The following is a 225,075-nucleotide window of genomic DNA, read 5'->3' as shown; positions in this document are numbered from 1 at the left end:
TCTTGCCGCGGTACTGGCGCAGGCCCGAACGCGAGAAGCGCTTCAGGGTCGCGATGACCGGCTTGCCTTCGAAATACTTCAGCACGATTTCCAGCTCGGCCTTGTTGTTTTCCAGCTGGGTCACGCGCAGGTCGGTGATGTAACCCTCGTCCTTCAGGACCTGGGCGATCGCAACCTTGATCTTGGACGACGGGGCTTTCACCGTCTGCTTGCCAACCGCAGCCGCATTCTTGATGCGGACCAGCAGGTCGGCGATGGGATCAGTCATGCTCATATGAGTACCTTTGAGTGCACCGATATCCGCTTTCGCGAAAATCTGTTGTCTCCTGGAAACGGGCCAGGTCCCTTGATGCAGCGGGCCGGGGCCCACTCCTACAACCCCGTTTGCGCAGGGCAAGACGCGGGAGTATACGCCAAAAGAGCCCGACTTGCGCCGGGCTCTTCGGGTTTTTTCGCAGAAAGGAAGCTGAACGCCTCCCTCCCCGGTTCAGAAGCCCCCCGAGGGGGCTCCTGATCGCAGGGCCGGCTGGAATTACCAGCTGGCCTTGCGCAGGCCCGGGACGTCGCCACGCATGGTGGCTTCGCGCAGCTTGTTGCGGCCGAGGCCGAACTTGCTGTACACGCCACGCGGACGACCCGACAGCTCGCAACGGTTGCGCTGGCGGCTCGGCGACGAATCGCGCGGCAGCTTGGCCAGCTTGGTTGCGGCGTCGATCTTCTCTTCGTAGGTCGCGTCCACGGAGGACACGATCTTCTTCAGAGCTGCACGCTTCTCAGCGTACTTCTTGGCCAGCTTTTCCCGCTTGATGTCGCGGTTGACCATGGAGGTCTTTGCCATTTCGGTTTCCTCGACAGATCAGTTACGGAACGGGAACTTGAACGCTGCCAGCAGCGCCTTCGCTTCCGCGTCGGTCTTCGCAGTGGTGGTGATGGCGATATCCATACCGCGGATCGCGTCGACGGCGTCGAAGTCGATTTCCGGGAAGATGATCTGTTCCTTCACACCCATGTTGAAGTTGCCGCGGCCGTCAAAGGAACGACCGGAAACACCACGGAAGTCGCGCACGCGCGGCAGCGAGATGTTGATCAGGCGGTCCAGGAACTCGTACATCTTGTGGCGACGCAGCGTGGTCTTGCAGCCGATCGGCCAACCATCACGGATCTTGAACGACGCAACCGAGATACGCGACTTGGTGACAACCGGCTTCTGGCCGGAAATCTTGGTCATGTCCGCGACGGCGTTTTCCAGGATCTTCTTGTTGGTGGCAGCCTCGCCGACACCCATGTTCAGGGTGACCTTGACGAGCTTCGGTACTTCCATCGGATTGGTGTAGCCGAACTGCTTCATCAGCGCCGGCACCACTTCTTCCTTGTAGATCTTTTCGAGACGGGAAGTCATCTTCACATTCCTCAGGCGTCGAGCGCCTCACCGCTGGAGCGGAACACACGCAGTTTGCGTCCATCCTCCAGCACCTTGAAGCCAACGCGTTCGCCCTTGCCCGAAGCCGGGTTCAGCACGTTCACGTTGGAGATATGGATCGAAGCTTCGCGCTCGACCACGCCGCCGGCAACACCTGCCTGCGGGTTCGGCTTGGTGTGGCGCTTGACGATGTTCACGTTGGCGACGACCACGCGGTCGCCGTCGACGCGGACGACTTCGCCCTGCTTGCCCTTGTCCTTGCCAGCGTTGACGACAACCTGGTCGCCCTTCTTGATACGGTTAGCCATGATTATCTCCTGTCGCTCACAGCACTTCGGGAGCGAGCGAGACGATCTTCATGAACTTCTCCGAACGAAGTTCACGGGTCACCGGCCCGAAGATACGGGTACCGATCGGCTCCTGCTTGTTGTTCAGCAGGACGGCAGCGTTGCCGTCGAAGCGGATCAGCGAACCGTCGGCGCGACGCACACCCTTGCGGGTACGCACCACGACGGCGTCATACACTTCACCCTTCTTGACCTTGCCGCGCGGAATCGCATCCTTCACGGTGACCTTGATGATGTCGCCGATACCGGCGTAACGGCGCTTGGAACCACCCAGCACCTTGAAGCACATCACCTGCTTGGCACCCGAATTGTCCGCGACGTCAAGGTAGCTCTGCATCTGGATCATGATTCAGACTCCTTATTCAGCCGCACGCGTGATGACTTCCACCACGCGCCAGTTCTTGGTCTTGGACATCGGAGCAATCTCGGTCACGCGGACGACGTCGCCTTCCTTGCAGGCGTTGTCGGCATCGTGGGCGTGCAGCTTGGTCGAGCGCTTGATGTACTTGCCGTACAGCGCGTGCTTGACCTGACGCTCAACCAGGACGGTAACCGTCTTGTCCATCTTGTTGCTGACGACACGGCCTTCGACCGTGCGCAGCGTCTTCTTTTCAGTATTGTCGCTCATAGCGGCCATCCTTACTTCGTGCTGCCGAGCAGGGTCTTGACGCGAGCAATCTCGCGACGGACCCGGCGAATGTCGTGGGTCTTCGGCAGCTGGCCGGTGACCTGCTGCATACGGACAGAGAACTGTTCCTTACGCAGGTCGATCAGGTGGGCCTTGAGTTCGTCAGCCGACTTTTCACGGAGAGTTTTGATATCCATCAGCGCACCGTACGGGTCACGAAAGTGGTGGTGACCGAGAGCTTGGCGGCGGCCAGGCGGAACGCCTCGCGAGCCACTTCCTCGGAAACACCCTCGATTTCATAGATCATGCGGCCGGGCTGGATCTGGGCCACCCAGTATTCCACGTTACCCTTACCCGAACCCATTCGGACTTCGATGGGCTTCTTGGTGATGGGCTTGTCGGGGAACACGCGGATCCACATCTTGCCGCCGCGCTTGACGTAGCGGCTGATCGAGCGGCGGGCCGCTTCGATCTGGCGCGCGGTCAGCTGACCGTGTGCGGTTGCCTTCAGGCCGTATTCGCCGAAGCTGACAGCGTTGGCGCTCCAGCTCAGGCCATCGTTACGGCCCTTGTGTACCTTGCGGTACTTGGTTCGCTTGGGTTGCAACATTGTCGTTACCTCGCTTCACGGGCCGGGCGCTGACGGTCACCGCGGTCGCCGCGATCGTGACGATCGTTGCGCGACGGGGTGTCGTCCTGCTTTTCCTGGCCAACCTGGGAGAAATCGAAGACCTCGCCCTTGTAGATCCAGACCTTGATGCCGATGATGCCGTAGGTCGTCTTGGCTTCAGCGAAGCCATAGTCGATGTCGGCACGCAGGGTGTGCAGCGGCACGCGGCCTTCGCGGTACCACTCCGAACGGGCGATTTCTGCACCGTTGAGGCGGCCACCGACGTTGACCTTGATGCCCAGGGCACCCAGGCGCATCGCGTTGCCGACCGAGCGCTTCATTGCACGGCGGAACATGATGCGACGCTCCAGCTGCTGGGCGATCGACTCGGCAACGAGCTGCGCGTCCAGTTCCGGCTTGCGCACTTCGGTGACGTTGATGTGCGCCGGGACGCCCATCATCTCGCTCACTTCCTTGCGCAGCTTCTCGATGTCCTCACCGCGCTTGCCGATCACCACGCCCGGACGGGCGGTGTGGATCGTCACGCGAGCGGTCTTGGCCGGACGCTCGATCAGGATCTTGCTGATGCCGGCCTGAGCCAGCTTCTTGCGCAGCATGTCGCGCACTTTCAGGTCGGCTGCCAGGTAACCGGCGAACTCGGCCTTGTTGGCGTACCACTTGGAGTTCCAGTCCTTGGAAATGCCGAGGCGGATACCAATCGGATGAACTTTATGACCCATGGTCTTTTCCTTATCCGCTTACTTGGCGGCGCCCACAACCACAGTGATGTGGCTGGTGCGCTTGAGGATGCGGGTACCGCGGCCTTTCGCCCGCGCCATGAAACGCTTCAGGGTCGGACCTTCATCAACCATGATGGTCTGAACCTTCAGCTCGTCGACGTCGGCGCCCTGGTTGTTCTCGGCGTTGGCAATTGCCGACTCCACCACCTTCTTGATCAGGTGGGCAGCCTTCTTGTCCGAGAACTTCAGCAGGTTGACCGCACGTTCGGCCGGCAGACCGCGCACCTGGTCAGCGACCAGACGAGCCTTCTGCGGGGAGATGCGCGCAGTGCGCAGGATGGCTTTCGCTTCCATTGTCATCTCTCCTTACTTGCCCGACTTCTTGTCACCACCGTGACCCTTGAAGGTCCGGGTGATGGCAAATTCGCCGAGCTTGTGGCCGACCATGTTCTCGTTGACGAGAACCGGGATGTGGTTCTTGCCGTTATGCACGGCAATGGTGATGCCTACCATGTCAGGCAGGATCATCGAACGGCGCGACCAGGTCTTGATCGGCTTCTTGCTGCCCGCAGCGGCCTCCACCTTCTTGACGAGGTGGTGATCGACGAACGGGCCCTTCTTGAGTGAACGTGCCATGGTCGATTAGCCCCTACGATCGCGGACGATGAACTGCTGAGTGCGCTTGTTATGGCGCGTCTTGTAACCCTTGGTCGGGACACCCCACGGGGTGACCGGATGCGGGTTACCCTGGCCGGCCTTGGCCTCACCACCACCGTGCGGGTGGTCAACCGGGTTCATGGCAGCACCACGAACGGTCGGGCGGACGCCGCGCCAACGCTTGGCACCGGCCTTGCCCAGCTTTTCCAGGCTGTGCTCGTCGTTGCCGACTTCGCCGATGGTGGCGCAGCACTCGACCGGAACCTTGCGCATTTCACCCGAGCGCAGGCGCAGGGTGGCGTAGATGCCTTCACGAGCCACCAGCTGCACGGCCGCACCAGCGGCGCGAGCGATCTGAGCGCCCTTGCCCGGCTTCAGTTCGATGCAGTGGATGGTGGTACCGACCGGGATGTTGCGCAGCGGCAGGGTGTTGCCGGCCTTGATCGGGGCGTCCGAACCAGCGATCACCTGATCACCAGCCTTCAGGCCCTTCGGGGCGATGATGTAGCGACGCTCACCGTCGACGTAGCACAGCAGAGCGATGTGGGCGGTGCGGTTCGGATCGTATTCGATGCGTTCCACGCGCGCCGGGATGCCCAGCTTGTTGCGCTTGAAGTCGATGATGCGGTAGTGCTGCTTGGCACCACCACCGACGTGACGCACGGTGATGCGACCGTGGTGGTTACGACCACCCGAGCGGCTCTGCGACTCGACCAGCGCGGCGTGCGGAGCACCCTTGTGCAGGTCGGGGGTGACCACGCGCACGGCCGAACGGCGGCCGGGGGAGGTGGGCTTGAATTTCATCAATGGCATGGGATGTACCTCAGGCCTTGGCCGTTACATCGATCGACTGGCCGTCGGCCAGGCGAACGTACGCCTTGCGCCAATCGCCGCGGCGGCCAGCACGGTTACGGAAGGACTTGTTCTTGCCCTTGACGTTGACCACGTTGACGGCTTCGACCTTGACGTCGAACAGCTGCTCAACCGCGGCCTTTACATCGGCCTTGGTGGCTTCGTTCGAAACTTCGAAGACATACTGATTGGAGAGTTCCTGCAGGCGCGCGGTCTTTTCCGAGACACGCGGGGCACGCAGCACGCTGAAGATTTTTTCGTTGCTGTTCATGCCAGCCACTCCTCGACCTTCTTGACCGCGTCAGCGGTGATGACGACCGTGTCGGCACCCACCAGCGAGACCGGGTCCAGACCCTGCACGTCACGCACCTGCACGTACGGCAGATTGCGGGCGGACAGGTACAGGTGCTCGGACGCTTCCTCGGTGACGATCAGCGGGCGCTTGCCCACTTCCAGGCCGGCCAGCTTGGCGATCAGACCCTTCGTGCTGGTGGCTTCGACGTCGAAGGCCTCCACGATGGTCAGACGGCCCTGACGGTTCAGCTCGGACAGGATCGCGCACATGGCGGCACGGTACTGCTTGCGATTGACCTTCTGCTCGAAGCTGCGCGGCTTGGCCGCGAAGGTGACACCGCCGCCGACGAAGATCGGAGCCGTCAGTGCGCCATGACGCGCGCCGCCGCCCTTCTGCTTCTTCGACTTCTTGGTGGTACCAGCCACTTCGGAGCGAGTCTTCTGTGCCTTGGTGCCGGCGCGACCGGCGTTGCGGTAAGCAACGACGACCTGGTGGACCAGATCTTCGCTGAAATCGCGACCGAACACGGCTTCGGAGACCGAGACCTTGTTGTTGCTACCCGTGATAACGAGTTCCATCGTCATCTCTCCTTATGCCTTGCTCGCCGGACGGACGATCACATCGCCACCCGCCGCGCCCGGAACGGCGCCGCGAACCGCGATCAGACCGCGCTCGACGTCGACCTTGACCACTTCCAGGTTCTGGGTGCTCTGCTGCACCGCGCCCATGTGGCCCGACATCTTCTTGCCCGGGAAAACGCGACCCGGGGTCTGGCGCTGACCCAGCGAACCCGGCGCGCGATGCGACAGCGAGTTACCGTGGGTTGCATCGCCCATACGGAAGTTGTGGCGCTTGATGGTGCCCTGGAAGCCCTTACCCTTGGTGACACCCTGGACGTCGACGATCTGGCCGACTTCGAAGATGTCCGCCTTGACTTCGCCGCCAACGGCGAAATCGCCGAGCTGCGCGTCTTCAACGCGGAATTCCCACAGGCCACGACCCGCTTCCACCTTCGCCTTGGCGAAGTGGCCGGCTTCCGGCTTGTTGACCAGGGCAGCGCGACGCGCGCCGACGGTCACCTGCACGGCGCTGTAGCCGTCGGTTTCGACGGTCTTGATCTGCGCGATGCGGTTCGGGGTTGCTTCGATCAGGGTCACCGGGATGGAGCGGCCATCTTCAGTGAACACGCGGCTCATGCCGGCCTTGCGGCCCACGAAGCCCAACGAATACTTCTTCGTCATGGTCGTAGTCCTCAGGTCAGCTTGATCTGAACGTCGACGCCGGCAGCCAGTTCGAGCTTCATCAGCGCGTCCACGGTCTTGTCATTCGGGTCAACGATATCGAGCACGCGCTTGTGCGTGCGGGTCTCGTACTGGTCACGCGCGTCCTTGTCGACGTGCGGGGAAACGAGAACGGTGTAACGCTCGATCTTGGTCGGCAGCGGGATCGGGCCACGCACTTGCGCGCCGGTCCGCTTTGCCGTTTCAACGATCTCGCTGGCCGAACGGTCGATCAGACGATGATCGAACGCTTTCAGCCGGATCCGGATCTTTTGGTCCGCCATGGCGGTAGGTTCCTTCGTTAAAAGAGCGACAGACAAAGCCTCTGGGTTGCTTTGTCCCATGAAATTCCTGAATACGGACGGCCCGCAGTCCTGCAGGCCGCCAAGGTCAATCCATGGACCTCAAAAACGTAGGCAGACCAGTTACCCGGCCTGCCCAGACGTAGAAGCATAATGGCACGCAAGGCAGCTGTCAACAGTCGCCTGTTGACGCCGCCTGAATGGCATTGACCCTTCCTGGTCCGGGGAACACAAGGCACATCCTGTGCCTGCTTTCCCATTTGATACGCCCCGATGCCCTACCCAGGCAACATCGGGGCGCTGATACTACCAGATTACTCGATGATCTTCGAGACCACGCCGGCGCCGACGGTACGGCCGCCTTCGCGGATGGCGAAGCGCAGACCTTCGTCCATGGCCACCGGGTTGATCAGGGTGACTTCCATCTTGACGTTGTCACCCGGCATCACCATTTCGACGCCTTCCGGCAGCTTGGCGGCGCCGGTGATGTCGGTGGTGCGGAAGTAGAACTGCGGACGGTAGCCGTTGAAGAACGGGGTGTGGCGGCCACCCTCATCCTTCGACAGGACGTACACTTCGCCTTCGAACTTGGTGTGCGGCTTGATCGTGCCCGGCTTGGCCAGCACCTGGCCACGCTCGACGTCGTCACGCTTGGTGCCGCGCAGCAGCAGGCCAGCGTTGTCGCCTGCCTGACCCTGGTCCAGCAGCTTGCGGAACATTTCAACGCCGGTCACGGTGGTCTTCTGCACCGGACGGATGCCGACGATTTCGATTTCGTCGCCAACCTTGATCACGCCGCGCTCGATACGACCGGTCACCACGGTGCCGCGGCCCGAGATCGAGAACACGTCTTCCACCGGCATCAGGAACGGCTTGTCGATCGCACGCTCCGGCTCCGGAATCCAGCTGTCCAGCGCGTCGACCAGCTTCAGGATGGCCGGCACGCCGATGTCGCTCTGGTCGCCTTCCAGCGCCAGACGGGCCGAACCGGCGATGATCGGGGTGTCGTCGCCCGGGAACTCGTACTTGCTCAGCAGCTCGCGCACTTCCATCTCGACCAGCTCGAGCAGCTCGGCGTCGTCCACCATGTCGGCCTTGTTCAGGAACACGACGATGTACGGCACGCCGACCTGGCGCGACAGCAGGATGTGCTCACGGGTCTGCGGCATCGGGCCGTCAGCGGCCGAGCACACCAGGATCGCGCCGTCCATCTGGGCGGCACCGGTGATCATGTTCTTGACGTAGTCAGCGTGGCCCGGGCAGTCAACGTGGGCGTAGTGACGGGTCGGGGATTCGTATTCGACGTGCGCGGTCGAGATCGTGATGCCACGCGCCTTTTCTTCCGGCGCGGCGTCGATCGAGGAGTAGTCCTTGAACTCGCCACCGAAGCGCTCGGCACCGATCTTGGTCAGTGCGGCGGTCAGCGTGGTCTTGCCGTGGTCGACGTGACCGATGGTGCCGACATTGACGTGCGGCTTGGTGCGTTCGAACTTACCCTTTGCCATTGTTCTATACCTTGATTGTTCGTAAGTGGTTTCAAGAGAGGCTGAGCGAGGCTCAGCCCTTCTTCATGACGGCTTCGGCGATGTTGGTCGGAGCCGGCTCGTAGTGATCGAATTCCATGGTGAAGGTGGCGCGGCCCTGGGTCTGCGAACGCAGTGCAGTGGCGTAGCCGAACATTTCACCCAGCGGGATCATCGCGTTGATGATGCTGGCCGAACCGTCACCGGTGGTGTCGGAACCCTGCAGCACGCCGCGACGACGGCTGACGTCGCCCATCACGTCACCCTGGTAATCCTCCGGGGTCACGATCTCGACCTTCATGATCGGCTCCAGCAGCACCGGCTTGGCCTTGGCGAAGCCCTGCTTGAAGGCCATCGACGAAGCCAGCTTGAACGCCATTTCCGAGGAGTCGACGTCGTGGTACGAACCGAACACCAGCTTCACCTTGACGTCCACGACCGGGAAGCCAGCCAGCGGACCGCTGGTGATGGTTTCGCGCAGGCCCTTCTCGACCGACGGGATGAATTCCTTCGGGATCACGCCGCCGGTGATGTCGTTGATGAACAGGAAGTCGTCCTTGATCATCGGAGCGATCTTCGGATCGGCACGGTCGGCAGCAGTGATCGGCGACAGTTCGATCACGACGTGACCGTACTGACCCTTACCACCGGACTGCTTGGCGTGCTTGTAGTCCGACTTGACGTCGGCCAGGGTGATGGTTTCGCGGTAGGCCACCTGCGGCGCGCCGACGTTGGCTTCAACGTTGAACTCGCGCTTCAGGCGGTCAACGATGATGTCCAGGTGCAGCTCGCCCATGCCCGAGATGATGGTCTGGCCGGATTCTTCGTCGGTCTTGACGCGGAACGACGGATCTTCCTGTGCCAGACGGCCCAGGGCCAGGCCCATCTTTTCCTGGTCCGACTTGGTCTTCGGCTCGACGGCCATCGAGATCACCGGCTCCGGGAACGTCATGCGCTCCAGGATGATCGGGGCGTCCACGGCGCACAGGGTGTCACCGGTGGTTGTGTCCTTCAGGCCCACGGCAGCGGCGATGTCACCGGCCAGAACTTCCTTGATTTCCTCGCGGTTGTTCGAGTGCATCTGCAGGATGCGGCCGATGCGCTCCTTCTTGCCCTTCACCGAGTTCAGCACGGTGTCGCCACCGTTCAGGGTGCCCGAGTAGACACGGAAGAAGGTCAGCGCGCCGACGAACGGGTCGGTGATGATCTTGAAGGCCAGCGACGAGAACGGAGCCTTGTCGTCCGACTTGCGGGTCATTTCGACGGTGTCGTCGTCAACGTCCACGCCCTTCACGTCCGGCACGTCGACCGGCGACGGCAGCAGCTGGATCACGCCATCCAGCATGGCCTGCACGCCCTTGTTCTTGAAGGCCGAGCCGCAGTACATCGGCACGATCTCGGTGGCCAGGGTGCGGGTACGCAGGGCATTGATGATTTCAGCCTCGGCCAGCTCTTCGCCGCCCAGGTACTTTTCCATCAGCTCTTCGCTGGCTTCGGCAGCGGTCTCGACCATGAACTGGCGAGCCTCTTCAGCCGGGCCCTGCAGTTCGGCCGGGATGTCGCCGTATTCGAACTTCATGCCCTGCGAAGCTTCATCCCAGTGGATGGCCTTCATCTTCAGCAGGTCGACGACGCCCTTGAAGTTGTCTTCAGCGCCGATCGGCAGCTGCATCGGCACGGCAACCGCACCCAGCTTGGCCTTCAGCTGGCCGACGACCTTCTGGAAGTTGGCACCGGTGCGGTCCATCTTGTTGACGAACGCGATGCGCGGCACGTGGTACTTGTTGGCCTGGCGCCACACGGTTTCCGACTGCGGCTGCACGCCACCGACGGCACACAGGACGAAGACGGCACCGTCGAGCACGCGCAGCGAACGCTCCACTTCGATGGTGAAGTCGACGTGCCCGGGGGTGTCGATGATGTTGAAGCGGTGCTCCGGCAGGGACTTGTCCATGCCCTTCCAGAACGCGGTGGTGGCAGCGGACTGGATCGTGATGCCACGCTCCTGCTCCTGCTCCATCCAGTCCATGGTGGCGGCGCCGTCGTGCACTTCACCGATCTTGTGGCTCTTGCCGGTGTAGAACAGGATGCGCTCGGACGTGGTGGTCTTGCCGGCATCGATGTGAGCCATGATGCCGAAGTTACGGTAACGCTCGATGGGAGTGGAACGGGCCACGGGAGCCTCTCAGATTTCTTGGATTTCGGATGGCCGAACGCCGCCTTTCGGCGGCCTTCGGATTGGCGCAGTCCTTCTGGGACCGCGAGGCAGCACGCACCGAAGTGGTGCTGCCCTGCCTGTTTTACAAGGCCGTCAAACTCACCAGCGGTAGTGGGCGAATGCCTTGTTGGCTTCGGCCATGCGGTGGGTTTCTTCGCGCTTCTTGATGGCGCCGCCGCGGTTTTCCGAGGCGTCGATCAGTTCAGCAGCCAGCTTCTTCGGCATGGTGTTCTCACCACGCTTGCGCGCGGAGTCGATCAGCCAGCGCATGGCCAGGGCCATCTTGCGCGACGAACGCACTTCGACCGGCACCTGGTAGGTGGCACCACCGACGCGGCGCGACTTGACTTCGACCGCCGGAGCGACGTTGTCCAGAGCCTTCTGCACCAGTTCAATGGCGTTGGCGCTGCTGTTCTTCTCGGTGATCACGTCCATGGCGCCGTACACGATCTTTTCGGCGACGGACTTCTTGCCGCTCTGCATGACCATGTTGATGAAACGGGCGATGGTTTCGCTTCCGTGCTTCGGATCGGGCAGGACGGAACGCTGCGGAGTATTACCCTTACGCGACATAGTGCTCTCTCCTTATGCCTTCGGACGCTTGGCGCCGTACTTGGAACGGGCCTGGCGACGCTTGGCAACGCCGGCGGCGTCGAGCGAGCCACGAACGGTGTGGTAACGCACACCCGGCAGGTCCTTGACGCGACCGCCGCGGATCAGGACCACGGAGTGCTCCTGCAGGTTGTGGCCTTCACCACCGATGTAGGAAATCACTTCTTCCTGGTTGGTCAGGCGGACCTTGGCAACCTTGCGCAGAGCCGAGTTCGGCTTCTTCGGAGTGGTGGTGTAGACACGGGTGCAGACGCCACGGCGCTGCGGGCACTTGTCGAGCGCCGGCGAGGCACTCTTGTAGGTGGTCGCTTGCCGCGGCTTGCGGACCAGCTGGTTGATCGTCGCCATCAGTAGGTTCTTCTGATTGGTGGCCGGAAAATCCGGCCAGAGATGCGGAAATGTTAAAGCAGGCCGAAATTTTGGCCTGCTGAGACAGACGATTGTAGCAACCTGCAAGGAAAGCAGTCAAACGCCTCCTGTCAAGCCCGTCCCTGATCCCGGGACGTTACTGGGGGGCCTCCATGTACCCCGTTCAGATTGGCTGGGTCGATCACGGACGACCTCCCCTGCCCTTTCCCAATCCCATCGATGGACCGATGGGGTGGTCCGGCCTTGCGGCCGGACCGGATACCTCATTCTTCGCCCGAGGCCTGTTCAGCTTCGGCTTCAACCACCGGGGACTCGACCGCAGCCGGGGTGCCGGCCAGGGTCTGCATTTCCGAGTCGGTGAGACCGGTCGCGCCGCGACGGCGGCTGCTGTGGTAGGACAGGCCGGTACCGGCCGGAATCAGGCGGCCGACGATGACGTTTTCCTTCAGGCCACGCAGGTTGTCCTTGGTACCGCGGACGGCAGCCTCGGTCAGCACTCGGGTGGTCTCCTGGAAGGAGGCCGCCGAGATGAACGATTCGGTCGCCAGCGAGGCCTTGGTGATACCCAGCAGGACCGGATCGAAGCGCGCCGGCAGTTCGTTGCGGGCCGACAGGCGCGCATTCTCCTCGATAACGCGCTGGCGCTCCACCTGTTCGCCGTTCAGGAACTTGCTGCTGCCCTGGTCGGTGATCTCGACCTTGCGCAGCATCTGGCGGGTGATCACCTCGATGTGCTTGTCGTTGATCTTCACGCCCTGCAGGCGGTACACGTCCTGGATTTCCTTGACCAGGTAGGCAGCCAGCGGCTCGACACCCAGCAGGCGCAGGATGTCCTGCGGGCTCGGCTCGCCGTCCACGATGGTTTCACCCTTGGTGACATGCTCGCCTTCGAACACGATGACCTGGCGGTACTTCGGGATCAGCTCTTCGTGCTCCGAACCATCGGTGTCCTTGATGATCAGGCGCTGCTTGCCCTTGGTGTCCTTGCCGAAGCTGATGATGCCCGAACGCTCGGCCAGCACCGCCGGATCCTTCGGCTTGCGCGCTTCGAACAGGTCGGCCACGCGCGGCAGACCACCGGTGATGTCGCGGGTCTTCGACGCTTCCTGCGGGATCTTGGCGACAACATCGCCCACGCCCACCGGGGCGCCGTCCTGCAGGTTGACGATCGAACGCGGCGGCAGCAGGTACTGCGCCGGCAGGTCGGTACCCGGGATCGACAGGTCGTTGCCCTTGGCGTCGACGATGCGCACGATCGGGCGCAGGTCCTTGGCCTGGGTACCACGACGCTTCGGATCGGTGATTTCGCGCGACGCCAGGCCGGTCAGCTCGTCGGTCTTCTCGATGACGGTGATGCCGTCGACGAAGTCGATGAAGCGGATGAAGCCGGCCACTTCCGACACGATCGGGTGGTTATGCGGATCCCAGTTGGCCACGGTCTGGCCCGCCTTGATCGCATCGCCGTCCTTGGACGTGATGGTTGCACCGTACGGCAGCTTGTAACGCTCACGCTCACGGCCGTGCGCATCGAGCACCGAGATTTCGCCCGAGCGCGACACCGCCACCAGCGAGCCGTTGGCGTGCTCGACCGACTTGAGGTTGCTGAACTTGACCGAGCCGGTGGTCTTGACGGTGATGTTGTCGACCGCAGCAGCTCGCGACGCCGCACCACCGATATGGAACGTACGCATGGTCAGCTGGGTACCCGGCTCACCGATGGACTGGGCGGCGATGACGCCGACCGCTTCACCGATGTTGACCAGGTGGCCACGGGCCAGGTCGCGGCCGTAGCAGCGCGAGCAGACACCGAAGGCCGATTCACAGGAGATGGTCGAGCGGACCTTGATGGTCTGCACGCCGGCATCTTCCAGCTTGGCAACCCAGGCTTCGTCCAGCAGGGTGTTGCGGGTGACGATCGGATCTTCGTCGTTGCCCGGCAGGAACACGTCCTCGGCAACCACGCGGCCCAGCACGCGATCCTTCAGCGGCTCGACCACGTCGCCGCCTTCCACGATCGGGGTCATGATCAGGCCTTCGGTGGTACCGCAATCCACCTCGGTGATCACCACGTCCTGCGCCACGTCGACCAGGCGACGGGTCAGGTAACCCGAGTTCGCGGTCTTCAGCGCGGTATCGGCCAGACCCTTACGGGCACCGTGGGTGGAGTTGAAGTACTCCTGCACGTTCAGGCCTTCACGGAAGTTCGCCTTGATGGGCGTCTCGATGATCGAGCCGTCCGGGCGGGCCATCAGGCCACGCATGCCGGCCAGCTGACGGATCTGCGCCTGCGAACCACGCGCACCGGAGTCGGCCATGATGTACAGCGAGTTCATCGACTTCTGGTCGATGGTCTCGCCCTTGGCATTGACGACCTTCTCGGTACCGATGGTGTCCATCATCGCCTTGGCGATGCGCTCGTTGGTGCGCGACCAGATGTCGACCACCTTGTTGTAGCGCTCGCCGGCGGTGACCAGGCCCGACTGGTACTGCTCCTGGATTTCCAGCACTTCGGCTTCGGCCTCGGTGAGGATGCCCTTCTTCTCGTCCGGGATCAGCATGTCGTCGATGCCGATCGAGACGCCGGCGCGGGTCGCATAGGCGAAACCGGTGTACATCAACTTGTCGGCGAACACGACCGTGTCCTTCAGGCCGAGCTGACGGTAGCTGGAGTTGATCAGGCGGCTGATGTTCTTCTTGGTCAGCTCGACATTGGCCAGCGCGAACGGCAGGCCTTCCGGCAGGATTTCAGCCAGCAGGGCGCGACCGATCGTGGTGTCCACGATCGAGGTCTTGTTCTGCTTGTTGCCGTCTTCGTCGGTCACCACCTCGGTGATGCGGACCTTGACCTTGGCGTGCAGTTCCACCACGCGGTTGTCGTAGGCGCGCTTGACTTCGGCGATGTTGGCGAAGGCCATGCCCTCGCCCTTCTTGTTCTCCAGCGAGCGGGTCATGTAGTACAGACCCAGCACGACGTCCTGCGACGGCACGATGATCGGCTCACCGTTGGCCGGCGACAGGATGTTGTTGGTCGACATCATCAGCGCACGCGCTTCCAGCTGGGCTTCCAGCGAGAGCGGCACGTGGACGGCCATCTGGTCACCGTCGAAGTCGGCGTTGAACGCGGTGCAGACCAGCGGGTGCAGCTGGATGGCCTTGCCCTCGATCAGTACCGGCTCGAACGCCTGGATGCCCAGACGGTGCAGGGTCGGCGCACGGTTCAGCATCACCGGATGCTCGCGGATGACCTCTTCCAGGATGTCCCAGACTTCGGCTTCTTCGCGCTCGACCAGCTTCTTGGCAGCCTTGATGGTGGTGGCCAGGCCACGACGCTGCAGCTTGGCGAAGACGAACGGCTTGAACAGCTCAAGCGCCATCTTCTTCGGCAGGCCGCACTGGTGCAGGCGCAGGTACGGGCCGACCACGATGACCGAACGGCCCGAGTAGTCGACGCGCTTGCCGAGCAGGTTCTGGCGGAAGCGGCCCTGCTTGCCCTTGATCATGTCGGCCAGCGACTTCAGCGGGCGCTTGTTGGTGCCGGTGATGGCACGACCGCGGCGGCCGTTGTCCAGCAGTGCATCGACCGATTCCTGCAGCATGCGCTTTTCATTGCGCACGATGATGTCCGGCGCGCTCAGTTCGAGCAGGCGGCGCAGGCGGTTGTTGCGGTTGATGACGCGGCGGTACAGGTCGTTCAGGTCGGAGGTCGCGAAACGGCCGCCATCCAGCGGGACCAGCGGACGCAGGTCCGGCGGCAGCACCGGCAGCACGGTCATGACCATCCATTCCGGACGGTTGCCCGATTCCAGGAAGGCTTCGATCAGCTTGATGCGCTTGGTGAGGCGCTTGAGCTTGGTTTCCGAACCGGTAGCGGCGATTTCCTCGCGCAGGCGGGTCATCTCGGACTGCAGATCGATCGTGCGCAGCAGTTCGTAGACGGCCTCGGCGCCCATGGCGGCGTCGAAGTCGTCACCGTGTTCCTGGCGCGCCTGCAGGTACTGTTCCTCGGTCAGCAGCTGGCGGCGCTCCAGGGCGGTCAGGCCCGGCTCGGTCACCACGTACGCTTCGAAGTACAGCACGCGCTCGATGTCGCGCAGGGTCATGTCCAGCATCAGGCCGATGCGCGACGGCAGCGACTTGAGGAACCAGATGTGCGCGACCGGCGAGGCCAGGTCGATGTGGCCCATGCGCTCGCGGCGCACCTTGGCCAGGGTCACTTCGGTGCCGCACTTTTCGCAGACCACGCCGCGGTGCTTCATGCGCTTGTACTTGCCGCACAGGCACTCGTAGTCCTTCACCGGGCCGAAGATGGCGGCGCAGAACAGGCCATCGCGTTCCGGCTTGAAGGTACGGTAGTTGATGGTTTCCGGCTTCTTCACTTCGCCGAAGGACCACGAACGGATCAGGTCCGGCGAGGCCAGCGCGATCTTGATCGCGTCGAAGTCCAGCGTCTGGCGCTGCTGGTTGAAGAGGTTGAGCAGGTCTTTCATGGTGTTCTCCAGAAGGAGGAATGCTGTGTCGATGGGCTTTCAGTTCACTGCCAGCGGCGCGGCGGCGGACCGCCGCGCCGGCATGGATCAGTTGTCTTCCAGTTCCATGTTGATGGCCAGCGAGCGGATTTCCTTCACGAGCACGTTGAAGGATTCCGGCATGCCCGCGACCATCTCGTGCTCGCCGTCGACGATGTTCTTGTACATCTGGTTGCGGCCCTGCACGTCATCGGACTTCACCGTCAGCATTTCCTGCAGGGTGTAGGCCGCGCCGTAGGCTTCCAGCGCCCAGACTTCCATTTCACCGAAGCGCTGGCCGCCGAACTGCGCCTTGCCGCCCAGCGGCTGCTGGGTGACGAGCGAGTACGGACCGGTCGAACGGGCGTGCATCTTGTCGTCGACCAGGTGGTTCAGCTTCAGGTAGTGCATGTAACCGACGGTGGTATGGCGGTCGAATGCTTCACCGGTGCGGCCGTCGTACAGCTGGGTCTGGCCACTGCTCGGCAGGTCGGCCAGTTCCAGCATGCGCTTGATTTCCGCTTCGGTGGCGCCGTCGAACACCGGGGTGGCCATCGGCACGCCGTCGGTCAGGTTGCGGGCCAGGCGCAGCAGCTCCTCGTCGCTGAACTGCGACAGGTCGACACGGTTGGCCACGTTGGTGTCGTCGTGGTTGTAGATGTCGTCCAGGAACTTGCGCAGGTCGGCGACCGCCGCCTGGGCTTCCAGCATCGCCTGGATCTTGCGACCCAGACCCTTGGCGGCCCAGCCCAGGTGCACTTCCAGGATCTGGCCGATGTTCATACGCGACGGCACGCCCAGCGGGTTCAGCACGATGTCCACGGTCTCGCCCGAGGCCATGTACGGCATGTCCTCGACCGGCACCACGTTGGACACCACACCCTTGTTGCCGTGGCGGCCTGCCATCTTGTCGCCCGGCTGGATGCGGCGCTTCACCGCCAGGAACACCTTGACCATCTTCAGCACGCCCGGGGCGAGATCGTCGCCCGCGGTGATCTTGCCGCGCTTGTCGGCGAAGCGACGCTCGAATTCCTTCTCGTGCGCCTGGATCTGCTTCTGGGCGCGCTCGATGGCTTCCGAGGCGTCCTCGTCCTTCATGCGCAGGGCGAACCAGTCAGACTTCTTCAGGCCGTCGAGGAAGGCGTCGGTGATCACGTCACCCTTCTTCAGGCCAGCACCACCATTGACCACCTTGCCCACGATCTGCGAACGCAGACGCATGTAGATGGCCGCTTCCAGGATGCGGAACTGGTCATCGAAGTCCTTCTTGACGCGCTTGATTTCGGACTCTTCGATCTGGCGGGCGCGCTTGTCCTTCTCGATGCCGTCGCGGGTGAAGACCTGCACGTCGATGACGGTGCCGTCCATGCCCGGCGGAACGCGCAGCGAGCTGTCCTTAACGTCCGAAGCCTTCTCGCCGAAGATCGCGCGCAGCAGCTTCTCTTCCGGGGTCAGCTGGCTTTCGCCCTTCGGGGTGACCTTGCCGACCAGGATGTCGCCAGCGCGCACTTCTGCACCGATGTACACCACGCCGCTCTCGTCCAGGCGGTTCAGCGCCTGCTCGGAGACGTTCGGGATGTCGGCGGAGATTTCCTCCGGCCCCAGCTTGGTGTCACGCGCGACGCAGGTCAGCTCTTCGATGTGGATCGTGGTGTAGCGATCCTCTTCCACCACGCGCTCGGAGAGCAGGATGGAGTCTTCGAAGTTGTAGCCGTTCCACGGCATGAACGCGATCAGCATGTTCTGGCCCAGGGCCAGCTCGCCGATGTCGGTGGACGGACCGTCGGCCAGCACGTCGCCGCGGGCGATGACGTCACCCACCTGGACCAGCGGACGCTGGTTGATGCAGGTGTTCTGGTTCGACCGGGTGTACTTGACCAGGTTGTAGATGTCCACGCCGGCGTCGGTGGCGCCAACGATCTCTTCCTCGTTGACCTTGACCACGATGCGGGCGGCGTCGATCTGCACGATCTCACCACCACGACGGGCGTTCACGGTCACACCCGAGTCACGCGCCACGGCGCGCTCGATGCCGGTGCCGACCAGCGGCTTCTGCGAACGCAGGGTCGGCACGGCCTGACGCTGCATGTTGGCGCCCATCAGTGCGCGGTTCGCGTCATCGTGCTCCAGGAACGGAACCAGCGCGGCCGCGATCGAGACGGTCTGCATCGGCGAAACGTCCATGAAGTGGACTTCCGCCGGCGGCTTCAGCAGCGATTCGCCCTGGAAGCGGCACGGAACGAACTGCTCGGTCAGGGTGCCCTTGGCGTCGGTCAGCGCGTTGGCCTGCGCAATGACGTACTCGTTCTCTTCAATGGCCGACAGGAACTCGACTTCGTCATAGACCTTGCCGTCCACGACCTTGCGGTACGGGGTCTCGAGGAAACCGTACTTGTTGGTGCGGGCGTACACGGCCAGCGAGTTGATCAGGCCGATGTTCGGGCCTTCCGGGGTTTCGATGGTGCAGACGCGGCCGTAATGGGTCGGGTGCACGTCGCGCACTTCGAAGCCGGCGCGCTCACGGGTCAGGCCGCCCGGGCCCAGGGCCGAGACGCGACGCTTGTGGGTCACTTCCGACAGCGGGTTGTTCTGGTCCATGAACTGCGACAGCTGCGAGGAGCCGAAGAACTCCTTGATGGCAGCGGCGACCGGCTTGGCGTTGATCAGTTCCTGCGGGGTCAGGCCTTCCGACTCGGCCATCGACAGGCGCTCCTTGACCGCACGCTCGACGCGGACCAGGCCGACGCGGAACACGTTCTCGGCCATTTCGCCGACCGAACGCACGCGACGGTTGCCCAGGTGATCGATGTCGTCGACCACGCCGCGACCGTTGCGGATCTCGGTCAGGACCTTGATCACGTCCAGGATGTCGGAGCTTTCGCCGTGGGCAGCGACCAGGCGCTTGGACTCTTCGTCGTTGCGCTCGCCGAAGTACTTGCTGTCGTACAGCACGGCTTCGCCGGTGGTTTCCTTGCGGCCCACGCGACGGTTGAACTTCATGCGGCCGACCGCGGACAGGTCGTAGCGCTCGAAGGTGAAGAACAGGTTGTGGAACAGGTTCTGCGCGGCATCCTTGGTCGGCGGCTCGCCCGGACGCATCATGCGGTAGATCTCGACCAGGGCTTCCAGCTGGGTCTTGGTCGGGTCGATACGCAGGGTGTTGGACAGGTACGGGCCACGATCCAGGTCGTTCACCCACAGGGTGCCCACGGCATCCACACCGGCCTTGCGGAAGGCCTGCAGCTGCTCGTCCGTGATCTCGTCGTTGGCCTGGGCCAGCAGTTCGCCGGTCGAGGCATCGACCACGTCGTGCGACAGGATGCGGCCGACGATGTAGTCGTCCGGCACGGCCAGGGCGGCGATGCCCGAGGCTTCCAGCTGCTTGATGTGACGCGCGGTGATGCGCTTGCCGGCTTCCACGATGACCTTGTCGCCGTCGGCGAGGTCGAAGCCCAGGGTCTCGCCACGCAGGCGCTCCGGCACCAGCTCCAGCTGGACGCCTTCATCCGGGTTGATGTGGAAGGTGTTGATCTCGAAGAACTCGGCCAGCATCTCTTCGTTGCTGTAGCCGAGCGCGCGCAGCAGGATCGACACCGGCAGCTTGCGGCGGCGGTCGATACGGGTGAACAGCGCGTCCTTCGGGTCGAACTCGAAGTCCAGCCAGGAGCCGCGGTAAGGAATGATGCGGGCGCTGTACAGCAGCTTGCCCGAGCTGTGGGTCTTGCCACGGTCGTGGTCGAAGAACACGCCCGGCGAGCGGTGCAGCTGGGAGACGATGACGCGCTCGGTGCCGTTGACGATGAAGGTGCCGTTCTCGGTCATCAGCGGGATTTCGCCCAGATAGACCTCCTGCTCCTTCACGTACTTGATGGCCTTGGTCGACGACTCACGGTCGTAGATCACCAGGCGCACGGTCACGCGCAGCGGGGCGCCGTAGCTCATGCCGCGCTGGCGGCACTCACGCTCGTCGAAGACCGGTTCGCCCAGCTTGTAGCCGACGTATTCCAGGGCAGCGTTGCCGCTGTAGCTGGCGATCGGGAAGACCGACTTCAGCGCAGCGTGCAGGCCGTGGTCCGTGCGCTTGGCCGGATCGACGTTTTCCTGCAGGAATTCACGATAGGAATCCACCTGGATGGCGAGCAGGAACGGCACTTCGAGAATCGAGCGCTGCTTGCCGAAATCCTTGCGGATACGCTTTTTTTCGGTGAACGAATAGGACGTCATGAGGTCTTCCACCTTGTTGTGCGGATCGTGCGCCCACGATCCGAAGGGAACTTGAAATTGTCAGTTGGAAGTCGCTGGTATTGCCGGCACCAGCACGCCTTCTCCCGCTACTTCCAACTGCCAACTCGTCTGCTACCACTCCCCCGCTGCCGCGCTCGGCGCTGGCCTGCCGGGGTTTGACTGCAGCCCGTGTTGGGCTTTTTCCTGCTTTTTTTCACATCCACGCATGGCGCGGATCTACAACACCGCAACAACGACCAAAGGCCGGGGGCTTACGCCCCCAGCCTTGGCTGCATCGCCGCGAATCGGTGACGATGCAAGGTAACTGCTTACTTGACTTCGACAGTCGCGCCAGCAGCTTCCAGGTCCTTCTTCATCTTCTCGGCTTCTTCCTTCGAAGCGTTGTCCTTCAGGACGCCGCCGGCTTCGGCCAGGTCCTTCGCTTCCTTCAGGCCCAGGCCGGTGATGGCGCGGACGGCCTTGATGACTTCGACCTTCTTCTCGCCGGCAGTCTTCAGGGTGACGACGAATTCGGTCTGCTCTTCAACAGCAGCAGCCGGGCCAGCGGCAGCAGCCACGGCAACCGGAGCAGCGGCGGAGACGCCGAACTTCTCTTCGATGGCCTTGACCAGCTCCATCACTTCCATCAGGGACTTCTCGGCGATGGCGTCGACGATCTGTTCGTTGGTAAGGGACATGATTAATACCTTTGGATGATTTTCTGGATTGAGGTTCCGTCAGGAACCACGGTAAGTCGAAACTCAGGCGGTCTCGGCGGCCGGCTCGGCAGCGTCAGCGGCGACATCGCCACCCCCCTGCTTCTCGCCAACGGCCTTGATGGCGCGGGCAAACATCGTGACCGGCTCGGTCAGGACGCGGGCCAGCATGGCCAGGGCCTGGTCGCGGGTCGGCAGCGATGCCAGCACGTCGACGTGGCTCGCCGGGAACACTTCACCACCGATGGCGACGACCTTAGCCTTCAGCTTGTCGTTGCCCTTGGCGGCTTCCTTGATCAGGCGACCGGCAGCGCCGGGCTCCTCGAGCGAGAACGCGTACAGCAGCGGACCAACCATCTGGTCCTGGGCGACTGCGAACTCGGTGCCTTCAACGGCGCGCGAAGCCAGGGTGTTCTTGACAACCTTCAAGAAAACACCGGTTTCACGAGCCTGCTTGCGCATCGCGGTCATCTGGGCGACCGTGGTGCCAGCGTATTCGGCTGCGATCAAGGAGTGGGCCTTGGCGGCGACGTCTGCCAGCTCGGCGACTACTTCTTGCTTCTGGGACAGATTGAGAGCCATTGCACTCCTCCTATTGAACTCCGCTTACGGCTCCTGCCGTGTGCGGTCCTGTGCGGCATCCGTCCTGGACGCCGGGAACATCGGGATGATGTTCCGGGGGTGGGCCGTTCTAGACCTGGAGTGGGCCAACCTGGGAAACCCAGACGTGCGTGAACCAGAAAAACTCCAGAAGGGCACCATCTACGCAGGGTGATTCCGGGGAATCGATTAAGCGCTCGTGACTGCTCCGGCGGCGACTCCTTGCCAGATCGAGCTTCCATGCCCGTCGCCGGTATTGCCACGACCGCGCCTGCGGTCTTTGACGGCTACCGCGGGCGATGCACTGCCAGCGATGCCTTCAAATGTCACGGTCACGGCACCCGGGGCACCGTGACCGCTTGAAACAATTACTTCAGGGTCAGCGACGACTGGTCGACGGTGACGCCCGGGCCCATCGTCGAGCTGACCGAAACCTTCTGCAGGTAGGTGCCCTTCGAGGTGGCCGGCTTGGCCTTGATCAGGTCCAGCAGCAGCGCGGTCAGGTTCGACTTCAGCGCGTCTTCGGCGAAGTCGGCCTTGCCGATGGTGCAGTGGATGATGCCGGCCTTGTCGGTGCGGTAACGGACCTGACCCGACTTGGCGTTCTTCACGGCTTCACCCGGGTTCGGGGAAACGGTGCCGACCTTCGGGTTCGGCATCAGGCCGCGCGGGCCCAGCACGGTGCCCAGCTTACCGACGACGCGCATGGCGTCCGGGGTCGCGATGACGACGTCGTAGTTCAGATCGCCGGCCTGCATCTTCTCGGCCAGGTCATCCATACCGACGGCTTCGGCGCCAGCAGCCAGGGCTTCGTCAGCCTTGGCACCGGCCGGAGCGAACACGGCGACGCGGACCGACTTGCCGGTACCGGCCGGCAGCACGGTGGAGCCACGGACCTGCTGGTCGGACTTCTTCGCATCGACGCCCAGGCGCACGGCGACGTCGATCGACTCGACGAACTTGGCCTTGGTGGCGGTCTTCAGGATGTTGATCGCGTCCTCGAAGGCGTATGCCTTGCCCGGAACGACGGCGGCCTTGATGGCCTTCTCACGCTTGGTCTGTGCCATCTTATTAACCCTCCACCACGAGGCCCATGGAACGGGCAGAGCCAGCGATGGTACGCACGGCGGCGTCCAGGTCGGCGGCAGTCAGATCCGGTTCCTTCGCCTTGGCGATCTCTTCCAGCTGCTTACGGGTGACCTTGCCGACCTTCTCGGTGTTCGGGCGCTTGGAGCCCGACGAGATGCCAGCGGCCTTCTTCAGCAGGGTGGTAGCCGGAGTGCTCTTGGTGATGAAGGTGAACGTACGGTCCGAATAGGCCGTGATGATCACCGGAACCGGCAGACCCGGCTCGAGCTTCTGCGTGGCAGCGTTGAACGCCTTGCAGAATTCCATGATGTTCAGGCCACGCTGACCCAGCGCAGGACCGACCGGCGGCGAGGGGTTGGCCTGACCGGCCTTCACCTGCAGCTTGATGTAACCGACAACTTTCTTTGCCATGTGAGTGCTCTCCGGGTGCTAGCGCCTTTCGACAACAGGCTCCCCATCGGACCGGGAATCACGCGTCCCGGCATCGCGTTTTGAAATCATGCTGAAGGCCACCTTGCGGCGGCCTCGTCCTGCTGGCTTTCCCAGCGGGGAGCCGCGCACTATAACAGGTTTTTTCTTCACATGCCTGAAGCGGCAGGTAAACGAACGGAACCGGGCCAGGCCCGGTTCCCTTTGGAGAGTCGAGCCTTGCCCGACTACCGCACCATCCAGACCCCGGAGTCGAGCATGGCTCGACTCGACAGCACAGGTCAGACGGCCTTTTCGACCTGGCCGAACTCGAGCTCGACCGGAGTGGCACGACCGAAGATCAGCACCGAGACGCGCAGACGGCTCTTCTCGTAGTTGACTTCTTCGACGACGCCATTGAAATCGTTGAACGGACCGTCGGTGACACGAACCATCTGGCCCGGCTCGAACAGCACCTTCGGACGCGGCTTCTCGACACCCTCCTGAACGCGGTTCAGGATGGCCTCGGCCTCGGAATCGGCGATCGGCAGCGGGCGATCAGCGGTGCCGCCGATGAAGCCCATGACCCGCGGGGTTTCCTTGACCAGATGCCAGCTTTCGTTGTCGATGCGCGGAATGCCGGCTTCCTCGTGGGTCTCGATCTGGACCAGCACGTAACCCGGGAAGAACTTGCGCTCGGAACGGCGCTTCTGGCCGGCGCGCATCTCGACCACTTCCTCGGTCGGGACCAGGACGTCGCCGAAGCGCTCTTCCATGCCGTCACGGACGATGCGATCGCGCAGAGCCTGCGCCACCGACTTCTCGAAGCCCGAATAGGCGTGAACGACGTACCAACGCTTCATGCAATTCTCCTTAGCGGCTCAGGAACCACTGAGTCAGTTTCTGGATCAGGAAGTCGAAGCCACCCAGCAGCAGGCTGAGGATGAGCACCACGACGATCACGACCCAGGTCATGCGGACGGCTTCCTGGCGCGTCGGCCAGACCACCTTGCGCAGTTCGAAGCGCGACTCGGAGAGGAATTCGCGGGTGTCGCGCCCCTTGCCGGTCAGCATGAACACGCCGATACCGCCAACCAGACCGACCACGACCGCCAATGCACGCAACTGACCCGCCCACGCACCCAGCTGGGCGGCGCGACCGGAGTCCGCGGAGAACCAGAACCAGACGAACAGACCGGCCAGCACCAGCAGCGATGCGGCGACATACTTGACGATATCTCCACCGTTGGCGGAGTTGTCCTTGGAGTGTTCGATCTTGCTATTCATCCGGCTGTGTCTGCTTTAGCGGCCCAGGCCGCTGGATAAGGTGGGCAGATGGCACGCCAGGAGGGACTCGAACCCCCAACCTGCGGTTTTGGAGACCGCTGCTCTGCCAATTGAGCTACTGGCGTACGTTGAAAACTTGCCTTCCCTTAGACGGCGAAGGCGGACCGAGGTTCCCGGCCCGCCATTCGCGTAACCGGCGGCGCTATGCAACCACCGGTACTGCAGGCTTACTCGATGATCTTCGAGACCACGCCGGCGCCGACGGTACGGCCGCCTTCGCGGATGGCGAAGCGCAGACCTTCGTCCATGGCCACCGGGTTGATCAGGGTGACTTCCATCTTGACGTTGTCACCCGGCATCACCATTTCGACGCCTTCCGGCAGCTTGGCGGCGCCGGTGATGTCGGTGGTGCGGAAGTAGAACTGCGGACGGTAGCCGTTGAAGAACGGGGTGTGGCGGCCGCCCTCGTCCTTCGACAGGACGTACACTTCGCCTTCGAACTTGGTGTGCGGCTTGATCGTGCCCGGCTTGGCCAGCACCTGGCCACGCTCGACGTCGTCACGCTTGGTGCCGCGCAGCAGCAGGCCAGCGTTGTCGCCTGCCTGACCCTGGTCCAGCAGCTTGCGGAACATTTCAACGCCGGTCACGGTGGTCTTCTGCACCGGACGGATGCCGACGATTTCGATTTCGTCGCCAACCTTGATCACGCCGCGCTCGATACGACCGGTCACCACGGTGCCGCGGCCCGAGATCGAGAACACGTCTTCCACCGGCATCAGGAACGGCTTGTCGATCGCACGCTCCGGCTCCGGAATCCAGCTGTCCAGCGCGTCGACCAGCTTCAGGATGGCCGGCACGCCGATGTCGCTCTGGTCGCCTTCCAGCGCCAGACGGGCCGAACCGGCGATGATCGGGGTGTCGTCGCCCGGGAACTCGTACTTGCTCAGCAGCTCGCGCACTTCCATCTCGACCAGCTCGAGCAGCTCGGCATCGTCCACCATGTCGGCCTTGTTCAGGAACACGACGATGTACGGCACGCCGACCTGGCGCGACAGCAGGATGTGCTCACGGGTCTGCGGCATCGGGCCGTCAGCGGCCGAGCACACCAGGATCGCGCCGTCCATCTGGGCGGCACCGGTGATCATGTTCTTGACGTAGTCAGCGTGGCCCGGGCAGTCAACGTGGGCGTAGTGACGGGTCGGGGATTCGTATTCGACGTGCGCGGTCGAGATCGTGATGCCACGCGCCTTTTCTTCCGGCGCGGCGTCGATCGAGGAGTAGTCCTTGAACTCGCCACCGAAGCGCTCGGCACCGATCTTGGTCAGTGCGGCGGTCAGCGTGGTCTTGCCGTGGTCGACGTGACCGATGGTGCCGACGTTGACGTGCGGCTTGGTGCGCTCGAACTTACCCTTGGCCATGGCTGCTTATCTCGAATTCGTCTGAGAGGTGATGCTTAAGATGGTGCTCACGAAAGGAATCGAACCTTCGACCTCTTCCTTACCAAGGAAGTGCTCTACCGACTGAGCTACGTGAGCCGAGTTTTGCATTATGACATGAACTCGATAATATTCAAAGTTCATTCAATGGAGCGGGAGACGGGAATCGAACCCGCACCATCAGCTTGGAAGGCTGAGGTTCTACCATTGAACTACTCCCGCGCCGGGAATGTCACAACGTGAAACTGGTGGAGGGAGGTGGATTCGAACCACCGAAGGCGTAAGCCAGCAGATTTACAGTCTGCCCCCGTTGGCCGCTTGGGTATCCCTCCTTACCACCCCAACCCGTTGCCACCGAAGCGTTGCGGTGTGTGGTGGTGAGCCGCTTATTCTGCTGATCAGGCGGGGGGCTGTCAACGCTTTTTTCCATCTTTTTCACACGTTGTCGCAAACCCATTGATACGCAAGGTTATTGCTTAGGGACCGGCAGGGTCTCGCTGGCGAAAATTGCGACATGGGGGACGCCATCGGCGCCGATCCAGCCCCGATACATGCCCTGGGTGTTGAACGGCATGGCCATTTTTCCGTCTGCGGCAAGCACGATCGCGCCGCCGTCGCCGCCCATCTTTGGAATCATCTCGTTGATCACGCCCCTGCCGGCCTGCTCCGGCGTCTGCCGCTGGTAGCGCATGCGCGCACAGATCTCGTGCGCGGCCGCAGTCCGGATGTAGTACTCGCCCCAGCCGGTGCCCGATACCGCGCAGCCCGCGTCGGCCCAGGTACCGGCGCCGATGATCGGCGAATCACCCACACGGCCATAGCGCTTGTTGGTCATGCCACCGGTGGAGGTGCCGGCGGCAAGCTGCCCCTGCGCATCCAGGGCAACCGCGCCCACCGTGCCGAAGTGCCTTGCGGTCTCCAGGTCGGCGTGCGCCTGGCCACTGGCCTCTTCCTTCAATGCGCGCTGCAGTTGCTGCCAGCGCTTGTCGGTACGGAAGTAGGATGGATCGACAAGGCCGATGCCCTGCTCCACCGCGAATGCCTCGGCACCCTGCCCGACCATCATCACGTGCCTGGACTTCTGCATCACGGCCTGGGCCAGCAGGATCGGGTTGCGCACCCGCTGCACGCCGGCCACCGCACCTGCAGCCAGGGTGGCGCCATCCATCACTGCGGCATCCAGTTCGTTGTGGCCGTCATGGGTGAACACCGCGCCCTTGCCGGCGTTGAAGGTCGGATCGTCCTCCAGCACGGTGATTGCCGCAGTGACGGCTGCAAGCGCCGGGCGACCGGCCGCCAGTTCGGTATGGCCCTTCAGCAGCGCTGCGCGCAACGCGTCGCGCGCAGCCTTCTCTTCAGCCGGCGACAGGTCCTTGCGCTCGACACCGGCGCCGCCGTGGATGACCAGCAACGGCGAGGCGGCCGGGGCGGCCTGGGCAAGCAACGGCAGGGACAGCAGCGCGGACAGCACCAGGCGCAGTTTCATCGGGTACATCTCCAGCAGGTGTAGTGAAAGGATTGCACCGGTAGTGCCGGCCGCTGGCCGGCACCGGTCGCATCAGGAAGGTGGGTTGCCGGCCAGCGGCCGGTACTATCGAAGCGTGAACTCAATCTCGCCGTCGCTGACGTCGGCCACGGCCTGGTAATCGGCCTCGGCCTGGAAATCATCCAGCCGCATGCGGCTGCCGCTGGCGACCACCGTCACCGGCACCGCATGGAAGCGCAGCGGCTCGCCCTCCACCAGGCGGTCGGCGTCGCGGCCGGGGCTGACCACCCAGACCTTGCCTTCGCCATCTGCGCTGTAGACCTGGGCCCGGCCATCGGGCTCAACGCACAGGGCGGTGTCCTCATCGACGCCGATGCCGACGATGTCAGGGTCGCCGCTGTCCTGGGCGGCACGTGCCACGAACACGATCAGGCGACCGAGCCGGTCACGCTTGTCGAAATGGGTGTCGGTGACCACGCGCTGCAGGTAGGGCATCTGCAGGAAGCCGCTGTCCAGGGTCACGGCACTGCCCATCGGGTCGGCCAGCGCACCGGCCGAGGTGATGCTGCCGCCATCCATGGCGCCATAGGCATAGCCGCCGAGGATGGCCAGGCCAGCGCTGGTACCGGCAATCGGCTTGCCGGCGCGCACATGGGCGTTGAGTGCACGGTTGAGTGCGGTGCCCTTCCAGAAGCGGATATAGCGGGACTGGTCGCCGCCGGCAATGAAGATGGCATCGGCCGCCGCGACCACGCGCAGCACCGCCGGATCATCGGCACCGCGGCGGCTGTCGAAGACCAGGGTCTGCACTGCGGTAGTGCCGCCGATCTCGCGGTACAGGCGGTCCTGCAGTTCGTCGCCACCGGAGGCGCGCAGAATCAGCACACGGCCATTGCCGGCCTGCTTCAGCCACCACTGGAAGGCCTCCGGCACCCACTCGCCACCGCCCATCAGCATCATGGCGGGCGCGCGCGGACCGGGACGCGGGGATTCCAGATCGCCGATTTCGTAATAGGCGAAGCCGGGGCCCTGCAGGTCCTGCGCGGGCGTGGCCAATGGCCAGGCCAGCACCAGCAGCGCCAGCCAGGCGAAGGGGCCAGGCAGGATCCGGTCGAGGCGTCGCATCTTGATCTCCCTGAACAAAATCGACTTGCAAGCGTTTTCACTCTTTGCCAGATAGGGGCCCAGTAGTCAAGGACATGAAAAAGGCGTTAAATGCGCGCGCCCATTCCGGAAGCCTGAATGGGGGACAGGGCCCCTCCTCTGCGGGCCGGCTTCATTTCCGAGAATTCCTCATGCGTAGACAGGCGATGGCGTGGTCGATCCAGCTGGCGTTGATGGGCGTGGCTGCTTCCGCGGCGGCCCAGGCACAGGCTTCCTCTCCGGTGCAACAACTGGATGCGGTGCAGGTCACCGGCTCGCGCATTCCGCGCGCCCAGGTGGAAGGCCCCGCTCCGATCACGGTGATCAATGCCGAGCAGATCCGCTCCAGTGGCTTCACCAGCGTGCCGGACGTACTGCGTGCAATGACCCAGAACGGCGGTGAGACGCAGAGCCAGCAGTCTTCCAGTGGCGCCGACTTCTCGCCGGGCGCCCAGCAGGTGGACCTGCGCGGCCTGGGCCCGAACCACACGCTGGTGCTGGTCAATGGCCGGCGCATTGCCGATTTCCCGATGCCGTTCAAGGGCCGCAGCAACTTCACCGATGTCTCCAACATCCCGCTGGGCATGATCGAGCGCATCGAAGTGCTGACCGGCAGCGCCTCGGCCATCTACGGCTCGGACGCGATCGCCGGCGTGGTCAACTTCATCCTGAAGAAGAAGGCCGACGGCACCACCATCGACATGCGCATGGGCACCACCAGCGAAGGCGGCGGCGAGTCGTTCGACATGAGCCTGGCCAGCGGTTTCAGCCGTGGCAACTTCAACGCCGTGTACAGCGTCGAGCTGCAGTCGCAGACCCCGCTGTGGGCCTATGACCGTGACATCCAGGACTCGACCCGGGATGGCCCCACCGAGGGTTCGCGCATCGCGCGCCGTGCATATCTGCGCACCGACTACAACGATGACTACCTGGACCCGGGCGCCGCCACCTGCGAAGCGCTGTCCGGCCAGAACCAAGGCAGCACCTATCGTGCCTACCGCCCGAAGTATGGCTACTACTGCGGCAGCGACAGCTCGATCGGCTACGGCACCATCCTCAGCAAGCGCCGCGGTGCCAACGGCTACGCGTCCCTGAGCTACGACTTCGACAATGGCCAGCAGTGGTTCGCCGACGCGCAGCTCGGCTACCACACGATGTCGCTGATGCGCGACGTCACCCAGTGGGGCCGCATGGATGCCAACGGTGATGAGTCGGGCTACTTCAACAACGAAGCCACTGGCGAGATCGAGTTCTGGCAGCGCCAGTTCTCGCCCGAGGAAATGGGTGGCCTGCGCAACGCCATGGTGCGCAGCACGCAGAAGACCTTCAGCGTGACCACCGGCTTCAAGGGCAACCTGATTGGCAACTGGGATTACGAAGCGGCGTTGAGCCATTCGCAGTACCAGTCGCGCATCAGCTGGGCACAGATCATTGCCGCCAAGGCCAACGACCTGTTCCTCGGCCCGCAGCTGGGCGTGGATGACGACGGTTTCCCGGTCTACAACGCCGATCCGTCACGGCTGTACCGTCCACTGACCCGCGCCGAGTACGACTCGATCGCCGCGCGTACCACCTACACTCCGAAGTCGCGCACGGAGACTGCCGCCTTCACCCTGACCAACTCGGCCCTGTTCGCTCTGCCGGGGGGCGACGCCGGGTTTGCCGCGACCGTGGAAGTGGGCCAGCAGGCCTATTCGCTGAACCCCGATCCGCTGGCGACCGGGTACTACTACTACAGCTGGAAGGATTCGGACGGCAAGGGTTCGCGCAACCGCTGGGCGGCGGCTGCGGAGCTGCGCATGCCGCTGCACGACACGGTCAACCTGAGCATGGCGGGCCGCTACGACCAGTACCGCTATTCCGGACACAGCATCGGCAAGGCGACCTGGAGCGGCGGCCTGGAATGGCGCCCGATCGATACCCTGCTGGTGCGCGGCTCCTACGGCACCGCATTCCGTGCACCGGACCTGCACTATGTGTTTGCCGGACCGGGCAACGACGAGACCAGCGCCGAGGATCTGTACACCTGCCGCCTTGAGGAAGCCAGCGACTGTTCCGATTACGAGCGCAACCTGATCCGCAGTCGCACCGGCAACCGCCAGCTCGACCCGGAAACCAGCACCTCGTGGAGCGCCGGCATCGTCTGGTCGCCGGCGATCGGCCTGGACCTGTCGGTGGACTGGTTCGACATCGACATGCGCAACCAGGTGCAGGACATGGACGTGCGCACGCTCCTGGCCAACGAAGCAAACTGCCGCCTGGGCAGCGCCGACATCAATTCGCCGACCTGCGTGGACGCGCTCGCCCGCATCACCCGCAGCAACGACGGACGCCTGTATGGCGTGCACGTGGAGCCGATCAACGTCGCCCGCGAATCCACCTCCGGCATCGACGTCGGCCTGCGCTATCGCCTGCAGACGGGCATCGGCGATTTCATCTTCAACGGCACGCACACCTGGGTGAAGAAGCATGATTTCCAGCGCTACCCCGGCGACCGCACCGAAGACCAGTTCGCGGTCAACAGTGGCTTCGACATTCCGCGCACCAAGACTAGCCTGAGCGTGACCTGGGAGAAGGATGCGTGGTCGGCAACGGTGTACGGCTCGCGCCTGGGCAAGCTGCCGACCTCGGACAGCTACGACCAGGTGTTCGACTGGGATAGCGGCGACAGCCCGTACGTGACGGCGACCTATCGCTACAACGCCTCGCTGCAGTACCGCTTCGACGACCACTCGCGCCTGTCGCTGTCGGTGGTCAATGTGTTCAACAAGATGCCGCCGAAGGACCGTACGTACACCGCTTACCCGTACTACGACGTGTCCTGGTTCGACAGTGTCGGCCGCACGATCAACCTGCAGTACACCCACAAGTTCGGTGGCAGCGCACTGTAAGTGCCTGGCCAGCGCCGATACAGGGGACCCCCGCTTTGGCGGGGGTTCTCTTTTCCGCCGCCTGAACGGTACCCACGCGCAGGCTCCGGCCTGACCGGCCAGCGGGGGATTTTAGGAAACAGCTGATTCCGCGCCATCAGCGCCGCTCCCTAGCATCGTTGCATGCTCCGCTTTCCCCGCCCTTCGCTGCAGCAGGCCGTGCCATCAACCACCGCGTCGGTGTTGCTGCGCTGCCTGACCGTCTGCGTCTTCATCTGCCTGGCCGCCGCGGCCGGATTCTACCTGCTCACGGCATTCACCGAAGACATCTCGACCCATCGCCGCGAGATGAATGCAGCGGCCTACAAGGCACAGATCTATTTCGACCAGCGCGAAGCCCTGCTGCGCTACCTGGGTGATTCGGTGCTGGCCGGCAACCCGGATGCACCAGCCGCAGACAGCGAGGGCGTGCGACAGCTGCCGCTGGATGGTCCCGGTGGCCAGCCGGGCCAGCGGCTGCTGCTGTCAGCGCGCGCTGAGCACACGCTGCAGGCACTGCAGACGCACCTGCTGCTGATCGATGCACACGGCGCGCATTGGCTGGCCGGGGGCGAGGTCGACGTCGACCTGGTGCACCTGCCATCGCTGCGTGCGCTGCAGGCACGCAGCGGCAGCCTCGAGGGTGCAGACCCGGTGTACTGGCTGCGGCCGGGTGACAGTGGCGTTGCGCTGGCGCAGCCGGTACAGGCGGGCCCCCAACCGGCGCAGTGGCTGGTGCTGCTGCTCGATGGCGCGGCGGCGGCGAGCATGATCGACGGCCAGGGCATTGGCGGTTATGCGCTGCTCGACCGTGCTGGGCAGCCTGCATTGTCCAGCCAGGCACCGCGGCTGGATGGTGCGGGCTGGAAGACCCTGCGGGAGCGCCAGGACGACAGCTTCGGCACGTTGTGGAGCGGCGGCCTGCCGCGCGGCGTAGCGCTGGTGAAAAGTGTCGGCAATGACGGCTGGCGGTTGGTCTACCACCTGCCGCCACAGCTGCTGCTGGGCGACCTGGCCGTGCCCCTGCTGGCCTGCGTGCTCTTGCTGCTGCTGGCCGGTGTTGCGCTGCGCCTGATACGGCATCGCGTGGAGCTCCAGCTGATCGAGCCGGCCCTGCAGCAGCACCGCCGCCTGCTGGAGAACCTGGACTTCAGTTCGACGGTGATCGACATGGCACCGGTCGGCATCTGCGTCCTGCGCCGCAGCGACCGCGCGTTGCTGCTCTCCAACCAGCTGCTGCGCGACTGGCTCGGCGAAGAAGGCGAACACAGCGACTGGCAGGCACCATGGCGCGGACATGCCGGCGAACGCGGGCGTGGACTTGAATTCACCGCCCGCGATGGGCGCCAGCTGCAGGTGCTGCACGCGGCCTGCCGCTACCAGGGCGATGATGTGCTGCTATGCGTCTTCCATGATATTTCCCGGCACCGCCAGGCACAGGCCGCACTGTCGTCGGCACGCCAGGCCGCCGATGCGGCCAACCAGGCCAAGAGCGCGTTCCTGGCCACCATGAGCCATGAGATCCGCACCCCGCTGTATGGCGTGCTGGGCACGCTGGAGCTGCTGGGGCACACCTCGCTGGACGCCCGGCAGTCGCAGTACCTGCGCACCATCGAGAGTTCCTCGTCGGTCCTGCTGCAGTTGATCAGCGATGTGCTGGATGTTTCCAAGATCGAGTCAGGCCAGCTCAGCCTGGAGCCGACGGCATTCTCGCCGCGCGAGCTGACCGAGAGCGTGCTGCGCAGCTTCGCCGCGTCGGCCACCTGCAAGGGCCTGCAGATCCTGGTCTGTACCGATCCGAGCCTGCCGACACGGGTGCTCGGTGATGCCGACCGCATCCGCCAGGTGCTGGGCAACCTGCTCAGCAATGCAATCAAGTTCACCGAGCATGGCCGGGTGGTATTGCGCGTGCGCCAGGTGCAGCGCGAAGCTGAATCGAGCGTGCTGGCCTGGCAGGTGACCGATACCGGCGTGGGCATCGCTGCGGAGGAACAGGCGCGGTTGTTCGAACCGTTCCGCCAGGTCCGCGGCGCAGCCAGCGCGCAGGGCACCGGCCTGGGCCTGTCCATCAGCGACCGCCTGGTACGCCTGATGAGCGGCGAGCTGCAGGTGGTGAGCGAACCCGGGCTGGGCAGCAGCTTCAGCGTCCGCCTGCCGTTGCCGGTGCTGGCCGCTGCCGAGGATGGCCCCACACTACTGCCGGAACCACCGATCCTGGTGCGCGGCCGCGACCGCGAACTGGTCGACAGTGCCTGTGGCTGGCTGTGTCGCTGGGGCGCCAACGCGCAGCCCCTGCTTGGCGACCCGGCGTTGCTGGACCATGACGGTGCGATCCTGATGGATGGCGAAGCCGGGATGCCGCTGGCCTGGTCGGGCCCGCGCGTGGTGGCTTCGATCGAGGGCGGTGACCAGCCGATCACTGCCGGTGATGGCAGCCTGGTGGTGACCCTGCACAGCATGACCGCGATCGGCAAGGCGCTGGCCAGCGTGCAGCACCAGCGTGCAGCGCAGCCGGTGGCCACGCGTACGGCACCACCGATGCCTCTGGGCCTGCGTGTGCTGGCCGTCGAGGACAACCCGATCAACCGGGTGATCCTGGCCGAGCAGCTGCGCACCCTCGGCTGCGACGTGGAGCTGGCACAGGATGGCATGGAAGCGTTGCAGCGGTGCCGTGAGCAGTGCTTCGATCTGGTGGTGACCGATATCAACATGCCGCGCATGGACGGCCACGCGCTGGCCCGCCAGCTGCGCGATGACGGCAACCCGGTACCGGTGATCGGCGCCACCGCCAATGCCACCGCAGAGGAGCGCGAGCGCTGCCTGGCCAGTGGCATGCAGGGCTACCTCAGCAAACCCGTCGACATCGCCCGCCTGCGCAAGGCGCTCACCGCCCTGCGCCAAGGAGACCCCGCATGACCCAGCGCGTCCTGATCCTGGAAGACCAGCCCTTCCAGCGTGGTTTCCTGGCCAATCTGTTCGGCAGCCGCGCCGGTGTCCAGGTCGATGCCTGCGAAGACGTGGATGCCGCCATCGCACTGTGTGCCTGCCAGCCCTACGACCTGGTGGTCAGTGACCTGCTGATGCCCGGGCAGGACGGCATCCAGTTCATCCAGGCACTGGCGGCGCAACCACGCCCGCCGCGCCTTGCCGTGGTCAGCGCGGCCCCGCGGCGGATGATGACCTCGGCACGGCTGATGGCCGAATCGCTGGGGCTGGATGTGATCGGCCTGCTGCCCAAGCCGGTGGCGGCCGCCGACGTGGACGCGCTGTTCGAGGCGCTGGCGCAGGCGCGCCCGGCCACCGACAAGGCCCCCTCACTCGCGGCAGCGGCAGTCCCCGAACCGGATGCGTCGCAGCTGCGCCAGGCGATGGCCGATGGCAGCCTGACGGCGTGGTTCCAACCCAAGAAGTCACTGCAGTCCGGACGGGTGGTGGCGGCCGAAGCACTGGTGCGCTGGCGCCACCCGCAGCTGGGCACGCTGGCCGCCGGCAGCTTCCTGCCGGCGATCTGCCGCTACGGGCTGGAGGGCGACCTGCTGCGGATGATGCTCAAGGCCAGCATCAGCGCACAGGCGCGTTGGCGCAAGCAGGGCTTCCGGGTACCGGTGTCGATCAACCTGCCGCCTCATCTGCTGGAGCAGTCGGACCTGCCCGATGAGCTGCTGGCGCTGACCCTGGCCCACGGCGGGACGCCCGGCGAGTTGTGCTTCGAACTGATGGAGAACAGCACCACGCGGCACGTCAGCGACTTCTATGCCGGTGCCTGCCGGCTGCGCATGAAGGGCTTCGGCTTGGCCCAGGATGATTTCGGGCAGGGCCTGAGCTCGGTCCACAACCTGGTCAATACCCCCTTCACCGAGGTCAAGATCGACCGCGCGCTGGTCAGTGGCTGCGCCCGAGACCCGGCCCTGCACCTGACCCTGTCGACGGTGATCGCACTGGCCAACCAGCTGGGCCTGATCATCGTGGCTGAGGGCGTGGAAAGTGATGCCGACCTGGCCGCACTGCGGCAGTTAGGGTGCAGCCAGGTGCAGGGGTTCCTGATCTCGCAGGCGCTGCCGTCGGACGAATTCAACCGTTTGCTGGACGAGGAAGCACCGCAACTGGACGAAAGACCGCGGGCCGCCCTGCGCTGACGCGGATTCCACGACGGCTTCACAAAAACATCAAGCGGCATTGATGATCCTGTCTATGCAGTAGCGGCGGACTTCGCGCCGCCACCGGTGCCGATGTCCGCCCCATGCCCTGAGACCTGCCATGCCGGCCGAGGCCGCTCCTGTACGCCGACTCGCTCGCCGCTCGCTCCGCGTCCATGCCCTGTTGATCGGCGTGGTGGTGCTGGCGACCCTACAGGCCGGACTGCTGCTGTCGGCCGGCTCGCAACTGTTGAACGAAGAGCGCAGCAAGATCGAGTACCACTTCCGCCGCCTGGACGGCACGTTGCGCGAGCAGGAGCGCTTCCTGCGCCAGTGGCGGCTGCATGATGTCGGCGTACGAGGCCAGCCGGTTGCCGATGCCAGCGTGGAACTGCAACGCGGTCCGTTGTATGCCAACTTCGCGGTGATCGGGAGCGAGGGGGCCGGTCGTTCGCCACCGACCGAGCTGGGCGACCGGTTCCTGCGCTTCTACGGCACGTTCTGGTCCGCTTCGCGCTACCCACCACCGCAATGCCTGCTGGTCGATGGCCAGGGCACACGCGGGCTGCTGGCACCGGTACAGACCGTCGGTACCGATGCAAGCCAGAACAGCCCGCATCACCTGCGACCGGCGATCGCCGACATCCACCGCGCACTGGGTACGCGGCCCACGCTGCAGCGCGGCGGCATCGCCTGGGTAAGCGTGCCGTGGCGCGACCGGCAGACCTGGCTGCTCGCCATCGCCCACACCCCGCAGGATGCGCGCCTGTGGGGTGAGGACGGCAAGGATTCGCAGGCCGCGCTGGCGTGCCTGCTCGATCCGGCACGTGTCGATGACTACCGGCAGGTGCTGGGTGTTCCGGTGTTCCAGCGGCTGTCGCTGTTCGATGCCGATGGCCAGCGCCTGCTGGGCGATGCAGCAGACGCCAGTGACGCTGGCACCTCCTGGAAGGCTGGCCTTGCAGGCCTGCAGTTCCGCATGCGCAGCGAGCGCGGCTGGCTGGCGGTGTACCACGTCAGCTGGCGGCAGGTGTTCCAGCACCCACAGGGGCCCTTGCTCGGTGCGACCGTGGTGGCCCTGCTGCTGGCACTGGGTGGCACGCTGGTGCTGCGCGCGTATCGGCGTTCGGTCATCGAGCCGCTGCGCAGCAACCACGCGCGGCTGCTGGAAAGCGAAGCCTTCAGCCGCACCATCCTGGACAACGCGCCGATCGGGCTGTGCCTGCTGCACCGTACCGATGGCAATGTGCTGCTGGACAACACCCTCGCCCGCCGCTGGCTGGGCGAAGACCACCACAGCGGAGGCTGGCATGGCCCTTGGCGGCGCAGCGTGCTGTCCGCTGGAGGCACCACGCTCGGCGATGGGCTGGCCTACACCACGCCCGAAGGCCGCCACCTACTGGTGACCGCGACGCCGGCGCGCTATCGCGGCGAGCCGGCGGTGCTGTGTCTGTTCATCGATCTCAGCAGCCAGCACGAAGCCGAGCAGGTGCTGCAGCAGGCGCGCCGTGCCGCCGACCAGGCCAACCGGGCCAAGAGCCAGTTCCTGGCCACCATGAGCCACGAGATCCGCACGCCGCTGTACGGCGTGCTCGGCACCCTCGAACTGCTCGGACTCACGCCACTGGATGCGCGTCAGCGGGACCACCTGGGGACGATCCAGCGTTCGTCCTCGACGCTGATGCAACTGATCAGCGACATCCTCGATGTCAGCAAGGCCGAGGCCGGGCAACTGAGCCTGGAACCCAGCCCGTTCGATCCAGTGCATCTGACCGAGGATGCGCTCGACTCGTATGCTGCCGCGGCCGCCAGCAAAGGGCTGCAGTTCTACGCCTGCATCGATGCCGACGTGCCGTCCGTGGTGTGCGGTGATGCGGCACGGATCCGCCAGATACTCAACAACCTGATCAGCAACGCGCTGAAGTTCACTGACAGCGGACGCGTGGTGGTGCGCGTCTCGGCACGCTGGCAAGAGCAGCGCTGCTGGCTGCAGTGGCAGGTCGCCGATACCGGCATCGGCATTGCCAGCGAGCACCAGGCACACCTGTTCGAGCCGTTCTTCCAGGCCAACCCGGGCACCGATGCGATGCGCGGCACCGGCCTGGGCCTTTCCATCTGCGCGCATCTTGTGGCGTTGATGGAAGGCCAGCTGCGCGTGGTCAGCGAGAGCGGCCTGGGCAGCAGCTTCAGCGTAGAACTGCCGCTGCCCCCGGCGCCGGCCGATCCGCAGCAATCTCCTGCGCCGCAGTTGCCTGCGGGCCTGCAGGTACAGGTGCGGGGCGGTGTGCGCGAGCTGGTCCAATCGCTGTGCGAGCGCCTGCAGCAGCGCGGTGCCTTGGCCAGCGTATACCGCGATGAAAGCGCGGCGGGCTTGCCGTCGTCCACCGTGCTGCTCGACCTGGTCCTGGACGACGCGTTGCCCGGGTGGGTGGATGGACCGCGTGCGGTTGCCTGCCGCGACGGCGGCGTGCGGCCACGGCAGATCGATGGCGCCTGGCAGGTTGGCCTGCACCGGTTCGACGCGATCGTGCTCGCGTTGGCTGCCGCCAGTGGCCAGCCGCTGGCGGCCAGCGCCGAAGGGCGCCTGCCGGCGACGCGCCGTTTCGGCCTGCAGGTGCTGGTGGCCGAGGACAACCCGATCAACCAGGCGATCCTGCGCGACCAGCTGGAACAGCTCGGCTGCCGCGCCGTGGTCGCCAGCGACGGCAATGAAGCGTTGGGCTACTGGCATCAGGACGAGTTCGCGCTGGTGCTGACCGACCTGAACATGCCCGGGATGGATGGCTATGGCCTGGCGCGCGCCTTGCGGGCGCGCGGTGTCAGCGTGCCGATCCACGGCGCCACCGCCAATGCCGACCCGGCCGAACGCCAGCGCTGCCAGGAATCGGGCATGCAGGGCGTGCTGGTCAAGCCGATCACGCTGGAAGCGCTGCAACGCCTGCTGATCCAGATCACCCGGGGCGATGCAGCGGTTGCCGCGCCACCGCAAGCACCGCAATCCACCGATACGGGCGATGATGATCTCCCGCTGCAGGTTCCCGCGAAGATGCAGGCGTTGTTCGTGCAGACCATGCAGGCCGACCTGGACAGCCTGCGCCAGTCGATTGCCAGCGCCGATCCCGCGCGCGTGGTGCAGGTACTGCATCGCATCCGTGGCGCACTGGTCATCGTGGGCGCACCCGCCCTGGTGGACAGCGGCCTGCAGATCGAGCACAGCCTTGCGAGCGGCGATGACCTGACCACCCAGGCGACGTCGCTTGCCCGCTTCCAGCGACGCCTCGAACAGCTGTTGCATCCGCTGCTTGATGCGGCCTCCCCTTCCCCACCTGACGACCCGACCCTGCCATGACCACACGGATCCTCATCGCCGACGACCACCCGATCGTGCTTGCCGGCATCCGCGACGTATTGGCCGGGGAACTGGACCTGGACGTGGTGGGTGAGGCGGCCGACCCGGCGACGCTGATCGAACTGATGACCCGCACCCGCCCACAGGTCGTGATCACCGACTACAGCATGCCGGGGGGCGACCGCTTCGGTGACGGCATCAAGCTGATCTCGTTCCTGCGCCGCAGCTTCCCGGAGACGCGCCTGCTGGTGCTGACGATGGTGTCCAATCCGTCGTTGGTTGCAGCGATGTATGCCGCCGGCGCCGGCGGCGTCGTGCTCAAGAGCCATGGATTGGGCAGCCTGGTACAGGCCCTGCGCGTGGTGCTGGCCGACCGCGTCTACCGGCCACCGGGCCTGCTGCCGGTCGCGGCGAGCGAACCAGCCGATGCCGATGCGGTCCGTGCACGCCTGTCGCCGCGCGAACTGGAAGTGATCCGGCTGTTTACCGGCGGCATGAGCGTGGGCGACATCGCACGCCAGCTGCAGCGCAGCGCCAAGACGGTCAGCACGCAGAAGATCAGTGCGATGCGCAAGCTCGGCGTGGACAGTGACCAGGCACTGATCGAGTACTGCCTGCAGGCCTCGTTGTTCGCCTGAGGCCCATTCCAGGCTGAATCCTGCCGGCCCCGTGCGGGGGCCTTCGACGGCTTTAGGAAACGCCTGATTCCATAGGACAGTGCCGATTTCTAGGCTGGACGCATCCCGCCATGGTGCGCCTGCCGGCAGCAACCGCGTCGCCGTGGGGGACGGAAGCCCGATGGCGCCTGCAGCTGCCATCGCGTGTGGCTTCCGCAGCGACGCGGCCCTGCCGCGCCAGTCCGCGCAGCCCTGCTGCGCCCTGCCACAGGAAGTCCAACAGCATGTACGCCTCCCCCACTCGGCGCCGCCGAGCGTCCGGGCGCACGCGCCTCGCGCCTGCTCCCCTCCTTCCCAGCCTGCTGGCAACCGCCCTGTGGGCGGCACTGCCAGTCCACGCCGCCGATCTGACCGGGCCCCTGCAGGTCAGCGATGGCAACAACCTGCAGCTGGGTGCCGATGATGTCCTCACCCATGGCGCGGGCAGCTTCGCACTGACCGTCACCGGCGCTGGCAGCAGCGCACTGATCGACGGCAGCCGCATCAACGTGACCGGTAATGGCAGCGCCGTGTCTGCTGCCAGTGGCGGCCAGGTGCAGCTGCGCGGTGCCACCCTGTCGATCGCACCCGCTACCGGCGTGGGCTTCTACGCACTGTATGCCAATGGTGCCGGCAGCGTGATCGATGCGCGCGATGTCGATATCGATGCCACGCGCAACGGCAGCGGATTCGGCAGCGTGCAGGCCTACAACGGTGGCGTGATCCGTTACACCGGGGGCCGCCTTTCAGTGACAGGTACCGGTGCGGCGCTGGCCGGTGCGTCCGGCAAGGGCAGTGAACTGTACCTGGCCGATCTGCAGATGAGCGCCGACGGTGGTGCCCGCCTGCGCGCCGACAGCGCAGGCCTGCTGACGATCCGCAACAGCCGCATCACCCTCGCTCCCGGTGGCATCCTCGCCGGCGTTGCCGTCGATGGCGCGGGCAGCCGCGCCGAGCTGTATGACACCTACATGGAAGGCGGCTGGTTCGATATCGACAGTGGTGGCAGCGTGCTGCTGGAGAACGTGGAAGCGCACTCGGTGGGTGGCAGCATGCGCCTGCTCGGCAGCCGCATCAGCAAGACCTATTCCAGCGCAGTGATCAACGGCGGCAGCTTCTACACCGTCGGCGGCTATGGCGTGAACATCAACAGCTGGGGGCAGCTGACCGCCCGCGACGCCGCGTTCGATGTGCGTGATGGCTACTCCGGATTCTGGCTGGCCAGCGATGAGTCGCGCCTGCAGCTGACCGACAGCACCATCGACACCTGGACCGACACCTACGGCTACGGTGTCGAGATCGCCGGCGGGGTCGCCACCGTGCAGGGCGGCCGGATCACCACGCACGGCGATACGACCTATGGCGTACGCGTGACCGGTTCCACCGGCAGCACCGCCAGCCGCATTGAAGCCACCGGCAACGTGATCGACGTGCGCGGCAACGGGGGTGGCGGCGTGTTCATCGGTGGCTCCACCGCCACCGCGCTGCTCGACACCGTTGCGATCCGCGGCGACGGCGAGAACGCGTTCGGCATCGTGCACATGAACACCGCGCGGCTGACCCAGGCCGATCGCCTGGACATCCGCATGACCGGCAGCAACAGTGGTGGCTACCGCTCCTACCTGACCGCGTTCGGCCCGTACTGGAACCGGGCCACCTTCAATGACAGCCACATCGAGACCGCCAGCGGCGCCGCGTTCTGGCTGCAGGGCAGCAACCATGCGTTGACCGTCAATGGCAGCGACGTGACCGCAGGCGACGGCAGCGGGCGCCTGCTGCGGGTCAGCGACACGGTGTTCACCGATGGCAGCAGCGTGGCGACCAGCCGCATCGACTTCAGCGCCGACGCCAGCACGCTGCGCGGTGACGTGGTGGTCGACAGCGCAACGGCTGACGTACGCATGGTGCTGGGCAACGGCACCACGTTCAGCGGTGCCCTGCGCAACGACTCAGGCTACCAGGTCGCACAGCTTGCGCTGGATGGCAGCAGCCAGTGGAACGTGCGTGCCAGTTCCAGCGTCGGCGCGCTCGAACACGCCGGCACCATCGCCTTCGATGCCCCGGGGGCAAGCGGCTTCAAGACCGTCACTGTCAGCGGCGACTATGTGGGCAACGGTGGTCAGTGGATCTTCAACCGTGCACTGGGTGACGACACTTCGCTGGGCGACCAGCTGGTCATCAGTGGCAACAGCAGCGGCACTGCCAGCGTGAGCGTGCGCAATGCCGGCGGTGCCGGTGCACTGACGCAGGAGGGTATCCGCCTGATCACCGTTGGCGGCCAGTCCGATGCACAGTTCAGCCTGCAGGGACGCGCGGTCGCCGGTGCCTACGACTACTTCCTGTTCAAGGGCGGCGTGTCGACCCCGGATGATGGCAACTGGTACCTGCGTTCGGAATACGTGCCACCCGTCGATCCGCCGGAACCGCCGATTGATCCGCCGCAGCCGCCGGAGCCGCCGGTCGATCCACCGTCACCGCCGGAACCGCCGGTCGATCCACCGTTGCCGCCGGAGCCGCCGATCGATCCACCGCGCCCGCAGGTGGAACGCCCGGAACCGGCGGCCTACCTGGCCAACCGCAGCGCCGCGCTGGGCATGTTCCGGCACAGCCTGCACGACCGCGCCGGTGACCCCGCCGCCGAGGCCGGCGCCAGCAGCGATGCCGTGGCCTGGATGCACCTTCGGAGCGCGCAGCCCGACAGCCACGACCGCAGCCGCCAGATCCAGGTCGATGGGCAGATCAGCAGCGTGCTGGTCGGCGTCGGCCGTCGCTTCGAGGTGGGCGGCGCGGGCGAACTGCAGGCAGGTGCGATGCTCGGCCACGGCCGCGCGCGCAATGACAGCCGCTCGCAGGTGACCGGCTATACCGCGCGTGGCGTGGTCACCGGCACCAGTGTGGGTGCCTATGCCACCTGGCTGCAGGATGCGCGCATGCAGGGCGGCGCCTATGTGGATGGTTGGCTGCAGTACGGCCGCTTCCGCAACAGCGTGCAGGGCGATGGCCTGCAGAAGGAACGTTATGACGCCCGCAACTGGAGTGCATCGGCCGAAGCCGGCTATGTGCTGCCCCTGCGGCGCACCGCGCAGCGCGGCATCTACCTGCAACCGGAACTGCAGGTGGTGCACAGCCGCTATGACAGCGACCGCGTGGTCGAGGCCAACGGCACGGTGGTCGAAGACCGCAGTGGTGACGAGACCAGCACCCGCCTCGGCCTGCGCCTCTACAGCCGCGGGTTGAGCCCGGCGCAGGGCCAGGTGCATCCGTACATGGCAGTGAACTGGTGGTCCGGCGGCAATGGCGCGGGCTTGGCGATGGACGGTGAACGGCTGCAGCGGCAGTTGCCGCGCGACATCTACGAAGCCAAGGCCGGTGTACAGGTGGATCTGTCCGGCGGCTGGCGCGGCTGGGGCGAAGTGAGCCGGCAGAGCGGCGGCATGGGCTTCCGCGACGTCGGTGCCCAGCTGGGCGTGTCGTACACCTGGTGATGCGGGAAGTGCCCGGCAAGGGAGTGCCGGGCGCTTTTTCCACATGCCGCGTGGAAAGCGGTGGGAGTTTGGTGTGGACAAGTGGCGGTGAGCTCCACGCACCAAGCGTTTCAGGGTGTGGCGTTTTTTTGTCCACGCCCATGCGCGGTTTTCCACATCCGCCGTGGAGAGTGGTTGGGATTTGGTGTGGACAAGTGGGTGCGAGCATTGCACCGCAGGCGTTTCGAAGCGTGGTGGAAATTTGTCCATATTGCACAGGCAACCTGGCAGAGCCGAGCCCACGCTCTGCTGATACCCCCCTGAGCCGAGCGTAGGCTCGGCTCTACAGGGGAGCTGTGCGGTTTTCCACATGTGGCGTGGAAAGCGATGGGAGTTTGCTGTGGACAAGTGCCGGCGAACGTCACGCCGCAAGCGTTTCGCAGTGTGGTGATTTTTTGTCCATCGCCGGAAACGCGAACGCCCCGCACAGGGCGGGGCGTCCGGGGTCGATCCGTTGCCGCCGGATCAGACGTTGAAGCGGAAGTGCAGGATATCGCCTTCCTGCACGCGGTATTCCTTGCCTTCCAGGCGCAGGCGACCTGCTTCCTTGGCGCCGGCTTCGCCCTTGTACTTGATGAAGTCGTCATACGCGATGGTTTCGGCGCGGATGAAGCCCTTCTCGAAGTCGGTGTGGATGACCGCGGCGGCCTGCGGGGCAGTGGCGCCCTTGCGCACGGTCCACGCACGGACTTCCTTCACGCCAGCGGTGAAGTAGGTCTGCAGGCCGAGCAGGCTGTAGGCCGCGTTGATTACGCGGTTCAAGCCCGGCTCGCTCAGGCCCAGGTCTGCCAGGAAGGTATCGCGGTCCTCGTCGTCGAGCTGGGACAGCTCTTCTTCGATCGCGGCCGACACCGGTACCACCTGCGCGCCTTCTGCGGCGGCATGCGCGCGCACGGCTTCCAGGTGCGGGTTGTTCTCGAAACCGTCTTCCAGCACGTTGGCGATGTACATCACCGGCTTCAGGGTCAGCAGGAACAGGTCGCGCACCAGCGCCTTCTCTTCCTCGTCCAGGCCGGCCGAGCGGCCGGCCTTGCCCTCCGACAGCGCCGCCTGCAGCTTGGCCAGTACCGGCTTGCGCGCCGCTGCATCCTTGTCGCCGCCCTTGGCCGCACGCTCGGCACGGTTCAGTGCCTTCTCGACGCTGTCCAGGTCGGCCAGCGCCAGTTCGGTATCGATGGTTTCGATGTCCGAGATCGGATCGACCTTGCCGGCCACGTGCACGATGTCGCCGTGCTCGAAGCAGCGCACCACGTGAGTGATCGCATCGACTTCGCGGATGTGTGCCAGGAACTTGTTGCCCAGGCCTTCACCGCTGGCGGCGCCGGCTACCAGGCCGGCGATGTCGACGAACTCGACTGCGGTCGGGATGACCTTCTGCGGGTTGATGATGCCCGCCAGCTCGTTCAGGCGCGGATCCGGTACCGGCACGATGCCGACGTTCGGCTCGATGGTGCAGAACGGGAAGTTCGCCGCGGCGATACCCGCCTTGGTCAGCGCATTGAACAGGGTCGACTTGCCGACGTTGGGCAGGCCGACGATGCCGCATTTGATACCCATGGGTGACAGCTCTCTGGGGTGAAAGTGATTGGGGAAACAGCGACCAGGGCGCTGCTTTTCCAATCATTCTCCGTACCGACCAACGGTCGGTACCTACCGGATTGGTTGGTTCCGTACCGACCAACGGTCGGTACCTACCGGCTACTTCGGGGTGTGCAGCCGCTTCATCGCTTCGTTGAAATCGCCCTGCACCGCCAGCGGCATCACGTCGATCGCATCATCGATGGCGCGTGCAATCAGCACGTCGTCGTCCTTCGACGGGCGCCCCAGCACCCAACCCACCACGCGGTCCTTGTGGCCGGGATGGCCGATGCCCACGCGCAGGCGATGGAACCTGCCGTGGCCGAGCAGGCGCATGGTGTCGCGCAGGCCGTTCTGGCCGCCGTGGCCACCGTCGAACTTCAGCCGTGCCGCGCCGGGCGGCAGGTCCAGTTCGTCGTGGGCCAGCAGGGTTTCCTCCGGCTCGATCTTCCAGAATCGCTGCGCGGCGGTGACCGACTTGCCGCTGAGGTTCATGAAGGTGGCGGGCTTGAGCAGCCACACCGTCTGCCCGGCGATCTCGACCTTGGCGGTCTCGCCGAACAGCTTGCTGTCCACATTCCATCGCGCACCGGCTTTTTCCGCCAGGGCCTCAACGAAATGAAACCCGGCATTGTGCCGGGTCCGGGCGTGTTCAGATCCGGGGTTGCCCAGACCGACGATCAGTCGCAGTCCTGCCATGGTTCCTTCCAGTACGGTGCCTGCCCGGAGGCAGGCACCGTAACGGTATTACTCGGCGGCAGCCGCTTCTTCGTCAGCCGCGTCGGCCTTGCCGGCCTTGGCGGTGACGATGGCGTCGTCGTGGTCCTTGCCCAGCGCCAGCGCCGGGATTTCCACGCCCTTCGGCAGCTTGATGTCGGACAGGTACACCACGTCACCGGCCTTCAGCTCGCCCAGGTCGACTTCGATCGACTCCGGCAGGTCCTTCGGCAGGCAGGTGATGGTCACTTCCTTCAGTTCGTGGGTGACCACGACGTCGGCAGCCTTGCCGGCCGGCGAGGTGTCTTCGTTGATGAAGTGCAGCGGGACCGAAGCGGTCAGGGCTTCGTTCTCGTTCACGCGCTGGAAGTCCAGGTGCATGATCAGCTGCTTGTACGGGTGGCGCTGCATGTCACGCAGCAGGACCTTCTGCACCTGGCCGTCCAGGTTCAGGTCCAGGATCGAGGCATAGAACCACTCGTTCTGCTGGGCCAGCCAGATTTCGTTGTGGTCCAGGCTGATGGCGACCGGCTCGGCGTTGCCGCCGTACACGATGGCCGGGATAACACCAGCGTGACGCAGGCGGCGGCTCGCACCCTTACGCTGCAGTTCACGCTTGGTGACCTTGATTTCATGGGTCTTCGACATTTTCGACTACTCAGGTTGTTGCCTCGCCTTGCGGCTTGGCGGTTGAAGATGCTTCCGCGACCAGAAGCACCCGGGGTATGTCCCCGCCGTTGCCGGCAGGGACGAAAAACTCAGTCCACGTACAGCGAGCTGACCGACTCGCCGAAGGCGATGCGGCGCATCGTTTCGGCCAGCATTTCCGCCACGCTCAGCTGGCGGATCTTGCTGCACACCCGCGCGGCGTCCTTCAGCGGGATGGTGTCGGTCACCACCAGTTCGTCGAGCTGGGAATTGGTGATGTTGTCCACCGCCGGGCCCGACAGCACCGCGTGGGTGCAGTAGGCGGCGACCTTGAGCGCACCGCGCGCCTTCAGGGCAGCGGCAGCGGCGCACAGGGTGCCGGCGGTATCGACGATGTCATCGACCATGACGCAGGTCTTGCCTTCGACGTCGCCGATGATGTTCATCACGGTGGAGACGTTGGCGCGCGGGCGGCGCTTGTCGATGATCGCCAGGTCGGCGTCATCCAGGCGCTTGGCCACCGCACGGGCGCGGACCACGCCGCCCACGTCCGGCGAGACGACGATCAGGTTCTCGGTGCCGTAGGCGCGCCAGATGTCGGCCAGCAGCAGCGGGGACGCATACACGTTGTCCACCGGAATATCGAAGAAGCCCTGGATCTGGTCGGCGTGCAGGTCGACGGTCAGCACGCGATCAGCGCCCGCGGTGCTGAACATCTTGGCCGCCAGCTTGGCGGTGATCGGCACGCGCGAGGAGCGCATGCGGCGATCCTGGCGCGAGTAGCCGAAGTACGGCACCACGGCGGTCACGCTGGCCACCGATGCGCGCTTGAGCGCGTCGATCAGCACCAGCAGTTCCATCAGGTTTTCCGCGCTCGGCGCGCAGGTCGGCTGGATCACGAACACGTCCTGCTTGCGGACGTTCTCTTCGATCTCCACCTGCACTTCACCATCGGAGAAGTGCGAGACCAGCGCCTTGCCCGGGCGAACCCCCAGTTCCTTGCAGATGTTCTGCGCCAGACGTTTGTTGGCGTTGCCGGAAAAGACCAGCAGGTTCGGGGACTCTTGCATCATGATTGTCTCGGGCGGGGACGAGTGGCGGGGATCCGGGGGCGGCAAGGACCCGGATGGACCCTTGCTGCTGACAACACCGCGGTTGTTTCCACGTCCCGCGCGGGCGATGCGCTGGAAGGCGCGGACACAGCCGCTATTGGCAGGGGCGGTAGGATTCGAACCTACGAATGCCAGGATCAAAACCTGGTGCCTTGGGCCTCTTGGCGACGCCCCTGCATTGATAAATCAGTGTTGCTCGAGTGCATCCAGCAGTGGCGAACGCGCAACGCCCGCTGCCACCCTTGCCCGCAACTCCTTCGGCAATTTCGACCGTCCCTGCTCTGCAGCAGACTGCGACGCGAATTCGACGAAACAACCACTTCCCGAACCGGTCAGCCGCGCCGTGCCGATGTCGCTCAACGCGGCAAGCGCTGCCTCGACGGCAGGCTCACGGCGGCGCAGCACCGGCTCGAACGCGTTCCCGACCAGGGTCCCGGAAGCGAAGTCCTCTATTTTCGCCACTGGGCTGTCGCGCGTCAAATCCGGGTCTGCAAACAGGGCCGGCGTGGGAACATGAACGCCCGGTTCAACCACCACATACCAAGCCGGCGCCAGCGTGATCGGCTGCAGGCGCTCGCCCACCCCTTCGGCCCAGGCGTTGCGGCCGCGCACGAACACCGGCACGTCGGCGCCCAGGCGCAGGCCCAGCGCGGCCAGGGCATCTTCATCCAGGCCGGCATGCCAGAGCCGGTTCAGTACCACCAGTACGGTGGCCGCGTCGGACGAACCGCCGCCAAATCCACCACCGGCAGGAACGTGCTTTTCGACGATGATGTCAGCACCTTGCGCAACCTTCGCCGCTTCCTGGAGCAGACGCGCGGCGCGCACCGCCAGATCCTCGGCCTCGGCCACGCCGGCCAGGCCCTCGCCCTGCCGGCGCACCTGGCCGTCTTCACGCAGGCGCAGGCCGATGCGGTCCCCCCAGTCCAGCAGGCGGAACACGGTCTGCAGTTCGTGGTAGCCGTCGGCCCGGCGGCCGGTAATGTGCAGGAACAGGTTCAGCTTGGCCGGGGCCGGCCACCAGGACCAGCCCGCGTCGTCGACTGCCCCGCTCATGGCGTGCCCTGCCCCCACTCGTCCACCAGCAGGCGCACCTTGGCGTCACCGTTGCTGGCCTCGATCCGGCGCGGCAGCGCCGGCCGTCCGGCGTCGGCCGGGTACCAGTCCAGGTACTGTACCTGCCAGCCCATCTGCTGCATGCGGCGCGGCCGGCCTTCACCGTCGCGTTCGACCGTCTCGGGGCCGGCGGCGTCGCCGGCCACCAGGCCACGGATCCACTCCGGCAACTGGTTGACCGGAATGTCCCAGCCGGTCGCTTCCAGCAACAGCTGCTGGGCGTCCTCGCCGTCGCGCGGACCGCCTGCCAGTCCTTCCAGGCGGCCAGCTTCGGAATGGGTGTCACCGGTCAGCTTCCAGCTCTGCCGGGTCACCGGCGCGCTCAACTCCACCACGTAGCGGCGGCCTTGCTGCTTCCAGTCGATGCGACCGCTGCCGCCGTCCTTGCCCTTGCTGACCGCGACCCGGCCCTGGAAGGCCCAGTCCGGTTGTGCATGCAGGGCGGCCACGCGCGCCGCTTCGGCCTGCGCCGCTTCGGCCGAGACCGTCTCGACCACCGCCGGTGGGGGGGTCTTCTGCGTGCCCACGCTGGTACAGGCGGTCACCGCCAGGGTCGCAGCCGCCAACAGCAGCGGCCGGATCAGGGAAACACTCATGGATTGAATTTCTCGCGGGCGCGCAGCAGCGCGCGGTTTTCAGGGTCGAGCTTGGCCGCTTCGTCGAAGAAGTGGCGGGCCTCGTCATGCTTGCCCAGCACCCACAGCACCTCGCCGACATGGGCGGCGATCTCCGGGTCCTTGGCCAGGGTCCAGGCCCGGCGCAGCTGCACCAGCGCTTCGTCCTTGCGGCCCAGGCGATACAGCACCCAGCCATAGCTGTCGACGATGGCGGCGTTGTCCGGCTCGGCGACGCGGGCGCGGTCGATCAGCTCCAGCGCCTCCTGCAGGCGCCCGGTACGGTCAGCCAGGGTGTAGCCCAAGGCATTCAGGGCCGGCACGTTTTCCGGGTCGGTCACCAGGATCTTGCGCAGGTCGGCCTCGGCGCGCGGAATATCGTCACGACGCTCCCAGGTGAGCGCGCGGGCGTACAGCAGGCCATTGTCATCCGGGTAGGCGGCCAGGCCGCGGGCCAGCGCATCCAGCTCGCCAGCACTGTCATCGCCGCGCTGGCGCAGCTCGGCCTCCAGCAGATACGCGTCACGGCGCACATCATCATCGACCACCGCGTCGGACTGGATCGCGTGCACCTCATCCAGTGCCTGCGGCAGCCGTCCGGCCAGGGCCTGGGCGTTGGCCGCACGCAGGCGCGCCTCGCTCAGCTCATCACCGCCGGGCACACTGTGGTACCACTGCACCGCCTCGGGATAGCGCTTCAGGTATTCGGCGATCTTGCCCAGTAACAGGCGCTGCGCGGGGTCCGGCTTGGCCGCCTGCCGCGACAGTTCGTTGTAGAGGTTGGACAGCGCCGCCTTGTCGCCCTGCTTGGCCAACAGTGAAGCGCGCATGCCCCAGGTCTGCACATCCTGCGGGCCGAATGCCAGTACGCGCTCGGCCGCAGCCGGTTGCCCCAGGCTGTCGTAGGCGATGGCCACCGCATTGCGCAGCTCGGGGTCCTGCCGTGTCTTCGGCTCGACGTCGTGCAGCAGCGACAAGGCCTTGTCGGTCTCGCCGGCCTGCTGCAGCTGGCTGGCACGCAGCAACGCTACGCGCGGTTCTTCGGGGAAGCGCCTGACCACTTCATCGATCATGCGCCGCGCCAGGTCGGGCTTGTCCATGCGCAGGGCGAGGCGGCCGAACTCCTGCCAGGCCTCGATCTTCGGCGGAATCGCATTGGCATCGACCAGCTCGCCGAGCACCTGCGCCGGCACCGCCGGGTCACGGCCACCGCCGATCAGCGCGGCCAGGGCGAACTTCCAGCCGCGCTCGTCGGGGTCGGCCAGCAGCGCCTGCAATTCAGTGCGGGCGGCCTTCACATCGCCCTGGCGCATGGCCAGCGCACCGGCGGCGCTGCGCATGGTCAACGAACGCGGGGCGCGCTGCTGCCACAGGGCCAGGCCCTTGGCGGCGCTGGCGTCATCATTGGCAAGCATGGAGATACGGGTCGCGCGCTCGGCCAGGCCAGCGTCGCCGTCGGTCTGCTGCGCGGCCTGCAGGTACCAGCGCGCGGCCTCGGCCAGCTTGCCGGCCTGCAGGGCGAACTCACCGGCCATCACCGGCTCCAGCGCCAGTTCCCCGGTGGCCGCGGCCCGCACGGGGGCCTTGGGCGGCACCGCCGCCAGGGCCTGGGCGCAGGCCAGGGACAGCAGCAGAACACTGGGGATGCGAATCAATGCGGGCATCGTCGGCATCGGGGCCTTAAAATGTCATCCAATGGCCAGCAGCTTATCGCAAGCAACTGAACAATGACCCTGTGGGTGCTCGGACTGAATCACCAGACCGCACCGGTAGAGCTGCGCGAGCGCGCGGCCTTCGCCGGTGAGGCGTTGCCGCGTGCGCTGGGCTCGCTGCGCGATACCCCGCAGATCGCCGAGGCGGTCCTGTTGTCGACCTGCAACCGCACCGAGCTGTACGCCGTGGCCGAGTCGGCACAGGCGCTGGACCAGTGGCTGCGCAGCCAGGCCGGCGACCTGCAGGGCTATCTGTACCAGCATGCCGATGCCGAGGCCGTGCGCCACCTGTTCCGGGTCGCCACCGGGCTGGACTCGATGGTGCTGGGCGAACCGCAGATCCTCGGCCAGGTGAAGGACGCCTGGTCGACCGCGCGCGACCATGGCCTGCTCGGCCAGCGCCTGGACCGCCTGTTCCAGCAGACCTTCTCGGTGGCCAAGCGGGCGCGCACCGATACCCAGGTCGGTGCCAACCCGGTATCGGTGGCGTCGGCCGCGGTGCGCCTGGCGCAGAACGCGTTCGCCCGGCTGGACGACTCCACCGTGCTGCTGGTCGGGGCCGGCGAGACCATCGAGCTGGCTGCACGGCACCTGAGCGAAGGCAAGGTGCGGCGGCTGCTGATCGCCAACCGCACCCTGGCCCACGCGCAGGAACTGGCCAGCCGCCATGGCGGCGTGGCCCTGCCGCTGACCGAACTGGACCGCCACCTGGGCGAGGCCGACGTGGTGTTCTCGGCCACCGCCGCGCGCGAGCCGGTGATCCATCGCGAGATGGTGGCCAAGGCGCTGCGTGCACGCCGGCACAAGCCGATGCTGCTGTTCGACCTTGCCGTTCCGCGCGACATCGAAGCCGAGGTCGGCACGCTCAACGATGCCTTCCTCTACACCGTCGATGATCTGGAACGCGCGGTGGAAGACAACCGTCGTGGCCGCCGCGAGGCCGCCGCCGAAGCCGAGGCGATCATCGACCTGCAGGTATCGCGTTACGTCGAGACCCAGCAGGCCAGTGCCCATCAGGCGCCTTTGCGGCAGCTGCGTGCGTTCGGCGAGGCCACCCGCGCCGAGTTGCTGGAGCGCGCACGCCAGCAGCTGGCCAACGGCAAGCCCGCCGACGAAGTGCTGGAACTGCTGGCCCACGGCCTGACCAACCGCCTGCTGCACCCGCCGACCGCCGCACTGCGCGCCGCCGCGCTGAGTGGCGATGCCGACCTGACCCGCGCCGCCGAGCGCCTGTTCCCGGCCACGCCGGGCTACCACCACCCACCCGTGAGACCCGATGACGCCGACCCTGCGCCGTAAGCTGGAAGCGCTGGCCGAGCGCCGCGAAGAACTGGAACGCCTGCTCGCCGAACCCGACGTGGTCGCCGACAACACCCGTTTCCGCGACCTTTCGCGCGAATTCGCCCAACTTGAACCGGTCGCCACTGCACTGGCCGATGAAGCCCGTGCCAAGGCCGACCTGGCCGCCGCCGAAGGCATGCGCGCCGACCCCGACCTGCGCGAGCTGGCCGACGAGGAAATCGCCGCCGCGCAGGCGCGCCTGCAGGAACTGGAGCAGGAGCTTGCGCTGCTGCTGGTGCCGCGTGACCCGCGCGACGAAGGCAACCTGTTCCTGGAAGTGCGCGCCGGCACCGGCGGCGACGAAGCCGCGATCTTCGCCGGCGACCTGTTCCGCATGTACGCCCGCTATGCCGAACGCCAGGGCTGGAAGGTCGAGATCGAATCGGACAACCCCGGCGAGCATGGCGGCTACAAGGAAGTGGTGGCGCGTGTGGTCGGCCGGGGTGCGTTCTCGCGCCTGAAGTTCGAATCGGGCACGCACCGCGTGCAGCGCGTGCCGGCCACCGAATCGCAGGGCCGCATCCATACCTCGGCCGCGACCGTGGCAATCATTCCCGAGGCTGACGAAGTCGATGACATCGTCATCAACCCGGCCGACCTGAAGGTGGATACGTTCCGCTCGTCCGGCGCCGGTGGCCAGCACGTCAACAAGACCGAGTCCGCGATCCGCATCACCCACGTGCCAACCGGCGTAGTGGTGGAGTGCCAGACCGAGCGCAGCCAGCACGCCAACCGCGACAAGGCGATGAAGCGCCTGAAGGCGCAGCTGCTCGATGCCGAGCGCCAGCGCCAGGACGCGGCACAGGCCGAGTCGCGGCGCCTGCAGGTCGGTAGCGGCGATCGCAGCCAGCGCATCCGCACCTACAACTTCCCGCAGGGCCGGATCACCGACCACCGCGTGGAAGGCCTGACGTTGTACGACCTGCCCAACATCCTGGCCGGTGACCTCGACCCGCTGCTGCAGCGGCTCAGCCACGAACACCAGGTCGACGCCCTGGCCCAGCTGTCGGCGGGCTGAGCACGATGACGGCCTGGCAGCAGCGGCAGCACCTGCAGCAGGCGATCGCACGCCAGCCCGGCGACTTCGTCGCCTGGGTGATGCTGGCCGACCTGGAACTGGAAGCCGGCGACATCGCTGCCGGCGAGCAGGCCGCACGACGCGCCCTGCAGCTGCGCCCCAACCACCCCGAAGCGCTGGCGCGGCTGGGGCGCGTGGCGTGGATGGCCGGCGCGCACGCCGACGCGGCGAAGCTGCTCGGCCAGGCCTCGGCATTGGCCCCGCAGCACCCGGGCATCGCGCTGTGGCTGGGCCATGCGCTGGAAGATGCCGATGATGCCGAAGGCGCAGCAGCGGCCTATCGCCGCGCGCACGCGCTGATGCCGGGCGAACCCTACATCGCGGCCCAGCGCCTGGCCTGGCAGCGCCGCCTGTGTGACTGGCAGGACGTGGACACGCTGGCTGCGCAGGTACGTGCCGCGCTCGCTTCCGGGCAGGGTGCAGTGGAACCCTTCGCCTTCCTCAGTGAAGACGTAGGCGCTGCGGAGCAGTTGGCCTGTGCGCGCACACGCGCCGCTGTCGTTGCGTCGGCGGTGCGCCCCCTTCCTGCAGTGAAGGTTCGCGAGCACGGCGCGTTGCGCGTCGGCTTCCTCTCCAATGGCTTCGGCGCCCATCCCACCGGGCTGCTGACCGTGGCCCTGCTCGAACACCTGCGCCATGACCCGGCGCTGCAGCTGCACCTGTTCGCGCTGAACCGCGCCGATGGCAGCCGCATCCGCGAACGCCTGCAGGCTGCGGCCCGCCTGCATGACGTGGCCGCACTGCGGCATGCCGACATCGCGGCCCGCATCCGTGCACAGGGCATCGACCTGCTGTTCGACCTGCGCGGCTGGGGGGGCGGCGGCACGCCCGAAGTGCTGGCCATGCGCCCGGCCCCGTTGCAGCTGAACTGGCTGGCCTACCCCGGCACATCAGGTGCGCGCTGGCTGGATGCCGTGGTCGCCGACGAATTCGTGCTGCCGGCATCGCTGGAACCTCACTTCAGCGAACGCGTCCTGCGCCTGCCACGTGCCTTCCAACCCTCGGACAACACCCGCGTACTGGAACCGGCACCGTCCCGCGCCGAGTGCGGGCTGCCCGAACACGGCGTGGTGTTCTGCTGCTTCAACAACAGCTACAAGCTCAACCCGCGCAGCATGGGCCGCGCCTTCGCGGTGCTGCAGGCCGTGCCCGGCAGCGTGCTGTGGCTGCTGTCCGGGCCCGGCAAGGCCGACGCCCGCCTACGTGCGGCCGCACAGGCCGCAGCCCTGGACCCGGCGCGCCTGGTGTTCATGGCCAAGCTGCCGCATCCGCAGTACCTGGCCCGCTATCAGCTGGCCGACCTGTTCCTCGACACGCATCCGTACAACGCGCACACCACAGCCTCCGATGCGCTGTGGGCCGGCTGCCCGGTGCTGACCTGCCCGGGCGATACCTTCGCCGCGCGCGTGGCCGGCAGCCTCAACCATCATCTGGGTCTCTCGCGGATGAACGTTGCCGACGATGCGGCGTTCATCGCCACCGCCAGCGCGCTGGGCAACGACCCGGTGGCGCTGGCAGCGTTGCGTGCCGAACTGGCGCAGGCACGCGAAGACAGTGGTGTATTCGACATGGCAGGTTTTGCCCATGACCTTTCCGCCCTGCTGCAGACGCTGGCGGGCGAGCAGGGCTGGCAGGGCGTCGACACCCCCTGAGCAACCCGTGCGCTACGCTCCGGCTTCCTCCCCGCGTGGTGTGACGATGGCCAAGCTCAAGCGCAAGGACTACGACGAACTGCTGCTGCCGCTGCAGCTGGAACTGACTGCAATGGCGCGCTGGGTGCAGTACAGCGGGCAACGCCTGCTGGTGCTGTTCGAAGGCCGCGATACAGCCGGCAAGGGCGGCGCGATCCAGGCCATCAGCCAGCATCTCAACCCGCGCCAATGCCGGGTGGTGGCGCTGCCCAAGCCCACCGACCGTGAAGCCACGCAGTGGTACTTCCAGCGTTACGCCGCGCATCTTCCCGCCGCCGGCGAGATCGTGCTGATGGACCGCAGCTGGTACAACCGCGCCGGTGTTGAACGGGTGATGGGCTATTGCAGCGAAACCGAGTACCAGCAGTTCCTGCGCCAGGCGCCGGTGTTCGAACAGCTGCTGGTGGACGACGGCATCCTGCTGTTCAAGTACTGGTTGTGCGTGGACCAGGAGCAACAGGAAAAGCGCTTCGCCGAACGCCATCTCGATCCGCTGAAGGGCTGGAAGCTCTCACCGGTCGACCTGAAATCGCGCAGCAAGTACAGCGCGTACACCGAGGCACGCGAGGCGATGCTGCGCGCGACGCATCGCGAGGCGGCGCCGTGGACGCTGGTGGACTTCAACGACCAGCGGCTGGGGCGGCTGACGCTGGTGCGCAACCTGCTGGACCGGTTGCCGGACACGCGGGTGGACGCACCGTTGCCGGAGCTGCCGAAGCTGAAGGGCAAGCTGCATCGCGAGCACTACGATGTGCTGAAGCCGATCGAGGATTTCCCGGTCGAGGAATAGGGTGGGTCGGCAGGGCTTGCGGCCCTGCACCTGCCGAAGCCAGAGCAACGGCAACAGCAACAGCAACAGCAACGGCGGGCTTCCTGAGGGATGGCGGGGCGGGTCCGGGTGCGGGGGGCGCTGCAAGTACGTCCATGTAAGCTCGGTCGCCGCATCCATGCGGCTCACGCCCCCGCACCCGGACCCACCCCGCCTTCGACAGATTTCCGCGATCTGTCGTTGATCCACACCATGCGTGGATGCTCTTCGAATTCAATTCGAAATATTCGATTTGTCTGGAGAATCATCCACGCATGGCGTGGATCTACCAGACATGAGGAATCTGTCAGAGGTGGGGCGGTGTCGGAGTGCGGGGTGTCAGCCGCATGGATGCGGCTGCCAAGCCTACATGGACGTACTTGCGGCGTCCCCGCACTCCGACACCGCCCCGCCACCCCACGGATAGCCCGCTGTTGCTGTTGCTTCGGCTGTTGCTGTTGCTGCCGGCCAGCGGCCGGCACTACCGCGGGTGCAGGGCCGCAGGCCCTGCCGACAAACCCACTACTTGGCAGCCGCGATCTGCTTCTCGATGTCGGCGGCGGTCACCGGGCCAAGGAACGTGTGCGCCAGCTTGCCCTGCGGGTCCAGCAGATGCGTCAGCGGCAGGCCACGCGGCGTGGCGAAGTCGGCCGGCGGATCGAACGGGTCCACGATCACGATCGGATAGGTCACCGGATGCTTGGCCAGGAACGACTGCATCTCCGGCACTTCGATGTCCTCGTAAGCCAAGCCGACCACTTCGATGTTGCTACGCATCGCATGCAGGGCCGACAGCTCGGGCATTTCCTTGCGGCACGGCGCGCACCAGGTGGCCCAGAAGTTCACCACCACCCACTTGCCGCGATGCGCGGCCAGGTCGTAGTCGCTGCCATCCACCGCCTTCATCTTCAGCGTCGGGAACTCGGCGGTGGTGCGCTCGGCCGGGGTTTCCTCGACCGGTGCCGGCGTGCTCGGCGTCGGTGCCTGCGCCGGTGGCTGGCTGCTGGCCGGTGCCGGCTCCTGGGCCGGTTTGCAGGCCGCCAGGGCCAGCAGCAGGGTCAACGGGAGCAGCAGCGGCAACGACGTCTTGCGGGTCATGGGGTGTCTCCAGAGTCGGTATAGATATCACTGACCTTGCGCTTCAGGCGTTCGCGCAGGGGCAGTCGCAGGTCATCCAGCGCCGCCAAGGCGGCACGGCCCAGGCTGTCGTCGCGGTACGGGAGGTGCTGCTCGGCTACTGGGATGCGCAGCTGGGTGCATTCGTACAGATCGGCCAGGCTGACCTGGTCCAGGTCGCGTGACAGCAGCCACTCGCCGCGCTCATCGCGGCGCAGCAGGTCGATCTCCTGCAGGTTGCAGATCAGGTCCTGCAGCAGTGAATCGGTCAGCATCGGCTCCAGCCGCAGGATCTCGTCATCGGCCAGGCCTTTGCCCTTGGCCCGTGCATGCTGGAAGCGACCAAGCAGGCGCAGCAGCCCATAGAACTCGTACCCCTGCGGCAGGCGCAGCTCGACCGGCTGGTAGCGGAAGGCGGCCATCGAGGAGGCCAGCGACGCACCCAGCAGCACCGCCACCCAGCACAGGTAGATCCACAGCAGCAGGATCGGCACGAAGGCGACCGTGCCATACAGCTTCTGATAGGACTGGAAGCTGCCCAGATACGCGCCGATGCCCCACTTCACCAGTTCAAGGATGACCGCCGCCAGGATCGCGCCGGGCACGGCATGCCGCCATTTCACCGTGTGGTGCGGCACCACGCGGAACATCAGCGTGATGCAGACGAACTCGATCAGGATCGGTGCCAGCCGCAGCGCCAGTTCGGCCAACCAACGGCCCTCCTGGGTACCGAACAACGGCATCGCGAACACCCTCGCCGATACTGCCAGCGATGCGGCGGCAAGCATCGCGCCCAGGGTCAGCACGGTCCAGTAGACCAGGAAGCGGGTCAGCTTGGGCCGGCTCGAGCCGACCCGCCAGATCTGGTTGAAGGTCTCTTCCACGCTGTTGAGCGTGATCAGCAGTGAGGCGACCAGTGCGATGAAGCCGGCGGCCGTCAGCTGGCCGGCACTGGCCGAAAACTGCCGCAGGTAACCCTCGGCCGCGCGCGCCGCGGAGGGCACGAAGTTGGAGAACACGTAGTCGCTGAGCTGATCGCTCCAGCGGTCGAAAACGGGAAAGGCCGAGAGCACGCCGAATACCACGATGGCCAGCGGCACCAGCGCGAACACCGTGGTGTACGCCAGCGCCGCCGCTGCCTGGAACAGGCGGTCGTCGAGGAAGCGATGCCACAGGAAGCGGCCGAAACTGATGGCCCGTGCGCGATCCCGCGCGCGCTCCATCCACAGGTTGAGCGTATCCAAAGGTTCCATCGGTGGAAGGGTACCCGATGCGGAATGCTCGCAGGATAGCCATACTGGTGGCCACACGACGAGGAGAAGCGGGCACGATGGGCGAGATTCTGGTGCTGTATTACAGCCGGGGCGGTTCGGTGGCACGGCTGGCGCGCCAGATCGCGCGGGGCATCGGCGAAGTGCCGGGCATGACCGCGCGCCTGCGCACGGTGCCGCCGGTGGCCGCAGTGACCCAGACCGCGCAGCCGCCGGTACCCGAAGATGGCGCCCCCTATGTAAGCGTGCAGGACCTGGTCGAATGCCAGGGCCTGCTGCTCGGCAGCCCGACCCGCTTCGGCAACATGGCCGCGCCGGTGAAGCATTTCCTGGACGGGCTGGGCGCCGAATGGGTCAATGGCACCCTGTCCGGCAAGCCGGCCGGCGTGTTCACGTCCACCGCATCCATGCATGGCGGCCAGGAATCGACCCTGCTGTCGATGCAGGTGCCGCTGCTGCACCATGGCTGCGTGATCGTCGGCATCCCGTTCACCGAACCGGCGCTGAGCCATACCACCAGTGGCGGCACACCCTATGGCGCCAGCCACGTAGCCGGTGCCGCCGACGACCCGCAGCCGACCGACGACGAAGCCGTGCTGGCGCGCGCGCTGGGGCGCCGGGTGGCCGGCATCGCGCAGCGGTTGGCCCGATGAGCGCCGCGCCGCGCACGGTCCTGCTGCTGGCCCTGATGGGGCTGGCCGCGCTGTTCGCGGGCTGGTTCATCAATGACAAGCACTGGCTGGCGACCCAGCTGGTGTTCACCGCGCCGCCGCTGGCGCTGGCCATCGCCGTGCGCCTGGGCTGGCGCAAGGCCGGATTCTGGGCCTCGGTACTGGCGCTGGGCTGGTTCAGCCACGGCGTGATGAGCGCCTGGAGCCACCCGGAAACGCGCTGGCTGGCGCTGATCGAGATCGCGCTGGCCCTCCTGGTGATCTTCAGCGCCAGCCTGCCCGGCCTGCGCGCCCGCTTCGGCAAGCAACGCTGACGCTGCGCCCGCTGGGTCGTATCATCTGCATTCCTGGCCCCGCGCCGCAGTACCTGTCCTGGTTTCGCGCATGCACATGATGGAAGAGCTCCTGGTCGTCACCACCGGTGGCACGATCGACAAGATCTACTTCGACGACAAGTCGGACTACCAGATCGGCGATCCGCAGATCGGCATGATCCTGCGCGAGCTGGGCGTGACGTTCCGCTTCAACGTGATTCCGATCCTGCGCAAGGATTCGCTGCACATCAACGATGAGGACCGCGAACTGATCCGCGCCACCATCGCCGCGCAGCCGACCCGGCACGTCCTGGTGACCCACGGCACCGACTCGATGGTGCACACCGGCAAGGTGCTGGCGACGATCCCCGACAAGACCATCGTGATGACCGGCGCACTGAGCCCGGCACGCTTCCGCGGCTCGGATGCCGAGTTCAACATCGGCTGCGCGATCGGTGCGGTGCAGTCGCTGCCGAGCGGCGTGTACATCGCGATGAACGGGCGGATCTTCGACCCGCAGCACGTGCGCAAGAACGTGGCTGCGAACCGCTTCGAGTCGGTCTGAGGAACCGCGTGCCGACCAAGGTCGGCACCTGCCAGAGCACTGTCCTTGTAGTGCCGGGCCATGCTCGGCAACCGCGTGCCAGCGTGGCACAACGGTCGGCAGCCGGAGCAGCCGAGCATGGACTCGGCTCTGCAGAAGCGAAAACGCCCCGGCCGAAGCCAGGGCGTGCCCTTGGAGAGGGACTTGGGCTCAGTACTGGGCGTTGAGGGTCACGCCCGAGAAGGTGCTGTAGGCCTTCACCCGCACATACCATGTGCCGGCGGCAGGGCTGTTGATGGTGCAGGTCTCGCTGTTGCCACTCAGGTACGGACGGCAGGTGTAGCTGGTATCGGTCGGGGCACTGCCCTGGCGCACGTACAGGTCGGCATCGCCGCTGCCGCCACTGATCGTCACGCGCAGCTGGCTGCTACCGGCCGGAACGGCGACGGTGTAGTTCAGCTCGGCACCGGTTGCGGCGCCCAGGCCGGTCACCGGCACGTTGTTCTGCAGCACGTTGCCACCCGGGTTCGGGTTGCCACCGCCGTTGATCGCCGCAGCCACGGCCGCGTTGGCGTCGACGATGCCGGCGCCGCAGCCACCCGAGCAGGCGCCCGGCAGCGGGCGTGCAGTGCTCTTGATGATGCTTTCGACCTGCGCCGGGCTCAGCGGGCTTGGCGCGACCGACTGCATCAGCGCAACCACGCCGGCCACGTGCGGCGCCGCCATCGAGGTGCCGTTGTACGACGCGTAGCTGGCGCTGCCAGGCGTGGTGGTGCCGGTGTTGAGGGTGGACAGGATGCTCTGGCCCGGTGCTGAGATGTCGATGCCGGTGCCGTAGTTGGAGAAGCTGGCACGCGCACCGGCCGAGGTTGTGGCCGCCACGGCAATCACGTTCGGGCAGTTGGCCGGCACCGACGAGGACACGTTGGTGTTGCTGTTGCCGGCGGCGACCACCACGGTGGTGCCACGGCTGACCGCGCCGTTGATGGCGTTCTGGTAGGTGGTGGAGCAGCTGCCGCCACCACCCAGCGACATGTTGATGACTTCGGCCGGATTGGCGTTGGCCGGCACGCCACTGACGGTGCCGCCAGAGGCCCACACGATCGCGTCGGCGATGTCGGAGGTGTAACCGCCGCACTTGCCCAGCACGCGCACCGGGACGACCTTGGCATTGAACGCAGTACCGGCCACGCCGGTGCTGTTGTTGGTCACCGCCGCCACAGTGCCGGCGACATGGGTACCGTGCCAGCTGGAGTTGGAGGCCGGGATGCCCGAGCCGCACTCGTTGGCGCCGTACCAGTCGCCCTCGTCATTCGGGTTGTTGTCGCGGCCACCGCCATCGCGCGCCATCGCGGCATCGCTGATGAAGTCATAGCCAGGCAGGATGTTGGCGTTGAGATCGGGATGGTTGGTGATGCCGGTATCGATCACGGCCACCACGACGCCGGTGCCGGTAGCCTTGTCCCAGGCCGGCTGCACGTTGATCGACGCGTTGGAGGTACCGAAGCCCCACTGCTCGCTGAAGCGGGTGTCATTCGGGGTCAGCGTCGCACGCATGATCTGGTCGACTTCGACGTATTCCACGTTCGGGTCGGCGGCGAGCTTGCGCATCAGCAGCTCGGATTCGGCCTGGTCAAGCGGCCGATCGGTCCTGACCAGGGTCGGGCCAACGGCCAGCTTGCGGACCTCCTGCAGGCCCAGCGCGCGGCCCTGGCTGCTGGCCAGGCCGGCGGCGGCACTCTTCAGCGAAGAGGCCAGTGCGGTGGTGTTGGCCACCGGCGCACTACCGTCGCGGTACTTCACGATGAAGCGCTGGTGCGTCGGCGCGGACTGCAGGCCGCTGAGCTGGACGTCACCGGCCAGCGCAGGCGTGGCCAGCAGCAGCGATGACAGAACGGACGCACCAAGGACCACCCACACTCGACGCACACGCGGTTGCGTTACCTGGGACATCGTATTTCCCTTTCTTGTGGTGTGAATGCCGGAATCGGCAGAAGCACCGGCCCGAACCCTGGGCTGGCTTGCGTTGGCGAGGTTCGAAGTCCGGCGAGTCAGCGGATCCCCCTAACGATCCGCCGTGCAGATGACGCTAATGGCCGAAACCGGACACCACAAGATTTTCAGCGTCTTTTCAGCAAGATGAAATGTTCGTTCTGAGACTTTTCGGGTCGAGGGTTTGTGAAGGTGAAGGCACTTTCTCGTGCCCTGCACAGACCTGACTGGGTCGTCACGTGTCCTGGAATGACTTTGCCGACATCGGCGTCCACCGATCCGGGGTCAGATCCCTTTTCACGCGGAAGGGGATCTGACCCCTTGGCTCGAAACGCAGAAAGCCCGTCGCGGGAACGGGCTTTGCAGAAACGCAGCCGAGCGTAGGCTCGGCTCTACAGTTCAGCGAGGCGATCAGCCCAGCTTGACCAGCCAGTTGTGGCGGTCCGGCAGTCGGCCGTACTGGATATCGGTCAGTTCCTTGCGCAGCGACATGGTGACTTCGCCGGCCGGCGCGTTGATGTCGCCCACCGAGAAGCCCTCGCCCTTCAGCTGGCCGATCGGGGTGACCACCGCGGCGGTGCCACAGGCAAACACTTCGCTGATCGCACCGGAGGTGACGCCGTCCTTCCACTCGTCGATGCTGACCTTGCGCTCTTCGACCTTCATGCCACGGTCGCGGGCCAGCTGCAGGATGCTCTCGCGGGTGATGCCCTCGAGGATGCTGCCCGACAGTTCCGGGGTGACCAGCGTGCCGTCCTTGTAGACCAGGAACACGTTCATGCCGCCCAGTTCTTCCAGGTACTTGCCTTCGACCGGGTCGAGGAACAGCACCTGCGAGCAGCCCTGTGCCTGCGCCTTCTGCTGCGGGAGCAGCGAGGCGGCGTAGTTGCCACCGCACTTGGCAGCACCGGTGCCGCCCTTGGCCGCACGCGCGTACTCGGTGGACAGCCAGATCGACACCGGGGCAACGCCCTTGGCGAAGTACGGGCCGGCCGGGCTGGCGATGACGTAGTAGCCGGCCTTGTGCGCGCCGCGCACGCCGAGGAAGGCCTCGTCGCCGATCATGAACGGACGGAAATACAGGCTCGACTCATCGGCCGAAGGCACCCAGTCACTGTCGACGGCGATCAGCTGCTTCAGCGATTCGACGAAGATCTCCACCGGCAGTTCCGGCAACGCCAGGCGCTGCGCCGAACGCTGCAGGCGACGGCCGTTGGCATCCGGGCGGAAGGTCCAGATCGAACCGTCGGCGTGGCGGTAGGCCTTGATGCCTTCGAAGATTTCCTGGCCGTAATGCAGCACTGCGGCGGCCGGGTCCAGCTGCAGCGGGCCGTAGGCGCGCACATTGGCATTGTGCCAGCCGGCATCCTTGTCCCAGCGCACTTCCACCATGTGATCGGTGAAGTGCAGGCCGAAGCCCGGCTTCTCCAGGATCTTGGCGCGCTCTTCAGCGCTGCGCGGGTGGTCCGAACGGGTGACGGCGAAGCTGGGGATGGACTGGGACACCGGAGGATTCCTGTTCTGGTTGCGGGTAGTGCCGGGCCCGCGTCACTGCGGGCCTTGGGTCAAAGCATGCCGGTCTCTAGCCGGGCCGCCTCGGACATCATGTGCTGGTTCCACGGCGGGTCGAACACCAGGTCGACGTCGGCCTCGGCCACCGTCGGGATCATTTCAAGCTTGCTGCGCACGTCGTCGACCAGGATCTCGCCCATGCCGCAGCCCGGGGCGGTCAGGGTCATCTTCACGTCGATCTCGCGCTTGCCCTCATCCAGGTGCTTGATCTCGACTTCATAGACCAGGCCCAGTTCCACGATGTTGACCGGAATTTCCGGATCGAAGCAGGTGCGCAACTGCTGCCACACCAGCTGCTCCACCTGTTCATCGGTGGCGTCGGCCGGCAGCTCGAGCGGCGCCGGTGCCTCCTTGCCGATGGCATCGCCGTCCTTGCCGGCGATGCGGAACAGGTTGCCCTCGACGAACACCGAATAACTGCCGCCCAGCGCCTGGGTGATGTACCCATAGCTGCCGGCAGGCAGGGTCACGGTATCGCCCTGCGGGACCATCACGGCCTCGCAATCGCGTTCGAAGTGGACAGGTTCGCTGCTACGGGAATACATGGGGACCGATATGGGGCCGTGGCTGAGGCCACGCAAGACGGCATTCTAGCCCAGCCGCCCCCGCACCGCCGGTGCACTGCGGCAAACCACAGTATCCTGTGGGTGATCTTCTGGGAGCTTCGATGTCCTCCAATGCCGCGCGTGCCAGGACCGTGACCTGGCTCTGGCCCCTCATGCTGCTGCTGGGCCTGTTTGTCGCTCCCCTCGCCTGGATGGTCCTGGCGCTGATGACCGGCCGGCAGGTCGGCTGGATGGCGGTGCTGGCCGCCCTGGAACTGGTGTTCATGCTGCGCCTGGGCACGCTGGGCCCAGGCCGGCTGCGCGTCGCCCTGGTCGTGCTCGGCACCCTGCTGGTGGCCGCCGTGGCCAACTGGGCCATCGCCAGCGCCTGGATGGGCGGCTCGATCGGCCTGGACCTGTGGGATGCCACCACGCGGATGGGCCCGCACCTGGCCTGGACCCTGATCAGCCTGGCCAATGGCGCGGTGGAATGGCTGTGGCTGGCCGTGGCCGTGGCCGTAGGTGCCTGGCTGGCGCGCTGAGCGCGTAGAGATCCGTGGATTCGGTAGTGCCGGCCGCTGGCCGGCAAAGGGGTCAGAGCCCTTTCCTGCGGAAAGGGATCCGACCCCCGTCCTCAATGCCCGCCGTCGAGCGCCTTCAGTTCGCTCACCAGCGAGGCCGCCGCTTCGGCGCCGTCGCCATAGAGCATGCGGGTGTTGTCGGCGTAGAACAGCGCATTCTCGATGCCGGCAAAACCGGTGCCCTTGCCACGCTTGATCACCACCACGTTGCGCGCGTTGACCACGTCCAGCACCGGCATGCCGTAGATCGGGCTGGCCGGGTCGGTCCGCGCCACCGGATTGACCACGTCGTTGGCACCGATCACCAGCACCACATCGGTATTGGCGAATTCGGGGTTGATGTCGTCCATGTCGGCGATCAGGTCGTAGGGCACGCCGGCCTCGGCCAGCAGCACGTTCATGTGCCCGGGCATGCGCCCGGCCACCGGGTGGATCGCGAACTTCACTTTCACGCCGCGCTGGCCCAGCCGCTGCGCCAGTTCCCAGATCTTGTGCTGGGCCTGTGCCACCGCCATGCCGTAGCCGGGCACGATCACCACGCGCTCGGCAAAGGCCATCATCGCCGCGACGTCCGACGCTTCGATGGGCTTCTGCGCGCCGGTGATCGCCTGTGCCTCGCCTCCGGCACCGCCGCCGAAGTTGGAGAACAGCACGTTACGGATCGGCCGGTTCATCGCCTTGGCCATCAACCGGGTCAGCAGGATGCCGGCCGCGCCGACCATCATGCCGGCGATGATCAGCGCCTCATTGCCCAGCACATAACCTTCGAAGGACACCGCCAGGCCGGTGAATGCGTTGTACAGCGAGATCACCACCGGCATGTCGGCGCCACCGATCGGCAACGTCATCAGCACGCCCAGTGCCAGCGCCAGCACGAAGAAGGCGACGATTGCCGAGGTGTTGAGCGTGCTGGCCGCGATGATCGCCAGCACCGCCACTGCCAGTGCCACCATCAGGTTCATCACCTGCTGGCCGGGCCAGGTCACCCGCTTGTCCAGTCGTCCGTCCAGTTTGGCCCAGGCGATCACCGAACCGGACAGCGAGACCGCACCGATCGCCGCGCCGACCACCGCCAGCAGCAGCACCATGCCCGACGGCTGGCGCGCGGCCAGGTCGGCCAGCGCCTGCTCGCTCCAATGGCGGGTATCGCGGTTGGCAAGGAAGGCATAGCGCAGCAGCTCCACCGCACCGATCGCCGCGGCCGAACCACCGCCCATGCCGTTGTACAACGCCACCATCTGCGGCATGTCGGTGATGGCCACCTTGCCGGCCGACCACCAGGCCAGGCCGGCGCCCAGCAGCAGTGCCACCAGGATCAGCGGCACGTTGTGCAGTTCAGGCAGGAAGAAGGTCGCCACCGTGGCCAGCAGCATGCCCAGCCCGGCCCAGCGGATGCCGCTGCGCGCGGTCAGCGGCGAGGCCATGCGCTGCAGGCCCAGCAGGAACAGCGTGGCGGCGACGAGGTAGCTGGCCTTGACCAGCCAGTCGAGCAGTTCGACGGTGCTGATGTTCAAGCCTGTGGCTCCTTCGGTTCGTCCCTGCCGCCCTTGGGCGCGCTCGGCTTGAACATCTCCAGCATGCGCGCGGTGACCACGTAGCCACCGGCGGCATTGCCGGCACCGAGCACCACGGCAAGGAAGCCCAGCGCCTTTTCCAGCGGCGTCTGCGCGTGCCCCAGCACCACCATCGCGCCGATCAGCACGATGCCGTGGATGAAGTTGGAACCCGACATCAGCGGGGTATGCAGGATCACCGGCACCCGCGAAATGATCACGTGGCCGGCGATGGCCGCCAGCATGAAGATGTACAGCGCTACGAACCCGTCACTCACTGGCAACGCTCCCGCTCTGTCTTCGTCGGCCCATCATAACCACGGGCTGAACCCGGCGCGCACCCGGCGTCAACCGCGGTGACGCTCACGCGTTGTCGATGGTGACCCCGAGCGAGGAACCGTACCCTGTGCTGGTGAGCAGCCCCGTCCCCCCGAGCGCCGACACCGATGCCCTGCCAGCATCGCTGGAGGCGTTCCTGGCCAGCGTCGGCCCGCGCGCGTTCCGTTTCGCCGAGGCCGGCCTGCGCCAGCGCGAAGACGCCATGGACGCGGTGCAGGACGCGCTGATGCGCATGCTGGACTACGCCGACAAGCCGGCGGCCGAATGGGCGCCCCTGTTCTGGAGCATCCTGCGCCGCCGCGTGATCGACCTGCAGCGCCGGCGCCGTTTCCGCCTGCCGTTCTGGCGCGACAACCAGGACGCCGACGGAGGCGGGATCGACTGGGCCGACACCGGCCCGGACCCGGCGCAGGCGCACGAACAGCGCCAGCAGTACCAGCAACTGGTGCAGGCGCTGCGTACCCTGCCCGCACGCCAGCGCGAGGCCTTCACCCTGCGGGTGCTGCAGGACCTGGACGGAGCCACCACTGCCCGCGCCATGGGCTGCAGCGAAGGCGCGGTAAAAACCCATCTGGCACGCGCCCGCCAGGCGCTGCAGGACTACCTGGAGACCCACCCGTGAACCGCTCCCTGCCCTCCGATGACATGCTGCGCAACCTGCACGCGCAGTCGCTGCAGGCGCTGTCGCCGGCCACGCTGGCACAGTTGCGCCAGGCCCGCCACGGCGCCAGCGCGGCTCGTCACGGGCGCTGGCGCTGGTGGCTGGCCAGCGCCTGTTCTCTGGTGGTGGCGCTGGGGATCGGCCTGCAGTTCAGCGGCCACAGCCCCCTGTCGCCCGCCGTGCCGGCACCGGTGCTGGCCTCGATGGAAGACAACAGCGTGCTGTACGACGAAAATCCCGATCTGTACCTGTGGCTGGGCGATACCGACCTGGCGATGGAGTGAACCATGTCCCGACTGCATACCCTGCCGCTGCTGTTGACCCTGTTGCTGCTGCCGGCCTTCCCGGTATTGGCGCAGAACGCCGCGCCCGCCCCTGCCGCACGCCCCGCGCCAGCCCCACCGCTGCCGGCCTGGGAACAGTTGAGTGAAGCGCAGCGGGAATCCTTGCTGGCGCCGCTGCGCGACCGCTGGAACAGCGCCGATGCCGGCCAGCGCCAGCGGATGCTCTCGCATGGCCAGCGCTGGCAATCGATGAGCCCGGAGGAACGCGACAAGGCCCGCCGCGGCCTGCGCCGCTTCGAGCACATGAGCCCGGAACAGCGTGAGCAGGCCCGGGCCCTGTTCGGTCAGATGCGGGATCTGCCGCCCGCGCAGCGCGACGCATTGCGCGAGCGCTGGTCGCAGATGACGCCGGAGCAACGCAAGGACTGGGTGCGGGAGAACCCGCCGCCGGCGAAGCCACGGTAAGCCTTCGGGATACCAGGGTCAGATCCCTTTGCCAGAGGCAAAGGGATCTGACCCCGTATCACTCACGCCTGCCAGCGCGTCTTCGCCAGCAGTTCGTCGTCCCAATCGAAACCGAGCTGCCCGTCGCGCACGAACAGCGCAACGAAGTTGAGCAGGTTCCGTGCATACATCTCGCTGGCCTGGGTCGCGCCGCGGCTGGCCAGGCCCAGCGGACCGTCGATGGTCACGCCCTGGTGTTCGATGCACTGCCCCGGCAGGGTCAGTGCGCAGTTGCCGCCACTTTCCGCCGCCAGATCAACAATGACGCTGCCGGTGGCCATGCCTTCCACCATCGCGGCGGTCACGATGGTCGGTGCCGGGCGGCCCGGTACCGCAGCCGTGCAGATCACCACGTCCACACTGCGCAGGTGGTCGGCCAGGCGGCGCTGCTGCTCGGCACGCTCTTCATCGGTCAACGCGCGCGCGTAACCGCCCTCGCCCGCCGCGCTCACCCCGAGGTCGAGGAAGCGCGCGCCCAGCGACTGGATCTGCTCGCGGGTTTCCGGGCGCACGTCGAAGCCTTCCACCTGTGCACCGAGGCGGCGCGCGGTGGCGATGGCCTGCAGGCCCGCCACGCCGGCACCGATCACCAGCACCTTGGCCGGCCGCACGGTGCCGGCCGCAGTGGTCAGCATCGGGAAGAAACGGGGCGCGCGTTCGGCCGCAATCAGCGCCGCCTTGTAGCCGGCCATGCCGGCCTGCGAACTGAGCACATCCATCGCCTGCGCGCGGGTGGTGCGCGGCAGCTGCTGCAGCGGGAACAGCTGCAGGCGGTCGCCAGCGGCCAATGCCGCAAGCGACGGATCACTGGCCGGGGCCAGCAGGCCGACCACGCTGGCGCCGGGCTTGAGCTGTTCCAGCACCGCCGCAGGGGGGGCCTGCACGCACAGCAGGATATCGATCTCGGCCCAGCGGCCCGCGTCGAAGACGCGTGCACCGGCATCGTCATAGGCGGCGTCGGTGAAACCAGCGGCCAAACCCGCGCCCGCCTCATACCAGACGGCAATGCCCAAGGCCCCGAGCCTGCGCGCGGTCTCCGGCGTCAGTGCCACGCGCCGTTCGCCCGGCGCGGCCTCCTTGATCCCCAGCAACGCCACGGCCATGCAGGTCCCCGCTGATCGGTGAGTTTCCCGATCCTAGCAGGCGGCACCCGCTCAGTGCAGCGTGGCGCTGCCCGGGTCGAGGCGATCGATCACGCCCTGCATGGCGCTGTCGAAGGCGCCATCATCAACGTGGGCACGCAGGCGGCCCAGCCGCATCATCACCGCCAGTTCTTCCGGCGAGGCCACGCAGAAGCGCACGCCGCGACGGTTGACGAACAGCAGGCGCGAGGAAATCGGGCTGACCCAGGACAGCTTGCCCGCCTGCACCTTGCCATCCTTGTCGACGAAGTCCAGCCAGTTGCCGATTTCCATGCGGCGGAAGCGGTCGGCATCGGCGTTGTCGAAATCGTCGGCGTCGATCTGCCCGCCAAGCTCAACCGCCGGCGATTCAGCCACTGGCGGGGCCGGCAAGGCAACCTGCGGCAGCTCCGGCAGCGCACGCTGCAGTTCCGGCCGCGACTCGGCGATGCCCTGCAGGGTGTCATGCAGGGCATCGATGGCGGCGGTTGCCGCATCGCCGTGCACGCCGACGCTGGCAAACACCTTGGCCAGCACCGGCTGCCAGGCCTGCAGCCACGGCTTGCCGACGATCTGGCGGCGGGCCTCGGCCACTTCCTCCAGCAGGCCGTCGCCCAGGCTCAATGCCTCGGCCACCGAGGCGCCTTCTTCGCCCTCGCGCAGCAGCGCCAAGGTGAGATGATGCTGCCACGGCTGGCGCAGGAATTCGGCAATGGCCGGCGGCAGCGTGGCGTCACCGATGCGGCGGTCCAGTTCCGCACCGGCCCGGCTGCGGGCCATTTCCAGCTTTTCCTGGCCGCGCTGCGTTTCTGCGGCACGACGCTCGGCGATTTCCACGCGGCGGCGATGCTGCACCAGGAACTCGCGGAATTCCTCTTCCAGGGTCAGGAAGATCGCCAGGTTCTCGTTGAACTCGGCCACCAGGCGCTCGATGATCTCTTCGACCTTGGCCATCAGCATGCGCTCGGCCTGGCTCTCGCCGGTGTTGCCCTCGCAGGCCTCGGCCAGCGAGTTGAGCAGCTTGCGCGCCGGGTGGGTCTTCTGCACGAACATGCGGCGGTCGAGCATGGCGACCTTGACGAAAGGCACCACCAGGCGGCCGATCAGTTCGCGCGAGCGGCCTTCCAGTTCACGCTCGTCCAGCATCACGTCGAACAGCATGCCGACCAGGTCGATGGCATCCTCATCCTGCGGGTCCAGCCGGGTCTGGCCCGGATCGACGCCAAGCTGGGTGGCGCTGGACAGCACTTCGCTCTTCAGGCGCTGCGCCAGCGATTCGCCGTCCTCGCCGATGGCCGCGCGCAGGGTGGCGCTGGGCGTGGCCTGCAGCAGCGACAGCACCGACATCATTTCGCGCTGGCTGAGCGGGCGCTGCTGGCCAACCGCCACCTGTGCCGCAGACGTGGCGTCCTCACGCACATGGCGGGTCTGCTGCAGCAGTTCGTGCAGCGCTTCCAGCAGCATGCCCTGCTGGCCAGCGTAGGCCTCGCCGGTGGCGCCGTCATCGCCGCCCAGGTGCTGCTGCATATGCCCGCGGCGCTCGGACCAGCGGGCAGCAAAGCGCTGCGCCCAGGCCGGTGCGGCCTGCTCGTCATCGCTGAACCCCGGATCGACGCCCGCGCCGTGGCGATGCTCGACCAGGTCATCCAGCATCCCGGCCATGCGCGGATCCGGTGCCGGCGGTTGTGGGCGCTGCGGAGCCCCCATCTGCGACATCACGCCGGCTGCGGCCAGCTGCTCGTCCAGCTTCTCGTAGATGCGACCGACCGGTGCACGCAGGTCGCGCTCGCACAGCTTGATCAGCACCAGATGCACTTCCGGGGCCAGTTCACAGCCGGCAAAGGCTTCGTGGATGGCCACGCCCAGGTGTTCGGGGCTGATCGGATTGTGGTCCGCGTCCAGTTCCGCGCCGCCGATCAACCGGCCCAGGCGGCGATCCAGCCGCGCCAGCACCGGCTTGAAGTCACGCAGCAATACAGTGGCGAAATTGCGCACCGCCAACCGTGATTCCAGCACATGCTCGGCCAGCAGGCTGAGCCCATCCTCGGCCGGCCCGGACAGGGTCGCCTCGGCTGACAGCGGCTCACCAGCCTCCAATGCGGCCCAGGCCTGCTGCAGGTGGCCGGCGAAAGCGGCCGCGATGTCCTCACGGCGCCGGCGCAGTTCGCGCATCGCGTCCAGGAACAGCAACTGCGACGAGCCGGCATTGCCGGCGCGGTCAAACAGGGCATCGTCGAAACGCGCCAGTGCCGCCCCGAAGGCCTGGCACAACGCGGGCAGGACCATGTCCCGGGCACGCTGGAGCTGGGCCGGGTCACGGCCCGGCGATCCCATCGGTGTGGGCACGCTCATCATTCGGGAAGGCTCCCCACCTTCTCTGGTACGACAGACAGCATGGACATCGCGGCTTCCGGCACACCCCATGTACCGGAACGTCGATGGTAGGCCGGCCAGCCCGTCACGGACAGTGAAACAGTCCTCACTTCAAACCTCATGACCGGCGGCCCGGCAAGACAGATATCGTAAGCCGTGCAAGGCCCACGAGGCGAGGGGAAGCGGCTGTCCGTTTCCCGCCAGTGGCATGATGTTCATCACAGTTTGGTATTCAGGGGCCGGACGCGACACAGACGGCGTCATTGACCACCCCGACTATAATCAAACGCCCGTGATGACCGGTTCAGCCTCCATGCCCGATCCTGCCGCCCTGCTCGCCCTGGATGCCCGCCGCTCGGTGCCCTCGCGGCAACTGGGCGAGCCCGGGCCGGACCCGGCCACCCTGCAGCGGATGCTGGCCTCAGCGGTGCGCGTGCCCGACCACGGCAAGCGCGTGCCGTTCCGCTTCCTGAAAATCGCAGGCGATGCACGTCACACTCTGGGCGACTTCCTGGCTGAACGCAGCCGCCAGCGCGACCCACATGCGGGCGAGGCCGTGTTCGAGAAGGACCGCCAGCGTTTCAGCCACGCACCGCTGGTGATCGTGGTGGTGGCCAGCCCGCGGCCGGACCCGAAGGTGCCCGAACAGGAACAGCTGATGACCGCCGGCTGCGTCTGTTTCGCCCTGCTGCAGGCCGCGCAGGCGCTGGGTTTCGGCGCGCAGTGGCTGACCGCCTGGATGGCCTTCGATCCGGCTGTTCAGGCCCACCTGGGCCTGGTCGACGGCGAACGCATCGCCGGCTTCATCCACATCGGTACGCCCAAGGCCGACGTACCCGAGCGCGAGCGCCCCGACCCGGCGGCCCTGCTGCGCGACTGGACGCCCCCGGCATGACCCTGCCGGCTGCCCCGCCGTCGCTGTACCTGGTTGATGCCAGCATCTACGTGTTCCGTGCCTGGCATTCACTGCCAGACCAGTTCCAGGACGCACAGGGCTGGCCCACCAATGCGGTGCACGGCTTCGCCCGCTTCCTGCTGGACCTGCTCGAGCGCGAGCGCCCGCGGCACATCGCCATCGCCTTCGATGAAGCGCTTGACAGTGGTTTCCGCCACCGGCTGTATCCGGCCTACAAGGCCAACCGCGAGCCAGCACCGGAAGCGCTCAAGCGCCAGTTCGTGCACTGCAAGGCGCTATGCGCGGCGCTGGGCCTTGCCGTCCTGGCCCACCACGAATACGAGGCCGACGACCTGATCGGCAGCGCCCTGCACGTACACCGGAGCAGCCATCGCGGGGTGATCATCTCCGCCGACAAGGACCTGTCGCAGCTGCTGGTCGACCATGACGAGCAGTGGGACTACGCCCGCAACCAGCGCTGGAACGTGGCCGGGGTGAAGGCGCGGCACGGCGTGCACGCGCACCAGATCGCCGACTACCTGGCGCTGTGTGGCGATGCGGTGGACAACATTCCCGGTGTCAGTGGCGTCGGCAGCAAATCGGCCGCCGTGCTGCTGGCCCATTTCGGCAGCATGGATGCGCTGTTCGAACGACTGGACGAAGTGCCGTTCCTGCGCCTGCGTGGCGCTGCACAGATGGCAGTGCGGCTGCGCGAGCAGCGCGAGCACGCCCAGCTCTGGCGCCAGCTGACCACCATCGCGCTGGATGCGCCGTTGGAGGGCAGCCAGCCCGGACTGCTGCGCCAATCGGCCGATCCAGAGCTGCTCGGTGGCCTGTGCCAGACCCTGCGCTTCGGCCCGATGACCCGCCGCCGGCTGTTCGACGCCGCCGGCGTGGCCGATCCTCTTCCCTCCCACAGCGAGCCCGCATGAGCAAGCGCAATACCGAAGCCCCGCGCGTCGTCTACGAAGGCAAGTACCAGCGCATGTTGGTGCGCGGCACCTGGGAATACAGCGAACGTACCCATGCCGGTGGCCTGGCGGCGATCATCATCGCCGTCACCCCGGAGGACAAGGTGCTGTTCGTCGAGCAGTTCCGCGTGCCGCTGCAGGCACCCACCATCGAGATGCCGGCCGGCCTGGTCGGCGACATCCACGCCGGCGAATCGATCGAAGTCTCGGCCGTGCGCGAACTGGAAGAAGAAACAGGTTGGACCGCCGATCACGCCGAAGTGCTGATGATCGGCCCGACGTCTTCCGGCGCCAGCAGCGAGAAGATCGCCTTCGTGCGCGCCACCGGCCTGCGCCGCATCGGCGAAGGGGGCGGTGATGACAGCGAGGACATCACCGTGCACGAGATTCCACGCAGCGAGGCTGCGGCCTGGCTGGTGCAGAAGATGGGCGAAGGCTACGAGCTGGACGCCAAGCTCTGGGCCGGGCTGTGGATGATCGAGCACCACCTGGACGGACGCCCACGTGGCTGACGCGGACCTGCACAGGCTGCCTGCGTTGCTCGGCGCCGACGACCCGGCGATCTACACGATCCACCGGGCGCAGGGCGTCTCGCCCTACCTCCTGCTGGCCGACCACGCCGGCCAGCAGGTGCCGCGTGCGTTGACCGGGCTCGGCCTGCCCCAGGCCGAGCTGGACCGCCACATCGGCTGGGACATCGGCATCGCCGGCACCACCCGTGCACTGGCCGAACGGCTCGATGCCTGGGCGATCGAACAGACGTACTCGCGGCTGCTGATCGACTGCAACCGCCCACTGGCCTCACCGACGCTGATTCCGGAGGTGAGCGACCACACCGTGGTGCCGGGCAATGCCGGGCTGTCGGCGGCGCAGCGACAGCAGCGCATCGATGCGATCCACGCGCCGTACCATGCACGCATCGAGACCGAGCTTGATGCGCGCCGTGATGCCGGCCAGCCCACCCTGCTGGTGATGATGCACAGCTTCACCCCCGTGATGAACGGCACGCAGCGGCCCTGGCACGCCGGCGTGCTGTACCACCAGGACATGCGTTTTGCCCATGCCCTGCTGCGGGCATTGCGCGACGAAGGCGACCTGGTGGTGGGGGACAACGAACCGTATTCGGTCAGCAGCACCAGCGACTACGCGGTGCCGGTGCATGGCGAAGGCCGTGGGCTGGTGCACGTGGAACTGGAGATCCGCCAGGACCTCATTGCCGATATGGCAGGGAAGCAGGCGTGGGCCGAGCGGTTGGCGCGGATCTTCAGCGCGCTGCAACCGGAGTTGCTGGCGCTGGGTTGAACGCGCGTGGTTCCATCCCGTATCGGTAGTGCCGGCCGCTGGCCGGCAACCTCAGTGATCCAACCACCCCGAGGTTGCCGGCCAGCGGCCGGCACTACCACAGGCGCGGCACATCCACCCACGGCAGCGCCTTCAATCATGCCTCGTTGGCCGGGCAGACGGTGGCGGCCGATTCGGCCGGCGCCGGGCGCAGGCCCAGCGCGATCACCACGCCGAACAGTGAAAACAAGGCGGCACCGTATTCGGCGCGCACCAGCCCGGCCAGTGCACTCGGCGAACCGGCTGTACCGGCATCGGCATTGGCCACCATCACCAGCACGGCCAGGCCCAGCGCACCACCGATCTGCTGCGCGGTCGCCGCCATGCCAGATGCAACACCCTGCTGTGCGGACGGCACGCCCTGCCCGGCCACGATCCACATCGAGGTCCAGGTCATGCCCTGGCCGATGCTCAGCACTACCACGCCCGGCAGCAGCGGCCAGAAGTTCGCGCCGTGCGGCAGCGTCGCGGCCACCCAGGCGATACCGATGGCGCCGGCCAGCTGCCCGATCACCAGCACCTTGCGCGCGCTCCAGCGCTGCAGCGTCCACTCGGCCAGCTGGATGCCGACCGTGCACACCGCAGTGGCGGGCAGGAACGCCAGGCCGGCCTGCAGCGGGCTCCAGCCGTAGCCGTCCTGGAAGTACAGCGCCATGAAGTAGTACTGCACCCCATAGCTGCTCATGAAGGCGAAGGTCAGGCCCAGTGCCGCGCGCAGTCCGGGCAGCCGCAGCAACGCGAACTGCATCAGCGGATCGCGGCTGCGCTGTTCGATCTGCACGAACGCCACCAGCAGCAGCACCGACAGCAGCAGGCAGCCCAGCGTGGCCGGCGCAGTCCAGCCCCACTCCGGCCCTTGCACGAGGGTAGTGACCAGCAGGCTGCCGCCGGCAGTGACGGTGATGCAGCCGGCCAGATCGAAGGAGCGGCCCTGCGCACGCGGGCCATCGGCCGGCAACCACGCACCCGCAGCCACCGCGCAGGTGGTGGCCAGCGGCACGATCACCGCCAGCACCGCCGGCCAGCCGAACGCCTGGGTCAGCACGCCACCGAGCAGCGTGCCCAGCGCCAGGCCCACCGCGCTGGCCATGCTCCAGATCGCAAGTGCACGGTTGCGCACCGGACCTTCCGCATACAACGTGTTGATCAGCGCCAGCGTGGCAGGGAACAGCAATGCCGCGCCGATGCCCTGCGCCGCACGCGCGATGATCAGCAGGGTGGCGTTCGGCGCCAGCGCGCCGAGCAGCGATGCCAGTGCGAACAGCAGCATGCCCAGCCGGTAGAAGCGGCGGCGGCCGATCAGGTCGGCGGCACGCCCGCCCAGCAGCAGGCTGCCGCCAAAGGCCACGGTGTAGGCACTGACCACCCATTGCAGCTGCTGTGCGTTGATCTCCAGCGCGCGCCCCATGTCATGCAGGGCGACGAAGATGATGGTGGCGTCCAGGGCGATGATCAGCTGGGCGGTGGCCAGCAGGGCCAGCGCCCAGCGCGGGTACTTGAGGGGAGGCATCGACGGTCCGGTGCTGTGGGGGAGCGCAGTCTCATTGATGCAGAGCTATCAATAAACCCCATTCCGTCCATATCTGTCATGATTTTCAGCATGAATGGAACCTCGATGGACCTCAATGCCGTGCGCATGCTGGTGCAGGTGGCCGAAGCACGCAGTTTCACCGTCGCCGCCGGGCAGCTGGGCCTGAGCCAGTCAGGCCTGTCGCGCGCGATCAGTCGGCTGGAGGCCACGCTGGGGGTGAAGCTGCTGCAGCGAAACACCCGCAACGTGGCGCTGACCCCGGATGGTCGCCAGTTCGTCGATCAGGTCGCGCCCCTGCTGTGCGGTCTCGAGGACGCCGAACGCCAGTTGGCCGACCGTCCGTGCACACCCTCGGGCACCCTGAAGATCAGTGCGCCCTCGATGTTCGGGCGCAAGGTGCTGGTACCGCTGCTGGGGCCGATGCTGCAGCAGCACCCGCAACTGCAGGTGGAAGCCGTGCTCAACGACCGCCTGGTCGATCTGGTCGAGGAAGGCTTCGATGCCGCGCTGCGCACCGGCGTCATCGCCGACCAGCGCATCGTCGCGCGGCCACTGCGGCCGCTGCGCTGGGTGACGGTGGCCAGCCCGGACTACCTCGACCGCTGTGGCGCGCCCGACGATGTGGCCGCCTTGCGGGATCATGCCTGCCTGGCGGTGCGCAACCTGCGCAGTGGCCGGCTGGTGGACTGGCAGTTCCTGCAGGACGGCCAGCTTCATGATTTCACGCCACCGGCGCGGATGGTGTTCGACAGCGGCGATCCGCTGGTGGAAGCGGCGATCGCCGGCATCGGCATCGTGCAGGTGATGGATTTCGCGGTGGCCGACGCCTTGGCCGATGGCCGCCTGCAGCGCGTGCTGCAGCCGTTTGAGGGCCGCAGCCGCGCGCTGTCACTGATCTACCCGCCGTCGCGCCAGCATTCGCCGAAACTGCAGGTACTGGCCGACGCGTTGCTGGCTGGGGACTGGTAGATCCACGCCATGCGTGGATGAGGCCGGTAGCGCCGGGCGATGCCCGGCGCGAATGGTGAAGCGTTGCCGGCCAGCGACCGGCACTACCGATCAGGCGAAGCTATCGGTGGCGCGCACCAGCGCGTCCACGTTCTCGGCCTCGAACGCCGAATGGCCCGAAGCCGGGGTGATTTCCAGCTTCGCCTTCGGCCACACCTTGGTCAGGTCCCAGGCGTTGGCCAGCGGGCAGACCACGTCGTAGCGGCCGTGCACGATCACGCCCGGAATGTCGGCGATGCGGTGTGCGTCGCGCAGCAGCTGGTCTTCCACCTCGAAGAAGCCGCCGTTGACGAAGTAGTGGTTCTCGATGCGGGCAAACGCCAGCGCGAAATGCGGGTCTTCGTGGCTGTTGATGAAGTCATCATCGACGTGCAGGAAGCTGGTCGCGCCTTCCCACACCGCCCACGCCTTGGCCGCTTCCAGGCGGGTGGTCTCGTCTTCGCTGGTCAGGCGGCGGTGGAAGGCCGAGATAAGGTCATGACGCTCCACCAGCGGAATCGGCTTGAGGTAGTGCTCCCACGCATCCGGGAACAGGCGGTTGGCGCCTTCCTGGTAGAACCATTCCAGCTCCCAGCGACGCAGCATGAAGATGCCGCGCAGGACCAGTTCGGTCACGCGCTGCGGATGGGTCTCGGCATAGGCCAGCGCCAGGGTCGAGCCCCAGCTGCCACCGAACACCTGCCAGCGATCGACCTTCAGGTGCTCGCGCAGCTTCTCGATATCGGCGACGAGGTCCCAGGTGGTGTTGTCCACCAGGTCCGCGTGCGGGGTGGAACGGCCGGCACCGCGCTGATCGAACAGGATGATGCGGTACTTGGACGGATCGTGGAACTGGCGCATCTTGTCGCTGCAGCCGCCACCCGGGCCACCATGCAGCATCACCACCGGCTTGCCTTCCGGGTTGCCGCACTGTTCGAAGTACAGCGTGTGGCGGTCGTCGACCTTCAGGGTGCCGACGTCGTAGGGGGTGATGGCGGGGTACAGCGTACGCATGCTTGCAGCTCCAGGGTGATGCCCTGCCGGGGCAGGAGAACCTCCATTCTAGGCCGGACGCCGGCCCAGGGTGATGCGGTCGCGCTGCTCCAGGTCCTGCACGGTCTGCACCTCGGCAAATCCCGTCGCCTCGAACAGTGCCCGGATCGCCGCGCCCTGGTCCCAACCGTGCTCGATCAGCAACCAACCGCCGGGCCGCAGGTGGGCCTGGCCACCATCGACGATGCGGCGGATGTCATCCAGGCCGTCCATGCCCGAGGCCAGCGCGGTAGACGGTTCGAAGCGCAGGTCGCCCTGTTCCAGGTGCGGGTCGTTGCTGGCGATGTACGGCGGATTGCTGGCGATCAGGTCGAAGCGCACGCCCTGCAGCGGCGCATACCAGTCGTGCCCGCCCTCGGCGAAACGGACGTTGTCCAGTTCATGGCGGGCCGCATTGCGCGCGGCCACGGCCAGCGCGCCCGGGCTGGCATCGGTGGCCAGCACCTGTGCCCGGGGCCGTTCGCTGGCCAGTGCCAGTGCGATCGCACCGCTGCCGGTACCGAGGTCGGCCAGCTGCAACGCCTGGTCCGGCGGCAGTCGCTCCAGCGCCAACTCGACCAGCAGCTCGGTTTCCGGGCGCGGGATCAGCGTGGCCGGGTCGACCTCCAGGTCCAGCGTCCAGAAACCGCGGCGCCCGGTCAGGTAGGCAACCGGCTCACCGGCCACACGGCGGGCCAGCAAGGCTTCGAAGGCGGCCTGGTCATTGGCGGCCAGCGGATCGGTGGCATGGGCGAATAGCCAGCTGCGCGGGCGCTCCAGTACATGCAGCAGCAGCAGTTCGGCTTCGTGGCGGGCGTCGACACCGCCCAAGCGGGCACTGGCGTCGGCTACGACCTGACGCAGGGTGGGTTCGGGTTGGAAAGACATGCCTCAATTGTAGGGCCGAGCCGATGCTCGGCTGCTGCTGGAACAGCCGAGCATCGGCTCGGCTCTACAGATCCACCGTCGAGCATGGCTCGACGCTACAAAAAAGCTGGAATCCGTTCAGGTTTCGCCAGAGGGTATAAGGAGGGGCTATCAGCCCTCTTCACACGTCCCGATCGATTTTCCTTGTCACACAAGCAGTTGCAGGATGGGAGCGGCAGGGTTCAGTGCCTGCTCATGGCCATTTGATAGACTCCATCTATCAAATAGATGCAATCAATGGATTGTTCTTATCGCGAGCGAATGGGTAACCTAGCTCCTGTCGATTCACCCACTCCCCTTCACCAAGAGGAAAAATGATGTCCCTCATCAATACCCAGATCCAGCCGTTCGAAGCCAACGCCTACCACAACGGCGAGTTCATCAAGGTTTCCGACGCCAGCCTGAAGGGCCAGTGGTCCGTCCTGATCTTCATGCCGGCCGCCTTCACCTTCAACTGCCCGACCGAGATCGAAGACGCCGCTGACCATTACGCCGAGTTCAAGAAGGCCGGCGCCGAGGTCTACATCGTCACCACCGACACCCACTTCTCGCACAAGGTGTGGCACGAGACCTCGCCGGCCGTCGGCAAGGCCCAGTTCCCGCTGGTCGGCGACCCGACCCACCAGCTGACCCGCGCCTTCGGCGTGCACATTGAAGAAGAAGGCCTGGCCCTGCGCGGCACCTTCATCATCAACCCGGAAGGCGTGATCAAGACCCTGGAGATCCACTCCAACGAGATCGCCCGTGACGTGTCCGAGACCCTGCGCAAGCTCAAGGCTGCCCAGTTCACCGCCGCCAACCCGAACCAGGTCTGCCCGGCCAAGTGGAAGGAAGGCGAGAAGACCCTGACCCCGTCGCTGGACCTGGTCGGCAAGATCTAAAGCAGTACCGGCCTGCCGTGGCCCCACGCCACGGCGCGCCCTTCATCCCCGTGCCGGTCCCCCCGCCGGCGTGGGGGTGAACCCAAGACAGCCAACGCTCGCCCGCCTTGGCCAGCCAGCCCCTTCCACGGTCGCTGTCTTGGGTTCACCCCTACCCCCTGCTGGTCCGCTACCTTCTACAGCGGTGCCACGCCCCCTGTTTGCCTGAAGCCAGGAGATGACCCGATGTTGGACGCCAACCTGCAGTCGCAGCTGAAGACCTATCTGGAGCGCGTGACCCGCCCGATCCAGATCACCGCGCACGCCGACGACGGCGCCAAGTCGCAGGAAATGCTGGAACTGCTGCAGACCCTGGAAAACCTGTCGGACAAGATCACGCTGCAGGTCCTGCGCGATGGCCAGGGCCGCGTGCCGTCCTTCGACCTGGGCACGCCGGGCCAGGACATCCACCTGACCTTCGCCGGCCTGCCGATGGGTCACGAGTTCACCTCGCTGGTGCTGGCCCTGCTGCAGGTCGGCGGCCACCCGTCCAAGGCCACCGCCGAGCTGATCGAGCAGGTGCAGAACCTGGAAGGTGAATACAAGTTCGAAACCTACTTCTCGCTGTCCTGCCAGAACTGCCCGGACGTGGTGCAGGCGCTGAACCTGGCCGCGGTACTCAACCCACGCATCCAGCACGTGGCCATCGATGGTGCGCTGTTCCAGGACGAAGTCGAGAAGCGCGAGATCATGTCGGTGCCGACCGTGTACCTCAACGGTGAAGTGTTCGACCAGGGCCGCATGACCCTGGAGCAGATCGTGGCCAAGCTGGACACCAATGCCAGCAAGCGCGATGCCGAGAAGATCGCCGCCAAGGATGCTTTCGACGTACTGGTGGTCGGTGGTGGCCCGGCTGGCGCCGCAGCGGCGATCTATGCCGCGCGCAAGGGCATCCGTACCGGCATCGCTGCCGAGCGCTTCGGTGGCCAGGTGCTGGACACCATGGCGATCGAGAACTTCATCTCGGTGAAGGAAACCGAAGGGCCGAAGCTGGCCACGGCGCTGGAGCAGCATGTGCGCGAGTACGACGTGGACATCATGAACCTGCAGCGCGCCAGTGCGCTGGTGCCGGCCGGCGAAGACGGCCTGGTGCAGGTGCAGCTGGAGAACGGCGCGGTGCTGAAGTCGCGTTCGGTGATCCTGTCCACCGGCGCGCGCTGGCGGCAGATGAACGTGCCGGGCGAGGACCAGTACCGCAACAAGGGCGTGGCCTACTGCCCGCACTGCGATGGTCCGCTGTTCAAGGGCAAGCGCGTGGCGGTGATCGGCGGCGGCAACTCCGGTGTGGAAGCGGCCATCGACCTGGCCGGCATCGTGTCGCATGTAACCCTGCTGGAGTTCGATTCCAGCCTGCGTGCCGACGAAGTGCTGCAGAAGAAGCTGCGCAGCCTGGGCAACGTCACCGTGCTGACCAGCGCACAGACCACCGAAGTGCTCGGCGACGGCAGCAAGGTCACCGGCCTGGTCTACAAGGACCGCATCGGCGGCGATGCCCACCGCGTCGAGCTGGAAGGCATCTTCGTGCAGATCGGCCTGCTGCCCAACACCGAGTGGCTGAAGGATGTGGTGGCGCTGTCGCCGCGTGGCGAGATCGTCATCGACGATCGCGGCCAGACCAACCTGCCGGGTGTGTTTGCTGCTGGCGATTGCACGACGGTGCCCTACAAGCAGATCATCATCGCCATGGGCGCCGGTTCCACCGCCGCACTGAGCGCGTTCGACCACCTGATCCGCTCGTCGGTGAGCAACAGCAGCGGTGCCGTTGCTGAAGCGGCCTGATCCACCGTTCCCAGATCACCGGGAACATTGTCTGCCTGTCGGGTAACCACGCCGTCAGCCGGTCCGTTACCCCTGGGGTGTAAGGATGAACCTACGTGATCTGAAGTACCTGGTAGCCCTGGCCGACCACAAGCATTTCGGCCGGGCTGCCGCGTCCTGCTTTGTCAGCCAGCCGACGTTGTCCACGCAGATCCGCAAGCTGGAGGAAGAGCTCGGCCTGCCGCTGGTGGAACGCGCACCGCGCAAGGTGATGCTGACCCCGGCCGGCCAGGAAGCGGCCGCACGGGCGCGGGTGATCGTGTCCGAAGTGGAACAGCTGAAGGAAGCGGCGCGACGCAGCCGCGATCCGGAAGCCGGTACGGTGCGCCTGGGGATCTTCCCGACCCTCGGTCCGTACCTGCTGCCGCATGTGATCCCGCGCATCCGCGAGCGCTTCCCGGAGCTGGAACTGCTGCTGGTCGAGGAAAAGAGCGATGTGCTGCTGGACCGCCTGCGCGAAGGCAAGCTCGACGCTGCATTGCTGGCGCTGCCGGTGATCGACGACCAGCTGCATGCCGAGTTCCTGTTCGAGGAACCGTTCCTGCTGGCCGTCTCCGGTCGCCACCCGCTGGCACGTCGCGAGCACCTGGACGTGCAGGAACTGGCCACGCAGAAGCTGCTGCTGCTGGAGGACGGCCATTGCCTGCGCGACCAGGCGCTGGAAGTCTGCCGCCTGTTCGGCGCCAACGAGAAGTCCGAGTTCCGCGCCACCAGCCTGGAAACGCTGCGGCAGATGGTCGCCGCCGACGTCGGCATCACCCTGCTGCCGAGTCTGTCGGTGCAGCCGCCAGTGCCGCGCTCGAACAACATCCGCCTGCTCGACTTCACCGGCGAAGGCCGTCCCAGCCGCCGCATCGCCATGATCTGGCGCCGCAGCTCGGCCATGAACGACTTCCTGATGGACCTGGCCGACCAGTTCAAGCGCCTGCCGCAGGCGCTGTTCACCCTGGAGGCGCTCGATGCCGGCAGCGATGCACCGGCCCTGCCCGGCCCCGCGCTGAACGGCTGAGTCCCCCGCAGTACCGGCCTGGAATCGGCAGGAGTCGATTCCGGCCGCATTTGTCCCCACAATACAGACAGGCGGCGCCAGCAGGTGCCGCCTTTTGCATGGCTTTCAACCAAGGAGCTTCACCATGAGTACCGCCAGCGGCCTGCCGCCGTCGATCACCGTTTCCACCTTCGACATGGACCGCCTGGACGCCATGCTCGAATCTCCCGCGCTGAGCCAGACGCCTGCCGCGCTCGCGCTTGCTGAAGAACTCAACCGGGCCACCGTGCTGGCACCGGACCAGATTCCCGAAGGCATCGTCATGATGCATTCGCGCGTGGAGTGCGAAGATGAAGTGTCGGGCGAGAAGCACGTCCTGACCCTGGTCTTCCCCCGCGAAGCCAACGTCGATGAAGGCAAGGTTTCCGTGCTGGCCCCGGTCGGCAGTGCCCTGCTCGGCCTTTCGATCGGCCAGAGCATCGACTGGAACGCGCCCGGCGGCCGCAAGCTGCGCCTGCGCGTGACCGCGGTCCACAACGACCGCCCCTGATTACCGCTGCGCACCGCGCGCGATTCGATCCCCCTGCCCCAGGAGCCGTAATGAGTACCCCGTCCAAACTGTCCCAGCTGCGCGAACTGTCCGTGGTCGTTGCCGATACCGGTGACTACGAGGCGATCAAGCGCCTGCAGCCGGTGGACTGCACCACCAATCCGACCCTGGTGAAGAAGGCGCTGGACCTGCCGGTCTACGCCGAGCTGATCGAACGCGAACTGGCCTGGGGCCGCCAGCAGACGGGCGACCGCGAAGCCGTGGTGCACGCCGTGGCCGACCGCCTGACCATCGGCGTCGGCGCGCTGCTGAGCACGCTGGTGCCGGGCCGGGTGTCCACCGAGGTGGATGCCGACCTGGCTCACGACACCGCTGCCACCGTGGCCAAGGCCCGCCAGTTCATCCAGATGTACGCCGATGCCGGCGTGCCGCGCGAGAAGATCCTGATCAAGATCGCCGCGACCTGGGAAGGCGTGGAAGCCGCACGCATCCTGCAGGCCGAGGGCATCGACTGCAACCTGACCCTGATCTTCAACCCGACCCAGGCGCTGGCCTGCAGCGAAGCCGGGGCGTTCCTGATCTCGCCGTTCGTCGGCCGCATCCTGGACTGGTACGTGGCCAACGGACAGGCCCCGGCCACCATCGATGAAGACCCGGGCGTGAAGTTCGTGCGCGGCGTGTATGCCGAATTCAAGCGTCGCGGTTCGCCGACGGTGGTGATGGGCGCCTCGTTCCGTTCGACCGCGCAGATCGAAGCACTGGCCGGCTGCGACCGCCTGACGATTTCGCCGGACCTGCTGGAGAAGCTGGACGCCGACCACGGCGAGCTGCCGCGCAAGCTGGTGGCCGGTGCCGCCGATGGCGCGGCGGTGACCCCGATCGATGCGGCCAAGTTCGCGGCGGATCTGGCGGCCGATCCGATGGCCACCGAGAAGCTGGCGACCGGCATCGATGCGTTTGCCAAGGATCTGGAAGCGCTGCGCGAGCGGATCCGCGCGGCACTGTGAGGATTCCGGCCAACGGCTGAGCCCCTCGTGGCAGGTCGGTTGGCCGCAAAGAGCAAAAAGCCGCGCTGGGTCGGGCGGGTTGGGTTCGCGGGAGACGCCGTGAATCCATCCCTGGAGGCTTGGCCGCCGCTTGCTCGTGTGCGCTGTCCTGCGCACACGGCAAGACCGGGGTTGGGCGTCCTGCCCAACCCGCCCGAGGCATGCCTCGGGCCCATGCGGCGGACACTCCCGCGAACCCAACCCGCCCGCCCTCTGACAGTTTCCGGTGGCCACCCGCCACGGAAGAAAGAAAGAAGAGCAACAGCGGGTCGCGCGCTTCGCTTGCTTGGAGCGGAGCATGGCTCCGCTCTACAGAAAGCACTGCAGGATCAAACAAGAAGGACGCGGCGAACGCCGCGTCCTTTTTGTTTTCCTTCAGTTCGTCAGTAATCCACTGCTCCTGCCCACCGTCACCGGGAAATGATCGGAGGCGGGACGGGTACAGATGGCGGGACCGTCCACGGCATGGATGCCGTGGCCGAGCCCCCAGGGACGGGTTTACGGCGTGTCCCGCCATCTGTACCCGTCCCGCCAAACCATCAGCAACCCAGAGCCGCTTTGGCTTTGGCTTTGGCAGTTGCTTTCAGCTTCAGCCCGCCGCAGGCGGACCACCGCGCGTCAGCGCGGCGCCTCCACATCCAACCCGATCGGGCAGCTCACGCCGGTGCCGCCGATGCCGCAGTAGCCGTTCGGATTCTTCGCCAGGTACTGCTGGTGGTAGTCCTCGGCGTAGTAGTACGCCGGTGCCGGGTACACGATCTCGGTGGTGATCGGGCCGTAGCCGGCCGCAGCCAGCTGCGTCTGGTAGGCCTCGCGGCTGGCCAGCGCGGCCTTGTACTGGGCCTCGTCGGTGGCATGGATCGCCGAGCGGTACTGGGTGCCGGTGTCGTTGCCCTGACGCATGCCCTGGGTTGGATCGTGGCTTTCCCAGAACAGCTGCAGCAGCCGCTCCAGGCTCACCACCGCCGGGTCGAACACCACCTGCACCACTTCGGTGTGGCCGGTCAGGCCCGAGCAGACCTCTTCATAGGTCGGGTTCGGCGTGATGCCACCTGCATAGCCGACCGAGGTGCTGTACACGCCCGGCTCGGTCCAGAACTTGCGCTCGGCGCCCCAGAAACAGCCCAGCGCAAAGCGGATCTGCTGCAGGCCGGCGAAACGGTCCTTCAGCGGATGGCTGTTCACGAAGTGCTGGTTGCTGTGCAGCGGCAGCGGTTGGTCACGCCCCGGTAGCGCCTCTTCCGGGCGCGGCAGGCGCTGCTTGAAGGCGCCGATGCCGAGGATGCCCTGGCCAATTCCCAACATGATGCGCTCCTACGCCGGAAAACCGGCAATGTCGTCTGCATCGGAAATGGGGTCGGACGGGGCCTGGCCCAAGTCCAGCGCCGCTACGATGTCCTCGGCCTGCGGCCGCGCCGCATCGGGGATGCCGACCCGCAGCACGCCAAACAGCGGCAGCTCGCCCATCCCGCCCAGCAGCTGCTCTCCGAACACGAACGCGGGGATACCAGCGTCTTCCAAGGCGTGCTTGACCAGATGGGCGTCGAACAGGTTGTCGGCCTTGTACACGATGTGCATGCGGCGGCTCCTCGGGGCAAGGGTCCAGCATACGCCTGGGGGCTGAATGGTGGAGAGGGCGGGATCCGAGAGTTGCCGGCCAGCGGCCGGCACTACCGGAAGACGCCTGGTAGTGCCGGCCGCTGGCCGGCAACCCCGGCAGTTCTGCCCGGTACGCGCTAGACTGTTGGTCTTTCTGCCTTTCTTTTCGCCGACTCATGTCCGAGCACACCCCCGCCAGCCCCGAGACCCCCGCCGACAGCCACGAGAAGCGCGATTTCATCCGCCAGATCGTGCGCGAGGACCTGGCCAGCGGAAAGCACCAGGCGATCAAGACCCGCTTCCCGCCGGAGCCGAACGGCTACCTGCACATCGGTCACGCCAAGTCGATCTGCCTGAACTTCGGCATCGCCGGTGAATTCAGCGGCGTCTGCAACCTGCGCTTCGATGACACCAACCCGGCCAAGGAAGATCCGGAATACGTGGCCGCGATCCAGGACGACGTGCGCTGGCTGGGCTTCAGCTGGAACGAGCTGCGCCACGCCTCGGACTACTTCCAGGCCTATTACCTGGCCGCCGAGAAGCTGATCGAACAGGGCAAGGCCTATGTCTGCGACCTGTCGGCCGAGGAAGTGCGCGCCTACCGCGGCACCCTGACCGAGCCGGGCCGTCCGTCGCCATGGCGCGACCGCAGCGTCGAGGAAAACCTCGACCTGTTCCGCCGCATGCGCGCCGGTGAGTTCCCGGATGGCGCGCGCACCCTGCGCGCGAAGATCGACATGGCCAGCGGCAACATCAACCTGCGCGATCCGGCGCTGTACCGCATCAAGCACGTCGAGCACCAGAACACCGGCAACGCGTGGCCGATCTACCCGATGTACGACTTCGCCCATGCGCTGGGTGATTCGATCGAGGGCATCACCCACTCGCTGTGCACGCTGGAATTCGAAGACCACCGCCCGCTGTACGACTGGTGCGTGGACAACGTCGATTTCGCCCATGACGACGCGCTGACCCAGCCGCTGGTCGATGCCGGGCTGCCACGCGAAGCGGCCAAGCCGCGCCAGATCGAGTTCTCGCGCCTGAACATCAACTACACGGTGATGAGCAAGCGCAAGCTGATGGCGCTGGTCACCGAACAGCTGGTGGACGGTTGGGAAGACCCGCGCATGCCCACCCTGCAGGGCCTGCGCCGCCGTGGCTACACCCCGGCCGCGATGCGCCTGTTCGCCGAGCGCGTGGGCATCAGCAAGCAGAATTCGCTGATCGACTTCAGCGTGCTCGAAGGCGCACTGCGCGAGGACCTCGACAGCGCCGCGCCACGCCGCATGGCCGTGGTCGACCCGGTCAAGCTGGTGCTGACCAACCTTCCGGAAGGCCACGAAGAACTGCTGACCTTCAGCAACCACCCGAAGGACGAGAGCTTCGGCAGCCGCGAAGTTCCGTTCGCCCGCGAAGTGTGGATCGATCGCGAGGACTTCGCCGAAGTGCCGCCGAAGGGCTGGAAGCGCCTGGTGCCGGGCGGCGAAGTGCGCCTGCGTGGCGCCGGCATCATCCGCTGCGACGAAGTGATCAAGGATGCCGACGGCACCATCATCGAACTGCGCGGCTGGCTCGATCCGGAATCGCGTCCGGGCATGGAAGGCGCCAACCGCAAGGTCAAGGGCACCATCCACTGGGTGAGCGCCGTGCACGGCGTGCCGGCCGAGATCCGCCTGTACGACCGCCTGTTCTCGGTGCCGAACCCTGACGACGAATCGGAAGGCAAGACCTACCGCGACTACCTGAACCCGGAATCGCGCCGTACCGTCACCGGCTATGTCGAGCCGGCCGCAGCCAGCGCCGCACCGGAGCAGTCGTTCCAGTTCGAGCGCACCGGCTATTTCGTCGCCGACCGCCGCGATCACACCGAAGCCAAGCCGGTGTTCAACCGCAGCGTGACCCTGCGCGACACCTGGTCGGCCTGAGGACCTGCGCGGGCGCCCACACGGCGCCCGCACGCCCCCGACGATGATCACCGCCCTGTCCGTCCTGCTCTGGTTCATCTCGCAGCATCCGCTGCTGACGTTCTTTGCAGCGATGGTGCTGGCCGGGCTGGTCTCGTGGTGGCGACGCTTTCCAGGCTACGCCATCGTGGTGTTCCCGCTGGCGATGCTCAACATGTTCTTCGGCCACTTCCTCAACGCCACCTTCCTCAACCTGGTGGGCGAGCGCGGCGAAGCGGTGATCGTCAAGGCAGAGCGAACCAGCTCGACGCTCAACGAACAGTACATCTGGCGCTACGAAGCGGTGCTGCGCACTGCCGAAGGGCGCGATGTGGAGGCGGTGTTCCACACCAACACCGCCTCGCTGTGGCCGCTGGAAAACGCCATCCGCATCCCGGCGCGCGACCAGCCGTTCGTGGTCAAGTACACGCCGGGTTTCCCGCGCAACTTCGTCATCCTCACCAACGAATCACCCCACGGCATCGCCCAGGCCCGGTCCAGCGCGCGCGAGCGCGTGGAGGTGGCAGCACGCAAGCTGCATTTCAGCCCGGGCAATGCCGATTTCCGCGCGGAGTATCGCCGCGAACTGGAAAGCTGGCTGCGCGACCACGGCAACGACCCGCAGCAGCAGTCCGACGCGCAGCGCTATCGCGCCGAACTTGACGCGCTCGACCGCTAGCACCAGGCCCGGCCTGGATGCTCCACCCGATCCATCCACAGGCCTGACATGACCACGACGTCCACCGCCCTCCTCCCACTGCTGCAGCAGGCCCTGCAGGACGCCAGCGTCGCCAGCCGCATCGACGGCAACGCGCTGCTGCTGGACAGCGGACTGCGCCTGACCCCGCATGCGATGGCCGCGCACGCGCGCGACAACGGGGGCTGGCAGACCTCCACCGTCATCGAAAGCCAGCATCCGCTGCTGTTCGCTGACGGCCTGTTCGAGTACCAGCACGCCAACGGTACCGATGAACAGACATCGCTGCTGGCCGGCTTCCAGGCCTGGGCACGGGTGGACCTGGTGACCCTGCAGACCGCGATCGGCGCCGAAGACGCACAGGCCCTGCCAATGATGGGCCTGACCTATCCGGCCGGCGATGAGGGCCGGGAACACGAACGCACCGTGGTGCTGGGTCCGCTGGCGCATTACCGCGAGCACGAGGTGGACGCCAGCACCTGCAGCGAGGACGACCATGGGTCCTGTCCGTGCTGCCTGTTCACCAGGAGCATGGACGCCTTCGACGAGCTGCTGAAGGCGCGCCCGTTCCTGGCCATCCGCCTGTTCGCCTCGCGCGATGCCGATGGCCTGTGCGAGGCCGATTGCCGGGTCAACGGCCACGATTTCGCCGCCGCCCTGCCCCTGCTGCGTGCCTATGCAGCCAGCTGGCCGCAGGCCGGGCTGGAGTTCCGCAAGCAGTACGTGGTGATCCGCACCGGCTCGCCCGGCTGACCCACCGCCACACCCGATACAGGCCGGTGCGGCTACACTGCGCGCCGGTTTCCCAAGCAACCGCACTTTCTTCCATCCCTACGAGGCACCCCCGCGATGCTGTACGCGCAAGTCCACCTGACCCTTCCCGCCTGGATCCACGACCAGATCGACCTGGATCGTCGATATCCGGGCGATGAGGCCAAGGTCGCGCTGGCGATCGAGCTGTCGCGGCTGAACGTCGAGCACGCCAGTGGCGGCCCGTTCGGCGCCGTGGTGTTCGGCCCGGACGACAAGGTGATCGCTGCCGGCGTGAACCGGGTGATGCCACACGCGACCTCGCTGGCGCACGCCGAGAACATGGCCTACATGCTGGCCCAGCAACGCCTGCAGACCCCGCGCCTGAACGCGGTGCTGTCGCCGGTCACCCTGGCCACCAGCTCGCAGCCGTGCTGCCAGTGCTACGGCGCCACCGTGTGGGCCGGCATCGACCGCCTGCTGATCGGTGCCAGTGCAGCCGACGTCGAAGAACTGACTCCGTTTGACGAAGGCCCGCTGCCGGCCGACTGGGTCGGCGAGCTCAACAAGCGTGGCATCGAAGTGGTGCAGGGCCTGAACCGCGACGCCGCGCGCAGCGTGCTGCGTGCCTATGGGGAAAGCGATGGCGCCCGTTACTGAAACCGGCATCGGCCTGCTGTGCCTGTGCCGGCAGGGTTTCGAGCCCGAGCTGGCCGGCGAACTGCAGTTCCGTGCCGGCGAAGCCGGTTTCGCCGGTTATGCGCGTACCCAGCGCAATGACGGCTACGTGCTGTTCATGTGCGACGAGGCCGCGGCGCTGGCACCGCGCCTGCGCTGGCGCGAACTGATCTTCGCGCGGCAGAAGCTGGTGGTGCTGGCCGAGCTGCCGCAGCTGGATCCGGCCGACCGCATCACGCCGATGCTGGAGGTGCTGGCCGATGCGCCGCGCTTCGGCGACCTGTGGGTGGAGCATCCCGATTCCGACGCTGGCAAGCCGTTGTCCGGCCTGGCGCGTTCCTTTGGCAATGCACTGCGCCCGGCGCTGCGCAAGGCCGGCAAGCTCAGCGACAAGCCGAACACCCGCCTGCCGCGCCTGCATGTGGTGTTCGTCGACGGTACCCATGCCTTCGTCTGCGTGGCCGACCCGGGCGACAGCGCGCCGTGGGCATTGGGCATTCCGCGCCTGAAGCTGCTGCCCGAAGCGCCTTCGCGTTCGGCGCTGAAGCTGGACGAGGCGCTGTTGACCCTACTGACGCCTGAAGAACGCGAGGCGCTGGCCAAGCCCGGCATGCGCGCGGCCGACCTTGGCGCCGCCCCCGGTGGCTGGACCTGGGTGCTCACCCGGCAGCACATGCACGTGCTGAGCATCGACAATGGCCCGCTGCGCCAGCACGTGCTGGACACCGGCCTGGTCGAGCACCTGCGCGCCGATGGCTTCCACTGGCACCCGGAACAACCGCTGGACTGGATGGTCTGCGACATGGTCGAGCAGCCGCGCCGCGTCGCCGAACGCATGGCCACCTGGTTCCGCGAAGGCTGGTGCAGGCATGCGATCTTCAATCTGAAGCTGCCGATGAAGAAGCGCTGGGACGAGACCCGGCTGTGCCTGGACCTGTTCCAGGACCAGGCCGGGAAGCCGCTGGTGGTGCGCGCCAAGCAGCTCTATCACGATCGTGAAGAGATCACCGTGCTGGCCTCGCCGCTGCGCTGATCCCATTGCATCCGCCGGGCATGGCCCGGCGCTACCGGGGAACGGAACCATGCGCTACCACTCGCTCACCCTGCTGATCACTTTGCTGTCAGTCGCACCGGCCATGGCCCAGCAACTGCCGCACACCCCTGCGCAGAGCCAGCCGCTGGGCCCCACCGGCGGCGCGATCCGCCGGCAGCCACTGGATGCCGGTCGGGTCAGCGGCAGCGTCGAGATTGCACAGCCGGCCGGCGAGGCACAGGTGACGGTGCGTTCGCTGGAGCCCAGCAGCGTGGTTGGCCAGTACCGCATCCACTTCGCCGCGCTGGATGTGAACGGCGATGGTTTCATCAGCCGCGAGGAAGCGCAGGCCAACCCGGCGCTGGCCGACGAATTCAATTCGCTGGACCGCAGGCATCGCGGCAAGCTGGACCGCACCGACCTGGCCGGCTGGCTGGTGGATTGAAAAAGGGGACGGAGGGGATTAAGTCGTATGTGCACATACGACTTAATCCCCTCCGTCCCCTTTTTGCTTCAGACGCCGGCGGCGCGCTTCCAGAACGCCTGCACCAGCGGCGGCCATCGGCCGACGCAGCCCAACGCACGGCCCCGGGCCAGGGTCAGGTGCATTTCGTCGTTGGAGAACAGGCGGTTGATCGCATCGAAGCTGTAGGCGGCGATGTGGTTGTCGCTCCGCCGTTCGCGTGCCCAGCGCTGCAGGCGCTGCGGCGACAGCCGCGGTTGGCCGCGGCGCTCTGCCGAGGGTGCCAGCCACTGCTGCAGGGCGGCGACATCACGCAGCCCCAGGTTCACGCCCTGCCCGGCCAGCGGATGCACCACATGCGCCGCGTCACCCAACGCCAGTACACGACCGGCCACGTAGTGACGGGCCAGCTGGCGGCGCAGCGGGAATGCCGCTCGCGGGGAGGCCAACCGCAGCTCACCCAGGCGTGCCGCGAAGGCGCGGGTCAGTTCGCGGTTGAAGCTGTCCTCGTCCAGTGCCAGAACACGCGCCGCCTCGTCCTCGGGCAGGGTCCAGACGATCGAGCTGCGGCGCTCGGCCACCGGCAGCAACGCCAGCGGCCCGCTTGGCAGGAAGCGCTGCCAGGCCGTGGCCTGGTTGGGAAGATCGCTGTCCACGTAGGCCACCACGCCACGCTGGTGGTAGTCATGGCGCTCCACCTCTATCCCGGCCAGCTGGCGGAGGGTCGATTCGGCGCCGTCGGCGGCCACCGCCAACGCCGCTTCCAGGCGACGCCCGTCATCCAGGCGCAGGCGCACGCCGTCCTCGTCCTGCTCCAGCGCGTCCACCCGTGCCGGGCAGTGCAGCTGCACACCCGCCGCCGGCAGCGCCGACCACAGGCGGTCCTGCAGCAGCCCGTTCTCGACGATGTAGCCCAGTTCGCGACGGCCGAAGCGATCGGCGTCGAACAGCAGATCCTCGCCACCGGCAGCGTCCCACACCTGCATGCGCCGGTAGGGCCATGCACGGGCCTGCGCGATCGCCGGCCACACACCAAGACGATTCAGCAGCTGTACGTTGTCGGCAGCGAAGGCGAACACGCGCAGGTCCGGCTGTGCGGCCTGCCACGGCGCCGGTTCGCTACCTTCCACCAGCGCCACCGACAGGCCAGCATCAGCCAGCGCCAGCGCACACGCGGCACCGACCACGCCACCGCCGATGATGGCCACATCAAGACGCGCGCGCCGGCTCATGCCGCTTCTCCACGGCACAGCCGCGGCACCTCGCCGCGGAAGCCCATCGCACCACCGACCAGCATCGATTGCACCGAGGCGCGCTGCGCGGCCACCAGGCCGAGGCTGCGCAGCGGCCGCATCAACGGCGCCGGATTGCTGGTCAGGCGCGCCAGCCCGCCGGAGAACGCCACCGTCTGCCGGCGGTCCTCTTCGCGGCGCGCGACATAGGCCTGCAGCAGTGCATCGCTGCCGGCATCCTCATGCGCATCCTCCAGCAGTTCAGCCAGGGTCAGCGCATCGCGCAGGCCCAGGTTGAAGCCCTGCGCACCCAGCGGATGGATGGTCTGCGCGGCATTGCCGAGCAGCACCGCGCGCTCTCCGGCCAACGCGCGCGCCAGCACCTGGATGAGCGGATAAGCACTGCGCGGGCCGGATTCGAGCAGCCGGCCGGCGCGCCAGCCGATCGCGTTCTGCAGGCGTTGCAGCCAAGCCGCATCGTCCAGCGCCATCACCGCATCGGCCTGGTCGCGCGCAACACCGTGCACGGTGCCGAAGTGGCGATCACCACGCGGCAGCAGGGCGGTCGGGCCGGTATCGGTGAAGCGCTCCCAGGCGGTGCCGTCCGGCGCGCGCTGGCTGCGCACGCGGGCCACGAACAGGGTCTGCTGGAAATCATGGCGGTCGACCTCGATGCCGAGCGCGCCGCGCACGCCACTGGTCGTGCCATCGGCCCCCACCACCAGCCGGGCCTGCAGCACGCGTTCGCCGGTCTCGTCGGCCACCCGCACCTGGCGGTAGCCGTCGACCACCTCGCCCAGGCCCAGGAAACGCATGGGCCGGTAGCGCCGCAGCCGCGGCAGCTCCTGCAGGCGCGCTTCCAGCGCCTGGCCGAAGTCCCGCGCCACCACCACCTGGCCGAACCACGGCCGGTCATAGTCGGAAGCCTCCAGCTGCACGCGGCCGAAATCGCCGGCGCGGCTGACGTGGATGCGGCGGATCGGGCCCGGCGCCATCGCCAGCTTCTGCATGACCCCCAGCGCGGTCAGCGCATTGACCGTGGCAGCGGCAAAACTGAGGTTGCGCTGGTCGAACACCGCCGGCAGCTCGCCGGCCGGGCTGGCCTCGAGCAGGCCCACATCGCGGCCCAGGCGGTCCAGGGCGATGGCCAGGCTGGCACCGACCAGGCCACCACCGACGATCAGCACGTCATGTCGTTCACTCATGATGTTCATGATACGCGCTCGCCCTGCCCGAACGCCCAACACCACCCGACCTGCGCCAACCGGCGCGGCGGGCTAGAATGAAACCTGAATCCGCTCCGGGCCCGCTGCCATGTCCGCCACCGCCAACCGCGCCTTCGTCCTGTCCGTCCTCGTGCTGTTGCTGGCGGCGACCCGGGTCAACCACTTCGCGGCGATCCCCGATGCCTCCTGGGCGGTGTTCTTCATCGGTGGCTTCTACCTGGCCACGTGGACACGCTGGGCGTTTCCGCTGCTGATGGTGTTCGCCGTGCTGGTGGACTGGATCGTGATCCGCAGCAGCGGCCTGGATTTCTGGCAGCACTACTGCGTGTCGCCGGGTTACTGGCTGCTGCTGCCGGCGTATTTCTCGCTGTGGGCCGGCGGCATGCTGCTGGGCCGCAACTACCAGGGCGCACGCTGGCCGGTGCTGGCCAAGGGTGCACTGCTGCTGGTGGCCTCGGTGGCGGTCTGCCACCTGCTGGCGCAGGGCGGTTTCTACTGGACCACCCGCAACGTGGCCGAGCCGACGCTGGCCGGTTGGGCGCAGAACTACGCACAATGGTTCGGCCCCTACCTGCGCACCACCGCGATCTACGTGGCGCTGGCGGCGGCATTGCAGCTGGCGGTGGAGCAGGTACTGAAGCTTCAGCAGGCCCGCCGCGACATCCGGCACTGAGCCGCGCCATGGGTCATCGCCTCTCGCGCATCTATACCCGCACCGGCGACGACGGCAGTACCGGCCTCGGCGACGGCCAGCGCGTGGCCAAGGACGATGCCCGGGTGGCGTCCTACGGCACCGTCGATGAAGCCAACGCTGCGCTCGGCCTGCTGCTTGCCACCGCGCTGCCCGAGGATGTCCGCGCGCTGGTGGTGCATCTGCAGCACCAGCTGTTCGACCTGGGTGCCGAGCTGTGCATCCCGGGCCACGTCGCCATCCACGCCGCCGATGTGTCGGCACTGGAACAGCAGCTGGACCACTACAACGCCAACCTGCCGATGTTGAAGGAGTTCATCCTGCCGGCTGGTGGCGAGGCCGCCGCACGCTGCCACCTGGCCCGCACCATCGTCCGCCGCGCCGAGCGCGAGACCGTCACCCTGGCCCGCCTTGAGCCCGTGCGCAGCGAGGCGCTGCAGTACCTCAACCGGCTGTCGGACCTGCTGTTCGTGCTGGCCCGCGTACTGGCCCGCGCCGACGGCCATGGCGAAGCGCTGTGGCAGCCACAGCAGCGCCAGCGCTGAGTCGGCACGATGCTGGTCTTCACCCATCCGTCCTGCCTGCTGCATGACCCCGGCCCCGGCCATCCGGAGTGCCCGCAACGCCTGCAGCAAGTACTCGATGCCCTGCACGCCGCGTTCCCCGGCCAGCTCGACTGGCGCGAGGCGCCGCCGGCCAAGTTCGGCGAACTGACCCGGGTCCACGACAGTGCCCTGCTCGACTTCGTGCTGCAGCCGCAGACCGCGCCGCTGCGCCAGCTGGACATGGACACCTGGACCTCGCCGGGCTCGGCCAGTGCCGCCGTGCACGCCGCCGGCGCCGGGGTGGCCGCGGTCGATGCAGTGATGCTGGGCGAGGATCCGCTGGCGTTCTGCGCGGTGCGGCCCCCGGGCCACCACGCCACCAGCAGCACCGCGATGGGCTTCTGCCTGCTCAACAACATTGCCATTGCCGCGGCCCATGCCCGCGACCGCCATGGGCTGGAGCGGATCGCGGTGGTCGATTTCGATGTCCACCATGGCAACGGCACCCAGGACATCTTCCAGCACGACGCCCGGGTCTCGTACTACAGCACCCACCAGGCCGGCCTGTTCCCCAATTCCGGCCTGCGCCGCGACCGCGGTGCCGGCAACCTGATGAACATCCTGCTGCCCCCGGGCAGTGGCGGTTTCCGCTTCCGCAACGTGTGGGCCGACGAAATGCTGCCGGCCATCGACGACTTCCGTCCGCAGCTGCTGCTGATCTCGGCCGGCTTCGACGCCCACCTGCGTGACCCGCAGGCCGACCTGATGCTGGAAACCGACGATTTCGCCTGGATCACCCGGGAGCTTCATGCGCTGGCGCGCCGTCATGCGGCCGGCCGGGTGGTCTCGATGCTGGAAGGCGGCTATGACCTGCAGGCCCTTGCCGAGTGCAGCGTGGCCCATGTCCGGGCCCTGCTGCTGCCCCCTCCCGGCAGCGTCTCCGGATGAACCCGAACCGGCAGGCTGCGGCGTCCTTCATTGCCCCTATGCAAGGGATGGGGCAAGCTACCGTCCGTTTTCGCCCGAATCCGAACCGCGTGCGCCGAGCCCTCCGCCTGCTTCCCCTGCCTCTGAGCATCGCCATCTGCCTGCCGGCAATGGCCGATGAAAAGCCGCTCAACTGGGGCCTGTGCCCGGCTACCGACGTGATTCCCGCGTTCACCGATGCGCCCACCCCGGTCCCGGGGCAGGACAAGGCCGCCGCCAGCGCTGCGCGCGAGCAGCAGCCGACCGACATCGAGGGTGACCAGCTGCTGGGCACGACCACTGTGCCGCAGTACGAAGGCAACGTGGCCCTGCGCCGCGGCGACCAGTTCGTCGGCACCGACAAGCTCAGCTTCGATACCGAGAGCGGCAACTACATCGCCGACGGCAATGTCCGCTACCAGGACTCCTCGATCCGCATGGTCGCCAAGCGCGCCGAGGGCAACCAGGAAAGCGACACCCACAAGATCACCGACATCAAGTACCAGCTGGTGTCGCGCCGCGGCAACGGCGATGCCGAGTCGGTCGACCTGCAGGGCGCGGTCGGCCAGATGCACCGCTCCACCTACACCACCTGCGACCCGTCACAGCCGGTGTGGAAGCTGTCGGCGCCGCAGATCGAAGTGGACAACGACGAGGGCTTCGGCACCGCCCGCAACGCCGTGCTGCGGATCGGCAAGGTGCCGGTGCTGTGGGCGCCGTACTTCAAGTTCCCGATCGATGACCGCCGCAAGACCGGCCTGCTGTTCCCGCAGCTGGGCATGTCCGGGCGCAACGGATTCGACTACGCACAGCCGATCTACTTCAACCTGGCGCCGAACTACGACGACACGTTGACCCCGCGCTACATGAGCCGGCGCGGCCTGATGCTCGACAACGAGTTCCGCTATCTCTACAACGGCGGCCGCGGCGAACTGCTGACCGCGTTCATGCCCAACGACAAGCTGCGCGACCGCGACCGCGGCCGGGTGATGTTCAGCGGTTACCACAACGTGGACAGCCACTGGCAGGCCCGTGCGAACCTGGCCTGGGTCAGCGACGAGCGCTATGTCGAGGACTTCGCCAACCGCCTGGTCGGGGTGACTGCCTCGAACCTGCAGAGCACCGTGGGCCTGTACGGCACCGGCAGGAACTGGACGGCCGGCATCATGGCCGACCGCTGGCAGCTGACCGACTACACGCTCAATGAAAGCGCGCTGCCGTACAACCGCCAGCCGCGCCTGTACTTCAACTGGGACAAGCCGGTCCTGCCGTGGCTGGAAACCGGCATCTATGCCGAAGCCGTGCGCTTCACCCACGACGACATCAACTTCAAGTACGGCGCCGATGCGGGACCCGACCTGCAGTACACGCGCAACGGCCAGACCCAACGCATGTACGGCGGCTCGCGACTGGACGTGAAGCCGTACGTGTCGTTCCCGATCAGTGGCGCGGCGTGGTACGTCACCCCGACCCTGGCCTACCGCTACACCGGCTACGACCTGGACCAGGGCCTGGCTGACAGCGTCCGCCGCAACGTGCTGGCCTCGCAGGGCATCGACCCGAACACCGCCACGCCGGAGCAGCTGCGCGGCAACAAATCGCCCAGCCGCAGCCTGCCGATCGGCAGCATCGACGCCGGCCTGTTCTTCGATCGCGAGACCACGATCGGCGGCAAGTCATTCCTGCACACGCTGGAACCGCGCCTGTTCTACCTGCGCACGCCGTACCGCAACCAGGACGACCTTCCGATCTTCGACACCCGTGACTTCACGTTCAGCTGGGGCCAGCTGTTCCGCGACTCGCGCTACACCGGCGCCGACCGCCAGAACGATGCCAACCAGCTGACCCTTGCATTGGGCACCCGCTTCATCGACCAGACCACCGGCAAGGAACGCTTCTCGGCGGCCATCGGCCAGATCCAGTATTTCGACGAGTCGCGGGTGACCGTCACCCCGGGCGGCGCGCCGGTGGAAAAGGGCAAGTCGGCGTGGATCGCCGACGGCAACTACATGATCAACGACCGCTGGACCCTGGGTGCCACCTACCAGTGGGACCCGAAGTACAAGCGTGAGGATCTGGCCAGCGTCCGTGCCCGCTACCTGATGCCCAACGATGGCGTGATCAACCTGAGCTACCGCTACCGCATCAACTCGGGCGCCCCGGCCACCGCCAACAAGCACGACCGTACCCTGCTGGAACAGGCCGACCTGTCGTTCCTGTACCCGCTGAATGCGCGCTGGAGCCTGGTCGGTCGCTACTACTACTCGCTGCAGGACAAGGAGCCGCTGGAAATCATCGGCGGTGTCCAGTGGGACAGCTGCTGCCTGGCCGTGCGTGTGGTCGGCCGCCGCTATGTCCGCAACCGCGAAGGCGAGATGAACAACTCCATCCAGGTGGAGTTCGTGCTCAAGGGCCTGAGCTCCCTGGGGCAGGACACGGACCGTACCCTGCGCCGTGCTATCCTCGGCTACAACCGCGACGACCTCTATCTCGTGCCGCCGAGCAACACCGGGGCGACCCGGGATGACTACGATCCGAACCTGATCCCATGACCAAGCGCTTCCCCGTTCTTCTCGCCTCGCTGCTGGCGGTGTCCAGCGTGTCCGCCCCCCTGCAGGTGCTTGCCCAGGAGGCGCAGCCGCTTGACCGCATCGCTGCCGTCGTCGATGAGGACGTGATCCTGCAGAGCGAGCTCCAGCGTGCGATCGCCAACATCAAGGCGCAGTATGCCGGCCGCGAAAACCAGCTGCCGCCGGAAGACGTGCTCAGCCGCCAGGTGCTCGAACGCCTGGTGCTGGTCAAGCTGCAGGTGGCCCGCGCCCAGGGCAGCGGCATCCGTGTCAGCGACCAGGAGCTGAACCAGGCGATGAACGCCATCGCCCAGCAGAACGGTTCGAACCTGGATGCCCTGCGCCAGCGCCTGGCCCAGGACGGTATCGATTTCAACGATTTCCGCGCGTCGGTGCGTGACGAGATCACCGTGCAGCGCCTGCGCCAGAGCTTCGCGCAGAGCCGCATCAGCGTCAGCGAGGGTGAAGTCGACGCCGCGCTGAAGCAGCAGGCCACGGTAGGCAACCAGTACCACCTGGCGCACATCCTGATCGCCCTGCCCGACGGTGCCAACGCCGACCAGATCGCCACCGGCCAGAAGAAGGCCGATGGCGTGAAGGCCCTGCTGGACAAGGGCGAGCTGGACTTCAACGCGGCGGCCGTGCGCTATTCGGACAGCCCGAACGCACTGGAAGGCGGCGATCTGGGCTGGCGCAGCCTGGATGAAATCCCGCAGGCCTTTGCCCAGTTGATGGAAAAGATGAAGCCGGGCGAGGTGGTCGGCCCGATCCGCGGCCCGAGCGGCTTCCAGCTGCTGAAGCTGGTGGAAGTGCGTGACAGCAGTTCCGCCGCCGGTGAGCAGACGGTCACCGAGTACCACGGCCGCCACATCCTGGTCCGCGTGGACGACCACCAGACCGATGCCGCTGCCAAGGCCAAGATCGATACCCTGCGCGCCCGCATTGCCGGCGGCGCCGACTTCCAGACCGTTGCCAGGGAGTCCTCCGAGGACAACAACAGCAAGGGCCAGGGCGGTGATCTCGGCTGGTTCCCGGCTGACGCGTTCGGTCCGGCCTTCGGCCAGCAGGTGAGTGGCCTGCAGGATGGTGGCGTCAGCCAGCCGTTCCGCACCGACGCCGGTTGGCACATCGTGCAGCGCGTGGCGACCCGCCAGACCGACGTGACCACCGACAACCAGCGCGCCCAGGTCCGCGAGACCATCGGCCGCCGCAAGCTGGAAGACGAGTACAACCGCTTCCTGCAGGAACTGCGTGGCGAAGCCTACGTCAGCTTCCGCAGCGGCGACCGCGCGGAAAACACCGCCACGCCGCCGCAGTCCTGACCGATGCGCCCCGAGCTCGCTCTGGTACCGGGCGAGCCCGCCGGGATCGGCCCGGAGCTGTGTGTCCGCCTCGTCCAGCAGCCGCGTGAAGATTGCCGGCTGCTGGCCTTCGCCGACCCGGACACCCTGCGCGCGGCTGCGGCCGCCCTGAACCTGCCCCTGCAACTGCTGCCCGAGCACGCCGAAGCACGCGTCCCCGGCGATCTGCGCCTGCGCGCCGTCCGCAACGCGGCGCCCAGCCACTTCGGCCAGGCCGATCCGGCCAATGCCAGCGCGGTCATCGGCGCCCTGCTCGGCGCCGGCCAGGCCTGCCTGTCCGGTGAGCTGCACGGTGTGGTGACCGGCCCGGTGCACAAGGCGGTCATCAACGAGGGCGGCATCGCCTACAGCGGCACCACTGAACTGCTGGCCGACCAGGCCGGAGTGAAGGTGGTGATGATGCTGGCCAATCACATTGTCCGCGTGGCCCTGGCCACCACCCACCTGCCGCTGCGCGAGGTGGCCGATGCGATCACCGCGCCCAGCCTGGAATATACCCTGCGTACGGTGCATGCCGCGCTGCGCCGCGAGTTCGGCCTGCCTGCGCCGCGCATCGCGGTGCTCGGGCTGAACCCGCATGCCGGCGAAGACGGCCATCTGGGACGCGAGGAACTGGACCTGGTCATCCCCCTGCTGCAGCGCCTGCGCGCGGAGGGCATGGACCTGGTCGGCCCGCTGCCGGCCGACACCGCCTTCCTGCCGGCCAAGCTGGCCGGTTTCGACACCGTGCTGGCGATGTACCACGACCAGGGCCTGCCGGTGCTGAAGTATTCCGGCTTCGAGCAGGCGGTGAACCTGACCCTGGGCCTGCCCTACCCGCGCGTGGCGGTCGACCATGGCACCGCGCTGGACCTGGCCGGCCGCGGCATCGCCGATCCTTCCAGCCTGCAGGCGGCAACGACGCTGTGTGCGCAGCTGGCGCGGCAACGTACACTGAGCGCATGAATTCCCCGCATTCCCCCTCCGGCCCGGTGTTCACCGCACCGGCCAAGAAGCAGCTTGGCCAGCATTTCCTGGCCGATCGCCACTACATCGACAAGATCGTGATGGCGGTCAATCCGAAAGATGGTGACCGCCTGGTTGAAATTGGTCCAGGCCAGGGCGCCATCACCCTGCCGCTGCTGCGCGTGCACCCGAAGCTGACGGTGATCGAGTTCGACCGCGACCTGATCGCGCCGCTGACCGCCGCCGCCGAGCCGCTGGGCGAGCTGACCATCGTCCACCGCGACGTGCTGCGCGTGGACTTCACCGAACTGGCCGATGGCCAGCCGATCCGCCTGGTCGGCAACCTGCCCTACAACATCTCCTCGCCGATCCTGTTCCATGCGCTGGAGCATGCCGCAGTGATCCGCGACATGCACTTCATGCTGCAGAAGGAGGTGGTCGACCGCATGGCCGCCGGCCCCGGCAGCAAGGTGTATGGCCGCCTCAGCGTGATGCTGCAGGCCTACTGCCAGGTGACCTCCCTGTTCGTGGTGCCGCCGGGCGCGTTCCGGCCGCCGCCGAAGGTCGATTCGGCCGTGGTGCGGCTGGTGCCGCGTGACCCGGCCTCGATCAGCATCAACGACCACACGCGCTTCGCCGAGGTGGTCAAGGCCGCCTTCGGGCAGCGCCGCAAGACCCTGCGCAACGCCCTGAACAACGTGGTGTCCGCCGAACAATTCGTTGCCGCCGGCGTGCGTCCCGATGCCCGCGCCGAACAGCTGGACGTGGCCGAATTCATCGCTTTGGCCAATGCCTCCTGATTACACTGCCGGTATGGAAGACGCTGACGTTTACGCCATCTCCGTCGAAGTCGCACCGCGCTTCCTCGACGATCAATCCGCGCCGGAAGACGGGCGCTATGCGTTCGCCTACACGATCCGCATCCACAACCAGGGGCGGGTCGCCGCACGCCTGGTCGCACGCCACTGGCGCATCACCGATGCCAATGGCCGTGTCGAGCATGTCGATGGCGACGGGGTGATCGGCGAGCAGCCGCGGCTGCGCCCCGGTGAAGACTTCCGTTACACGTCCGGTGTCATGCTGGGGACCGATCACGGGACCATGCAGGGGCACTACGACATGGTCGCCGACGATGGCACCGAATTTGCCGCGCCGGTCGCACCGTTCGTGCTGGCCGTCCCGCGTACCCTGCACTGACACGGAGGCCGAACGATGAGTGTGTGGGCGATCGGCGACCTGCAGGGCTGCTACGACGTGACCCAGCGGTTGCTGGAGAAGATCCGCTTCGACCCGGCCCAGGACACCCTGTGGTTCTGCGGCGACCTGGTCAACCGTGGCGGTCAGTCGCTGGAAACGCTGCGGCTGGTGCATTCGCTGCGCGAGCACAGCGTGGTGGTGCTGGGCAACCATGATCTTTCGCTGCTGGCCGTCGGTGCACGCACCGAAGAGGAGCAGCGCAAGGTCAACCCGGACCTGCTGCGCATCGTGCAGGCCGAGGACCGCGACGAACTGCTGGACTGGCTGCGCCTGCAGAAGCTGGTGCATGTGGATCGCGAGCTGGGCTGGATGATGGTGCACGCCGGCCTGGCGCCGAAGTGGACCACGCAGATGGCAGAGAAGCACGCCGCCGAAGTCGAGGTGCAGCTGCACGGCGCCGGCTACCGCAAGCTGTTCCGCAACATGTACGGCGACAAGCCAAGCTGGGCGCCGAACCTGTCCGGCTACGACCGTTCGCGTGCGATCATCAACGTGCTCACCCGCATGCGCTACTGCACCCCGCGCGGGCGCATCGGCATCGAGGACAAGGGCACCCCTGGCACGCAGGAACAGGGACTCTACCCCTGGTTCGAAGTACCTGGACGGGTCGAGCGCGACCTCAAGATCGTCTGCGGCCACTGGTCGGCGCTGGGCCTGACCATCACCCAGGGCGTGCACGCCATCGACACCGGCGCAGTCTGGGGCGGCAAGCTGACCGCGATCCAGCTCGATACCGACGAGCTGCGCGTGGTGCAGGTACCGGGCCGTGATGTACCGGCACCCGTACCCCACGCCCGCCCGCCGGCGCGACCGGCGCACGAGCGGCCCGCCGCTGCGGTGCAGGGCAAGGAACAGGGCGGCGGCAACGCCGCTGCTGCCAACCCGGGCAACCGTGGTCCGCGCCGTCGTCGCCGTCGAGGTGGTGGCGGTGGAGGCTCCGGTGGACCCCACAACAACGGCGCCGCGCCGCAGGCATGACGCGACGCGGCTGGGCACCATGGAGGGTGCTGCTGCTGACGCTGGCCCTGGCCAGCGGCTGCCAGCCTGCTTCGCCCCCGGCTCCCACCGGCGGCGGAAATGCCGCCCCCACGCCATCGCAGCCGCAGGCCCCTTCACCGCCACTGGTGGCCGCAGCGCGCGCACAGATCGGCGTCACCACCCGTTACGATCCCGCCTACCAGGTCCTGTCCTATCCCGGCGGCGACGTCCCGCTTGATCGCGGCGTGTGCACCGACGTGGTGGTGCGCGCCCTGCGCAGCCAGGGCCTGGACCTGCAGGCGCGCGTGCATGAAGACATGCGCGGCAACTTCAGCGCGTATCCCGCGATCTGGGGCCTGTCACGGCCGGACCGCAACATTGATCATCGACGTGTGCCGAACCTGATGCGCTGGTTCGAACGGCAGGGCTGGCAGCAACCGATCACCGCCCTCGCCACCGACTATGCGGCCGGTGACATCGTGGCCTGGAAGCTCAACGGCAACGGTCTGCTGCATGTCGGCATCGTCTCCGACCGGAGGCTGGCCAATGGCACACCGCTGGTGCTGCACAACATCGCACGCGGCACGCGTGAAGAGAACCTGCTGTTCCAGCACGCGATCATCGGGCACTACCGGATGCCCTAGGCCCCTGTAGAGCTGGGCCATGCTCGGCTACGGGAGGGGTCAGGCAACAGCAGCCGAGCATGGCTCGGCTCTACAGGAAACCATCCTCAGCGGCGCACGTAATGCACGAAGCGGAACGCATAGGCGTGGCGGTCATCGGCCGGATGCGGCTCGCTGCTCACTTCCCGCCAGTCCTGCACGGCCACCTCGGGGAAATGGGTGTCGGCGGGGACTTCGGCATCGACCCAGGTCAGGTACAGGTCGCTGGCCTGGTCCAGCAGCTGGTGGAAGATCTCGCCGCCGCCGATGATGCACAGCTCGCTGGCGCCCTCGCCTTCGGCAATCGCCTTCGCCTCGTCCAGCGACGCCACCGCGCGCATGCCCGCGAACGGCACCTGGCCGCTGCGGGTCAGCACCAGGTTGGTGCGCCCCGGCAGTACGCGGCCGATCGACTCGGCCGTCTTGCGCCCCATCAGGATCGGCTTGCCCAGGGTGAGCGCCTTGAAGTGCTTGAAATCATCCGGCAGGTGCCAGGGCATGGCATTGCCCTGGCCGATGCCACGGTTGCGGTCCAGCGCCACGATCATCGAGAGCTTCATTTGTCCGGATACAACTCGTTGAAGATTTTCATCGCCGCGCTACGTCCACCGAGTACTGTCGCAACCGCTGAGCAATAGAGCAGGAACAGTATTGCCGCAGTAGTCGGTTTGAGGTCAGTAATCATGACCCAAAGGTCCACATCCTTTCCCGCGACCGCCGCATTGGCGACTGCCAGGAGAGGAGTAATTAACACACCAACAGTCAATGCAACGGCCAGGGAGCCGGACATCGACATCAAGCCTTCCGCCAGCTTTTCCCGTGCCTTTCGTGAATGTTTGCTCATTGCTTCTCCACTTGGTGAATCCGAGAAACAATCTGCATCAGTCAGGTCTCACCAGCTGATACGCAGCATGCCAAACATCACTCACACCGCCACCGGCGCCTTGATCGCCGGGTGCGGGTCATAGCCGTCGATGCGGATGTCGTCGAACCGGAAGCCGAACAGGTCGCTCACCTCCGGGTTCAACCACAGCTTCGGCAGCGCGCGCGGTTCACGCGAAAGCTGCTCGCGCGCCTGCTCGAAATGGTTCGAATACAGGTGCGCGTCGCCCAGCGTATGCACGAAGTCGCCCACGCCCAGGCCCGTGGCCTGCGCCACCATGTGGGTCAGCAGCGCATAGCTGGCGATGTTGAACGGCACGCCGAGGAAGATGTCGCCGCTGCGCTGGTACAGCTGGCAGCTGAGCTTGCCGTCCACCACGTAGAACTGGAACAGGTTGTGGCACGGCATCAGCGCCATCTGCGAAAGCTCGCCCACGTTCCAGGCGCTGACCACCAGCCGGCGCGAATCGGGGTTGCGCTTGATCTCGTCCACCAGCCACTGCATCTGGTCGATCTCGCGGCCATCGGCGGTGGCCCAGCTGCGCCACTGCTTGCCGTAGACCGGGCCGAGGTCGCCGTTCTCGTCGGCCCACTCGTCCCAGATGCGTACCTGGTTGTCCTTCAGGTAGCCGATGTTGGTATCGCCCTTCAGGAACCACAGCAGCTCGTGGATGATCGAGCGCAGGTGCAGCTTCTTGGTGGTGACCAGCGGGAAACCTTCATTGAGGTCGAAGCGCATCTGCCAGCCGAACACGCTGCGGGTGCCGGTGCCGGTGCGGTCGCTCTTCTCCGCGCCATGTTCCAGCACATGCGCGAGCAGGTCCAGGTAGGCCTTCATGCCTTGCCCTCCGCAGCCATCACCGGTTGCGGCTGCAGCACCGGCGCGCGGCGCGACATCGCCAGCAGCACCAGGCCGAAGGCGATGAGCGGCAGGCTGAGGATCTGGCCACGGGTCAGCCAGTCGAAGGCCACGTAGACGCCGTTGTCGGGCATGCGTACGAATTCGACGGCGAAGCGGAACAGGCCGTACATCAGCGCGAACAGGCCGCCGACCAGGTAACGGTGGCGCGGCTTGGCCGACACCGTCCACAGCACCACGAACATCACCAGGCCTTCCAGGAACGCTTCATACAGCTGCGAGGGATGGCGGGCGAACTGGTTCAGCGCGCCGGTGGCGAACTGCGCCTGCAGGGTCGCGTGGTCCAACTGGTTCAGCGGCGCCGGCAGGCCCGACGGGAACACCACGCCCCACGTGCCGTCGGTGTACTTGCCCCACAGCTCGGCGCCGATGAAGTTGCCGATGCGACCAAAACCCAGGCCCAGCGGTACCAGCGGCGCCATGAAATCCATGGTGTCGAAGAAGTGCAGCGCGTGCTTGCGCGACCACCACCAGCAGGCACCCAGCACGCCCAGCAGGCCGCCATGGAAACTCATGCCGCCGTCCCACACCTTGAACAGCAGCAGCGGGTTGTGCAGGAAATCGCCCAGCGCGTAGAACAGCATGTAGCCGATGCGGCCGCCCAGCACCACGCCGAGCATGGCGTAGAACAACAGGTCGGAGAAGCCGTTGGCATCGACGCCCGGCAGGCGCCCGGCGGCGATGCGCGTGCGGCCCAGCAGCCAGGCCGCAGTGAAGCCGAGCAGGTACATGATGCCGTACCAGTGCACCTTGATCGGCCCCAGCGAGAGGGCGATGGGGTCGATGTCGTGGAAGTAGATCATGGAAGGTGCCTTGCGGTTGAACGTCTATTCTCGGGCCAGTGCCGCCCCGGCTCAACCAAGGATCTGCGGCGAGTTCGGCAACGCGTCATCGTTCGACCGCGTCGAGGCCGGAAAGTGCCCTTCGATCAGGCTGGAGACCTCGTCGATGGCATCCTGCAGCGCTTCCACCGGGTTGGAACCACGCAGGCCCTCGCGCAGATGGGTGCAGACCCGCTGCCACTGCGCTGGGCTGACCCGGCCATGCAGGCCGCGGTCGGCGACGATCTCGATGGCATGGTCGGCCAACAGCAGGTAGATCAGCACGCCGTTGTTGTGGGCGGTGTCCCAGGTGCGCAGGCGTGCGAAGGCATGCTCGGCGGCCTGCCTCGGGGTGACCTTGTGCCACAACGCGGCCAGCGGCAGATCGGCCTCCACCGCGAACATCACCTGACCGCCGTGGCGCTGCTCACCGGAAGCGATGGCCTCGGTGATCGCCTGCAGCGTGGCTGGCGGGAACGCGCGCCGTACCGACGGCGAACATACATGGCGGAACAGACGTTGGATCATCACCAGCCTCCCGAAGCGCCACCGCCACCGGAACGGCCACCGCCGCCGCCCCAGCCGCCACCACCGCCGAATCCACCACCACCGCCGAAGCCGCCGCCCCCGCCCCAGCTGCCGCCGCCCCAGCCACCACCGCCGGCAAAGCGCCCCGGGTGGCCGGACAGCATCGCCACGATCAGGCCAACCACGCCGGCCAGGCCACTGGCCAGCAGGGTGGAGGTGAACAGGAACGCCGCCACGGCTGCGCCAGCGCCGCCGAGCAGGCCACGCAGCGGGCGCGGCACGCGCGCGAACACGCCGCGCAGGATGCTGCCGGCGAACACACCGATGAACAGCGCCAGGAACCAGGTATCGCCGCCGCCACCCGGCTCGCGCCCACGATGACCACTGACCGGTGCCGGCAGCGTTTCGCCATCGATCAGCTTGACCAGCACGGCGGTGGCATCGGTGATGCCCCCGGCGTAGTCGCCGGCGCGGAAACGCGGCACCAGGTATTCCTGGATGACCCGGTTGGCGATGGCATCGGGAATCGCGCCTTCAAGACCGTAACCCGGCTCGATCCGCACGCGCCGGTCGTCCTTGGCCACCACCAGCAGCACGCCGTCATCCACGCCCTTGCGGCCGATCTGCCACTGGTCGAAGACCCGCGTGGTGTACTGCGCGATGTCCTCCGGCTGGGTGCTGGGCACCACCAGCACCTGCAGCTGGCTGCCCTTGCGCTGCTGCAGTTCAATCGCCTGCTGCACCAGCGCTTGCTTCTGCGTGGCGTCCAGCGTGCCGGTGGTATCGACCACGGGCGAATCCAGCGCCGGAATCGGCGCCAGCTGCTGCGCCTGCGACGCCAGCGGCAGCCACAGCAGCAGGGCCAGCAGCGCAGTGGCCAGGCGCATCGGTCAGTGGCCCGGCTGCGGTGCCGGCTGCTGCTGCGGCGCGTTGCCGAAATCGACCGCCGGCGCGTTGGAGATCTGCGCTTCGTTGTCCACCGTGAAGTTCGGCTTGGTCTTGTAGCCGAAGATCTTGGCGGTGATCACCTGCGGGAACGAGCGGATGTAGGTATTGTAGTCCTGCACCTGCTGGATGTAGCGGCCGCGGGCAACGGTGATGCGGTTCTCGGTGCCTTCCAGCTGGGCCTGCAGGTCGCGGAAGTTCTGGTCGGACTTCAGCACGGGATAGTTCTCGGTCACCACCAGCAGCCGCGACAGCGCGCTGCCGAGTTCACCCTGGGCCTGCTGGAACTGCTTGAGCGAGGCTTCGTCATCGGCGTTGACGTTGATCTGGCCGACACGCGAGCGGGCGTTGGTGACTTCGGTCAGCACGCGCTCTTCCTGGCTGGCGAAACCTTTGACGGTCTGCACCAGGTTGGGCACCAGGTCGGCGCGGCGCTTGTACTGGTTGAGCACTTCGGACCAGCTGGCCTTGACCGCCTCGTCCTTCTGCTGGATGGCGTTGTAGCCGCAGCCGGACAACAGGGAGGCCAGCAGCATCAGGGGCAGGACACGGGTGAACAGGCGCATGGCGGGGGTTCCGGGTGGGCTTGGCGCCGAGCATGCCATGGTTCGGGTGAAAGACCGGCCATCGGGCGCCGCCCCCTCCGCGGTGTGGTCCAGCCAGCTCGGGGATGGGCCGGGAGGGTGGGTCGGCTGGGGGCCGCTGCAAGTACGTCCATGTAAGCTCGGTCGCCGCATCCATGCGGCTCACGCCCCCAGCCGACCCACCCTCCCGGCCATGGACAGTTTTCTGCGCACCGCGGGAAGATCAAAAGAAAAATCAAAGGCAAAAGCCGACCCTTCAGACATTCCTGGTGTCTGCCATCCACGCATGGCGTGGATCTACCGTGTCGACCAAGATCGACACCTACCAACAGCAGCGCAGAACGCGTTCCGACAGATCGCGGAAGACTGTCGAAGGCGGGGTGGGTCCGGGGGCGGGGGTGTCTGATCTGGCCCCCTGAAAACGGACGCCATGAAGCCGTTTCAGGCGGCAGCCCGGAGCTGCCGGGCGTAGTTGTTAGGCGAGTGGTAGCCCAGCGCCGAGTGTAGCCGGGCTGGATTGTAGAAGCCGTGGATGTAAGCAGCGATGCACTGGCTGGCTTGTTCCCTACTGGCGTAAGGCTCGGCAGCCTCTTCTGTCTTGAGCGTCGCAAAGAAGCTCTCGGCCACCGCGTTGTCCCAGCAATTGCCAGGCCGGCTCATGCTTTGGACCACGTCATGGGACTGCAGCAGCTGGCGAAACTCGTTCCCCCAGTACTGCCCACCACGATCTGAATGGAAGATCAGGCCGGGTCGTTGTGGATGCAGAGCCCAGGCATTGGCAAATGCTTTCACCACCAGCTCTTCAGTCAGACGCTTGGAAACGCTGTAGCCCAGCACCTGCCGGGTCTGGACGCTGATGACCACGGCCAGATGCAGCCATCCCTGGCGGGTGGGGACATACGTGATATCCCCGACCCACGCCGTCGGTCCGGTTCCGGGGGCAAATTGCCGATCCAGCAGGTTGGGGGCGAGCTGAGATGAGCCGCCGGAGGACTTGGGTCGGAATCGGCCTTTGGTCTTGCCCTGGATTCGCTCCTCGGCCATTAACCGTGCCACGCGCTTGTGGCCGACTGGATGATTCCTGGCTCGTAAGGCCCTGACCAGCCGACGTCGCCCATAACTGCGCTTGCTGGTCACATGAATGGCCCGAAGCTCGGTACGCAGGGCCGAATCGGCATCGCACGCTTGGGCACATTGCCGACGCAGGTAATCATGGAATCCAGAGACAGAAACCCCAAGAACCCGACACAACAACCTGGTCGGGTAGTGAGTCCTTTGACTGGCGACGAAGGCGTACCTCACTTGGACTCTCTGGCAAAGAACGCCGCCGCTTTTTTTAGGATTTCCCGCTCCATCTTCAGATTGGCGTTCTCGGCCCGAAGGCGGCTGATCTCGCTTTCCAGGTCGGTGGTTGGCCTGCGAGCCTCAGAGGTCAGAGACCGGCCAGCACGGACCGCGTCAAGCCAATTTGCCAGCGTCTTGACCGACATCTCCAGCTGACGGGCTGCTGCGGCAGGCCCGAGCGACTCGGCCAACTCCACGGCTTGGTGCTTGAACTCATCGGTATAGCTACGACGGGTGATACGGGACATAAGGGACCTCCAAGTGCGATCAAAGTATCGCTTCTTGGCGTCCGCTGACGGGGGGCCAGATCAGTCCGCGGCATGGATGCCGCGGCCAAGCCCCCAGGGAAGGGTTTACGGCGTCCCCCGCCACCGGACCCGCCCCGCCATCCCTCAGTAGCCCAGCTTTTGACGTTGCCTCTGCGGGTGCAGGGCGCAGCCCTGCCGGAACCCCTCACCCTCAGCAGGCCTCAGCCACCGCAGTGCGCGGACGCCCAAGCCATGCCAGCAGCAGGCCCGACGCGGCCAGCAGGCCACCGGCCACCGGAATCGCGGCGTAGCCCAGTCCCGAGCTGATCACCGCACCACCCAGCGCAGCACCTACCGCATTGCCCAGGTTGAATGCACCCACGTTGATCGACGACGCCAGGCCCGGCGCCTCGCTGGCCACCTGCATCACCCGGATCTGCAGCGGCGGCACGAGGGCGAAGGTCGCCGCACCGAACAGCAGTACACCCAGCGCCGCGGTGGCGTGGCTCATGAAGGCCAGCGGCAGCACGAACATCAGCACCGCCAGGACGGCCAGCAGGATCCGTGTGGCGCCATCGAGCGACCAGTCAGCCATGCGTCCACCGATGCCGTTGCCGAAGGTGAAGCCGATGCCGATCAGGGCCAGCGACATTGCGATGAAGGCATTGGAGGCGCCGGTCAATTCGGTCAGCACCGGTGCGACGTAGGTATAGAGGGTGAACATCGCACCCGCACCAAGCACGGTGGTGGCCATCGCCAGCAGCACCTGCGGCTGCAGGATCGCCTTCAGTTCGCGGCGCACGTCCGGGCGCGGCCCCGGTGCAGATGCCGGCAGCGCGAAACCCAGCGCAGTGATCGCAACCAGGCCCAGCACTGCGGTACCGGCGAAGGACAGGCGCCAGCCCAGCTGCTGCCCCACCCAGGTCGCCAGCGGCACGCCGCCGATGTTGGCGATGGTCAGGCCCATGAACATGGTGGCCACGGCAGCGGCCTGCTTTTCCTTCGGCACCAGGCTCGCAGCGACCACCGCACCGATGCCGAAGAAGGCACCGTGGTTGAGGCTGGTGACCAGGCGCGACAGCAGCAGCATCCCGTAGTTCGGCGCCAGCGCAGACAACAGATTGCCGGCGACGAAGATCGACATCAGCAGCATCAGCGCGGTGCGCTTGCCGAAACGCCCCATCAGCAGGGTCATCACCGGCGCGCCCAGCATCACGCCCACGGCATAGGCGGTGATCAGCATGCCCGCAGTGGGGATGCCAACGCCGACGCCGTCGGCGATGACCGGCAACAGGCCCATCGGGGCAAACTCGGTGGTTCCGATGGCGAAGGCGCCAACGGCAAGCGCCAGCAAGGCGGCTCTGGAATTCATGGGGGGGTCCTGGGGGCGGGAATCGGGAGTGCGTAGCCTGCGCGCTTTGCTGCGCCGGATTAAGCCTCGCCCCGGGAAAACACTGTTGATCCTGGTTCACAAGTGGAAGCCGGAACGCAGCTACAAGTGCAAAAACCACAATGCCGTTGCAGAACCGACCTCGCCCCCACAACGCAGAACCCCCGGAATGCCGGGGGTTCTGAGGGACTCACACGCCAGTGGCGCGCTTACCAGTTGCCGGCGCCCGGCACGTTGTGCTCGCGGGCGCGGCGGCGCATCAGCAGGTTCAGCCACTCCACCAGCACCGAGAAGCCCATCGCGGCGTAGATGTAGGGCTTGGGCACGTGCACGTCCAGGCCGTCCAGGATCAGCACCGCGCCGATCATCAGGATGAAGGCGAGCGCCAGCATCTTCACGGTCGGGTTGGCATCGATGAAGCGGCCCAGCGGGTTGGCGGCCAGCAGCATCACCATCACCGACAGCAGGATCGCGGCGACCATCACCGGAATGTGGTCGGCGATGCCGACGGCGGTGATCACCGAGTCCAGCGAGAACACGATGTCGATCACCGCAATCTGCGCGATCACGTAGCCGAACACGGCCGAGGCCTTGGTGGTGCTGGGATCTTCATCCTCGCCACCGCTGATCAGTTCCTTGATCTCCATGCAGCCCTTGATGATCAGGAACAGGCCGCCAACGATCAGCACCAGGTCGCGGATGGAGATGCCCATGCCGGCCACGGTGAACAGGTTTGCCGCCATGTGCGCCAGGTAGGCCAGCGATACCAGCAGGCCGATGCGGGTAATGCAGGCCACCGCGATGCCGAGCTTGCGGGCGAACGGGCGGCGCTCTTCCGGCAGCTTGCTGACAGCAATGGAAATGAACACCAGGTTGTCGATGCCGAGCACGATTTCCAGCGCGCTGAGCGTGAACAGGGTCACCCAGGCATTGGGGTCGGCGAGGAACTCAAAGGACATGGAAACTCTTCAAGGCAGTGGGGGAATGGGGTTTCAGCCGTAGTTGCCGGCCAGCGCGTGCGGAACCACGACCAGCGCCCAGCACAGCAACACGTTCATCATCAGCACGAACACCGCCGCCGAGCCCATGTCCTTGGCGCGGCCGGCCAGCTCGTGAATCTCACTGCCGTAGCGTTCGATCACCGCTTCGATGGCCGAGTTGGCCAGCTCCATCGCCAGCACCAGCAGCATCGAGCCGATCAGCAGCGCGCGTTCGACCGGCGTCTGGCCCAGCCAGATCGCAATCGGCGTCAGCAGGATCAGCAGGTAGACCTCAAGCCGGAACGAGGACTCGTGCAGCCAGGCAGCGCGCAGGCCCTGCCAGGACCAGCGGGCGGCCTGGAAGATGCGGCGCGGGCCGCGCGGCAGGTGGCCGAACTGATCAGCCACGGGTGGAACATCCAGCAACGGGGGCGCGGCGCAGCGACCGCTCAGACGCACGGCAGGGAATCATGGGTGCACAGGAATAGGCAGATGGCGGCCATTTTGCCACAAGGCCGCCAACCGCAGCCCGCGCCGGCCCGCTGAACGGCCTGCCAGGGGCAAGCAACGGCCCGGGCATGCTCCTATGATGGATGCCCCTTGCCTGCTGGAGCGCCTGATGTCCCGTCGCCGTACCTGCCTGTTGATGCTGGGCCTGCTGACTGCCGCACCGCTGGCCCAGGCGCTGAGCCCGGCCGAGTCGCCCCGGGTGCCAGAACAGGTCTCCAACGCGGCCTGGGCCGGCGACATGGCCCGCTTCGCCAGCGCCGACCAGTCCACCCCGCCGCCGCGCGGTGGCATCGAGTTCATTGGCAGCTCCTCGATCCGCTTCTGGGAGAGCCTGGCCACCGACTTCCCTGGCCAGCCAGTGTTCAACCGCGGCTTCGGCGGCTCGGAAGTGCGCGACAGCACCTGGTACGCCGACCGCATCGTGGTGCCGTATGCGCCATGCAAAGTGTTCTTCTACGCGGGCGACAACGACCTCAACAGTGGCCGCAGCGCCGTGCAGGTGCGCGACGACGTGGTTGCCTTCGTGCAGCGCGTGCACCGCGACCTGCCGAAGACCAAGGTGGAGTACCTGTCGATCAAGCCGAGCCCGTCGCGCGCGCACCTGCTGCCGGCGATCAACGAGGCCAACACGCTGATCAAGGCCGCGCTGGCCAAGCTGCCCAACACCGGTTTCACCGACATCTACACGCCGATGCTCGGCGCCGACGGCCAGCCGGATGCGACGCTGTTCCGCGAGGACATGCTGCACATGACCCCGGCCGGCTATGCGATCTGGACCAGGGCGCTGGCGCCGAAGGTCAACTGCAACTGAGCAACCCCATCCACGCATGGCGTGGATCTACTGCGGATCGCGGGAAACTGTCGAAGGCGGGGCGGTGTGGGTTTGCAGGACCGTTGGCGCCATGGATGGCGCCATCGAGCCCCCATGGACGGGTTTACGGCGTGTCCTGCAAACCCACACCGCCCCGCCATTCCACGGAATGCCCGCTTCTGATGTTGATGTTGCCTCGGCGGGTGCCGGGCGCAGCCCGGCAAAATCCCTCTACCGGAAGATCACCGTAGCCTCGGTGCCCTTGCCCGGCTCGCTGGCCAGGCTGACCTTCCAGCCGAAGCGGTCGCACAGCCGGCGCACGATCGACAGGCCCAGGCCGGTGCCCTGCGGACGGCTCGGCTCGGCGCGGTAGAACGGTTCAAACGCGCGCGACAGCGCCTCGGCGGACATGCCGATGCCGGTATCGCGCACCACCACCCGGTCATTGAGCACGTGCACGTCGATACGCCCTTCGTCGGTGTAGCTGCAGGCATTGCGCACCAGGTTGCTGACCACCACCTGCAGCACCCGCGGCGGTGCGTGCAGCTGTACCGGGCCGTCGCCGTGCAGGTGCACCGATACGGGCCGGTTGCCCAGCAGCTCGTTGGCGTTGTCCACCTCGTAGCGGACGATGTCGTTGACGTCGAACAGCTCGATCTGCGGTTCGACATCGGCCTCGCGGGCCAGGATCAGGAACGCATCGATCACCGCCTCCATGTCACGGCCTGCACGCTGGATGCGCTGCAGGCTGCGGCGCAGGCGCGGCTGCAGGGTTTCATCGCCAAGGGCCATGTCGCTGGCCACGCGGATGACGGTCAACGGCGTGCGCAGCTCATGGCTGGCATCACGGGTGAAGTTGCGCTCGCGCGCCACGTGCGCGCTGACCCGGTTGGCCAGCGAATGCAGTGCGGCCGCCAGCTGGCGGGTCTCGCCCTGCATGTCCGCCGGCAGCTTGTTCGGCTCCAGATCGGCCGCTTCGGGGTGGCCCGGGTCCCAGCGCGAGACGCGCCGCGCCAGCCAGTTCACCGGCGACACCAGTCGCTTGGAGGCACGGTAGGTGACCCAGCTGGCGCCATACACCGCCAACAGGGTCAGCAGCACCGGCACGATGCCGAACCAGAACGCCAGCATCTCCGCGCGCGAGCGCAGGAACACCAGGTACAGGCGACCGGCAGGGCGCACGTCGACCAGCACCAGCTGGTCGTCCTGGGGCAGCTCGTGGAAGCCAGGCTCCAGGGTGCGCAGGTTGGCCGGCAATGACAGTGCCGACTGCCCGCTTTCCAGCAGGTAGCCGCGGATGTTGTGGGTGTTGGGCGGCGGCTGCACCGGCGACGCCTCGTGCAGCGTCCAGTAATAGGCCGCTTCCTCGCGCAGGGCGGCGCCGACCAGGCTGTGCTTGATCACCAGCGAGACCAGCCAGGCACCGAGCAGGATGCCCAGGCTGGCCAGGACTGCCTGCAGGATGAAGGCGATACGGATCTTGCGCGGCAGGCCGTGCGGCATTGCGGGGTCCCGGTCAGAGCGCTGCGATTATAGGCAGCGCGCTGCGCCGTAGTCGTGCACGGACGCTGACCGGCGGCAGCGCCGGCCGGTCATCCGTGCCCGGTGCGGGGTCGTTGCCCGGCCGGGCCTGATGCTGCACAGGCCGGGCCCCGATCAGGCCATCGGCTGGGCAATATCGGCAATGCGATAGCCGGCGCTCTGCACAGTGTGCAGCAGCGGACGGTCGAACGGCTTGTCGATGATCTTGCGCAGGTTGTACAGATGGCTGCGCAGGGTGTCCGAATCCGGCAGGCCATTGCCCCAGATCTCGCGTTCGATCTCCTGGCGGGTGACCACGCGCGGCGATTCGCGCATCAGGATGGTCAGCAGGCGCAGGCCGATCGGCGACAGCTGCAGCTCGGTACCGGCACGGGTAGCCCGCATGCTGACCGGATCGAGCACCAGGTCGGCGACCTTCAGCACCTCCGAACCGACCTGGCGGCGTTCGCGACGGATCAGCGCGCGCAGGCGGGCTTCCAGCTCCTGGATCGCGAACGGCTTGGTCAGGTAGTCATCGGCACCGAACCCGAGGCCGGTGAGCTTGTCGTCCAGCGTGTCGCGTGCCGTGAGCATCAGCACCGGCGTGGACTTGCGCGCATCGTTGCGCAGGCGACGGCACACTTCGATGCCATCCAGGCGCGGCAACATGAGATCGAGCACCACGACGTCATAGCTGTTCTCCGCCGCGAGGCGGTAGCCATCCAGGCCGTCCTGTGCATAGTCGACTTCGAAGCCGCGACCTTCCAGGTATTCCCCGATCATCTCGGAGATGTTGCGGTTGTCTTCGACCACCAGCACCAAGCCGGAGGTCTCCTTCGTCTGACGCATGTGATTCCCTCTAACTTCAGCTTTGTGAAACATGCCGGATCGACGGTGGACGCGATGTGAAGTTCCGTCAAGAGGTACACAAACGGTTCAGAGCAGCGGCCTGAGCAGCGGCCAGACGTTGTCCAGCACCTTCGGCTGCGCCTGCGCCGTGGGGTGCAGGCCGTCGCCCTGCATCATGCCCGGCTGCAGGGCCACGCCCTCCAGCAGGAACGGCAGCAGCGGCACCTTGTACTGCGTGGCCAGCGCCTTGTAGGCCGCGGCCAGGCGCTGGCGGTAGGCCGGTCCGTAGTTGGGCGGCACGTCGATGCCCAGCAGCAGCACCTTGGCACCGGCCTTCTGGCTGGCCTGCACCATTTTTTCCAGGTTGCCCTGCACCTGCGCCGGGGTCAGCCCGCGCAGCGCGTCATTGCCGCCCAGCGCGATCACCACCACGGTCGGCTTCTCCCTGGCCAGCAGGCCCGGCAGGCGGGTCAGCGCGCCGGCGGTGGTTTCCCCGCTCATGCTGGCGTTGACGATGCGCGCCGGGGTTTTCGACTGCTGCCTGACCCGCTGTTGCAGCAAGCTGACCCAGCCGGCGTCGGCAGGGATATTGTGGGCGGCACTGAGGCTGTCGCCGAGCACCAGCACGGTGCCAGCCGGACCTTTGGCACAGGCCAGCCCCGGCAACAGCAGGAACCCTAGCAGCAGCACCATCATCGCGCCGGCTCGCCGGCTCCATCCCGTCTTGCGCATTGGAGTCTCCTCATCGACAGCCTGTCCCCCCGCAGCGCGCCCGTCGCCATCGCCGTCGACCAGGTCGGCAAATCCGTGCAGGGCCCGGAGGGTGAAGTCCACATACTGGACAACATCACCCTGACCGTCCATGAAGGCACCAGCGCGGCCATCGTCGGCGCCTCCGGTTCGGGCAAGACCACCCTGCTCGGCCTGCTGGCCGGGCTGGACCTGCCCAGTCGGGGCCGCATTGCGCTGTCGGGCCAGGACCTGGGCGACCTCGATGAAGAAGCGCGGGCCCAGCTGCGCGCGCGCGAGGTTGGCTTCGTGTTCCAGAGCTTCCACCTGCTGCCGGCGCTGACCGCCGCCGAGAACGTCGCGTTGCCACTGGAACTCGCCGGGCGCGAGGATCGCACGCGGGTCGATGAAGTGCTGGCGCAGGTCGGCCTCTCCCATCGCGCCCGCCACTACCCGCGCCAGCTGTCCGGTGGCGAGCAGCAGCGCGTGGCACTGGCGCGTGCCTTCGTCACCCGGCCGCGCATCCTGTTCGCCGACGAACCGACGGGATCGCTGGACCATGCCACCGGCCAGCACGTCAGCGACCTGCTGTTCGAACTCAACGCCGGCAGCGGCACTACCCTGGTACTGGTCACCCACGACATGCGCCTGGCGCAGCGTTGCCAGTACATCCATCGTATCGACGACGGCCGCCTGCTGCCGGTCGAGCGTGGGGCACAGGCATGAACCTGCTGCGCCACGCGTGGCGCGCACTGCGCCGCGAGGCGCTGGCCGGCGACCTGCTCACCGTCTTCGCCGCACTGGTGCTGGGCGTGGCGGTGATGACTGCGGTGGGCACGCTGGTGAACCGGGTCAACCTGGCGCTGACCGGCAGCGCGGCGGAAATGCTCGGTGGCGATCTCGGCATCGCCGGGCGTGATGACCCGCCGCAGGCATTCGCCGACGAGGCACAACGGCGTGGACTGGCCTACACCCGCATCGCCAGCTTCGGCAGCGTGCTGTTCAACGGCGACGCCAGCCAGATGGCCAGCATCAAGGCGGTGCAGGCGGGCTATCCACTGCGCGGCACGCTGCGGGTACGGGCCACGCCCGGCGGTACGTTGATCACCGATGCCGGCATGCCACCTAAGGGCCAGGCCTATGCCGACCCACGCCTGCTGCAGGGGCTCGGGCTGAAGGCCGGCGATGATCTCGAGTTCGGCGCCGGCACGCTGCGCATCGCCGGCATCATCGAGGCCGAACCGGATACCGGCGGCGACCTGCTGACGCTGTCCCCCACCCTGCTGGTCAACCGCGCCGATGTGGAAGGCACGGGACTGCTTGGCCCCGGCAGCCGCATCAACTACCGGCTGATGTTTGCAGGACCACCCGGGCAGGTCGCGTCCCTGCGTGAGTGGCTGCTGCCACAGGTGAAGGGCCTGCGCCTGCTGAGCGTGGATGACACCCAGCGCGGCGTGCGCCAGGCCTTCGATCTGGCCGGGCGCTTCCTCGGCCTGAGCGCGCTGCTGGCGGTGCTGCTGGCGGGCGTGGCCACCGCATTGGCGGCCAACCGCTTCGCGCTGCGCCGCATCGACCAGGTGGCGATCCTGCGCTGCCTGGGTGCGCGCCAGCGCGACATCCTGCTTGGCCTGGCACTGCAGCTGCTGATGCTGGCGGTGCCGGCCTGTGCGCTCGGCATCGGCCTGGGCATGGCCGCGCAGGAAGGCCTGGTGCAGGTACTGGGCAGCCTGGTGCCGCAGCGCCTGCCGTTGCCCGAGGCGATGCCTGCGCTGACCGGCGCCGGCATCGGCCTGTTGCTGCTGTTCGGCTTCGGCCTGCCACCGCTGCTGCGCCTGCGCGGGGTGCCGCCGATGCGGGTGCTCAACCGTTCCTTCGCTGCCCTGCCGCCGGCGTCACTGCTGGCCTATGTGGCAGCGCTGGCGGCCAGCCTGCTGCTGGCGGTACAAGTCACCGGCGACCTGAAGCTGGCGTTGTGGGTGCTGGGCGGCCTGGCCACGCTGGCACTGGCCGCCGGGGTGGTCGGCTTCGTGCTGCTGCAACTGCTGCGCGGCCTGCAGCACCGCCTGCACGGCCACTGGCGGCTGGGCCTGGCCGCGCTGACCCGGCGCCGGATACTGGCGGTAATGCAGCTGGTCGGGCTGTCGCTGTCGCTGTGCGCGCTGCTGTTGCTGGCCGTGACCGGCCCCGGCCTGCTGCAGCAATGGCGCGAGCGCCTGCCGGCGGACACGCCCAACTACTTCCTGATCAACATCCAGCCCGAACAGCGCGACAGCGTGCTGGCCACGCTGCGTGGACTGGGCGCCGGTGACGCCAGCATCGAACCGATGGCCACCGGCCGCCTGATCGCGATCAATGGCAAGCCACCGCTGCGCGTGGACCGCGAGCCCGGTCAGGACGGACAAGCGGCACAAGGCGAAGGTCAGCGCGATGACGATGACGAGAACCGGCCACTGAATTTCAGCTGGCGCAGCACGTTCCCGCCGGCCAATACGCTGGTCAATGGCACGTTCTGGAAAACCGACAGCACCGCACCGGAAGCCTCGGTGGAAATCGGCTGGGCCAAACGCTACGGCCTGTACCCCGGCGACCGCATCACCATTGCGGTGGGCGAGCAGGAGCGCGAGTTCACCGTCACCAGCGTGCGCAAGGCGGACTGGAACACCTTCCGGCCGAACTTCTTCGTGTTGCTGAACCCGAATGCGGTGGGCGAAACCCCGCACAACCTGCTGTCGGCCTTCCATCTGCCGGCCGGCAAGGCGGCGGGCCTGGGCGAACTGGTGCGCGCGCAGCCGAACCTGTCGCTGCTGGACGTGGATGCGGTGATTTCGCAGGTGCGCGATGTGATGGAGCGCGTGGCGCAGGCGGTGCAGCTGGTGATGGTGTTCAGCCTGCTGGCCGGCGTGCTGGTGCTGCTGGCCGCGCTGCAGGCCACCGCCGGCGAGCGCCGCTACGACAGCGCGGTACTACGCACCCTGGGTGCGACCCGGCGCCAGCTGCGCGGTGCGGTGCTGGTGGAGTTCGGCGCGCTGGGTACGCTGGCGGCGATGCTGGCGGTGGGCGCAGCGGCTGCCATCGGCGTGGCGGTCTCGCAGAAGGTGTTCGAGCTGCCGTTGCTGCCGCCGTGGCCAGGGCTGCTGATCGGCGGCGTAGTCGGCATCGGTTTGAGCCTGTTGGCGGGTTGGTGGGGTACGCGGGCGATCCTGCATACGCCGCCGGCATTGGCGTTGCGCGAGGCCTGAATCGGTTGCGCCTCCGGACGGCGTGCCGAGCAGGCTCGGCACTTGCCGGTAGATCCACGCCATGCGTGGATGCGGGAAAGCGTGTGCCGAGCAAGCTCGGCACCTGCCAAAAGCACATGACGGCGTTGCCAGTGTTCAAGGAACAAGCACATCCACGCATGGCGTGGATCTACTGCGCCTTTTCCACGTACTTGGCGAAGACCTCGTCGATCTGCGCGTCCTTCACCTGTTTGCCGGACTGGATCTCTTCGGCCTGGGTGAACAGCGGGATGATCATCGCCATGCCATCGAGCTTGGTCTTCAGGTGCACGCCCGGGGCCTGGCCGAGGAAGCCGTCCCAGCGCTGGCGCACTTTGGCCCAGTAGCCGGCGGTGGCCTTCCAGTAGGCGCGGGCCGGGGTGAAGTCGACCTCGGTTGTCTTGACGTAGTCGTTGAAGCCGAACTCGCGGGCGATCTCCACCTGGCTGCCGTCGGCGTTGCGCTGCACCTTGGTATTGAACTGCTCGTGGGTCCAGCCATTGGGCGTGAGCGTGTGGCGGTTGACCACGGCCAGCGCGTTGTAGTCGCTGCGCTTTGTGTATTCACGACGCGGCAGCGGGCGCCAGCTCAGGTCGCTGGTCCAGCTCGGCACGTTGTTGGTGTACGTCCATTTGCCGGTGCCACAGTAGCGCGGTGCATCGCTCACTTCATACACGCACTGGGTCCAGGCGCCCTGGTTCACCGCTGCGGGAATGCGGCGTACCTGCCAGGTCTGGTCGGCGCTGAACTCGAAACGGCTGGGCGCTTCGTAGACCCAGTCCTGGCGCCAGTGCTTGGTGATGTGGCCGCTCTTCTCATCGAGCAACAGGTGCTGCAGCACGATGCGCTGCGGGGTGTCCTCGACCACGATGACCACTTCGCTGCCGCCGCTGCGCATCGCCGGCGCACGCTCGTAGCCGGGCTTGAGCAGCACGGTCTCGTCGAACGCGAAGTCGACGGTGTACTCGCCCTGCATGGCGAGGATGCTGTCGTGGTCGCGGGCGATGTCGGAGGGCTGCGCGCTGGCCACGCCGCTGGCAGCGAGCAACAGCATGACGCTGGCTGTCTGGAACTTCATCGGGTCTTCCTTCGGGGTTGCAGGTTCGTTGAGAGGCCTTCCAGGGCCGGCGGGCGTTCCATCAGGAAAGGATCACAGGCGGATCAGCGGCAGGTCGCCGGGAATACGGGGTGTCGGCCGGCGCGCGGCGTCGGCGCAGCAGCAATCGTCGATCGCCAGCTCGCCTTCGGCACCTTCCAACCGAGCGATGCGACGCGCGGTGGCCGCGCCCAGCGAGGACAGGGTCGACAGGCTGGCTGCCAGCGTGCGGCCCTCGTCCGCGGCATGCAGGCGCAGCGTGCACAGGCGCCAGCGCTGGCCACCAAGATGGCCGGCCAGGCGCCGCCACAGGCGTTCGCCGACACTGCCCTCGCTGTCATGCTCCGGGCCCGGCGGCAGCGCCGCGACCAGCCGGTCCCAGGCCAGGAAATCGCTGTCGGGCAACAGGTACAGCCGCCACACGCAGCGGCCGCGGGCATCGAGGAAACACAGGCTTTCGCGTATGCCCTCGCTGTCCACGCCCTGGCAGGCGTGCACGCGCACCGCCTGGCGCCAGCCACCCAGCTCGTTGCCGTCGGCGTGGTACAGGCACAACAAGGTGCCGAGCGTGGCCAGCTGTGCCGGGGTCGGCCAGGCCGCGCTGCCCTGCACGGCGATGGCGTCATTCCTGCGTGCGGACAAGGCGCGGCTCATGAGGTCACCAGGAAACGGCAAGGCTGGCGGAAAGGGTGCGGCCCGGGCTGGTGTAGCGATCCAGCACGCGGCTGGTCGCAGACAGCGTCGAACCCACGTTGGACCAATCGATGTAGCGCTTGTCGCCCAGGTTGAACACGCCGACGTTGAAGGTCGCGCCCGGGGCGAAGTTCCAGTGCGCCATCAGGTCGGCCACGCCGTAGCCGGCCGGGCGGTACACCGTCGCTGCAGTGACGCGGTCCTTGCGCTTGACGAAGGTACCGGCCAGTTCGACGCCCCAGGCGTCGGTGTCGTACATCAGGCCGACGGTGCCGCGCAGCGGGTCGACCGAATCCAGCGGAGTGTCCTCGGTCTTGTTGTCGCCGCGCGACCAGGCCACCGAGCTGCGCAGCGCCCAGCCCTGCAGCGCCGGGTTGATCTGGCCGAAGTCAACGCCAGCCTTCAGTTCGGCACCGTAGATGCGCGCATCGGCGATGTTGCGCGACTGGAACACCATCAGGCCCTGGGCGTTGGTGCCGACCAGCGACTGCGACTCGATGAAATCCTTGTACTCGTTGTAGTAGCCGCTGACGCTGACGTAGGCGGCCGGTGACAGGAAGCGCAGGCCCAGCTCCATGCCATCACTGGTTTCCGGCTTCAGGTCCGGATTGGGGATGGCGGTGTAACCGAAGGCGAAGTTGGTGAAGCCCAGGTTGACGTCGTTGTACGGCGGCGAGCGGAAACCATGCGAGTAGCCGGCGAACAGCGACCATTCGTCGGTGAAGCGATAGACCACGCCCAGCTTCGGCGAGACGCTGGTCTTGGTCAGCCTGGCCACCGCAACGCCGGGATTGTCGTCGGCGAAGATGCTGTCCACTTCCGGCTTCAGCTCGTAGCGATCCACGCGCACGCCCGGCACCAGCGACAGCTTGCCGCCGGCCATGCGCATTTCATCCTGCGCGTACAGGTCCAGCTCGGTGGTCTTGCTGATCGGGAAATCGCGTACCGGGAAGGCGTCGGGCAGGATGGTGGTGCTGGTCTGGCCATTGGCCAGAACCTGATAGCCGTCGCGCTTCTGGCGGATCTCGGTACGCGCACCTTCGAAGCCGTAGGTCAGCGCGTGTTCGACACTGCCGGTGCTGAACGCCTTGTTGAATTGTGCCTGCAGGCCGTACACGCGCTGGTCGAAGTTGAACTCGCGGTGGCGGCGGCTGCGGTTGGCGCGGTCTTCGTCGGTGATCTGGTTGGTCTCGCTGTGCTGGGTATACAGCTGCCAATGCAGGTTGTCGGCGAAGCCCTTGTCCAGCGCATCCATTTCATGGGCGAACGACACGCGGGTGCGGTTCTGCGTGTCGCGCGCCTTCATGCCGGTGGTGGTGGTGCGGTCGATCGAGGACAGCACGCTGGTATCGGTGTTGTCTTCGTTGCCTTCCACGGTCAGGCGGAAGCGCTGGTCCTCGCTCGGTGCATAGACCAGCTTGGCCAGGCCACTGCGACCGTCGCGGTCCTGCGGGTTGGGCGCGGTACGAGTGTTGTCGAGGCTGCGAACATCGCCCTTGTTACCGGTTTCCTGGCCCTGGCGATGGTTGATGTTGACCATGCCGCTCCAGTGTTCGCCGCCGAACGCGCTGGTCACGCCGCCGAGCAGGCCCTTCCACTCACCGTCGTAGCCGAACTTCAGGCCGACGTAGCTGTCCTTGCCATCCTTCAGGTAATCGGCCGGATCCTTGGTGACGAAGGCCACCACGCCCCCGAGCGCGTCGGAACCGTACAGCGAGCTGGCCGGGCCGCGCACGATCTCCACGCGCTTGAGCGTGTCCAGATCGGTGAAGTTGCGGTTGGCGTTGGAGAACGAGCCGATGTTGAAGCTGGTGGGCATGGCGATGCCATCGGTCTGCACGCGCACGCGGTTGCCGTCCAGGCCACGGATGCGGATGCTGCCAAGGCCGAAGCGCGCGGCGCTGCGGCTGACCGACAGGCCCGGCTCGTAGCGCAGCAGATCCTTGATGTCCTGCACCAGGTGCCGGTCCATCTGCTCGCGGTCGATGACATCCACGGTGGCCGCCACGTCACTCACTGCCCGCTCGGTGCGGGTGGCGGTGACCTGCACGCGGTCGAAGTCGCGCGCATCAGGCGCGGCGGTGGCCGCGGCAGCAGCATGGGCGGACAGCGGCAGGGCCATCCAGACGGCGAGGCAAAGGGCGGTAGGGCGGGTCATCGGGTTCGTTCGGTCAGGCAGGGGAACCCCCGGTTACCGGCACACCCGGGAGGTGCACGCGGTAGACCGAGGGGGAGAGAGCGGGCGCGGACGGGTCGCCCACCCTGCCGGCGCTGCCGGCAGGAGGGAGGGAGGCGGGCGACCAGGCCGCGATTACTTGGTCAGGATCAGCTTGTCGTTGCTGGTGTGCCGCAGGCGGTAGAAGCGGTCGCCGTGCTGGATCAGGATTTCACGACGGCCCTTGAGCAGGGCTTCGCTGTCGATGACCTCTTCCGGCGGAACGACACGGACCGGACGATCGCGGAGGGTCAGCGTTTCGGGGCGCAGCAGTACAGGTTGAGCATTCATGAGCATCTGGACTCGTGCGAGGGACGAGTCAAATGATAATGATTCTCAGTTGACAATCAACAACCATTCTCAATTTGATTGATGGGATTAATGATCGAATTCGAAAATTCAATAGGTGTCATCAATCAAAAGATGGCGCGGCGCTTTTGTAGAGTCGAGCCATGCTCGACTGCTCCTGGCACCGTCGCCTGGAAACGCACGCGCTACGCGCGGAGTCGAGCATGGCTCGACTCTACAAAGGGCTGTCAGCCGAAGGCGGCTTCGATCTCGGCCCAGCCGGCCGCATCCACCTGCTCCAGCACGTCCAGTGCCTGCAGGTTCTGCAGCAGCTGCTCCACCCGGCTGGCGCCGAGAATCACGCTGGAGACGTTCGGGTTGCGCAGGCACCAGGCAATCGCCAGCGCGGCCGGGGCGTGGCCCAGCTCACGCGCTGCTTCGCTGAAGCGGCGCACCTGGGCCAGGCGGGCCTCGGCGTCGTCACCCAGCACCAGCGCCTGCAGCCATTCCATGCCCTCGCGGCCCAGCCGCGCATCGGCCGGAATGCCCTGGTCGTACTTGCCGGTCAGCAGGCCCGAGGCCAGCGGCGAGAAGATGGTGGTGCCCAGGCCGGCACCGGCATACAGCGGCGCATACTCGACCTCGACGCGTTCGCGGTGCAGCAGGTTGTACTGCGGCTGCTCCATCGACGGGCCCTGCAGGTTGCGTGCTTCGGCGATGTCCAGCGCCTGCTGGATCTGCACCGCCGACCACTCCGAGGTCCCCCAGTAGAGGATCTTGCCCTGCCGCACCAGGGTATCCATGGCATGCACGGTCTCGGCGATCGGCGCGTCCGGATCCGGGCGATGGCAGTAATAAAGGTCCAGGTAGTCCACCCGCAGGCGCTTGAGCGCGGCATGGCAGGCGTCGGTCACATGCTTGCGCGACAGGCCGCGCTGGGTCGGCCGTGGGTCCTTGGCGCTGCCGAAGAACACCTTGCTGGAGACGCAGATGCCATCGCGCGGCAGGCGCAGGTCGGCGATCACATCGCCCATCACCTGTTCGGCGCGGCCGTTGGCATAGCCCTCGGCGTTGTCGAAGAAGTTGACGCCGTGGTCCCAGGCGGCAGCCACCAGGTTGCGGGCCTCGTCGCGCGGGATCTGGTCACCGAAGGTCACCCAGGCGCCGAAGGACAGGGCGGAAATCGGCAGGCCGGTGGAGCCCAGGCGACGGTATTGCATGCGAATCTCCTGCTGCGGGCCCGCATCCGGGCCGGGATCGAGCCCCATTCTACCTGCCGCCGCCGGCCGCAAGCCCTTGCCGTTGCTGGCCTGATCGGTACCGATGGGCGCGCGCACGCTGCTTTTTCTTGCCCCGGCCCCTGCCCTGCACTAGGCTTCCCGTTTTTCGCGACGCCCCAGGGGAGTCACTCACATGGTCGAAGGTTTGGGCAGGATCGGCTTCGGCCTGTTCGGGTTGGCGGTGCTGATCGGCATCACCTGGCTGTTTTCCAACAACAAGCGTGCGGTTGACTGGAAGCTGGTTGCCACCGGTATCACCCTGCAGATCGCCTTCGCGGCGCTGGTGATCCTGGTGCCGGGCGGGCGCGACGTGTTCGATGCGCTGGGCAAGGGCTTCGTCAAGGTCCTGAGCTTCGTCAACGAGGGCTCGGGCTTCATCTTCGGCTCGTTGATGGACACCAAGAACTACGGCTTCATCTTCGCCTTCCAGGTGCTGCCGACCATCATCTTCTTCTCGGCGCTGATGGGGGTCATGTACCACCTCAACGTCATGCAGGCGATCGTGCGCGTGATGGCCTGGTCGATCACCAAGGTGATGCGCGTGTCCGGCGCGGAAACCACCAGCGTCTGCGCCAGCGTCTTCATCGGCCAGACCGAGGCGCCGCTGACCGTGCGCCCGTACATCGCCAGGATGACCCAGTCCGAGCTGCTGACCATGATGATCGGCGGCATGGCGCACATCGCCGGCGGCGTGCTGGCGGCCTACGTGGGCATGCTCGGCGGTGGCGACCCGGCGCAGCAGGCCTTCTACGCCAAGCACCTGCTGGCGGCGAGCATCATGGCCGCACCGGCCACCCTGGTCGTGGCCAAGCTGCTGATTCCGGAAACCGGCACCCCGCTGACCCGCGGCACGGTGAAGATGGAAGTGGAGAAGACCTCCAGCAACATCATCGACGCGGCCGCTGCCGGTGCCGGTGACGGCCTGAAGCTGGCGCTGAACATCGGCGCGATGCTGCTGGCCTTCATCGCCCTGATCGCGCTGCTGAATGCACCGCTCACCTGGTTCGGCGAAGTGACCGGCCTGGCCGCTGCCATCGGCAAGCCGACCAACCTGTCGACCATCTTCGGTTACGTGCTGGCCCCGATCGCCTGGGTGATCGGTACCCCGTGGGCTGATGCCACCACCGTCGGTTCGCTGATCGGCCAGAAGGTCGTGATCAACGAGTTCGTGGCCTACACCGAGCTGTCGCAGATCGTGAACGGCCAGGTGGCGGGCGTGAGCCTGTCCGACGAAGGCCGCCTGATCGCCACCTACGCGCTGTGCGGCTTTGCCAACTTCAGCTCGATCGCGATCCAGATCGGCGGCATCGGCGGCCTGGCGCCGGAACGTCGCCACGATCTGGCCAAGTTCGGCCTGCGCGCGGTGTTGGGCGGTACCATTGCCACCTTCATGACGGCGACCATCGCCGGCGTGCTGACGCACTTCAGTTGAACCCCTGGTTGAGAAAAGATTTCCTATGAGCAGCAGTGTCGTTGTCGTCGGTTCCTTCAATGTCGATCACGTGTGGCGGTGCGAGTCGCTGCCGGCACCGGGTGCGACCATTGCCGGCCGCTACAGCACCGGCCCGGGAGGCAAGGGCTTCAACCAGGCCGTGGCCGCCTGCCGCGCCGGCGCCGAGACGCACTTCGTGTGCGCGCTGGGCGATGACGCCGGCGGCGCCACCGCACGTGAACTGGCCGCGCAGGATGGCTTCGGCCTGATTGCCGAAGCCAGCAGCGAGCCGACCGGCACTGCGGGCATCTACGTGGACGCGCGTGGCCGCAACACCATCGTGATCGGCCCGGGCGCCAACGCCGCGCTCAGCACCGACTTCCTGCAACAGCAGCAGGCATTGCTCACCAGCGCCAAGGTGGTGCTGGTGCAGCTGGAATCGCCGGTGCAGACCATCGAAGCGGCGCTGGCCACGGCCCGCGAGGCCGGTGTCACCACCGTGCTCAACACCGCACCGGCCGACGCGCCCTCGACCATCGGCCTGCTCAAGCTGGCCGATGTGATCACCCCGAACGAGACCGAGTTCGCCGCGCTGCTCGGTCGCCATGTCGGTGAGCGCGTGGATGCCAACGATGTCGCCGCGCTGGATGGCGTCAGCCTGCATGCGCTCTGCCGCAAGCTGGTCGGCAACGGTACCGTGGTGGTGACCCTGGGTTCGGTGGGCGTGTTCGTCTCGCATGCCGACGAGAACCTGCGCGGCGATACCCAGCCGTACTACCGCGTCGGCGCCGAGCAGGTGCAGGCCATCGACACCACCGGTGCCGGTGATGCCTTCAACGGTGCGCTGGCCGCGTCGCTGGCGCAGGTGGCCGACGCCCCGTTCGCCCGCCACGTGCGCTTTGCCAACCAGTTCGCCGGTCGCTCGACCGAGAAGGAAGGCGCTGCAGCGGCGATGCCGCGCTTCACCCCGGCCGACGCCGAAGCCAAGTAATTCCACGCCACGCGTGGATGACAAGGCCCGGGTGCACAGGCACCTGGGCCCTTCTTTTGCCCATTGCCCAGCCCCTGCGACCGCCTGTCGCATTGCCCACATCCTGCCCCTCGCTCACGATCCGCGCAGCTTCCTTGCACGGGCAGGACATGGACGGATTCCCCTGGTTGCTGGTCGCGGCCGCAGGCAGTGCCGCTGCGGCGCTGCTGCATATCGGCTGCATCGCCTTCGGCGCCGCGTGGTACAGATACTTCGGTGCCGGCCAGCGCGTAGTCCGGCTCGCGCATGCGGGGCACTGGTGGCCACCGTTGATGACCGCCGGCATCACGGCCGTGCTGGTGGCCTGGACCCTGTACGCACTGGCCGCCGCGGGCTGGCATTCGCCGCTGCCGGCCAGCCGCCTGGTCCTGCCCGCCATCGCTGCCTTGCTGCTGCTGCGCGCCGCGACGGGCTTCGGCCTGGCACTGTTCCGGCCGGGGTACAACGGCCGGCGCTTCTGGGTGGTCAGTTCGCTGGCCTGCCTGGGCCTGGGGCTGGCCTTCGCCCTGGGTACCCGCCAGGCCTGGCAGAGCCTGGGTTAGCCGGCCACCATCGCCCGCCCTTGGGGGCGACGGAAGCAACCGTCAAGCATCTGCTGATGCCGGTACGGCATGAGGTCGGTGCCGATCGGCCTGAACCGGACCGTACCCGACACGGCCGTACCGCCGCCCGCGCCCTACAATGGGCGCATGCAGATCGGCCCGTACACCATCGCCCCCAACGTCGTGCTGGCGCCCATGGCCGGCGTCACTGACAAGCCCTTCCGCCTGCTGTGCAAACGGCTGGGCGCGGGCCTGGCCGCCTCGGAAATGACCATCAGCGACCCGCGCTTCTGGAACACGCGCAAGTCGATCCACCGCATGGACCATGAGGGCGAGCCGGCGCCGATCAGCGTGCAGATCGCCGGTACCGAGCCGCAGCAGCTGGCCGAGGCGGCGCGCTACAACGTCGACCACGGCGCGCAGATCATCGACATCAACATGGGCTGCCCGGCCAAGAAGGTGTGCAACGCCTGGGCCGGCTCGGCGCTGATGCGCGACGAGCAGTTGGTGGCGCGCATCCTCGAAGCCGTGGTCAACGCGGTGGACGTGCCGGTCACCCTGAAGATCCGCACCGGTTGGGACTGTGACCACCGCAATGGCCCGCTGATCGCGCGCATCGCCGAGGACAGCGGTATCGCTGCACTGGCCGTGCACGGCCGCACCCGCGACCAGCATTACACCGGCCAGGCCGAGTACGCCACCATCGGTGAGATCAAGGCCGCCCTGCGCATTCCGGTGATCGCCAACGGCGATATCGATTCGCCGCAGAAGGCTGCCCACGTTTTGAAGGAAACTGGCGTGGACGCGGTGATGATCGGCCGTTCCGCACAGGGCCGGCCGTGGATCTTCCGCGAAGTGGCGCATTACCTGGCCACCGGCGAGGAACTGCCGCCACCGTCGCTGGCCGAAGTGCGCGACATCCTGCTTGGCCACCTGCACGCACTGCATGCCTTCTATGGCGAACCGCAGGGCGTGCGCATCGCGCGCAAGCACCTGGGCTGGTATGCCAAGGACCGGCCGGAGAACGCCGCCTTCCGCGCGGTGGTCAACCGCGCGGAGGATCCGCAGAGCCAGATCGCGCTGACCACCGAGTACTTCGACCGCTTGATTGACGGGGAACCGGCGCTGTCTTCGGCGGCCTGACCGCCCTGCCGCGTCGCAACGTCGAGCCTGCTCGACCGAATTGAACTCCGAGAGCCCGCCCCATGACCCCGCCGATTTCCTCCCCGACTTACCTGCACGGGTTCTCCGGCACCGAGCAGCAGCGCCTGATGACCCAGGCGCGCCTGCTGGAGTCGAGCATCTTCGGCCAGATCGACTACAGCGGCGCGCGGCGCCTGCTGGAAGTCGGCAGCGGCGTGGGTGCGCAGACCGAGATCCTGCTGCGCCGCTTCCCCGAGCTGCACGTGACCGGCGTGGACCTGAGCGAGACCCAGCTGGCCACCGCGCGCGAGAACCTGGCGCGCACCCCTTGGTGCAGCGACCGTTACACCCTGCAGCAGGCCGATGCCGGCGAACTGCCGTTCGAGGCGCGCAGCTTCGATTCGGCCTTCCTGTGCTGGGTGCTGGAACACGTTCCGTCACCGGCACGCGTGTTGAGTGAAGTGCGCCGCGTGCTGGCGCCGGGTTCACCGGTCTACATCACCGAGGTGATGAATGCCTCGTTCCTGCTTGATCCGTACTCGCCGCACATCTGGCGCTACTGGATGGCCTTCAACGACTTCCAGTACGACCACGGTGGCGACCCGTTCGTCGGCGCCAAGCTGGGCAACCTGTTGCTGGCCGGCGGCTTCCGCGACGTGCATACCGAGATCAAGACCATCCACCTGGACAACCGCGAGCCTGCCCGTCGCAAGACCATGATCGCGTTCTGGGAGCAGCTGCTGCTGTCGGCGGCCGACCAGCTGCTGCAGGCCGGCTCGGTGGACGAGGACACCGTGGAAGGCATGCGCCGCGAGTTCCGGCTGGTGCAGAACGACCCGAATGCAGTGTTCTTCTATTCGTTCGTGCAGGGCCGCGCGACGGTGTATTGAGCCGACGCGGCACCAATGCTCCCGTATCCACGCATGGCGTGGATCTACTCAACGGCACCGGCTGCGGGCGCTGACCGACGCAGTAGAGCCACGCCATGCGTGGCTGCCACCGCCGATGTCCCGCCATCCACGCAGGGCGTGGATCTACTCAACGGCACCGGCTGCGGGCGCTGATCGACGCAGTAGAGCCACGCCATGCGTGGCTGCCACCGCCGATGTCCCTTCATCCGCGCATGGCGTGGATCTACTCAACGGCACCGGCTGCGGGCGCTGATCGACGCAGTGGAGCCACGCCATGCGTGGCTGCCAGCGCCGATGTCCCTTCATCCACGCATGGCGTGGATCTACTCAACGGCACCGGCTGCGGGCGCTGATCGACGCAGTAGAGCCACGCCATGCGTGGCTGCCACCGCCGATGTCCCGCCATCCACGCAGGGCGTGGATCTACTCAACGGCACCGGCTGCGGGCGCTGATCGACGCAGTAGAGCCACGCCATGCGTGGCTGCCACCGCCGATGTCCCTTCATCCGCGCATGGCGTGGATCTACTCAACGGCACCGGCTGCGGGCGCTGATCGACGCAGTTGAGCCACGCCACGCGTGGCTGCCACCGCCGATGTCCCTTCATCCACGCAGGGCGTGGATCTACTCGGGCGCATGCCAGATCCGCTGCCACATCGCCGCCAGCCGGCGCCCGGCATCAGCGCGCGCGGCCGGGCTTCTGTAGTCCGCCCGCACCTGCTCGGGCACGATCGCCCGCCATTGCCCGTCCGCCTGCTCGGCGACGACGAAGTTGAAGGTGTAGTCCGGTTCCAGCCCCATGCGCAGATCGCTCAGCACAAGCCTTCCGTCCACGACCTGCGCACGCATGAAGCCACGGTTGAACCATTGCAGCTGCTGCACCGCCGGGATGGCCCGCGCTTCGCGCAAGGCCTGCACGTTGGACGCATGGCCTTCGAACCGCATCGGCCCATGGTCGGCCACCAGTGAGCGATCACCCACCACGTAGCCATTGGGCGTCATCGCTACCACCCGCCACAGCAGCGTATTGAACGGCATCGGCACCGAGAAGCGCGGCGCGTCACCCAGGCCCATCGCCGCCAGGCTCTGCTGGGCGGCCCGATCGACCTGCGCCTTGGCTATCAGCCCCCAGCCCAGGTAGCCACTGCTGAACAGCAACGCCGCGCCCAGCACCTTGCCCGCCCAGGGCCGCGCACGACCAAACCAGGCCAGCACGCAGCCCAGCAGCAGCCACACCGTGTAGCCAGGGTCGATGATGAAGACGCTGGAGCCCATGGTTGGGTGTGGCCGCAGCGGCCACCACAACTGGGTACCGTAGACGGTGAACGCATCCAGCACGGGATGGGTAACCAGCGCCAGCTGGATCGCCCAGAACCAGCGCAGCGGTGACTGCGCGACGCGACCATTGCCGAAGCGCTTGAACAACCACCAGATCAGTGCGGCCACCCAGGGCAGCACCAGCAGCGAATGGCTGAAGCTGCGGTGTTCGGTCATGTTCGCCACCGGGTCGGCCGCAGTGAAGCCAAGCCACAGGGCGTCGAGGTCCGGCAGGGTGCCGAGCGCGGCACCGGCCAGCAGGGCCGCGCGGCGATGGCCGGGCGGAGCGATGGCAGCAGCGACGGCGCCACCGAGCACGATCTGGGTCAATGAATCCATGGGCCGATGCTAGCGGCTTGCGCGCGGTGTATGTAGAGCCGAGCCCATGCTCTGCTGCTCTTCGTTGCGCGCAACGACAGCCGAGCATGGACTCGGCTCTACAGCGGGACACACGCGGGCTATGCCGCCTGCGACAACCGCGCGCCCGGCAGCTCCACCAGCGTCTGGCCGTTGTGGTCCAGCAGGCGCAGCGCGCCGTCGTGGTCTTCGACCAGCGCGGTCAGGCTTTCCACCCAATCCCCATCGTTGGCATAGACCAGGCCATCGCGTTCGACCAGCGCGGCGCGGTGGATATGCCCGCAGACGATGCCGTCCAGGCCGCGCCGGCGCACGTCGTCCAGGCCGGCCTGCACGAAGCGCTCGATGTAGCGTTCAGCCGCACCACTGCGCTTCTTCAGGAACTCCGATAGCGACCAGTAGCGCATGCCAAGCTGGCGGCGCACCGCGTTCAATGCCTGGTTGCCGGTGAGGATGCGGTAATACAGCCAGTCACCGAACTTTTCCTGCAGGCCGCCGAAGTGGGTCACGCCGTCGTAGTCGTCGCCGTGCGCGACCAGCAGCCGGCGGCCATCGGCGGTCACGTGGATGGCGCGGCGGCGCACCTGCATCGCCGGCAGCATCAGACCGCAGACCTGGCGCAGCGAAGCATCGTGGTTGCCCGGAATGTAGATGATCTCGGTGCCGGCACGGCGCAGCGCATGCAGCGCCTGGATGACCTCGCTGTGCGACTGCCGCCAGGTGGCACGGCGGTGCGCCATCCACCACAGGTCGATGATGTCGCCCACCAGGTACAGCCGTTCGCAGCGCAGCTGCGAGAGGAATCGCGCCAGCTCGGTGGCATGGCAATGGCGCGAGCCCAGGTGCACATCGGAGACGAACACCGCGCGCCGGTTCGGCGACAGGTTCGCCAGCGTGCTCATGCCGGCGTCCCCGCGTCGCGCAGGTAACGTTTGCGCTTGTTCGGCCGGATCGCACACAGATCCACCTCGATCAGGCCGTCGATCGAATCGCTGAAGTCCGGATCCACCCCGAAGGCGAGGAAGCGCGCGCCGCCCGGTTCGCACAGATCGGTGTACTGGCGATACAGCGTGGGTACGCCGGTACCGAGTGCAGCCAGGTTGGCCTTGAGCACGTCGAACGCGGCGCCTGCATCCAGCTCACCGAAACTGGGCGGTGCGGCGAAGTACTGGAACGGCCGGTTCGATTCGGCCATGCCGGCGGTGCCGCTGTAATAGCGCTGGTAGTACGCCACCAGCTGCTCGCGCGCATCGCGCGGCAGCGCCGCACTGATCGACACCGCGCCGAACAGGTAGCGGATCCCCGGCCGGCACTGCAGGTAGGCACCGATGCCCTGCCACAGGTAATCCAGGCTGCGGCTGCCCCAGTAGTCGGGCACCACGAAGCTGCGGCCCAGTTCCAGGCCTTCGGCGATGTGGCTGATGGCGTCGTCGGAATAGCGGAACAACGACGCACTGTAGAGGCCGGACAGGCCGTGCCGGGCCAACGCGTGGGCACCACGCATGATCCGGTACGCGCCAGCGATGCGCTGCGCGGCGGCGTCCCAGATCACGATGTGCTCGTACTGCGGGTCGTAGTTGTCGAGGTCACGGCTGCGGCCGGTGCCCTCACCCACCTGGCGGAAGGTCAGTTCGCGCAGGCGGCCCAGTTCCAGCAGCAGTGGCGAATCGGCAGTGCAGGTGGCCAGCAGGATCTGCTTGCCGTCGGCGGTCTGGCCCAGCTGGGTGGCGGCTGCGATGCCAGCGGCGACCTGCGAAGGTGGCACCGGAGCGGCCAGCGGCTCAGGGCCTGCGCAGGCAGCGGCATTGCCGGCCGCGCCATTGCGGCCCAGCGCATAGAGTGCGCGGCGTACCGCCAGCAGTTGGGCACCCGGATCGCCGCCGTCGCCCAGCCGCATCGGCTCGCCGATGCTCAGCCGCAGTGGGCGGCCACGACGAGTGAACATCTCGCGCGCCAGCAGCGCGGTACCGGCCGGCTTGAACAGGGTCGAGGCGCCATAGAACAGTGCCGAGTTGCGCGCTTCCACCCGCACCGGCAGCACCGGCGCGCCGGCCGCGCGGGCAAAGCGGACAAATCCCCGCTGCCAGCGGCCATCGCGGATGCCGCGCAGCGACAGGCGCGAGACCTCGCCAGCCGGGAACACGATCACGCACTGCTCGGCGGCCAACGCCTGCTCCACCGCATGCAGGCTGCCGCGCTGCGCCTTGCCGCCCAGGATGCGCACCGGCAACAGCAGATCCTGCAGCGGCGCGATCGCCCCCAGAAGGTCGTTGGCCACGATCCGCACATCGCGGCGGATACGGCCGACCGCGTCCAGCAAGGCCAATGCGTCCAGAGCCCCGGAAGGGTGGTTGGCGACGATCAGCAGGCGGCCGGTGGCCGGAATCTTCGCCAGCGCGGCCGGATCCACCTGGTACTGGCCGCCGATGAACTCCAGGCCGGCGGCGACGAAACCGAAGCCGCGCAGGCCTGAGCTGCGCTGCAGGAAGGCTTCGATCTGGTCCAGGCGCGACCAGCGGCCGACGCTGCGCAGCAACGGCCGCGCCAATTGGCCGCGACGGCCATGGAACCAATCGGGGAAACGTTGCTGGAGACGCTGTTCGAGTTCCTGCATGGCGGATCCACTGATGCCCGGCGGCCGGATTGGCCGACAGCCTGCACCCGGCAGGCGGCAGCCAGATGGCGGTTTCGGGGCAGAACGATGACGGCCGGCCCCCTTGACGGCCGGGTCGCGGCCTGCGCGGTCGGGGGTTGGGCAGCCCCGTCTGTTGTTGTCACGCTGGTGGAACACTGGGCCTCGAGGCTGGCCCCCAATCCCGTCGTGACGGCCCCTGCCGGGCCTACGCGGGCTTAACCACCGGCAACCGGTACCGGTTCACAATGCACAGGCGGCGCACCCCGTGTATCATGCGCGCCCATCTTTCCATCCGAATCAAGGGATATTACGCCTGATGTCCAGCTATCTCTTCACCTCCGAGTCGGTCTCCGAAGGCCATCCGGACAAGGTTGCCGACCAGATCTCCGATGCGGTGCTGGACGCGATCCTGACCCAGGACCAGCGCGCCCGCGTGGCCTGCGAGACCATGGTCAAGACCGGCGTTGCCATCGTGGCCGGTGAAATCACCACCAGCGCCTGGATCGACCTGGAAGCGCTGACCCGCAAGGTCATCACGGACATCGGCTACGACAGCTCCGACGTCGGCTTCGACGGCGCCACCTGCGGCGTGCTGAACCTGATCGGCAAGCAGTCGCCGCACATCGCCCAGGGCGTGGACCGCAAGAAGCCGGAAGAAATGGGCGCTGGCGACCAGGGCCTGATGTTCGGCTATGCCACCAACGAGACCGACAGCTACATGCCGGCCGCGATCCACCTGTCGCACCGCCTGGTCGAGCAGCAGGCCAAGATCCGCAAGAAGAAGAACTCGCCGCTGTCGTGGCTGCGCCCGGACGCCAAGAGCCAGGTCACCCTGCGCTATGAAAACGGCGTGGTCTCGGCCATCGACGCCGTGGTCCTGTCGACCCAGCACGCCCCGGGCATCAAGCAGAAGGACCTCATCGAGGCCGTCCGCGAAGAGATCATCAAGCCGGTGCTGCCGGCCAAGTGGCTGCACAAGGGCACCAAGTTCCACATCAACCCGACCGGCAAGTTCGAGATCGGCGGCCCGGTGGGCGACTGCGGCCTGACCGGCCGCAAGATCATCGTCGACACCTACGGCGGCTGGGCCCGTCACGGCGGTGGCGCGTTCTCCGGCAAGGACCCGTCCAAGGTCGACCGTTCGGCCGCCTACGCGGCCCGCTACGTCGCCAAGAACGTGGTTGCCGCCGGCCTGGCCGACCGTTGCGAAGTGCAGGTCTCCTACGCCATCGGCGTGGCTGAGCCGACCTCGATCTCGGTCACCACCTTCGGCACCGGCAAGATCAGCGACGACAAGATCGAGAAGCTGATCCGCAAGCACTTCGACCTGCGCCCGTACGGCATCATCAAGATGCTGGACCTGATCCACCCGATGTACCAGCAGACCGCGGCCTATGGCCACTTCGGCCGCAAGCCGAAGGAGTTCAGCTACCTCAACGGCGAAGGCGAGACCGTCAACGCCACGGCCTTCTCCTGGGAGAAGACCGACCGCGCCGCCGCCCTGCGCGCCGATGCGAAGCTGAAGTAAGCAACACGAAGGGCCGCGCAAGCGGCCCTTCTGCTTCTGGTAGAGCCGGCCGCTGGCCGGCTTTTTCATGGCCTCCGGAAACAACCGCGTGGTTGCCGGCCAGCGTCCGGCACGACCGGTTGCCGATACAATCGCCGCATGTCGACCGAACTGAAAACCCACCAGCTGTCCATGACCGTGCTGATGTCACCGGAAATGGCCAATTTCTCCGGCAAGGTCCATGGTGGCGCCATCCTGCGCCTGCTTGACCAGGTGGCCTACGCCTGCGCCAGCCGCTATGCCGGCAGCTACGTGGTCACCCTGTCGGTGGACCAGGTGATGTTCCGCCAGCCCATCGCGGTGGGCGAGCTGGTCACCTTCCTGGCCTCGGTGAACTACACCGGCACCTCATCGATGGAGATCGGCATCAAGGTGGTGGCTGAGGACATCCTCAAGCGCAGCGTGCGCCACGCCAACAGCTGCTTCTTCACGATGGTCGCAGTGGATGAAGAAGGCCGGCCGACGCCTGTCCCGCCCTTGCAGCCGGCAACGTCCGACGAAAAGCGCCGCCAGGCCGCAGCACAGATCCGCCGCCAGCTGCGCCAGGAAATGGAACAGCGCCACCTGGAACTGCTGGCGTCGAACCCGCCGTCGCCGGAAGAATGAGGTAGTGCCGGCCGCTGGCCGGCAACCTCGCGCGTGCTGCCAAACATCATGAGGTTGCCGGCCAGCGGCCGGCACTACCAACGCCAGGTCACCCTGTGTTCTGCACGCCCTGCGAAACGCCGTTCACGCACGCCACCAGCGCGCGCAGCAGATCGTCATCCTCGCGCCCGCTGGCCCGCCAGCGCTGCAGCAGTTCCACCTGCAGCACGCTGATCGGATCGACGTAGGGATTGCGCAGGCGGATCGACAGCGCCAGCCGCGCGTCGTGGTCCAGCAGCGTCTTCTGGTCCATCAACGCCAGCAGCCAGCGCCGGGTGAGCTCCAGTTCGCGCTGCACCTGCGGGAAGAAGCGCCCATGCAGTTCACCCGACAACAGCGAGAACTGCTCGGCGATGGTGATATCGCCCTTGGACAGCACCATCGCGATGTCATCCAGGAAGGTACGGAAGAACGGCCAGTCCCGCGCCATATCGCGCAGGGTCTGTTCGTGGCCGGCATCGACCGCGGCCTGCAGGCCACTGCCCACGCCGTACCAGCCGGGAATCACCGCACGCGCCTGGCTCCAGGCGAACACCCAGGGAATCGCACGCAGGTTGCCCAGCGCTGCGTCCTGGCCGAGCCGGCGCGACGGCCGCGAGCCCAGCGTCATCCGCTCGATCACGTCGATCGGCGTGGCGGTACGGAAATAATCCATGAAACCGGCCTGGCCAACGAACCCGCGATACACCTCGCTGCTGGCCGCAGCCACCGCATCCATCACCGGCCGCCACGCATCCTCGCGCGGTTCGGCGGCACGCGGGCGCAGGCTGGCGCGCAGCACTGCACCGGTAGCCTGCTCCAGCGAGCGCAGGGCCAGCGCGCGGATGCCGTACTTGCGATGGATCACCTCGCCCTGCTCGGTCACCCGCAGGCGGCCATCGATGCTGCCGCGTGGCGACGCATCCACGGCGTGGGTGGTCTTGCCACCACCACGGCTGATCGAGCCGCCCCGGCCATGGAAGAAGGTCAGGCGGATGCCGGCCTCGGCCGCCACCTCCAGCAGTTCCACCTGCGCGCGCTGAAGGCCCCAACGCGAAGCAGCAATGCCACCATCCTTGCTGCTGTCCGAATAGCCCAGCATCACCATCTGAACATCATCGCGTGCACGCAGGTGCGCGCGGTACACCGGATCCTCCAGCAGGTCGCGCAGCGTGGCGGTGCCGCGCTTGAGGTCGTCCACAGTTTCAAACAGCGGCGCGATATCGAGCGGCACGCCGCCATCGGCATCGACCAGGCCACCACGCCGCGCCAGCGCCAGCACCGCCAGCACGTCGCTGCGGTCGTGCGCCATCGAAATGATGTAACTGCCCAGTGCATCGCCGCCATGCCGCGCACGGGCATCGGCCAATGCAGCGAACACGGCGTCCAGCCGCCGGTTGCCTTCGTCGTCGCCTTTCGGCAACGGCACCTCGCCACTGGCATGCGGTGCCAGCAGGCGCGCGCGGCCCAAGGCATCCAGGCCCTCCCACGCCGGGTCGCCGCCCAGCACCGCCGCCAGCGCGCGCGCATGCACGCTCGATTCCTGACGCACGTCCAACCGCGCCAGATGGAAGCCGAACGTCTTCACCCGCCACAACAGCCGCTGCACGGCGAAGCCGCCAGCGTGCTCGCCGCGATTGGCGCGCAAACTGTCGAGGATCAGCTGCAGGTCGTCGATCAGTTCATCCGGGCCGGCGTAAGCGCCCTCGCCGTCTTCCAGCGTGGCCTGCAGGCGCGCGCGCATGCGATCGTTGAGCAGGCGGTAGGGCATGTCGGCATGGCGCGGGCGCGACTGTACCTGCGGCAGCAGCTGCTGGTAGTGCGCCACGCGCGCCTGCAGCGCATCGCTCACGCCCACCCGCTCGGTGGACTGGCTGAGCAGGCTGGCCAGCTGCAGCAGTTCCTTCTGATAGCGCGCCAGTACCGCCTGCCGCTGCGCATCCAGCGTAGTGCGGATGGTGTGGGCATCCACGTTCGGATTGCCGTCCATGTCCCCGCCCACCCACGTACCGAAGCGCAGCAGGCGCGGCAGTGGCAGCTCTTCCCCATAGGTATCGCGCAGCGCCTGCTGCAGCGATTCGTACAGCACCGGAATCACGCGGTACAGCACCTGCACCAGATAGAAGCCGACGTGCTCGCGCTCGTCATCGACGGTGGGCCGCACCGGCGAGGAATCAGTGGTCTGCCACGACGCGGTCAGCGCCATGCGGAAGCGCGCAGCATCGGCGGCCGCTTCCCCCGGCGTGCGCTGGCCGTCGAGGTTGTCGACCAGGCTGGCCACCATCAGCTGCTCTTTCTCCAGCAGCGCACGGCGCACCGCTTCGGTCGGGTGCGCGGTAAACACCGGTTCGATGTCGATGCGCGGCAGCCACTGCGCCAGCTCGTCCAGGCCCACGCCCTGCGCCTTCAGGTGCTGCAGCGCATCCTGCAGGCCGTCGGGCTGCGCCCCTGCGGTACCGGCACGCTGGTAGTCACGGCGGCGGCGGATGCGATGCACGCGCTCGGCAATGTTGACCACCTGGAAGTAGGTGCTGAAGGCCCGCACCATGGTCTCGGCCTGCTGCGGCGTGCGCCCGGCCAGCCCTTCGGCCAGCTCCGACAGCGGCGCCTGGTTCTCGCGACGGGCGATGGCGCGGGTGCGCACGTCCTCGACCTCGTCGAGGAAGGCCGCCGATACCTGCTCGACCAGCAGGTCACCGACCAGTGCGCCGAGCCGGCGCACGTCATCGCGAAGCGGAAGATCGGGGGAAGCAAACTCGATGCTGCTGCGGTACTCGTTCATCGGCGACGCACAGGCCTCGGTCAACGGATCCAGACCCCAAGCCTAAACCAGAACGGGCAGCGTGCTGCGATGCAAAAATGGTTTCATCTGCACGCATCCCTGGCGGACGCAGCCGAGCATGGGCTCGGCTCTACAAGCGTCGTGGCGCGCGACACCGTGTAGCGCCCGAGCCCACGCTCGGGCGGCGGCGCAGCCGCACAGGCGGCCCCTGTTACAGGGGCCGCCCTCATGCAGGTATCAGCGCTTCTTCTTCGCCTTGCCCTGCTCGGCCGGGCCGATGGTCTGCTCCAGCCAGCGCTCGCTTTCGGCCAGCATGGTCATGATCGATTCGCGTGCCCGGTAAGCATGCGATTCGTTGGGCAGCATCACCAGCCGCGCGGTGCCACCCAGGCCCTTCACCGCGGCGAACATGCGCTCGCTCTGGATCGGGAACGTGCCGGAGTTGTTGTCGTCCACGCCGTGGATGAACAGGATCGGATCCTTGATCCTGTCGGCGTAATTGAACGGCGCCATCTTCTGGTAGACGTCCTGCGCCTGCCAGTAGTTGCGCTCCTCGGCCTGGAAACCGAACGGAGTAAGCGTGCGGTTGTATGCACCGCTGCGCGCGATGCCGGCCTTGAACAGGCGGGTGTGTGCCAGCAGGTTGGCCGTCATGAACGCACCATAGGAGTGGCCACCGATGGCGATGTGATCGCGATCGGTCACGCCTCGGCGCACCACTTCATCCACCGCCGCCTGCGCATTGGCCACCAGCTGTTCGATGTAGGTGTCGTTCGGCTCCTTGTCACCCTCGCCGATGATCGGCATCGACGGGCTGGCCAGCACCACATAGCCCTTGGCCAGGAACGCCTGCGGGCCCCAGTAGCTGACCGCGTTGAAGCGGTACGGCGAATCGGTCACCTGGCTGGCCGCGGCCGCGCTCTTGAACTCGCCCGGGTAGGCCCACATCAGCAGCGGGCGCGGGCCGTCGCGCTTGGGATCGTAGCCCGGCGGCAGCAGCAGTGTCGCGGTCAGGTCGACGCCATCCTTGCGCTGGTAACGGATCTGCTCCTTCTGCACGCCCTTCAGCTGCGGCAGCGGATGGGCGAAACGGGTCAGCGCGCGCGGTGCGGCACCGGCGTCGGCCAGCGACTGCACGTAGAAGTTGGCCGGTTCGTCCGGGCTCTCGCGGCTCAGCAGCAGCGAATTGCCCTGGTTGTCCAGCAATGCCACCGGCAGCGAATAGCTCGGCGCCTGCGAATGGAACAGGCGCGTCGCCTTGCCCGTGGCGATGTCGAAGCGGTCCACGAACGGGCGGTCGCCTTCCGGCGAAGCGCCGGCACCGGCCAGGTACAGGCTGCTGCCTTCCGGGCTGGTCTGCAGCAGCGAGCGACCACGTTCATCGCTGGCCAGCAGCGGCCGCCCCGGATCGGCATAACGGTCCTGCGCGTCACGATCCCACAGCAGGCGCGGCTCGGCACCGGCGTTGTCCGGGGCGATCAGCCAGGTCCTGGTCCTGCGGGTCTTCCACCACGACTCGGTCAGCAGGGCCAGGTCGCCACGGCCCCAGTTGATGCCGCTCAGGCGGCTGCCAAGCTGGGCCAGGGTCACCGGCGGCTTGTCGAACGGCGCAGCCTGCATCAGCACCGCATCGCGCACCTTGGCTTCCCGGTTCGGATCACCACCGTCCTGCGCTTCGGCCCAGACCAGGGTGGCATCGGCATCACCGCGCCAGCTGATGTCGCGCACGCCGGTCACTTCGGCATCGTTGCCGGTCGGCAGGCCTTCCACCAGCGGGCGCACCGCCACGGTATGCACCAGCTTGCCGGTGGCACGCTCGATCACTTCAATGCGGCGCGGAAAACTGCTTACCGGCACCACGTAGGAGTACGGACGCTGCACCGGCTGGCGCAGCACGAAGCGGCCGTCAGGCGACACCGAGAAGCCCATGAAGATGCCGGCCGCACCGATCGCGCGGGTACTGCCATCCAGGCCGACTTCCATCGGCTGGGTAGTCGCGTAGTAATCGAACTGGCGAGCGTCGGCTTCGTTCTTCAGCAGGTCCTGATAGGTACGGATCGACACTACGCCGCCGCCCTGGCTGGTCTGCTGCACGGCAGGGCCGGTCGGGACGCCGTCGGCGGCCGGGGCCGGCCCCAGGTTGGCCGGGCGGGTGAACACCACCAGCCCGCGGCTGTCCGGCAGCCACTGGTAGCCGCTGCCGATCACCGTGTTCAAGCCGGCAACCAGGCGGCGGGCGCTGCCACCGGCCACATCCACCAGCCACAGTTCATTGGCGCCGCTGGCGGCGTCGACCTGGTTGAAGGCCAGCCACTTCTGGTCCGGCGACCACATCACACTGGCGATCGACAGCGTGGCCGGCAGGCCACTGATCTGCCGCTCCTTGCCATCGGCCACGTTCATCAGCCACAGCTTCTCACCGAAGCTGAAGCGGCTGTCGGAGAACGTGCGCGGGTTGATGCGCAGGCCGGCCAGCTTCAGTTCCGGCTGCGCCACCACCTGGATCGACGGCAGCGACGGCATCTGCATCATCGCGGCCACGTCGCGGCGCGGCGACAGGAACAGCGACGGCGCGCGCGGGGCGTCGACCACTGCCTGCAGTGCGGCCGATGGCAGTTCGTAGCCATTGACGCCCTGCGCCTGCGCCGGAGCTGGCTGCGAGGCGGCCGCCCAGGCCAGCGGGGCCACCGCCAGCAGCCCCATCGACAGGACCAGGCCGGTCCAGCGCCGTGTGCGGCGCGCGTGCATGCTCATCGTTCCACCTGTGTGATGCGTGAAAACTCCGACCTTAACAGGCCGTGCACGTGGCCCCATCTGCCGATGGTTGGGTCATGCCGATGTCACGCTGGGGCCGCGATATAATGGGGGTTCTCACCTGCCGAGGGGCGCTGCGACCGGATCCCACGAGGCCCGGCCAGGCTCGGTAAGGTGGCTTTGTAACAACGGCGCCCGGCTAGATGCGAGCATCCGCTCGCCCACAACCGGAGCACACGAATGAACGCTGTTGCCAAGACCTTCTCCACCGAAGGTGATTACAAGATCCGCGATATCACGCTGGCCGACTGGGGCCGCAAGGAACTGGACATCGCCGAGCACGAAATGCCGGGCCTGATGTCGATCCGCCGCAAGTACCAGGCCGAGCTGCCGCTGAAGGGCGTGCGCGTGACCGGCTCGCTGCACATGACCATCCAGACCGCAGTGCTGATCGAGACCCTGAAGGACATCGGCGCCGATGTGCGCTGGGCCTCGTGCAACATCTTCTCGACCCAGGACCACGCGGCTGCCGCCATCGCCGCCACCGGCACCCCGGTGTTCGCCTGGAAGGGCGAGACCCTGGAAGAGTACTGGGACTGCACCCTGGACGCGCTGACCTTCACCCTGGCCGACGGCACCCTGACCGGCCCGGAACTGGTGGTCGACGACGGCGGTGACGTGACCCTCCTGATCCACAAGGGCTACGAGCTGGAAAACGGCAGCGACTGGGTCAACACCGCGTCCGCCTCGCACGAAGAACAGGTCATCAAGAACCTGCTCAAGCGCGTGGCCAAGGAGCGCCCGGGTTACTGGGGCCGCGTGGTCAAGGACTGGAAGGGCGTTTCCGAAGAGACCACCACCGGCGTGCACCGCCTGTACCAGCTGGCCCAGGCCGGCACCCTGCTGATCCCAGCGATCAACGTCAACGACTCGGTCACCAAGAGCAAGTTCGACAACCTGTACGGCTGCCGCGAGTCGCTGGCCGACGGCCTGAAGCGCGCGATGGACGTGATGCTGGCCGGCAAGGTGGCCGTGGTCTGCGGCTACGGCGACGTCGGCAAGGGCTGCGCGGCCTCGCTGCGTGCCTACGGCGCGCGCGTGATCGTCACCGAGATCGACCCGATCTGCGCCCTGCAGGCGGCGATGGAAGGCTATGAAGTCAACACCATCGAATCGACCCTGGGCCGTGCCGACCTGTACGTCACCACCACCGGCAACCGCGACATCATCCGCATCGAGCACCTGAGCGCGATGAAGGACCAGGCCATCGTCTGCAACATCGGCCACTTCGACAACGAGATCCAGGTCGACGCACTGGTGTCCTACCCGGGCATCAAGCACGTCAACATCAAGCCGCAGGTGGACAAGTACATCTTCCCGAACGGCAACGCGATCTTCCTGCTGGCCGAAGGCCGCCTGGTGAACCTGGGCTGCGCCACCGGCCACCCGAGCTTCGTGATGTCCAACAGCTTCGCCAACCAGACCCTGGCACAGATCGACCTGTGGGCGAACAAGGACAGCTACGAGAAGAAGGTCTACCTGCTGCCGAAGAAGCTGGACGAAGAAGTGGCCCGCCTGCATCTGGAGAAGATCGGCGTGAAGCTGACCACCCTGACCCAGGACCAGGCCGACTACATCGGCGTGCCGGTGGAAGGCCCGTTCAAGCCGGACCACTACCGCTACTGATGCCTATGGGGTGCCGGCCAGCGGCCGGCACTACCGGCGTACGCGGGGTCGGATCCCTTTCCGCATGAAAGGGCTCTGACCCCGGCAACGGATGCAGACAGGACGGGCGCCTTCGGGCGCCCGTTCTGCGTTGCGGCACCCGGCAACTGATCCGCGCACCCTGTCACGGAGCACTAAGAAGCTGCTTGCTAGGCTTTACGCCCGCGTGGGCTGCCAACGGCAGGCCATGCGCCGGGACGCAGAAACCAAAGGACAGGACATGCCGCGCAACCGTGAACGACTGAACCGGGCCATGAAGCCCCTGATGACCCTGTGCTGGGTGGCCCTGCTGGCCGCCTGCACCCCACCTGCCGGCGACGCCGGCGCTACGGCTCCGGCTGCGGCCAGCGGACAGGCCAGCCCCGCAGGCAAGGCCGCCGACGCGCCCGCCACGGTTGCCGACACAAGCGCTGGTTGCGCCGATGCAGCGTCGCCGGCACAGACCCTGGTCTGCAAGGACCCGACCCTGACCGGCCTGGATGCGGACATGGGCAAGGCGGTCACTGCCGCACAGGCCACGCTCGATGCAGCAGGGCAGAGCAAGCTGCACGCCGAACAGCAGCGCTGGCAGGAGCACACCCGCGACCTGTGCACCGATGCACAGTGCCTGCGGCAGGTGTACGCCGATCGCCTCAACGTGCTGTCCGCTACGCGTGACGGCCTGGTCGATCAGGATGCATGCGAAGCCCCTGACGGCCAGCAGCAGTGCGTGGACCTGCTGGTGTTGCGCGATCCCAACAGCCAGCTGGCTAACTTCAACGCGCTGCTGGGTGAGAACGGCCAGGAAGGCCGCCTGCTGGGCTGCACGGCCGCCACGAACATGGGCGGCGGCGCCAACGCCCTGCTCGCAGCCAACTGCACCCAGGAAACCTCCGCCGGCAGGCGCACCGTACAGCTGTGCAGCAACCAGATGGTTGGCCAGTTCGCCCTCGAACCGGCGCCGGCTGCTTACGGCACCCAGGCTATCCGCCAGCTGCTCGGCTTCACCCAGCAGCACTGCGCCGGCTGACAATCGCCGGGCACGCCCGGCGCTTTTCTCTCATTGAAGGACGATGACCATGGCAACGGATTCCACCCTTACGCGCGAACAGCTGTCCACGCTGTTCCTCAACACCGAGCTGGGCGGCGACACCCGCCACCTGGACCACTTCTCATACGCACAGAAGGGCGCAAGCACCTATTCGTTCGGGCTGGTGCAGTTCGATGTCGGCGGCAATCCGCAGGCCAGGCGCTTCCTGCGCGACAACGGCTTCACCGATGGTGACATCGCACTGTTGTCCCAGCAGGGCGGATTGAGCACCCAGCAGCTGGCGGCGCTCGACGCCAAGTTGCAGGCCATTCCGCAGGCCAGGATGGACGAGCTCACCAACGCCAAGCTGGACAGCGCCATCGAGCGTGTCGATCAGGCCATCGCCAAGGTGCGTGCAACCAATCCGGCCGCGGCCGATGCCATCGCCGCCAACCCGGAGTTGCAGTTGGCCATGGCGGACTATGACAACCAGTTCGGCAGCATGGGCCCGCAGTTCATCAGCTATCTGGCCGGCAATGCGGAAAAGCTGCAGGGCGGCACGGTCCAGGCCGGCAATCCGCCGACGCGCGGCGACGTGCAGAACTTCGTCGATGCCACCAAATACGGCATCCAGTCGCAGGCCGCCGTAGCCAGCCGCGATGAGCGCTTCGACCGGGCCATGGTCCAGATCGGCATCACCCCCACCCATGCTCCCTCGCACGGGTCACCGGGCACGCCTGCGGGCAACGGCGTGCTGGTCAACGGCAGCAAGGGAGATGAGGTGCAGGCCATGCAGCAGAAGCTGTCCGACCTGGGCTATCTGGGCAAGGACGGCAAGCCGCTGGTGGCCGATGGCGATTTCGGCCCCGGCACCCTGGAAGCGGTCAAGCAGTTCCAGCGGGATCACCACCTCACCGTAGACGGCAAGGCTGGCGGCACTACCCTGGCCGCACTGGATGCGGCTACGCAGCAGCGCGCACCGGCTGCCGAACCGACCATGGCCTCCCCGGGCCACGCCGACAACCCGCGTTACCAGCAGGTCGTGGAAAAGCTGGAAGCACTGGAAGAACAGCGGCGCCAGGGCGGCCTGTCGCCGCTGTTCAATGACCGCAGCCAGCTCGAGAACGCCGCAGGCCAGGTGGCTTACGAGGCAAAGTTGGCCGGCATGAGCCAGGTCGATACTGTGCTGGCGCGGCCGGACAACCAGGGCGTGTTCGCGGTGCAGGGCCAGCTCGGCGATCCCGCCATGCATCGCACCTACGTGGACCTGTCGCAGGCGGTGAACCACAATCTGCAGGACAGCACGCGGCAGAGCCAGGCCCTGGACAACGAACTGTCGCAGCGACAGACCCAGGAACAGATGCAGACGCAGCAGTCGATGTCGCGCTGATGCTGGATGCAGCCGATCGCAGCCGGGACGGGCGCCTTCGGGCGCCCGTTCTGCGTTGACGCGCGAGTCTCGGTCAAGGCAACGCCCCTGCCCCGCGCTAGGATGCGTCCATGACCCCGGCCATCAACCTGCTCAAGCGCGAGAAGATCGCCCACACCGTGCGCAGCTATGTGCACGACGCCCACGCCGAATCGTATGGCGGCGAAGCCGTCGACAAGCTCGGCCTCGACCCGGCCCAGGTCTTCAAGACCCTGCTGGCCAGCACTGAAGCACATGAACTGCTGGTGGCGATCGTGCCGGTGGCCGGCCACCTGGACCTGAAGGCGCTGGCCGAAGCGGCCGGCTGCAAGAAGTGCGAGATGGCCGCCGCCGACGCCGCGCAGCGTGCGACCGGTTACCTGGTCGGCGGCATCAGCCCGCTGGGGCAGAAGAAGCGCCTGCGCACGTTCCTGGATGCCAGCGCGCAGGTGTTGCCCACGCTGCACGTCAGCGCCGGCCGCCGTGGCCTGGAAGTGGAACTGGCGCCGGCCGACCTGCTGCGCCTGACCGCCGGCCACTACGCTGCCATCGGCAAGGCACGCTGATGCGCTGGCCCTGGTCTGCGGCGCCGCCGCCCAGGCTGGAAGACGCGCAGGCCGATGTGCTGCTGCAGGACCTGCTGTCGCGCGACGCGACGCGCATCACCGACGCCGCCCGCATCGTCGCACGACTGTTCAGTGCACCGTCGCTGGACGCATTGGCCGCGCATGTGGACCTGATTGAACGCAGCTGCCACGGCATCACCCTCGGCGGCATGCTGATCAGCAACCAGGCGCATCTGGAGGCGGCCCTGAAACGGCTGCGTCACTGGCAGGCGCACGCAGGCTGCCTGTGCGCGCTCAATCCCGGCTACCCGTTCTTCGATCCGCGCCGCCTGATTGAACAAGGGCAGATGCAGCTGCTCGCGTTGCAGGAGGCCGAGGATGGTTGGGGCGATTGCCACAACGTTGCCTGCATGCACTGCGGCCAGCATTGGCAGGCCATCGACCGCGAGTACCACTACCCGTGGTGGGAATGGAAAGCTGCCTGATGGCCAGGCAGCCAAGCATGGCGTGGCTCTACTGCGGTCCGTACACTCACGCGATGCGTGGATGACCAATATCGCTCACGGCCGCCAGTTCGCGTTGCTCTCCCAGAACTCGACAGAACGCCGGTAGGCCTCGCGGTCCAACGGCACGCCGGAACCGCCCTCTTCCACGCCCAGCGCATTGCGCATCATCGTGATCGGCGCCATCGGCACCTCTTCCGGCTCGGCGGTATAGATACAGCCGACGATGCCCCAGTCGGCCTCGATCGGCGAGCCTTCCTTCGCCAGCTGCTCGGCGCTGTACAGGATCACCACCAGATAGTTCGCACGCGGCGACTCCACGCCCTCGAACCAGCGCACCAGCACCGGCAGTTCGTCGCGATTGCGTGCCTCGTAACCACTGCGCAGCAGATGGCGGTTGGCCTCGGTGATCGGCACGGTCAGGCAGCGCGTGCTGGTCCAGTTCTCGTAGACGAACAGTTTGCAGAACGGCGCATAGCCGTCCAGTACCTTCATCGGCGCGTGCGCGTTGAGGTGCGCTTCGAACTGTTCGGCAGTGCAGTCCTGGATCGTGTTGCCACGCGGTACGCGCGGGAACAGGCGGGGACGGGCGAAATCGGTGAGAACGATGGACATGGCGCGGCGTGATCAGGGAATCCGCTGCACAGGGTACCTGCCCACGCGGCATGGAGGGCGGGATGCCGATGGTCACTGGCATCGGCACCCATGTTGGCGCACCCTGCAGGCGACCCCATGCAAGGATTGCCGGTTCATGGATGCACTACCCCGCTCCGCCCGTCGTCGCCGCTGGCCGCGCGTGCTGGCCGTGCTCCTGCTGGCCCCCCCCCTGTTGTTCACCGCCGCCCTGCTCTGGCCGCTGTCTGCACCACCGCTGCCCCACCCCGGCAACAGTCACGTGATCGTCAACGCACGCGTGGTGGACATCGCCCGCGGCCAGGCCAGCGAACCCACCACGGTGACCGTGCGCAACGGCACCATCACCGCCATCGGTGAAGACCCGCCGGAGACCACGTTGCCGGTTCTCGATGCGGGCGGACGCTGGCTGCTGCCCGCTTTCTGGGACATGCACACCCATGCACTGCAGCTGTCACCGCAACTGCAGTTTCCGTTGATGCTGGCCAACGGCATCACCGGTACCCGCGACATGATGGACTGCCCACAGGCCACCGATCCGCTGATCGCCTGCGTGGCCGACAAGCGCCGCTGGACCGCGCAGGCCATTGCCGGGCAGCAGGTTGCACCGCGCTTCGTACAGATCGCCAGCTTCTATTTTGAAGACCCGGCGCTGACGCCGGATGCAGCGGGCGAACGTGCACACGCGTACCGCGCACGCGGCGTCGATGCGTTCAAGGTCTACAACCGCCTTCGCGCCGAGACCTACCAGCGGCTGGCCAGCGAAGCGCGGCAGCTGCATCTGCCCCTGGTCGGACACCTGCCCAGGGCGGTCCCGCTGGAAGCCGCATTGCACGCGGGCCAGCGCAGCTTCGAGCACGGCCATCTGTTCGTGCGCCATTGCGTGGACAGTGCCGCCGCCTGGCGCGAAGGCTCGCTCGATGACGGGAACCCGACCGCGCTCGCCGAAGCCATGGTGGGTGACTACCAGCCCGCCCTCTGCGCCCAGGCGTTCGACCTGATGCAGGCCAGCGGTGCGGCGTTCGTACCGACCCATGTCACCCGCGAAGAGGATGCACGCGCGCGCGATCCGGCGTTCGTCGACGACCCGCGCCTGGCCTACCTGGATCCGCTCTCGCGCTGGGCATGGCGCGACGATCTGAAGGCCACCGTGGCGCGCTATCCCGGCGCGCGCGGCGAACAGGCGCTGAAGGCCTACTTCACCCATGGCCTGGCGCTCACCGGCGCCGCCCATCGGGCTGGCGTGACCGTACTGGTCGGCACCGATACCGGACTGGGTGGACTGCGTTACCACGACGAACTGCAGTGGCTGCGGCAGGCGGGGCTGAGCCAGGCCGACGTGCTGCGTGCGGCCACGCTGCAGGCCGCGCGTCATCTGCAGCTGCAGGCATCGCATGGCAGCGTCGAGGTCGGCCGGGCCGCCGACCTGGTGTTGCTCGATGGCAATCCGCTGCTGGACACCGGCAACACGCGCCGCATCCACGCCGTGCTGCTGGCCGGGCACTTGTACGACCGCCCGCGCCTGGACGCACTGTGGGCGTACGCCCGTGCACAGGCACGCTCGCCGGCGGTGATGGCGCGCCTGCTGTGGGGCTTCATCACCAGCCCGGTCAGCGCTGAGCTGTAGCAGCCTGTCCCGCGCGAGCGCCCGGCAGCGGCCACGCCTCCACATATTCGCGCACATCCATCTTGATGAAGCGATATACTGATCCACACCCGCCGCCGCCGCCCGTGCCATGACTGCCATCAGCTTCGAGTTCTATCCGCCCAAGACCGACGAACAGCGCAGCCAGCTCGATCGCGCCGCAGCCAAGCTGAAGGACTACGGCCCCGAGTACGTGTCCTGTACCTTCGGCGCTGGTGGCTCGACGCTGAGCTATACCTCCGAGACCGTGCGCCATCTCAACCAGCACCATGGCTTCGAGGCCGCACCGCATCTGTCGTGTGTCGGCGGCACCCGCCAGGAAATCCGCGAACTGCTCAAGCTGTACCGCGCCATCGGCTGCCATCGCCTGGTCGCGCTGCGCGGCGACCTGCCCTCCGGCATGGGCTTCCCCGGCGACATGCGCTATGCCGCCGAGCTGATCGAGTTCATCCGCGCCGAACACGGCGATGCGTTCCGCATCGAGGTAGGTGCCTACCCGGAGACCCACCCACAGGCCTCCGATGCATTGGCCGACCTCAAGCACTTCAAGGCCAAGATCGATGCCGGCGCCGACGCGGCGATCACCCAGTATTTCTACAACCCGGATGCGTACTTCCACTTCGTCGATGCCGTGCGCCGGCTCGGCGTACAGGTACCGATCACGCCCGGCATCATGCCGATCGCCAACTTCAGCCAGCTGCGCCGTTTCTCCGAGCAGTGCGGTGCGGAGATCCCGCGCTGGATCAGCCGCAAGATGCAGGCCTATGGCGATGACGCCGAATCGGTGCGGGCGTTCGGTACCGAAGTGGTCGCCAGGCTGTGCCAGCGCCTGGTCGAGGGCGGCGCGCCGGGCCTGCACTTCTACACCCTGAACCTGGCCAAGCCGACCACGTCGGTGCTGAAGCTGCTGCACGGCTGAAAGCACGCCATGCCACCGCGATCGGCGCTACCCTGCGTCGATGAACCGGCTTTCCTTCCTGCTGTTGCTGCTGTCATTGTGCTCGGCATCGAGCGTTGTCCATGCGCAGTCCACGCGCTTGAACCGCTGCACCGATGCGCAGGGCCAGAGCGTGTATACCGACCGGCCCTGCGACAGCGTCGGCGCCCGATCACGATTGCCACCGCCCGCGCCCACCGGCAGCACCCTGCGGCGAGACACCCTGGGGGCGCGCTGCCCACGGCGCCTTAGCGAGCTGGTGGACGCGCTGCGCATCGGCACCCTCAGCAACGATGTGAACCGGTTGTCGTCGCTGTACCTGTGGGGCGCGGTCTCCGATGCCGGTGCACAGCGCATCCTCGGTCAACTGGAATCGCTGGCGCGGCGGCCGCTGGTAGACGTGGTACCGGTGTATCCAGGACAGGGCCAGGACGCAGTGACTGACGAGGGTCAGGGCCCTGCTGCGCAGGGATCCGCCCCTGAGCCGACGGATGTTCGCCATCCGGTCGGACTGCGTCTGGAGCAGACCCTGCCAGGCAGCGTGGCGCGTGCCTCGACGGTGGTGGGATTACGGCGGCAGTACGGGTGTTTCTGGATCACGTTGTGATCGCAGGCATCCATCCACGCATGGCGTGGATCTACTGCCTCCCTTCCACGCCAGCACCGGGCGATGCCCGGCGACCGACGCGGCTTTACGCCGGCCACAACCCGCCAATCGCAGCGATACCCTGCCCACCGTGGCGACGGGCTTCGGCGATATGGCCGGCAACCATCCCACCCAACGCGTAGATCGGCAGCGACACCTGCGCGCGCAGCGCGGCGAAGGCCTCCCAGCCCAGCGGCACTGCCCCGGGGTGGCTGGCCGTGGCCTGCACCGGGCCGAGCACCACGAAGTCGCAGCCCAGCCGCTGCGCCGCCTGCAGCTGCTCCAGGTCGTGGCAGGACGCGGCGACAAGCTGCCCTTCCGGCAAGGGCCGTTCCTGCAGGTCCTGCAGCTGCTCGCTGCCCAGGTGCACACCCACGCCCAGTGCGCGTGCCAGCGCGACATCGCGGTTGACCAGCCATTGCACGCCGCGACGATGCGCGCGCACGGCCTGTTCGATCATTGCCTGCCGTTGCGGGTGTTCCGGTGGCAGGCGCAGCTGGATGCGCTGCTGGCCCGCCGCGACCGCGCGCTGCAGGCAGTCATGCCAGTGCTGCACGCCGCTGGCATCGTCAGCCGGCGCCGGCGTGATCAGGTAGCGGTCCGGTTGGCGCAGTGCGGCCACCACCGGCAGGTCGGCCGGCGGCATCGAATAGCGGCCCAGCTTGTCCTGCGCCACCCAGGTGATCGCCTGGCCTTCGCGGCCGCGCGGGGTGCCCTTCCAGCTGCGCACATGGCGCACTTCCAGGGTCAGGTGCTTGTCCGGATAGCGCTGCGGCACGTCCATCAGCCAGGGCCCGACATCGGCCTCGATGCCCAGCTCTTCGCGCAGTTCACGCGCCAGCGCCTGTTCGGAGGTCTCGCCGGATTCGCGCTTGCCGCCGGGGAACTCCCACAGGCCGGCCATGTCGCGGTTCTCGGTACGGCGGTTGAGCAGCACGCGGCCACGGGCGTCGGTGATGACGGCGGCCACGACGTGGATCGATCGGGTGGGGGAAGGCATGGGGGAAGCATGCCCAGAACAGTGCGGCCGGCGCAATCACGGATCCGGTGCAACTCCCCCGCAACAAACGAAAAGCCCCGCTTTCGCGGGGCTCTTCGGGATCAGCTCAGCTGGCCGTGGCAGTGCTTGTACTTCTTGCCACTGCCGCACGGGCACGGATCGTTGCGGCCGATCTTAGGCTCGTCGCGCTGCATCTGCGCGACGCCCTGCTGCGCAGCCTGCACCTGCGCAGCTTCCTCGTCGGCACTGTAGCCGCCCGCATCCTGGTGCTGGAACTGCGACTGGCTCAGGCGAGCCTGCGCCTGCTGCCGCTCGGCGGCCTCCAGGGCCTGCACTTCCTCGTCGCTGCGGATACGCACGCGGGCCAGCAGGGTCACCACTTCGCGTTTGACGTTCTCCAGCATGTCCGAGAACAGCTCGAAGGCTTCCTTCTTGTATTCCTGCTTGGGCTGCTTCTGCGCGTAACCACGCAGGTAGATGCCCTGGCGCAGGTAATCCATGCGCGCCAGGTGCTCCTTCCAGCTCTGGTCCAGCACGGTCAGCATCACGTGCTTCTCCAGCGCGCGCATGGTCTCTTCGCCCAGGCTGGCTTCCTTCTCGGCGAAGTGCTGGTTGACGCGCTCCTGGACCTTGCTGGCGATGGCCTCGGCGTCCAGTTCCTCATGCTGCTTGACCAGGTCGGTCAGCGACATCTGCAGGCCGAAGTCCGACTCCAGGGTCGCTTCCAGGCCACGCAGGTCCCACTGCTCGTCGATCGAGTTCGGCGGCACGAAGCGCGCAACGATGTCGAAGATCACGTCGTCACGGATGCCGTCGACGTTGTCCTTCACCGATTCGGCGTCCAGCAGCTCGTCGCGCTGGGCGTAGATCACCTTGCGCTGATCGTTGTTGACGTCGTCGAAGTCCAGCAGGTTCTTGCGGATGTCGAAGTTGTGGGCCTCGACCTTGCGCTGCGCCTTTTCGATCTGGCGGCTGACCAGGCGGTCCTCGATGACGTCGTCTTCCTTCATGCCCATCATGCGCATGGCCTTCTGCACCCAGTCGGAGGCGAAGATGCGCATCAGGTTGTCTTCCAGCGACAGGTAGAAACGGGACGAACCCGGGTCACCCTGGCGGCCCGAACGGCCGCGCAGCTGGTTGTCGATACGACGCGACTCGTGGCGCTCGGTGCCGACGATATGCAGGCCGCCAGCGGCCTTCACTGCATCGTGGCGCTTCTGCCATTCGGCCTTGACCGCCGCCTTCTGCTCGTCGGTTGCGTCCTCGCCCAGAGCGTGGATCTCGGCTTCCAGCGAGCCGCCCAGCACGATGTCGGTACCACGACCGGCCATGTTGGTGGCGATGGTCACCGCCGCCGGGCGGCCCGCGTTGGCGACGATGGTCGCTTCGCGGTCATGCTGCTTGGCGTTGAGCACTTCGTGCTTCACGCCGGCCTTGCTCAGGTGCTCGGACAGCATTTCCGAGGTTTCGATCGAGGTGGTACCCACCAGCACCGGCTGGCCGCGCTTGGCGCACTCTTCGATGTCGGCCAGCACCGCATTGAACTTGCCCTTGCGGTTGAGGAACACCTGGTCCGGGCTGTCCTTGCGGATGGTCGGGCGGTTGGTCGGGATCACCACCACTTCCAGGCCATAGATGCTCTGGAACTCGAACGCTTCGGTATCGGCCGTACCGGTCATGCCGGACAGCTTCTTGTACATGCGGAACAGGTTCTGGAAGGTGATGCTCGCCAGCGTCTGGTTCTCGCGCTGCACCGGCACGCCTTCCTTCGCTTCCACCGCCTGGTGCAGGCCATCGGACCAGCGGCGGCCGGCCAGGGTACGGCCGGTGAATTCGTCGACGATGACCACTTCGCCATCGCGCACGATGTAGTCCACGTCACGCTGGTAGATCGCGTGCGCGCGCAGGGCGGCGTTGAGGTGGTGCACCACGGTCAGGTTCTGCGCCGCGTACAGGCCTTCGGTCTCGCCATCGAGGATGCCGGCCTCGACCAGCAGCTGCTCGGCGTGCTCCATGCCCGCTTCGGACAGGTGCACCTGCTTGCCCTTCTCGTCGACCCAGAAATCGCCTTCGCCGTCTTCCGCTTCCTGCTTGACCAGGTGCGGCACGACACGGTTGACGCGGATGTACAGCTCCGGGGAATCATCGGCCGGACCGGAGATGATCAGCGGGGTGCGCGCTTCGTCGATCAGGATGGAGTCGACTTCGTCGACGATGGCGTAGTGCAGGCCGCGCTGGTAGCGGTCGGCCTTGGACAGCGCCATGTTGTCGCGCAGGTAGTCGAAACCGAATTCGTTGTTGGTGCCGTAGGTGATGTCCGCAGCGTAGGCTTCGCGCTTGTCGCTGTGCGGCATGCCCGGGTACACCACGCCCACGCTCAGGCCCAGCCAGTTGTACAGCTTGCCCATCTGCGCGGCGTCGCGGCGGGCCAGGTAGTCGTTCACGGTGACCACGTGCACGCCCTTGCCTTCCAGCGCGTTGAGGTACACCGGCAGGGTCGCCACCAGGGTCTTGCCTTCACCGGTGCGCATTTCTGCGATCTTGCCCAGGTGAAGCACCATGCCGCCGATCAGCTGCACGTCGTAGTGGCGCATGCCCAGCACGCGGCGACCGGCTTCGCGGCAGACCGCGAACGCTTCCGGCAGCACCTTGTCCAGGGCTTCACCGCCAGCAATGCGCTGCTTGAACTCCGGCGTCTTGGCCTGAAGCTGCTCGTCGGACAGCTTCTCGATCTCCGGCTCCAGCGCATTGATCTTGGCGACGATGCGGTTGAGCTGGCGCAGCTGTCGTTCGTTACGACTGCCAAATACGCGGGTAAGCAGGCTGTTGATCATTGAAGGAACCGGGTTGGATGGACACGACGCCCGGCCTCCCCCTGGGGATCCGTCCGCCGCAAACGAAACAGGGCGCCTGGCGCCCTGTCGATGGCAACACCCATTGTAGCTTGGGACGGCCGCAAGGGGTTTCAACCCTTTGGCGGCAATGGCATCCGAACATTCCCGGTAGTGCCGGCCGCTGGCCGGCAATCCGCGATGCTGCCGAAATCCATGAGGTTGCCGGCCAGCGGCCGGCACTACCAGATCAACCGAGTCGGGTCAGAGCCCTTGCGCGGCGCGGAAGGGATCCGACCCGGGGATCAACCGCGGCTGACCCGCCCGACCGGCGTGTTGCCGCCGTCGCCGAGGAACTTGCGCGGGTTGACCACGTTGCCGTTCTCCCACACCTCGAAGTGCACGTGGGCACCGGTCGAACGGCCGGTGGAACCGGCCTTGGCCACTTCCTGGCCGGCACGGACCAGGTCGCCGGCCTTCACCACCAGGCGCGAATTGTGCGCGTAGCGGGTGACATAGCCATTGCCATGGTCGACATCGACGACATTGCCGTAGCCGCCCTTCACGCCGGCGAAGCTGACCACGCCCTCGGCCACGGCCATCACCGGGTCACCGACCTTTGCGTGGAAGTCCATGCCCTTGTGGGTGGCGGCACCGCGGCCGAACGGGTCGGCACGGGTGCCGAAGCCGGAGGTCACGTAGCTGTTGCGGATCGGCATGCGCGACGGCACGGCGTTCTGCTGCAGCTGGTGGTCGAACATCAGCGATTCCATCACCGACAGCTGGCGGCCTGAAGCAGCGAAGCGCTGCTCCAGCACCTGTAAGTCGGCGTTGACGTCCTTGACCGGGATGTCGCTGGTCGGGCCGCCTGCGTCACCGTCACCGACGCCGGGGGTCTCGTTGAAGTCGAACTCGCCGTCCTCCAGCTTGCCCATCTGGGTCAGCCGTTCGCCGAGGGCGTTGAGGCGGGTCGCCTGGGCCTGCAGCTCGCCGAGGCGAGCCGCCAGCGCATTGACCTGGGTCTGCGCATCGCGCTTGACCTTGGCCAGCTCCGCATCCTGGCGCTCGACCTTGGCCTGCAGCCGGGAATCATTCAGCGCGCTGGCGCCAATGCCGCCAGCAAGGCCGATAATGCAGCCTACCCCGAGCACGCTGCCCAGCAGGGCGCGGGGGCGGTCCTCGAAATAGAACCGCAAACGCGTGATCGGCGACGATTTGGCCTGTCCTTCACGCGTTTTGATTACGATCTTTTTGAATGCCATCAGTGAGTTTTCATGTCTGAGCCGAAATCCAGCGTTCGCCCCGCGTCGGCACCGAAACCGGCGCTGGATGCGGTAATGGCGGACAAAAGCGGGAACCCGCTGCGGCGTGCCCTGTGGCTCGACGCGCTGGACCGTCAGTTGCGCCCCCAGTTGCCGCCACCTCTGCGCAGCCGTTGCCGGCTGGCCAATGTGGACGGGGAACACCTCGTTTTTCTCGTCGAGTCCCCGGTCTGGCATGCCAAGTTGCGGCTTGCCGAAGCCCAGCTGCTCGACGCGGCCCGTTCCATCGGGCTGAAGGCCACCAGGGTGACCATCAAGACTGCGTCTCCCACTCCCACGCGCTCCCCAGCGCTCGACAACCGGAATGGACCCCACGCAGTTTCAGCCGCCACGCACAAAGGGCTACGCGACGCCTTGGCTTGCCTGCAGGACGTTCCCTCGAAGCCGAAGAAACGGTCCTGATGGCAACGGAGCATCCGGCTCCGCTCCCCGTCGCGCGTGTCACCACGGCGTGAAACATTTCGGGGGCCGGGTCGCATCCTAGCGGCCATCCGGGGGCCTGTCGTTAGATTGTTGTTAAAACTGCGTTAAATTCAGGCTTCTGATCCAACAGGTTCACAAAACCGTGACCTTGAACCAGCCTTGACGTCTTTCAAGCACGCTGAATGCGTCGCCAACGCCGGAAACAAGAACGCCGCCCAGGAAGGCGGCGTTTTTATCTTTAAATTCAACAACCTATGGAATCATGCGTACGCCGGGGTGGCGTATTCCACCGGATCCGGGGTGGCCGGCGAGTCGAAGCTGACCCATTCCCAGGCACTGGCATCGGCCATCAGGGCCCGCACCAGCTTGTTGTTGAGCGCGTGGCCGGACTTGAAGCCCTCGTAGGCACCCAACACCTGGCCACCGGCCAGATAGAGGTCGCCGATGGCGTCAAGGATCTTGTGGCGCACGAATTCGTCGGCGTAGCGCAAGCCGTCTTCGTTGAGCACGCGGAACTCGTCCAGCACGATGGCGTTGTCCATCGAACCGCCCAGACCCAGGTTGCGCTCGCGCATGTACTCCAGGTCGCGCATGAAACCAAAGGTGCGCGCGCGGGAGATTTCCTTGGTGTAGGCCAGCGTCGAGAACTCGATTTCCTGGCGCGACTGCTTGGCCGGAATCATCGGGTGGTTGAACTGGATGGTGAAACCCAGCTTGTAACCCTCGTACGGAGTGAAGCGGGCCACCTTGTCGCCCTCGGTCACTTCCACAGTCTTCAGCACGCGGATGAAGCGCTTGGGCGCATCCTGTTCCACGATGCCTGCCGACTGCAGCAGGAACACGAACGGGCCGGCCGAACCGTCCATGATCGGCAGCTCGGCCGAGGACAGCTCGACGATGATGTTGTCCACACCCAGGCCGGCCAGCGCCGACATCAGGTGTTCGACGGTCTGGATCTTGGCGTCGTTGCAGGTCAGGCCGGTGCACAGGGTCACTTCGGTGACCAGTTCGGCCTTGGCCGGCACTTCCACCACCGGGTCCAGGTCCACGCGGCGGAACACGATGCCATGGTTGACCGGTGCCGGGCGCAGGGTCATGTAGACCTTGTCACCACTATGCAGGCCAACGCCGGTGGCGCGGATCGTGTTCTTGAGGGTGCGTTGCTGGATCATGGGGATGGACCGGAAGTGACACATTAGATTAACACGCGCACTCCCCTACCCTGGCTGAAACGCCAGTGACAGCCACCGGCAGGACACACCGGCACGCCGCTGGGAAAGCGCGTGAAGCAGGGCGGCCGGGCCCATCCTGGCCCGGCGCCCGCATTTTCAGGACATGGTGGCGCAACCCGGGGAGGACAACCCCGGGCCGCCCCGCTTAGTCCGCCTGGCGGCGCAGGAAGGCCGGGATGTCCAGGTAGTCGTTCGGCAGTTCCGCCGCTGCCGGGGCCGAAGCCGACGGGGCCGACGGGGCGGAAGCCGCCGCGGTATCGCTGCTGGCGCGACGCAGGCCCAGGCCCATGCCGCCCACGGCCTTGGACACGGCGTCGCCGCCGTTGTCGAACTCGCCGAACTCCGGCTGGCCGGTGGTGGCGTTGCGGACCAGCTTGATCGGTGCACGCTCGCCCGGACGCTGGGTCTTGCTGGCCGATACGCGGTTCAGGCCAGTGGCCACCACGGTCACGCGCACTTCGTCCTGCATGTCCGGGTCCAGCACGGTGCCGACCACGACGGTGGCGTCTTCCGAAGCGAAGCCGTCGATGGTGCGGCCGATCTCGTCGAACTCGGCCATGGTGAAGTCGGCGCCGGCGGTGATGTTGACCAGGATGCCGTTGGCACCGGCCAGGTTCACATCGTCCAGCAGCGGGTTCTGGATCGCCGATTCGGCAGCGGCCTGGGCGCGGTCATCGCCCCGTGCGGTGCCGGTACCCATCATCGCCAGGCCCATTTCGGACATGACGGTGCGCACGTCGGCGAAGTCGACGTTGATCAGGCCCGGACGCACGATAAGGTCGGCGATGCCCTGCACGGCGCCCTGCAGCACGTCGTTGGCGGCGCGGAAGGCCTGGATCATGGTCGCGTTGCGACCCAGCACGGTGATCAGCTTCTCGTTCGGGATCGTGATCAGCGAGTCGCAGTGCTGGCTCAGTTCCTCGATGCCCTTCAGCGCCACCTGCATGCGGCGACGGCCTTCGAACGGGAACGGCTTGGTGACCACGGCCACGGTCAGGATGCCCATTTCCTTGGCCAGCTGCGCCACCACCGGCGCAGCGCCGGTGCCGGTGCCGCCGCCCATGCCGGCGGTGATGAACACCATGTCCGCGCCCTGCAGCGCGTCCATGATGCGCTCACGGTCTTCCAGCGCGGCCTGGCGGCCGACTTCCGGGTTCGCGCCTGCGCCCAGGCCCTTGGTCACGTTGGTACCCAGCTGCAGCTGCAGCTTGGCACCACAATTCTTGATGGCCTGCGAGTCGGTGTTGGCGGTGATGAACTCCACGCCGTCCACCGCCGAGTTGACCATGTGCGCCACGGCATTGCCGCCGCCGCCGCCCACGCCAACCACCTTGATCACCGCATTGGGTGCCATCTTTTCGATCAGTTCAAAATGCGCCATGTCCGTGTCCTCGTTGTATCCGCTTGTCGGTGGCATGGACGGTCGGGCCTCCTGCCTTCGCGTGTCATGTTGCCGTTGCGGCTGTGTGGGTTGTGTAGTGCGTTGTTGCGTTGTGATGCGGGTATTGCGGGTGTTGCGCCGGGCCGGGCCCGGAGTTACGGGTTCCGCGTCAGAACTCGCCGCGGAACCAGGTCTTGAGTTTCTTGAACATGCTTCCAGCGCGCCCGGTCGGCAGCGACGGCCGCCGCGGGTGCTCGATCTGGCTGCCCATCAGCAGCAGGCCCACGCCGGTAGCGTGCACCGGGTTGCCGACCACTTCGCCCAGGCCGGTGACGTGCTGCGGGATGCCCACGCGCACCGGCATCTGCAGCATTTCCTCGGCCAGTTCGACCACGCCCTCCATCTTCGACGCGCCACCGGTCAGCACCATGCCGGCGCGCACCAGTTCCTCGAAGCCGGAGCGGCGCAGTTCGGCCTGCACCATCTCGAAGATCTCCTCGTAACGGCCCTGCACGGCCTGCGCCAGCGAGTGGCGCGGCATGCGGCGCGGCGGCCGGTCGCCGACCGACGGCACCTGGATGCTCTCCTCGGCCGTGGCCAGCTGGGCCAGGGCGCAGGCATAGCGCACCTTGATCTGCTCGGCTTCCGGGGTCGGCGTGCGCAGCATGTGCGCGATGTCGTTGGTCACGTGGTCGCCGGCGATCGGCAGCGAGGCGGTGTGGCAGATCGCGCCCTGCACGAACACCGCGATGTCGGTGGTACCGGCGCCCATGTCGACCAGCACCACGCCCAGCTCGCGCTCGTCGGCGGTCAGCACCGCCACGCTGGAGGCCAGCGAGGACAGCACCAGGTCGTCCACCTGCAGGCCGCAGCGCTGCACGCACTTGCTGATGTTGGCCGCCGCCGACTGCGCGCACACCACCAAGTGCGCATGTACCTCCAGGCGCACGCCGGTCATGCCGACCGGGTTGCGGATGCCCTCCTGCGAATCGTCCAGCACGTACTCGCGCGGAATCGCGTGCAGGATCTTCTGGTCGGCCGGGATCGCCACCGCCTTGGCTGCGTCGAGCACGCGATCCAGGTCGCCCCAGGTCACTTCACCGTCGCGGATCGGCACGATGCCCGGCGAGTTCTTGCACTGCACGTGGTTGCCGGAGATCGAGGCGTACACCGAACGGATCTCGCAGCCGGCCATCAGCTCGGCTTCTTCCACCGCACGCTGGATCGACTGCACGGTCGATTCGATGTCCACCACCACGCCACGCTTCAGCCCGCGCGATTCGTGCGAGCCGATGCCGATCACTTCGATCGGGTTGCCCGGCGAATACTCGCCCACCAGCGCCACCACCTTGGAGGTGCCGATGTCCAGGCCAACGATCAGCGATTTGTCACCCTTGCGATTCATGTCCTTTCCTGCGTGCTTCTGGCCGGGGTCGCCGGCGTTTTCGCCGGCGTGGCCGGGGTACCCCAGCTCAGCGTGAAACCATTGGTGTAACGGAGATCTGCGCGCTCGATCGGCGCGTCCTGTCTGTTGAGCTGCGGCAGCACCTTGACGAAGCGCTGCATGCGCGAGCGCGCGTCGTCACGGCCGACCACCACTTCGGTGCCGTTGCTCAGCACCAGCGACCAGCTGCCGCGTGCATCCATCGTCACCCGGCGCACGTCGACGCCGGCCGGTGCGAACAAGGCACGCGAGTCGCTGTACAGCTTCATCACTTCCTGGGTCTGGCTGTCCGGGCCATCCAGCTCCGGCAGTTCCAGGTCGGACAGCTTCTTCGGCGTGGGGAACAGCTTGCCCTGCTCGGAGACCAGGCGGTCGTTGCCCCAGCGTGCGAACGGCTTGTGCTCGACCAGGGTCACTTCCAGCACGTCCGGCCACTGCTTGCGTACCTGCGCGCTTTCCACCCACGGCAGCTTTTCCAGCGCGTCCTGCGCATCCTGCAGCTTGACCGCGAAGAACCCGGCGCGCGCGTACGGCAGCAGCACCTGCTGCAGCTGCTCGGCCGGTACCCGCTTGAACTCGCCATGCACGCGCAGCTTCGCCAGCGGCCAGCGCTCGGCGCCGACCCAGCCATTGACCACGGCCACCACCGGCAGTGCAACCACCGACAGTGCCAACAGCCAGACGAAGATGCGCAGCAGCGCGTTCATGCGTGCTTGGCCTCCAGGGTCTGTTCCAGCACGCGCCACACCAGTTCCTCGAAACCGATGCCGGCCTGGCGGGCCGCCTTGGGTACCAGCGAATGGCTGGTCATGCCCGGCGCGGTGTTCACTTCCAGCAGGAAGAAACGGCCGCTGGCGCGGTCACGCATCACGTCCACGCGGCCCCAGCCACGGCAGCCGGCGGCGCGGAATGCGGCCAGCGCGATGCGGCGGATCTCGTCTTCGTCGCTACCGTCCAGGCCCGGGCACAGGTACTGGGTGTCCTCGGCGATGTACTTGGCGTTGTAGTCGTACCACTGGCCCTTGGGCACGATGCGGATCGACGGCAGGGCAACGTCGCCAAGGATGGCGACGGTCAGCTCATCGCCCACCACCATCTGCTCCATCAGCAACTGGCCGTCGTAGCGCGCGGCCAGGGCCACGGCCTCGTCCAGGCCGGCCTCGTCGGTGACCCGGCTGATGCCCACGCTGGAGCCTTCGTTGGCCGGCTTCACCACCACCGGCAGGCCCAGCTCGGCGGCCAGCGCATGCACGTTCGACGCGTCGACCTTGCGGTACTGCGGCGTTGGCAGGCCCAGCGACAGCCACACCTGCTTGGTGCGGATCTTGTCCATGCTCAGCGCCGAACCCAGCACGTCCGAGCCGGTGTACGGCACGCCGAAGGCGTCCATCAGGCCCTGCACGATGCCGTCCTCACCGCCACCGTTGTGGCCATGCAGGATGTTGAACACGCGGTCGATGCCACCGGCGGCGAGCGCGCTGGCCAGCGCCGGAATGCCATCGACGGCGAACGCATCGACGCCGCGCGACTGCAGGGCTTCGAGCACGTTGCGGCCCGAATCCAGCGACACCTCGCGTTCGCTGGAACTGCCGCCGAGCAGCACGGCGACGCGGCCGAACACGGCCGGGTCGGTCACGCGCAGCGGCGGGAAAGTCAGCGCGCTCACGCCTGGCCCTCCCCCTGGAAGCCTTCCACCGCGATATGGGCGGCCACGGCACCGATATCGCCGGCCCCCATCATCAGCAGCAAGTCACCGTCCTGCAGCACGTCCGGCAGCACGCTGGCCAGCTCGGCGGCCTTGCCCACCACCACCGGCTCGCTGCGGCCACGCGCGCGGATGGCGCGGGCCAGCGCATGCGAGTCGGCACCGGCAATGGGTTCCTCACCGGCCGGATAGACCTCGCTCAGCACCAGCGCGTCGACGCTGGACAGCACCGCGGCAAACTTGTCGAACTGGTCACGGGTGCGGCTGTAGCGGTGCGGCTGGAAGGCCACCACCAGGCGCTTGTCAGCCCAGCCGCCGCGAGCGGCGGCGAACACCGCCTCCAGCTCGCTCGGGTGATGGCCGTAGTCGTCGATGATGCGCACCTTGGCACCGCTGGCGGTGGTCACTTCGCCCAGGTCATTGAAGCGGCGGCCGACGCCGGCGAAGCCTTCCAGCGCGCGCGCGATGGCGTCCGGTGCCACGCCCAGCTGCCAGCCCACCGCGGCGGCGGCCAGCGCGTTGAGTACGTTGTGCCTGCCCGGCAGCGCCAGCACCACTTCCTGGCTGGTGCCCTGCGGCAGGCGCAGCGTGAAGCGCATGCGCGATCCTTCCTGCACCACGTTCTCGGCGCGCACGTCGGCCTGCGGGCTCATGCCGTAGCTCATCACGTGGCGCGGGGTCCTGGCAGCCAGCGCGGCCACTTCCGGATCGTCGATGCACAGCACCGCCAGGCCGTAGAACGGCAGGCGCTGCAGGAATTCGGCGAACGCCGCCTGCACGCGGGCAAAGTCGTTGCCGTAGTTCTCCAGGTGGTCCGCATCGATGTTGGTGATGATCGACATCAGCGGGTTCAGGCGCAGGAAGCTGCCATCGCTTTCGTCGGCCTCGGCCACCAGCCACTGCCCACCGCCCAGCTTGGCGTTGGCACCGGCAGCCAGCAGCTGGCCACCGATCACGAACGTCGGGTCCAGGCCACCTTCGCTCAGCACCGCTGCGGTCAGGCTGGTGGTGGTGGTCTTGCCATGGGTACCGGCCACGGCGATGCCGCGGCGGAAGCGCATCAGCTCGGCCAGCATCGCCGCGCGCGGCATGATCGGAATGCGCTGGCTGCGCGCTTCCATCAGCTCCGGGTTGTCCTCGCGGATGGCGCTGGAGACCACCACGCAGTCGGTGCCCAGCACATTGGCTGCCGAGTGGCCGCGCATGATGCGCGCACCCAGGCTGGCCAGGCGGCGGGTCGCTACGTTGTCGGCGTTGTCCGAGCCGGACACTTCGTAGCCCAGCGTCAGCATCACTTCGGCGATGCCACTCATGCCGGTGCCACCGATGCCGACGAAATGCACGCGCGGGAACGCGCGCACCAGGTCGTTGGTGTCGTGCAGGCGACGGATCATGCGCGGCCTCGCGCAGGGCAGGCGCGGTGGCATGCCTTCTTCATACAGCTTCCTCGAGAATGATATCGGCGATGCGCTCGGCGGCATCGACCTTGGCCAGGGCACGCGCGGCTTGCGCCATCTGCATGCGGCGGGCGGGATTTTCGGACAGATCGCGCAGCAGTGCGGCAATGCCGTCGGCCAGCGTTCCGTCCTGCTTCAGCAACACCGCCGCGCCGCGCTCGACCAGGTACTCCGCATTGCGGGTCTGGTGATCGTCGACGGCAGCAGGGAATGGCACCAGCACGCTGCCGACGCCGGCCGCGCACAGCTCGGCCAGGGTCGACGCACCGGAGCGGCACACGACCAGATCGGCCCAGGCGAAGGCCTCGGCCATGTCCGCGATGAACGGGGTGATTTCAGCCTGCACGCCGGCCTTGGCATACGCCTCGACCGCCTCGGCATGCATTTTCTCGCCGCTCTGGTGGCGCACCTGGACCGGCACGCCGGCACCCAGCGCGGCAATCGCCTGCGGCACGCCGGCATTGAGTGCGCGCGCACCCTGGCTGCCGCCCACCACCAGCACGCGCAGCGGGCCGCTGCGGTCGGCGAAGCGCTGTTCCGGCGGAGCGATGGCGGCGATCTCCGCACGCACCGGGTTGCCGACGAACTCCTCGCGCTGGGCGAAGGTGCCCGGGAAGCCGGTCAGCAGCCGGCGCGCATAGCGCGACAGGATGCGGTTGGTCAGGCCCGGTGCACGGTTCTGCTCATGCACGATCAGCGGCAGGCCATGCAGGCGCGTGGCCATGCCACCCGGGCCGGAGGCGAAGCCACCGAAGGCCACCACCGCACGCGGCTGGCGCTTGCGGATGATCATGCCGGCCGCACGCAGCGCGCGCATCAGCCGCCATGGCGCCGCCAGCAGCGCCAGCTTGCCCTTGCCGCGCAGGCCGGTGATCGCCAGCGTGTCGATGGCGATGTCGTGCTGCGGCACCAGGCGGGTTTCCATCGCGCCTTCGGCGCCCATCCAGGTGACCGGCACGCCACGCTCGCGCAGCACGCGGGCCACGGCCAGGCCGGGGAAGATGTGACCGCCGGTACCACCGGCGAGGATCATCACCGGGCGCACCTTCTCGTTGGCTGCACTCATGACAGCCTCCCGAAGGTCGGTTCGATGCGCGACTGCAGGCGGCTGGTGCCGCGCGCTGCGTTCGCCGCAGCGGCAGCCGTCGGCTCGGCGCTCGCCGGCACGCTGGCGGCCACCGGCGTGGCGGCGGCGTCCATCGGCTCGGCAGCGGTTTCTTCGGCGCCACCGATGCGCACGGCCTGGCGACGCTCGGCGCGCTTGAGCTCATAGGACACGCGCAGCAGCAGGCCCATCGCCACGCAGGTCATCAGCACCGACGAGCCGCCGGAGGAGATCAGCGGCAGAGTCAGGCCCTTGGTCGGCAGGATACCCAGGTTCACGCCGATCGAAACGAAGGTCTGCATGCTGATCCACAGGCCGATGCCGAAGGCGATGTAGCCGGAGAAGTGGCGCTTCATTTCCACGCAGCGCATGCCCAGCCAGAAGGTACGGCCGACCAGCAGCGCGTACAGCGCCACGATCACGCAGGTACCCAGGAAACCGAATTCCTCAGCGGTGACCGAGAAGATGAAGTCGGTATGCGCTTCCGGCAGGTAGTAGAGCTTCTGCACCGAATTGCCCAGGCCGACGCCGGTCCACTCGCCACGGCCCACCGCCATCAGCGCGTTGGACAGCTGGTAGCCGTCGCCCTGCTGGTCGGCCCACGGGTCCAGGAACGAGGTGATGCGGCGCATGCGGTACGGCTCGATGATCGCCAGCGCGCTCATGCCGACCAGGCCGATGACCACCGGCATCGACATGCGCGGCATGTTCACCCCGCCCAGCACCAGCATGCCGGCGGTGATCGCCAGCAGCAGGGTCGAAGAACCAAAGTCCGGCTGCAGCAGCAGCAGCACCACCAGCGCACCGGCCACGCCCAGCGGCTTGAGCATCGCCGGCCAGGTCGCATTGACCTCGTCGCGGAAGCGCACCAGGTAGCTGGACAGCCAAACGATGTACAGCACCTTCACCGCCTCGACCGTCTGGAACTTGGAGATGCCCAGGTTGATCCAGCGGCGTGCGCCGTTGACCGTGCTGCCCAGGCCCGGCGCGAACACCGCCAGCAGCAGCACGAAGCAGCCCAGCAGCAGCATCTGGTTGTACTGCTCGATGGACTTCAGCTCGGTGCGGGCGGCGATGACCGCCAGCACGATACCCACCGCCAGGAAGATCAGGTGGCGGTTGAGGTAGTAGAACGGGCTGCTCATCAAGGCGATCGAGCTGGACGCCACCATCACCACGCCCACGCCGGTGAGCGCGATGATCGCGCCCAGCAGCCACTTGTCGTAGCTGCCTTCGATGGCTTCAAGGCGTGTTGCCTGGCGGGACAGGTCGTTCATCTCAGCGCACCTTCAACGTGGCCAGGCCGATCAGCACGAGCACGACGGAGATGATCCAGAAGCGCACGATCACGCGCGGCTCCGGCCAGCCCTTCAGTTCGAAATGGTGGTGGATCGGCGCCATGCGGAACACGCGCTTGCCGGTCAGCTTGAACGAGGCGACCTGGATCATCACCGACAGGGTTTCGATGACGAACACGCCGCCCATGATCACCAGCACCAGTTCCTGGCGGGTGATCACCGCGATGGTGCCCAGCACCGCACCCAGCGCCAGCGCGCCGATGTCGCCCATGAAGACCATGGCCGGATAGGTGTTGAACCACAGGAAGCCCAGGCCCGCTCCGGCGATGGCCGCGCAGATGATGACCAGCTCGCCGGCGCCCGGGATCTGCGGGATCTGCAGGTAGTTGGCGAACACCACGTTGCCCGAGGCATAGGCGAACACGCCCAGCGCGCAGGCCACCAGCACGGTCGGCATGATTGCCAGGCCGTCCAGGCCGTCGGTCAGGTTCACCGCGTTGGAGAAGCCGACGATCCAGAAGTAGGCGATGGCCACGAAGCCGATGCCGGCCAGCGGCAGCGCGACCGACTTGAACATCGGGATGTAGAAGGTCAGCGCTGCCGGCACGTCGGCCGTGTAGAACAGGAACAGGCCCGCGGCCAGGCCGAAGATCGACTGCAGCAGGTACTTCCAGCGCGACTTCAGGCCGTTCGGGTCACGGCGGACGATCTTGATCCAGTCGTCATACCAGCCGATGGCGCCGAAGCACAGCATCACCGCCAGCACCAGCCACACGTAGCGGTTGCGCAGGTCGGCCCACATCAGCACCGACAGGGTGATGGTGAGCAGGATCAGCGAACCGCCCATGGTCGGCGTGCCGGCCTTGGAGAAATGGGTCTGCGGGCCGTCCTGGCGGATCGGCTGGCCGCCCTTGAACTGGGCGAGCTTGCGGATCATCGCCGGGCCAAGCCACAGCGACAGGAACAGGGCCGTCAGCGCGGCAAGGATGGCGCGGAACGTCTGGTAGTTGAACAGCCCGAACAGGCTCTCCAACTGCTGCAACCATCGAGCCAGTTCATACAACATGCGGGGATTCCTCTCCTTGCGCCAGCAGCGCTTTGACAATCGTGTCCATGGCGCTGCCACGGGAACCCTTGACCAGGCAGCGCACGCCGGCGTGCAGCCCGTCCTTCAGCGCCTGCGACAGCGCGTCGTGGGTGGCGAAACGACGGCCGCCGTCGCCGAAGGCGGTGGCGGCGGCGGCACTCAGCGGGCCCAGCGCGTACAGGCGCTTCAGGCCGGCGGCGCGTGCGCGGATGCCGGCCTGCGCATGCAGCGCCTCGGCGTCCGGGCCCAGCTCGCGCATGTCACCCAGCACCAGCCAGCCCTCTTCCGGGGCAGCGGCCAGGGCATCGATGGCCGCAGCCAGCGAGCCGGGATTGGCGTTGTAGCTGTCGTCCACCAGCACCGCGCCGTTGCGCAGCTGATGGGCAATCTGGCGGCCCGGTACCGGCTGCGCCTCGGCCAGACCGGCCGCAATCAGCGCCAGATCGACACCGGCCGCCAGCGCCAGGCTGGCGGCGGCCAGCGCATTGCTGACGTTGTGGCGACCCGGCAGGCCCAGCACCACGCGGGCTTCGCCGGTCGGGGCGACCAGGGTGAACTGGCTGCCCTGTGCACCGGCGCGGATGTCGCGCGCGGTCACGTCCGCCGAGTGTTCCAGCCCATAGCGCAGCACGCGGCAACGCTGCGGGCGACCGACGAAGTGCTGCTCGAACCAGCGGCCGTAGGCATCGTCGGCGTTGATCACCGCCACGCCATCGGCCGGCAGCGCGGCATAGATCGCGCCCTTGGTCACCGCCACCCCGAGCAGGCTGCCCATCCGCTCCAGGTGGGCGGGGGCGATGTTGTTGACCAGCGCATAGCGCGGGCGGGCGATGTCGGTCAGGTAGGCGATATCGCCAGGCTTGCCAGCGCCCATCTCGTAGACGGCGTAGTCGGCATCTTCCGGCGCGTCGATCACCGCCAGCGGCAGGCCGATCTCGTTGTTGCGGTTACCCGGGTTGGCGTAGACCACCTTGTGCGCGTGCTGGGCCACCTGCTGCAGGATCGACAGCAGCAGGCTCTTCACGCTGGTCTTGCCATTGCTGCCGGTGATCGCGAACACCTCGGTGCCACGGTCACGCTGCATGCCGGTGGCGATCTTCGCCAGTGCCAGCTCGCTGTCGGCCACCAGTACCTGCGGCAGCTCGATCGGCAGCAGCCGCTCGACCAGCAGCGCACTGGCACCGCGCGCCTGCGCGTCGGCAGCGAAGTCATGGCCGTCGAAACGCTCGCCGCGCAGCGCCACATACAGGCTGCCCGGGCCCAGGCTACGGGTGTCATTGCTGACTGCATCGATGGCCACGTCGTCGCCATGGATCTCGCCGCCGGCCCAGTGTGCGATCAGCGAAAGCAGAGTGCGCTTCATGCGGCGCCCTCCCCGGCCTTTGCCTGCAGAACACCGGCCTTGGCCGCCAGTGCAGCCGCAGCCACTTCGGTGTCGTCGAAGTCATGGCGCACGCCATTCACTTCCTGGTACGGCTCATGGCCCTTGCCGGCAATCAGGATGATGTCGCCGGCACCGGCACGCTTCACCGCCAGGCCGATCGCACGCGCGCGGTTGCGCTGCACGGTCACGGCATCGGCGTGCTGGAAGCCGGCCAGGATGTCGGCCACGATCACGTCGCCATCCTCGCCGCGCGGGTTGTCGTCGGTGACGATGACCTGGTTGGCCAGGCGCTCGGCAATCGCCGCCATCTGCGGACGCTTGCCGGTATCGCGCTCGCCACCGCAACCGAACACGCAGAACAGCGTGCCCTGCAGATGGCCGTGCAGGCTGTCCAGCGCCTGCTCCAGCGCGTCCGGGGTATGGGCGTAATCGACCACCACTGTCGGCAGACCGTCTTCACCACCCAGGCGGTTCATGCGGCCACGGATCGGCTGCAGCGCCGACAGCACTTCGGCGATGCGCGGCAGCGGCTGGCCCTGCGCATGCAGAGTACCGGCCACGGCCAGCAGGTTGTCCACGTTGAAGCGGCCCAGCAGCGGCGACTGCACCGCAGCACGCTGGCCGTCGATGACCAGCTCGAAGGCAATGCCGCGTCCATCCAGTTGCAGCGCCTCGGCGCGCACGCTGGCGTCAGCGGCAGCGCGCGAGCTCAGGCCGATCGGTTGCACGCCAGCAGGCAGGCCAGCGAACAGCTGGCGACCGAAGGCGTCGTCCAGGTTGACCACCGCCGCCTTCAGGCCCGGGCGATGGAACAGCCGCGCCTTGGCCGCGCCGTAGCTGGCCATGTCACCGTGGTAGTCCAGATGATCGCGGGTGAGGTTGGTGAACACCGCCACGTCGTAGTGCACGGCATCCACGCGGCCCTGGTCCAGCGCGTGCGAGCTGACTTCCATCGCCACCGCGCGCGCACCGGCGTCGCGCAGCTGTGCCAGCAGCGCATGCATCTGCAGCACCAGCGGCGTGGTGAAACCAGTCGGCTCGACCGCACCATAAAGTCCGGCGCCCAACGTGCCGATACTGCCACTGGGCGTTCCGAGCAGGTGCCAGGCCTGGGCCAGCAGCTGCACGGTGGAGGTCTTGCCGTTGGTACCGGTCACGCCAACCATCGCCATCGCCCGCGACGGCGCGCCATGGAACTGGTCGGCCATCGCCCCCATGCGCGCCCGCAGGCCCGGCACGGCGATCGCATCGGCCGGCGCCGGCAGCTCGGCCGGTGCCGGTGGCTCGAACAGGATGACGCTGGCACCGGCCGCACGGGCCTGCTCGACAAAGCCCAGCCCATGCGCGCCGAAGCCGGCGATCGCGACGAAGGCATTGCCGGGGCGCACGGCGCGGCTGTCCAGCACCAGGCCGGTCAGAACGGGATCATGGCCCGCCAGGGCCACGTCCGGAAGCAACTGCGAAAGCAACATCGAAGGACTCATTGCGTGCCTCCCGTAACGGGCGGCGTCTGGGCTTGCGCGCTCGGCAGCGCAGCATCGAATTCAGCGGCGGCATCGACCGGCAGCGCGGTCTCGGCCGGCGGTGCGGGCAGGATCGAGGCCGAATGGCCGACCTTGCCCGACTGCTGTGCGGCCAGCCACGACTGCAGGTCATCCAGCGGCACGTCCATCAGGCGCAGGGTGCCTTCCATCACGTTGTGATAGACCGGCGCCGACACCAGGCCGCCGTAGAACTTGCCGGCCTGCGGATCGTTGATGACGATGACGGTGGCGAAGCGCGGGTTGGTGGCCGGCACCACGCCGGCGAACAGCGCGTTGTAATGCCCGCGCTCGTAACCGCCCGGGCCAGCCTTGCGTGCAGTGCCGGTCTTGCCGGCCACGCGGTAGCCCAGCACCGCCGCCTGCTTGGCGCCGCCCTGGGTGACCACCGTTTCCATCATCGCCACCACCTGCCTGGCGACGTTCTCGTCGATGATCTGCTGGCCTTCGTTGCGCTGGCCCTTGACGAAGGTCGGCGCGATCAGGCGCCCGCCGTTGGCCAGCGCCGAGTAGGCGGTGGCAATCTGCAGTGGCGTGACCGACAGGCCGTAGCCGTAGGACATGGTGGTCTTGGTGGTCCCCGACCAGCGCGCCGGACGCATCACCACACCAGCCGATTCACCGGGGAAACCGCTGTGCGGCGCCGAGCCATAGCCGAAGCGGCGCACGCCGTCATAGAAGGTCTGGTCCGGCATCTTCGCCGCAACCTTGGCTGCACCCACGTTCGAACTGCGGGTGATCACGCCGGTCACGTTCAGCACGCCGTTGTTGCGTGGCACGTCGCGGATGGTGAAGCGACCCAGCGTCATGTAGCCCGGGTTGGTGTCGATGATGGTGTCCTTGGTCACCGCACCGGCCTGCAGCGCGGTGGCGATGGTCAGCGGCTTCATCGTCGAACCCGGCTCGACCAGGTCGGTCACCGCACGGTTGCGGCGCGTATCAGGGATCGCGCCGGTCAACGAATTCGGGTTGTAGGTCGGCAGGTTGACCATGGCCAGGATCTCGCCGGTGGTCACGTCCATGATCACCATCGAGCCGCCGGCCGCCTTGTTGGCCACCAGCGCGTTGCGCAGTTCCTTGAACGCCAGGTACTGGATGCGGCGGTCGATGCTGAGGGTCAGGTCCTTGCCCGGCTCAGCGGCACGCAGCAGATCGCTTTCGACGGTTTCCCCCTTGCGGTTGCGGATCACCCGCTTCGCACCGGGCTTGCCGCGCAGCCATTCGTCGAAGGCCAGTTCCAGGCCTTCCTGGCCGCGATCATCGATGTTGGTGAAGCCCAGCACGTGCGCCATCGCCTCACCCTGCGGGTAGAAGCGGCGGAACTCGCGCTGAGCCGCCACGCCCGGAATCTTCAGCGCGACCACCTTCTCTGCCTCGTCCGGATTGATCCGGCGACGCAGATACATGAATTCCTTGTCCGACTTCTGCGACAGGCGGCTGCTCAGCTCATCCACCGACATGCCGACCGCCTGGGCCAGCTCGGGGATGCGCTCGGGCGAACGCAGCAGGTCCTGCGGGTTGACCCAGATCGAGGCAACCGGCGTGGACACCGCCAGCGGCTCGCCGTTGCGGTCGGTGATCATGCCGCGCGAAGTCTTGATCGGCAGCTCGCGCAGATAGCGGGCCTCGCCCTGGCGCTGGTAGAAGTCGCTGTTGATGATCTGCACGTAGGCCGCGCGGCCGACCAGCGACACCGAGCACAGGCCGAGCGCCAGCGCGACCCAGCGCAGGCGCTGGCGCAGGTTGAAGGCATTGCGTGGACGGTTGCGACCGGCCTTGCTCATGGGCGCACCACCACGATGTCGGCGGCCTCGGGGAACTTCATGCCGAGCTTTTCGCGGGCGATGCGATCGACACGGTTGGCTTCGGCCAACGTGGCCTGCTCCAGCTGCAGGCGGCCGAATTCCAGGTTGATGTCATCGCGCTTGCGCTCGGCGCGCGACAGCTCGATGAACGTCTGCCGATGACGGTGACGCACGAACACGACGCCGATCGCCGAGGCCACGGTGCAGGCCAACAGGATGATCAGCAGCAACCGGCTCATGCGTCGGCCTCCCGCTTCTGGGCCACGCGCAGCACCGCGCTGCGGGCGCGCGGGTTGGCGGCCAGCTCTTCGTCGGTGGCCTTGATGGCCCCACCGATCAGGTCCAGCGTCGGCACGAACGCAACGGCCTCGGGCAGGCGGCGGTTGGCCGGTGGCGCCTTGGCCAGGCGGTTCATGTACTGCTTGACGATGCGGTCTTCCAGCGAATGGAAGCTGATCACCGCCAGACGGCCACCGGGCTTGAGCCGTTCCACCGCCGCATCGAGCCCCGCTTCCAGGTCTGCCAGCTCGCGGTTGATGTGGATGCGGATGGCCTGGAAGCTGCGCGTGGCGGGATGGATCTTGTCCTTGCCACGCGGCATCACCGAGGCGATCAGCTCGGCCAGTTCGGCGGTGCGGGAGAACGGCTGCTTCTCGCGGCGGGCCACGATGGCGCGGGCGATGCGCCGGCTCTGGCGCTCTTCGCCGTAGGTCCACAGCACATCGGCGATCTCGCGCTCTTCCACGCGGTTGATCCACTGCGCGGCGCTTTCACCGCTGTCCGGGTCCATGCGCATGTCCAGCGGGCCGTCCTTGCCGAAGCTGAAGCCACGTTCGGCCACATCCAGCTGCGGCGACGACACGCCCAGGTCGAACAGCACGCCGTCCAGGCCTTCGGCCGTGGCATCCCACTGCAGCAGCTGGGCGAAGCTGCCACGGAAGATGGACACGCGCGGATCCGGCGCGAAATCGCGCTCGGCAACGGCGATGGCTTCCGGATCCTTGTCCATGACCAGCAGGCGCCCCTCGGGACCGAGCTGGGTAAGCACGCCACGTGCATGACCGCCACGACCGAACGTGCCATCCAGATAACGTCCGTTTTCGATCACCCTCAGGCCTTCAAGGACCTGGGTGTACAGGACCGGCAGGTGCACCGCCGGCGACTGCGACACCGGAAGGTGACCGGTCTGCGCTTCTGGGCGCATCCGGGCACCCCGGCTCACAACTTCAGGTCGAGCAACCCATCACCCAGATCCTCGTCAGACAACGTCTGCTGGATCAGGGCCCGATGCGCCTGCTCGCTCCACAATTCGAACTTGTCGCCCATGCCGAGCAATACCGCCTTCTTCTCAATGCCCACCGCACCGCGGTGGCTGGCGGGGATGCTGATGCGACCGTTGCCGTCCAGTTCCAGATGGGCGGCCGAGCCGACCAGCTTCTGCTGCAACAGGCGCACGACGCGCTGGGTGTTGGGCTTGGACATCACATCGTCGCGGACCCGTTCCCATTCCGACTCTGCGTACAGCCACAGGCAGCCGGCTTCGAACGGGTTGTAGGTCAGCACGAGACGGTTGTTACTGGCGCGCGCGACGAGGTCGCGGTAAGCGGTGGGAACCGCCATGCGCCCCTTGTCGTCAACTGTGATGGCCGTCTCGCCCTGGAACACGACGCCTGCACCTTGTCCTTCGCCCGGTGAAACATTGAACCACGAAAACCCACAAAACACCCGGATTTCCCTCTGATGCCCACCTTAGCAGCGGGCCGAGGGTTGTCAACAACTTTTCAGCAGGGAAATCGCCAGCCGCATCAATGGCTTGCAACAACCTTTAGAGAATTGTTCAAGGCTTATCCACAAGTTGCTGATCCGTCTCAATTTTTGAGATTGAACGGAAGTTCAGGGGCGTGGACGGGGCGTGAAACATCGACCGCGCATTCATCCCGGCCTGGCCGGAAACGGCGCCGTAATGCGCAAACGGTGCACAATGAGGCCATGTGCCTGCTCGCTCTTGGCTGGATGCACCACCCGCGCTGGCGGCTGGTAATGACCGGCAACCGTGATGAGTTCCACGCCCGCCCCACCGCGGCGCTGGCCCCCTGGCAGGATGAGACCTCCGTCATCGGGGGACGCGACCTGCGCTCCGGCGGTGGCTGGGCCGGGGTCGGCGCCTCGGGCCGGATGGCGGTGGTCACCAACGTCCGCGACCCGCTGGCGGCCCAGACCGGACCGTCGCGGGGCGCGCTGGTGGCCGACTTCCTGCGCGGCCGCGACCCGGCCGCCGTGCATATCGAGCGGTTGGCAACCGTGGCGGGTGCCTACGCCCCATTCAATCTGTTGCTGGCCGATGGCGACAGCCTGGAGTACCTGGGCAACCATCCCGCCGAACGGCAGACGCTTGGCCCGGGCGTCCACGGCATGTCCAACGGCGCGCTGGACGCGCCCTGGCCGAAGACCCGACGGCTGATGGCCGCGCTGTCGGCATGGCTGGAAGCAGACGGGGTCAGATCCCTTTCGCAACGCGAAAGGGATCTGACCCCGGACCTGACCCCGCTCTGGAATGCCTTGGCCGATGAACACCGCCCCGCCGACAGCGACCTGCCCGACACCGGCATCGGCCTGGAACGCGAGCGCTGGTTGAGCCCGGCCTTCATCCGCGGCGACGACTACGGCACCCGCGCCAGCACCGTACTGCTGATCGACGCCGACGGCCACGGCGAGATCCACGAACGCCGCTTCGGCCCGCAGGGTGCACCGAGCGGACAAAGCCACGTCATTTTCTGACCCGATCAAGACGGCCCTTGGCCGGATGCTCTTGGCGTGGGTAGTGCCGGCCGCTGGCCGGCAGCCTTTGGATGCTCGGATTCGCCATGAAGCAGCCGGCCAGCGGCCGGCACTACCCGCAGCTTGCTGTCGCGATCCACGTGGCGGCCGTCGCCATCGCAGCGGGCCTGAAACGTCATTCAGCTTCCAGCCGCGACCACGATCCGCCCGCACCCCAGGGGTTTCAGCATCGCCGCCACCCGACTGTGCCCTTTTCGCAATCGGCACTGTGTCTATAAATGTCGCCCCTGACCTCCCAGGGTGGTCGCGCCCGGCATCACGCCGCGCGATCGACCGCAACCACAAGGAGGCCCCATGCGCCGCATCCTCATCCTGCTCGCCACCCACCTGCTCACCCTCGGCCTGGGCTTCGGCCTGGGCGTCTATCTGCTGCCGATCCTGATCGCCCCCGATGACCCGCCGGCCGCCCAGGTACAGGCCGCGATGAAAGACGCCACCTACCGCACCACCTTCCGCCGCGACCTCAAAGGCAGCGATGCGGTGCACTGGGCCGAAGGCAAGGTCAGCGTCAGTGCCACCCAGGTCGCCTTCGACGGGAAGATGGGACCGGGCCCGGATTACAAGGTCTATCTGGTCCGTGATTTCGTCGACAACAAGGCCGACTTCCTGAAGATCAAGGCGCAGGCCCAGCGCATCGGTGAGGTGAAGACCTTCAACCGCTTCCTGGTGGACGTCCCCGCGAACGTGGACGTGGACGACTACACCACCGTGGTGGTGTGGTGCGAGCGCTTCTCGCAGTTCATCTCCGCCGGGCAGTACCGTACGCCGGGCTGATCAGGGCATGGGGTCGGATCCCTTTCCTCTGGAAAGGGATCCGACCCCGGAATCACGGTAGATCCACGCCATGCGTGGAAGAAGAAAGAGGCGGAGCCGGCCGATAAGCCGGGTTCTGTCGTGGACAGTCATTCCTCTAGGCGTTACGTCACCGCAACGCTCAAGCAACCTACCCGGATCCAACGCGGGCCGCGCCAAAGGATCCCTATTTGGTCTTGCTCCAGGTGGGGTTTGCCGTGCCGGTCTGTTGCCAGACTCGCGGTGCGCTCTTACCGCACCATTTCACCCTTACCGGCCTTCCGAAGAAGACGTAGGCGGTATCTTTCTGTTGCACTTTCCGTCGGCTTGCGCCGCCCAGGCGTTACCTGGCACCTTGCCCTATGGAGCCCGGACTTTCCTCGGCACCCCCGAAGGGATGACGCGACTGTCTGGCCGACTCCGCCAGCGCGCATTCTAGCGTACGCACGCCTTTCCTGCCGTGCCGATCGCGGCGTCCGGTTCATCCACGCGTGGCGTGGCTCTAGCGGCCCTTCGCCTTCGCCCTCGCCATCACCGCCGCCCGCGACTCCAGCACCACCCCGACGATCAATTCCCGCACCTGCGGTTGCGAACCGTCCCATTCAATGCGGCGGACGCGCACGTCCACGCGATCGCCCGGCGCGTGGGCTTTCAACGCTTGGCCGATACCGAAGACGGTCTTCACTCGGGTACCTGCCACGGCCAGCACCTCATCCCCCTTGCGCAGGCCGGCGCGATGGGCCGGACCTTCGTCAGGCTCGGATTCGATCACGGTCGCGCCCCCCATTTGAACGCCGAGGACCGGGCGCAGCGCATCGCTACGCGAATCCCCTTCCCCAGCCTGTTCGCGCGCCAATTCGGTGGCGCCCAGCAGTGCATCGTCCAACCCCGCATCGAAATACGGCGCGTTGTCCACGAATGCGGCGCATTGCCACGACGCGCGCTCGGGTACCGGCTCGCGCCCCGCACGCAGGGCCTGCCGCAGGTCGCGCCATTGCGCCGCGCTGACGTACCGCTGCTGGCTGTTCACCAATTGCTGGTAGGCCGCCTCGATCTGTGCGTGGTTGCCGGCCCCCACCTGCAGACATCCCTCGTAGTTCTCCAACGCGTCACGTGCCGCGCGATAGGTCAGGTAATTGCTGTAATCGCGGACCGACTGCAGCCGATTGAATTCGACCAACCCCGGATCGAACAGCAGGTAGCCAACATAGTCCGGGCCCAGATCGGCTTCGGTAATGGCCGCAGGTGGCGGCCCTTCAGCTGCAGGAGCTGGCACGTCGGCCAGAGCGAACAGTAGGAACAGTCCCTTTTCCAGCATCTGTCTTCCCTCCCTCAAGTAAATTTGAGAGCTTCATTCCTTCACCCCCAGAATTCCGCCGCTCATTCGCATTCCAGCGTCCCAGGCTGTGAATGACCCATGCAGCCTGCACGCTTTTCAGGACTTTTCGTCCAGCTCCCGGCGAAGATCGTCGACCCATCGCTTTCTGCTGCTACGGTCATACTCGGCCGGCGAGAACGGCATCGACGCACGCGCATAATCGTCGATCAGTGCCAGCAGCGCCTGCCTGTCGACACGCGCGTCGAGAGGAGTGTGGGTGTCACTGGCGAGTGCGACCAGTTGTTCCTGGAGCAGCTCCTTTCTTGCGATGCCGGCGCCGGTGGACGGATCTGCGATACACAGACCGAAGGTCCCGTTGAAGAAGTGCGGGAGCAGCAGTTGCGCCTTGTCGTGCGCAGCGTTGGCATCCCCAAGCACGGCTGTCATGTAGCCCTCGAGCTCCTGCAGCAGAACGTCGACCACAGCCGCCCGCTCACTGCCCGGTGGTGCATGATCGGCAATGCGTATCCAGCGTGCGCAATCGGTACGGAAGTACTCCCCCACAAGGTCTTCGCTGATGGGAATGGAGCCGAACACTGCAGATCGGATGGCGCCACCCTCGCAGGTGTAGGTGGGCTGCGGCACCGCGCCCACTGCAATCAGGCGACTGAGTCTTTCTTCTGACACATTGCAGAATGCGGCGAACGCATCCTTTGGCAGGAAATGAGCTTGAAGGTAGGCTGTCAATGCCATCTCGAACAATTACTGCCAAGTGGGGGATGAAGAGGCGTGTGCAGGGGCGTCTTCGTCCAGGACAGACATCCCGAGCACCGGTCCTCACGCCTCAGAGGCCTCGGAAATGGAGTCACACTACGGACACGCTTCCGTATCGGGAGTATCCGCACGGGCTCGACTGATCTCAATGTCGCTCTGCAGGACGTCCCGCAATACCCAAGGCTGCTGGCTTCGTACGATCATCAGTGGGTCGGTCATTGCTGCTCATCACGACATCGCCTGTCCCCGGATTCGTCCCTCAGCCGCGCACGTGAGCACGTTCACGCGGCAGAGGTTGGCGTCCCTCCGGCGGTTCCGAACCGTTTCGCATTTCGCGCCGCGCGCTGCCCCGACATGGCCCGGAGCGAGCGATCAACTGCCGTACAGCGCCTTGCGCGGCGCACCGGTCAGTTCCGCGGCCAGCTTGGCGGCGGTCGACGGCGGCAGGTGCTCGCTCAGCTTCGCGTAGACGCGGCGACCATGCGCCAGCTGCGCTTCCTCGTCGTCACCGGCACCCTGCACCATCACCACGAACTCGCCCTTGCGCTGGTTGTCGTCGGCCTCGACTTGGGCCAGCAGCCCCGCCAGGTCGCCATCAAGCACGGTCTCGAACAGCTTGGTCAGCTCGCGGGCCAGCACCGCCGGGCGCTCGCCGCCGAAGATCGCCGCCATGTCGGCCAGCGACTCGGCGATACGGTGCGAGGATTCGTAGAACACCATCGTGCGCACTTCGCCGGCCAGCGCCTGCAGGCGGTCGCGGCGGCCGCTGGCCTTGGCCGGCAGGAAACCCTCGAAGCTGAAACGGTCGCTGGGCAGGCCGGCCACGCTCAGCGCGGCGATGGCGGCGCAGGCACCGGGCACCGGGCTGACCTTGATACCCGCCGCGCGCGCGGCACGCACCAGGCGGAAACCGGGGTCACTGACCAGCGGGGTACCGGCATCGCTGACCAGCGCCAGCGACTCGCCGGCCTGCAATCGCGAAACCAGGCGCTGCGCCAGGGCCTCTTCATTGTGTTCGTGCAGGGCCACCAGCGGTTGCTGGATGCCGAAATGGGACAGCAGCTGGCCGCTGCGGCGGGTGTCCTCGGCACAGATGGCCGCCACCGAACGCAGCACCTCCTGCGCGCGCGGGCTCAGATCGGCCAGGTTGCCGATCGGGGTGGCGACGACGTACAGGGTTGGCACACTCATTTCAGCGGTACTCACGGGGCAAGGGTAGAATCGTAGCGTGTACCCGGCCAAGGCCGCTGCCCCCATCGCATGGACCCGATCATGAACAAGCCCGCCGCACGGATCTCCGCCCTGTCGTTGTCGCTGATGCTGCTGGCCGGTTGTGCCACCACCAGCCTGACCAGCACGCCCGATTCGCCGGCCCAGAGCCAGGCGCTGGCGCTGATCGAACAGGGCAAGCCGCGCGATGCCGCGCTGCAGCTGGAAGGCCTGGCCTCCACCCTGCGCGGCGGCGCCCGCAGCAACGCCCTGGCCGATGCGGCTTGGGCCTGGCACCTGGCCGGCGACAGTGCCCGCGCGCGCAGCCTGCTCGGCCAGCTCACCGCACGCCAGCTGTCCGGCGCCAGCCTGCAGCGCTACCAGCTGACCGGTGCCGAGCTCGCCTTGGCCGACAAGCAGCCGGCGCAGGCACTGGCCCTGCTGAAGGACCACGGCGATAACGTGCTGCCGGCGCTGCGTACGCGCTGGTACCTCGCCCGCGCCAGTGCCCTGCAGGGCACCGGCGATGCCTTCGGCGCCGCCACCGAGCGCGCCCGCGCCCATTCCAGCCTGACCGGCAGCGCGCGCAGCGAGAACCAGGCCGCCATTGCCGGCCTGCTCGGCACCCTCGACGACGCCACCCTGCGCAGCCGTGCCGCCGCCCTGCCGGCCAACGACCCGCTCTACAACTTCGCCGGCCGTGCACTGATCGCGCGCGGCCTGCCGCTGCCGCGCCCGTTCGACCGCGATGGCGCGGCCCAGTTCGACACCAGCAAGCGCCCGCCGGCGATGAGCGACGGTTACCGCCCGCCGGCCAAGCTGGCCGTGCTGCTGCCGCTCAGCGGCCGCCTGGCCACCGCCGCACAGCCGGTGCGCGATGGCCTGTTGAGCGCTTATTACGGTGAAAGCCGCCGCCGCCCGGACATCAACTTCTTCGACACCGCCGGCACCCCGGCCGGTGCCCTGGCCGCCTATGACAAGGCCGTCGCCTCCGGTGCCGACTTCGTGGTCGGTCCGCTGGGCCGCGACGAAGTGGACGCCGTGTACGGCCGGCAGCAGCTGCAGGTGCCGGTGCTGGCCCTGAACCGCGGCAAGGACGCACCGCCGGCCGGCAGTGCCGGCTTCTCGCTGGCACCGGAAGACGACGGCATCGTCGCCGCCGAGTACCTGCGTGGCCGCGAGCGCGGCAAGGCGCTGGTGATCAACAGCGCCGATGACACCGGCCGCCGTGCCGCCGCCGCCTTCGCCCAGCGCTTTGCGCAGCGCGGTGGCCAGGTGGTGGCCACGATCGGCGTCACCGATGCCGTCGGCGATGTCGGCGCGCAGGTGCGCAACGCCGGCCAGGTCGATGCCGTATTCCTCGCCGTGCGTGCGCCGCAGGCGCGCCTGCTGGCGCCGCAGCTGGCGCTGGCCGGTGCAGGCGGCGCGACCCGCGTTGGCACCTCGCAGCTGACCGTTGGCAGCGGCAAGGTGGAAGAAGACGTGGCGCTGGACGGCATCGTCTATCCGAACGAAGCCTGGAACGTGCGCAGTGTGTCCGGCCTGCCGTCGGCCAGCCAGGTGGCCAGCACCCTGCCGAGCGCACGCGGTGCGGCCGGCCGCCTGTTCGCCTTCGGTGCCGACGCCTGGAAGATCACCGCCTACCTGGACAAGCTGTCCAACGAAGGCGGCCTGGACGGTGCCACCGGCACCCTGTTCCTGGACAGCAACGGCAACATCCTGCGCCAGCCGGCCTGGTCGACCTTCAATGGCGGCCGGCCGATGCCGATCGTCGGTGGTCGCTGAGCGCAGCCAACGTGGCTCGGCGGTGGAAGCCGCCGCCGAGCAGCATCTGCGACAGGCGGGACTGCAGCCGCGTGCGCGCAACGTGCGCTATCGCGGCGGTGAACTGGACCTGGTGATGGACGATGCCGGCACCGTGGTGTTCGTGGAAGTGCGCTACCGCGCGCGATCGGATTTCGGCGGTGGCGCCGCTTCGGTCGATGCGCGCAAATGCCGGCGCCTGGCCCACGCCGCGCAGCTGTACCTGCAGGACCACCCGGCGCTGGCCAATGCGCCCTGCCGTTTCGATGTGGTCGAAGCCACCGGCGAACCGCCGCAGCTGCATTGGCTGCGGGATGCGTTCCGATTGGATGACTGCTGATGGCTACTCTTTGCCGGCCAGCGGCCGGCACTACCCGTCGGACCTGCAGCCGGCCCGCGGCCGGTACGACCATGGTGCGTGACTGATGCCGTCGATCATCACCCATGCCGCTGTGCCGCTGGCGCTGTGGTGCGCCGCTGATCGTGGCCGCATCCCGCCGCGCCTGCTGGCCGCCGGCGTGATCGCCGCCATGCTGCCCGATGCCGATGTACTGGCCTTCGCCCTGCACATTCCCTATGCCGATGCCTTCGGCCATCGCGGCGCCAGCCACTCACTGCTGTTTGCCGGCGTGCTGGCAGCATTGGCCGCGGCGTTGGCGTTCTTGGGTAGTCGCCGACCTTGGTCGGCGGATGTGTGCCAACCAAGGTTGGCATCTACCGTACAAGCCGCTGTATTCGTCTTCGCCTGCGCCGCCAGCCATCCGCTGCTCGATGCGATGACCTCCGGTGGTCTGGGCGTCGCGCTGGCCTGGCCGTGGAGCGAACAGCGCTTCTTCGCGCCGTGGCGCCCCATCCGCGTGTCACCGTTCGCGCCACAGTTCTTCAGCGCACGCGGCGTGGCTACCCTGCTCTCCGAACTGCGCTGGGTGTGGCTGCCACTGGCCGGCGCCGTTGTCGCCTGGAAACTGATCCAACCCGCTCCTGCTGCCTCACGAGATCCGTCATGAGTCCTGCCCTGCCTGCTGCCCTGGTTGCCGAACTGTCCACCCTGCTGGGCACGGAGGGCTGGCGCATGGATGACGGCGCGCTGGAGGCGAATGCGCAGGACAACTCATGGCGCCATCAGCGGCCGGCCGCAGTGGCGTTTCCGGCGGACATCGAGCAGGTGCAGGCGCTGGTGCGTGCATGCCGCGCGCATGGCGTGGCGCTGGTCGCGCGCGGTGCCGGCACCGGTACCACCGGTGCCGCGGTCCCGCAGCCGGGCAGCATCGTACTCTCGTTCACCCGCATGGACCGCATCGTCGAGATCCGCGCCGGTGATCGCTGCGCGGTCGTGCAGCCGGGCGTGTTGAACGGCACGCTGCAGCAGGCGCTGGCGTCGCACGGCCTGTTCTGGGCGCCGGACCCGTCCAGCGCCGAGATCTGCAGCATCGGCGGCAACCTGGCCTGCAATGCGGGCGGCCCGCGCGCGGTAAAGTACGGCACCAGCCGCGACAACGTACTGGGCCTGGTGGCGGTGACCGGCACCGGTGAGGTGATCCGCTGCGGTGGTGCCTACACCAAGGACGCCACCGGCTACGACCTCACCCATCTGCTGGTGGGCAGCGAAGGCACGCTGGCACTGATCGTGGAAGCCACGCTGAAACTGACCCCGCTGCCGGTCAGCCAGGCCGGCCTGCGCGTGCTGTACCGCGATGCCGATGCTGCTGCGGCCGGCGTGTCGCGGTTGATGTCGCAGCCGGTGGTACCCACCCGCCTGGAATTCATGGACGCGCGCAGCCTGGAGCTGCTGCGGCTGAATGGTGCCGATGTGCCGGAGGCAGGCGCGATGCTGCTGGTCGAGGCCGATGGTGACCACGACACCCTGCCTTATCTGCTGCAGGCACTGGCCAGTGCCGCCGAAGGCGACGGCATGATCGAGCTGGACGTGGCGATGGAGGGCCGCGCGCGCGACCAGCTGTGGGCCGCACGCAAGGCGCTGTCGCCCGCGCTGCGCAGCGTTGCGCCGGGCAAGATCAATGAAGACGTTGTGGTCCCGGTGTCGCGCATTCCGGAGCTGGTAGCCGGCGTGCAGGCACTGGCGCGTGACTACAGACTCACCATCGTCACCTTCGGCCATGCCGGCAACGGCAACCTGCACGTCAACATCCTCTACCACCCGGAGGATGCCGACGAAAACACGCGCGCGCATGCCGCGTTGCCAAAGATCTTCGAGCTGACCCTGGCATTGGGTGGCACATTGTCCGGCGAACATGGCATTGGCCTGGCCAAGCGCGATTTCATGGCACAGGCTTTCACCCCGGAAACGCTGACGGCGATGCGCGCGATCAAGGCCGCACTGGACCCGGACGGCATCCTCAACCCGGGCAAGGTGCTGCCGCCGGCATAGACCGCGCACATTCCTTCGCACTCCTGTAGAGCCGAGCCCATGCTCGGCGGCTCTTCGACCAGATCGCGATGAAGCCCGCGCTGCGCGCGCGAGCCGAGCGTGGGCTCGGCTCTACAACCACGTGTCGTTCACCCTCACACTCCTGTGGAGCCGAGCCATGCTCGGCCCCGCTTCGGCCACATCGCGATGAAGCCCGCACCGCGCGCAAGCCGAGCGTGGGCTCGGCTCTACACCGGCGTGTCGCCTGCAATATCGATCAGGGTCTGCCGGAAGCTGGGCAACAGCACGCGGTTGCCATGCCCGCTCAGGTGATCGTTGTCGAAGAACAGCGGCTCCCCGTCTTTCACCGCCGAACAGGTCGTTGGCCCGCACAGCAGCGGCAGCGGATCCCACACCGTCAGCGATGGATAGCGCACCGCCAGTTCGGACAGCAACGCCATCTGCGGCGCGCGCAGCCTTTCCAGGTCGGCGCGCGGCATGCTCAGGCCACCGGCACAGGCCGGGTTGCGGCGGTTGAACCAGTCCGAACAGCGGTACGCACCGGCCTTGAACAACGGCAGCGGCGCATCCACAACCACGTGCACACCCAGCTTCTGCAAACGCCCCAGCACTCGATCGGCTTCATCGCGTGCAGCTTGTGCATGCGCGGGCGTGCGCTCGGCCAGCAGTTGACGATAGATTTCCTGTGCATCCTGCCGCCGCCAGTCGAATCCGCGCAGCTCCGGCATGCGCAAGGCCGCCAGCAGCACGATGTCACCCGGGCGTGCCTCGCGCTCGATGGTCGACAGCGTGTGCTCAATGAACTCCTGGCAATCGGCTGGACTGGCCCGCAGCAGATTGACGAAGCTGCAGCCGCCGCGATCCTGCTGGCGCACCTCCATGCCGGTCTGGCGCGCGACCATGCTGGTCATGGTGCGATACGCCGCCGCGTGCGAATCGCCGGACACGAACAGGCGCCGTCCTTCAAGCGCCGGCGCACTCACCGGCTCTAATGGGCGCCACGCGGGGTAGCGACGCGCCTGCCATGCATAGCCGTCACGGGTAACGCTCAGCGAGACCTGCTCGTGGTACTCCACGGTGGCCCAGGCACCCGCACCACACAGCGCCACCACCGGCAACGCCATCGCCAGCACCTTGGCCGGTGCCAGGCGCAGCAGCGGCGCCGCACTGCGCAGCGGACGCTCGATGAAGTGATACGACGCAGCTGATACCGCCAGCAGCAACACCGGGTACAGACACAGCGCGGCACCGTGCAGGCCGTAGGTCCAGCGCAGCAGCACCAGCAGCGGCCAATGCCACAGGTACAGCGAATAGGACAACCGGCCCAGGTAGGCCAGCGGTGCGCAGCCCAGCGCGCGGGCGAGGCGCGATGTCCCCGGCGCCGACACGCTTGCCAACAGCAGCAGGGTACCGGCCACGGTGGCCAGCACACCCGGCACCGGCATCGCCAGCTGCGGGGCGATCACCACGCCTGCGGCCAGCAGCGTCAGGCCGGCCGCTGCAACCGCACCACCGTTCTGGCCCGGCGTACGAGTACGCATCCACTGGTACAGCAGCGCGCCCGCAGCCAGCTCCCAGAACCGCGCCGGCAGCAGATAGAACGCTGCCGCTGGTGCCGTCTGCGCCTGCCAGCCCGCCCACGCCAGCGACAGCACGGTGAGCCCCGGCAACAGCCAACGCGACCACGGCCAGCGCTCACGCCCGCGCAGCCAGACGAAGAACAGCAGCGGGAAGACCAGGTAGAACTGCTCCTCCACGCCCAGCGTCCACGTGTGCAGGAACGGGTTGAGTTCGGCGCCGGGTGAGAAGTAATCGTCCTGCTGGCCAGCCAGCACGATGTTGCTGAAGCCGACCAGCGCGGCCCAGCCGGTCTGGTCGAACTGTTCATTGCGCCACGCACGGGGAATGAACAGCGCAGACAGTATGAAGGTGGCCACCAGCATGACCAGCAGCGCCGGCAACAGGCGCAGCACGCGGCGCCGGTAGAAGTCGAGCAGCATCGCGCCCAGCGACGCAGGCGTGCGCGAGGCCAGCGACTGGCTGATCACGAAGCCGGACACCACGAAGAACAGGTCCACCCCGGTGAAGCCGCCGGGCAGCCACGTCGCATTGGTGTGGAAGAGGACGACGGCCAGCACCGCCAATGCGCGCAGGCCATCGATGGCAGCGTTGTGGGGACGTTCGGGAGGGGACACGCGGGCAACCAGAAGCGAGCAATTGGCCAGCATCGCCACCGTCGCCGCAGTCATTCAATGGTCAATTGCGACAGAGCTGGGCATCGTTCAGGTCCGGTCACAGCGCGACGCAGCAGCGGGTGTCTCGGTCAGCAAGTATGTGGTGACCAACTGGTACCGCGATGGCGCCAGCAACGGCATGGCGTTCGATGATGAAGCGCTGAATGCCAGCGTGCCACGCAACCGCTACGAGCTCAATGCCGGTGCACGCGTGGACTTCCGTTCCGGGCTGAGTGCGTGGGGTGGCTTCGGCGTGATGCGCGGTGACCATGGGTACCGCGAAGCGACGGCCAATCTGAGCATGTCGTACAAGTGGTGATGTAGAAACACGCACGGCGCCGGTTGACTCCGGCGCCGCTTTTCTTTGCTCGTGTAGAGCCAGGCCAACGCTCGGCTACGTTCTGCATCAGCCAAGCAAGCTCGGCGCCGTCAGCAGCGGGAACCCCGAAAACCGGCAGTGCCCTCGGCATCCCGACCAATGAACGCCTGAGTATCAACAAACGGCTCGACGATAGCGAAGGCGAAGGCGAAGGCGTCACTCTGCGCCAATCAGGATAAGGCGGCCGTCGTCTGTGGGATGCAGTTGCAGAAAAACATCCCGGCCATTCTTGTGGAACATGGACCAGCAGACCGCCTGCCAGCCGCGACCACAATTGACCTCGGGAAATCCAAGCACGGTCGGATGCGAGTACTCGCGTGGTATTCCGCTCCACCCCGCTTTCAACAGGGCAGGGCGTAGCGTTCTGTAGTCCATCTCCCATCGCGCGCCCAATGCCTTCAGCGTGCCCGGCATCGGCGACGGATTTTCCTTGTAGCTGCCCATTCTGTAGCCGGGCTCTATGACGTCCGGCGAAGAGGCCAGCAAGAAGGCGATCAAGATAATTTTCATCTCCCCAGCGTAGCGGCATCGCTGAGCCCGGCAACCCCCGCTGAAGCCGATGCCACTTCGACGAAGTGGTTGAGCGCACTCGACTCTACGGTGCGAGCGGCGAAGAATGTCGCATTTGGCAAGAGTCGCCATCCGCTACCTGCCAGCGACAAAGTTGCAACGCTTTCGAACTTTCCAACAATTCTCATTGGCGGCACGGGCGCTTCATGCAAATCATGTAGTGCCACCGACAACGGGTGGCACGGGCTTCCAATCCCGATCGGTAACACTGTTGTTTACGCTTGCCTGCCGGCGCCACCCTTTCCTTGTTGGGTGGCGTCGGCAGGCATTCTGTCCGCGCTTACATGGCGGGCGGTGCGTGGGGGCCTCGTGCCCGCCGGCGTTTCGCAGTGTTACCACCGGTATTGGAACCACGCACCGTCCGCCACCCTCGCTGTTAAGCAGGGTGGCCCCTTGCCGCTTGCACAAGGACGCCGCCATGACCGCTTCCCCCTACCCGCACCTGTCCGCCACCCTGGGCGACGCCGCCACGCGCCTGCCCGATGACCTGGCCCGCACGCTGGAAGACACCTTCGTTGCGCTGCAGAGCGGCAACAGTGCCGGGGCCATCACCCTGCAAGCCTGCCTGCAGCACATCCGCCAGGGCGATGCCGCCGATGGCCAACCATGGCCCGGCAACAACCGCACGCCCGGGCAACGCCTGGCCCTGGCGCGCATCGACCGCGCCAATGCGGGGCTGAGTTTCCTGCTGGAACTGCTGCACGCCACCGAACGCGTACGCGTGGATGGAGATATCGACCAGCAGATGGGCGATGGCGCGCGCGAAGGGCTGCTGCTGGCCTGCCGTGGGCTGGCCGAGTACGTGGATGTGCAGCTGCGGGCGGCGTGAGCATGCGACGAAGAGAAGTGCGGGTGAGCGCTCAGTTCAGTTGCACGCTGCGCGCAATTGCAACGATTCCGATGGCTCGTCATCACAGGAGCACCAATGGTGCGCACTTCTTTTCAGGGAGTGTTTCGATGCACAAGATGATGGTTCCGCTCACCCGCTATGCGCAGTTCACTGGCCGCGCAAGCCGCAGCGAATTCTGGTGGTTCCAGTTGTTCATCATGATCATTTCGATCCCGCTGTATCTGCTGAGCTTCTATGCCGGCCACAGTGGTTCGCAGGGCCTGGCGCTGGTCGCTACCGGGCTGAGCGTAGTGATGTGGCTGGTGTTCGCCTTGCCGTGCATTGCCGCAACCATTCGCCGCTTGCACGATACCGATCGCTCGGGCTGGTGGATGCTGCTGGCGTTCGTGCCGTTTGCGAGCCTGGTGCTGCTGGTGTTCCTGGTGCTGCCCAGCACGCCGGGCGACAACCGCTTCGGTGCGCCAGTTCCGCACGTATAACCAGACCGCGTTGGTAGGTGTCGACCTTGGTCGACATGGATGTGCCACCGGATGCTGACACATCCGTGCCAACCAAGGTTGGCACCTACCAGAGCAACATCGATGTGCTTCACTTGGGGTCAGATCCCTTTGCGGCGCAAAGGGATCTGACCCCACCCCGAAGGTTGACCCAGCAGGGCAGTACCGCTGCGGCTACGCGAAGTGCTGGTAGCCGCCGTCGGCGGCTTCGCCATCCACATGCACGCCCTGCCCTCCGGCCATCCGACCGATGCGGGTGAGCGGCACGTCCAGCGATTCGGCCAGGTAGTGCAGCGCGTCACGCTGGTCGGCGGCGGCGGTAAAGCACAGCTCGTAGTCGTCGCCACCGCGCAGTGCGCAGTCGCGTGCGGCCTCACGACCGAGCAGCTCACGCAATGCGTGCGAGATCGGCAGCGAGTCGGCATCGACATGTGCGGCCACGTAGCTGCGCGTGGCGATATGACCGAGGTCGGCCAGCAGGCCGTCGGACACGTCCACCGCCGCGTGCGCGAAGGCCCGCAGGCGCAGGCCCAGGGTCACGCGCGGTGCCGGCCGCAGCAGGCGCAGGCGCAGGCTTTCGTAGTCGGCCAGCAGCGTGGCGGTGGCGATGCTCAACGCACCCTGTTGCCACAGGCGCAGCGCACCGGCGGCATCGCCGAGCGTGCCACTGACCCAAATGTCATCGCCTGCCTGTGCGCGGTCGCGCCGCAGGGCCTGGCCGCGCCCGACCTGGCCCATCGCGGTCACCGACAGCGACAGCGGACCGCGCGTGGTGTCGCCACCGATCAGCGCGATGTCGTGCTGGTCGGCCAGGGCGAAAAAGCCATCGGCAAAGGCCTCGATCCAATCTTCAGATGCTTCCGGCAGCGACAGTGCCAGCGTGCACCACGCCGGGCGCGCGCCCATCGCGGCCAGGTCCGACAGATTGACCGCCAGGGTCTTCCAGCCGATGTCGAAGGCCGGGGTTTCCACCGGGAAGTGCACGCCGCTGTTGAGCGTATCAGCGGTGACCACCAGCTGTTCGTTGGCGCGCGGCTGCAGCAGCGCGGCGTCGTCACCGATGCCGAGCAGGATGTCGTCGCGCTCGAGGGTGCGGGCGCGGATGCGGTCGATGAGGGCGAATTCGGCCAGGGACATGGGGCGTTCCCGCTGTTGTACGTGCCGCGCAAGGCGCGGTGGGCGGTAGTGCCGGCCGCTGGCCGGCAACCTCAGGATCCCTGCAGCTGCCGGCCAGCGGCCGGCACTACCACAGGCGGGTCAGTGACCCGATTCGACCTTGCGCCATTCCACGGCGGCACGATCCAGCACGCCGTTGACGTAGGTATGGCCATGTTCGGAACCGAAGCGCTTGGCCGATTCGATGGCCTCGTTGATCACCACGCGGTACGGCACGTCCAGGCGGTAGCGAAGCTCGTAGGCGGCCAGGCGCAGCACCGCGCGTTCGATCGCATCCACTTCCTCGATGCCACGGTCCAGGTACGGGCCGAGCGCTTCGTCGATGTCGCGACGGTTGTCGAGCACGCCGTGCACCAGCGCCTCGAAGTACGCCAGGTCGGCGATTTCGCGGGCCTGCTCGTGGGCGAACTGGGCGATCAGCGACTGCGCGTTGCCGCCGGAGATCTGCCAGGCGTAGATGGCCTGCACGGCACGACGACGGGCGCGCGAGCGCAGCACCGGATCGACGCCATCGCGGCGGACGGGTTTACCGGAGGGCTTGCCCTGGGTGTTCTTGTTCATGGCAGTTGCTCCAGCAGATTGACCATTTCCAGTGCGGCGAGTGCGACTTCCTCGCCCTTGTTGCCGTGGCTGCCGCCTGCGCGGGCCTCGGCGTCTTCAACGCGTTCCACCGCCAGCACGCCGTTCAGCACCGGCACGCCGAAATCCAGCTGCACGCGCATCAGGCCTTCGGCGCAGCGGTCGGCCACGTGTTCGTAGTGGCGGGTGTCGCCACGGATCACGCAGCCCAGGGTGAGGATGGCGGCGTGTTCATGCGCGGCGGCCAGGCGTGCAGCCACCAGCGGCAGTTCCCAGGCACCCGGCACGCGGATCACGTCGATGTTGGCTTCGGTGATGCCGTTGCCGGCCAGGCTCAGGCGGGCGCCTGCGACCAGCGCGTCGGTGATGCGGGCGTTCCAGCGGCTGGCCAGGATGGCGAAGCGCGCCGACTCGGGAGTGCGAAGATCGCCTTCGTAGTGGCTCATATGCGGCTTGGGGGACTCGATAAGGGGGTAATTCTAGCGTGGATGGGCCCCGGCCGTGGCTGGCGGGGGCCTTCAGGGTGTGCCGACCAACGGTCGGCACCCACCGGTAGTGCCGGCCGCTGGCCGGCTCTACCCATTACAGGGTCACCGTCTCCACCACTTCCAGGCCGTACCCGGCCAGGCCGATCTGGCGGCGCGGGGTGCCCAGCACGCGCAGCTTGCCCAGGCCCAGGTCGGACAGGATCTGTGCGCCGGCACCGTTGCGGCGCCACTGGCCCACGTCCTTGTCCTTGCCCGGCACCACCGGCGCCGGCTGCTGGCGCAGGCGGGCCAGCAGGGCTTCGCCATCGCGCGGGGCCGACAGCACCACCATCACGCCTGCGCCCTCGGCATCGATTGCACGCAGGGCGTCGGTGGCCGCCACGCCGAAGTCGTCACGGCGCCAGTGCAGCAGGTCGGCCAGCGGGTTTTCCACCTGCACGCGCACCAGGGTCGGTGTTTCCGCATCCGGCGTGCCGCGCACCAGGGCGAAATGCAGGTCGTGGGCGATGCGGTCGCGGTAGGTCACCAGCTTGAACGGGCCGAATTCGGTGTCGATGTCGCGCTCGTCCACACGTTCAACAGTCTTTTCGGTGGCCAGGCGGTAGGCGATCAGGTCGGCGATGGAGCCCATCTTCAGGCCGTGCTCGCGGGCGAACACTTCCAGCTCCGGGCGGCGCGCCATGCTGCCATCCGGGTTCAGGATCTCCACCAGCACGCCGGCCGGTTCCAGCCCGGCCAGCATGGCCAGGTCGACGCCGGCTTCGGTATGGCCGGCGCGGGTCAGCACGCCGCCCGGCTGGGCGATCAGCGGGAAGATGTGGCCCGGCTGATGCAGGTCCGACGGCTTGGCGTTGGGCTTGACCGCGGTGCGGATGGTGTGGGCGCGGTCGTGGGCCGAGATGCCGGTGGTAACACCCTCGGCGGCCTCGATGCTGACCGTGAAGTTGGTCTGGAACTGCGCGGTATTGGCCTGCACCATTGGCGCCAGGCCGAGGTCGGCGGCGCGGGTGCGGGTCAGTGGCAGGCACACCAGGCCACGGCCATGGGTGACCATGAAATTGATGTCCGACGGCTTGACCAGTTCGGCGGCCATGATCAGGTCGCCTTCGTTCTCGCGGTCTTCGTCATCGACGATGACCACCATGCGGCCCAGGCGGATGTCTTCCAGGATTTCCGGAATCGGGGCGAAATTCATGCGGCATCTCCGTGTGGGTGCTGACCGTTGGTCGGCACACTGATCAACCGCTCCACATAACGGGCGACCAGATCGATTTCCAGATTGACCGCACTGCCCACGCCGGTGGCAGAGAAGGCGGTGTTGGCCACGGTGTGCGGAATGAGGGCGACTTCAAAGCCTTCATCGTCCACTTCGTTGACGGTGAGGCTGACGCCGTCCACGCAGATCGAACCCTTCTTGGCGATGTAGCGGCGCAGCGAGGCCGGCGCGGCGAAGCGCCAGCGCTGGGCACGTGCATCTTCATGGATGGACAGCACCTGGCCGAGGCCGTCGACGTGGCCGCTGACCAGATGGCCGCCGAGGCGGTCGGTCGGGCGCATGGCCCGTTCCAGGTTGATGACCGCACCCTCGCCCAGCTGGCCCAGCGTGGTCAGGCCCAGAGTCTCGGTGGAGGCGTCGGCCTGGAAGCTGCGGGCATCGAACGCGATGACGGTGAGGCAGACGCCGTTGATGGCAATGCTCTCGCCCATCTGCACGTTGTCGAACGGCAGATTCCCGACATTGAAGGTGAAGCGGACATCGCCGCCGATGGATTCGCGTGCGGCCAGACGGCCGACGCCTTCGATGATTCCAGTAAACAAGTAACGTTCTCCGCGAAAAGTGAGCGAAAAACGCCGCAAGGCAAACAGGTGCACGCAGGGCAAGAGCCCTGTGGCACCGTCTTCTTTCATCCGGACTATGACCGTCGGCTCCGGCATTGGACCGGATCTGCTGACCCCCGGCCGTGGGCCGGGGCGCTCGCGGGCTCGTGCTTGCGCACCTACCGCCGGTGGGGAATTGCACCCCGCCCTGAAGACGTTTGTGTACCGGCGAACCGGCCCGCGCAGTGTACCAGCCCGTGCTGAACGGGGTCGGATCCCTTTCCGCAGGAAAGGGCTCTGACCCCATGGACCGGTGGCGCAGCAGCACTGGGGTCAGGGCCGTTTCCCGATGGCAAACGGATCCGACCCCCAACCCCGGTCCGCCCCAGCCTGTGACGGCCATCTCTCGCATTTTGTAAAACTTTCATTAAAATCCGCAGCGGACGACATGAGGTCGCCACGGGCAGCCGCGAGGGCAGGCCCGCCAATGGACTGAAACTCACAGGAATTCCCATGCGCAAGATCCTGATCGTGGCCGCCCTGCTGGCCGCCGCCCCGTTCTCGGCTTCGGCCGAGGCCCTGAGCTACACCTACGTTGAAGGCGGCTGGACCCAGGTCCAGGTTGACGACAACCTGCTGGACGACCCGAAGGTCGACGGTGGCTACCTGCGCGGTTCGGTCGCGCTGGCCGAGCAGGTCTACGTGTTCGGTGGCTGGTCGCGCACCAGCAAGACCCGCCACTACGGCGAAGATTCGCTGAAGCTGGAACTGAACCAGCCGGAGCTGGGTATCGGCTACCACATGCCGTGGACCGACCGCCTGGACTTCACCGCCGATGCCGCCTGGGTGCGCCAGAACGCCGAATCGACCCTGCGTTATGACGGTGTGCGTTACCACGGCAAGGACCACACCAACCTGGGCCGCGTCACCATGGGCATCCGCGGCAAGCCGTCGCGCATGACCGAAGCCTGGGCCAAGGCCGGCTACATGGATGGCGGCAACAACTACAAGGGCACCTGGGTCGGCACTGTTGGCGGCCAGATCAACTTCACCAAGACCTGGGGTCTGGTGGGCGAGATCTCCGGCTACCGCGACGTCACCCAGTACTCGGCCGGCGTCCGCGCCAGCTTCTGATCCAACGGTCGCTCCTCGTCGTGCGATCGAACGGGCCCCGCAAGGGGCCCGTTTTTTTTGCCCCGCGCGTCGGCACGTGATCACAGGGCGCCGTCGGGCCTGCGCAAAGATGCGCTAGGCTTGCGCGCCTCTGGAACAGGAAACACCGTCATGAAGACCCCCTTGCGTACCCTGCTGGCCAGCGCCCTGCTGGCTGCCCCGCTGCTGGCCAGCGCCGCCCCGGCCACACTGACGCCCGAACAGGCCTTCGATCTGTATGCCCGCGTCCTGCTGGAAGACGACGCCGCCGCGACCCGCACCCTCAACGATGCGCTGAAGCCCGCCTTCGACGGCCAGGACGCGGTAGCCCCGAACCCGGGCGCATTGGCCAAGGCGCTGGCCGAACCGTGGCAGGTCGTGCTTGCCAGCACCGGCGCCAAGGCCGACGCGGCCACCAGCGAAGCGCTGTATGCCAAGGCCCTGCGTGATTCGAAGTGCCGCGCCAGCAAGAGCGTGATTGAAGACAACGAATACGTGGACGACCAGAAGCTGGCGCGCATCACCTTCAGCTGCCAGGTGCCCGACCTGGGCAAGGTACGTCCGCTGTTCGCCGCCAGCCTTGCCGCCGACGCCAGCCCGGCCTCGCGCAAGCAGTTCACCGACGCCTACACCCAGGCGCTGCAGAGCGGCGCGCGCGTGCCGGTCAGCGGCACCTTCACCCTGTACCCGGCCAAGGACAACGGCTACTGGTACAGCGGCAACTTCGATGATCTGGTGGGCACCGTGACCGGGGCGCTGGCACCGTTCGAGGAATGGATGCAGGACGTGCAGGCGGCCAGCGCACCGAAGGTGACCGGCGTACCCGGCTGCGACCTGCTGCTGCAGCAGCACCGCAGCTGCGTGGCGAAGATCGCACCCGACCAGATCAGCGGCGTGGATGCGATGGCCGAGGAACTGAAGGCCAAGGCACAGGTGAAGTCGGCCGATGAGATGACGCAGGAGTGCAAGGCGCTGCGCCCGATCGCCGAGATGATGTGGACGGACGAGTGCACATGAGCACGATGTAGCGCCGTTGCCTGCAGCAGGATCAATGGCACTTTCAGAACCGTTGCATGGTCTTGCGCACACTGCGTGATCAATGCTGTTGTCCTCTTCCACGAGGGCAACAGCATGAAACACCGCACAACCTCGACCACGGCCCTGCTTGTCGCGCTGATGGCGTGCTGGCACGCCGAAGCGTCCAGACCCAGGACATTCTTCGTGCAACCTTCGGTTGCGTTCGAGTCGACCCAGCTGCGCGACCGCGACATCGACGCGCAACTGAGCGAGAACGACGATTGCCGCGCGTTCCTGCAGTACCACGATCAGTGCGCACCGTCGGTACTGCCGGACGAGTACGACCAGGGCATCAGCCGGCGCAGGCTGCGGTGGAAGTCAACGCAACTGACGGGAGAAGCACTCGGTGCCTACTGCCGTGACCTGCATCTGCTGTGGAAGCAGCAATGGAAAGAGCAGTGCCCTGCCCACGAGGACGAGGGCACCTGACAGCGCCGGAACGGGGCCAGTGCCCCGCCATTGCCTCACGGGCGCAACAGCAGCCGGATGTCCTCGCCGACCTGGCGCTGGTCAACCACGCGCAGACGGCGCTGCTGGCCCATTGCCTCGATGCCCAGGCCTGCCAGCAACGGACGACCGTTGTCGCCCAGCAGCGTGGGCGCCTGGTACAGCAGCAGTTCGTCCACCCAGCCAGCGCGCAGCAGCGCACCGGCCAGTGTCGCGCCGGCTTCGGTATGCACCTCGTTGATGCCACGCTCGGCCAGCAGCGCCAGCACCGCACCCAGATCCAACCGCCCCTCTGCGCTGGGCACGTTGGCAAATTCGGCGTCGGCCGCATCCGGTGCGCTCACCGCCGCATCGTGCAGGTACAGCGTCGGCGCACCGCCCTCGCGCACACGGCTGCATTCGAGCGAACGCAGGCGCGAATCGAGCACCACGCGCAGTGGCGGCATCACTTCGGCACCGGCCAGGCGCACGGTCAACATCGGGTCGTCGGCCAGCACGGTATCGGCGCCAGTCAGGATCGCACCGGCGCGAGCGCGCCAGTGCTGCACGTCCTCGCGCGCAGCCGGCCCGGTGATCCACTTGGAGCTGCCGTCGGCCATCGCGGTGCGGCCATCGAGGCTGGCGGCCAGCTTCACCCGCAGCCACGGGCGGTTGCGCTCCACGCGTGACAGGAAGCCCTTGTTGAGCTCGCGCGCCGGCGCCGCCATCAGTCCTTCGGCAACCTCGATACCTGCATTGCGCAGCAGATCGAAGCCACCGCCATCAACCTTCGGGAAGGGATCGCGCATCGCCGCCACCACGCGCGTCACGCCCGCTTCGATCAGCGCCAGTGCGCACGGCGGCGTGCGCCCGTAATGGGCGCAGGGCTCCAGGGTGACATAAGCGGTGGCACCGCGGGCCTCGCTGCCGGCTTCGCGCAGTGCGAATACTTCAGCGTGCGGCCCCCCTGCGCGCTGGTGCCAGCCCTGCCCGACCACGCGTTCGCCGTGGGCGATCACGCAGCCGACCATCGGGTTGGGCCGGGTGGTATAGGCAGCGCGCTCGGCCAGACGCAGCGCGTTGGCCATGTGCAGGTGGTCGAGGACAGAGAACGATGGTGTCATGCGACCATGGTAACGCCGCCGGTGTGGATGCACGCGATCGGTAGATCCACGCCATGCGTGGATGGATACCTCCGTGCCAACCAAGGTTGGCACCCACCAGATCATGGGCGCCTCCGTGCCACCACAGCGGTGTCGGTCAGCCCTTCTTCTTCTTGGTCAGGGCGATCACATCGCCCAGCAGCTGCAGCTGTTCGGTGCTGGACGGCAGGTCGCGCTCGAGCTTCTCGATCTCCTCGCGGAAATCGGCCACGTCCTCGAAGCTGCGGTACACCGAAGCGAAGCGCACGTAGCCCACGTGGTCGAGCTTGCGCAGTTCGTTCATGACGAACTCGCCAACCTTGATCGAGGGCACTTCGCGCTCGCCGCTGATGCGCAGCTGGTGCACCACCGCACGTACCGCCGCTTCGATCTTGTCTTCGGGCACCGCGCGCTTCTGCAGCGCGCGGTCGAACCCCGCGCGGACCTTGCGCTGGTCGAACGCTTCGCGGGTGCCATCGCTCTTGACGATGGCCGGCAGCTTCAGCTCGACCGTTTCCAGAGTGCTGAAGCGCTCGCCGCAGGCTTCGCATTCCCGCCGACGGCGAATCGTCGCGCCGTCTTCAGAGACGCGCGAGTCGATGACCCGGGTATCGGCATGTTGGCAGAAGGGGCAATGCATGGAACGCCTGGCTCAGGGAGCAATTGCCACGATCATGGCAGCGTCGCAAAGGTACCTGAGAAAGGGCGCCGCAGCAAATGCTGCCTGCGCGGAAGCGCCTGCATTCTGGCCACCCGAGGTGTGCGGCGAGTTCGTGATGTCCGGCTCAACCCGGTGCGGGCGGCGGCGATGCCACGCGTGACCAGCGCAGCCACGCCAGGTGCCCGGCCATCACCAACAGCGGTGGGCCAAAGCCGAGGAAGGCCAATGTCGAGATCTCCCCGTGCTTGAAGGTGAAGTACAACGCGGCGGCGATCACGCCCAACGCAGCCAGCACGCCCAGCGCCAGGCCGGCCCAGGCGGCAACCGGTGATTGGCGCAGGCCGGCAACACCGCGCCACAGGAACAGCCCGCTCAGCCACAACCACGACAGCAGGCCGATGATTCCCGCCGACGACCACAGCAGCAACAGCGTGTGCTCGTCGCCCGTCAGGTACTTGCCGTCCCATACGACCATCAGCCCCAGCACGGCACCCGTACCGCCTGCTGCCACTGTGGGCAGGCCCACCAGCAGGCCGGCAATGGCCATCCCGCGCTTGTGCAGGCGCTCATCCATGCGTTCGATGTCCTTCCATGGGCCACGTCATGCGCGGCGCTTGATCCACACCAGCACCGCCGCCGGCACCAGCATCGATGGGCCCAACAGCAACAGGGCGATGCCTTCGGCGTGGACCGTGATGCTCCACCACAGCGCCAGCCCCAGCGGGGGCACAGCGGCAAGACCGCCGGCCAGCAGCATCCACCACCAGAGGCGATGCACCTGCAGCCCGGCACGCCCCTGCAGCAGATACCCGGCGCTGAGCCACAACCAGGCCAGGCAGCCGGCAATGCCGGCCAGGCCCCACAGCGGCATCACCGTCACCGCGGCCAGCGTGCCATGGCCGAACTGGCCCAGCCCCGTCAGCAGCAGCATCGTCGCCGCGACACCGCCCACTGCCAGGCTGGGCAGGCCAAATGCCACCGCCAGGACGGCATACAGGTACTTGAGGCGGCGCTCATCCATGCGCGGGATTCCTGGTGACGGGGTCAGAGCCCTTCCCTGCGGGAAGGGATCCGACCCCGGCGGCGATCAGCCGTAGACCGGGTACTTGCGGCACTGCGCGCTGACGGCATCACGCACGCGGGCGATGACGGCATCATCGTTCGGCGCGTCCAGCACGTCGGCGATCCAGTTGGCCAGGTCCACGCAGTCCTGCTCGACGTAGCCACGGGTGGTCACGGCCGGGGTGCCCAGGCGCAGGCCCGAGGTCACGAACGGAGAACGCGGATCGTTCGGCACCGAGTTCTTGTTGACGGTGATGTGAGCCTTGCCCAGCGCAGCTTCCGCATCCTTGCCGGACACGTCCTTGCCGATCATGTCGACCAGCATCAGGTGGTTCTGGGTGCCACCGGAAACGATCTTGTAGCCGCGCGAGATCAGCGTGTTGGCCATCGCCTGGGCGTTCTTCACCACCTGCTGCTGGTAGGCCTTGAAGCCCGGTTCCAGCGCTTCCTTGAAGGCCACGGCCTTGCCGGCGATGACGTGCATCAGCGGACCGCCCTGGATGCCCGGGAACACGATCGACTGCAGCTTCTTGACCAGGTCTTCGTCGGCGCCCTTGGCGATGATGATGCCGCCACGCGGGCCGCGCAGGGTCTTGTGGGTGGTGGAGGTAACGACGTGGGCATGCTCCAGCGGGCTCGGGTAGACGCCAGCGGCGACCAGGCCGGCCACGTGGGCCATGTCCACGAACAGGTAGGCACCGACCTTGTCGGCGATGGCGCGGAAGCGCGCCCAGTCGATCACCTGCGAGTACGCCGAGAAGCCGGCGACGACCATCTTCGGCTTGTGCTCCAGGGCCAGGCGCTCGACTTCGTCGTAATCGATCAGGCCCTGGTCGTTGACGCCGTACTGCACGGCGTTGAACAGCTTGCCCGAGGCATTGACCTTGGCACCGTGGGTGAGGTGGCCGCCGTGGGCCAGGCTCATGCCGAGGATGGTGTCACCCGGCTGCAGCAGGGCGAAGTACACGGCCTGGTTGGCCTGCGAGCCGCTGTGCGGCTGCACGTTGGCGTAGTCCGCGCCGAACAGCTGCTTGAGGCGGTCGATCGCCAGCTGCTCGGCGATGTCCACGTATTCGCAGCCACCGTAGTAGCGCTTGCCCGGGTAGCCTTCGGCGTACTTGTTGGTCAGCTGGCTGCCCTGGGCTTCCATCACCGCCGGGCTGGTGTAGTTCTCGCTGGCGATCAGCTCGACGTGGTCTTCCTGGCGCTGGGTCTCAGCGGCAATGGCCTTGGCCAGTTCGGGATCGTAGGTTTCGATGCGGACGTCACGCGGGAACATCGGGTACTCCAGCAGGCAGGGAAAGGGGTACGGCTCAGCCCCTGATTGTAGCCCCGCACCGGCCTGCCGGGGCCGAAAAGGCCGGGGCCGGCACTCCCGAAGGAATCCGGCCCCGTATGGTTTCCAGGGATGTTGTGGGATCAGGGCCCTTTCCGTTGGAAAGGGATCCGACCCCGGCCGCGATCCTCAGCGACTGTTGATGATGTAGTCGGCGATGATGCCGGTCGCCACCGCCACCAGCAGCATGTTGCCGCGGTCGTCGCGGATCCAGTGGTGCCCATACGGCGGGCGGCGCAGGTGGTAGCGCGGGTAGTCGTTCACCACATAGATCGGGCCGCGGTAGTAATCGCGGTAGCGGTGGCCGACCTTCCAGCCGTAGCCCGGGCCGTAGACCACGCGCGGCGGCGGCGGGGCCGGGCGGTAGTAGCGGTCGTGATCGCGGTGCCAGTCGCGGCGGTCGCGCTCCCAGTCGCGGCGTGCCTCGCGGCGGTCGCGTTCCCAGTCACGGCGGTCCTGTCGCCATTCGCGGCGGTCCTCGCGCCACTCGCGGCGGTCATGGCCGCGACGGTGGTCGTTGTCGGCAAAGGCCGGGGCCACCGCGCCGAACGCCAGCACAGAGGCCACGGCGCCGGCCATTACTCGATTGATGCGCATGTCAGACCTCTGCTTGGGTGGTGGTGAGCCCATATTGCGCAACCGATCTGAACCGTTTCCGGCTGGAAACGCTTCCCGCTGCAGGACTGTGACGCAGTATTCAGCCCACGGCCAGCCCGACGGCGCCTGCCCGGCGCGGCCCGGAACCGGTTCCGGCTATAATTGGCGGTATTCCTTTCCAGTCTGTGCCCGCTGCCACAACGGGATGTTCCCGTGATGGGCCGGGCGCAGGGCCGCGCCTACGGAGACCTCATGTCCTCGCAATACATCTACACCATGAACCGCGTGTCCAAGGTGGTCCCGCCCAAGCGGCAGATCATCAAGGACATCTCGCTGTCCTTCTTCCCGGGTGCCAAGATCGGCCTGCTGGGCCTGAACGGCGCCGGCAAGTCCACCGTGCTGAAGATCATGGCCGGCGTGGACACCGATTTCGAGGGCGAGGCCCGCCCGCAGCCGGGCATCAAGGTCGGCTACCTGGCCCAGGAACCGGAACTGGACCCGAACAAGACCGTGCGCGAGTCGGTCGAGGAAGGCGTGGGCGAAGTGCTGCAGGCGCAGGCTGCGCTGGAAGCGGTGTATGCCGCCTACGCCGAGGAAGGTGCCGACTTCGACGCGCTGGCCAAGGAGCAGGAGCGCCTGGAGGCGATCCTGGCCGCCGGTGATGCGCACACCCTGGAAAACCAGCTGGACGTGGCTGCCGATGCGCTGCGCCTGCCGCCGTGGGATGCCAAGATCGCCAACCTGTCCGGCGGTGAAAAGCGCCGCGTGGCACTGTGCCGCCTGCTGCTGCAGAAGCCGGACATGCTGCTGCTGGACGAACCGACCAACCACCTCGACGCCGAGTCGGTGGAATGGCTGGAACAGTTCCTGGCGCGCTACACCGGCACCGTGGTGGCGGTCACCCATGATCGCTACTTCCTGGACAACGCCGCCGAGTGGATCCTGGAACTGGACCGCGGCCGCGGCATTCCGTGGAAGGGCAACTACACTGAATGGCTGGTGCAGAAGGATGAGCGCCTGAAGCAGGAAGAGAACCAGGAAAAGGCCCGCCAGAAGGCGATCCAGAAGGAACTGGAGTGGTCGCGCCAGAACGCCAAGGGCGGCCGTTCCAAGGGCAAGGCCCGTCTGGCCCGCCTGGAAGAGCTGCAGTCGCAGGATTACCAGAAGCGCAACGAGACCAACGAAATCTTCATCCCGCCGGGCGAGCGCCTGGGCAACATGGTGATGGAGTTCAAGAACGTCTCCAAGAAGTTCGGCGACCGCCTGCTGATCGACAACCTGTCGATGCTGATTCCGCCGGGCGCGATCGTCGGCATCATCGGCCCGAACGGCGCCGGCAAGTCGACCCTGTTCAAGATGATCACCGGCCAGGAAAAGCCGGATTCGGGCGAGATCGTGATCGGCCCGACCGTGCAGCTGTCCTACGTGGACCAGAGCCGCGACAAGCTGGAAGGCAACCACAACGTCTTCCAGGAAATCGCCGGCGGCCTGGACATCCTCAACATCAACGGCATCGAGATCCAGTCGCGCGCCTACATCGGCCGCTTCAACTTCAAGGGCCAGGACCAGCAGAAGATGGTCGGTTCGCTGTCCGGTGGTGAGCGTGGCCGCCTGCACATGGCCAAGACCCTGCTGCAGGGCGGCAACGTGCTGCTGCTCGACGAACCGTCCAACGACCTGGACATCGAAACCCTGCGTGCACTGGAAGACGCGCTGCTGGAGTTCCCGGGCAACACCTTCGTGATCTCGCACGACCGCTGGTTCCTGGACCGCATCGCCACGCACATCATCGCTTTCGAAGGCGACTCGCACGTGGAGTTCTTCCAGGGCAACTACCGCGAGTACGAGGAAGACAAGAAGCGTCGGATGGGCGATGACGCTGCGCCGAAGCGCCTGCGCTTCAAGGCGCTGAAGTAAGGCAACCGGAAAGGCCGCGCTCGCGCGGCCTTTCTCCTTTCGGTAGGTCACCACCGTTGGTGGTGACGCTTTGAAGCGTACCGACCAACGGTCGGTACCCACGTTCTGCATTCGGGTAGGTCACGACCGTTGGTCGTGACACCTTAGTCGCGAGAATCTCCATGTCCCTGTTCGAGCGCATGTTCCAGCTGCAGCAGCACGGCACCACCGTGCGTACCGAGCTGCTGGCCGGCATCACCACCTTCCTGACGATGTCCTACATCGTCTTCGTCAACCCGGAGATCCTCGGCACCACCGGCATGGATGCGGGTGCGGTGTTCGTGGCCACCTGCCTGGCCGCCGCGCTGGGTTCGGCGGTAATGGCGCTGGCGGCCAACTTCCCGGTCGGCATGGCACCGGGGATGGGCCTGAACGCGTTCTTCGCGTTCACCGTGGTCGGCGCTGCCGGCCTGCCGTGGCAGCAGGCGCTGGGGGCGGTGTTCATCTCCGGCCTGGTGTTCCTGGTGCTGTCGCTGACCGGTGTGCGGGCATGGCTGGTGTCGGGCATTCCTTCGTCGCTGCGCTCGGCGATCGTGGCCGGCATCGGCCTGTTCCTGGCGATCATCGCACTGCAGAAATCCGGCGTGATCGTCGGCAACGAAGACACGCTGGTGGCGCTGGGCCCGTTGAACACGGCGCCGCCACTGCTGGCGCTGGCCGGTTTCCTGTTGATCGCAGTGCTGGAAGCACGCCGGATCCGCGGCGCGATCCTGATCGGCATCCTGGCGGTGACCGGTGCGGGCTGGGCATTGGGCGACGTGCAGTACCAGGGCCTGGTTTCGCTGCCGCCGAGCCTGGCCCCCACCTTCCTGCAGCTGGACCTGCCGGGCCTGCTGCACCATGACGGCGGTGCGCCGATCGCGGTGTTGCTGCAGGTAGTGCTGGTGTTCGTGCTGGTGGAAGTGTTCGATGCCACCGGCACCCTGTATGGCGTGGTCGGTCGCGCCGGACTGCTGAAGCTGCCGGGCGCGCAGAAGCGCTTCGGCCGCGCGTTGCTGGCCGACAGCACCGCCATCGTGGCCGGTTCGGTGCTCGGCACCAGCAGCACCACCGCTTTCGCTGAAAGCGCCTCGGGCGTGCAGGTGGGTGGCCGTACCGGCCTGACTGCGCTGGTCGTATCGGCGCTGTTCGTGGCCGCGCTGCTGTTCTCGCCGCTGGCGGCGATGGTGCCCAGCTATGCCACCGCACCGGCGCTGCTGTTCGTGGCCGGCCTGATGCTGCGCGAACTGGTGGAAGTGGACTGGAGCGACCTGACCGAATCGGTGCCGGCCGCACTGTGCGCGCTGGCGATGCCGTTCACCTACTCCATCGCGAATGGCCTGGCGTTTGGCTTCATCGCGTATGCGGCACTGAAGGCCGGCACCAGCCGCTGGCGCGAAGTGCATCCGGCGGTATGGCTGGTGGCGGTGCTGTTCACCCTGCGCTACGCGTTGGAGTAAGCACACGGTGGTGCCGGCCAGCGGCCAGCACCACCGGTCGCTGGGTTCACCTGCTGCGCACGGTGCTCTGGGATGATGCGGGCATGGTTGCGCCCGTCCTTCCCGCAGATCCGTCTTCGCCGTTGCGCCGCCGCCTGCTGCGCGCGGCCGTGCTGGCGCCGTTGGCCGGTACGCTCGCCACCCTGCCCGGCTGCTCGCTGCCGGTGCAGGTCGACGGCACCTTCCTGCAGCCCTGGCGCAGCCACCTGCAGTGGGGACTGGCCGACTGGCAGCGCTCGTTGAAGCTTGCACATACGCTGGGCTGCCGTCAGCTGGTGCTGCAATGGACCGGCATCGTCGGCGGCAGTGACGGCGACTGGTCACTGCCCGACGGCAGCCTGCAGCAGCTGTTCAGCGCCGCCAGCGAGAACGACATCCGCATCCGCGTCGGACTGCCCTTCCAGCGACGCTGGTGGCAGGCGATCGGGGCCGACGATGCCACGCTGCAGGCGTTCCTTGCCGACAGCCTGGAGCATGCACGCCGCTGGTTGGCACAGGCGCCCTGGGCGCAGGTACCCGCCTTCGAGGGCTGGTACCTGCCCTACGAGCTGGAGCAGTACCACTGGGCCGATCCGGCACGCCAGCAGTGGCTGGCGCAATGGCTGCACGGGCTGGCAGACGCCGCCCGCGCGCGCGGCGGTGACTGCGCGATCTCCTGCTACTTCAGCCGCCTGCAGACCGACGGCAACCTGGTCACGCTGTGGCAGGCAGTGCTGGCACAGGCCACGCTGCGGCCGATGGTGCAGGACGGCGTGGGCGTTGCCGGCGCCGGCAACGTGCAGCAGCTTCAGCCGTTGCTCGATCACTTCCACGCGCACGACATCGGCTTCGATGCGATCGTCGAGCTGTTCCGCGAACTGCCCGGCAGCGCCGCTGATGGCAGCGGGTTCAAGGGCGAGACTGCCGATGCCGCGCGGATCCAACGGCAGCTGGCGTGGGCACGCGACAGCGGCGCACAGCACGTGCTGGTCTATGCGCTGGAGCCGTGGCTGACCCAGGACACGCCGCAGGCGGCGGCGCTGCGGCGGCGGTGGGGGTTGCCTCAGTAATATAGGATGGCGGTGGCGAACAGGCCCTTGGCGCGCTGCGTATCACCGCCACCGATCGCAAAGCGGTACTGCACGGTCAGGTCGAGGTAGGAACGCGGCGTGTTGTAGCGGTCCTCGCGGAACCAGTAGCGCACGCCCAGGCCCGGCCCCGCGCCAAGTGACCAGCTGCGCTGCGTATCGTTGAGCGCGAACGACTGCGACGGGAACAGCGGGTAACGGATGTCGCGCACGCGCGAGCGCTGGTCCAGCCAGTCCGCCCCCACCACCAGATACGGCGTGACCACCCAGTGGGTCTGCCCGGCGCCAAAGCGGAAGCTGCGTCCGGCGCGCAGTTCACCGGCCGCGAACCACTGTTCGCGATGCAGGCGCCCGCTGGCATCGCCGATCCGCCGCACCGGTATGCCGTTGGCATCGAGTGCATCGAGCGTGAAATGCGCGCTGTTGTCATCCCACGTGTAACCGCCCTGCGCGTAGCCGCTGACCATCCACCACTGGTTCACGTCGGTGCGCAGGTCGGTACCGTGGTAATAGCCGTAGGTCAGGTAGGACATCCAGCCACCGGAACCGCTGGCCAGGCGGTAGCGGGCCAGCGTGCTGGCTTCCAGTGGCGGGTTCAGGGCCAGCTGCAGGCTGCACTGCACGGCCGCGGACGCGGGATAGACATCGCCCGTGCGGGTGGCGCTACCGAGAAACTGGCGGCGCTCGATGCCGGCGCTCAGGCCGGTCTGGCCGAAGGCGTAGCGCATGCCGAACGAGGCGATGGTGGACGGCCAGCCGGTGGTGGAACGCGAGCGGCTGAGACGGTCGGCGCGAGCACGTGCGTCGGGTGTCGATTCGCCGGTGCACGGGTCCACTGCGCGGATCGATTCGTAGGTGCCGCCCTCGTCGTACAGCGTGTTGAGCAGCCGGGTGTACAGCTCCAGCGTGCCATGCTGGTCATTGAACGCCGGGGGCCGCCAGAACGCTTCCAGCGTGCTGAACACCGAATCGCCCGACGTACTGATCGCCGCGCCGCCGACATTGGTCGCGGCCTGGCGCGCGCCGCGGAAACCGGCCGAGGCGATCACGCCCCACTCGCGCGAATAGTTGGCGATGGCATTGCGCACGTTGTAGCGCTGATGCGCATCCAGAGGCAGCTCACCGGCGTCGGCGCGATCAATGGCGCTGCGCAGCAGCGACACCGCCTGCGGATGATCTCCGTTGGCCGCACTCGCGTACGCCTGGTCGATCACCACGCTCTTGGGTGCCTTGCCGGTGGCCTCGGCGGCACGGAAGTCGGCCAGTGCGCGCGCCGGTTCACGGGCCTTCTGGTTGAGGTAGCCGCGTTGCATCAGCGCCACCGCGTCATCAGGGTGTTGTGCCAGCGTCGCATCCAGGCGCAGCCGCGCTTCGTCCTGCTGGCTGCGGTTGCCTGCCGCCAGCGTGGTGGTCAGCAGGCCTTGCAGGTCTGCATCGTCCGGTGCGAGTTGCACGGCCTGCCTTGCCTCACCGATGGCCTCGGCAAAGTCCTGCCGCGCGTAGGCTGCATATGCGCGCTGTGCGGCACCACCGTCGCCCTGCAGGTCAGCCGGCATCAGCTCGCAGACATTGCCGGTGCCATCCGACTGGCAATGCTGGAACGGCGCCGGATAGGCCTGCGCACTCATGCGCGGACGCTCGCGACTGGATCCGGTCGCCCTGGCGCGCTGCTCGATGCCCTGCTGCAGCAACTGCTGCGCGCGAGCATCGCCCACATCCGTGGGCAACGCCGCCTGCAGCGGCGCCAGCAGTGCAGCCGCACGTATGCGGTCCCCAGCGGCCAATGCCGCATCCACGGCCAGCAGGCGCACGTTGCGCTGTTGCGTTGTGGACCCCGGCAGGGCAAGCGCGGTGTCGAAGTCCTCATTGGCAAGCACGGTCTTGCCCTGGCGCTGGCGCAGATAACCGCGCATCACCCGGGCATTGAGATCGCCGCCGTCGGCCTGCAGTGCCTGGTCGGCGCTGCGCTCGGCGTCGGCCAGCTGCCCCTGCTGCAGCTGCGCGGTGATCAACAGCAACCGGTACGAAGCAACATCCGGCGCAAGCTCGACGGCGGCCCGCGCCTGCGCGACGGCCGCCGCATCGTTCTGCGTGGACAGCGACTGGTAGGCCTGCTGGGCCTGCAGCAGCGCGCGCTGGCGGGCCAGCGCCACGCGCCGCGCGTGCAGTTCCTCGACGTTCGGTGCGCCCAGCTGCAGCGCCGTGCCGATGGCCGCGTCGGCCAGTTCGGCCTGTTGCTGTGCTTCCAGCGCCGCCACCCACAGCATCGCCCAGGCGCCCTGCTTCGGCTGCTGGCGGAAGGCCTGCTCGGCCTTGCTGGCTGCTTCCCGCATGCGCCCGGCGTCATAGGCAGCATAGGCCTCGGTGGCCAGCGTGTAGGCCTGCTGCCTGGCGCGGTCTGCGCCGCTGCCGGCCGCGCGCGGTGGGGAGGGGGCGCGCCCGCCCCTGGCATCCGGGGGCGTGCTGCGCGCAGCGGTGGCAGCGGCCAGTGCCGGCAAGGCCGGATCCTTCAACCCGGCATCCAGTGCACGGCGCGCCTGCTGCTGCGCCTCCGCCGACCGGCCCAGTTTCTGCAACGCATAGATCTGCAGCAGGCGCAGCCGCACCACGTCCGGGCGCAACCGGACAGCTTCGCTGGACTGCTGGTAAGCCGCTTGATAGTCGCCGCGCTCGTAAGCGGCGAAGGCCTGCTCGGCGATGCGGTATGCAGCGCCGGACAACGGCAGCGGCGCATCGGCCTGCGCCAGCACCGGCGCGGCGGCCGTGGCCAGTGCCACGGCAATGACGGTGGACAGCAGCGTGGTCTTCATGCGGGCAAGGCTCCGGGAGGCGGCGACTGCAGCGCGGCCGCACGCCGGCGCTGCTCCTGCATGGCCTGGGCCACGGCCTCTTCGGTAGTGATGCCCTGCTTGACCAGGTAATCGCCAATGCGGCCATCGCGCTGCGGCTTGTACGCATCCAGTGCGATCTCGAAGCGCGCGTGGTCGATCAGGCGCATCTCCACCAGCAGGTCGCCCAGCAAGGGCACGTTGTCCAGCTGCCAGTGCTGGTCGCCGCCGATCAGGCGCAGGCCAGCGTTGATTTCGCTTTCGCGGGCGATGCTCTGTTCGATGTGTGCGCTGCGGGTTTCCTGCTTCAGCAATGCCAGCGCGTCTTCGGGCAATGGGCTGGCCACGGCCAGCCGCAGTGTCTGCTGCTGCCGCGGCGGTAGCGGCAGCATGCGCCACTGCACGCAGGCATCGGCGCTGACCGGGAATGAGCCCGCGCGCAGGTAGTCGACGTCGATGACCGCACGCGGCAGGTCGCCCTGGAAGGCGATGGCTTCGGCCAGGGTTTCATCATCCAGCCAGCCCTGGGTTAGCAGGATGCGGCCCAGCGGCTGCCGCCGGCCGGCATGCTGCTGCGCCAGCGCCTGCTGCAGCCGCTCCGGTTCCACCGCCTGCCAGGTGGTCAACAGCTCACCGAGCTGCTTGCGGGTCTGCACCAGCTGTGCCGCATCGGGGAAGTCGTGCATGGTCTTGTCCCAGACCATGCGCTTGCCGAACAGCAGGTAGGCCAGGAACACCTTCCATGCGCGGGCGGTGGCCATGAAGTTGATCATGTTGCCGACCACCATGCGCGGGATCGACATCAGCGCATGCTCCCAGCCGTACAAGCGGTTGACGAAGTAGAAGCGCTGCACGACGCGGGTCGCCAGCGCCGCCGTGGTCAGCAGCGCGACATTCATCTGCCAGGTACCGGCCTGGAACACGCTGGGGAACTGCATCGTCCACACCCCGGTCGCCTTCAACAGCCAGAACAGCAGCAACTGCAGGAAGATGAGGTAGGCGATGATGCTGACGAACGAGGTGATGATGCCCTTGCGATCGCGCGCCAACAGGTACTTGGTAGCCAGCGAACCGCGCCAGCCCAGCGACTCCCAGCTCTGCAGGCCGATGCCCAGCACCCAGCGCGCCTTCTGCCGGTACGAGGCGCGGAAGTTGTCGGGGAAGTACTCACGCACGCACAGTGCCATCTGCTGGGTGCGCTCGCGCACCGGCCCCCAGCCGAACCAAGACGGCCGGCGCACGCGGAACTGCACCGGGAAGCGGGCGAAGATCGACTGCATGCCCATGGCTGCCAGCCGCGCACCGACGTCGTAATCTTCGGTGAGGCTGTCGGTGTTGAAAGGCTGGTTGTCGGTCTGCGCGCTCAACGCCAGCAGCGCACGCCGCGAAAAGCAGGTGCCGACGCCGGCCGACGGCACCATGCCGGACACGCTCTCGCGCACCACCAGGTCCTTGGCGTGCCATTCGGCGAACTCGTCCATGTAGACACCGGCCACCAGTTCGTACCATTCGCGGTCCAGCGAGGTGACCGGCAGCTGGATCATGTCCTTGCGCGGCAGCAGGTAGTTGTAGAAGCGCAGTTCCATCGGGTGCAGCACGTCTTCGCTGTCGTGCAGGATCACCCCGGCGAACTTAATGTCGTGGCGCTTCTCGTAGTCGAAGATCGCCAGGATCAGCCAGTTCAGGCAGTCGGCCTTGCTGGTCGGTCCGTCATGCGGCACCTCCACGCGACGCAGGCGCTTGTAGCGACGGCGCATGCGCTCGACTTCGTCGATGGTCTGCTGGTCGTTGGGATAGGTGCCGACGAACACGACGTACTCGCGGTAGTCGAGCACGTTGATCATGTTCTCGACCATCTGCGCGATGACGTCGTACTCCATCCACGCCGGCACCATGATCGCCAGCGGCTGTTCCGGCCGCTGCAGCAGGTCTTCCTGGGTCAGCGGCCGGTACGCGTCGCGGCGCTTGACGGTCAGCGCGCGCCAGCTCTCGCGCACCCAGTACCAGACATCGATGAACAGATCATCGAGGCTGGAGATCAGGATCAGCACGGCCACCGCCGCCGCCGTGGTTTCGAGGGCGGCGTAGTAGTTGGCCAGCTGGATGTTCCAGAACAGACCGTCCACGGTGGATCAATGTCCTGCGTTGGCGGACTTGCGGCGGCGCACCTGGGTGACGCGGGCGGCCAGCAGCGCGAATACGATCACGCCGACCAGCAGCAGCAACCAGACCATGTGCCGTTCCCACTTCGATTGCGGATTGCCATCGTGCGCGAGGCGCGTGCCATAGGGATCCTTGCGGTCGAATTCGCGCACGACGTCAGTGCCGTCAAGCACGGCAAGATCGCCGCGCAGCAACCGGAACGGTGCGCTGAACGACGGTGCCTGTGCACCGAGGTCGCTGTAGAGAACGCCCAACTGGCCGCCGGACGATCCCACCTGCACCACCGCGGCGTGATCCAGGCCGCTGACATCCAGCAGCGGTTGCGACGTGCCACCGACCCGCAGGTGGCCGTCCTTCTGGCCGGCCACATCGACACCGGCCGGTGCAACGCCGAAGGCCAGCCATGGCGCGCCCGGGCTGACCGCGGCACCGGCATCGACCACCTTCAGTTCCGACGCCTCCGGCGAGGCGCCCACTGCACTGGCCACCGCGATGACCTTGCCCAGCGAGGCCGGTGCATCCTGCAGCCAGGCGCCGGGCACGAACACCTGGTTGCCGCGTGACAGCTGGCTGCTGGCACCGACGAAATCACTGCCCAGCGAGCGCCTGGCCAGGGTCAGGTGGCTGCTGGGCAGGATCGAGACTGGATAGCCGGTCGCCGGATCGTGGCAGTAGGGGCGTGCCGGTTGGCGCAGGAAGCTGACACGGATCTCGTTGCGCGCCGACAGCGCGTAGGCCGGTACCTTGGCCACCAGCCGTTGCGGTTGGCCGTTGGCCGACAGCACCTTGCCGCCCAGCAGGTAGTCGTTGAGGTAGATCGTGGCCACCGCGCCCTGACCCGCCGCATTGGGGGCCGCCGAGACATCGATCACCACTTGCTCGGGCAGGCGGCCATCGGCCGACAGCGTGCCCAGATCGAAGCTGGCGCTGCGGTCGGCGCGGGTCACCACATCCATGGTTCCGGCGATGTTTCCGAGCCGGCTCAGCAGTACCTGGTCACCGTCCAGTTTGGGCGTTCCTGCTGCGCTGACCTGCAGGCTGCGGCCCAGCGCATAGCTGCGCCACTGTTCGGCGAACAGTCCGGCCACCTTGCCCGCTGCCGCCGGGTCGACCACCAGCGTCGGACGGCCCGCAACGGCCACCACGCTGACCGAAGCGTTGGCGGCGGGCTTCTCCAGGCCGCTCATGTCAGTACCGCGCCACGCAGCAAACGCTGCGCCCGCATCGGTGCCCGCCGCGCCGACCTGTGCGGCCAGCGCATCCAGCGCCGCGCGTACGCCGGCGCGCAATGCCTCGCTGCCGATCATCACATCGGCGGCAAGCGGCCCGCTGTCACGCAACGACAGCAGCGCCCCCACTTCGGCCAGATCCTTGATCGCGTGCACGCGTTCGCCCGTAGCCAGCGCTGCATAGGCCGGCACGCCCTGCAGGCTGGCCGGGACGCTGATGCCGGCCAGGTCGACGCTGTCGCCGACCTTGGGCAGCGCCACCACCTGCACCTGCTTGCCGCCGGCCTGCAACGCGGTACCAATGCGCCAGGCGGCATCATAGGTTGGCGCCTGCAGCGCCTTGCCCTCCACCAGCAGGCGCACCCGCGGTGGCAGCGCGCCCCAGGCCTTGGCGACGGTATCCACGGCACGCCCATCGAAGCGGTAGCTGAAGCGCGAATCCGGCGACAACCGCAGCACATTGGCCGGCGCGCTCTGGTCGGCACATTGATAGTCGGACACGATCGACCACCAGCCGACACCGACCCGCACGAAGCCGTTCTGGCGGGGTTCGCCATCGATGGCCAGCAGCTGGCTGGCATCGCCCTGGGCATCGGTGATCGAACGCGCGGCGACCGGATCGCCATCCACCGACCACAGGCCTGAAGTGCGCCCGGCGTGGCCACGCACATAGCGCCCATCGAGCTGCAGCTGCGCATCGCGGGTGGCAACGCCGGCCGGCACCGGCAGGTAGACCTCGCGCTGGCTCTCCTGCCCACTGAGTACCAGCGGTTGGCGGAAGCCGAGTTCGCGCAGCGTCATCTGCCGGCTCACCGTGCTGTCGCCGCTCCATTCTGCGAACTGGCCGGCGACGCTGTCGGCGGCGTGGGCACTGCCAACCGCGCACGACAGGACGAACGCGGCGGCGGAAACAAACAGGGGACAGCGGCCGGTGTGGCTCATGGCGTCACTTCATGGAGAGGGTGGTAGGCGGCACCGCCGCTGCGGAGACCGGGCGAGAATTCGGGAAGCGGGGCGCCACGCAAGGCGGCGACGATGCGGGCGCTGGCGCGGCCGTCGCCATAGGGACTGCCATCGGGGTCGAAACGGGTCGGCTGCGGTGGCTGTGCCAGGGCCGCATTGACCCCCTCGACGATGCGCGGGGGCGTGGTCCCGACCAGCGTCACCACACCGGCCTCGACCGCCTCCGGGCGCTCGGTGACGTCGCGCATCACCAGCACCGGCTTGGCCAATGCCGGCGCTTCTTCCTGCACGCCACCGGAGTCGGTGAGGATGACGTCGGCGCGCTGCATCAGGCGCACGAAGCGCAGGTAGTCCTGCGGCGGCACCAGGTGCACGTTGTCGAGGTTGCCCAGGTGTGCGTTGACCGGTGCCTGCACGTTCGGATTGAGGTGCACCGGGTACAGCACCTGCAGATCCGGCCGCTGGGCCAGTTCGGCCAGCGCACGGCAGATGTCCTCGAAGCCCTGGCCGAAGCTCTCGCGGCGATGGCCGGTGACCAGCAGCAGGCGGCGCCCGGGGGCGAGCATGTGGAAGGGTTCGTCAGCCTGGGCACGCAGTGCCGGATCGACATCCAGGCGCTGCACGGTCTGCTGCAGGGCATCGATGACGGTGTTGCCGGTGACCAGGATCTGACCGCCCAGATGCTCACGAGCCAGGTTGGCGCGCGAGCCGGGAGTGGGTGCATACAGCTGATGACCGACCACGTCGATCACCCGCCGGTTCATCTCCTCCGGCCATGGCCGGTTGATGTCGCCGGTGCGCAGGCCGGCCTCGACATGGCCGATCGGAATGCGGTGGTGGAACGCGGCCAGGGCGGCGGTCATCGCCGTGGTGGTATCGCCGTGCACCAGCACGCGATCCGGGCGGACCTGCGTGTAGAGCACGTCAAGCCGCTCGAACAGCCTGGAGCACAGGCCATTGAGGGTCTGGTTGGGCACCATGACATCCAGGTCATGGTCGGCGGTGATCTCGAACAGCGACATCACCTGGTCGAGCATCGCCCGGTGCTGGCCGGTGATGCAGACCACCGATTCGATGTCCGCAGCCTCGGCCAGGGCGCGCACCAGCGGCCCCATCTTGATCGCTTCCGGTCGGGTGCCGAACACCGACAGGACCTTCACCGGGGTGCTCCGGAAGGACCGTACTGGAGAATGCCAGTAGCTGTAGCCACGTCTGGATCCTTTCGGCGTTCCCGCCCAATGCCCGCAGGCAGGAGACGGTCACCTCATGAGGAAACTCCAAATTCGCGACGTCCATCACATTAGATTGATGGTACGTGCGTCGTGGCACTGATCTTCATCGTTGGAAGATCAACACGCAGTCAACGCCGCCCGTGGGACGGGCGACGTTGCGGCGGAACGCAGCAGGGACAGCCGCCCGGGCGGCCTTACTCGTACTGGATGGTGAAGGTGGCCTGGCCGTTCGCGACACCCGCACCCACCGTACCGGCCTGGGTCTGCACATAGCGCGCGCGCAGCGGCAGCGCCATGACGCTGGTCCCCGGCGCGGTGGTGCCGACGTTGATGGTCTGGCCGAAGCGCACTTCGCGCTCGGTGGTGCCAACGCGCTGGACCATCTGGATGCCGATGCGGGTGGCGCTGTTGCTGGCTGCGCTGAGCTTCAGCACACCCGGCATGTTCGAGCTGTCCTGGTCGGCATCGAGGCGGATGCCGATCTTGCTCTGGTAGGCGGCAACATTGCTGCCCTGGCAGTTCAGGCGGATCTCGAAATCACGATCGACCGCGCGCGAACCGACACCGGTGAAGGTGGTGTTGGGCACGCTGCCGAAGTCGACGGCGATGTTGCGGCTGCCGGCCTGCACTTCGCAGGTCGGGCTGACCACGGTGGTGCCCGAGCCCTTGAAGGTGGAGGTCAACACCGGGCGACCGGGGCCATCACCGTCGAAGTAGTACGTGGTGAAGCGGCCGTTCGGCGCGATCACGCCCGAGCCTGTCTGTGCCGCAGTCTTGATCAGCTGGATGCGGAACGTGCCTCCGACCAGCGAGATGGTGCTGTTGCTGGCGAAGTTGATGGTGTGCGGATAGTAGGTCTGGATCGCGCCGGAGTCGCGGTACAGGCGGATGCCCACGCCCGCCACATCGGTTTCATAGACGTTCGAGAAGCCGGCCACCGGACGCTTCTGCGCGGCGTTGACGTACTCGCCGATGGAACGGCCACCGGACCAGTCGCAGCGTGCCACGCTGTTCTGCTGGTTGATCGGTTCGCTGATCTCCTTGATCACGCCACCGACCGGCGTGCTGGGCAGGATCACGATCTGGCCCATGTCCATGGTCACGTCCTGCGCGGTGAACCAGCTGGACTGGATGCGGCACGACGCGCTGGCCTGCTGTGCCAGCAGTGCGCCACCCAGCAGTACAAGGGCCGTCAGCGCCTTGCGGCCACGGGAAGAAATCATCGGCATGCTGCCTCCAGCGGAATGAAGCCGGTCTTGGACGCATCGGCGCCCGCCGGAACCTGGTAATCGATGGTGCAGCGCTGGTCGGCACCGGCGCCCCACTCCACCAGCAGGCGGCCCTGGTTGTTTTCACTGCGCACGTACAGGCGGCCGCCCTGGCTGACCATGCCGACCGGCTGGCCCTGCTCATCCTTGACCTGTGCACCGAACGGCATGCTGCGGCCATCCGGGTTGCGTACCTGGATCAGCAACGCGTTGCCCTTGCGGGTATCGAAGCGCAGGTAGCTGATGGCACCGGCGAACGGTGCGATCGACTGGCTGGTGCTTTCCAGCTCGACGTCGTGGGCCATGCCCTGCGGATCGAGGGTGACGGTGTTGAGGCGGTACGGCGACACGTACGGCACCACGGCGTAGCCGCGGCCATCGACGCGCAGGCCCGGGGCGTTGCTGACGATCGCATCGCGCGCGCCCGGTGCCTCGACCAGCACCATGGTGTCGCCACGCTGCGGGGTGAAAGTGAAGCCGCCCGGATGCACCACCACGCTGCCGTTGGCACCGACGGAGGCCTGGCGGAAATCACGCGAGTGGCTGTAGGTGGCATTCAACGCGGAGTAGCGGCTGCGGTATTCGGCATTGCCGACCGCCGTGGTGCCACCCTCGCGGGAATCGGACAGGGCCACGCCGTAGCTGAAGTTGTTGTCGACGCCGGCCGAACCGGTGATGCCGACGCGGCTGTTGTCGTAGCCACCGCGGTCGCGCACGCCCAGATCGGCACTGAACGACACCGGGTGGGTACCACGGCCCAGCGGCACGCTCATCGACAGCAGGTACTGGGTGTCGGAACGGCCGAGCACGCCTTCTTCGGTGCGCAGCGCCGAGAAGCCGTAGTTCACCGAACGCCAGGCGTTGTTGTAGCCCACCTGGTACTGCTTGGAGGTGCCGGAGCGGTCATAGAAGTCACGCACCGAACCGGTCACGTACAGCGCACCGCCACGACGGCCCAGCGGCTGGTTCAAGGTCACCTGGAACTGGCTGCGCTGGCGACCACGGGTGGTCGGATCGATGCCGCGCTTGTCCGAGTCACGGCCATACAGCGCGTCCTGCAGGCTGTAGAAACCTTCGGTCGAGTAACGGTAGGCGGCCAGGGTCAGGTTGGTGCCGGTCTCACCGATCATGTTGCTGTAGCTCAAGCGCACGCTGGCGCCGGTGTGGCTGCCGTAGTGGTCGAACGAGGTGCGTGCATGGGTGACGTCTGCCGCGAAGGCACCGACCCGCGTGGACAGGCCGACACCGTACAGCAGCGACAGGTAGCCATCGCTCAGCGCGCTGCCGCCGTACAGGGTCAGCTGGTTGCCGATGCCGCGCTGGTAGGTGCCCTGCACCAGCCAGGGTTCGTCGGCCAGCAGCTTGTTGCGCACTTGGCCGGCGGTCAGCGAGTAACGCGACACGCCTTCGCGCAGCATCTGCGGCACCGAGCCGAACGGCACCTTGAATTCGCGGCGGCGGCCATCGGCCTCGATCACGCTCACTTCCAGGTCTCCGCCGTAGCCGGTCGGGTACAGGTCATCGATGACGAAGTTGCCCGGCGAAACGGTGGAGGAGTAGATCAGCTGCTGGTTCTGGCGCACTTCGATGCGTGCGTTGGTCTCGGCGATGCCGCGCACCACCGGCGCGTAACCGCGCAGCGAATCGGGCAGCATGCGATCGTCGCTGGCCAGGCTGGCACCGCGGTAGCCGATCGAGTCGAACAGCTCGCCGGTGGTGTAGGCCTCACCGATGGTGAGCATGCCGCGCACCTGCGGGATGCCGCGCTGTGCGTAGGTGGCGATGCTCTGCCAATGGCGGCCGTCACCCTCGGACCAGGTCAGGTTGGAGTCGTGGCGGAACTGCCAGCCACCCAGGTTCAGGCCGGCATTGAGGCCGAGATAGGCACTGCGGTTGCGCTGGCCACCTTCGACACGGCTGTTGCTGTCGATGGCATTGAAGCTGTAGCCGACGAAACCGGCATTGATGCCGCGGTCCCACAGCGCCGGGTTGACGTAGCCGCGTGCCTCACGGCGCAGGAACACCTGCGGGATGCTGAGGTCGTAGCGCAGGTTGCCGCTGTCGTAGACACCATAGGCGTTGGCCATGCGCTGCTGCACCGGCACGCAGCTGGTCGTGTCGGTCGGCAGCGTCGGGTCCTGCTGCAGCAGCACGGCCTCGCTGTCCACGCCCATTTCTTCCAGCATCGGCAGCGGCAGGCAGGCGTCGACACGGCCCTGTGCATCGGCCTTGAACTGCAGGTCACGACGGCCCTGCCAGGCACCGTTGACGTAGACATCGACACGGTAACTGCCGGCCACCATCGGGTTGCCGTTGCTGAAGGCAGCCAGGTCGACCTGCTTGGCCTGGCCGGACAGGAAGCTCGAATTGAACTGGGCCGATTCCGGTGCACGCGCGTTGGCCGCACCACTCTGCGCCATCAGCGCCTGTTCGCCGAGATTGGCCGGTGCAGCCAGCGCCCATCCTGGGCAGGCCACGCCAGCAACCAGCAGGCAAAGCGCCTGATGGATCGACAATGTCAATCTGTTTCCGATCACACTGACATTCCTTCAATTCGCCGCACGGCGGCGGTGGCGGGATGCGCAGGCCCTTGGCCGGCGCGGCGCGTTCAGCTCCCGGTGCTGTCGAGGCGGACGGTGTGCTCGACCCGGCCGCCGTAATCGTTGATGGTGATGAAGCGCACCTGGTTGGTGCCCGCCGGCGCGGCGAACTCCAGGCTCTGCTTCGGCGCGACCATCGCGCCCTTGTCCTCGACGGCCTTTTCGCTGCTGCCGGTCACGGCATGCACTTCGGCCAGAGTGACGTGGAAGGGGCTCGGGTTTTCCACCCGCAGGCGGTCGCCATTGCGGGTCCAGCGCAGCGCTGCCGGTGCGTCGTTGGCGACGCCCTTCAGGCCCTGCGGCCGGTAGAAAAGCTTCAGGCGCGAACGGAACGCAACCTGCAGGTAATTCTGGTCACCACTGTCGGCGTTGTCCGGCGACGGCGGTACGTCCAGCACATTGAGCCAGAACACCGTCTCGCGATCGGTCGGCAGCTGCGCGCCGGAGAAGATCAGGCGCAGCGCCTGGCTGCGGCCCGGCTCGACGCGCGCGATCGGCGGCGTCAGCACGAACGGAGCATCGCTGGTATCGGCGGTCTGGTTGGCGTCGCCACTGTCGATCCAGGCCTGGACCAGTGCGGGCGAGTCGCCCACGTTGTCGACCTGCACGGTGACTTCGCGCGCCTGTGCCGGGTAGATCACCCGCGTGCCATTGACCACCACGCCGGCCAGTGCGTTCTGGCAGAGGGGCAGCGTGAACGCTGCCAGCAGCAGCGCCCGGGGAAAGAGTGCTTTCATCGGAAGTACTACGCTCGAGGGGTGTGGCCAAGGGCCGCGGAGCACTGGCCGGCGCGTACGCCGGCCAATGCGGGTACGGCTACGATCAGTTGTAGATGATCGTGTACTTGACGCTGCTGGTGACGTCGCCCGGGGTGGCGGCGGCAGTGGCGTAGTACTCAGCGTAGTAGTTCAGGTCGGCCGAGCCGTCGGTGCCGACGGTGACCCACTGCGAGTTGGTCTGGGCCAGGCCAGCGCCAGCCGCCTTGATCGGGAGGAACTGGTTGTTCGAGCCCAGCAGCTGCAGCTGCACGTTGGTGGCAGCGTTGGCCGAGGCCTGGTTGACCAGGCGGCCGCTGTTGAAGTCGACGGTCGAACCCGGCTCGAAGTAGGTGGCGACGTTGCCGGCGCTGCACTTGGTCAGGTTGATGGCGAACGGGGTACGGCCCGCAACGGCACCGGCGGTAGCCAGGGTGTTCTTCGACACGGTCGGCAGGGTCACGGCGAAGTCCTTGCCGCCCGGGGTCGAGATGGTGCAGGTCTTGTCGGTCACCTTGCCATTGAAGGTGATGGTGCCGTCGGCGGCGTTGGCGGCCAGCGGAGCGGCGGCCAGCATCAGAGCGGCAATGAGGTTGATCTTGTGCATTCGCTTTTACCTAACCCTACTGAAGAGATGAGAAGTAGAGGAGGAAGCAAGGAGCACTGCCGGGCTAACAAGACCCATCCTTGCGTCTCACCTGTGGCCGGACTCGGACATACCTTCCCCTGAATCCGTGACGCAAGTATATGCACAAATGTGATGAAAGTCTCATTATTTTTCTGAACGCCAATTCATTGACGCTCTAAATGTGACGTGATAGGCGGAATCTGCGCCTGGGAGGCGTGAAAGATTTGACGACGGGGCCGCCAGGTCGCGGCCGACCGTGGATGACGCGTTGAGAGGCGCGTTCGGCAGGCGCGGAAACAGGCCTTTTTCAGCCGGAAATCGCCTTATTTGATGCGCATCACTCTTTCTTGGTGATGGCCCTAGCAGATTCGGATTTGTCCTATTAAAGGCGGATCGAACCTGTCGCTAACTAGGACACACCGAACCAGAGAACGTGTCATGAGGAATTCCATTCTGCTGTGTGTGGCCCTGATGTCCGTCAGTGCGCTGGCCCAGGCCAGCAGCGGCAGCATCCGTTTCAGCGGCCGCATCGCCGAGCCGGGCTGCACGACGAACCTGTCCCAGGGTGAGCTGAGCCTGGCGGCCTGCCCGCCGTCGGCCAAGGGCTCGACGGTGGAAGTGACGGCACTGGCCGATGGCCAGGCCGCGACGCTGCGCGATGGCAAGCGCCAGGGCCAGAAGCTGTCGGTGTCGGCCAGCGCGATGCGCGCCGGCGATATCGCCTTCTCCGAGCGTTACAGCGTGCAGGCTTCGAAGCAGCAGCCGCTGCAGGGCGCCTACCTGGTGGTGGTCGACTACCTGTAAGCCGACGTATTTACGCCGGCGGCAGCTCGAAGACCTGGCGCAGGTAGGCCAGGTAGCCCGGGTCGTCGCACATGCTCTTGCCCGGCGAATCGCTGAGCTTGGCCACCGGCTGGCCGTTGCAGCGGACCATCTTGATGACGATGTTGAGCGGTGTCGGGCCCAGGTCATTGGTCAGGTGGGTGCCGACACCGAACGCGACCTGGCAGCGACCGCGGAAGTAGTCGTACAGGCGCATGACCTTGGCGATGTCGAGCCCATCGCTGAACACCAGCACCTTGCTGCGCGGATCGACCCGGCGCTGCTGGAAGTGCGCCAGCATGCGGTCACCCCAGTCGAACGGATCGCCTGAGTCATGGCGCACACCGTCGAACAGCTTGCAGAAATACATGTCGAAGTCGCGCAGGAACGCGTCCAGGCCGACCACATCGGACAACGCGATGCCGAGGTCGCCGCGGTACTCGCGCGCCCAGGATTCCAGTGCCGCCACCTGCGAATCACGCAGGCGCGGGCCGAGCGCCTGGAACGCCTGCAGGTACTCGTGGGCCATGGTGCCGTGCGGGGTCATGCCGTACAGGCGCGCGAAGTGGACGTTGCTGGTGCCGACCAGCTGCGGGCCGAGCGCGTCGCGCAGCAGCGGCAGCAGCCGGGCATGCCAGTCACGCGAGTAGCGGCGACGGCTGCCATAGTCGGCGATGCGGCATTGTTCGAAGCCGGGGGTATCGCGCAGCAGCGCGGCCTTGGCCTGCAGGCGGCGCTCGCCTTCGGCGAAGTCGGCCGTGGTGGTGTTGCGGAACCAGACTTCGTTGATGATCGCCAGCAGCGGCACTTCAAACAGGATGGTGTGCAGCCACGGGCCGGTGATGTCCAGTTCGATCTCGCCGGGCACGGCCGTCGACGCACGCAGTTGGATGTACTTGCGGTCGAGGTGGAACAGGCCGAGGAAATCGGCGAAATCCGGCTTCACGAAGCGCAGGCCACGCATGTAGTCCAGCTCCGCGTCACTGAAGCGCAGGCTGCACAGGTGGTCGATTTCTTCGTCGATCTGGTCGATGTAGCGGGCCAGGTCGATGCCGGGCGTACGGCACTTGAACCGGTACTGCACCTGGGCGCCGGGGTGCTGGTGCAGCACCGCCTGCATCATGGTGAACTTGTACAGGTCGGTGTCGAGCAGGGACTGGATGATAGGCATGGGGCGGATTATGCGCCCGGCAGGGTGAACCGGGGTGCCTCCGGCCACGCTCGGCTCACGGGGAACAGCATTGGTAGATCCACGCCATGCGTGGATGCTCCTGCGGCGCTACAACGACCTGCGCAGCAGGCGCGGCACCAGCATCGCCGCATGCGCCCAGATCGCGGCCCACACCGCAACGCGTACCGGCAGCGAGCGCTGCCTGGCCTCGAACTTCTGGAAGTAACGCCACAGCCCCCTGTGCTTGTGCCATTCCACGAAGAATGGCCGCGAACGGCTGGAGACGCCGCGCACATGGGTAACCTGCAGGTCGTTGGCGATCGCCACCACCGCGCCGGCCTCGCGTGCGCGGCGGCACAGATCCAGGTCCTCGGCATGCAGGCGGTAACCCGCATCCCAGCCACCGATGCGCTCGAACAGGGTACGCGGCATCATCAGCAGCGCACCGGACAACGCCGGCACCGGCTGCACGGCCTGGTGCGGATCGCGCGGAACCGCCAGCTTCGAACCCTTGCCCGGCGAGCGCAGCATCAGCAGGAAATCCGGATCGCGACGGCGCACCGCTTCATCGGCGTGGCCGTGCTCGTCCACCTGCTCCACGCCCAGCAGGCAATCGCCCAGCACCTCACCACGGCTGCGCAGTTCGGTCAGGGTGTCCGGCTCAATCATCAGGTCCGGGTTGATGAAGGCCAGCCATGGGCTGTGCGAGTCGGCCACGCCCTGGTTGTTGGCGGCGGCAAAGCCGGGATTGTCCGGATTGCCGACGAAGCGCACGCGCGGGTCATGGCTGGCGTGCCGCTGCACGATGTCCAGCGTGCCATCCAGCGAACCATTGTCGATCACCCGGATCTCGGCGATGTCCTGCGCCTGGCGCAGGCGCGACAGGCAGGCATCGATGGTGCTGCCACTCTGGTAGGTGACGACGATGGCGGCAATGGCTGCATTCAAACGGGAGGCTCCGGCGCGGGCGGGACGAACAGGTCGCCCTGTTCCTTCGGCATTATCGCCTGCCGCATGCGCTGCTGCAGGTCGGCACGCAGACCGTGCAGTGGATCGTGCATCAGGAAATCGGCCAGCCGCGGCACCCAGGCCGGCCAGCGCGCGGCCAGGGCCTCCAGATCGCCATCGCGGCTGACCGCCTCTCCTGCCCGGCCGACGAACGCGGTCTCGCACAACACGTTGCGCCACCCCAGGCCCGCCATGCGCAGGCTCAGGTCGACCAGCGCGGCATTCCAGCCGGCATAGCTGTCCACGTCCAGGCCACCGGCACGGCGGCGAGCGTTGCCACGTACCAGCACCGCGTGGGTGACCGCCGATGGCAGCTCCGGGTGAAGCGTCGGCAACGTGGCGCAGGTATGCGCCAGCAAGGCCGGGTCATGGGGTTCGGGATTGATCTCGCCCAGCCGTGGCCACGCCGCGGTCTCGCCGGCATTGCACCAGGGGGTCGCGGTGGCAATGGCGGCATCGCGGGCGAAGGCATCCTGCAACTGCTGCAACCAACCGGGCGACGGCACGCTGTCCGGCGCCAGCACGGCCACGTCCAGGCCATCGCAGGCGCGCAGCATCTCGTCCAGATGGGCAACCTCGCCCAGTGGGCGCGCGCGCCGGGTGTACTCGGCCTGCAGCGGCGTATGCGCCAACCAGTGCTCGACCACGGCCTGCGCACGCGGCCCTGCCTGCGCGTCATCGGCCAGCCAGACCGGGGTGCCCGGCGCGGTGCCGGCATCCAGTGCGGCCAGGCAGCGATCAAGCGCGGCATCGTCCACGCACAGCGGCAACAACACGATCGCCCCCATCCCGCCTCCGTGGTTGTCGGTGGCCACAGCGTAGCACCGGGAGGGTATCGGCCGGGTTGCACCCGGCACCCGCAGAGGCCAGAGCCAGAGCCAGAGCCGAAGCAACAGCCGGAGCAAAAGCTGGGTTCCTGGGGGGATGGCGGGGTGGGTCCGGTTGCGGGGGACGCCGTAAATACGTCCCTGTAGGCTCGGTCGCCGCATCCATGCGGCTCACGCCCCCACAACCGGACCCACCCCGCCTTCGACAGTTTTCCGCGATCTGTCGGCCCTACCTTCTGTAGAGCCGAGCCATGCTCGGCTCAGATGTTTCGGATCTCGAAATATTCGATTTCGATGGAGAGTCATCCACGCATGGCGTGGATCGTGTCGACCAAGGTCGACACCTACCAACAGCAGCAGGAAACTGTCGAAGGCGGGGCACTGTGGGTTTGCGGGGTGTGAGCCGCATGGATGCGGCGACCAAGCCTACATGGACGTATTCACGGCGTCCCCGCAAACCCACAGTGCCCCGCCATCCCTCAGTAAACCCGCTGTTGCTGTTGCTGTTGCTGTTGCCGTTGCTCCAGCTTCAGCCTCTGCGGGTGCCGGGCGCCGCCCGGCCGTAAACCCCTTACTTCTTCGCGCGCGGCTGGTTCAGCGGCTCCATCGCGCGGAAGCGCTTGCTGTACTCATCGGTCAGGTTGCGCGATTCCTGGCTGTTGCGGACGATGGTCGGGGTCAGCAGCACGATCACTTCCGAACGACGGCTGGTGCGGGTCTTCTGCCCGAACAACGCACCGACCACCGGAATCCTGCTCAGGCCCGGAATGCCGCTGCTGCCATCGGTGGCCGAGTCGGTGATCAGGCCCGCCAGCATGATGGTGTCGCCGCTCTGTACCGCCGCTTCGGTGGACAGCTTCTTGGTCGAGATGCGCGGGTTGCAGTTGCGCTCGTTCGGGTTGCAGGCGTCCGGCACGTCGGAGGCGCTGCTGACCTCCTGCACGATATCCAGGAACACCGTGCCATCGCGGGTCACGCGCGGGCGTACCTTGAGGATCACGCCCGTGTCGATGTACTGCACCGAGCTGTAGGTGCTGGTGCCCACGCCGGTGTTCACCGTGGTGGTGTTGATCGGCACCTTGTCGCCAACGTTGAGCGTGGCCTCGGCGTTGTTGCGCACGAACACCGACGGTGTCTGCAGCAGGCGCAGGTCGGTGACCTTGTCCAGCGCGCTGACCACGGCGGCCGCGTTGTGGCCGGTGAACGCCCAGCCCACGCCGTCGTTGCCGGTGACACCGCCGGCGAAGGTATTCCACGAACCGCCCGCTGCCGGCGGCAGGGTCAGGCCTGCCAGTGCGCCGGTCAGCGCGCGACCAGCCACGGCGTTGTCGAAGAACCAGTTCACGCCATACTTCAGGTCACCGGTCAGCGCGACTTCGGCCACCTGTGCCTCGATGTGCACCTGCAGCGGCATCACGTCCAGCTTCTCGATCACCTCGCGGATCGAGCGCCAGGCCTGCGGCGTCGAGCGAACCAGCAGGGTGTTGGTCTCCTCCACCGCCGACACGCCGACGCGGTCGCCCTCCACTTCCAGGCTGACACTGACGTTGCCGGGCTGGCGCTGCGGCAGGTTCAGGCTGCCGTTGCTGCTGCTACTGCCACTGCTCCCGCCCAGCGTCGAGCCGAGGGTGCTGCTGTTGTTGTCCATGCCACGATCGCCGTCACCGCCCAGCTGCGACGGGATGGCGCCCGGTGCCAGCGAGGCCGGGCCGGAGCCGCCGCGGTTGCCACTGCTGGCGAAGGCCTCGCTGAGGCGCTCGGCCAGGTCGCGTGCCTTGATGTAGCGCAGCTCGTAGGAGAACAGGCGGGCGCTGCCACCTGCGGTGTCGATGCGATCCAGCCACTGCTGGATCTGGTCCAGGTAGCGTACCTGCGGCGTGATCACCAGCACGGCGTTGGCGTTCTCCAGCGGCAGGAAACGGAACATGCCAGCACTGGGCGTCTTGCTCTCTTCGCCGAACACCTTTTCCAGGTCGGCCGCGACCTGCTCAGCCTTGCCCGACTGGATCGGGAACACGCCCACCGACATGCCCGACAACCAGTCGACGTCGAAGATCTCGACGGTGCGCAGGTAGTTTTCCAGTTCTGCGCGCGTACCACCGAGGGTGATCACGTTGCGGCCGCTGTCCACGTTGACGATGGCGTTGGGGCGCGCATACGGCTCCAGCACCTTCTTCATCTCGGTGGCCGAGATGAACTGCAGGGGGACCACGCGGACCTCGAAGCCGCGTGCGCTGGCCGCCGGCGCGGTGCTCGGCGCGACCGTGCCGGCCAGCGCCTGGTCGGCGGCGACGATGTTGTAGCGCCCACCGCTGTAGACCATGCGTGCGTTGTTCCAGCCCAGCACCATCTCCAGCAGGTTCAGCGCCTGCGCCGGCGAGACCGGCTTGGGCGTGGCCAGGGTCACCGTGCCCTGCACGCCCGGTGCAATCACGTAGTTCTGGCCAAGCATGTCACCAAGGATGGCCTTGACCACCGCATGCAGCGATTCGCCTTCGAAGTTGAAGGTGGCCTCGCCGGTGCTGGCGCCATGCAGCGCCGGTGCCGGTGCGCGCGCGGCCTCACGGTTGATCATGGTGCCGGTGCCGCGGCGGATCACCGCCTGCGGTGCGCCCTGGCTCTCGCGGGCGGCATCGGCGGCGACGTCGGCTGCCTGGCCGGCATCGGCACTGGGCGACAGGTTGCCGTTGCGCTGCACGTGCGGCGCGGACACCGTACTGCAGCCGACCAGCAGCGCGAGGGCAAAGGACCAGGGAAGAAAACGCAGGTTCATGCATTCACTCTATCGGTTGGTGCCATCGCCCGGGGGCGGCGACGGTTGTTGCTGCTGTTGCTGCAGCTGGCGGCGGCGGGCCTGGATGCGTTCGCGGATGGCCTGCATCTGCGCTTCGCTGGGACCGTTGTTGTTGGCCGGTGGTGTTTTTGCAGCTGACGCCGCAGGTGTGGGGGCATTGCCGGCGGGCGGCGTCGGTGGGGTGGCCGCGACCGGGGACGGCGCCGGCGGAGCACCCGCCGAAGGCGGCACAACGATCGCACCTGCAGGCGGTACACCGTTGGCACCGCG

The 225,075-nt window shown here is 66.9% G+C and carries 205 protein-coding genes, 5 tRNA genes, 1 other RNA gene, 1 pseudogene and 2 riboswitches (2 of these 214 cut by a window edge); of the genes and pseudogenes, 79 read left to right on the top strand and 133 right to left on the bottom strand.

Going from position 1 to position 225,075, the window contains the following annotated elements; genetic code table 11:
- The 35 genes from rpsH to ACEPA4_RS03875 all read right to left on the bottom strand — a co-directional run.
- Positions 1–274, bottom strand: the 5' portion of a protein-coding gene (gene rpsH, locus ACEPA4_RS04045; RefSeq protein ID WP_005415417.1) for a 30S ribosomal protein S8. 125 nt of this gene lie to the left of the window's left edge; only the first 274 of its 399 coding nucleotides appear in the window; its start codon is at positions 272–274; the stop codon falls past the left edge of the window.
- Between the two features lie 258 nt (positions 275–532).
- On the bottom strand, positions 533–838 hold the full coding sequence (gene rpsN, locus ACEPA4_RS04040) for a 30S ribosomal protein S14 (protein ID WP_005408209.1): 306 nt from the start codon (positions 836–838) through the stop codon (positions 533–535).
- Positions 839–856: 18 nt separating this feature from the next.
- Entirely contained in the window at positions 857–1,399 is a 543-nt protein-coding gene (gene rplE, locus ACEPA4_RS04035; RefSeq protein WP_005415416.1) for a 50S ribosomal protein L5, read from the bottom strand.
- 11 nt (positions 1,400–1,410) lie between these two features.
- Positions 1,411–1,728 (bottom strand): 50S ribosomal protein L24, encoded by a 318-nt coding sequence (gene rplX / locus ACEPA4_RS04030; protein WP_004154490.1) that lies wholly within the window; start codon positions 1,726–1,728, stop codon positions 1,411–1,413.
- Positions 1,729–1,744: 16 nt separating this feature from the next.
- Positions 1,745–2,113, bottom strand: coding sequence for a 50S ribosomal protein L14 (gene rplN / locus ACEPA4_RS04025; RefSeq protein ID WP_010483978.1), 369 nt, complete (start codon positions 2,111–2,113; stop codon positions 1,745–1,747).
- A 12-nt stretch (positions 2,114–2,125) separates the two neighbouring features.
- Entirely contained in the window at positions 2,126–2,395 is a 270-nt protein-coding gene (rpsQ, locus tag ACEPA4_RS04020) for a 30S ribosomal protein S17 (RefSeq protein WP_004154489.1), read from the bottom strand.
- Between the two features lie 11 nt (positions 2,396–2,406).
- The gene (gene rpmC / locus ACEPA4_RS04015) at positions 2,407–2,592 is read right to left on the bottom strand and encodes a 50S ribosomal protein L29 (protein WP_004154487.1); all 186 of its coding nucleotides are present in this window, start codon (positions 2,590–2,592) and stop codon (positions 2,407–2,409) included.
- Positions 2,592–3,005 (bottom strand): 50S ribosomal protein L16, encoded by a 414-nt coding sequence (gene rplP, locus ACEPA4_RS04010; protein WP_004154486.1) that lies wholly within the window; start codon positions 3,003–3,005, stop codon positions 2,592–2,594. Before rplP ends, rpmC begins: the two co-directional genes overlap by 1 nt.
- A gap of 5 nt (positions 3,006–3,010) precedes the next feature.
- Positions 3,011–3,745 carry a 30S ribosomal protein S3 gene (gene rpsC, locus ACEPA4_RS04005; protein ID WP_005415414.1) on the bottom strand — a complete coding sequence of 245 codons (735 nt, stop codon included), beginning with the start codon at positions 3,743–3,745 and terminating at the stop codon, positions 3,011–3,013.
- Positions 3,746–3,763: 18 nt separating this feature from the next.
- Positions 3,764–4,099: a 50S ribosomal protein L22 gene (gene rplV, locus ACEPA4_RS04000; protein WP_004145348.1), complete on the bottom strand. Its 336-nt coding sequence runs from the start codon at positions 4,097–4,099 to the stop codon at positions 3,764–3,766.
- Positions 4,100–4,111: 12 nt separating this feature from the next.
- Positions 4,112–4,381 (bottom strand): 30S ribosomal protein S19, encoded by a 270-nt coding sequence (gene rpsS / locus ACEPA4_RS03995; protein WP_005415413.1) that lies wholly within the window; start codon positions 4,379–4,381, stop codon positions 4,112–4,114.
- 6 nt (positions 4,382–4,387) lie between these two features.
- Positions 4,388–5,215: a 50S ribosomal protein L2 gene (rplB, locus tag ACEPA4_RS03990; RefSeq protein ID WP_004145339.1), complete on the bottom strand. Its 828-nt coding sequence runs from the start codon at positions 5,213–5,215 to the stop codon at positions 4,388–4,390.
- 10 nt (positions 5,216–5,225) lie between these two features.
- Entirely contained in the window at positions 5,226–5,525 is a 300-nt protein-coding gene (gene rplW / locus ACEPA4_RS03985) for a 50S ribosomal protein L23 (RefSeq protein ID WP_004145338.1), read from the bottom strand.
- Positions 5,522–6,127 (bottom strand): 50S ribosomal protein L4, encoded by a 606-nt coding sequence (gene rplD, locus ACEPA4_RS03980; protein WP_005415412.1) that lies wholly within the window; start codon positions 6,125–6,127, stop codon positions 5,522–5,524. Before rplD ends, rplW begins: the two co-directional genes overlap by 4 nt.
- A 12-nt stretch (positions 6,128–6,139) precedes the next feature.
- Complete coding sequence (gene rplC, locus ACEPA4_RS03975; RefSeq protein ID WP_004145336.1) at positions 6,140–6,790, bottom strand: 50S ribosomal protein L3; 651 nt, start codon at positions 6,788–6,790, stop codon at positions 6,140–6,142.
- 11 nt (positions 6,791–6,801) lie between these two features.
- Positions 6,802–7,113, bottom strand: a complete 312-nt coding sequence (rpsJ, locus tag ACEPA4_RS03970) for a 30S ribosomal protein S10 (RefSeq protein ID WP_005408208.1) — start codon at positions 7,111–7,113, stop codon at positions 6,802–6,804.
- A 332-nt stretch (positions 7,114–7,445) separates the two neighbouring features.
- Positions 7,446–8,636, bottom strand: coding sequence for an elongation factor Tu (gene tuf / locus ACEPA4_RS03965; protein ID WP_065178958.1), 1,191 nt, complete (start codon positions 8,634–8,636; stop codon positions 7,446–7,448).
- Between the two features lie 52 nt (positions 8,637–8,688).
- Positions 8,689–10,830 carry an elongation factor G gene (fusA, locus tag ACEPA4_RS03960; RefSeq protein WP_049422946.1) on the bottom strand — a complete coding sequence of 714 codons (2,142 nt, stop codon included), beginning with the start codon at positions 10,828–10,830 and terminating at the stop codon, positions 8,689–8,691.
- 141 nt (positions 10,831–10,971) lie between these two features.
- Positions 10,972–11,445 carry a 30S ribosomal protein S7 gene (rpsG, locus tag ACEPA4_RS03955; protein ID WP_004145321.1) on the bottom strand — a complete coding sequence of 158 codons (474 nt, stop codon included), beginning with the start codon at positions 11,443–11,445 and terminating at the stop codon, positions 10,972–10,974.
- A 12-nt stretch (positions 11,446–11,457) separates the two neighbouring features.
- Complete coding sequence (rpsL, locus tag ACEPA4_RS03950; RefSeq protein ID WP_004145320.1) at positions 11,458–11,832, bottom strand: 30S ribosomal protein S12; 375 nt, start codon at positions 11,830–11,832, stop codon at positions 11,458–11,460.
- Between the two features lie 284 nt (positions 11,833–12,116).
- Positions 12,117–16,340, bottom strand: coding sequence for a DNA-directed RNA polymerase subunit beta' (gene rpoC / locus ACEPA4_RS03945; RefSeq protein WP_262090061.1), 4,224 nt, complete (start codon positions 16,338–16,340; stop codon positions 12,117–12,119).
- A gap of 87 nt (positions 16,341–16,427) precedes the next feature.
- Positions 16,428–20,582, bottom strand: coding sequence for a DNA-directed RNA polymerase subunit beta (rpoB, locus tag ACEPA4_RS03940; protein WP_005415409.1), 4,155 nt, complete (start codon positions 20,580–20,582; stop codon positions 16,428–16,430).
- Between the two features lie 329 nt (positions 20,583–20,911).
- Positions 20,912–21,280, bottom strand: a complete 369-nt coding sequence (gene rplL, locus ACEPA4_RS03935; protein WP_005415408.1) for a 50S ribosomal protein L7/L12 — start codon at positions 21,278–21,280, stop codon at positions 20,912–20,914.
- A 63-nt stretch (positions 21,281–21,343) separates the two neighbouring features.
- Positions 21,344–21,880, bottom strand: coding sequence for a 50S ribosomal protein L10 (rplJ, locus tag ACEPA4_RS03930; RefSeq protein ID WP_005408203.1), 537 nt, complete (start codon positions 21,878–21,880; stop codon positions 21,344–21,346).
- 386 nt (positions 21,881–22,266) lie between these two features.
- Positions 22,267–22,965: a 50S ribosomal protein L1 gene (gene rplA, locus ACEPA4_RS03925; protein WP_014646045.1), complete on the bottom strand. Its 699-nt coding sequence runs from the start codon at positions 22,963–22,965 to the stop codon at positions 22,267–22,269.
- 4 nt (positions 22,966–22,969) lie between these two features.
- A complete protein-coding gene (rplK, locus tag ACEPA4_RS03920) occupies positions 22,970–23,398 on the bottom strand; it encodes a 50S ribosomal protein L11 (RefSeq protein WP_004145248.1) in 429 nt (142 codons plus the stop codon).
- A 299-nt stretch (positions 23,399–23,697) separates the two neighbouring features.
- A complete protein-coding gene (gene nusG / locus ACEPA4_RS03915; protein ID WP_004154362.1) occupies positions 23,698–24,258 on the bottom strand; it encodes a transcription termination/antitermination protein NusG in 561 nt (186 codons plus the stop codon).
- Between the two features lie 10 nt (positions 24,259–24,268).
- Positions 24,269–24,682 carry a preprotein translocase subunit SecE gene (gene secE, locus ACEPA4_RS03910; protein ID WP_004145202.1) on the bottom strand — a complete coding sequence of 138 codons (414 nt, stop codon included), beginning with the start codon at positions 24,680–24,682 and terminating at the stop codon, positions 24,269–24,271.
- Between the two features lie 49 nt (positions 24,683–24,731).
- A tRNA-Trp gene (locus ACEPA4_RS03905) sits at positions 24,732–24,807 on the bottom strand.
- Positions 24,808–24,909: 102 nt separating this feature from the next.
- Positions 24,910–26,100, bottom strand: coding sequence for an elongation factor Tu (tuf, locus tag ACEPA4_RS03900; protein ID WP_065178958.1), 1,191 nt, complete (start codon positions 26,098–26,100; stop codon positions 24,910–24,912).
- A 41-nt stretch (positions 26,101–26,141) separates the two neighbouring features.
- A tRNA-Thr gene (locus ACEPA4_RS03895) sits at positions 26,142–26,217 on the bottom strand.
- A gap of 49 nt (positions 26,218–26,266) precedes the next feature.
- Positions 26,267–26,340, bottom strand: a tRNA-Gly gene (locus tag ACEPA4_RS03890).
- Between the two features lie 24 nt (positions 26,341–26,364).
- Positions 26,365–26,450, bottom strand: a tRNA-Tyr gene (locus ACEPA4_RS03885).
- A 137-nt stretch (positions 26,451–26,587) separates the two neighbouring features.
- A complete protein-coding gene (locus ACEPA4_RS03880) occupies positions 26,588–27,604 on the bottom strand; it encodes an isoaspartyl peptidase/L-asparaginase family protein (protein ID WP_262090090.1) in 1,017 nt (338 codons plus the stop codon).
- A 105-nt stretch (positions 27,605–27,709) separates the two neighbouring features.
- Positions 27,710–28,729, bottom strand: a complete 1,020-nt coding sequence (locus ACEPA4_RS03875; protein WP_095377075.1) for a cyanophycinase — start codon at positions 28,727–28,729, stop codon at positions 27,710–27,712.
- A gap of 170 nt (positions 28,730–28,899) precedes the next feature.
- Here ACEPA4_RS03875 and ACEPA4_RS03870 point away from each other — a divergent pair, with 170 nt between their 5' ends.
- The 6 genes from ACEPA4_RS03870 (at position 28,900) to ACEPA4_RS03845 (ending at position 43,282) form a co-directional block, all read left to right on the top strand.
- Positions 28,900–31,638, top strand: a complete 2,739-nt coding sequence (locus ACEPA4_RS03870) for a TonB-dependent siderophore receptor (RefSeq protein WP_262090088.1) — start codon at positions 28,900–28,902, stop codon at positions 31,636–31,638.
- A gap of 162 nt (positions 31,639–31,800) precedes the next feature.
- Complete coding sequence (locus ACEPA4_RS03865; protein ID WP_262090087.1) at positions 31,801–34,572, top strand: response regulator; 2,772 nt, start codon at positions 31,801–31,803, stop codon at positions 34,570–34,572.
- A complete protein-coding gene (locus tag ACEPA4_RS03860; protein ID WP_088496492.1) occupies positions 34,569–35,792 on the top strand; it encodes an EAL domain-containing response regulator in 1,224 nt (407 codons plus the stop codon). The genes ACEPA4_RS03865 and ACEPA4_RS03860 overlap by 4 nt, the downstream gene beginning before the upstream one ends.
- Positions 35,793–35,913: 121 nt before the next feature.
- The gene (locus ACEPA4_RS03855) at positions 35,914–39,141 is read left to right on the top strand and encodes a hybrid sensor histidine kinase/response regulator (RefSeq protein ID WP_262090085.1); all 3,228 of its coding nucleotides are present in this window, start codon (positions 35,914–35,916) and stop codon (positions 39,139–39,141) included.
- Positions 39,138–39,779: a response regulator gene (locus ACEPA4_RS03850; RefSeq protein WP_049416983.1), complete on the top strand. Its 642-nt coding sequence runs from the start codon at positions 39,138–39,140 to the stop codon at positions 39,777–39,779. Before ACEPA4_RS03855 ends, ACEPA4_RS03850 begins: the two co-directional genes overlap by 4 nt.
- 263 nt (positions 39,780–40,042) lie before the next feature.
- Positions 40,043–43,282, top strand: a complete 3,240-nt coding sequence (locus ACEPA4_RS03845) for an autotransporter outer membrane beta-barrel domain-containing protein (protein ID WP_262090084.1) — start codon at positions 40,043–40,045, stop codon at positions 43,280–43,282.
- 504 nt (positions 43,283–43,786) lie between these two features.
- Here ACEPA4_RS03845 and ychF read toward each other — a convergent pair.
- The 8 genes from ychF to ACEPA4_RS03805 all read right to left on the bottom strand — a co-directional run bounded on the left by ychF (position 43,787) and on the right by ACEPA4_RS03805 (position 50,770).
- The gene (gene ychF, locus ACEPA4_RS03840; protein WP_005415403.1) at positions 43,787–44,878 is read right to left on the bottom strand and encodes a redox-regulated ATPase YchF; all 1,092 of its coding nucleotides are present in this window, start codon (positions 44,876–44,878) and stop codon (positions 43,787–43,789) included.
- Positions 44,879–45,019: 141 nt separating this feature from the next.
- Positions 45,020–45,598 (bottom strand): aminoacyl-tRNA hydrolase, encoded by a 579-nt coding sequence (gene pth, locus ACEPA4_RS03835; protein WP_164230394.1) that lies wholly within the window; start codon positions 45,596–45,598, stop codon positions 45,020–45,022.
- 48 nt (positions 45,599–45,646) lie between these two features.
- Positions 45,647–46,264, bottom strand: a complete 618-nt coding sequence (locus ACEPA4_RS03830; RefSeq protein ID WP_065178966.1) for a 50S ribosomal protein L25/general stress protein Ctc — start codon at positions 46,262–46,264, stop codon at positions 45,647–45,649.
- Between the two features lie 110 nt (positions 46,265–46,374).
- Entirely contained in the window at positions 46,375–47,334 is a 960-nt protein-coding gene (locus ACEPA4_RS03825; RefSeq protein ID WP_005415400.1) for a ribose-phosphate diphosphokinase, read from the bottom strand.
- Between the two features lie 140 nt (positions 47,335–47,474).
- Positions 47,475–47,551: transfer RNA gene (locus tag ACEPA4_RS03820), tRNA-Gln, on the bottom strand.
- Between the two features lie 11 nt (positions 47,552–47,562).
- Complete coding sequence (ispE, locus tag ACEPA4_RS03815) at positions 47,563–48,432, bottom strand: 4-(cytidine 5'-diphospho)-2-C-methyl-D-erythritol kinase (RefSeq protein WP_065178967.1); 870 nt, start codon at positions 48,430–48,432, stop codon at positions 47,563–47,565.
- Positions 48,429–49,088, bottom strand: a complete 660-nt coding sequence (gene lolB, locus ACEPA4_RS03810) for a lipoprotein insertase outer membrane protein LolB (protein WP_065178968.1) — start codon at positions 49,086–49,088, stop codon at positions 48,429–48,431. The genes ispE and lolB overlap by 4 nt, the downstream gene beginning before the upstream one ends.
- Positions 49,085–50,770 carry a tetratricopeptide repeat protein gene (locus ACEPA4_RS03805; protein WP_172412111.1) on the bottom strand — a complete coding sequence of 562 codons (1,686 nt, stop codon included), beginning with the start codon at positions 50,768–50,770 and terminating at the stop codon, positions 49,085–49,087. Before ACEPA4_RS03805 ends, lolB begins: the two co-directional genes overlap by 4 nt.
- 63 nt (positions 50,771–50,833) lie before the next feature.
- Here ACEPA4_RS03805 and hemA point away from each other — a divergent pair, with 63 nt between their 5' ends.
- Genes hemA through ppk2 form a run of 4 tightly spaced genes read left to right on the top strand, consistent with a single transcriptional unit; the run spans position 50,834 to position 55,718 of the window.
- A complete protein-coding gene (hemA, locus tag ACEPA4_RS03800; RefSeq protein ID WP_065178970.1) occupies positions 50,834–52,117 on the top strand; it encodes a glutamyl-tRNA reductase in 1,284 nt (427 codons plus the stop codon).
- Positions 52,095–53,177, top strand: coding sequence for a peptide chain release factor 1 (gene prfA / locus ACEPA4_RS03795; protein ID WP_014036080.1), 1,083 nt, complete (start codon positions 52,095–52,097; stop codon positions 53,175–53,177). Before hemA ends, prfA begins: the two co-directional genes overlap by 23 nt.
- A 5-nt stretch (positions 53,178–53,182) precedes the next feature.
- Positions 53,183–54,889 (top strand): tetratricopeptide repeat protein, encoded by a 1,707-nt coding sequence (locus ACEPA4_RS03790; protein ID WP_065178971.1) that lies wholly within the window; start codon positions 53,183–53,185, stop codon positions 54,887–54,889.
- A gap of 46 nt (positions 54,890–54,935) precedes the next feature.
- Positions 54,936–55,718 carry a polyphosphate kinase 2 gene (gene ppk2 / locus ACEPA4_RS03785; RefSeq protein WP_065178972.1) on the top strand — a complete coding sequence of 261 codons (783 nt, stop codon included), beginning with the start codon at positions 54,936–54,938 and terminating at the stop codon, positions 55,716–55,718.
- A gap of 540 nt (positions 55,719–56,258) precedes the next feature.
- Here ppk2 and ACEPA4_RS03780 read toward each other — a convergent pair.
- Together ACEPA4_RS03780 and ACEPA4_RS03775 are read right to left on the bottom strand one after the other, a co-directional pair.
- Complete coding sequence (locus tag ACEPA4_RS03780) at positions 56,259–56,834, bottom strand: TlpA disulfide reductase family protein (RefSeq protein ID WP_053501043.1); 576 nt, start codon at positions 56,832–56,834, stop codon at positions 56,259–56,261.
- Positions 56,831–58,105, bottom strand: coding sequence for a YihY family inner membrane protein (locus ACEPA4_RS03775; RefSeq protein ID WP_005415390.1), 1,275 nt, complete (start codon positions 58,103–58,105; stop codon positions 56,831–56,833). The genes ACEPA4_RS03780 and ACEPA4_RS03775 overlap by 4 nt, the downstream gene beginning before the upstream one ends.
- A gap of 77 nt (positions 58,106–58,182) precedes the next feature.
- Here ACEPA4_RS03775 and wrbA point away from each other — a divergent pair, with 77 nt between their 5' ends.
- The 3 genes from wrbA to ACEPA4_RS03760 all read left to right on the top strand — a co-directional run bounded on the left by wrbA (position 58,183) and on the right by ACEPA4_RS03760 (position 59,673).
- Complete coding sequence (gene wrbA / locus ACEPA4_RS03770; protein WP_053501045.1) at positions 58,183–58,776, top strand: NAD(P)H:quinone oxidoreductase; 594 nt, start codon at positions 58,183–58,185, stop codon at positions 58,774–58,776.
- Positions 58,773–59,108 carry a DUF2069 domain-containing protein gene (locus tag ACEPA4_RS03765; protein WP_005415388.1) on the top strand — a complete coding sequence of 112 codons (336 nt, stop codon included), beginning with the start codon at positions 58,773–58,775 and terminating at the stop codon, positions 59,106–59,108. The genes wrbA and ACEPA4_RS03765 overlap by 4 nt, the downstream gene beginning before the upstream one ends.
- Before the next feature lie 79 nt (positions 59,109–59,187).
- Positions 59,188–59,673, top strand: coding sequence for an asparaginase domain-containing protein (locus tag ACEPA4_RS03760; RefSeq protein WP_053501049.1), 486 nt, complete (start codon positions 59,188–59,190; stop codon positions 59,671–59,673).
- A 189-nt stretch (positions 59,674–59,862) separates the two neighbouring features.
- Here the strand turns inward: ACEPA4_RS03760 and ACEPA4_RS03755 are convergent, their stop codons facing one another.
- The 3 genes from ACEPA4_RS03755 to sufT form a co-directional block, all read right to left on the bottom strand.
- Positions 59,863–61,605 carry a S8 family peptidase gene (locus ACEPA4_RS03755; protein WP_053501047.1) on the bottom strand — a complete coding sequence of 581 codons (1,743 nt, stop codon included), beginning with the start codon at positions 61,603–61,605 and terminating at the stop codon, positions 59,863–59,865.
- Between the two features lie 450 nt (positions 61,606–62,055).
- Positions 62,056–63,150, bottom strand: a complete 1,095-nt coding sequence (locus ACEPA4_RS03750; protein WP_065186352.1) for a branched-chain amino acid aminotransferase — start codon at positions 63,148–63,150, stop codon at positions 62,056–62,058.
- Between the two features lie 59 nt (positions 63,151–63,209).
- Positions 63,210–63,761, bottom strand: a complete 552-nt coding sequence (gene sufT / locus ACEPA4_RS03745; RefSeq protein WP_005415385.1) for a putative Fe-S cluster assembly protein SufT — start codon at positions 63,759–63,761, stop codon at positions 63,210–63,212.
- Between the two features lie 122 nt (positions 63,762–63,883).
- On the opposite strand from sufT, the gene ACEPA4_RS03740 reads away from it, so the two are divergent.
- The gene (locus ACEPA4_RS03740) at positions 63,884–64,303 is read left to right on the top strand and encodes a membrane protein (protein WP_032953950.1); all 420 of its coding nucleotides are present in this window, start codon (positions 63,884–63,886) and stop codon (positions 64,301–64,303) included.
- Between the two features lie 92 nt (positions 64,304–64,395).
- Here ACEPA4_RS03740 and ACEPA4_RS03735 read toward each other — a convergent pair whose 3' ends face one another.
- Together ACEPA4_RS03735 and ACEPA4_RS03730 are read right to left on the bottom strand one after the other, a co-directional pair.
- A complete protein-coding gene (locus ACEPA4_RS03735; protein ID WP_095379298.1) occupies positions 64,396–65,856 on the bottom strand; it encodes an NAD(P)(+) transhydrogenase (Re/Si-specific) subunit beta in 1,461 nt (486 codons plus the stop codon).
- Positions 65,853–66,173: an NAD(P) transhydrogenase subunit alpha gene (locus ACEPA4_RS03730; RefSeq protein ID WP_005415382.1), complete on the bottom strand. Its 321-nt coding sequence runs from the start codon at positions 66,171–66,173 to the stop codon at positions 65,853–65,855. Before ACEPA4_RS03730 ends, ACEPA4_RS03735 begins: the two co-directional genes overlap by 4 nt.
- A gap of 98 nt (positions 66,174–66,271) precedes the next feature.
- Here ACEPA4_RS03730 and ACEPA4_RS03725 point away from each other — a divergent pair, with 98 nt between their 5' ends.
- The 3 genes from ACEPA4_RS03725 to ACEPA4_RS03715 are packed head-to-tail and all read left to right on the top strand — an operon-like array spanning position 66,272 to position 67,644.
- Complete coding sequence (locus ACEPA4_RS03725; RefSeq protein WP_081275820.1) at positions 66,272–66,856, top strand: RNA polymerase sigma factor; 585 nt, start codon at positions 66,272–66,274, stop codon at positions 66,854–66,856.
- A complete protein-coding gene (locus ACEPA4_RS03720) occupies positions 66,853–67,179 on the top strand; it encodes a hypothetical protein (protein ID WP_005415380.1) in 327 nt (108 codons plus the stop codon). The genes ACEPA4_RS03725 and ACEPA4_RS03720 overlap by 4 nt, the downstream gene beginning before the upstream one ends.
- A 3-nt stretch (positions 67,180–67,182) precedes the next feature.
- Positions 67,183–67,644: a DUF3106 domain-containing protein gene (locus ACEPA4_RS03715; RefSeq protein WP_053500492.1), complete on the top strand. Its 462-nt coding sequence runs from the start codon at positions 67,183–67,185 to the stop codon at positions 67,642–67,644.
- Positions 67,645–67,706: 62 nt separating this feature from the next.
- Here the strand turns inward: ACEPA4_RS03715 and ACEPA4_RS03710 are convergent, their stop codons facing one another.
- Both ACEPA4_RS03710 and ACEPA4_RS03705 read right to left on the bottom strand, forming a co-directional pair.
- Positions 67,707–68,786, bottom strand: a complete 1,080-nt coding sequence (locus ACEPA4_RS03710) for an NAD(P) transhydrogenase subunit alpha (protein ID WP_164093546.1) — start codon at positions 68,784–68,786, stop codon at positions 67,707–67,709.
- 51 nt (positions 68,787–68,837) lie between these two features.
- A complete protein-coding gene (locus ACEPA4_RS03705) occupies positions 68,838–71,159 on the bottom strand; it encodes a DUF1631 domain-containing protein (protein ID WP_032953949.1) in 2,322 nt (773 codons plus the stop codon).
- A 331-nt stretch (positions 71,160–71,490) separates the two neighbouring features.
- Between ACEPA4_RS03705 and ACEPA4_RS03700 the strand changes: the two genes are divergently transcribed.
- From ACEPA4_RS03700 to ACEPA4_RS03685, 4 genes are read left to right on the top strand one after another with little or no spacing between them, the layout of a single operon-like run.
- Positions 71,491–72,072: a nitroreductase gene (locus ACEPA4_RS03700; RefSeq protein WP_005415376.1), complete on the top strand. Its 582-nt coding sequence runs from the start codon at positions 71,491–71,493 to the stop codon at positions 72,070–72,072.
- Positions 72,069–73,004, top strand: coding sequence for a 5'-3' exonuclease H3TH domain-containing protein (locus tag ACEPA4_RS03695; protein WP_005415375.1), 936 nt, complete (start codon positions 72,069–72,071; stop codon positions 73,002–73,004). Before ACEPA4_RS03700 ends, ACEPA4_RS03695 begins: the two co-directional genes overlap by 4 nt.
- Positions 73,001–73,555 (top strand): NUDIX hydrolase, encoded by a 555-nt coding sequence (locus tag ACEPA4_RS03690; RefSeq protein WP_065179592.1) that lies wholly within the window; start codon positions 73,001–73,003, stop codon positions 73,553–73,555. The genes ACEPA4_RS03695 and ACEPA4_RS03690 overlap by 4 nt, the downstream gene beginning before the upstream one ends.
- The gene (locus ACEPA4_RS03685) at positions 73,548–74,345 is read left to right on the top strand and encodes an N-formylglutamate amidohydrolase (RefSeq protein WP_065186347.1); all 798 of its coding nucleotides are present in this window, start codon (positions 73,548–73,550) and stop codon (positions 74,343–74,345) included. Before ACEPA4_RS03690 ends, ACEPA4_RS03685 begins: the two co-directional genes overlap by 8 nt.
- 136 nt (positions 74,346–74,481) lie before the next feature.
- Here ACEPA4_RS03685 and ACEPA4_RS03680 read toward each other — a convergent pair whose 3' ends face one another.
- Positions 74,482–75,894 (bottom strand): MFS transporter, encoded by a 1,413-nt coding sequence (locus tag ACEPA4_RS03680; protein WP_072167902.1) that lies wholly within the window; start codon positions 75,892–75,894, stop codon positions 74,482–74,484.
- A gap of 105 nt (positions 75,895–75,999) precedes the next feature.
- Here ACEPA4_RS03680 and ACEPA4_RS03675 point away from each other — a divergent pair, with 105 nt between their 5' ends.
- Positions 76,000–76,884 (top strand): LysR family transcriptional regulator, encoded by an 885-nt coding sequence (locus tag ACEPA4_RS03675; protein WP_088497420.1) that lies wholly within the window; start codon positions 76,000–76,002, stop codon positions 76,882–76,884.
- A gap of 90 nt (positions 76,885–76,974) precedes the next feature.
- Here the strand turns inward: ACEPA4_RS03675 and pip are convergent, their stop codons facing one another.
- Together pip and prmC are read right to left on the bottom strand one after the other, a co-directional pair.
- A complete protein-coding gene (pip, locus tag ACEPA4_RS03670; protein ID WP_019661138.1) occupies positions 76,975–77,916 on the bottom strand; it encodes a prolyl aminopeptidase in 942 nt (313 codons plus the stop codon).
- Between the two features lie 48 nt (positions 77,917–77,964).
- On the bottom strand, positions 77,965–78,822 hold the full coding sequence (gene prmC, locus ACEPA4_RS03665; protein WP_065196909.1) for a peptide chain release factor N(5)-glutamine methyltransferase: 858 nt from the start codon (positions 78,820–78,822) through the stop codon (positions 77,965–77,967).
- Positions 78,823–79,178: 356 nt separating this feature from the next.
- On the opposite strand from prmC, the gene ahpC reads away from it, so the two are divergent.
- From ahpC to ACEPA4_RS03635, 6 genes are all read left to right on the top strand, one after another.
- Entirely contained in the window at positions 79,179–79,742 is a 564-nt protein-coding gene (gene ahpC, locus ACEPA4_RS03660) for an alkyl hydroperoxide reductase subunit C (RefSeq protein ID WP_005415368.1), read from the top strand.
- A 225-nt stretch (positions 79,743–79,967) separates the two neighbouring features.
- Positions 79,968–81,560 carry an alkyl hydroperoxide reductase subunit F gene (ahpF, locus tag ACEPA4_RS03655; protein WP_005415367.1) on the top strand — a complete coding sequence of 531 codons (1,593 nt, stop codon included), beginning with the start codon at positions 79,968–79,970 and terminating at the stop codon, positions 81,558–81,560.
- 85 nt (positions 81,561–81,645) lie between these two features.
- On the top strand, positions 81,646–82,608 hold the full coding sequence (locus ACEPA4_RS03650) for a LysR substrate-binding domain-containing protein (RefSeq protein WP_049414506.1): 963 nt from the start codon (positions 81,646–81,648) through the stop codon (positions 82,606–82,608).
- Between the two features lie 124 nt (positions 82,609–82,732).
- Positions 82,733–83,137, top strand: coding sequence for a nucleoside diphosphate kinase regulator (gene rnk, locus ACEPA4_RS03645; protein WP_005408156.1), 405 nt, complete (start codon positions 82,733–82,735; stop codon positions 83,135–83,137).
- 50 nt (positions 83,138–83,187) lie between these two features.
- Positions 83,188–84,144 (top strand): transaldolase, encoded by a 957-nt coding sequence (locus ACEPA4_RS03640; protein ID WP_072167897.1) that lies wholly within the window; start codon positions 83,188–83,190, stop codon positions 84,142–84,144.
- 337 nt (positions 84,145–84,481) lie between these two features.
- Positions 84,482–84,607, top strand: coding sequence for a hypothetical protein (locus ACEPA4_RS03635; protein ID WP_255313051.1), 126 nt, complete (start codon positions 84,482–84,484; stop codon positions 84,605–84,607).
- 194 nt (positions 84,608–84,801) lie between these two features.
- Here ACEPA4_RS03635 and msrA read toward each other — a convergent pair whose 3' ends face one another.
- Both msrA and ACEPA4_RS03625 read right to left on the bottom strand, forming a co-directional pair.
- A complete protein-coding gene (msrA, locus tag ACEPA4_RS03630) occupies positions 84,802–85,467 on the bottom strand; it encodes a peptide-methionine (S)-S-oxide reductase MsrA (RefSeq protein WP_065179689.1) in 666 nt (221 codons plus the stop codon).
- A 30-nt stretch (positions 85,468–85,497) separates the two neighbouring features.
- Entirely contained in the window at positions 85,498–85,761 is a 264-nt protein-coding gene (locus tag ACEPA4_RS03625; protein ID WP_374083009.1) for a DUF2007 domain-containing protein, read from the bottom strand.
- Positions 85,762–85,958: 197 nt separating this feature from the next.
- On the opposite strand from ACEPA4_RS03625, the gene ACEPA4_RS03620 reads away from it, so the two are divergent.
- The 6 genes from ACEPA4_RS03620 to ACEPA4_RS03595 all read left to right on the top strand — a co-directional run bounded on the left by ACEPA4_RS03620 (position 85,959) and on the right by ACEPA4_RS03595 (position 91,328).
- Entirely contained in the window at positions 85,959–87,707 is a 1,749-nt protein-coding gene (locus ACEPA4_RS03620) for a glutamine--tRNA ligase/YqeY domain fusion protein (RefSeq protein WP_065186344.1), read from the top strand.
- 43 nt (positions 87,708–87,750) lie between these two features.
- Positions 87,751–88,404 (top strand): hypothetical protein, encoded by a 654-nt coding sequence (locus tag ACEPA4_RS03615; protein ID WP_095379343.1) that lies wholly within the window; start codon positions 87,751–87,753, stop codon positions 88,402–88,404.
- Positions 88,405–88,452: 48 nt separating this feature from the next.
- A complete protein-coding gene (locus ACEPA4_RS03610) occupies positions 88,453–89,175 on the top strand; it encodes a DUF6348 family protein (RefSeq protein WP_005415359.1) in 723 nt (240 codons plus the stop codon).
- Between the two features lie 96 nt (positions 89,176–89,271).
- Positions 89,272–89,832 carry a nucleoside deaminase gene (locus ACEPA4_RS03605; RefSeq protein ID WP_005415358.1) on the top strand — a complete coding sequence of 187 codons (561 nt, stop codon included), beginning with the start codon at positions 89,272–89,274 and terminating at the stop codon, positions 89,830–89,832.
- Entirely contained in the window at positions 89,816–90,883 is a 1,068-nt protein-coding gene (gene rlmM / locus ACEPA4_RS03600; RefSeq protein WP_053501233.1) for a 23S rRNA (cytidine(2498)-2'-O)-methyltransferase RlmM, read from the top strand. Before ACEPA4_RS03605 ends, rlmM begins: the two co-directional genes overlap by 17 nt.
- Before the next feature lie 49 nt (positions 90,884–90,932).
- A complete protein-coding gene (locus tag ACEPA4_RS03595) occupies positions 90,933–91,328 on the top strand; it encodes an EF-hand domain-containing protein (RefSeq protein ID WP_374083008.1) in 396 nt (131 codons plus the stop codon).
- 68 nt (positions 91,329–91,396) lie between these two features.
- On the opposite strand, the gene ACEPA4_RS03590 is transcribed toward ACEPA4_RS03595, so the two are convergent.
- Positions 91,397–92,578, bottom strand: coding sequence for a UbiH/UbiF family hydroxylase (locus ACEPA4_RS03590; RefSeq protein ID WP_374083007.1), 1,182 nt, complete (start codon positions 92,576–92,578; stop codon positions 91,397–91,399).
- Entirely contained in the window at positions 92,575–93,783 is a 1,209-nt protein-coding gene (gene ubiH, locus ACEPA4_RS03585) for a 2-octaprenyl-6-methoxyphenyl hydroxylase (protein WP_053500463.1), read from the bottom strand. The genes ACEPA4_RS03590 and ubiH overlap by 4 nt, the downstream gene beginning before the upstream one ends.
- 109 nt (positions 93,784–93,892) lie before the next feature.
- Here ubiH and ACEPA4_RS03580 point away from each other — a divergent pair, with 109 nt between their 5' ends.
- The 10 genes from ACEPA4_RS03580 (at position 93,893) to ACEPA4_RS03535 (ending at position 103,761) form a co-directional block, all read left to right on the top strand.
- Complete coding sequence (locus ACEPA4_RS03580; RefSeq protein WP_005415353.1) at positions 93,893–94,477, top strand: hypothetical protein; 585 nt, start codon at positions 93,893–93,895, stop codon at positions 94,475–94,477.
- 8 nt (positions 94,478–94,485) lie between these two features.
- Positions 94,486–95,040 carry a cob(I)yrinic acid a,c-diamide adenosyltransferase gene (locus ACEPA4_RS03575; RefSeq protein ID WP_065186340.1) on the top strand — a complete coding sequence of 185 codons (555 nt, stop codon included), beginning with the start codon at positions 94,486–94,488 and terminating at the stop codon, positions 95,038–95,040.
- Between the two features lie 9 nt (positions 95,041–95,049).
- Positions 95,050–95,988 (top strand): histone deacetylase family protein, encoded by a 939-nt coding sequence (locus ACEPA4_RS03570; RefSeq protein ID WP_053500468.1) that lies wholly within the window; start codon positions 95,050–95,052, stop codon positions 95,986–95,988.
- Positions 95,989–96,077: 89 nt separating this feature from the next.
- Positions 96,078–98,558 (top strand): LPS-assembly protein LptD, encoded by a 2,481-nt coding sequence (gene lptD / locus ACEPA4_RS03565; RefSeq protein ID WP_081280512.1) that lies wholly within the window; start codon positions 96,078–96,080, stop codon positions 98,556–98,558.
- Positions 98,555–99,898, top strand: coding sequence for a peptidylprolyl isomerase (locus ACEPA4_RS03560; protein ID WP_154350251.1), 1,344 nt, complete (start codon positions 98,555–98,557; stop codon positions 99,896–99,898). The genes lptD and ACEPA4_RS03560 overlap by 4 nt, the downstream gene beginning before the upstream one ends.
- A 3-nt stretch (positions 99,899–99,901) precedes the next feature.
- A complete protein-coding gene (gene pdxA, locus ACEPA4_RS03555) occupies positions 99,902–100,882 on the top strand; it encodes a 4-hydroxythreonine-4-phosphate dehydrogenase PdxA (protein WP_374083006.1) in 981 nt (326 codons plus the stop codon).
- Positions 100,879–101,682 (top strand): 16S rRNA (adenine(1518)-N(6)/adenine(1519)-N(6))-dimethyltransferase RsmA, encoded by an 804-nt coding sequence (gene rsmA, locus ACEPA4_RS03550; RefSeq protein ID WP_134956257.1) that lies wholly within the window; start codon positions 100,879–100,881, stop codon positions 101,680–101,682. The genes pdxA and rsmA overlap by 4 nt, the downstream gene beginning before the upstream one ends.
- 13 nt (positions 101,683–101,695) lie before the next feature.
- On the top strand, positions 101,696–102,079 hold the full coding sequence (gene apaG / locus ACEPA4_RS03545; protein WP_005415346.1) for a Co2+/Mg2+ efflux protein ApaG: 384 nt from the start codon (positions 101,696–101,698) through the stop codon (positions 102,077–102,079).
- Between the two features lie 15 nt (positions 102,080–102,094).
- A complete protein-coding gene (locus ACEPA4_RS03540) occupies positions 102,095–103,117 on the top strand; it encodes a symmetrical bis(5'-nucleosyl)-tetraphosphatase (protein WP_005415345.1) in 1,023 nt (340 codons plus the stop codon).
- The gene (locus ACEPA4_RS03535) at positions 103,114–103,761 is read left to right on the top strand and encodes a DUF1287 domain-containing protein (RefSeq protein WP_032953945.1); all 648 of its coding nucleotides are present in this window, start codon (positions 103,114–103,116) and stop codon (positions 103,759–103,761) included. The genes ACEPA4_RS03540 and ACEPA4_RS03535 overlap by 4 nt, the downstream gene beginning before the upstream one ends.
- Before the next feature lie 86 nt (positions 103,762–103,847).
- On the opposite strand, the gene ACEPA4_RS03530 is transcribed toward ACEPA4_RS03535, so the two are convergent.
- The 12 genes from ACEPA4_RS03530 to ACEPA4_RS03475 form a co-directional block, all read right to left on the bottom strand.
- Positions 103,848–104,339 (bottom strand): dihydrofolate reductase, encoded by a 492-nt coding sequence (locus ACEPA4_RS03530; RefSeq protein WP_053500480.1) that lies wholly within the window; start codon positions 104,337–104,339, stop codon positions 103,848–103,850.
- On the bottom strand, positions 104,336–104,623 hold the full coding sequence (locus tag ACEPA4_RS03525; RefSeq protein WP_065179687.1) for a hypothetical protein: 288 nt from the start codon (positions 104,621–104,623) through the stop codon (positions 104,336–104,338). Before ACEPA4_RS03525 ends, ACEPA4_RS03530 begins: the two co-directional genes overlap by 4 nt.
- 81 nt (positions 104,624–104,704) lie before the next feature.
- Positions 104,705–105,499 carry a thymidylate synthase gene (locus ACEPA4_RS03520; RefSeq protein ID WP_005415342.1) on the bottom strand — a complete coding sequence of 265 codons (795 nt, stop codon included), beginning with the start codon at positions 105,497–105,499 and terminating at the stop codon, positions 104,705–104,707.
- Positions 105,496–106,383: a prolipoprotein diacylglyceryl transferase gene (gene lgt, locus ACEPA4_RS03515; protein ID WP_005415341.1), complete on the bottom strand. Its 888-nt coding sequence runs from the start codon at positions 106,381–106,383 to the stop codon at positions 105,496–105,498. The genes ACEPA4_RS03520 and lgt overlap by 4 nt, the downstream gene beginning before the upstream one ends.
- Before the next feature lie 51 nt (positions 106,384–106,434).
- Positions 106,435–106,929: a TPM domain-containing protein gene (locus tag ACEPA4_RS03510; RefSeq protein ID WP_053500484.1), complete on the bottom strand. Its 495-nt coding sequence runs from the start codon at positions 106,927–106,929 to the stop codon at positions 106,435–106,437.
- Positions 106,929–107,816 (bottom strand): YgcG family protein, encoded by an 888-nt coding sequence (locus tag ACEPA4_RS03505; protein WP_139726748.1) that lies wholly within the window; start codon positions 107,814–107,816, stop codon positions 106,929–106,931. The genes ACEPA4_RS03510 and ACEPA4_RS03505 overlap by 1 nt, the downstream gene beginning before the upstream one ends.
- Before the next feature lie 3 nt (positions 107,817–107,819).
- Positions 107,820–108,440: a LemA family protein gene (locus ACEPA4_RS03500; RefSeq protein WP_005415338.1), complete on the bottom strand. Its 621-nt coding sequence runs from the start codon at positions 108,438–108,440 to the stop codon at positions 107,820–107,822.
- Positions 108,441–108,899: 459 nt separating this feature from the next.
- The gene (locus tag ACEPA4_RS03495) at positions 108,900–109,760 is read right to left on the bottom strand and encodes an IS3 family transposase (protein WP_065185370.1); all 861 of its coding nucleotides are present in this window, start codon (positions 109,758–109,760) and stop codon (positions 108,900–108,902) included.
- A complete protein-coding gene (locus ACEPA4_RS03490; protein ID WP_032954795.1) occupies positions 109,757–110,050 on the bottom strand; it encodes a transposase in 294 nt (97 codons plus the stop codon). The genes ACEPA4_RS03495 and ACEPA4_RS03490 overlap by 4 nt, the downstream gene beginning before the upstream one ends.
- 211 nt (positions 110,051–110,261) lie before the next feature.
- Entirely contained in the window at positions 110,262–111,422 is a 1,161-nt protein-coding gene (locus tag ACEPA4_RS03485; protein ID WP_005415337.1) for an MFS transporter, read from the bottom strand.
- A gap of 227 nt (positions 111,423–111,649) precedes the next feature.
- Positions 111,650–112,399, bottom strand: coding sequence for a TerC family protein (locus tag ACEPA4_RS03480; RefSeq protein ID WP_005415336.1), 750 nt, complete (start codon positions 112,397–112,399; stop codon positions 111,650–111,652).
- Between the two features lie 33 nt (positions 112,400–112,432).
- Positions 112,433–112,828 (bottom strand): diacylglycerol kinase, encoded by a 396-nt coding sequence (locus tag ACEPA4_RS03475; protein ID WP_005415335.1) that lies wholly within the window; start codon positions 112,826–112,828, stop codon positions 112,433–112,435.
- A 211-nt stretch (positions 112,829–113,039) separates the two neighbouring features.
- On the opposite strand from ACEPA4_RS03475, the gene ACEPA4_RS03470 reads away from it, so the two are divergent.
- A complete protein-coding gene (locus ACEPA4_RS03470) occupies positions 113,040–113,741 on the top strand; it encodes an SGNH/GDSL hydrolase family protein (RefSeq protein WP_065186813.1) in 702 nt (233 codons plus the stop codon).
- Between the two features lie 231 nt (positions 113,742–113,972).
- Here the strand turns inward: ACEPA4_RS03470 and ACEPA4_RS03465 are convergent, their stop codons facing one another.
- The 3 genes from ACEPA4_RS03465 to ACEPA4_RS03455 form a co-directional block, all read right to left on the bottom strand.
- A complete protein-coding gene (locus ACEPA4_RS03465) occupies positions 113,973–115,244 on the bottom strand; it encodes a HAMP domain-containing sensor histidine kinase (RefSeq protein ID WP_065178739.1) in 1,272 nt (423 codons plus the stop codon).
- 153 nt (positions 115,245–115,397) lie between these two features.
- Positions 115,398–116,111, bottom strand: a complete 714-nt coding sequence (locus ACEPA4_RS03460; protein ID WP_002811889.1) for a response regulator transcription factor — start codon at positions 116,109–116,111, stop codon at positions 115,398–115,400.
- A gap of 87 nt (positions 116,112–116,198) precedes the next feature.
- Positions 116,199–116,843, bottom strand: a complete 645-nt coding sequence (locus ACEPA4_RS03455) for an arylesterase (RefSeq protein WP_053500077.1) — start codon at positions 116,841–116,843, stop codon at positions 116,199–116,201.
- Positions 116,844–116,918: 75 nt separating this feature from the next.
- Here ACEPA4_RS03455 and ACEPA4_RS03450 point away from each other — a divergent pair, with 75 nt between their 5' ends.
- Together ACEPA4_RS03450 and ACEPA4_RS03445 are read left to right on the top strand one after the other, a co-directional pair.
- Entirely contained in the window at positions 116,919–117,566 is a 648-nt protein-coding gene (locus ACEPA4_RS03450; protein WP_005415330.1) for an ABC transporter ATP-binding protein, read from the top strand.
- Positions 117,563–120,079: an ABC transporter permease gene (locus ACEPA4_RS03445; protein WP_164092980.1), complete on the top strand. Its 2,517-nt coding sequence runs from the start codon at positions 117,563–117,565 to the stop codon at positions 120,077–120,079. The genes ACEPA4_RS03450 and ACEPA4_RS03445 overlap by 4 nt, the downstream gene beginning before the upstream one ends.
- A 169-nt stretch (positions 120,080–120,248) precedes the next feature.
- Here ACEPA4_RS03445 and ACEPA4_RS03440 read toward each other — a convergent pair whose 3' ends face one another.
- The 5 genes from ACEPA4_RS03440 to ACEPA4_RS03420 form a co-directional block, all read right to left on the bottom strand.
- Positions 120,249–121,175: a DUF6607 family protein gene (locus ACEPA4_RS03440; RefSeq protein WP_065186809.1), complete on the bottom strand. Its 927-nt coding sequence runs from the start codon at positions 121,173–121,175 to the stop codon at positions 120,249–120,251.
- 72 nt (positions 121,176–121,247) lie between these two features.
- The gene (locus ACEPA4_RS03435; protein ID WP_164092979.1) at positions 121,248–121,847 is read right to left on the bottom strand and encodes a Hemin transport protein; all 600 of its coding nucleotides are present in this window, start codon (positions 121,845–121,847) and stop codon (positions 121,248–121,250) included.
- A 4-nt stretch (positions 121,848–121,851) separates the two neighbouring features.
- On the bottom strand, positions 121,852–124,044 hold the full coding sequence (locus ACEPA4_RS03430) for a TonB-dependent hemoglobin/transferrin/lactoferrin family receptor (RefSeq protein ID WP_315974258.1): 2,193 nt from the start codon (positions 124,042–124,044) through the stop codon (positions 121,852–121,854).
- A gap of 153 nt (positions 124,045–124,197) precedes the next feature.
- Positions 124,198–124,392 (bottom strand): hemin uptake protein HemP, encoded by a 195-nt coding sequence (gene hemP / locus ACEPA4_RS03425; RefSeq protein WP_005412278.1) that lies wholly within the window; start codon positions 124,390–124,392, stop codon positions 124,198–124,200.
- Between the two features lie 245 nt (positions 124,393–124,637).
- Positions 124,638–125,609, bottom strand: coding sequence for an aldo/keto reductase (locus tag ACEPA4_RS03420; protein WP_188239253.1), 972 nt, complete (start codon positions 125,607–125,609; stop codon positions 124,638–124,640).
- Positions 125,610–125,802: 193 nt separating this feature from the next.
- On the opposite strand from ACEPA4_RS03420, the gene ACEPA4_RS03415 reads away from it, so the two are divergent.
- From ACEPA4_RS03415 to ACEPA4_RS03395, 5 genes are all read left to right on the top strand, one after another.
- Positions 125,803–127,101 carry a NupC/NupG family nucleoside CNT transporter gene (locus ACEPA4_RS03415; RefSeq protein ID WP_005415322.1) on the top strand — a complete coding sequence of 433 codons (1,299 nt, stop codon included), beginning with the start codon at positions 125,803–125,805 and terminating at the stop codon, positions 127,099–127,101.
- A gap of 25 nt (positions 127,102–127,126) precedes the next feature.
- Positions 127,127–128,092, top strand: coding sequence for a ribokinase (locus tag ACEPA4_RS03410; protein WP_139726744.1), 966 nt, complete (start codon positions 127,127–127,129; stop codon positions 128,090–128,092).
- A gap of 149 nt (positions 128,093–128,241) precedes the next feature.
- Positions 128,242–128,673, top strand: coding sequence for a hypothetical protein (locus tag ACEPA4_RS03405; RefSeq protein WP_053500089.1), 432 nt, complete (start codon positions 128,242–128,244; stop codon positions 128,671–128,673).
- Between the two features lie 147 nt (positions 128,674–128,820).
- A complete protein-coding gene (gene dusB / locus ACEPA4_RS03400; RefSeq protein WP_065178788.1) occupies positions 128,821–129,816 on the top strand; it encodes a tRNA dihydrouridine synthase DusB in 996 nt (331 codons plus the stop codon).
- A gap of 62 nt (positions 129,817–129,878) precedes the next feature.
- Complete coding sequence (locus ACEPA4_RS03395; RefSeq protein WP_049414053.1) at positions 129,879–130,706, top strand: methyltransferase domain-containing protein; 828 nt, start codon at positions 129,879–129,881, stop codon at positions 130,704–130,706.
- 644 nt (positions 130,707–131,350) lie between these two features.
- On the opposite strand, the gene ACEPA4_RS03390 is transcribed toward ACEPA4_RS03395, so the two are convergent.
- The 3 genes from ACEPA4_RS03390 to ACEPA4_RS03380 all read right to left on the bottom strand — a co-directional run bounded on the left by ACEPA4_RS03390 (position 131,351) and on the right by ACEPA4_RS03380 (position 135,014).
- Positions 131,351–132,382 carry a metal-dependent hydrolase gene (locus ACEPA4_RS03390; RefSeq protein WP_139726743.1) on the bottom strand — a complete coding sequence of 344 codons (1,032 nt, stop codon included), beginning with the start codon at positions 132,380–132,382 and terminating at the stop codon, positions 131,351–131,353.
- A gap of 119 nt (positions 132,383–132,501) precedes the next feature.
- A complete protein-coding gene (locus tag ACEPA4_RS03385) occupies positions 132,502–133,302 on the bottom strand; it encodes a UDP-2,3-diacylglucosamine diphosphatase (RefSeq protein ID WP_139726742.1) in 801 nt (266 codons plus the stop codon).
- Positions 133,299–135,014, bottom strand: coding sequence for a lysophospholipid acyltransferase family protein (locus tag ACEPA4_RS03380; RefSeq protein ID WP_065178748.1), 1,716 nt, complete (start codon positions 135,012–135,014; stop codon positions 133,299–133,301). The genes ACEPA4_RS03385 and ACEPA4_RS03380 overlap by 4 nt, the downstream gene beginning before the upstream one ends.
- A 337-nt stretch (positions 135,015–135,351) precedes the next feature.
- Between ACEPA4_RS03380 and metK the strand changes: the two genes are divergently transcribed.
- The gene (gene metK, locus ACEPA4_RS03375) at positions 135,352–136,563 is read left to right on the top strand and encodes a methionine adenosyltransferase (protein ID WP_005408103.1); all 1,212 of its coding nucleotides are present in this window, start codon (positions 135,352–135,354) and stop codon (positions 136,561–136,563) included.
- A 138-nt stretch (positions 136,564–136,701) separates the two neighbouring features.
- Positions 136,702–137,208, top strand: coding sequence for an acyl-CoA thioesterase (locus tag ACEPA4_RS03370; RefSeq protein WP_005415314.1), 507 nt, complete (start codon positions 136,702–136,704; stop codon positions 137,206–137,208).
- An 88-nt stretch (positions 137,209–137,296) separates the two neighbouring features.
- On the opposite strand, the gene ppc is transcribed toward ACEPA4_RS03370, so the two are convergent.
- Positions 137,297–140,008 (bottom strand): phosphoenolpyruvate carboxylase, encoded by a 2,712-nt coding sequence (gene ppc, locus ACEPA4_RS03365; RefSeq protein WP_139726741.1) that lies wholly within the window; start codon positions 140,006–140,008, stop codon positions 137,297–137,299.
- A 237-nt stretch (positions 140,009–140,245) separates the two neighbouring features.
- The gene (locus ACEPA4_RS03360) at positions 140,246–142,762 is read right to left on the bottom strand and encodes a prolyl oligopeptidase family serine peptidase (protein WP_032953936.1); all 2,517 of its coding nucleotides are present in this window, start codon (positions 142,760–142,762) and stop codon (positions 140,246–140,248) included.
- 120 nt (positions 142,763–142,882) lie between these two features.
- A riboswitch (S-adenosyl-L-homocysteine riboswitch) is annotated at positions 142,883–142,966 on the top strand.
- 36 nt (positions 142,967–143,002) lie between these two features.
- On the opposite strand from ACEPA4_RS03360, the gene ahcY reads away from it, so the two are divergent.
- The 5 genes from ahcY to ACEPA4_RS03335 all read left to right on the top strand — a co-directional run bounded on the left by ahcY (position 143,003) and on the right by ACEPA4_RS03335 (position 147,955).
- A complete protein-coding gene (gene ahcY, locus ACEPA4_RS03355; protein ID WP_005415311.1) occupies positions 143,003–144,448 on the top strand; it encodes an adenosylhomocysteinase in 1,446 nt (481 codons plus the stop codon).
- Positions 144,449–144,707: 259 nt separating this feature from the next.
- Positions 144,708–145,496: a lysozyme inhibitor LprI family protein gene (locus ACEPA4_RS03350; RefSeq protein WP_065178751.1), complete on the top strand. Its 789-nt coding sequence runs from the start codon at positions 144,708–144,710 to the stop codon at positions 145,494–145,496.
- A 49-nt stretch (positions 145,497–145,545) separates the two neighbouring features.
- Positions 145,546–146,886: a peptidoglycan-binding domain-containing protein gene (locus ACEPA4_RS03345; RefSeq protein ID WP_231109136.1), complete on the top strand. Its 1,341-nt coding sequence runs from the start codon at positions 145,546–145,548 to the stop codon at positions 146,884–146,886.
- A 110-nt stretch (positions 146,887–146,996) separates the two neighbouring features.
- Positions 146,997–147,470, top strand: coding sequence for a Cys-tRNA(Pro) deacylase (gene ybaK, locus ACEPA4_RS03340; RefSeq protein WP_005415308.1), 474 nt, complete (start codon positions 146,997–146,999; stop codon positions 147,468–147,470).
- A complete protein-coding gene (locus ACEPA4_RS03335; RefSeq protein WP_005415307.1) occupies positions 147,470–147,955 on the top strand; it encodes a hypothetical protein in 486 nt (161 codons plus the stop codon). Before ybaK ends, ACEPA4_RS03335 begins: the two co-directional genes overlap by 1 nt.
- A 75-nt stretch (positions 147,956–148,030) precedes the next feature.
- Here the strand turns inward: ACEPA4_RS03335 and ACEPA4_RS03330 are convergent, their stop codons facing one another.
- Entirely contained in the window at positions 148,031–148,588 is a 558-nt protein-coding gene (locus ACEPA4_RS03330; RefSeq protein ID WP_053498826.1) for a DUF3228 family protein, read from the bottom strand.
- Between the two features lie 136 nt (positions 148,589–148,724).
- On the opposite strand from ACEPA4_RS03330, the gene ACEPA4_RS03325 reads away from it, so the two are divergent.
- The 3 genes from ACEPA4_RS03325 to ACEPA4_RS03315 all read left to right on the top strand — a co-directional run bounded on the left by ACEPA4_RS03325 (position 148,725) and on the right by ACEPA4_RS03315 (position 151,795).
- Entirely contained in the window at positions 148,725–150,233 is a 1,509-nt protein-coding gene (locus ACEPA4_RS03325; RefSeq protein ID WP_374083005.1) for an amidohydrolase family protein, read from the top strand.
- A gap of 109 nt (positions 150,234–150,342) precedes the next feature.
- On the top strand, positions 150,343–151,170 hold the full coding sequence (metF, locus tag ACEPA4_RS03320) for a methylenetetrahydrofolate reductase [NAD(P)H] (RefSeq protein ID WP_005415304.1): 828 nt from the start codon (positions 150,343–150,345) through the stop codon (positions 151,168–151,170).
- A gap of 40 nt (positions 151,171–151,210) precedes the next feature.
- Positions 151,211–151,795: a DUF4124 domain-containing protein gene (locus ACEPA4_RS03315; RefSeq protein ID WP_139726739.1), complete on the top strand. Its 585-nt coding sequence runs from the start codon at positions 151,211–151,213 to the stop codon at positions 151,793–151,795.
- Positions 151,796–151,880: 85 nt separating this feature from the next.
- Here the strand turns inward: ACEPA4_RS03315 and ACEPA4_RS03310 are convergent, their stop codons facing one another.
- The 3 genes from ACEPA4_RS03310 to ACEPA4_RS03300 form a co-directional block, all read right to left on the bottom strand.
- On the bottom strand, positions 151,881–152,834 hold the full coding sequence (locus ACEPA4_RS03310; protein ID WP_065178756.1) for a Nudix family hydrolase: 954 nt from the start codon (positions 152,832–152,834) through the stop codon (positions 151,881–151,883).
- Positions 152,835–152,935: 101 nt separating this feature from the next.
- Positions 152,936–155,668, bottom strand: coding sequence for a preprotein translocase subunit SecA (secA, locus tag ACEPA4_RS03305; RefSeq protein ID WP_005415301.1), 2,733 nt, complete (start codon positions 155,666–155,668; stop codon positions 152,936–152,938).
- A gap of 302 nt (positions 155,669–155,970) precedes the next feature.
- Positions 155,971–156,927, bottom strand: coding sequence for a M23 family metallopeptidase (locus ACEPA4_RS03300; RefSeq protein ID WP_374083004.1), 957 nt, complete (start codon positions 156,925–156,927; stop codon positions 155,971–155,973).
- 12 nt (positions 156,928–156,939) lie between these two features.
- Here ACEPA4_RS03300 and ACEPA4_RS03295 point away from each other — a divergent pair, with 12 nt between their 5' ends.
- On the top strand, positions 156,940–157,389 hold the full coding sequence (locus ACEPA4_RS03295) for a DUF721 domain-containing protein (RefSeq protein ID WP_049413132.1): 450 nt from the start codon (positions 156,940–156,942) through the stop codon (positions 157,387–157,389).
- Positions 157,390–157,670: 281 nt separating this feature from the next.
- On the opposite strand, the gene lpxC is transcribed toward ACEPA4_RS03295, so the two are convergent.
- The 15 genes and pseudogenes from lpxC to mraZ all read right to left on the bottom strand — a co-directional run bounded on the left by lpxC (position 157,671) and on the right by mraZ (position 174,514).
- Entirely contained in the window at positions 157,671–158,582 is a 912-nt protein-coding gene (gene lpxC / locus ACEPA4_RS03290; protein ID WP_005415298.1) for a UDP-3-O-acyl-N-acetylglucosamine deacetylase, read from the bottom strand.
- A gap of 205 nt (positions 158,583–158,787) precedes the next feature.
- The gene (gene ftsZ, locus ACEPA4_RS03285; protein ID WP_111096806.1) at positions 158,788–160,023 is read right to left on the bottom strand and encodes a cell division protein FtsZ; all 1,236 of its coding nucleotides are present in this window, start codon (positions 160,021–160,023) and stop codon (positions 158,788–158,790) included.
- 169 nt (positions 160,024–160,192) lie between these two features.
- Positions 160,193–161,428 (bottom strand): cell division protein FtsA, encoded by a 1,236-nt coding sequence (ftsA, locus tag ACEPA4_RS03280; RefSeq protein WP_005408083.1) that lies wholly within the window; start codon positions 161,426–161,428, stop codon positions 160,193–160,195.
- 68 nt (positions 161,429–161,496) lie between these two features.
- A pseudogene (locus tag ACEPA4_RS03275) lies at positions 161,497–162,174 on the bottom strand (cell division protein FtsQ/DivIB); the annotation flags it as partial.
- The gene (locus ACEPA4_RS03270; RefSeq protein WP_139726738.1) at positions 162,171–163,133 is read right to left on the bottom strand and encodes a D-alanine--D-alanine ligase; all 963 of its coding nucleotides are present in this window, start codon (positions 163,131–163,133) and stop codon (positions 162,171–162,173) included. The pseudogene ACEPA4_RS03275 and the gene ACEPA4_RS03270, both read right to left, overlap by 4 nt.
- Complete coding sequence (gene murC, locus ACEPA4_RS03265) at positions 163,130–164,566, bottom strand: UDP-N-acetylmuramate--L-alanine ligase (RefSeq protein WP_005415294.1); 1,437 nt, start codon at positions 164,564–164,566, stop codon at positions 163,130–163,132. The genes ACEPA4_RS03270 and murC overlap by 4 nt, the downstream gene beginning before the upstream one ends.
- A 40-nt stretch (positions 164,567–164,606) precedes the next feature.
- Complete coding sequence (murG, locus tag ACEPA4_RS03260) at positions 164,607–165,695, bottom strand: undecaprenyldiphospho-muramoylpentapeptide beta-N-acetylglucosaminyltransferase (RefSeq protein ID WP_139726737.1); 1,089 nt, start codon at positions 165,693–165,695, stop codon at positions 164,607–164,609.
- Positions 165,692–167,011, bottom strand: a complete 1,320-nt coding sequence (gene ftsW, locus ACEPA4_RS03255) for a putative lipid II flippase FtsW (protein ID WP_005415292.1) — start codon at positions 167,009–167,011, stop codon at positions 165,692–165,694. Before ftsW ends, murG begins: the two co-directional genes overlap by 4 nt.
- 1 nt (position 167,012) lies before the next feature.
- A complete protein-coding gene (gene mraY, locus ACEPA4_RS03250; protein WP_005415291.1) occupies positions 167,013–168,098 on the bottom strand; it encodes a phospho-N-acetylmuramoyl-pentapeptide-transferase in 1,086 nt (361 codons plus the stop codon).
- Positions 168,088–169,482 carry a UDP-N-acetylmuramoyl-tripeptide--D-alanyl-D-alanine ligase gene (gene murF, locus ACEPA4_RS03245; protein ID WP_065186664.1) on the bottom strand — a complete coding sequence of 465 codons (1,395 nt, stop codon included), beginning with the start codon at positions 169,480–169,482 and terminating at the stop codon, positions 168,088–168,090. Before murF ends, mraY begins: the two co-directional genes overlap by 11 nt.
- On the bottom strand, positions 169,479–170,987 hold the full coding sequence (locus ACEPA4_RS03240; protein ID WP_065178759.1) for a UDP-N-acetylmuramoyl-L-alanyl-D-glutamate--2,6-diaminopimelate ligase: 1,509 nt from the start codon (positions 170,985–170,987) through the stop codon (positions 169,479–169,481). The genes murF and ACEPA4_RS03240 overlap by 4 nt, the downstream gene beginning before the upstream one ends.
- Positions 170,984–172,828: a penicillin-binding protein 2 gene (locus tag ACEPA4_RS03235; protein WP_005415287.1), complete on the bottom strand. Its 1,845-nt coding sequence runs from the start codon at positions 172,826–172,828 to the stop codon at positions 170,984–170,986. The genes ACEPA4_RS03240 and ACEPA4_RS03235 overlap by 4 nt, the downstream gene beginning before the upstream one ends.
- On the bottom strand, positions 172,825–173,088 hold the full coding sequence (gene ftsL, locus ACEPA4_RS03230) for a cell division protein FtsL (protein ID WP_005415286.1): 264 nt from the start codon (positions 173,086–173,088) through the stop codon (positions 172,825–172,827). Before ftsL ends, ACEPA4_RS03235 begins: the two co-directional genes overlap by 4 nt.
- Positions 173,085–174,053, bottom strand: coding sequence for a 16S rRNA (cytosine(1402)-N(4))-methyltransferase RsmH (gene rsmH / locus ACEPA4_RS03225; RefSeq protein WP_012479154.1), 969 nt, complete (start codon positions 174,051–174,053; stop codon positions 173,085–173,087). Before rsmH ends, ftsL begins: the two co-directional genes overlap by 4 nt.
- A 14-nt stretch (positions 174,054–174,067) precedes the next feature.
- Positions 174,068–174,514 (bottom strand): division/cell wall cluster transcriptional repressor MraZ, encoded by a 447-nt coding sequence (gene mraZ, locus ACEPA4_RS03220; protein WP_004143635.1) that lies wholly within the window; start codon positions 174,512–174,514, stop codon positions 174,068–174,070.
- Between the two features lie 324 nt (positions 174,515–174,838).
- On the opposite strand from mraZ, the gene ACEPA4_RS03215 reads away from it, so the two are divergent.
- A complete protein-coding gene (locus ACEPA4_RS03215; RefSeq protein WP_069139503.1) occupies positions 174,839–175,627 on the top strand; it encodes an NRDE family protein in 789 nt (262 codons plus the stop codon).
- Positions 175,628–175,981: 354 nt separating this feature from the next.
- Positions 175,982–176,461, top strand: coding sequence for a DM13 domain-containing protein (locus tag ACEPA4_RS03210; RefSeq protein ID WP_139726735.1), 480 nt, complete (start codon positions 175,982–175,984; stop codon positions 176,459–176,461).
- Between the two features lie 88 nt (positions 176,462–176,549).
- On the opposite strand, the gene rnpB is transcribed toward ACEPA4_RS03210, so the two are convergent.
- The 4 genes from rnpB to rsmI form a co-directional block, all read right to left on the bottom strand.
- Positions 176,550–176,901: RNase P RNA component class A (gene rnpB, locus ACEPA4_RS03205), an RNA gene on the bottom strand.
- A gap of 80 nt (positions 176,902–176,981) precedes the next feature.
- Positions 176,982–177,797: a PDZ domain-containing protein gene (locus ACEPA4_RS03200; protein ID WP_171958411.1), complete on the bottom strand. Its 816-nt coding sequence runs from the start codon at positions 177,795–177,797 to the stop codon at positions 176,982–176,984.
- A 117-nt stretch (positions 177,798–177,914) separates the two neighbouring features.
- Positions 177,915–178,550 (bottom strand): DUF6058 family natural product biosynthesis protein, encoded by a 636-nt coding sequence (locus ACEPA4_RS03195; protein ID WP_164092972.1) that lies wholly within the window; start codon positions 178,548–178,550, stop codon positions 177,915–177,917.
- Between the two features lie 393 nt (positions 178,551–178,943).
- Positions 178,944–179,762, bottom strand: a complete 819-nt coding sequence (gene rsmI / locus ACEPA4_RS03190; RefSeq protein ID WP_065178763.1) for a 16S rRNA (cytidine(1402)-2'-O)-methyltransferase — start codon at positions 179,760–179,762, stop codon at positions 178,944–178,946.
- Positions 179,763–179,843: 81 nt separating this feature from the next.
- Between rsmI and ACEPA4_RS03185 the strand changes: the two genes are divergently transcribed.
- From ACEPA4_RS03185 to ACEPA4_RS03170, 4 genes are all read left to right on the top strand, one after another.
- On the top strand, positions 179,844–181,565 hold the full coding sequence (locus ACEPA4_RS03185; protein WP_111128433.1) for a penicillin-binding protein activator: 1,722 nt from the start codon (positions 179,844–179,846) through the stop codon (positions 181,563–181,565).
- On the top strand, positions 181,555–181,923 hold the full coding sequence (locus ACEPA4_RS03180; protein ID WP_374083003.1) for a YraN family protein: 369 nt from the start codon (positions 181,555–181,557) through the stop codon (positions 181,921–181,923). The genes ACEPA4_RS03185 and ACEPA4_RS03180 overlap by 11 nt, the downstream gene beginning before the upstream one ends.
- Positions 181,924–182,008: 85 nt before the next feature.
- Positions 182,009–182,590, top strand: a complete 582-nt coding sequence (locus ACEPA4_RS03175; protein ID WP_072167843.1) for a metal-dependent hydrolase — start codon at positions 182,009–182,011, stop codon at positions 182,588–182,590.
- On the top strand, positions 182,587–183,972 hold the full coding sequence (locus ACEPA4_RS03170; RefSeq protein ID WP_072167842.1) for an FAD-binding oxidoreductase: 1,386 nt from the start codon (positions 182,587–182,589) through the stop codon (positions 183,970–183,972). Before ACEPA4_RS03175 ends, ACEPA4_RS03170 begins: the two co-directional genes overlap by 4 nt.
- A gap of 227 nt (positions 183,973–184,199) precedes the next feature.
- Here ACEPA4_RS03170 and ACEPA4_RS03165 read toward each other — a convergent pair whose 3' ends face one another.
- A complete protein-coding gene (locus ACEPA4_RS03165; RefSeq protein WP_139726731.1) occupies positions 184,200–186,221 on the bottom strand; it encodes an acyltransferase family protein in 2,022 nt (673 codons plus the stop codon).
- On the opposite strand from ACEPA4_RS03165, the gene ACEPA4_RS03160 reads away from it, so the two are divergent.
- The gene (locus tag ACEPA4_RS03160) at positions 186,190–186,525 is read left to right on the top strand and encodes an autotransporter outer membrane beta-barrel domain-containing protein (RefSeq protein WP_235646209.1); all 336 of its coding nucleotides are present in this window, start codon (positions 186,190–186,192) and stop codon (positions 186,523–186,525) included. The genes ACEPA4_RS03165 and ACEPA4_RS03160 overlap by 32 nt on opposite strands.
- 216 nt (positions 186,526–186,741) lie before the next feature.
- On the opposite strand, the gene ACEPA4_RS03155 is transcribed toward ACEPA4_RS03160, so the two are convergent.
- Positions 186,742–187,095 carry a hypothetical protein gene (locus ACEPA4_RS03155; protein WP_072167840.1) on the bottom strand — a complete coding sequence of 118 codons (354 nt, stop codon included), beginning with the start codon at positions 187,093–187,095 and terminating at the stop codon, positions 186,742–186,744.
- Between the two features lie 478 nt (positions 187,096–187,573).
- On the opposite strand from ACEPA4_RS03155, the gene ACEPA4_RS03150 reads away from it, so the two are divergent.
- Positions 187,574–187,984 (top strand): hypothetical protein, encoded by a 411-nt coding sequence (locus ACEPA4_RS03150; RefSeq protein ID WP_374083002.1) that lies wholly within the window; start codon positions 187,574–187,576, stop codon positions 187,982–187,984.
- A 128-nt stretch (positions 187,985–188,112) separates the two neighbouring features.
- Complete coding sequence (locus tag ACEPA4_RS03145; RefSeq protein ID WP_139726729.1) at positions 188,113–188,484, top strand: DUF805 domain-containing protein; 372 nt, start codon at positions 188,113–188,115, stop codon at positions 188,482–188,484.
- 192 nt (positions 188,485–188,676) lie between these two features.
- On the opposite strand, the gene thiL is transcribed toward ACEPA4_RS03145, so the two are convergent.
- From thiL to ACEPA4_RS03120, 5 genes are all read right to left on the bottom strand, one after another.
- The gene (thiL, locus tag ACEPA4_RS03140) at positions 188,677–189,639 is read right to left on the bottom strand and encodes a thiamine-phosphate kinase (protein WP_139726728.1); all 963 of its coding nucleotides are present in this window, start codon (positions 189,637–189,639) and stop codon (positions 188,677–188,679) included.
- 120 nt (positions 189,640–189,759) lie between these two features.
- Entirely contained in the window at positions 189,760–190,239 is a 480-nt protein-coding gene (gene nusB, locus ACEPA4_RS03135; RefSeq protein WP_005415268.1) for a transcription antitermination factor NusB, read from the bottom strand.
- Entirely contained in the window at positions 190,236–190,703 is a 468-nt protein-coding gene (gene ribH, locus ACEPA4_RS03130; RefSeq protein WP_005415267.1) for a 6,7-dimethyl-8-ribityllumazine synthase, read from the bottom strand. Before ribH ends, nusB begins: the two co-directional genes overlap by 4 nt.
- 136 nt (positions 190,704–190,839) lie before the next feature.
- The gene (gene ribB, locus ACEPA4_RS03125) at positions 190,840–191,940 is read right to left on the bottom strand and encodes a 3,4-dihydroxy-2-butanone-4-phosphate synthase (protein ID WP_005415266.1); all 1,101 of its coding nucleotides are present in this window, start codon (positions 191,938–191,940) and stop codon (positions 190,840–190,842) included.
- The gene (locus tag ACEPA4_RS03120) at positions 191,937–192,563 is read right to left on the bottom strand and encodes a riboflavin synthase (protein ID WP_005415265.1); all 627 of its coding nucleotides are present in this window, start codon (positions 192,561–192,563) and stop codon (positions 191,937–191,939) included. Before ACEPA4_RS03120 ends, ribB begins: the two co-directional genes overlap by 4 nt.
- A gap of 74 nt (positions 192,564–192,637) precedes the next feature.
- Positions 192,638–192,783, bottom strand: a riboswitch (FMN riboswitch).
- A 293-nt stretch (positions 192,784–193,076) separates the two neighbouring features.
- Between ACEPA4_RS03120 and ACEPA4_RS03115 the strand changes: the two genes are divergently transcribed.
- From ACEPA4_RS03115 to ACEPA4_RS03105, 3 genes are all read left to right on the top strand, one after another.
- Positions 193,077–193,697: a hypothetical protein gene (locus tag ACEPA4_RS03115; RefSeq protein ID WP_005415264.1), complete on the top strand. Its 621-nt coding sequence runs from the start codon at positions 193,077–193,079 to the stop codon at positions 193,695–193,697.
- Between the two features lie 150 nt (positions 193,698–193,847).
- On the top strand, positions 193,848–194,732 hold the full coding sequence (locus tag ACEPA4_RS03110; RefSeq protein ID WP_139726727.1) for a hypothetical protein: 885 nt from the start codon (positions 193,848–193,850) through the stop codon (positions 194,730–194,732).
- Between the two features lie 114 nt (positions 194,733–194,846).
- Complete coding sequence (locus ACEPA4_RS03105) at positions 194,847–195,221, top strand: hypothetical protein (RefSeq protein ID WP_032953932.1); 375 nt, start codon at positions 194,847–194,849, stop codon at positions 195,219–195,221.
- A 35-nt stretch (positions 195,222–195,256) separates the two neighbouring features.
- Here the strand turns inward: ACEPA4_RS03105 and ribD are convergent, their stop codons facing one another.
- From ribD to ACEPA4_RS03075, 6 genes are all read right to left on the bottom strand, one after another.
- The gene (gene ribD / locus ACEPA4_RS03100; RefSeq protein WP_139726726.1) at positions 195,257–196,342 is read right to left on the bottom strand and encodes a bifunctional diaminohydroxyphosphoribosylaminopyrimidine deaminase/5-amino-6-(5-phosphoribosylamino)uracil reductase RibD; all 1,086 of its coding nucleotides are present in this window, start codon (positions 196,340–196,342) and stop codon (positions 195,257–195,259) included.
- A gap of 136 nt (positions 196,343–196,478) precedes the next feature.
- Positions 196,479–197,000, bottom strand: a complete 522-nt coding sequence (nrdR, locus tag ACEPA4_RS03095) for a transcriptional regulator NrdR (RefSeq protein WP_005415256.1) — start codon at positions 196,998–197,000, stop codon at positions 196,479–196,481.
- A gap of 145 nt (positions 197,001–197,145) precedes the next feature.
- A complete protein-coding gene (locus ACEPA4_RS03090) occupies positions 197,146–197,595 on the bottom strand; it encodes a hypothetical protein (RefSeq protein ID WP_065178780.1) in 450 nt (149 codons plus the stop codon).
- Positions 197,596–197,622: 27 nt separating this feature from the next.
- Positions 197,623–198,042 (bottom strand): hypothetical protein, encoded by a 420-nt coding sequence (locus ACEPA4_RS03085; protein WP_005415252.1) that lies wholly within the window; start codon positions 198,040–198,042, stop codon positions 197,623–197,625.
- A 66-nt stretch (positions 198,043–198,108) separates the two neighbouring features.
- Positions 198,109–199,362 carry a serine hydroxymethyltransferase gene (glyA, locus tag ACEPA4_RS03080; RefSeq protein ID WP_005415251.1) on the bottom strand — a complete coding sequence of 418 codons (1,254 nt, stop codon included), beginning with the start codon at positions 199,360–199,362 and terminating at the stop codon, positions 198,109–198,111.
- A 186-nt stretch (positions 199,363–199,548) separates the two neighbouring features.
- The gene (locus ACEPA4_RS03075) at positions 199,549–200,016 is read right to left on the bottom strand and encodes an RcnB family protein (protein WP_032953924.1); all 468 of its coding nucleotides are present in this window, start codon (positions 200,014–200,016) and stop codon (positions 199,549–199,551) included.
- Between the two features lie 252 nt (positions 200,017–200,268).
- Here ACEPA4_RS03075 and ettA point away from each other — a divergent pair, with 252 nt between their 5' ends.
- The 3 genes from ettA (at position 200,269) to ACEPA4_RS03060 (ending at position 204,499) form a co-directional block, all read left to right on the top strand.
- On the top strand, positions 200,269–201,933 hold the full coding sequence (gene ettA, locus ACEPA4_RS03070; RefSeq protein ID WP_005415249.1) for an energy-dependent translational throttle protein EttA: 1,665 nt from the start codon (positions 200,269–200,271) through the stop codon (positions 201,931–201,933).
- A gap of 161 nt (positions 201,934–202,094) precedes the next feature.
- Positions 202,095–203,411 carry an NCS2 family permease gene (locus ACEPA4_RS03065; protein WP_374083001.1) on the top strand — a complete coding sequence of 439 codons (1,317 nt, stop codon included), beginning with the start codon at positions 202,095–202,097 and terminating at the stop codon, positions 203,409–203,411.
- 83 nt (positions 203,412–203,494) lie between these two features.
- Positions 203,495–204,499: a DUF4434 domain-containing protein gene (locus ACEPA4_RS03060; RefSeq protein WP_065186771.1), complete on the top strand. Its 1,005-nt coding sequence runs from the start codon at positions 203,495–203,497 to the stop codon at positions 204,497–204,499.
- Here the strand turns inward: ACEPA4_RS03060 and ACEPA4_RS03055 are convergent.
- The 8 genes from ACEPA4_RS03055 to ACEPA4_RS03020 all read right to left on the bottom strand — a co-directional run bounded on the left by ACEPA4_RS03055 (position 204,493) and on the right by ACEPA4_RS03020 (position 218,162).
- Positions 204,493–207,327: a hypothetical protein gene (locus tag ACEPA4_RS03055; RefSeq protein WP_164092968.1), complete on the bottom strand. Its 2,835-nt coding sequence runs from the start codon at positions 207,325–207,327 to the stop codon at positions 204,493–204,495. The two genes, ACEPA4_RS03060 and ACEPA4_RS03055, sit on opposite strands and share 7 nt — an antisense overlap.
- Entirely contained in the window at positions 207,324–209,471 is a 2,148-nt protein-coding gene (locus ACEPA4_RS03050; protein WP_188239234.1) for a glycosyl transferase family protein, read from the bottom strand. Before ACEPA4_RS03050 ends, ACEPA4_RS03055 begins: the two co-directional genes overlap by 4 nt.
- A gap of 6 nt (positions 209,472–209,477) precedes the next feature.
- Positions 209,478–211,679 (bottom strand): hypothetical protein, encoded by a 2,202-nt coding sequence (locus ACEPA4_RS03045; protein WP_329889550.1) that lies wholly within the window; start codon positions 211,677–211,679, stop codon positions 209,478–209,480.
- Entirely contained in the window at positions 211,676–212,860 is a 1,185-nt protein-coding gene (gene wecB, locus ACEPA4_RS03040; RefSeq protein WP_164092966.1) for a non-hydrolyzing UDP-N-acetylglucosamine 2-epimerase, read from the bottom strand. Before wecB ends, ACEPA4_RS03045 begins: the two co-directional genes overlap by 4 nt.
- A gap of 266 nt (positions 212,861–213,126) precedes the next feature.
- Complete coding sequence (locus ACEPA4_RS03035; protein WP_111128421.1) at positions 213,127–214,161, bottom strand: fimbrial protein; 1,035 nt, start codon at positions 214,159–214,161, stop codon at positions 213,127–213,129.
- The gene (locus tag ACEPA4_RS03030; RefSeq protein ID WP_374083044.1) at positions 214,152–216,716 is read right to left on the bottom strand and encodes a fimbria/pilus outer membrane usher protein; all 2,565 of its coding nucleotides are present in this window, start codon (positions 216,714–216,716) and stop codon (positions 214,152–214,154) included. The genes ACEPA4_RS03035 and ACEPA4_RS03030 overlap by 10 nt, the downstream gene beginning before the upstream one ends.
- Before the next feature lie 92 nt (positions 216,717–216,808).
- Complete coding sequence (locus tag ACEPA4_RS03025) at positions 216,809–217,537, bottom strand: molecular chaperone (protein WP_005415239.1); 729 nt, start codon at positions 217,535–217,537, stop codon at positions 216,809–216,811.
- Between the two features lie 85 nt (positions 217,538–217,622).
- Positions 217,623–218,162 (bottom strand): fimbrial protein, encoded by a 540-nt coding sequence (locus ACEPA4_RS03020; RefSeq protein WP_005415238.1) that lies wholly within the window; start codon positions 218,160–218,162, stop codon positions 217,623–217,625.
- 459 nt (positions 218,163–218,621) lie between these two features.
- Between ACEPA4_RS03020 and ACEPA4_RS03015 the strand changes: the two genes are divergently transcribed.
- Positions 218,622–218,987, top strand: coding sequence for a hypothetical protein (locus ACEPA4_RS03015; RefSeq protein ID WP_049414538.1), 366 nt, complete (start codon positions 218,622–218,624; stop codon positions 218,985–218,987).
- A gap of 10 nt (positions 218,988–218,997) precedes the next feature.
- On the opposite strand, the gene pncB is transcribed toward ACEPA4_RS03015, so the two are convergent.
- The 5 genes from pncB to ACEPA4_RS02990 all read right to left on the bottom strand — a co-directional run.
- On the bottom strand, positions 218,998–220,176 hold the full coding sequence (pncB, locus tag ACEPA4_RS03010) for a nicotinate phosphoribosyltransferase (protein ID WP_005415236.1): 1,179 nt from the start codon (positions 220,174–220,176) through the stop codon (positions 218,998–219,000).
- 108 nt (positions 220,177–220,284) lie between these two features.
- Positions 220,285–221,124 (bottom strand): glycosyltransferase family 2 protein, encoded by an 840-nt coding sequence (locus ACEPA4_RS03005; protein WP_065179816.1) that lies wholly within the window; start codon positions 221,122–221,124, stop codon positions 220,285–220,287.
- Positions 221,121–221,972 carry a glycosyltransferase family 2 protein gene (locus ACEPA4_RS03000; protein ID WP_065186242.1) on the bottom strand — a complete coding sequence of 284 codons (852 nt, stop codon included), beginning with the start codon at positions 221,970–221,972 and terminating at the stop codon, positions 221,121–221,123. The genes ACEPA4_RS03005 and ACEPA4_RS03000 overlap by 4 nt, the downstream gene beginning before the upstream one ends.
- 610 nt (positions 221,973–222,582) lie before the next feature.
- Positions 222,583–224,784 (bottom strand): type II secretion system secretin GspD, encoded by a 2,202-nt coding sequence (gspD, locus tag ACEPA4_RS02995; protein ID WP_065186243.1) that lies wholly within the window; start codon positions 224,782–224,784, stop codon positions 222,583–222,585.
- A 9-nt stretch (positions 224,785–224,793) separates the two neighbouring features.
- Positions 224,794–225,075, bottom strand: the final stretch of a protein-coding gene (locus ACEPA4_RS02990; RefSeq protein ID WP_065186244.1) for a general secretion pathway protein GspN. The gene runs 507 nt beyond the window's last position; only the last 282 of its 789 coding nucleotides appear in the window; its start codon lies beyond the right edge, outside the window; the stop codon is at positions 224,794–224,796.

The organism is Stenotrophomonas sp. P2112, assembly GCF_041897515.1.
Classification (GTDB): Bacteria; Pseudomonadota; Gammaproteobacteria; order Xanthomonadales; family Xanthomonadaceae; genus Stenotrophomonas; species Stenotrophomonas sepilia.
The sequence above is the reverse complement of the archived record's forward strand: the minus strand, read 5'-3'. Positions and strand labels throughout refer to the sequence as shown.

What these genes read in the sequence shown, in the direction of transcription:
- secA (WP_005415301.1), bottom strand. Translation starts at nt 155,668, where the DNA reads ATGATCAACAGCCTGCTTACCCGCGTATTTGGCAGTCGTAACGAACGA.
- ACEPA4_RS03165 (WP_139726731.1), bottom strand. Translation starts at nt 186,221, where the DNA reads ATGACTGCGGCGACGGTGGCGATGCTGGCCAATTGCTCGCTTCTGGTT.
- rsmH (WP_012479154.1), bottom strand. Translation starts at nt 174,053, where the DNA reads ATGCGCCCAGAAGCGCAGACCGGTCACCTTCCGGTGTCGCAGTCGCCG.
- ACEPA4_RS03055 (WP_164092968.1), bottom strand. Translation starts at nt 207,327, where the DNA reads ATGAAGACCACGCTGCTGTCCACCGTCATTGCCGTGGCACTGGCCACG.
- ACEPA4_RS03875 (WP_095377075.1), bottom strand. Translation starts at nt 28,729, where the DNA reads ATGCGACGCCTCGACCGGATCCTGCCTGGCCCCTTCGCCTGGCTGGCG.
- hemP (WP_005412278.1), bottom strand. Translation starts at nt 124,392, where the DNA reads ATGAATGCTCAACCTGTACTGCTGCGCCCCGAAACGCTGACCCTCCGC.
- ybaK (WP_005415308.1), top strand. Translation starts at nt 146,997, where the DNA reads ATGACCCCGGCCATCAACCTGCTCAAGCGCGAGAAGATCGCCCACACC.
- ACEPA4_RS03700 (WP_005415376.1), top strand. Translation starts at nt 71,491, where the DNA reads ATGCCCGATCCTGCCGCCCTGCTCGCCCTGGATGCCCGCCGCTCGGTG.
- ACEPA4_RS03410 (WP_139726744.1), top strand. Translation starts at nt 127,127, where the DNA reads ATGAGCAGCAGTGTCGTTGTCGTCGGTTCCTTCAATGTCGATCACGTG.
- murG (WP_139726737.1), bottom strand. Translation starts at nt 165,695, where the DNA reads ATGAGTGCAGCCAACGAGAAGGTGCGCCCGGTGATGATCCTCGCCGGT.
- ACEPA4_RS03145 (WP_139726729.1), top strand. Translation starts at nt 188,113, where the DNA reads ATGCACAAGATGATGGTTCCGCTCACCCGCTATGCGCAGTTCACTGGC.
- thiL (WP_139726728.1), bottom strand. Translation starts at nt 189,639, where the DNA reads ATGTCCCTGGCCGAATTCGCCCTCATCGACCGCATCCGCGCCCGCACC.
- rplV (WP_004145348.1), bottom strand. Translation starts at nt 4,099, where the DNA reads ATGGAAGCGAAAGCCATCCTGCGCACTGCGCGCATCTCCCCGCAGAAG.
- ACEPA4_RS03605 (WP_005415358.1), top strand. Translation starts at nt 89,272, where the DNA reads ATGCTGTACGCGCAAGTCCACCTGACCCTTCCCGCCTGGATCCACGAC.
- ACEPA4_RS03015 (WP_049414538.1), top strand. Translation starts at nt 218,622, where the DNA reads ATGAGGAATTCCATTCTGCTGTGTGTGGCCCTGATGTCCGTCAGTGCG.
- ubiH (WP_053500463.1), bottom strand. Translation starts at nt 93,783, where the DNA reads ATGAGTGAACGACATGACGTGCTGATCGTCGGTGGTGGCCTGGTCGGT.
- lgt (WP_005415341.1), bottom strand. Translation starts at nt 106,383, where the DNA reads ATGATCTACTTCCACGACATCGACCCCATCGCCCTCTCGCTGGGGCCG.
- rplK (WP_004145248.1), bottom strand. Translation starts at nt 23,398, where the DNA reads ATGGCAAAGAAAGTTGTCGGTTACATCAAGCTGCAGGTGAAGGCCGGT.
- rpoC (WP_262090061.1), bottom strand. Translation starts at nt 16,340, where the DNA reads ATGAAAGACCTGCTCAACCTCTTCAACCAGCAGCGCCAGACGCTGGAC.
- ACEPA4_RS03345 (WP_231109136.1), top strand. Translation starts at nt 145,546, where the DNA reads ATGGCAACGGATTCCACCCTTACGCGCGAACAGCTGTCCACGCTGTTC.
- ACEPA4_RS03210 (WP_139726735.1), top strand. Translation starts at nt 175,982, where the DNA reads ATGCGCCGCATCCTCATCCTGCTCGCCACCCACCTGCTCACCCTCGGC.
- rplJ (WP_005408203.1), bottom strand. Translation starts at nt 21,880, where the DNA reads ATGGCTCTCAATCTGTCCCAGAAGCAAGAAGTAGTCGCCGAGCTGGCA.
- ACEPA4_RS03330 (WP_053498826.1), bottom strand. Translation starts at nt 148,588, where the DNA reads ATGTCCATCGTTCTCACCGATTTCGCCCGTCCCCGCCTGTTCCCGCGC.
- rpsQ (WP_004154489.1), bottom strand. Translation starts at nt 2,395, where the DNA reads ATGAGCGACAATACTGAAAAGAAGACGCTGCGCACGGTCGAAGGCCGT.
- ACEPA4_RS03215 (WP_069139503.1), top strand. Translation starts at nt 174,839, where the DNA reads ATGTGCCTGCTCGCTCTTGGCTGGATGCACCACCCGCGCTGGCGGCTG.
- ACEPA4_RS03500 (WP_005415338.1), bottom strand. Translation starts at nt 108,440, where the DNA reads ATGCGCCTGTTCACCCGTGTCCTGCCCCTGATGCTGCTGGCCTCCCTG.
- ACEPA4_RS03200 (WP_171958411.1), bottom strand. Translation starts at nt 177,797, where the DNA reads ATGCTGGAAAAGGGACTGTTCCTACTGTTCGCTCTGGCCGACGTGCCA.
- pncB (WP_005415236.1), bottom strand. Translation starts at nt 220,176, where the DNA reads ATGCCTATCATCCAGTCCCTGCTCGACACCGACCTGTACAAGTTCACC.
- ACEPA4_RS03175 (WP_072167843.1), top strand. Translation starts at nt 182,009, where the DNA reads ATGCCGTCGATCATCACCCATGCCGCTGTGCCGCTGGCGCTGTGGTGC.
- ACEPA4_RS03325 (WP_374083005.1), top strand. Translation starts at nt 148,725, where the DNA reads ATGGATGCACTACCCCGCTCCGCCCGTCGTCGCCGCTGGCCGCGCGTG.
- nusB (WP_005415268.1), bottom strand. Translation starts at nt 190,239, where the DNA reads ATGAACAAGAACACCCAGGGCAAGCCCTCCGGTAAACCCGTCCGCCGC.
- ACEPA4_RS03865 (WP_262090087.1), top strand. Translation starts at nt 31,801, where the DNA reads ATGCTCCGCTTTCCCCGCCCTTCGCTGCAGCAGGCCGTGCCATCAACC.
- ribD (WP_139726726.1), bottom strand. Translation starts at nt 196,342, where the DNA reads ATGACACCATCGTTCTCTGTCCTCGACCACCTGCACATGGCCAACGCG.
- ACEPA4_RS03825 (WP_005415400.1), bottom strand. Translation starts at nt 47,334, where the DNA reads ATGCAAGAGTCCCCGAACCTGCTGGTCTTTTCCGGCAACGCCAACAAA.
- mraY (WP_005415291.1), bottom strand. Translation starts at nt 168,098, where the DNA reads ATGTTGTATGAACTGGCTCGATGGTTGCAGCAGTTGGAGAGCCTGTTC.
- ACEPA4_RS03415 (WP_005415322.1), top strand. Translation starts at nt 125,803, where the DNA reads ATGGTCGAAGGTTTGGGCAGGATCGGCTTCGGCCTGTTCGGGTTGGCG.
- pth (WP_164230394.1), bottom strand. Translation starts at nt 45,598, where the DNA reads ATGGCAGGACTGCGACTGATCGTCGGTCTGGGCAACCCCGGATCTGAA.
- rlmM (WP_053501233.1), top strand. Translation starts at nt 89,816, where the DNA reads ATGGCGCCCGTTACTGAAACCGGCATCGGCCTGCTGTGCCTGTGCCGG.
- rplW (WP_004145338.1), bottom strand. Translation starts at nt 5,525, where the DNA reads ATGAACAGCAACGAAAAAATCTTCAGCGTGCTGCGTGCCCCGCGTGTC.
- rpoB (WP_005415409.1), bottom strand. Translation starts at nt 20,582, where the DNA reads ATGACGTCCTATTCGTTCACCGAAAAAAAGCGTATCCGCAAGGATTTC.
- ACEPA4_RS03640 (WP_072167897.1), top strand. Translation starts at nt 83,188, where the DNA reads ATGAGTACCCCGTCCAAACTGTCCCAGCTGCGCGAACTGTCCGTGGTC.
- murF (WP_065186664.1), bottom strand. Translation starts at nt 169,482, where the DNA reads ATGAAGCGCACTCTGCTTTCGCTGATCGCACACTGGGCCGGCGGCGAG.
- ACEPA4_RS03765 (WP_005415388.1), top strand. Translation starts at nt 58,773, where the DNA reads ATGAGCGCCGCGCCGCGCACGGTCCTGCTGCTGGCCCTGATGGGGCTG.
- ACEPA4_RS03590 (WP_374083007.1), bottom strand. Translation starts at nt 92,578, where the DNA reads ATGAGCCGGCGCGCGCGTCTTGATGTGGCCATCATCGGCGGTGGCGTG.
- ispE (WP_065178967.1), bottom strand. Translation starts at nt 48,432, where the DNA reads ATGAGCGGGGCAGTCGACGACGCGGGCTGGTCCTGGTGGCCGGCCCCG.
- ACEPA4_RS03525 (WP_065179687.1), bottom strand. Translation starts at nt 104,623, where the DNA reads ATGAGCAAACATTCACGAAAGGCACGGGAAAAGCTGGCGGAAGGCTTG.
- gspD (WP_065186243.1), bottom strand. Translation starts at nt 224,784, where the DNA reads ATGAACCTGCGTTTTCTTCCCTGGTCCTTTGCCCTCGCGCTGCTGGTC.
- ACEPA4_RS03430 (WP_315974258.1), bottom strand. Translation starts at nt 124,044, where the DNA reads ATGACCCGCCCTACCGCCCTTTGCCTCGCCGTCTGGATGGCCCTGCCG.
- ACEPA4_RS03540 (WP_005415345.1), top strand. Translation starts at nt 102,095, where the DNA reads ATGAGTGTGTGGGCGATCGGCGACCTGCAGGGCTGCTACGACGTGACC.
- glyA (WP_005415251.1), bottom strand. Translation starts at nt 199,362, where the DNA reads ATGTTCCCGCGTGACGTCCGCATCGAAACCTACGATCCCGAACTGGCC.
- ACEPA4_RS03850 (WP_049416983.1), top strand. Translation starts at nt 39,138, where the DNA reads ATGACCACACGGATCCTCATCGCCGACGACCACCCGATCGTGCTTGCC.
- ACEPA4_RS03240 (WP_065178759.1), bottom strand. Translation starts at nt 170,987, where the DNA reads ATGAGTCCTTCGATGTTGCTTTCGCAGTTGCTTCCGGACGTGGCCCTG.
- dusB (WP_065178788.1), top strand. Translation starts at nt 128,821, where the DNA reads ATGCAGATCGGCCCGTACACCATCGCCCCCAACGTCGTGCTGGCGCCC.
- ribH (WP_005415267.1), bottom strand. Translation starts at nt 190,703, where the DNA reads ATGAGCCACTACGAAGGCGATCTTCGCACTCCCGAGTCGGCGCGCTTC.
- ACEPA4_RS03470 (WP_065186813.1), top strand. Translation starts at nt 113,040, where the DNA reads ATGTCCCGTCGCCGTACCTGCCTGTTGATGCTGGGCCTGCTGACTGCC.
- tuf (WP_065178958.1), bottom strand. Translation starts at nt 26,100, where the DNA reads ATGGCCAAGGGTAAGTTCGAGCGCACCAAGCCGCACGTCAACGTCGGC.
- ettA (WP_005415249.1), top strand. Translation starts at nt 200,269, where the DNA reads ATGTCCTCGCAATACATCTACACCATGAACCGCGTGTCCAAGGTGGTC.
- ACEPA4_RS03295 (WP_049413132.1), top strand. Translation starts at nt 156,940, where the DNA reads ATGTCTGAGCCGAAATCCAGCGTTCGCCCCGCGTCGGCACCGAAACCG.
- apaG (WP_005415346.1), top strand. Translation starts at nt 101,696, where the DNA reads ATGGAAGACGCTGACGTTTACGCCATCTCCGTCGAAGTCGCACCGCGC.
- ACEPA4_RS03510 (WP_053500484.1), bottom strand. Translation starts at nt 106,929, where the DNA reads ATGATCCAACGTCTGTTCCGCCATGTATGTTCGCCGTCGGTACGGCGC.
- ACEPA4_RS03370 (WP_005415314.1), top strand. Translation starts at nt 136,702, where the DNA reads ATGTCGACCGAACTGAAAACCCACCAGCTGTCCATGACCGTGCTGATG.
- ACEPA4_RS03780 (WP_053501043.1), bottom strand. Translation starts at nt 56,834, where the DNA reads ATGACCCGCAAGACGTCGTTGCCGCTGCTGCTCCCGTTGACCCTGCTG.
- ACEPA4_RS03580 (WP_005415353.1), top strand. Translation starts at nt 93,893, where the DNA reads ATGTCCGCCACCGCCAACCGCGCCTTCGTCCTGTCCGTCCTCGTGCTG.
- ACEPA4_RS03675 (WP_088497420.1), top strand. Translation starts at nt 76,000, where the DNA reads ATGGACCTCAATGCCGTGCGCATGCTGGTGCAGGTGGCCGAAGCACGC.
- ACEPA4_RS03575 (WP_065186340.1), top strand. Translation starts at nt 94,486, where the DNA reads ATGGGTCATCGCCTCTCGCGCATCTATACCCGCACCGGCGACGACGGC.
- ACEPA4_RS03760 (WP_053501049.1), top strand. Translation starts at nt 59,188, where the DNA reads ATGGAAGAGCTCCTGGTCGTCACCACCGGTGGCACGATCGACAAGATC.
- ACEPA4_RS03870 (WP_262090088.1), top strand. Translation starts at nt 28,900, where the DNA reads ATGCGTAGACAGGCGATGGCGTGGTCGATCCAGCTGGCGTTGATGGGC.
- rplE (WP_005415416.1), bottom strand. Translation starts at nt 1,399, where the DNA reads ATGACTTCCCGTCTCGAAAAGATCTACAAGGAAGAAGTGGTGCCGGCG.
- rplA (WP_014646045.1), bottom strand. Translation starts at nt 22,965, where the DNA reads ATGGCACAGACCAAGCGTGAGAAGGCCATCAAGGCCGCCGTCGTTCCG.
- ACEPA4_RS03035 (WP_111128421.1), bottom strand. Translation starts at nt 214,161, where the DNA reads ATGCCGATGATTTCTTCCCGTGGCCGCAAGGCGCTGACGGCCCTTGTA.
- ACEPA4_RS03560 (WP_154350251.1), top strand. Translation starts at nt 98,555, where the DNA reads ATGACCAAGCGCTTCCCCGTTCTTCTCGCCTCGCTGCTGGCGGTGTCC.
- ACEPA4_RS03715 (WP_053500492.1), top strand. Translation starts at nt 67,183, where the DNA reads ATGTCCCGACTGCATACCCTGCCGCTGCTGTTGACCCTGTTGCTGCTG.
- ACEPA4_RS03045 (WP_329889550.1), bottom strand. Translation starts at nt 211,679, where the DNA reads ATGAGCCACACCGGCCGCTGTCCCCTGTTTGTTTCCGCCGCCGCGTTC.
- ACEPA4_RS03390 (WP_139726743.1), bottom strand. Translation starts at nt 132,382, where the DNA reads ATGGATTCATTGACCCAGATCGTGCTCGGTGGCGCCGTCGCTGCTGCC.
- ACEPA4_RS03405 (WP_053500089.1), top strand. Translation starts at nt 128,242, where the DNA reads ATGGACGGATTCCCCTGGTTGCTGGTCGCGGCCGCAGGCAGTGCCGCT.
- ACEPA4_RS03185 (WP_111128433.1), top strand. Translation starts at nt 179,844, where the DNA reads ATGAACAAGCCCGCCGCACGGATCTCCGCCCTGTCGTTGTCGCTGATG.
- ahpC (WP_005415368.1), top strand. Translation starts at nt 79,179, where the DNA reads ATGTCCCTCATCAATACCCAGATCCAGCCGTTCGAAGCCAACGCCTAC.
- ACEPA4_RS03680 (WP_072167902.1), bottom strand. Translation starts at nt 75,894, where the DNA reads ATGCCTCCCCTCAAGTACCCGCGCTGGGCGCTGGCCCTGCTGGCCACC.
- rplB (WP_004145339.1), bottom strand. Translation starts at nt 5,215, where the DNA reads ATGCCATTGATGAAATTCAAGCCCACCTCCCCCGGCCGCCGTTCGGCC.
- pip (WP_019661138.1), bottom strand. Translation starts at nt 77,916, where the DNA reads ATGCGTACGCTGTACCCCGCCATCACCCCCTACGACGTCGGCACCCTG.
- ppc (WP_139726741.1), bottom strand. Translation starts at nt 140,008, where the DNA reads ATGAACGAGTACCGCAGCAGCATCGAGTTTGCTTCCCCCGATCTTCCG.
- ACEPA4_RS03335 (WP_005415307.1), top strand. Translation starts at nt 147,470, where the DNA reads ATGCGCTGGCCCTGGTCTGCGGCGCCGCCGCCCAGGCTGGAAGACGCG.
- rnk (WP_005408156.1), top strand. Translation starts at nt 82,733, where the DNA reads ATGAGTACCGCCAGCGGCCTGCCGCCGTCGATCACCGTTTCCACCTTC.
- ACEPA4_RS03440 (WP_065186809.1), bottom strand. Translation starts at nt 121,175, where the DNA reads ATGAAGTTCCAGACAGCCAGCGTCATGCTGTTGCTCGCTGCCAGCGGC.
- ACEPA4_RS03755 (WP_053501047.1), bottom strand. Translation starts at nt 61,605, where the DNA reads ATGTCCCAGGTAACGCAACCGCGTGTGCGTCGAGTGTGGGTGGTCCTT.
- metF (WP_005415304.1), top strand. Translation starts at nt 150,343, where the DNA reads ATGACTGCCATCAGCTTCGAGTTCTATCCGCCCAAGACCGACGAACAG.
- ahpF (WP_005415367.1), top strand. Translation starts at nt 79,968, where the DNA reads ATGTTGGACGCCAACCTGCAGTCGCAGCTGAAGACCTATCTGGAGCGC.
- ftsL (WP_005415286.1), bottom strand. Translation starts at nt 173,088, where the DNA reads ATGAGCCGGTTGCTGCTGATCATCCTGTTGGCCTGCACCGTGGCCTCG.
- ACEPA4_RS03085 (WP_005415252.1), bottom strand. Translation starts at nt 198,042, where the DNA reads ATGGATGAGCGCCGCCTCAAGTACCTGTATGCCGTCCTGGCGGTGGCA.
- ACEPA4_RS03790 (WP_065178971.1), top strand. Translation starts at nt 53,183, where the DNA reads ATGACGGCCTGGCAGCAGCGGCAGCACCTGCAGCAGGCGATCGCACGC.
- rpsS (WP_005415413.1), bottom strand. Translation starts at nt 4,381, where the DNA reads ATGGCACGTTCACTCAAGAAGGGCCCGTTCGTCGATCACCACCTCGTC.
- ACEPA4_RS03775 (WP_005415390.1), bottom strand. Translation starts at nt 58,105, where the DNA reads ATGGAACCTTTGGATACGCTCAACCTGTGGATGGAGCGCGCGCGGGAT.
- ACEPA4_RS03520 (WP_005415342.1), bottom strand. Translation starts at nt 105,499, where the DNA reads ATGAAGGCCTACCTGGACCTGCTCGCGCATGTGCTGGAACATGGCGCG.
- metK (WP_005408103.1), top strand. Translation starts at nt 135,352, where the DNA reads ATGTCCAGCTATCTCTTCACCTCCGAGTCGGTCTCCGAAGGCCATCCG.
- ACEPA4_RS03105 (WP_032953932.1), top strand. Translation starts at nt 194,847, where the DNA reads ATGAAACACCGCACAACCTCGACCACGGCCCTGCTTGTCGCGCTGATG.
- ACEPA4_RS03150 (WP_374083002.1), top strand. Translation starts at nt 187,574, where the DNA reads ATGACCGCTTCCCCCTACCCGCACCTGTCCGCCACCCTGGGCGACGCC.
- rpsL (WP_004145320.1), bottom strand. Translation starts at nt 11,832, where the DNA reads ATGGCGACGATCAACCAGCTGGTCCGCAAGCCGCGGCAAGCGACCACC.
- rplX (WP_004154490.1), bottom strand. Translation starts at nt 1,728, where the DNA reads ATGGCTAACCGTATCAAGAAGGGCGACCAGGTTGTCGTCAACGCTGGC.
- ACEPA4_RS03155 (WP_072167840.1), bottom strand. Translation starts at nt 187,095, where the DNA reads ATGAAAATTATCTTGATCGCCTTCTTGCTGGCCTCTTCGCCGGACGTC.
- wrbA (WP_053501045.1), top strand. Translation starts at nt 58,183, where the DNA reads ATGGGCGAGATTCTGGTGCTGTATTACAGCCGGGGCGGTTCGGTGGCA.
- rsmI (WP_065178763.1), bottom strand. Translation starts at nt 179,762, where the DNA reads ATGAGTGTGCCAACCCTGTACGTCGTCGCCACCCCGATCGGCAACCTG.
- ACEPA4_RS03635 (WP_255313051.1), top strand. Translation starts at nt 84,482, where the DNA reads ATGGCTCCGCTCTACAGAAAGCACTGCAGGATCAAACAAGAAGGACGC.
- ppk2 (WP_065178972.1), top strand. Translation starts at nt 54,936, where the DNA reads ATGGCCAAGCTCAAGCGCAAGGACTACGACGAACTGCTGCTGCCGCTG.
- ACEPA4_RS03535 (WP_032953945.1), top strand. Translation starts at nt 103,114, where the DNA reads ATGACGCGACGCGGCTGGGCACCATGGAGGGTGCTGCTGCTGACGCTG.
- ACEPA4_RS03460 (WP_002811889.1), bottom strand. Translation starts at nt 116,111, where the DNA reads ATGCGTCAGACGAAGGAGACCTCCGGCTTGGTGCTGGTGGTCGAAGAC.
- rpmC (WP_004154487.1), bottom strand. Translation starts at nt 2,592, where the DNA reads ATGGATATCAAAACTCTCCGTGAAAAGTCGGCTGACGAACTCAAGGCC.
- ACEPA4_RS03170 (WP_072167842.1), top strand. Translation starts at nt 182,587, where the DNA reads ATGAGTCCTGCCCTGCCTGCTGCCCTGGTTGCCGAACTGTCCACCCTG.
- nusG (WP_004154362.1), bottom strand. Translation starts at nt 24,258, where the DNA reads ATGAAGCGTTGGTACGTCGTTCACGCCTATTCGGGCTTCGAGAAGTCG.
- ACEPA4_RS03435 (WP_164092979.1), bottom strand. Translation starts at nt 121,847, where the DNA reads ATGAGCCGCGCCTTGTCCGCACGCAGGAATGACGCCATCGCCGTGCAG.
- ACEPA4_RS03075 (WP_032953924.1), bottom strand. Translation starts at nt 200,016, where the DNA reads ATGCGCATCAATCGAGTAATGGCCGGCGCCGTGGCCTCTGTGCTGGCG.
- ACEPA4_RS03115 (WP_005415264.1), top strand. Translation starts at nt 193,077, where the DNA reads ATGCGCAAGATCCTGATCGTGGCCGCCCTGCTGGCCGCCGCCCCGTTC.
- rpsJ (WP_005408208.1), bottom strand. Translation starts at nt 7,113, where the DNA reads ATGGCGGACCAAAAGATCCGGATCCGGCTGAAAGCGTTCGATCATCGT.
- ACEPA4_RS03830 (WP_065178966.1), bottom strand. Translation starts at nt 46,264, where the DNA reads ATGTCGAAGACCCATGAAATCAAGGTCACCAAGCGTGAACTGCAGCGT.
- ACEPA4_RS03490 (WP_032954795.1), bottom strand. Translation starts at nt 110,050, where the DNA reads ATGTCCCGTATCACCCGTCGTAGCTATACCGATGAGTTCAAGCACCAA.
- ACEPA4_RS03650 (WP_049414506.1), top strand. Translation starts at nt 81,646, where the DNA reads ATGAACCTACGTGATCTGAAGTACCTGGTAGCCCTGGCCGACCACAAG.
- rplP (WP_004154486.1), bottom strand. Translation starts at nt 3,005, where the DNA reads ATGTTGCAACCCAAGCGAACCAAGTACCGCAAGGTACACAAGGGCCGT.
- ACEPA4_RS03610 (WP_005415359.1), top strand. Translation starts at nt 88,453, where the DNA reads ATGACCACGACGTCCACCGCCCTCCTCCCACTGCTGCAGCAGGCCCTG.
- rplL (WP_005415408.1), bottom strand. Translation starts at nt 21,280, where the DNA reads ATGTCCCTTACCAACGAACAGATCGTCGACGCCATCGCCGAGAAGTCC.
- ACEPA4_RS03805 (WP_172412111.1), bottom strand. Translation starts at nt 50,770, where the DNA reads ATGCCCGCATTGATTCGCATCCCCAGTGTTCTGCTGCTGTCCCTGGCC.
- ACEPA4_RS03025 (WP_005415239.1), bottom strand. Translation starts at nt 217,537, where the DNA reads ATGAAAGCACTCTTTCCCCGGGCGCTGCTGCTGGCAGCGTTCACGCTG.
- ACEPA4_RS03615 (WP_095379343.1), top strand. Translation starts at nt 87,751, where the DNA reads ATGATCACCGCCCTGTCCGTCCTGCTCTGGTTCATCTCGCAGCATCCG.
- pdxA (WP_374083006.1), top strand. Translation starts at nt 99,902, where the DNA reads ATGCGCCCCGAGCTCGCTCTGGTACCGGGCGAGCCCGCCGGGATCGGC.
- secE (WP_004145202.1), bottom strand. Translation starts at nt 24,682, where the DNA reads ATGAATAGCAAGATCGAACACTCCAAGGACAACTCCGCCAACGGTGGA.
- ychF (WP_005415403.1), bottom strand. Translation starts at nt 44,878, where the DNA reads ATGGGTATCAAATGCGGCATCGTCGGCCTGCCCAACGTCGGCAAGTCG.
- hemA (WP_065178970.1), top strand. Translation starts at nt 50,834, where the DNA reads ATGACCCTGTGGGTGCTCGGACTGAATCACCAGACCGCACCGGTAGAG.
- ACEPA4_RS03395 (WP_049414053.1), top strand. Translation starts at nt 129,879, where the DNA reads ATGACCCCGCCGATTTCCTCCCCGACTTACCTGCACGGGTTCTCCGGC.
- ACEPA4_RS03595 (WP_374083008.1), top strand. Translation starts at nt 90,933, where the DNA reads ATGCGCTACCACTCGCTCACCCTGCTGATCACTTTGCTGTCAGTCGCA.
- ACEPA4_RS03090 (WP_065178780.1), bottom strand. Translation starts at nt 197,595, where the DNA reads ATGGATGAGCGCCTGCACAAGCGCGGGATGGCCATTGCCGGCCTGCTG.
- ACEPA4_RS03110 (WP_139726727.1), top strand. Translation starts at nt 193,848, where the DNA reads ATGAAGACCCCCTTGCGTACCCTGCTGGCCAGCGCCCTGCTGGCTGCC.
- ACEPA4_RS03455 (WP_053500077.1), bottom strand. Translation starts at nt 116,843, where the DNA reads ATGCGCAAGACGGGATGGAGCCGGCGAGCCGGCGCGATGATGGTGCTG.
- ACEPA4_RS03710 (WP_164093546.1), bottom strand. Translation starts at nt 68,786, where the DNA reads ATGGCCGTGGCGTTGCTGGGGATCAAGGAGGCCGCGCCGGGCGAACGG.
- ACEPA4_RS03380 (WP_065178748.1), bottom strand. Translation starts at nt 135,014, where the DNA reads ATGCAGGAACTCGAACAGCGTCTCCAGCAACGTTTCCCCGATTGGTTC.
- ACEPA4_RS03310 (WP_065178756.1), bottom strand. Translation starts at nt 152,834, where the DNA reads ATGCCTTCCCCCACCCGATCGATCCACGTCGTGGCCGCCGTCATCACC.
- murC (WP_005415294.1), bottom strand. Translation starts at nt 164,566, where the DNA reads ATGATCCGTCGCCTGCACGACACCAACGACCTGGTGCGCGCGTTCCCG.
- ACEPA4_RS03620 (WP_065186344.1), top strand. Translation starts at nt 85,959, where the DNA reads ATGTCCGAGCACACCCCCGCCAGCCCCGAGACCCCCGCCGACAGCCAC.
- ACEPA4_RS03695 (WP_005415375.1), top strand. Translation starts at nt 72,069, where the DNA reads ATGACCCTGCCGGCTGCCCCGCCGTCGCTGTACCTGGTTGATGCCAGC.
- ftsZ (WP_111096806.1), bottom strand. Translation starts at nt 160,023, where the DNA reads ATGGCGCATTTTGAACTGATCGAAAAGATGGCACCCAATGCGGTGATC.
- ACEPA4_RS03195 (WP_164092972.1), bottom strand. Translation starts at nt 178,550, where the DNA reads ATGGCATTGACAGCCTACCTTCAAGCTCATTTCCTGCCAAAGGATGCG.
- ACEPA4_RS03570 (WP_053500468.1), top strand. Translation starts at nt 95,050, where the DNA reads ATGCTGGTCTTCACCCATCCGTCCTGCCTGCTGCATGACCCCGGCCCC.
- ACEPA4_RS03300 (WP_374083004.1), bottom strand. Translation starts at nt 156,927, where the DNA reads ATGGCATTCAAAAAGATCGTAATCAAAACGCGTGAAGGACAGGCCAAA.
- ACEPA4_RS03445 (WP_164092980.1), top strand. Translation starts at nt 117,563, where the DNA reads ATGAACCTGCTGCGCCACGCGTGGCGCGCACTGCGCCGCGAGGCGCTG.
- ACEPA4_RS03480 (WP_005415336.1), bottom strand. Translation starts at nt 112,399, where the DNA reads ATGTCCTTTGAGTTCCTCGCCGACCCCAATGCCTGGGTGACCCTGTTC.
- ACEPA4_RS03065 (WP_374083001.1), top strand. Translation starts at nt 202,095, where the DNA reads ATGTCCCTGTTCGAGCGCATGTTCCAGCTGCAGCAGCACGGCACCACC.
- rplN (WP_010483978.1), bottom strand. Translation starts at nt 2,113, where the DNA reads ATGATCCAGATGCAGAGCTACCTTGACGTCGCGGACAATTCGGGTGCC.
- ACEPA4_RS03725 (WP_081275820.1), top strand. Translation starts at nt 66,272, where the DNA reads ATGGTGACCCCGAGCGAGGAACCGTACCCTGTGCTGGTGAGCAGCCCC.
- ACEPA4_RS03860 (WP_088496492.1), top strand. Translation starts at nt 34,569, where the DNA reads ATGACCCAGCGCGTCCTGATCCTGGAAGACCAGCCCTTCCAGCGTGGT.
- rpsN (WP_005408209.1), bottom strand. Translation starts at nt 838, where the DNA reads ATGGCAAAGACCTCCATGGTCAACCGCGACATCAAGCGGGAAAAGCTG.
- ACEPA4_RS03420 (WP_188239253.1), bottom strand. Translation starts at nt 125,609, where the DNA reads ATGCAATACCGTCGCCTGGGCTCCACCGGCCTGCCGATTTCCGCCCTG.
- ACEPA4_RS03845 (WP_262090084.1), top strand. Translation starts at nt 40,043, where the DNA reads ATGTACGCCTCCCCCACTCGGCGCCGCCGAGCGTCCGGGCGCACGCGC.
- ACEPA4_RS03530 (WP_053500480.1), bottom strand. Translation starts at nt 104,339, where the DNA reads ATGAAGCTCTCGATGATCGTGGCGCTGGACCGCAACCGTGGCATCGGC.
- prmC (WP_065196909.1), bottom strand. Translation starts at nt 78,822, where the DNA reads ATGTCTTTCCAACCCGAACCCACCCTGCGTCAGGTCGTAGCCGACGCC.
- ACEPA4_RS03235 (WP_005415287.1), bottom strand. Translation starts at nt 172,828, where the DNA reads ATGAGCAAGGCCGGTCGCAACCGTCCACGCAATGCCTTCAACCTGCGC.
- ftsW (WP_005415292.1), bottom strand. Translation starts at nt 167,011, where the DNA reads ATGAACGACCTGTCCCGCCAGGCAACACGCCTTGAAGCCATCGAAGGC.
- rpsG (WP_004145321.1), bottom strand. Translation starts at nt 11,445, where the DNA reads ATGTCGCGTAAGGGTAATACTCCGCAGCGTTCCGTCCTGCCCGATCCG.
- ACEPA4_RS03000 (WP_065186242.1), bottom strand. Translation starts at nt 221,972, where the DNA reads ATGGGGGCGATCGTGTTGTTGCCGCTGTGCGTGGACGATGCCGCGCTT.
- ACEPA4_RS03690 (WP_065179592.1), top strand. Translation starts at nt 73,001, where the DNA reads ATGAGCAAGCGCAATACCGAAGCCCCGCGCGTCGTCTACGAAGGCAAG.
- ACEPA4_RS03360 (WP_032953936.1), bottom strand. Translation starts at nt 142,762, where the DNA reads ATGAGCATGCACGCGCGCCGCACACGGCGCTGGACCGGCCTGGTCCTG.
- ACEPA4_RS03465 (WP_065178739.1), bottom strand. Translation starts at nt 115,244, where the DNA reads ATGCCGCACGGCCTGCCGCGCAAGATCCGTATCGCCTTCATCCTGCAG.
- ACEPA4_RS03740 (WP_032953950.1), top strand. Translation starts at nt 63,884, where the DNA reads ATGTCCTCCAATGCCGCGCGTGCCAGGACCGTGACCTGGCTCTGGCCC.
- ACEPA4_RS03855 (WP_262090085.1), top strand. Translation starts at nt 35,914, where the DNA reads ATGCCGGCCGAGGCCGCTCCTGTACGCCGACTCGCTCGCCGCTCGCTC.
- prfA (WP_014036080.1), top strand. Translation starts at nt 52,095, where the DNA reads ATGACGCCGACCCTGCGCCGTAAGCTGGAAGCGCTGGCCGAGCGCCGC.
- nrdR (WP_005415256.1), bottom strand. Translation starts at nt 197,000, where the DNA reads ATGCATTGCCCCTTCTGCCAACATGCCGATACCCGGGTCATCGACTCG.
- ACEPA4_RS03880 (WP_262090090.1), bottom strand. Translation starts at nt 27,604, where the DNA reads ATGAAACTGCGCCTGGTGCTGTCCGCGCTGCTGTCCCTGCCGTTGCTT.
- ACEPA4_RS03350 (WP_065178751.1), top strand. Translation starts at nt 144,708, where the DNA reads ATGCCGCGCAACCGTGAACGACTGAACCGGGCCATGAAGCCCCTGATG.
- ACEPA4_RS03020 (WP_005415238.1), bottom strand. Translation starts at nt 218,162, where the DNA reads ATGCACAAGATCAACCTCATTGCCGCTCTGATGCTGGCCGCCGCTCCG.
- ACEPA4_RS03485 (WP_005415337.1), bottom strand. Translation starts at nt 111,422, where the DNA reads ATGAATTCCAGAGCCGCCTTGCTGGCGCTTGCCGTTGGCGCCTTCGCC.
- sufT (WP_005415385.1), bottom strand. Translation starts at nt 63,761, where the DNA reads ATGTATTCCCGTAGCAGCGAACCTGTCCACTTCGAACGCGATTGCGAG.
- ahcY (WP_005415311.1), top strand. Translation starts at nt 143,003, where the DNA reads ATGAACGCTGTTGCCAAGACCTTCTCCACCGAAGGTGATTACAAGATC.
- rplD (WP_005415412.1), bottom strand. Translation starts at nt 6,127, where the DNA reads ATGGAACTCGTTATCACGGGTAGCAACAACAAGGTCTCGGTCTCCGAA.
- ACEPA4_RS03060 (WP_065186771.1), top strand. Translation starts at nt 203,495, where the DNA reads ATGGTTGCGCCCGTCCTTCCCGCAGATCCGTCTTCGCCGTTGCGCCGC.
- tuf (WP_065178958.1), bottom strand. Translation starts at nt 8,636, where the DNA reads ATGGCAAAGGGTAAGTTCGAACGCACCAAGCCGCACGTCAATGTCGGC.
- ACEPA4_RS03705 (WP_032953949.1), bottom strand. Translation starts at nt 71,159, where the DNA reads ATGATGAGCGTGCCCACACCGATGGGATCGCCGGGCCGTGACCCGGCC.
- ftsA (WP_005408083.1), bottom strand. Translation starts at nt 161,428, where the DNA reads ATGAATCGCAAGGGTGACAAATCGCTGATCGTTGGCCTGGACATCGGC.
- ribB (WP_005415266.1), bottom strand. Translation starts at nt 191,940, where the DNA reads ATGAATTTCGCCCCGATTCCGGAAATCCTGGAAGACATCCGCCTGGGC.
- rsmA (WP_134956257.1), top strand. Translation starts at nt 100,879, where the DNA reads ATGAATTCCCCGCATTCCCCCTCCGGCCCGGTGTTCACCGCACCGGCC.
- ACEPA4_RS03505 (WP_139726748.1), bottom strand. Translation starts at nt 107,816, where the DNA reads ATGCGCCTGGCCACTGCGCTGCTGGCCCTGCTGCTGTGGCTGCCGCTG.
- ACEPA4_RS03625 (WP_374083009.1), bottom strand. Translation starts at nt 85,761, where the DNA reads ATGCACATCGTGTACAAGGCCGACAACCTGTTCGACGCCCATCTGGTC.
- ACEPA4_RS03385 (WP_139726742.1), bottom strand. Translation starts at nt 133,302, where the DNA reads ATGAGCACGCTGGCGAACCTGTCGCCGAACCGGCGCGCGGTGTTCGTC.
- rplC (WP_004145336.1), bottom strand. Translation starts at nt 6,790, where the DNA reads ATGACGAAGAAGTATTCGTTGGGCTTCGTGGGCCGCAAGGCCGGCATG.
- lpxC (WP_005415298.1), bottom strand. Translation starts at nt 158,582, where the DNA reads ATGATCCAGCAACGCACCCTCAAGAACACGATCCGCGCCACCGGCGTT.
- lolB (WP_065178968.1), bottom strand. Translation starts at nt 49,088, where the DNA reads ATGAGTGTTTCCCTGATCCGGCCGCTGCTGTTGGCGGCTGCGACCCTG.
- rpsC (WP_005415414.1), bottom strand. Translation starts at nt 3,745, where the DNA reads ATGGGTCATAAAGTTCATCCGATTGGTATCCGCCTCGGCATTTCCAAG.
- ACEPA4_RS03315 (WP_139726739.1), top strand. Translation starts at nt 151,211, where the DNA reads ATGAACCGGCTTTCCTTCCTGCTGTTGCTGCTGTCATTGTGCTCGGCA.